This window comes from Haloferula rosea, assembly GCF_016595525.1.
GTDB classification, from domain to species: domain Bacteria; phylum Verrucomicrobiota; class Verrucomicrobiia; order Verrucomicrobiales; family Akkermansiaceae; genus Haloferula; species Haloferula rosea.
Window position 1 is genome coordinate 173,015 of sequence record NZ_JAENII010000001.1, and the last position, 230,686, is coordinate 403,700.

Below are 230,686 nucleotides of genomic sequence, written 5' to 3' on the forward strand. Positions count from 1 at the left end.
GCCACTGGCCTGACCTTGGAGCCTGCGAGGGATGGATCGCCGGGAAACTTTTCGGGATCGGCGAGGGCGAGCATCTGCGCGAGTTGTCCTCCCGCCGAATCACCCCATACCACGATCTGCTCCGGGTCGATTCCGTATCGATCCGCGTTCTTCCTCAGGAAACGGAGACCGTCCATGGCGTCGGTCACGCAGTCGCGCATCAACACGCCGTTGTTCTTCGATAGACGGTAGTCGATGGAGACGCAGACGAATCCCTTCTCGGCAACGATCTCGAACACCGGTCGCATGAGCGGGAGCCCGCCCTTGTCCTTGCTGCCGGCTGCCCATCCACCACCGTGGACGTAGTAGAGGACCGGTGCATCCTGCGGCTGATTCTCATCCGGGAAGTAGATGTCCAAACGCAGCTCCTTGTTCCCGACCTTCTTGTAGGGAACGTCGAGTTGGGTTTGCCCGGCCCAGGTGACCTTCTTACCGTCCTGTGCCGCCGCGGCGAGCAGGCCGAACGCGGCGACCATCAGGCCTCGCGCGCGGAGTGATAGGCGTCTCATTTCGAGTGATCGATTTGGCTTACTTCGCCCTGCCCCGCTTACGCAGAAGTGGGGCGCGCTCATCCCAATCGATGTTGCGGTCGAAGATGGTGCCGTATGGCTGGTAGTTGTGGTAGGGGACGGCCTCCGCCTTCCAGTGGGCGAGATGGCGGTCGTAAATCTTGCGCATCTGTTCCATGACGGAGCTGGCTTCCGGGTTCCCGGCCTGGTTGGTCAGTTCGAGCGGATCCTTTCCGAGCAGGTAGAGCTCCTCGGTGACTTCGAATCCATCGTTCGCGTATCCCCAGTGGATGTATTTCCTGTCCTTCGTCACCACCGCCATGGTGTGGGTGGGGGACTTTCCCCAGACATTGATCAGGGCAATGGAATCATGGATGGCAGCCTTCGGGTCGCCGTAGACCTTCATCAGGTCATCTCCGTCCATGTTCTCCGGCACTGGAAGACCGGCGAGCTTCAGCATGGTCGGGGCAAAATCGATGTTTCCCGTCAACGCGTCCGTCCGCAGTTTCCTACCCGAGTTGGGATGGCGTGGATCGAAGATGATCAGGGGCACCCGCGAGGACTCTTCGTAGGGGAGGACCTTGGATCCATAGCCGTGCGAACCGCAGAAGAATCCGTTGTCCGAGGTGTAGATGATGACCGTATTGTCGGCGACCTTCTGTTCCTCCAGCGCTTCACGGATCATTCCCACCGCGACATCGATCGCGTGGATCTGCTGGTGGTAGGTCGCCATGACCTCATCGTAATTGTCCGAGTAGTTCCACGACTCGAAGCGCTCGTACTGTCGGTCCTGCTTGCTCTGCTTGGAAAAGTGCTCGCCGTTCTTCCGGCCGTAGTTCTCCGGCTTCTTGAAGGTCTTTCCCTTGTAAACGGCGTCGAATTTCGGATCCGGAGTGGCTGGCTTGTGTGGAGCCTTGAAACTGACCGAGAGACAGAAGGGCTTCTCCGATTTCGTGGCCTCGCGGATGAAGTCCCGTCCGAATGCGCCGTAGGAAAGCGTCGAATGCGGATAGTCTTTGGCGTAGGCTGCCATCGATTTGTTCCGCGCCGTCTCATAGTGGGTCTGCCCCGGACCTCCGCCCCATTTGTCGAAATCACCGGCAGGCAGAGGGAGCTTCTTTCCGTCGGGTTCGTTGACGAGGTCGAAGCCGAACTTGCCGGCGAAGGCGGTCTGGTAGCCGGCCTCACGCAGCAGCATCGGGTATGATTTCTTCCACGTCTTCACCAGCATGTGGCCGTGGTCGAAGTTGCACCCGGTCTTGTATTCATACATGCCGGTCATTGCGGTTGCCCGCGACGCCATGCAGATGGCCGTGGTGACGTAGTGATTGTCGAAGATCATGCCCTCGCCCCCCAGGCGGTCGAGGTTCGGTGTCTTCACGTCGGGATTGCCATAGCAACCCATGGTGTAGGTGCTCTGGTCGTCGGACATGAGGAAGACGATGTTCGGTCTTTCTCCATCCACGATCCCGGCTGCGAGAACCGCGAAGCCGACGATGAGCGCTTGAGTCACTCTCATTTGGATTTGCCCTTCTTGAGTTGGGGTGGAACACGGCCGTAGCTGGGATCATACACCGGGAGGCCCATGCCTTCGGGGGTCTGCCAACCGGGCTTCGGCTGATGGGTGATGTAAGCGTAGTAAGGGGTCGCGGTGAGGTCTGGCCCGATGAACAAGGGGGAGAACTTGGTCACACCCTTCTTGAGTGACACCCGGAAGGTGACTTCCTTCGCGCCGGCAGGGATGTCCATGGTTTCGTCGATTCCGCCGATCCGCATGCGCGCCTGCTTGTAGTTGAAGGCTTTGCCGTAGGTGCCGTCATTGATGCCCTTGTCGGCTTCCGCAGGCCAGCGGCGCAGCGAGATCTCATAGTCTCCGTCGCGCTCGACCTCGATGGCCCAGAACGACTCCTCCGCAACGTCGCCATTGGTGATGTGTTTCTGGTGCCAGGGCGGAAGCTTGTCGATGAGCCAGTCGTGCGACGAGAGCGCCACGATCGGGGACTTGTCGGAGCCGATGATCATGTAGCTGGTCAGGCTGTGCTCGCGTGAAACGTCGTTCCAGAAAACGTCATACTCCGCCCGCAGGCGTTTGGTGACTTCGGGGAACTTGTCGGAGACATCGGTCGCTTGCTTCGGGTCGACCTTCAGGTCGTAGAGTTCCTCGCCGTTGACCAGACGCCAGCGGTCGGTCATCACCGCGCTCTTACGCCACTTGATCGGGTCGACCACACGCTGGGATTCCACCACCAGTGCCCGGTCGGGCCAGTCCGCGCCGTCCGTGTAGAGAAGGTCACGCAGGCTGGTGCCATCGAACTCGATCTCGGGGGAAGCCAGCCCGCAGACATCGATGAAGGTTGGCAGGATGTCGATGTGAGCGCTGAGCTGCTCGACGGATTTTCCCGCCTCGATCTTGCCGTCGGGCCAGCGGATGATGAACGGTACGCGGTGCCCGCCATCGTATTCCGAGTTCTTCTGGCCGCGCATGCCACCGTCGAACCCGCGCCCTCCCTTGAGACCTCCGGCGGTGCCGTTGTCGGTCATGAAGACGAGGATGGTGTTGTCCGCGAGTCCCTCGCTTTCGAGCATGCCCATCAGTTTGGCCATGTTGTCGTCGATGTTGGTGACCATCCCGTAGAACTCGGGGATCGATACGTCCGGGTTGCCCTCGTAGGGAGCGGTGTATTCTTCCGGGCAGAAATACGGGCTGTGCGGGGCGTTGGTCGAGATGTAGGCGAAGAAGGGCTTGTCCTTGTTGGCTTTGATGAACTTGATCCCCTCGTCGAACCAGATGTCGGTGCAGAAGCCCTCGAATCGCTGGTGCTTGCCGTTCACGATGTAGGTGTCGTCGAAATAGTCATTGCCCCAGTAGTCCGGAGCCTGACCGACACCGCCGGCCTGGTGATAGACGGTATGCTGGAAACCGCGGTCTTCAGGGCGGTAGGGGTAGCAGTCACCGAGGTGCCACTTGCCGAAGAGTCCGGTCGCGTAGCCATTGGATGCGAAGAGGTCGGCCATCGTCCGCTCGCGGGTCCTGAGCATGTTGCGGCCCTGGACCGTGTGCCACACGCCGACACGGTCGGAGTAGCGGCCTGTCATCAGCGCGGAGCGTGTCGGCGCACAGGTGGGGTCGACATGGAAGTTGTTGAGGAGGGTTCCCTCGCTTCGCAGTTTGTCGAGGTTCGGAGTCTTGATGGCGGGATTGCCGGTGAAGCCGAGGTCGCCATAGCCCTGGTCGTCGGTGATGACGATCACGACGTTGGGCTTCTTCGATTCATCGCAGACGGCCGTATTCGCGATAGCCGCGGCGGCGACCGCTGTCAGTAGGTGTTTTCCGAGGTGCATGTTGTTCGGTCGGGATTGGTGGGTTTGAGAAGAGGGACCAGTGGCTTGCTTATGCCGGGCCGGGGTCCGGAAATGGGAGAGATCGGTAGTAGGTCGTGACCCTACATGGACGATCAGTTTTTCCCGACGCTTTCAGCGAAACTCAGCTTGATAACCGTGTCATACTTATTCAGCGGTTGCTCGGGGAGATGGATTTTCAGACCGTTCCCTTCTTGGGCGAACTCCGCCTTCGTTCCGTTGGCCAAGAAGGCAGCGGAGGTTGCGGGGGTGGTCAAGCCGTTCACGGTGATGCTGCCGGACTCCGGCCACTTGAGAACGTGCAGGTAGAGCGACTTGCCATCCTTGCTGACCGAGATGTCTCCCCACTCAGGGCGTTCGGCCAGCGGGTTGCGGCGGGTTTCGTAAATGGACTCGCCATTCACCTTGAGCCACTCGCCCATGACTCCATAGATCCTGACCGCTTCCGGGTCGAGCTTGCCGTTGCCCATGGGGCCGTTGTTGACCAGTGAGTTGCCACCCGCACAGATCGTGTGCACGAGCCGGTGGATCATCTCGGCGTCGGTGTGGTAGTGATGGTTGCCTTTCGTCTTGTAGCCGAAGGAGGTGCTCACACTGTCCGGCGATTCGACATAGAGGGGAATCTTCCGGGTGGGGACCTCCTTGTCTCCGATCGAGACGTAGTCAAAGAGCTCGAGATTCTCCTGCAGGATCTTGTCCTTGCCGCCGTGGATGATCCGCGAGTTGATCAGGCAATCCGGGCGGTGTTTGCGCACCATGTCGCTGAAGAGCTTGGCGCGTTCGAAGGTCATGTCGGCGGGTGTATCGAACCAGATCAGGTCCAGATCGTAGTTCTTCACGAGCTCCTCGACCTGCGGCAGGCTCTTCTTCGTGAGGTAGCGGTCGAAGTCCGGCTGGAAGTCGGCGGGGAGATCCGGATGCAGAACGCTCCGCTTGGTCCGGTTGTTCAGGTAGGGGGCGTCCGGTTCATCCCAGTCCTGGGCATGGGAGTAGTAAACGCCGAACTTCAGGCCCTGCTTGTGGCAGGCTTCGCTCAGCTCCTTGATGATGTCGCGCTTGAAGGGGGTGTAGTCGACGATGTTGTAGTCGCTCACCATGGAGTCGAAGAGCGCGAAGCCATCGTGGTGTTTCGAGGTGATCACGACGTAGCGGATGCCGGCATCCTTGAAGGTCTTGGCCCATGCATCCGCATCGAAATCGACCGGATTGAAGGTCTTGGCGACCTCATGGTACTCAGCCGCCGACATTTTGGCGGAGACCTGAATCCATTCGGAATAGCGGAACTGACTGCCGCGTCCCTTGTATTCGCCCTCGAGCATCGAGTAGACGCCGAAGTGAATGAAGGCACCGAACTTGGCGTCGCGGAACCACTGCTCCTGTCGTTTGATGGAATCCGGGGTCTGGCGCAGGTTGTCGTCGAATCGGTATTCGAAGGTGATGTCGCGCTTGGCTCGCGCTTTCTTGGCGGTCTGCTGGGCCAAGGTCATCGGCATTCCCGCAAGGAGAGCGACTAGGGTGAGATGGAGGGCTTTCATCGGTCGAGTCGGTAATAGGGTTAGAGTGCTTCGGGAGCCCACTCCGGGATTCCCTTGTCCTTCAGTTGCTTGTGATAGCGGATGTTGAGTGGGAATTCGGCCTCCTTCAGTTTCGGGAGACCCTCGTTCACCATCCATGGTTGAACTTCGTTCCACCATTGATCGTAGGCTTTGCGGAGTTCGGTCACCACCTCGGGATGGGAGCCCGCCACGTCGGTGGTTTCCGATGGGTCCTTGGAGACGTCGAAGAGGCTCTCGTTGTTCACAAGGCGCCAGCGGTCGGTGCGGACGGCACACTTGGTGTATTTGAAACTGTCGCGCTTGCCGGGATTCCAGCGACCGCAATGAAAGAAGAGCTTCCGGTCGGGCCACTGGGCGGCCGGGTCCTCAAGAAGCGGAACGAGTGATCGGCCATCGAGTTCCTGCATCTTGGCGGGAAGTTCCACGCCAGCCAGCTCGCAGAAAGTCGAGTAGAGGTCGATGTGCGCAGTCAGCGCGTCCACGTCCACTCCCTCGCCGAGTACGCCCTTCCACTGCCAGAATGCGGGGACGTGGGTTCCTCCCTCATAGGGCGAGTTCTTTCCTCCGCGCAGGTTGGCGTTGAAATGTTTCATCTTCTTGCCTTTGTGTTTGCCGTTGAGGTGGGTCGCGCCGTTGTCCGTCATGAAGATCACCAGCGTGTTGTCCAAGGCATTCCACTCGGCGAGCTTCGACATCATTCGACCGAAGTTCTCGTCGATGTTTTCGACCATGCCGTAGCGCCCGGCCGTGCCCTTGTCGTAGCCGAGATCGAGAAAGCGCTTCATGTTCTTCTCAGGCGCGACGAGCGGGGCGTGAGGCGCGTTCAGTGAGATGTAGGCGAAAAACGGCTTCTTCGCCGCGTGCTGCTTCCGGATCCACGCCAGCCCGGCATCGAAGAAGAGGTCGGTGCAGAAGCCCTTGGTCTTCACGATGGTGTCGTTGTGGAGCAGGATGTTGTCGAAATAGAGGTTCTCCTTGTTGGGCGGGAAGTCCCCGAGAGCCACCTGGCCGATGCCGCCGGCACCGTGGATCAGCACCTCGTCGAAACCACGGCTTCCGGGAAGGTATTCCTCTTCGTCGCCAAGATGCCATTTGCCGAAAATCCCGGTCGCATAGCCGGCGGTCTTCAGGGCCTGCGGCAAGGTGAAGGTGTCCAGTGCCATGCGTTCGCGCTGGAAGATGGTGTGGGTCACGCCGTTCTTGAACGGAGCCCGCCCGCTCATCATCGCGGCCCGGGTCGGTGCGCAGGTCGGGCTGACATGGAAGTCGGTGAAACGGGTCGCTTTGTCGTGGAAGCGATCGATCTCCGGTGTCTTGACGACCTCGTTGCCCATGCAGGAAAGGTCGCCCATGCCCTGGTCGTCCGTCATGACGAGGACGATGTTCGGGCGCGAACTCTCGAGAGGCTTGGTGTCGGCCCCCTGGGCCAGCGTTGCAAGCAACGCGGCAGGCAGAGCGATTGTGGTGATCCGGTTCATCATTTTGGTGACCTTTTCATTCTCCGCGGCAGGTGCTGGTGAAAGAGCTTCGGTTTTGGAACAAGCAATGTTCCCTCGTTCATTCTGCGAACGAGATGAAATTCGATGTCTCAAATGCCCCGTCGGCCGTCGCGAAGGGATACAAGTCAGGGCTGCTCTGAGCTTGGCTGCTCAAGCGAAGCTCACCGCAGTCCGGCCGGGTCACGGCTCCACCGCCTTCAGTCGGAGGGATCGCAGCTTCGCGGACTCGATGTTTCCTTCGAGGCATGAGACCGCGACCTTGTAGTTGCCGGGTTTCGGGAAATGGATCCATCCGATCGGGAACTCCTGATAGTTGTGGGATGCATTCTGCTGGTTCTGGATCTTCTCACCGCCGAGGACTTCGACCCCCCAGACAAGGCGACCTTCTCCGGCATAGGAAAGCGAGGCTAGATAGTCGCCGGGCTCAAGCACGTCGACCTCCCACACCGTCTTGCCGCCGGCTTTCCACTCGGTCACCGGATACTCGCAGACCCACTCGCCGAATTTCTCCATCCAGCGGTCCTTGACGATCGTCGCCTCGGTTGGCGTGGAGAACTCCGCGAGGATCTCCGTGCCGAGATCGGGATCGATGCCGAACGTGGAGTCCACCTGCGGTGGGCCGTCCAAGCGAAGCTCGATCACTGACGCCAGTCCTTCAGGTGGGCGGGGAGGGAGACCGAAGGTGGTCCAGCCCGCCGATGATTCGTGCGTGAGTTCCACGGTCTTTCCATCGTCGTGGAGGAGGGCGGACTTGATGCCCGTCTTGAGGCCGGGCAGATGTAGCTTTCCAGAAAGCGGCCAATCGAAGACGGACAGATAAAGACGGTCGCCTTTCACGGTGACATCGCCCCAGGGAAGGGCATGCCCCCACGGGGAGGCGTCGGTCGCGTAGACCACCTGTGGATAACGCCGGATCCATTCACCCGCCGCGCGCAGCGATTGTGTTGCCCTTTCGGGAACCGCGCCCTGGCCATCCGGGCCGATGTTCAGCATGTAGGTGCCGCCCCGAGCGACACAGGAAATGAGCCGGTGGAGGATCTTGGCGGGGGACTTCCAGTTCTCGTCATACCAGGCATAGGCCCAAGAGTCGTTGGTGGTATCCACGCTTTCCCACATGCCTTCCACGTTGTGGTGCGGAACCTCCATGTCGCCGAGCGTCTGGTAGTCACCGAGGTTGTGGCCGGCGCGTCCGGACACGAGGGCACGAGGCTGGTGCTCTCGCACCACATCGACGAGTTGCTGGACATACTTCTTCTCCATGCCGCCCGGGGTATCGAACCAGATCAGTTCGATCGGACCGTATTCGGTGCAGAGTTCCTTGACCTGAGGCAGGCACTTCTTGGTGAAATAGTCATCAAAGCTCGCGGGTTCGCCGTTCTCGTCCACCACAGGTCCCTTGCGTCCGCCCGGAAAGGTCCAGTCCTGACTATGAGAGTAGTAGAAACCGAAGCCCAGACCCACTTCGCGGCAGGCCGCCGCCAGATCCTTCATCGGGTCGACCTTCCACGGAGTGGCTTCGGTGATGTTGAAGTCACAGGCCTTGGAGTCATACATCGCGAAGCCGTCGTGGTGTTTCGCGGTGATGACGATGTACTTCATGCCTGCATCCTTCGCCAGTTTCGCGATCGCTTTGGCGTCGAACTCGGTTGGGTTGAAACGTTTCGCGAGCTGCTTGTATTCGTCGACCGGAATGCCCGCCATCTTCGGGTCCATGATCCATTCGCCGATGCCGTAGTAGGTCTTCCCGTCCACCTTGTTGCCTAGCAGCGAGTAGAGCCCCCAGTGGATGAACATGGCGTAGTTGCCTTCATCGAAAAGCTCGCCGCGTTCGGCGTTCTCGGCCCGGAGCTTGACGGTGCTCTCGCCCCACAGGTCATCCATGCTTTCCGCTCCGCACTCCGCGGCCATCAGTAGTCCTGTGAGGCAGGCGGTCCATGCCCTCATCATCTTTCCGTTTTTCATTGCCAGTATCGTTGTCTGTTTTGCCCATGTCTCAGGACGTTGCGCCGGGTCGGGCGCTTCCATCCACTTGTGTCATCACGCGTTCAGATGAGGGGGGCAGGTGTCGATGTGGACCTGCTCGGTTCGCTGCTTGCGATGAAGCCGGGTGGATCCCGTTCACCCAATCAGAACTCGGGAACGGGGGCACAGTAGTAGGTCGCATGCTGCGGAGGTGGTTTCGGAAGGATGAAAAGCACCTGACGCGTGGTCGCATTCTTTTCCCACATCTGCTTGATGAATCTCTGGGGTCGTGCACGCGGGGTGGCAAGTGAGTAGAGTTTCGTGGGATAGAAGCCGTTGCCGGGGATGGGATTCTTGATGATCTCGATGGAGTTGGGTCGTAGATCAAGTTGCTTGTCGCCGACCGTTCCTCCGATCCGGATCTTCGAGAGATTCATCATGTAGATGCTTCCGGGACCGAAGACGCCGTCGCTCGCATTGATTGCCTTCACGCGGATGGGGAGGACCGGGTTCTCCTTGTCCTGGGCAACAAGGAGCAGAATCTTCTGCCAGCCAGCGGGAATCCTGACCCTTGGAGCGGCCTTGGGGATCTTCGCGTCTTCGGCGAGCGGTTGGGGAAGGAAGCGCAGCAGCACATCTCCTTTCGGGATGATGATGTTGTCCGAGAAGTTGTATCGCGGGAGCTCGGTTTCCCCGAGCATCTCACCCGCTCCGTAGATGCACGCCTTCTCGGGGGCGTCGGCAGGTGCCTGGAAATAGAGAATCTTCAGCGGGCGCTCGGCATGGACGAATCCGCTGAGTAGGCAGATCATCGAACCGACGATCCATCTGAGGATTGAGGTGGACTTGGTCATGATGGGTTTGTGCGGTTTGCCGGAGTTGAGGGGTCAGATCTCCTCGGGACTCAACCAACGGAAATGAATGATTTCAAATCCCCGTCCAAAGCGCTGGTTCGCTTTGGAGTTGAGGGTGGTTTCCGATGGGAGAACGTATTTCTCGTCCCCGGTCTCCGCAGAACTGTCCACGTAGTCGGCCTTGCGCTGAACAACTGCCTCGCACCACGCCCGGCTGACCACCTTGTTGGTGGCGGGGTCACGTGCATCGCCATAAGCGCGGATGGTGAAGGTGTCGTCCCGGGCCGAGAGGATTCCACTGAGTGGGCGCAGGATGTCGGCCTGGCGCGTCCAGCCGGGGAATCCATAGGCGGGGTTGCCTTCCGCTGCCTCGGGGAACGGGTAGGTGAGTCGACCACCGATCACATCGGTCGACGACGGCGCGGAAGAGAAGCTCGATTGGAGCTCAGCATAGGGATTCTCGCTGCTGGGGCCTTCGGACAAGCGTTGCAGCGCGGACTCCACCGCACCGGCCTTGGCCAGTTCCGTGTCATTGGAGAGCTGTCGGTTGTAGAACTCGGAGAGCGACAGGAAGGGGCCGCGCTTCTTGATTTCCACCACGATTTCTCTGGCGAGAGCCTTGATCTGATCGTCGGTGAACCGCTGTTGCTGTGAGAGCAGCGAGAACGCCCCCGGAGCGGCTGAAGGGTCCGAGCCGAGGGTCGTGCGTGGGAACGGGCTGCCCTTGCCTTCTTCCAAGTCGGCATTGTTCCCATTCAGGATAAGCATGCCGGCATTGCCCGATCCAAAGTGGCGCTTCAGGAGCATCTCCCAAGCGAGCTCGGAAGTGGAGTTGATGTTGAACATCCCCTCGACCTCCAGTTCGGCAGCGACCTTTTCCCATGCGTCGGATTGGCCCAGGAAGTCGGAGGCCTTGGAAGCCGCTTCCGATTCGCTCAGTGGCGTTGCCGGCTTGTAGTAGTGGTTCGGCAGTGGCACCTCGTCGGTCAGGTGGTCTTCATAGACCGCCTGCATGGAGCGCTCGTGAGAGGCCGACCAAGCACGGGTGTCCGGCGCGATGGAAGAGACGAACCAGTCGTCATGCATCACGTGGTTGAAGGCGTAGCTGTGGTCATGGCCAACGGTGTTCGAAACCGGATCGCCGCCGCCCAATTGGGAGACCCGGATCTTGTCGCTGTCGATGAACGGGCTGGTTCGGCTGTTGCCCAGTGCGTTGAGCGTATACGGTGGCCAGTGGTTGCACTTGTTGACATTGAAGTGCTGCAGGTCGCCAATCGTGCGCAAGGGCCTTGTGGGAACCTCGAGGAGGGCGAGGTTGGAGAGCCCGTCGCCGGAGCTGAAGCCGCTTCCCAAATATCCTTCGGGATCCAGCGAGATGCCCGAGGGCATTCCGGGATCGGTGTAGCCGTTCACACGGAAGAGCATCACATTGAAGGGATAAGGGTCGAAGCGCTCGACGAGTGGGGTGGCATTCTGATCACCATTGGCGCTGACCATGTAGCCGACGACGGGGTTCATGTTGTGGATGCCGTTGACGATGATGTCGGCCATCTGGTCGTTGACATCCCGTGCATATCTTGCACTGAACGCCACCGTGAGAAACGGTTTCGGGTTGGTGCTCAGGCTTTGCAGGCTTCCGCTCACTCCCGTCAGCTTGAGATTCTCGCCAAGCATCCGTTGTGCGTTCGGTAGATCATCCAGCAGGCAACTCTTGTTCGCGGTGTTGGGAGGTCTTGCGATTCTCGATGACGCTCTCTTGAGGGTGTAGTAGACGCCGGTGCCCTGGACGTTGGGGCCGTTGTGAATCGCTTGCAGCAGTGCTTCGGTGGCGGACAGGGTTTCGGTTCCCGGTCGGTTCTCAAGGCCGGGAATGTTGTATTTGACGCCGCCGCCCGGATTGCAACCTGGGTCGTAGACCAGCACATTGCTCTCATCCTCGACGGTCTCACCGCCTGTTGGCGAAAAGGTTCGGACTTCGCCAGGTAGCCAGACGGCGGATGGCGAGCGGACCGGGATGTTCATGCTCTTGACGCCGATGGATTCGAGGCTTCTGACCTGCTCCTTGTCGTTCAGTTCGAAGCGGATGCTGAACGGGGACGCCATGGTGACGGTTAACCGCATGGTCCCGAGTGAGGAACCTGTGTCCAATGCGACATCATACGGGTTCCACATGGTCAGCACCGGATTGACCACCACGCAGGGCTGGTAGTTGCCGTTACCCAGATCCTTGGCGCTCAGGGAGAATACCGTATGAACCCGGGCAACGACCGGCATGCGACGGACGGTGTCGGTAAGCTCCCACTGCTGAAAGGAGTCGTTGAGTTGCTGCGAGGTTGAATCGGCGAGCACTGCAACGGGATTCCCCGAGCTGTCCAATTGCTTGTATTGGGTGGCGAAATCCGCCAGTGCGGCCCAGCTGACCGAGTTCTGAAAGGGGGATCGATTCCAATTGGTCCAAGGGTAGATGATCGGATTGGAGCCCGAACTCCGGTTGAATTTGCCCGAGGTGTGGACCTTGCCGGGGCTCAGGGTGAACGACGAAAAGCCCTCTTCAACCTCATCCCAGTTCTCGGCCCAGATGGACAGGTCGCGACGCCAGCCTCCGTTGGCGACGTTGGTCAGCAAGCCCCTTGAATGAGGGGTCAAGTCATGGAAGAACTGGGATGGCTTGTCCGTGCCTGTGTCGCTCAGGAAATTCATCGACTTGCGGGTGATCGCCTTGCCGAGCTTTGAATGGTCCTCGATGTTGAATGCCGAGCCACTGGGACCTGGGGAGACCAGCAGTTGGTCGGTCGCCTCGAAGTCGCCGCTTGGTTCATCCGGCACCTTCAGTCGAGCCTTGGTGTTCTCGCCGGAGACCCACCAGGCAATCGCTCCGCCGCTTTCCAACTCCGTTGGTGCCAGATGGACTTCCTTGTCCGAGCCCGCTCCGAGCGTGCCCTCGGAGACGAGTGGAATCGTGTTGGCTCCTTCGACAAGGGTCGGCGGCGCAGAGGCGCCTGAATCCGCCTGTTCGCCGGAAACCAGCCAGCCGAGAAACTTTCCATCACCGGAGTCATCGACTTTTGAACCATAGTTCGGGCTGATGGGGAGGCCGCTGTCTTCATCGTGATCGGTCCCTTCCCAGGAGCGCCAGACGCCGTGAAGGTGCTCGGGTCCATTGACTCCGTTCACCGCCGATGCAGGGGCGGTGACCCTCGTGTCCGTTCCGGCAAGCAGTTGCAGGCGGGACAGGGCGAGTTGCAGAGAAAGTTTCGCGTTGGCCTGCGCGATCCTCTTGTTGCTCTCCGCATTCGAACCACGTAGGGCAACACTGCTGAGACTCAGGAGACCGACCGCGAGCAGCGTCAGCAGCACCAACAAGGAAATGGTCACGAGGAGCGCAAAGCCTTGGGCTCTCGATCCACGCTTGATGGGTTTGGTGGGTTTCAACATGGGTCTGTGGTGCACCCGGGTGGTGCGGTTGTCGTCGACTGGGAGATTCTGGGTTTGGCGACGGCCGGAAAGCCTTGCCGAGCCTAAGATTCCGCACTTCAGGGTAGCTCGGAAACCGGGCGCAGGCAAGTTCCCGGAAATTCACTTTGTCATTACATAAATAAGGAGGATTCGAGCGAATCGTTAACGAGTTTCTTCAAAGAAAATGCAATAAGTGCGGAGGTGTGCCGAATTTCCCCGGAAATGGGGAAATTCTGGTGGATGAATGCTCTCGGTGCTGGGCAATCACGCGTTGAAGTTCCACTTGATTCCGCTCGATTTCAAATGGGTCGGCGTCACGTGCTCTCGCTGATTCGCCCTTGGTGCATCAAGCGCTTCGAGGCCTTCCTCGAGCGCATGAAGAGCATTCTGTCCAACCTCCATGCAGGAACAGACCAGGGGTTCCTGCACCCCGGCCGTCACGTCCATGGGAGCTCACCACCGCCAACCGGGCGGGCGCAGGTCCAGGCTAGTTCGTTTATTTCGCTCCCGGCCACTCCATGGCTTCGCCCTTCTTCAGCGAGGTCAGCGCACCGAGCTTGCCATCGGCATAGACACGGAATGATCCATCGCGTGTGGCACGAATCGTCGCTGTCGCCAACTTACCGTTCTTCCACTCCAGATCGACTTCGAACCCACCACGAGCCCGCAGGCCGTGCACCTTGCCATTCGCCCACTCGGAAGGAAGGGCTGGCAGCAGATGCAGGATGTAGGGGGCGTCGACAAGAGACTCGCCCGGAACGGTGGGCACGAAGTGCTTCGGGTTGTCCGGGCTCTTCCGGTAGGCAACGAAAGCCGCATCTCCGATGTTCTCGGCATCGTGGTCGACACTGCGAAGGTGGCTTTGGAGAAGCATTTCGCACACACCCGCGCCGCCGCCGAAGTTGCCGTCGATCTGGAAGGGTGGGTGGAAGTCGAAGAGGTTTGCGTAGGCCCGCTTCGAGGTCAGGAACTTGTAGATCTTGTGGGCTCGGTCGCCGTTGTGCAGGCGGGCCCAGAAGTTGGTCTTCCAGCCGGTGCTCCAACCGGTCGATTCGTCGCCGCGGTGAGCCATCGTCACGAGAGCCGCTTCGTAGAGCTCCTTGGTGGTGAGCGGTGAGATGTCGCGTCCCGGATGCAGGGCGATCAGGTGGGAGATGTGGCGGTGCTTGTTCTTCGGGTCATCCCAGTCCTCCGGCCACTCCTGGAGCTGGCCGTGCTTGCCGATCTTCTGCGGGCTGAGCCGGGGAATCATCTCCTGCAGGGTCTTGCGGAACTCCTCATCGCGATCGAGGAGGTAGGAGGCCTCGATGCAGTCGGTGAAGAGTCCGAGAATCAACTGCTGGTCCCAGGCGGCGCCGTAGGCCTGCTTGTTGAGCTTGCCCTTGAGGTAGTTGTTCTCCGGAGACCAGGTCGGATAGACGACCAGCGTGCCATCCTTCCACGGGGCGAGGTGGCCGACGAAGAACTCCGCCGCGCCCTTCATGATCGGGTAGGCTTCCTCAAGGAATTTCCGGTCGCCACCGAAGGCGTAGTGCTCGAACAAGTGCTGGGCGAGCCAGTGGCCCGACTGCTGGGCGCGGCGGCCGTGCTCGTTTTGGGCGGTGAAGCCGAAGACGTTGCCGTTGAGCCCCATGCTCCATCCCTTGTCGACACCGAAGGTTTCGCGGGCGGTGTGTTTGCCGGATTCCGAGACCACCTTCATGTATTCAAAGTAAGGGCTGAAGGACTCCGGCAGGTTGGCGGTTTCGACCATCCAGTAGTTCATCGCGAGGTTGATGTCGGTGTGGTAGTCGCAATTCCACGCCGGCTTGAGGCTGGCATTCCAGAGGCCCTGGAGGTTGGAGGGCACGGGGGCTCCCCGTGAACAACTCATCTGCAGGTAGCGGGAATAGTTGAAGTAAAGGTTCTCCAGTTCGATGCTCGGCTGCTTGACGAGTTGATCGGTGGTCTTGCCGGATGGCTTGAAATCGAGCTCAAGCCGACAGCGATCCATCTGCGCGGTGAAGTCCTCGACATGCGCCTTCTTCAGAGCGTCGTAGCCGAGCTTTCCGGCAGCGGTGACCGCCTCCTCGCTGTCGCTCCGGAAGTCGCGTCCCTTGAACACCGGGTAGTTCGGCAGGTAGTCGGTGTAGCCGGCAAGATAGATCCGGACATCCGTGGCGCCGGTGATCTTGAGCGACCCGTCCTTCTGTGGCGTCACCTTGCCGTCGGTGGCATCGACATCGATGATCTGGGCGAAGTGCATGTTGTCCCGGACCATCTTCGCTTCGGCGGCCAGGGTGATGCGGTTGCCGGTGGCGCTGAGTTCGTTCACCTTGTGGTAGGTGATGGTCTTGATCGTCAGGTCCAGCTTCGCGCCTTCCGCCGTGTAGCGCATGCCGACGACGTCGTGTGGGTAGCTGCAGAAGTATTCACGTGTGAACTTGCCGCCCTTGGCCGAGTAGCTGACGCGGCCGAGACCGGTGCGCGAGTCGAGCGAACGCCGGTAGTCCTTCGCCGAAGCGGGATCATGCCCGGTGGCAATCACCACGTTGGTAAAAGGCCCGTAGTTGCCGAGTGGCTCCTTGGCGGCCAGGAACTTCGTGGAGATGCTCTCCATGCTGTCCGGGCCGCTTCCCATTTTCTCATCCCGATAGGCCTGCCTGACCTTCTCAAAATCCTCCGGGCTCACCTTGCGGGCCGACGACTGGGCCACTTCGTCCTGCCCACGCTTGGTGTTCATCCAAAGCGTGATGTCATTGATGCAAAGATGCTCCTCCGCGATGCCGCCGGAGAACATGGCACCAAGACGGCCGTTGCCGAGCGGCAGGGCGGTCTTGATGAACTTGGGTTCCCGGTTCTTGCCCTGCGACTTGATCAGGTCAGTAGCGGCAGGGCTGGTGTACTGCAGGACGAAGCGTTCGTCTGCGAGCGCCGGACCTCCGGCATGGAAGGCGAATCCTCCAAGGATGGAGACTGCGAGTTGCTTGTTCAGAAGGCTCTTCATGGGTGTGTGCTTGGAAAGGGGTGGGCTTCAAGGTTCGAAACGGAGCTCGACCCGATCGAGGATGGGCTTGGATTTGTTCTCCGTGGTGTCGGTCAGCCGCAGTTCGAATTGAAATCCATACCCCTCCGGTAGATCGGAGAGACTCATTTCGGCGGGCTTTCTGGCCACTTGTTTGGCGAAACCGGGGATGTGGTCGTAGTGCTCCTTCACCGTCTGCCAGTCGGTCCACTGGTCGACCTTGCCGTCGTTGTCGGAGTCGACACCGACACGGACTTCCACGCCCTCCACCCACGGGCCCGGGCTGATGAAGTCTTCGTTCTGCGTCACCAGATAGAAACGTCCCTTGGCGAACATGACATCGGGATCCGGATGGCCCTTTCCGACGTTGCCGCAGAACTTGAACGGTTTGTTGATGTCCGAGGACGTGAACCAGACCACACTCATGTTCTTGGGGCCATGGGCACCGGCAGGATCAAAATCCCCGAAGAGATAATACTGCCCGCCGATCGAAATCGCGGCCCAGTCGCCATAGGCGTCCTGCTCGGGTTCGTGGATCTCGTATTTCGCCTTGTTCGTTTTGTAGTTCTTCGGGTCCTCCTTGACCCAGTGGGGGTGAGTGTAGGTTCCGAACCTGCCGGTGGGGTTCGTGCGATAGTCCACCGCGGGATCGAGAAGCTTGAAACCATCGATGCCATTATTGCTGACGGCGTGGCTGGCAAGCGGCGAGTCCCAGGACCGTTTGTTGGCCGAGATCGGGTCCCAGTTCTCGATGATGAGGTGAAACCTGCCATCCAGATCGCGGATGATGGCGCTGTCCGATCCGTGTGAAGGATCCTTGAACGCCATGCCCATCTTCTTGCCCACCTTGCCGTCGGTCAGGTCCTCATCGATGATGAGGTGCGGATCCTGATCATTCGGGAAGTCATAGTAGAAGTAGGCCTTTCCATCGACGGCTTCCGCCGTGGTCATCCATTTGCCCTCGCTGTCGGTGATCGGGCCATGGTGGACCCAGTTGACCATGTCGCGGCTCTGCCAGGCGTGGTAGCCGCCGACCTTCTTCTCGAATGCGCCGGGCGCATCGAACTGATTCGGGAACCGGGTCGTCTTGAGCGGCATGTCGAAGCCCTCGAGTTCGGCGGGCTCGGCCTTGAAACCTTCTCCTGCCTGCTTGGTCCCTTTCTTGGCTCCGCCGTAGCGGCCGAAGATCCAGTAGTTGTCAGGTCCGAGGCTGAGGAACACGGGGGCATCTCCGAGGTTCACGGGCCCGAGATGTTCGGTGGGTTCCCAGTTCTCCCAGACCGGGGACTGAGCGATGGTGATGGTTGATGCACTCCGCTTCTCGGGAAACGACTTCAAGGTGCTCTGATAGGTCGCCGACTTGCCCGTCGGTGCGGCCATTCCGTCTTTCACTTCCAGACCGGTCTGAGCGGACTGAGTCGCCGTCCATTCGTCCTGGGTGTCGACGGTCCAGTCGGCTCCGAAGCTGAGTAGGGGAGAAAGAAGTGCACATGCGGTGATCAAGGGCATGGGGGCGGCAATGGGGTGCTCGCGCCGGAGGGAGTTGCGTGTCGTCATGATGGGTTCGTGTCGTTTGATGAATCGCTCTACTTCTCGCTCTTCCACAGTTTGATGTCTTCGACATCATTGCTGGATTTCTTGCCTTCGACCGAGGAGCCGGCGTTGACGTATTCGGTCAGTTGGGCGAGCAAACGCTCGGCGGTTTCCGCGTTCGACTTGTAGAGGTTCTTCTTCTCTCCGGGGTCGGACTCGAGGTCGTAGAGCTGGGCTTTCGGCAGGCCCTGCTTCTTGGCCGCCGCCTCGTTCGGAGACATCCAGCCGCCGGAGCCATAGGCGAGGATCAACTTGTATTTCCCTTCGCGGTAGGCGAAGTGCCCACTCACACTGTGATGGATGATTCCCTTTCGTGAGAAGTCGGGTTCTTCTCCCTTGAAGACCGGGAGGATACTCTCGCTGTCTTCACCCGCATTCTGCGGCAGGTCCTCGCCGACAAGTTCGGCACACGTCGCCATGAGATCGATCTGGCAGGTGAGTTCGTCGGACACGCTGCCCGCCTTGATCACCTTCGGCCACTTGACGAGGAATGGGACCCGATGCCCACCCTCCCAGATGTCGGCCTTGGCGCCGCGATACTGGGCGCTGGCGAAGTGCCCATGGCTCTCAAGGTTCTTGAAGTCGCCTCTCGGAGAGCAGCCGTTGTCGCTGGTGACGATGACGATGGTGTTTTCCGACAAGCCGCGATCATCGAGGGCCTTCACGACCTGACCGACGACGTCATCCGTCTGCATGACAAAATCCGCATACTCACCGATGCCGCTCTTGCCCTGCCACTTCTTGGTCGGAACGATCGGCGTGTGCGGCGAAGGAAGCGGCATGTAGATGAAGAATGGCTTCTCGCTCTTGTAGTCGGTGATGAACTTGACGGTTTCATCGGTCAGCTTGTCCAGCACCTCGATCGCTTCGAAGTCCTCACTCGCCGGACCATCCCGGTGGAAGGCCTTGGCATGAGTCCCTTCGCCGACCCAGTTCCGGTCGCGGATCCAGACGTATGGAGGGAAGTCGAGGGACGCGGGAATACCAAACCAGGAATCGAAGCCGAGGTCGACGGGCCCGCCCTTGATGGTTCCCTTCCAGTCGATGTTCGATAGCTCGGCCGGTGGGAAGGCACCCTTGCCCTTTTTCCCCTTCAGGCCGTTCTTCGGGCTCGCCTTTTTCCCATCGATGGTCGCGATGTCGAGGCCGAGGTGCCACTTGCCGATCATGGCGGTGGTGTAGCCGTTCTCCTTGAGGAAGCCGGGCACCGTCAGGCGGTCCGCCGCGATCAAGGTTTCTCCGTAGCCGTTGAGGACGCTCTTCTGGAGCTTGGTCCTCCAGTTGTAGCGCCCGGTCATGATGCTGTAGCGCGTCGGAGTGCACACCGATGAGGTGGTGTGGGCGTCCGTGAAGGTCATGCCCTCCGCCGCGACCTTGTCCATGTGAGGAGTCGGGATCTTGCCGCGCTCCGGGTTGAGGCACTGGACATCGCCATAGCCGAGGTCGTCGGCGAGGATGTAGACGATGTTGGGTTTCGGTGCCGCAACGGCTTGGGCAAGGGTGGCCAGAATGAGGGCCAAGAGGGGGCGAGCTAGTGGTTTCATTGAGTTTGAGGTCGTTTGAATTCTACGCCTTCGAGTTGCAGGACGACCGCATTCGGCCAGCGACGATTGTTGTAGAGACGCTGGGCCCGCTTGACCGAGACCTCCAGCCCGTCCTCCGTCTGCCTGAAACGGGTGCCGAGGTCGTGTCTTCCGGTGAATTTCTCGACCCGGTCTTCCTGACCGAGAACCGAGATCTTCGTCTCAGGCGTGGCCTTGAGCTCCTTGAGCAGCACCTCCTTGCGGACCGATCGCCCCCACTGGGTGCTTCCCTTCGGATCGTCGTCGGTGAACTGGGTGAGGAAGGCATAGACATATTTTCCGTCTTTCGACTGCGTGTAGTAGCCACCACTCCGGGAGCCCGCCACCACACAGCTCTTAATGTCGTAGATGGCCTTGTCGTTAACGAACATCCAAAGGGCGAGCTCGCGAAAGCGCTCTTCTTGCTCCAGCGGCACCTTGCCTGAGGGCATGGGCCCCATGTTGATCAGCAGATTGCCGCCTTTCGCACGGGTCTCGATCAGCATGTTGATGAGCTTCGTGCCGGACTTGTAGTCCTCGTTGGTCGGCTTGTACTGCCACTGGTTCCCCAGAGTGAAACAAGTTTCCCATGGGCCAGGAATCGGTTCTTTCGGCAGCTTCTGCTCGGGGGTCACCATTTCGCCGCGGGTGACGATCACCTTCGGCCATTTCTGGTGGATGTATTCAGCCAGTTCCGCTTTGTGGCCTCCGTCCAGGAAGACCACATCGATCTCACCGTAGTTGTCGAAAAGCTCGTCGAGATGCTTCTTGGTGTAGGCAACCAATTCATCGTGGTGCTTGCCGGCATCCTTCCCGCCGCGCGCTGGGATATCGCGCTCATAGTGGAATGCAAAATCTTCCGGCGAATAGTAGAAACCGACTTTCATGCCGTGGCGGCGACAGGCATCCACGTAGCTCTTCACGATGTCCTTCTTGTAAGGTGTATTCATGATGTCGAACTCCGTGGTCTTGGAATCCCACATGCAGAAACCGCTGTGGTGTTTGGTCGTGAAAACCATGTACTTGGCGCCTGCCAGCTTCGCGATCTCCATCCACTCGTCCGGATCATATTCCGTCGGGTTGAAGGTCTTCGGCAGCTCGTTGACATAGCGGTCGAGGTAGTCGCGCGAGGCATAGTCCATGGAATGACTGATCACCGACCCCAACTGTGAGTCGAACGACCAGTGGACGAACATGCCCAAACCCCAGTCCTTGAATTCCTCCTCACGCTCGGGTTGGTTGCGGAGTGTTCCTGACATCCGTGGACGCTCGTATCCCTGCCCATGAACGAGGGTGGTCGCGGGATGGATCACGAAGAGCAGGATGCATGTGGTTCTGACAACAACGCGGATGAATCCTGATAATCGAAGGGGTCTCATTCTCATGATTTCATACTCCCTTCGCATCGCCCGCCTTTCGATGCAGGGTGACATCGAGCAGGAAAGGAAAGAGGTTTTTGAGGTGAACCATTCGATCCGGTCAAAGATCCCTGTGTGGGGGGGAGATTGTCTGCCGTCGCACAATTCATCTCATCTCAGCTCATCACCTCGACAGCATGATCTTTCGAGAGCCTTTCTGGATCGGAAGGTCGGCCAGGTAGAGCTTGTCGCTGACTTCCTTGAATTCGATGCCGTTCATTCTCGGAACTCCCTTCGCACTCCAGACGAGGAAGGGTCCGGATTCATGCAGCATGAAGTGAATCTCCCGGTCCGAAGACGACTCGACCGCGACCGATGCTGCTGGAAGATACTTGTCGGCACGGCCGATCACCGCCCATCCGTTCGAATTCGGGTAAAGCAGGAACAGCTTGCCATCGAAAGTCGTGACTTCTGAGCTGAATCCTTCGCTCAACTCGATGACGGACCGCTTCTCACGATCGTAGACCAGCAGGCTATCCTTTGGAACCGGCCACGCTGGTGATCCGGGTGCCAGCAACTCTCCGGCATGGGCATAGTCCGCGGCGCTGAAGCCGCTCTTCAGTGTCTTGCCACTCTCGGCGAAGTTGAACAAGGCGATGGCGGCCACGCCGTCCTCGAGTGGTGCGACCACCCGGAAGACCTCGTCGTCGCGGAAGGGGTGAACGAAGAAACTCTCCGGCAGAAGGGTCGCCGGAGCCGCGGTGCGCAGCAGCTTGCCGTCCTCGTAGGCGAAGGGCGTCAGAACCTCCGGCACGATCTTCGAAGGTTCGTCGGAAATGTAGACCGGTCCGCCGGAGATCGCGCGTGCGATGGCCATCGGCTTCACATCCCGCTCGTCGTGCGTGTGGAACATGTCGAGGTCGCCCCACACGGTTTGCCCCATCCACAGGTGGTTGGCAAAGCTCTGGTAGGTGTTGCACTTGTTCTTGTCCTTGTCCTTCTGGTTGTAGTCCGGACTCGATCGGGTCAGCGCGCTGTATTTGGTCTGCAGCGAATTGATGTTGGGCTGCGCGATGCAGTTGAGCAGCGGGATACCCATGGCGTGGGTGGCGTTCTCGAGCGCCTCGTTGTTCAGGCGCATGGCACCCACAGGATCGGATGTTCCCGCGTAGTGCTCGAAGGTGCGGAAGTGGAAGTCGACCTTGATGAAGTCGAAGCCATTCTCCTTCGAGTCGCCAACCATCTTGTCATAGAAAGCCTTCGACCCCTCGGGAGTGCCGTTCGGCAACACGATGCGCGGGTTCTTCATCTTGCTGAGGTGAGGCTTCAGGTCGTTCATCCGGTGCTTGGCCGACACGCCATTCATGTAGCCGCCGAAGTTCCGCCAAATGCCGAGCCACTTGATCTTTTCCTCATCCTTCAGCGCCGCGATGGGGCCCCAGCCATTGGGAAACTTCTTCTTGTCGACCCCAAAGCTCATCAGCATCCGGCCCTGCTGGTCCAGGTAACCGTCGTCCACCATGACCCAGCGAATCGGTGCGCCGCAGCCCTCGATGGTATGGAAAGCATTGGTGATGACCTTCTCGGAAATCTTCGTCTTGTAGTGCTCCCACGAGCACCAGCCCAAGTAACCATAGGGCTTCTCGGGGAATTGCTTCTTCGATCGAGGTTGTGCCGCGACGTAGCCGGATTCGAACACCTGACTCCAGACCGCCGCGGTTGCGGCGTAGGGGGACTTTCCATACGCCCAGCAGACCAAGGGGATCTCACCATTGATCTCGCTGGTGCCATAGTTCCCCGACTTGAGGAGCAGCTTGCCATCCTCAACAAAGAAAAGACCGTGTGTCTTCTCGGAGGTCATCGGCAATATGGCCAGATAGCTACCCCCGGAAAGCTGCAGCAGGATGAACTGTCCCTCCTGCACATGATTGTGGTCCTTGCGGGTCTTGGACGGTTCGTAATTCTCCAACTGGGCCAGGGAGTCGAAGGCGACCGCCTCCACCCGGTTGCCACGTGCGATGCTTCCACCCGGACCACCCCGCCGGGTGAAGGGCCGGTACCACACACCCTTCTCGTATTCAGGCAGCCTCACCTCGCGGGTCAGCACGATGCCCGCCTTGTCGGGCTTGGTCGGGCTTAGGCTTTCGGCCATCATGCGGGATGCGTCCTGCGTGATCACGATGGGGTTCTTGGCGAGTGCTGAGCCCGTGAGTGCGATCAGCCCGAGCAATGCGGTCGGAATCAGTTTCATGAATGGTGATGGGGTATTTCTGGGCTGGCTTGTTTCGCGATTCGCTCTGCGTGGCAACCTCACAATCTTTGCCAAGGCCAGTGAAGTCGAAGTCGCAGGGGGGGCGCCCGATATGAACTTAGCAATCGGGTGGGCTCCAAGAAAACTCTAAGGCATCATTGCGGCTGCGAAAGGGGAGGAGGGCGATGGTGAGACGGCGGCCGGGTAGGGATTGCTGACCCGCTGGGTTCCATCCGGGACGTTGCCAGGTTCATGGGAGCATCAAAGCCAAGACTTCATGGTTCTCCGAACCGATAGCGGAAGAAAAGTTGATCCGTGCTCCTGGGGAGGATGCTGTCTTCCGCCAGCATCCACGTGCCGGAGACTCCACCCTGAGAACCGGTGGAACGCAGGTCGATCAGCCCCGGCGGATTGTTGTGCCAGGTGAACAGGTCGTAGCTGAACTGGGGGACCAGGGCGTCACCGGGTGAGGCAGGGAGCAGGTAGTCGCCAAAGATCGCACCGGGCCCGTTCCACAGCCTGATCGAACCGGTCGCCCGTGATCCAAGGCTCCATTTCGGACGGCTGCTCTCCATGGTGGTGGACTCCACCTCGTAGCCCCAGAATTGCAGCGGAGCGATGGCGGCTCCGACGTTGAAGGGAAGCGAGAAACCTCCAAGCCGGACCTCGCCCGTTCCACTGACGGGATCGATCTCAAGGGTCAGTTCGGCCCGGTTTCCAGGGAAGTCGCCTGCAGCGAAGTTACCACTGGCAAGGGCGCCGGTCTGGTTGCGCACTTCGATGAGCAGCGCATCGGAGTCGACGCGGACAGCGAGGGCTTGGGTGCGGTTTGTCGTGGAACCAAGAAGGAAGGAACCGGCCCCACCCGTGGGGAACTGAAGGATCGAAGTGAAACTTGCACGCTCACCCACGCCGTTTTCGAAAGGCAGATAGTTGAAGCCGTATCCCGTGCTACCCGACGTGAGACTGTAGCCATTCGAAGCCCCGGAGCCGTCAATCGGACCGATCTGGAAGGCCGATGGGGTGAGATTGCTCAAGGTGAAGAACTCGTCGTCGGTTCGGAAATAGGTTGAGTCGCGCACCTCGTGGGTCCCCTCGACAAGCGGAATCAGCCGGTTGAAAATCGTAGTTTCCGTTCCTGATAGGTCCGTCGTCTCGTAAGGGTCGGAAGCGAGATTGAACAATTCGTAGGTCGGTGGGCTGCCGTCGGTGGCCCGATCGCGCACGATCTTCCAGTCGCCCTGCCTCACCGCCCGCCACCGCAGCGATCCCAGATTGAAATACCAGTAGTGGTAATCCCGGGGCTGCAGATCCGCCTCGGAACCGCCGAGAAGGACCGGGAGGATCGAGCGCCCGGTAACTTCAACCGGGGTCGAGAGCCCGGCCATGTCCGCAAAGGTTGGCAGCATGTCGGAAAAGGTGCCGATCACATCCGAGGTGCTGCCGGCCGGAACCGCGCCCGGCCACCAGGCCACGAAGGGCGAGCGGATGCCTCCCTCGTAGCAGTCCCGTTTCAGGCCGCGGAGGTCCTGATAGCCCGGCTTCAGGTGGGCGGATGTTAGAAAAGTGGGTTCATCCTCGCCATTGTCGGAGCAAAAAATCACCAGGGTCTTGTCGTCGATATCGAGTTCGACGAGCTTGTCCATGATGCGGCCGACATCACGATCCGCCGCGGAGACCATGGTGGCGTAGACGTGAGGAATGAACTGGGGGCGCCCTTGACCATCGGTGCCGAATGGCGCGCCCGGATAGAGTTCTTCCAACAGGGTCTGATCCGGATCGGTGTGATCGTAGACCAGGCCGTCGGCATCGGTCAGCGCCTCCACCGTGGCCGCATTGTAGAAGTAAGCGTGCGGCGGGGTCCAGGCACAGTAGAGGAAGAAGGGCTTGTCGGCGTTGTCCTCGATGAACTGGAGTCCTTCGGCGACAACCACATCGTGGGAACAAACATTCCCAACCGGGTCATCCCAATCATCCGTGACTGCATTGAAGTTCTGCGCCCCCGGAAGATAGAGCGAGCCACCTTCCGAAGTGGCGAGAGCCTGATCGAAGTAGATCTTTTCGTTATTCTTCCACAGGAACTTTGGAAAGAAGCGGTGGGCGTTGACCTGATTGAGATATCCGCAAAAGAAGTCGAACCCCTGATTCCATGGCGCACCCACCGTATTCGCCTCTCCCAGCCCCCACTTGCCCACGCAGCCGGTGGTGTAGCCGGCTTGCTTGAGCACCTCGGCGATGGTTGTCCGCTCGGCGGCCAGCGGCATGTTGCTGTTGGTCGTGTCCTGGGCGCGGCGCGAATCCTGACCGGTCATCAGGCATGAGCGGGCGGAGTGGCAGACGGGACTCGCCGTGTAGTAGTCGGTGAACATCATGCCTTGGTCGGCCATGGTGTCGATACGCGGGGTCTTCAGCGTGGCCTGGCCGTAAACGCCGATCTCACGAGTATCGAGATCGTCGATCATGATGAAAACGATGTTTGGCCGCTCTGCGGGTTCGTGGGTGATGTCGAAGGGGTCAGACCCAAGGGTGATCTCCAAGCCGTCAGGAGAACCATCGCCGTCCGAATCGGCGAGAAGCGGATCCGTTCCGGTATCCTCGTGGGAAACGAAGGTTCCTGTGTTGCTTTCCACACCGTCGAGCAAGCCGTCATCATCACTGTCTGGATCAATAGGGTCGGTCACACCTGCCACTTCGACATCGTCATCGAGTCCGTCGCCATCGGTGTCGGCCAGGTTGGGGCTGGTGCCGTTGGTCTCCTCGGCGGCGTTGTTGAGCCCGTCGCCATCAGGGTTTCCTGCACCGGTCTGGTCGAGATTTCCGAAGTGGACCATTTCCCAAGCGTCGGCGAGCCCGTCCATGTCGCTGTCCGTGTCCGGGAAGCCACCCTCAAAGGCGTCGCCGAGGACAAAGTGCCTCATGTGGCGGGTGTCGGCGGTGCTGTGCTCGGTGGTGGTGATCTGGATCCGCCCGTTCGTTTCGCCCTCGTTGTACTGGAAATAGTCCGGGCTCGAGGGTGCCGATTCATCGTAGGTCAGCAGAAAACCGAGATCCGAATCGTCCGCCACCACGAGCGGGGCAGCAAACTCGAATGTCACGTAGTTGCCGTCGCCAACCAGTCCGTTCAAAGTGAAAGTCTCTGCATGCAGTTCCGTGACGGTGGTGTCGACGAAGTAGTTGTCTCCGTCGGTGGCGGTGTCGTGCCCGGCTCCGGTGTCCCAGTCGGCCTGAGCACCTTCAAACATCCGCACCGTCACGGTGTCGTAGGAGAAGGTCTGATTGCTGTTCTTGTGAATGGTGACGCCGGTGATCTGGTAGCCGCCGCTTGGGACGACGGGCAGGTGGAACAATTGGCCACGCGCGTGGTTGGTGTTCCTGTCCTCGTCGAAGATCCTCGAAAATGTGGTGCCGGAATTGTTCGACGTGATGATTCCAGTGCTTGGAGCCACAGGGGAGATGATGACGGATGGAGACGCTCCCGCTACCAGACTGATCACCCCGCTGTTGTTCTGGAAGTAGGTTTCGAAATCGCCGGCGCCGAGTTCGACACCGTCGATGCTCACATCGCCTGCTTCAAAGACATCGCCCCAGGCAGTTGCGGAGTTGAGAGTGATTGAGCCTGTCCAGTCGGAGGTGAAATTGATCGTGGAACTGTTGTTGTGAAGACCACTTCCGAACAAGTTGACCGCTCCAGGCAAGGTTGCAGTAAAACTGCCTCCGATGGTGGCAGAGATCCCGGTATGCTGAATCAGTGAATTGTTGTTGCCACTGCCGGCGGTGACGTTTCCCCCTGTAAGGTTGATCGTATTGTCCGTGTTCGCCCGATTGAAGACCGGCCCAGCATGGTCGGAGGTGACCGTGCCGCCGGTCATCTCAAACGTGCCCCCTCGCAGGGATATGATGCTTGCGGTAAAGCTTCCACTGCCCACTGCCATGGTACCTCCACCCTGAAGACGGAAGTCCAATGCGGTCAGGGCACCGCCCCCGACGTTGAAGGTGTTGCCGTTGACAAAGAATGTGCCACTCGTGTTGGTGAGCGTGCCGCCGTTGAGATTGAACGTGTAGTTCGCATTGCTGTGGTAGTTCCATTGACCACCAGTGCCATTGCCGGCGGTCTGCGTCACACTGGTCGTTCCCACGGCGCTCATGTTGATGTTGCCACCGTTGGTGTAGTCATCCGCGATGATGCCGGGATCGACAGCGCTTGGGATGCCGTTGTCCCAACTGCCGACATCAAGGTTGAAGGTGGCACCTCCATCGAGCGTGGTTTGGGCCGAAGCACCGGCGGAGGAAAGCGCCAGAGCAGCAAGTGCCCATGAACAGGCCGGTCCAAATAGAGGATGAATCTTTGACATGAGAGCAGGGGTGAAGCCCGCAAGATGCGGGTCGGTAGATGAATCGAGATGTGCCAAACGAGAGATATCCCCCGAACAATTGGCGTAGTTCGGGGGAGTGGGTCCGGACTTGTTGCGTCGGAGCTCCGGCAGGCTCCCGTAGATTGAATCACTCGTTGAGCGTCGCAGTCAGCCTGCCAAACAGCTTTCCATCCACTGCGAGGGACTTGCTGATGGTGACCGTCACGGTCTGCAAACCATCGGCGGGTGTGCCGAGGGTGACTTCGGTCGCGGTTGGAGGCGTGATGTTGAGATCGGTCCAGCCCATCAGATCGGAACCATACTGGAACACCTGCGTGGTGTCGTTTGCGGATTCCTCGCGTCGGGTGAAGGTGAAGACAAAGTCGGCACCGGAGGTGTCGAGAGTCGGGAGAATCGAGGGATCCGAAACCTCGGGATTGCCATTGAGGACATATTCCAAGGTGTTCTCGATACCGTCCTTCTCCGGGTCACCGGTCGGGCTGGTGTCGCTCAAGGTTGGATAGAGGCCAAGCCAGGTGGCATAGCCGCTGTCCGGGGCGACCAGGCTCAGGATGCCAGTGGCCTCGGTGAAGGTCCACTCATTGTCTCCATCCATCAGCGTCCAGACGCCTGCCGTTTCAGTGAAGAGTCCAAGCGGGCTACTGACACTGAAAGTTGCGCCATAGTTGACGCTCAGATCGGTGTCATCCACCAGCAGCCAGCTGTTTCCATTCGTGATATCAGCGCCGATGAGTTCCAGGTAAAGCGCACCATCAAGCTGGATGACCCCACTTCCAGCGGCCGCGCCGGCAATCACGTTGCAGACCCCATTGGCTTCTGGTGCCATCGTGAGTTCGCCACCACTGGCGAGTGTGAGCGTGCCCTCCGTGACGGTCGTATTGCCGGTGTAGAGGTTGATCCCGGTGAGCGTTTGCGTTCCGCTACCTACCTTGGTGAAGTTCCCCAGGAGGGTTCCATTGTTGTCCAGAACACCATCAAAGGTCCCGCTTCCGTCATCAACACCGAAGGTGAACCCGGTGTAGCCGGTCGTTGCTGGATTTCCACCCGATGCAATGGTGCCTCCACCCGTAAGAACGTTCACCCTGATATTCCCTTCGGAACCGTTGAACGTCGCATCCGATTCGACATGAAGGTCCGAGAGATTGTTGGTCCACTCCTCCGCCCTGCTGGCCACATTGCCGTGGGAGGCACCGACAAAGAGTCCGTTCTGAACATCGATCAGGGCACCTGAGCCGAGTTCAAACACCGCCTTGGCCTCCCCCCAGCGAAGGGTACCCATGCCAGTGCTGATCAGCGTGCCCGTTCCGGTGAAGGTGGTATCAAATCCGGCTCCAATATTGAAGCCTCCGGCCGAGTTGAGCTCGAGCACGGTCGAGCTGGCGATGCTGTGGGAAGATGCGCGCGGGACACCTTGGAAGACAAGGTCGCCGCCGGTAAGTGTGACGCTTCCACCATTCAGATAGTTGGCGGCAAGAGTCAGTGTTCCAGCTCCCAGCTTTTCGAAAGACCCGTTGCCGTTGATGATGGCGTTGTGGGTGATGCTCCCCGTATTATGGACGATCAATGCCGAATCATTGGTGATGGCACTGTCGACGATGGAGCCATCGGTCGAGCCGTCCCCGAGGTTCAGCGTGCCTGCCTCGATCATGGTCGCGCCCGTGTAGGCGTGCGTCCCCAGGAGGGTGACCGTGGATGCGCCGGATGTGGTGACCGACGTGGTCCCCGAGATGCCGTTTGCGTCCGGGCTGCTGACCACATACGCATTCGAATCGTTGGAGAACGTGACTGCTGTGTCGGAGATGCCCCCAGAAGCCACATCCACAGCGAAGCTCCCTACACCGGTGCTGCCTCCGTTGAACTCATAGGTGTCATCGAAGATCACGGCATTCACGACTGAGGTGGCGACGTCGAAGGTCGTGTTGTTCAGTGGATCAGCTGGCTCGTTCGAGGCGAAATTGGCCGTCGAGTCGAAATCCCAGGTTGAACCTCCGAGGCCAGTCCATTTCGCCGTGGCGGGCTGGGGGGCGATGGAGAGGGTGATGACGCCGCTGGTGTTTTGGAAGAAAAACTCAAACTCTCCTGGATTGAGCACGGCGCCGTCGACGCTAACACGACCTTCTGCCTCAAATACATCGTCCCATGCCGTGCTTGAATCCAGAATCAGGGAACCTGTCCAATCAGATGCAAAATCAATAGTCGATGTTCCACTAATGCTATTGAAGAGACCGGTTGCCGAAGTGGCATCAAACACGAAGTCCCCTCCAATATTCACAGTCACGTTCGAAGATGCGACAAGTGCAGTTGCCGTGTCATTGACAAAAGTGCCACCCTCCAAGTTCGCAATCTTACCACCTGCAACAGACTGGGCGATCGCAAGAGTTGCATGAGTTGTCGTGACCGTGCCGCCCGTTTGGGTGAACGTCCCACCTTCAAGATCAAGAGTATCACTGGAGAAGGTTCCACCACTCACCGTAATCGATCCGCCGATCAGTCTTGTGTTTGTCGCAGAATAGCTCCCGCTGGCAAGATTGAACTCGGCACCGTTCGCTATGCGACTTTCACCCCCGGTTTTGGTGAGCGATCCGCCGTCAATTTTGTAAGTATATCCATTGACGAAAAAGGTCCCGCCATCGCTCGTCTTCGTTCCACCATTCAAATTGAAAGTGAAGTCGGAATTGCCGTTCAAGTTCCATTGATCTCCCAATCCGTCGCCTGCGGTTTGGGTCAAACTATAGGTGCCTGGCACCAGGGTGAAATTGCCGTTCGTATTCCCACTACCCATGTCGTCGAAATTGTAGTTGGCATTGATAATGCCGTCGTTGCCAGGACCTGGGAGTCCGCTATCCCATGTGGCATCAGCGTCCAGGTCGAAATTGGCACTCGTAAGCGTGGTGGTTGCCGAAGAGTTGGCTGTGGCGAGAGCGAGGGCAGCAAGTGCCAGTGAGGATGTGTAGTTCATGGGTTTGTGTGTTTCGTGATGGGTAGGGTTTCGAAAATCGACGAATGCAGAGCCCTGTCGCCACTCCTGCCCTGGGCAGTTCGGGGCAGATTTCGGTAGGTTGGGGGGGAGCCTCAGGCCCGCTGACGGCGACGCAGCAGGAATCCGGCGCCAAGCATCCCGAGAAGAGCCGTGGATGGCTCTGGAATAAAGGTGATGACGCCGCTGTTGTTCTGGAAATACGATTCGAAGTCGCCGGCGCCGAGTTCGGTGCCGTTGTAGCTGACGTCACCAGCCTCGAAGATGTCGGCCCATGCCGTTCCCGGATCGAGAGTCAAAGAACCGACCCAGTCGGAGGTGAAGTTGATGGTGGAGCTGTTGCCATGAACACCAGCGTTGAACAAGTTGACGATGCTGGTTCCATTGAGCACAAAGTCGCCTCCAATGGTCGTGATCTGACCGGAGTTGTTGAGGAAATTGCTGGCACTGAGGATTGCAGTCCCTCCCGTCAAATTCACGGTGTGATTTGACGAGCCACTGTTGCGATTGAAACCAATGGCGGCATTGGTATTCGTGAAGGTTCCTCCAGAGATGGTTGTTGTGCCACCTCGGTTGAGGAACTGAGTGACGTTCACAGTCCCACCGCCAATCGTCATCGAGCTTCCACCTTCTACAAGAAAGTCATTACTTGTAATGCTGCCGGAACTAACGGTTAGACTGGCGGAACTCACCAACCGGAACTGCCCTCCGGTTTTGGTGATGCTGCCACCGCCCACATTCAGGGTGTTTCCGTTGACAAAAAAGGTGCCAGACGTGCTGCTGATACTGCCACCATTGAGATTGAATGTGTAGTTGGTATTGGAGTGGTAATTCCATTGTCCTCCCGTGCCGTTACCAGCGGTCTGGGTCACGCTGGTCGTTCCAACCGAGCTCATGTTGACGTTGCCGCCTATCGAATAGTTGCCCGATATGAAGCCGGGGTCGGATGCGGTTGGAGTGCCGTTGTCCCAGTTGGTTCCAGTGAGGTCGAAGGTGGCGTCAGTGTTGAGCGTGGTGACTGCCGAAGCACTCGGTGCGGATAGAGCAAAGGCGAGCAGGGTCAGGGAGGAGAGAGCTTTCATGGGTTTTCGAGAGTCTGTGGATGGAGGCTCAGCAAGTAATGAGGCATGCTGATGGATCTACCGCAAGAGTCGGTGGCTTCCGCTCCTGGCGTCTACTGGCCAAATGGCCAGTTCTTCCGGTTGGCAAGCGCGCTTCCGGCGGCGCATCCCCCTGTGAAGGGGTCAGATAATCCCCGAGCGCAGGGCCTTGGCGACCGCCCCCGACTGCGACTGGACGTGCAGCTTGCGGTAGATGTTCTCGAGGTGGAAGGCGGCGGTCCGCCGGCTGATCCCCAGATGATCGGCGATTTCCTTGACGGAATGGTCCATGGCCAGTTGCTCAAGTACCTCGATCTCGCGCCCGGACAGACCGAAGGTCTCGCCCGATGAGGGCTTCCTCACTTCAGTGAGAACGATTTTGGCCACCTCGGGGCTCAAGGCCGCTCCTCCCTGGAAGACCTGTTCGATTCCCTCGAGAATCTCCCGTCCCGTGGCCGTCTTCAGCAGATACCCCGAGGCACCGGCGTTCAGGGCCTCGAGCACCTTCTCCTTCTCCCGGAAAACCGTAATCACGAGCACCGCCACGTCGGGCGCCCTGGCCGCCAACTCGCGGATCCCTTCCACGCCGTCCATGCCGGGCAGTCCCAGGTCCATCATCAGGAGGTCCGGAGGTTCGTCGGTTTCGAGCGCGGCAAAGAGTTCGGCACAGGAGGGGAAGACCCGGCGACAGGTGATCGCCTCCTCGCCATTGAGCAAATCTCTCAAGGTTCGGCGGAAGCCAGCGTCATCCTCCACGACCCATACGGTTATCGGTATCATCCCTAATTCGAAGTCTTGTAGGCTTTGCTGGGCTCCTTGGAAAGCGAGGAGAGGGGAAGCCGCAGGGCAATCGTGGTTCCCTCGCCCGGCGCCGACCGCAGTTCCATTCCTCCTCCCATTTCGCTCGCGCGCTGCTTCATGCTGCCAAGGCCCCAGCCTTCCGTCGGCAAGGAGGTGTCGAACCCACAGCCGTTGTCGCGCAGTTCGATCCCCAGTTGTCGCTCCACCACGGACACCCTCAGGCTCACCTTGGTGGCCCGCGCGTGTCGGGCGCAGTTGTGCACCGCCTCTTTGAAGAACATCATCAGGTGCCGCTTGGTGGTTAGAGAAACGGCTTCGTCGGGACAATCGACCGGCGTTTCGGAGGAAAACTCGACCTCTCCCAGAACCCTCTCCGCCCGCTCACCGAGCTTCTGAATCAAGGCGGGCAGCCGGATGGTTCTCTGATCGGCCACCCAGACCACTTCCCTCAACGAGACGCAGGCTTCGCGCGCCATCAGCGACAGGTTGAACATGCCTTCCTTCATGCGGTCGCTTCTGGCGATCTCCGCAAGTTGCCCGACCAGCAGTGAAACGCTGCCCAGGTTGCTTCCGACCTCATCATGGAGATCCGAGTAAATCTGTCTTCGCAAGCGGGCTTCCGCCTGCCTCCGACTCCTCAGCAGGTAAAAGACAAATCCCAGAACACCTGCCAATCCGGCGATCGTCACTCCCGCTAGCGCCCGTCCACGAAACCGCCTCCATCGCTCCGTCAGCATCTGCTGCTCGGCTTTGAGTCCCGCGAGCCGGGCCTCGTGCGGCTTGCCCTCCGCCAACTGCCGCAGCCATTCGGGCAAATGCAGGATGTCCCGCCCGCCGACCTTGCCGTCCACCAGCGTTCTCAATCCGGATTCCTCCGCCATCTCGAAGCCGCGGATGGATACAGGACGGTCCCGCGACAGATTGCCACCCGAGCGGATGATCTCGATCTCGCCGAGAGAGAACACCGGCTGTCCCTGATAGGCCGGGAAATCATTGCACTCGAACTCCAGCGCATCCGCCATGCTGCCGACTCCGCGGATGCGCAGCATGTTGTTGCCCGGATTCTTCAGCAATTCCTGATCAGGGAGGAGATGCCGCGACTCTTTTCCATCCGCCTTCCTCTCAATGCGAAAGATCCTCATCGATCCAGGGAATCCATAACCCGGAACGTCGATACCCGAAGGGCTGCGACCCGGAAATAGGTTGACCCAACCGAGGACACTCGTTTCATCCAGCTCCACCCGGATCACCAGCGGCCAATTCAGTCTCTCGGCCGGCAGCTTCAGGACAAGGTTGCCACCGGCGCCATCCTTCGCCGAAAGGGGCATCCCGAGGGTGTTTCTCTGGGAGGCCAGATAGTCCTTACTCCAGTAAGGAGCGGATTCAAAACTGGATGAAACCGCGGCGACGCCCGTTTTCTGCAGTTCCCCCTGCCGGATCGGATGAACGCGGCCGAGCGCGAAAAACTCGAGCCCCTTCTCCTCGTGCCCGGCAAAGACCTCCACCCGCAAGGGACCCGTCGGCGCATCCTCCTCAGGAAAGGAAAAGTAGACCGGGCGCAGACCGGGGTCAGGGAAATCCCGTGTCGTCCAGTCGACAAGAATCTTGCCCGGAACTCCCTTGCCATCGACCGCGCGGATCCGGAAGCGTTTCGGAAAGGCATAGCTCTGTAGATCGGACGACCGCTGGTCGAGGGCCGGCACCAACACAAAGGCCTGGGTCGGGAAAAGCCCGGCCCCGAAATCCATGGTCCACAATGGCTCTTCCGGCACCCCTTCCACCGCAGCGATGTAGTCGCTGTGATAGCCGAACTCATCGAACTGCATCCCGATCTGCAGCGGTGCCAGTGCCGCAAGAATGCGGGTTTCCTCTTCAATCTCCTCCTCGATCTGCCTCAAGCGGGCGGGGACTTGGAAAATGAAAACTTCCGGAGGTTGATGATCCGCGCCCTCCGATGGCGGCCTCAGGGGGTCCGAGTAGCCTTCGGTCGCACCCGCCATGGCGCTGGGAAGAAGCAGAGCCGCCGCGAGGCCACGGCACCCGATTCGACGCATCAACCCGCGATTCTGCTTCACATTGCCAGCATCCACCGAATCTCCCTTCGCCACCAAGCTCAATTAGCAAACATCACTCTGCGAACCAGGCTGGACCCTCTCGGCGACCGTCTTCCCGCCCAAGTCCATCCAATCGCAAGGCAAGTTCGTCTGGAGCACCCCGACCTTGAAGGGGTGAGCGTGACACGCTGGGTCGCCGTTGCCTCGATCATCGATCATCACGACAACGATCGCTGTGGGGGCTGTCGATTTCATCTCGATCCGTAGTCATCCCCTCGATCGCTGCGAGCGCAGGACTCCTGCCAGGCCGAGAATTCCTTGGCGAGCTTGGCGACCACTTCCGGGTGCTGCATGGCGAGATCCTTCTTCTCGGACGGATCCTCGATCAGGTCGTAGAGTTGCCACGGCTGTCCCTTCTTCGCACGGAAGAGCTTGTAGCGCTGCGTCGACCACGCCGCCGAGCCACGTGATTCAAAACCAATCCCTTGCTGGCGCTCGCTCTGGTCACCGGCGATCACCGGTAGCAGCGAAATGCCATCCAAGGGTCGTTCACCGGCATACTCCGTCTTCACCGCCTCGAGAATTGTGGGCAGGTAGTCACTGGTCACCGCCGGGAAATCGGTGACTGTTCCCATTTTTACCTGCGCAGGCCATTCGAGAATCCCCGGCACCCGCACACCGCCTTCGTTCAGACTGCGCTTGCGGCCCTTGAAGTGGGCGGCCGAGCCGGGGCTGGTCTTGCTTCCCTCCGGCCCATTGTCCGAGCAGAACCAAAGCATGGTGTTCTCCGCCACGCCCGCCTTCTTCAACGTCGTGCGCAGGCGACCGATCTGATCATCCATCGCTGTAATGCAGCCGTAGTAGTTCTTCTCGAAGTCGCTCACCCCCGGATACATCGCGGCATACTCCGGACCCGCCACCACCGGCAGATGCGGCGTATGGAACCATACCACCGCGAAGAACGGCTTCTTCTCCTTTGCCGCCTCTTCCACAAAGGGCACGACCCGGTCCATGATCACGCGGGAATCGTCACCCTCAAGATTGTCGCGGACGATCTCGCCCTTCTCATTCCAGTAGTGGGTCCCGTAGCTCTCTGCGCTCGCACGATCCTTGATGGCGTCCCACCCCTTCTTGCCGTCTTTCCAACCCTCCGCCTTGCCGGGCAACAACATCGGATCCCAGGTCGGCACCTTGGATTCGGTCGAGAAGCAATGGTCGAAGCCATTCTTCCAGGGTGGACTGAAGTCCTTCGTATTCCCCGGCATGCCGCGATTGGCATCCTTGATCTCGGTCGTCAGCGTGCCGAGATGCCACTTGCCGAAATGCCCGGTCGCGTAGCCCTTTGCCTTGAGCAGTTCGGCCAGGGTCAGCTCCTCGGGCTTCATGTGCCCGGTATTCGCATAGGGAATCCCGTAGCGGTAGGGGTGTCGACCCGTGAGAGAGGATCCGCGGGTCGGACTGCACACCGGTGACGAGGCATAGAAGCGGTTGAATTGTATGCCGGCCCCCGCCATCGCATCGAGATACGGCGTCTTGATCGGCGATTTCGGGTTGAAACACTTCACATCACCCCAGCCCAGGTCATCGGCCATCATCAAGATGATGTTCGGAGGCGTTTCAGCATGAACCGAACGCCCCCAGAGCGACAACAGGCAGACGAGCCCGAACTTGATGATCGGTAGGTTCTTCATGGCTGGGTCTCCTTCTTTTTCGAGATGACTTGGGCGATCTCGCTGGCGACTTTGCCGGCAAGGTAGCGAGACCCTTCCTTGGTGAAATGGACGTCGCCCTCTTTGATCTTGATCTCAGGCAACGCCAACAGGGCGTGGGCATGCAAGTCATTGATCTGGATGTCATTGGCCCTCATGATCTCCTCGGCAATCCGGTTGTATTTCAGGTCATCACCCAGCTTCCTTCCCGCCTCACCTTCCGGAACCGGGGTGATCGTGCACCAGATCAAGGTGGCATCCGTTTTCTTCAGTCGCGCGACGATCTTCTCCAGGTTGCTCCTGAATTCCTCGGGAGTCGCGGTGATGGTGCCATGGACCTTGTCGCGGTAGCCTTGCACTTTGGATTCAGGGTTCCGGTAGCAAAGGTCCCACAGGCCCCAGTTGAAGTGGATGACATCCCACTTGCCGGGCTTCATCGACAGCCACTTGTTCAAGTTGGCCAATCCATACGCGGAGTTCTTTCCGTTTCCAGGAATCCGGAAAACATCGGCCTGCCCATGGAGCTTCTTGCGGACATCCACGGTGTAGGCATTCGAGATCGAATCGCCGATCAGCAGGACATTGGGCCGGGATGGATCATCCTGCGGGTTTTGAAACGCTTCCCGGTATTCCTTTCCGGTGTAGAGCTCCTCTTTGCTCGCCAGATCCTCCGCGGCAGATGCCGATGGTGAAAGGCCGGGAAGAAAGAGGCCGCCAAGCACCAGCAGGGCGGTCGTTATCAAGATTTTGGTAATTCTCATTGTGGTTGTTCTCAGTAGCTCAGCTTGTTGCCCTTCTTGGGTTTGCGTGAGCCATCCTCCCACCATTCGCGGGGGCCTTCGGCTTCGATCTCCTTCCAGAGCTTCAGCAAGATGCCTTTCATTTCCTCGGTCTTCTCGGGCATCTTTTCCGAAAGTTCGTTCTCTTCCTTCCAGTCTTTCTGCACGTTGAAGAGCTGGAACTTCGTTAGGGTCTCGTTGCCGACGAGCTTCCAGTCGCCGATCCGCATCGCGACTCGGTCATCGGGGCCGGAGACGTGGGTGCGCCAGAATAACGGCACCTTGCGTTCCACCGGCTTTCCCGCGAAGGCGGGCACCATGCTGACGCCGTCGATCACCCGGTCCTCCGGCAAAGGGACACCGCACACCTCCAGCACGGTGGCGAAGATGTCGGAGCCGATCACCGGCACATCACTTTTGCTGCCGGCCTCGATATGACCCGGCCAGCGCGCCAGGCCGGGCACTCGAATGCCTCCTTCGTAATCGTTCCGCTTGCGCCCACGCAGGCCGCCAGTGGAGCCTCCCTTCACGCCACCTTTGCCCTCGGGCCCGTTGTCCGATGTGAAGATCAACAGCGTGTTGTCGGCGACACCCTGCTCGTCCAAAGCGTCCATCACCATGCCCAAAGCGTGATCCAGCTGAGTGATGTTCCCCATGTAGGTGCGGTTCGGATCATTCCCATACGGCTCTTGAAAGCGGGGATCGGTCGCGATCGGCAGGTGTGGCTCATGCAGCCAGACCGACAAGGCGAAAGGTTTAGAAGGATCCCGAATTTCCTTCAGCCATTTCCGTGCCTCCGCGGCCACCAAGGGTGCGGAGTATCCCTCCATCACTCCGACTTCCTTGCCATTGCGGACGAAGTTCTTCGGGTTCTTGTGGCTGGGGCTGGCATTATTGTGGGTCGCCATCCAGTAGTCGTAGCCATGGTCGCCCGGCTGCGGGAACTCCCGGTTGTTGAACATCTGCCTGGAGTTCAGGTGCCACTTCCCCACGTGACAGGTTTCGTAGCCCGCTTCCTTGAGCAACTCGGGATAGGTGATCTCACTGGTCCGCAGGTGGGTTGGCCCATTGCCTGACACGTGACACCACACACCGTTCCTAAACGGGGTGCGACCGGTGAGGATGGCCGATCGAGAGGGGGAACAGACCCCGCAGGCCGAGTAGGCCTGGCTGAAGGTGACGCCCTGCTTTGCCAGTTTCTCCAAGTTCGGCGTCTTGATCAGCTCGTTACCGTAGACCGAGGAGTCGCCCCATCCCATGTCGTCGACCAGGAAGACCACGATGTTCGGGCGGGACTCCTCCGCATGGCTGACCAGTCCACCCATCCAGAGCAGAAGTGTAACCAGGAACATGGCCTTTGTTTTCATGATGCAGGGCAGGGGAGAGGGACTATTTCGCCGGGCGAAGGATCATGGCATGACCGCCACCGACCGCCATTCTGGCCGGGATCACGTCGCCACGCTTCACGGACTTGGTCGTGATTTCATAGGCCTCCGGGTTCTTCACCCCATGGGAGTCCTCCGCATCCTGGTAGATCGTCGCCTCGTAGCTTTTCCCGGCCTCGAGGAAGTCGAGTTTCACTTCCAGCGTGCGCTCGTTCTGGTCGTTGACCGAGCCGACAAACCAGCTGTCGCCGCTTCGGCGGGCCGTGGTGATGTAGGTGCCTATCTTCGAATTCAAAACCCTGCTCTCGTCCCAGGTGGCGGGCATTTGCTTGAGGAATTCGAACAGGTCCGGCTTCTTCAGGTACTCCTCCGGCGCATCCGGTAGGGTGATCAAGCCGGAATAGACGACCAACGTCCGCGCCACCTCGCTGGTCACGGTGGAAATGTAGCTGTTCTTTTTCTTGGGACCCTTCTGGCGCTCGCCGGCGTTGATGCTGCCGATCCCGAAATTGCCGTTGGCCATGTCGAGCGGGCCGATCAAGCCATTGACCATCACCATCTTCAGGAAGGTCTCGGGAGTGAAGGCTCGGCGGCTGTCTTGCTGGGCGTGGCAGTATTCCCGGGTGATCAGGTTCGGCAAGGTCCGCTCGACTCCCGCCATGGGCGCGGGGCCGTCATGGAAATTGATCACCATCCGGTGCTCCGCCGCCGCCTCCATCGCTGCCCGGGTGAAGCCGGCCCTCTTGCCCATGAAGCCGTATTTCATCCCTGAGGCACCCAGCCCCGCATAGTGGCTGAAGAGTGTCTCATCACCGAAGTTTCCCTTCTTGCGATCGTAGTAGAGCTTGATCCTCACGCCCTTCTCCTTGGCGTAGGCCATCACCTTCTCGATATCCACTTCGGGAGAGACCTCGATCTTCCCGTCCTTGGCGCTCAGGAACCAGTGATCGTCGACGGTGAAATACTCGATCCCTTGGTCGGCGCAGAAATCAATGAAGCGGAGGTAGCTTCTGGTATCGATGCCATAGACGAAGTCCCCGTTGTCGTAGCCGTGCACCCGCCAGTCCCACAAGCCCTTGCCCGGTTTGATCCAGCTGGTGTCCTCAAGCTTGCAGGGAGCGGCAAGATTGAGCGCCACCGTGTTCACCGCGAGGTTGCCGACCCGGTCGTCGAGCAGGATGACCCGCCACGGCGTCACCTGACCCCTGCCTGTGGAGGTGGCGGAGCTTGTCGAAGTGAACACCCCGGTCTTCTTGTCGTAGGTCGTGCGCATCGACTCGAAGCCGTCGGCCGAATAGATGTCCGATTCGAACCACGCCCGGGCGCTGCCGTCGTCGCGTATTTGCACCAGCGGAACCGGCACGCCTTTCAACTCGTCACGGCGCAGCGGGCCGGAGACCCCTTGCTCGCCCCTTGGATGGTAGAACCCCTTTTCGTCGCTCAGGCGGAACTCGTTGGTGAAATTCAGCTTCTTGCCCTTGCTTTCCTCGGAAAGCACGAAGCGGAACCCAAGCCCATCGTCGAAGACCCGGCACAGCAGCGTCACCGGCATGCCATTCGCCGTCAGCGACAGATTCAGCTCCCGATGGTGGTCGCGGATCGTGCTGAACTGACCCCAGACCGGTTTCCAACTGGTGTCGTTCTCACGCAACGAGTGCTCCTTCAGCTCCATGCTGGCGTCCCTGAGGATTTCCACCTTCGAGGATCCAACCACCGGCTTGTTGGCCTCGGACACCGAGTAGAAGAGCGCCCCGTCCTTGACCTCAAACGAGGCTGATAGGGTCCCATCCGGGGATTCCACCGTCAGCGGTTCCGCCATCGCATTCGACAGCGCGACGGCTGCCCCGAACCATAAAACTGTGTGTCTGGTCATTGTACTGATCATGATTGAATTCTGTTTTACGGGTAGTTAGAGATCCTCCATCCATTCCACCTCGGTGAAGTAGGCGCCGCCGGCTCTGCCCTGCTTGTCGTAGAGATAAGTCACCAGTTCGGTTGGTCCTGCAGGTAATTCCAATTCGATGACGACCCCCTTGCTACCCGGCTCCACCGCAACCTCTTTCTCCTTTCCGGCGATTTCGACCTTCGCACGGACCGCCACGACCGGCTTGTCCGCCTCGGCCGGCCACTGGCGCAAGGTCAGCCGGTAGCGACCCGCCTGTTTCACATCGACCAGCCATGGTCCGGTCACCTTCGGCAGCTTCCTGATTGCCCCGAAGTTCCAAGGTGGGTTGCCCTTTTCCATCCGCCAATCCTGGGAACACAACGTGGTCCGTAACTCGTCGGGATTGCCGAGGTCGATGCGCACCGGCGTCATCCGTGGCGACACCCGTTCCCAGAAAGGATCATACAGCCCGCGCAGGCGCTCGACGACTTCCGGATGCTCGGCCGCGACATCCTTGCGCTGGGCCGGGTCGGCCTCGATGTCGAAAAGGAACTGGCCATTGGAATTCACCAACCGCCAGCGTTCGGTCAGCACGGTCGAGAAGGCGAGCGGTCCGGGTGGCATCGCCTTGCCATGAGCACCCCCGTGGTACTGCACCACATGATGCTTCCGATCCAGAGATTTGCCGTCGAGCAGCGGCTTCAATGAGATGCCATCTTCATCGTAGACATCCGGAACCGGGATCCCACACAGCTCCGCAAGTGTTGGCAGCACGTCGATGTGCGCCGCAATCGTATCGATTTCCTTGCCGGCCTTGAGTCCGCCTTTCGGCCAGTGGATGAAGAAAGGCACGCGGTGGCCGCCGTCGTAGACCGACGACTTCTTGCCGCGCATCCCGGCGTTGTAACCGACCACGGCCTCGGAATCCAATCCCTTGAACTTCGCTCCCGCGGAGGTGCCGTTGTCAGTCATGAAAATCAGGATCGTGTTCTCAGCCAGACCGAGTTCGTCCAAGCGCTTGCGCAGGATCCCCATGTTGTGGTCGATGTTGGCGATCATCCCGTAGAAGTTGGGATTGGGGACGTCCTTGTTGCCTTCGTAGGGCTTCACCCATTCCGGCGGGACGTGATAGGGGCCGTGTGGCGCATTGAGCGCGAGGTAAAGGAAGAAGGGCTTCTCCCGATGGCTCTCGATGAAACGAATCCCTTCGCGAAACCAGACATCGGTGCAGTAACCCTCGAACTTCTCGAAGGCTCCCTGCTTGTTGTCTGCGGTGGCTCGCTCGTAGGTGTCGTCGAAGTAGTTGTTGCCCCAGTAGTCCGATGCCTGACCGATTCCACCGCAACGGTGCCAGAGCACCTCTTGAAAACCCCGATCCTGTGGGCGATGCGGTGCGTTGTCCCCGAGGTGCCACTTGCCCACCATCCCGGTCGCGTATCCCGCGTCGGCGAAAAGATGAGCCACCGTCTTTTCGTCCGGGTGCATCATCGTCCGGCCCGAGCTGGTGCGGAAGGCACCGGTGACTCCCGGATGGTTCCCGGTCATCAAGGCAGCCCGTGTCGGCGTGCAGAACGGACTCACGTGGAAGTCGGTGAAACGAACCGATTCGGCGTGGAGCTTGTCGAGTTCCGGCGTCTTCAGGATCGGGTTGCCATGACAACCCAGGTCGCCATAGCCCTGGTCATCCGTCATCACCAGAACCACGTTCGGCTTGCCGGTAGCAGCTGATTCGGGAGTCGCTGCCACGGTGGTTGCCACAACGCAGAGTCCGACAAACGCCGTCGGGATCGATTTCATGCTCATGGGTTTTCGGGAAGTTTTCCAGGATCAGGGTTTTCGGGTGATGGGGGAGAAGTGGCAGAAGCGGTTCTCGTCCACGACGATGAACTGGACCCGGTCGACCTCTTTCGGAACGGGAGCCGTGATTTCGTGACCGCCGCCTCCCACCGATGCCGGAACCTTGACCTGATAGGCAATCTCAGGGTCGCCGATCTTGTTGAAGTCGGTCGACTTGGCGCCCTTGCCATGCCCGGCGTCTTCTTTCGCATGGTAGAGGACCCAGGCCTCTGATGCTTTCGGTCCATCAGGATCCAGTGGAAGCATCGCCGTGGTTCCGCCCGAACCGAAGGAGACCGTCTTGAGACGTGCACTCGGAAGGGTGGCACCGTTGAAGCCGGGGTTGCGATAGGGGAGCTCCGCTCGGGTTTCTTCCAGCATCCGGTTCAGCTCCTTTGAAAGTTCCTCCACCACACTCGCGAACTCCGGATTCCCGCTCAGATCCACCTTCTCCTCGAGATCGGCAAGCTCACCGTTCTTGTAGAGCCGATAGAGCGAGTATTGCTCCGTCTCGAAGTGGCGATAGAGCTTGAAGTCTCCCTTCCGAATCGCCGCCCGCTTCTTGTTGTGCGGAAAGTGCCAGAACAGGCTGTTGCGCTTGTTGCCCTTCTCATCGGCCACCTCACTGGCCTCGCCCTTCAGGACCGGAGTGATATCCAAGCCGCTGAGCTTTGCCTGCGCTTCAGTCGGGATGGTCGTGGCGGTGAGATTCAGGATGGTGGGGAAGAAGTCCAGTTGGTTGACCATCGTCGCCGATTCCTTGCCGGCGGGGATGCCGGGACCTGCCACCACCAGCGGCACCCGGATGCCTCCCTCATCGGAGTACTTCTTGCCGTGCTTCAGCGGGAAGTTGTCCGAGATGATCTCGCGGCCTTTGATCTCCGCGCCACCATTGTCCGAGGTGAAGAAGATGTAGGTGGTTTCAATCAGCTTCTTGCCGGGATTGCGCGGGTCATCCGTCGCTTTCAGATGGTCCATCACCCGGCCGAGACTCCAGTCGACCGAAGTCACCATGGCGGCGAAGTACGGATTCTGCTGTCCCTCCAGCGTCATGTCCCCCTTCTTCGGAGGAAACGGTTGCCCGAGCTTCTTGCAGTAGTATTCGAGCAGCTCGCCATTCCGAGTGAGGACCGGCCAGTGCACCATCCAGTGGCAGAGGTTGAGGAAAAAGGGCTCGCCCTTGCTGTCACTGATGAAATTGAGCGCCTCCTCGGTCAGCTCGTCGTAGGGATACCGGATCCCTTTCGGGAAATCCTCCGAGACCGGTGGATACCGCTTCTTGCTGAGCGGGTAGGTCCTGTCGTCCGCCGTGGCAAAATCCTTCGTCCGGTCGCCCATGCCGCGATGGAACCCACGGGTCTGGTTGAAGAATTCGAAGCCATAGGCGGAGGCGTTCAAGCCCGTGTGCCACTTGCCGTAGTGTCCGGTCCGGTAGCCATTCTTCCTCAAGGCATCGGCCAGAGTCAGGTGATCCAGATCGAAGTAGGCACCGAGAAAAGGCTCCTGAAATTCCTGATCCTTCCTCGGCTTCGGAATGCTCGCCGCGGTCACATGGGTGTAGCGGGTCTGCGCCGGATGCTGGCCGCTGAGGATCGCCGCCCGGGATGGCGCGCAGGTCGGCGCCGGAGAATAGCCTTGGGAGAAGTTCATGCCCAGCTTCGCCAGCTCGATCAGGTTCGGCGTCTCATAGGGGCAGGGATCGTCGAGGTCGTTGAGCTTCTCGACATCCTGCCAGCCGAGATCATCGACGTAGAAGATGATGATGTTGGGCTGATCCGCCGAAACGGCGGTGGCTCCTCCGAAGAATAGGGCCGCGCAGACGGACCATCCCCATCGTGACTTCATGATCATGAGTGTGATTCAGTTTTCGAGTTTTTTTGAGATCTTGGTGTGGCCCCATCCTCCGGCTTCCCGCATGGAACGGGTTCCGGCGACGCTATTTCGAGGGTCCTCTCCTTTTCCGTTCCGAGTTCCCCTCAAGGTCCACGGCCTTCGTTCCCTTGAGTGCTGAAGACGCGTCATCGACGATCACATTGGGATGATGCTGTTCGCGATCCGTCCTAATCTCGAATGACCATGCATGCTGGCTTGCTCCAGGATTCGGGGGAGGGATGATCCGCAGACCCTTTGGGGTCATCAACCAGGAGACCTTCGCATCGCAACCCAAGAGCCGGACGCCATGCACCTGGTTCTCACTCCAGCCAGCGGTGCCGGTGATCGTGAAGGGAGAGCCAGGTGGGGTCAGCTTGATCGCATACAGCTTCGTCCCCTTGGTGGTGAAAGCCAGAGCTTCGTCCTTCTGCTCGGACACCTTCCAGTAGCGTGAGCCGTAGATGGCATCGCCGTTGATCTTGAGCCAAGCGCCCATCGCTATGAGGCGCTCGACCTGCGGTTCGGGAATCGTGCCGTCGGCCTTGGGACCGATGTTGATCAGGAAGTTGCCGTTGCGGCTGATCACCTCGACCATCTCGTGGATGATGCTTTCGACTGACTTGTATTTGTCGTTCGCCAGATAACCGAAAGAGGTGCCGAAGGTCGTGCAGCTCTGCCACTTCGGGCCGATCACCTTGAGCTTCAAATTGTCCTTCTCGAGGCAGCCGACACCATCCGGCCAGTTGCGGTTCGCTCCCTTGTTGTTGAGGTAAACCTCCGCGCCACGCGCAGCGCCATCATTCATGAAATCCGTGATCATCAGCCGCACCTGATCATCGAAATACCGCACCTCCGGCTTCGCCTTTCCTCCACGCACATTGTTGCCGTCCCGCGTGTAGATTGGAAAATCATCCATCCACAGGAAGTCCGGTTGATACTTCGTCTGGATCTCCTTCCAGCGAGCGACGTAGTCATCGACGAATTGCTTGCTGGTACCGAAGGGTCCATAGAGCGAGGCGGCTTCCGGGACGCGCTTGATCTCCTCACTGATGTCATCCTGTGGCACGGCATCGACAACATACTGCTTCTTCGTGAAGAACGACTGGTGGCGTTCGCGATGGTAGGAAGGTGCATACTTCAAACCCCGCTTCTTCAGCGCCGTGCCCAGATCACCGACCAGATCGCGTTTCGGCCCCTTGTCGACCGCATTCCATGGCGTGAGATCCGAGTCCCAGTTCGCCCAGCCGTCGTGGTGCTCAGCGGTCATCACCACATACTTCGCGCCGACCTCAGCAAACAGCTGCGCCCAGGCGTCCGGGTCCCACTTCTCGGCCTTGAACTCCGGAATGATGTCCTTGTAGCCGAACTCCGGCGGCGTCGCCCCCCAGCGCTTCTTCATGTAGGGGTAGTAGTGCTTGGAGTCGGTGTAGAACAACTTCGGGACGTGCTCCGAGTAGCCGCGCCCGCCCTTGCGGTAGCCGATCACGCTGTAGGGACCCCAGTGGATGAAGATCCCGATCTTGCCGTCGTCGAACCACGCCGGCACCGGCATCTCCTGCAGCGACTCCCAAGAGCCGTCATAGGGGGTCTTCGATGTGTCGGCTTCGGCACAGATGGGAGCGAGCGCCACCAGAAGGGACGCTAGGATACATGGACGGTTTTTCATTCTCGGTCATTTTTTGGTGATTCACAGAACTTCAAATCGAGTCGCTTGGACTGCTCCATGAGTTTCGTGAAGACATTGTTGTGGCAGGGATAAAAAACTTATGAGGGAAGGTTAGGGCTACCGGGCGGTCTCAACCGAAAGCTCCTGAAAGGCGGTGTTCTCGCCACCACCGGCGGCGGTGACCGGCGAAACCGCCCAGACGATCCAGCGGAAGGTTCCGAGTGATCCTCCTTCGGCGGCACGCAGGGACGCAGCGGTGAACTCGGACTTGGCCCGATCGGTCGTGTCGATCGTGCCGAGGGCGGTGAACTTGCCTAGATCCCAGCCGGGATCGGTCGTGGCATTGCTGCCGTAGATGGCCAGCTTCTGCGTACCCCGCGCTCCCTTGTAATGGTGGGACCAGCTGGTCACGGCCTGCACCGCTTTGGCCGAGCCAAGATCGATGCGGTAGGCCCCGGTGCGGACGCCATTCGGGAACACCGGACCGATGCCCGTGGCAAGGCGACCGTCGCCGAGCGACTCGAGAGGGTCGTTGGCGGTCTTCTGGTTCGCCGTGAAACGACCATCGCTCTGAGTCGGCCTCAGCTTGCGAAAGCCATCGGCATCGTCAGCCGATTCGACAAGCACCGAGGCACCCTCCATGAGGAAGGGCTTCCAGCCCGGAACGTTTGCGGCAACCGGAGTCCGATCCCGCTTGCTGCCGTTCGCTGCGGGCGGAGCAGGCGTTTCCGTGGTGGCCACGGCGTGGTCGATGATGATCTCCTGATAGAACGCTTTTGTCCGCGCGCGCAATTTCCCCAGCACCTCGGCGTGCTCGGGATTGTCGGCGAGGTTGTTCATCTCGGAAGGATCCTTCTCCAGATCGTAGAGCTCCTCGATGACCGGATCGTGCTCGTAGTAGATCAGGTACTTGTAGCGCGCGTCGGTCACGCCCCGGCAGCGGTAGGATTGGTTCTCGGCGATGAACCTTTCATTCACCTCCGCGACCTTCGGGTTCTTGCGCTGTCCGTGGAGCTTCGAGAGGAACAGGCTCTCATTGTAAACTTCCGTCCTCCAATCCGCCATGTCCTCGGTCTGGTGGAGCACCTTGGAGTAATCCCGTCCCTGCATGCGCTCGGGCACCTCGACACCGGCGAGGGAAAGGATCGTGGGTGCCGTGTCGACCATGGAGATCAGCGCGGTCTCACGGCGTCCCCGCTTCTCCCTTGCCAAACGACCGTCGAAGACCACCAGCGGCGCCTTCATCGACTCGTCGTAGTGGATCGCCTTGTCGTAAAGCCCGTGCGAGCCGTGGAAGCGACCGTTGTCGGAAGTGTAGATGATCACGGTGTTGTCGAGCTGCCCCATCTCCTCAAGCTTCGCCACCAGCCGGCCGACCTGCTGGTCGACGCTGTAGCCCTGCGTCGCGAAGCGCCGCACCAACCTTTGATAGAGTGCCGGCGTGGAGGTGCGGGCCTTGTGCAGCCCGACGCCACGCCAGTTGTCGAGCACCTCGGGCAGCTTGGTGTTCTTTCCCTCCACCCAGTTTTCCGGCACGCTGAAGTCGACATCGGCGAACTCCTTGACGTGCGGCGGATACATGTCGTGATCGCTGTCGTTCTTCACCGCATAGAAGCTGACCGAGAGGCAAAACGGCTGGTCCTTCGGCTGGGTCTCGAGGAAGCGGATCATCGCATCGCCGGTCTTGAGGGTTCGCTCGTTCTTCGGCCGCTTCGGATCGAAAATTTCCTTCAGCTTGTCGTCCTCCGGCCAAGACGCGAAGTCCCCCCTGAAGTGAACCCCGTTGCCGGCGAAGAAATCGAAGTAGGGAGACAGGTGTTCCTCGAGATCGTAGCCCCTCACCTGGTCGCGGGTGTGGTAAGCCTCGTCGGTCACGGGGAAGCCGAACTTCCCAACGAAGCCGGTGCGATAGCCGGCGCCCTTCAACTTCGCTGGATAGGTGTCCTCGAAGTCCTTCTTCGGAAAGGTCAGGTTGTTGGGGTAGGTGAAGCCAACCCGGTGGTTCGAGAAGTAGCGCCCGGAGAAGATCGTGGCGCGACTCGGCATGCAGATGGCCACCGTGTGGTAGGCCTTGTCGAAGACGACACCCTGATCGGCGAGTCGGTCGATGTTCGCGGTCCGGAACTCCGGCCGGCCATAGCAGCCGAAGCAGTCCCAACGCTGATCGTCGGTCATCAGGAAGACGATGTTCGGCTGCGACGGTCCCGCCGCCTGCGCCAGCTGCACATGGGCAGACAGACCGAGGACGGCGAGGAAGGGGACAAGGAGGATATTCATTCGATCATCGATGGGGCGTTCGGAGCTTCGCCACGGCTTCACGCCGCGGCGGATCGGGGTTGGTTCACGTATTTCCGGAAACCACTTTATGGCTTGGTTTCGACGGCAAGTTCCTGAAAGGCCGTATTCTCACCTCCGCCATTTGAAGAGACCGGTGACACGGCCCAGACAATCCAGCGGAAATCGCCGAGCGATTCTCCATCCAGCGCTTGCAAGGAAGCAGCCGTGAACTTCGCCTTGCTGGCACCGGTGTCGATCGAGCCGAGCGGGGTGAAATTCTCGAGCTTGAAGCCGGGATCCGCTTCAGAGTTGCTGCCGTAGATCGTGAGTTTTTGAGGTCCTCGGTTATTTCCCATGCGGAACGACCAGCTCGTGATGGCGGTGACCGGCTTCACGGCACCGAGGTCCACCTTGTAGGCACCATTGTGGACGCCGTTGCCGAAGACCGGGCCGAAGTTCTCGGCAAGTTTGCCATCGGTCAGGGTGCTCAGTGATTCATTGTTCGTCTTGGGCGCAGCGCTGATCGAGAGCTTGGATTCGGCAGGCAAGGGGAGACGCTTGAAGCCATCCTCGGTCGAGGCCGACTCGATCTCCACAATGGACTTCCTTGTCACCGTGAGTTCGGTGGCTTTCTGATCACGGACCACCTTCAACTCGAGCGTCTTGGATTTCTCCGCGGAAAGTGCGCGAAGCAGTTGGGCGATGTTCTTTACCGCCTTGCCATTGACTCCCTGGATCAGATCACCCGACTTCAATCCCTCCTTGGCTGCCGCGCTGTCCGCGGGGACTTTGGTCAAGGCCACGCCACCGTCTTCCTTGCTGACACCGTAGGCGGAGAACTCGACACCGCTCAGCTCACCGAGCTCAGCACCCATCCACCGGGCGGTTCGAGGTTCGGATCTCCTTGTAGGCTTGGTTGATTGGCCTCCAATCTCGGGAATCACCGGAGTGCGGGCGATCGCCTTCAAGGAGGCCTTCTTCACGCCGAACTGGTCCATCGGGAAGTTCTTGAAGCCGATCTCAAATGCCGGCGACCCTTCCTTGACCTGGAAGTCACAATTGGCGGGGTCGACAAACATCGGATCACCGAAGACCGAGTTTTTGTCCCAGCCGAGCTTGTTGGAAATCTTCATCACGCTGGACTCGTCCGCCGCATAGAGGTTGCGGTCCACCATCGTGCCGTCCTTCGTGTACGGCGTGCTCATGCGCGCCGGCTTGTGGGGAGACATGAAGATGTTCGAAAAAACCTCGTCCTTGCTGCTTTCATACCAAACGTGGGGGTGGAGCCCGTTGTTCACGGTGATGTTGTTCCAGGCCCGACGTCGGAAGCCTTCGCGGAGCTTCAGGCCGTTGTTGAGCATCAGGTTATTGTAGATGTCGTAGTTGGACGATCCATCATCGAGGTCGATGTCCCAACCATGATCACAACGCCAGCGGCTGTCGCGAATGACCGTGGTCTTCATCGCATCCAGGAAGGGTAGCTCGGGATCCTTGTCGATCTCCTTCTGGGAATACCCGCGGTCCTTGTGCCAGAAGCGATCGCGGCCCCATGAGTTGAACGATCCGTGGTCGTGAGTTTCGAGCACCGTGTCGAACACGTCGCAGCGTTCGATCAGGTGGCCACCCCAAGTGCCTTCGCTGATGTTGATGCCCGCGCGCGCGGTATCGTAGATGGAGGTGTCGCGCACGGTGATGCCCTGGGCCATGGAGATCTGCACTCCGGCCGGTTGGCGCTCGACGCGACCAATGCCGTGAATCAGGCAGTCTTCCACGGCGGATTCCGATGGGTAGTTGTTGGTCTTTGGTCCGACCGTGCGGTCGATCTTCGAAAGGTCATTGGTTTCCTGATACTCGAACAAGGGATCACGAACCGCATCCGGATCACCCACGAAGCACACCCCGCTCGCGCCGGCGTCGTGGATGTGGCAGCCCTTCACCAGCACCTTGCGGTTGTAGTTGTTGACGAAGACGGCGTTGCCTCCGACCTGGTCGAACTCGGTATCAAGAATCCGGATGTCTTCGGTGCCGGTGAGGAAATACGCACCGCCGCGGTAGATCGCCCAGTCCGAGCGCAGCAGGGGTTCCTTGCAGTCCATGAAGGTGCGGGCCGCATGCCGGACGACGAAACCCTGAAGCGTGATGTGCTTCACCGGCTGCGCTTCTGATCCCTTGAACTCGATCAGATGGCGCAGGCGCACCACCTCGACCTTGGCGGCATTGAGATCTGTGCCTGCCACGGGCATGTAGTAGAGCGTGTTCGTCTTGGCGTCGTGGAACCATTCGCCTTCCGCATCCAGTTCCTCAAAGATGTTTTCCACCATGCGGTAGTCCTTGTGCATGCCCATCTGGCGGTTGTTCTGCCAACCGCCCTCGTAGGTCACCTCACCCTTCGCATTCTTGCCGGTGATCCGGTAGTGGTAGCCGCCCCAGCGAGCCTTGTGCAGGGAATGAATGTAGCCGCCCGTGGGGTCGGCCCAGGTTGCCGCACGTTCCTTCGAGAAGGCATCGGCAGCGTATCCCTGATAGGGTTCCGCCTTCTTCGCTGGGTCGTAGTTCGGGTAGCGAGCCATGCGCTGGTTCTTCCCATCGATGAATACCTGATCGATCACCAGTCCGTCCGGCGTGGCCGCTTTGAAAACTCCGCCTTGGTGTGGTTCCCACGACAACTCGAGCTGTGACCCGCCGCTGAGCACGGCGCCGCCCTCGTTGACCGACTTGTAGATGACCGGATGCTCGGCCGAACCCGAGTCCTCTGGCGTGAAGACTAGCGTCTCAGGCAGGTAGTAGATGCCATCCGCGAGGTGAACCGTGACGGCCTCCTTGCCGGCGAAGGTTCTGGCCCGTTGCTGGGCGGAGGCGAGTGAAGCCAGCGGTTGGTCCTTGCTGCCGGAGGCCGTGTCGGCTCCGTCTGGGCTGACGTAGATGTCCGCGGCATGGACCACGGAGAGTAGTGTGCCGAAAAGGATGCAGGAGAGGGGTCGAGTGGGCGTCTTCATGGATGGGTTGATGCGAATGAAATGATTGAAGGAGGTGTTTTTCGGTGTGCCTGACAAGACGGGCGCAGGGTGGGGAAATGTTGGGGAATGTCGGGTGTTTCAGTTCTTCCAGAGGGGAATGCCGATGGTGTTTTTCTGTCGGTTGTAGTCGACATGAAAGGGTCTCTCCTTCGCCAAGGGGACCCCGTCGTTGATCATCAGGGGGCGGGACTCGTCCCAGAACGCTTCGTATGCCTTCTTCATCTCCGTCACGACCTCGGGGAACACGGCGGACACGTCCTTGGTCTGTCCGGGGTCCTTCTCCATGTCGTAGAGTGCATCCTCGACCAGTCTGAACCGCTGGTTGCGCACCGAGTAGTTCTTCCACTTCCACTTGTCGGGATTGTCACCACGGTTCCAGCGGGTGACGTGCTGGAAGTGAAGCCGGTCTTCCCAGGCCGGATTGCTTTCCATGAGTAGAGGCTTCAGGCTCCTGCCTTCGAACTCCTGGGTGCCCTTGAGTTCGGCACCCGCCAACTCCGCCAGCGTCGGCAGGATGTCCAGATAGCTCACCACGGTGTCGACCGTACGACCTTCCTTGATCTTTCCATCCCAACGAACAAAGAACGGAACCCGGACACCGCCTTCGTCCACGGTGCCCTTCAGGCCCTTCATGCCCGCGTTGTAGGTCATCATGGCATTCCCCTCGGCATCCGTGCCAAGCTTCACCTGGGGTCGCCCTTCCTTTCCTCTCAATCCGCATCCGGAAGTCGTCATCCCGTTGTCGGATGTGAAGATGATGACGGTGTTCTCAAGCAGGCCCCATTTGCCGAGCTGTGCGAACATCCGTCCGAGGTTGTCATCGATGTTCTCGATCATTCCGAAGAACCCGGCCGGTTTCGCGGGGAATCCAAGGTCGGTGTAACGTTTCTGATATTTCGGCGGCGCGACGAATGGGCTGTGCGGGGCGTTGGTGGAGAGATACGCAAAGAAGGGTTGGTCGGAGTCCTTGACCTCCTCGATCCAGCCCAAGGTGGCCTCGAAGAGCACGTCCGTGCAAAAGCCCTTGGTCTTCACGAAGGTGCCTTTGTGCTTGAAGACGGGATCGAAGTATTTGTTCCCCGGAACATCGGCACAGGATCCGGGATACTTCTGACCAATCCCACCCGCACCGTGGATGAAGGACTCGTCGAAACCCCGGTTCTCCGGTTGATAGGGAGCCTCGTCACCCAAGTGCCACTTGCCGAAATATCCCGACGCGTAGCCCGCCGACTTCAGGACCTGCGGAATCGTGGTGGCCTTCAGATTCAGTCTCTCACGTTCGTAGATCGTGTGCGTGACTCCGTTCTTGATCGAGTGGACTCCCGCCATGATTCCCGCGCGACTCGGTGCGCAGGTCGACCCCATCATGAAGCGATCGAAGCGGATGGATTGGGAGTGCATCTGGTCCATGTGCGGCGTCTTGAGCCATGGATGCCCGTGCGCCCCGACGGCCGGGTAACCCTGGTCGTCCGTCATGACGAAGATGATGTTGGGCTTTGCGGAATCGCCCGATGCTGCTCCGAGTAGCCCAAGGCCGATCGCAAGGACGGCGTGCCGAAATGGAAGTTCGTTCATGATTCGTTGCCTCAGTTTCTCTTCGGTGCGCAGCGCTCGCCTGCGACGTAGCGCTTCAGAAGCTGGCGCATGGCGGTGACTTTCTCCGGGTGCTCCTGATAGAGGTTCTTCGATTGCCGGGGATCCTCCTTCAGATTGAAAAGAAGTCCGGGGGTGTCCTTCGGGTAGGTTTCCAGGCCGAAGTGTTCGAGGTAGGCCGCAGGCTCGCCGGAATGGGATCCGCTGGGTGCATCGATCAACACCCAATCCCCCTGACGCAGGGCATAGGCGCCCTTGTTGGTGTTTTGCACCGTGGCCACGCGTAGCGGGCTCTCATGATCCTCACCCTTCAGGACCGGTAGGAGGTTGTAGCTGTCGATCGCCACATCATTGGCGAGATCATAGCCGATGATCTCGGCAAAGGTCGCGGCGAAGTCCACCTGGCTGACGACCTCGTCCGAGCTGGAACCGGCGGCAACCTTGCCCGGCCAACTGATGATGAAGGGGACCCGGTGGCCACCCTCGTAGAGGTCCCGCTTCAGACCGCGGAGATCGCCGGAGCTCCACTGGTCGTACTTCTCAAGACGCTCAAAGGCATGTTTCTCCGTCCCGTTGTCCGCGGTGAAGATGACGATGGTGTTGTCGGCGAGTCCCGCGATCTTCAACGCCGCCATGACCTTGCCGACCATGGCATCGGTCTCAATGACGAAGTCGCCGTAGTAGCCGGCTTTCGACTTTCCGTGGAATTCCTTGTTGGGAACGATCGGGTAGTGGGGTGAGTTGAAGGCGAGGTAGGCGAAGAAGGGTTGGTCCGTCTTCTGCTCGCTGATCCACTCGATGGTTTTCTTCGTGATCGTTGGCAGGATGTCGTAGGGATTCCACCCTTCCGCCATCGGTCCCGGGCGGAAGCTGCCACCACCGGCAAGCGGCCTGGACTTGATCACCGGCTTGGTCGGAATGGTGGCGAAGCGGTCGCCCTCAATCCAGCAGTAGGGCGGAAAGTTGATCGTGCCGTCGCCGAAATAGTGGTCGAAGCCCTGATCGAGCGGGCCACCCGGAAAGCGCTTCGTCCAGTCGTAGGACGAGGCCAACTTCATGTCCTTCTTCGCGGCATCCGGTTTGCGAATGGCATCCCAGTCCCAGCCGAGGTGCCACTTGCCGAAACAGGCGGTGCGATACCCCTGTTCCTTGAACATCCGCGCGATGGTGAACTCATCGGGTTTGAAAACGGATTTTCCGAACGCATTGACGATGCCGTGGAAGCGACGCCAATGGTGCTGGCCGGTGAGCATCGCGAAACGACTCGGCGTGCAGACCCCCGATGAACTATGTCCGTCGGAGAAGGTCATTCCCAGACTTGCAAGGCGATCGATGTTGGGTGTTTGGATCTTCGCCTCGGGGTCCCCGTAGGAAACGTCGGCCACTCCCATATCGTCGGCGTAAAGGATGACGACGTTGGGCGGATTCTGTTTTGCCTGCAAAGACGCACATGCAAGCACTTGCAGTGTGACGATGAGTGCCGGTTTCAATAGTTCATTCATGGGAGTTTCGTAGTGCTAGCGTTCGGTGGGCTCGAGGATGAGCATCTTGAGGTTGAATAGGGCCGATTTCCGTGTCTTCCCGAAACCAAGGGTGCAGTCGGTCACGCCCACCTGGTTCAGCTTGATCTCTCCGAAGTCGAGCAACTGGTAGTCCTTCCATCCCTGGGTCGGCTTGACGCTCGCCTCGAGTGTCTGTCCGCCGATGCTCAAGCGTGCATCGCTTCCGGCGTAGCGTCTGTCGCAGGCGTACAGGGCCTTCACCCGGAATACGTCCGGAGCAGGCACGTTCAGGGCCCACGATGCAGTCGCGTCCGGCTCGGTCCAGTATCCGATCTGGGTGCCATTCTCCAGTTTGATCTCCGGCCCGGAAAGCTTCGCATCACGGGCTTGGAGGACCAGTTCGTCTCCTGAGAATTGATGGTCGGCGGTGGAAACGGGCTGGGGCGACATGGTCTTGTAATCCACCCGCAGGACAGTGGCGTAGTCGTTTGCCTCGACCGAGGAAAGATCGATGCTGATGCCTTCCTTCGTGTGGCTCGCTGCGAGCACCTTGCCTGCAAATGTCGAAACATCCGCTTGCCCGAGTCGGATTCCATTCAAGCCCAGCTTCCCGGACTTTGGCCAATCGAACACGTAGAGGAAAAGGCTGCCCTTCTCCGGCTTGGAGCCTTTTGCCTGAGCCACGCGCCCCCACGGTTGTTCGGGCAATGCAATGAACTCGGCCTCACGGAGCGCTTCGGCATGAGCGGAGGTCCATCTGCCCATGTCCTCCAGTTGTTGGATCGACATTTCCGGCCAGGATCCATCGGCACGGGGTCCCACATTCAGCAGGAGGTTTCCGCCTTTCACCACGATATCGACGAGTTTCTGAATCAGCACCTCGGTGCTCTTCCACTTGGTGTCACTCTTCTTGAATCCCCATGAGTGGTTCACCGTCCAGCAGGACTCCCACGCGTGGTCCATGGCCGCGCCCGGCGTGAAATTCTCTGGAGTTCCGAAGTCCTTCTTGAACTGCTTCCGCTTGGCAACCCGGTTGTTGATGACCATGTCGGGGCTGAGTTCGCGAAGGTAGTTGTACAGGTCGACCCCATCCTCCATGGTCCACCAGTTGGCCCAGTCTCCATCGAACCACATGACGGCGGGATCGTATTGCTCGATCAATTCCTTGAGCTGCGCCTTCATGTAATTGACGTAGCCCTCCTTGTCATGCATCGGGGTTTGATTCGATGCCTGCCTGGCGCGCTGGGAGGGGTGGTGCCAGTCGATGATCGAATAATAAGTGCCGAACCCGAGGCCATGCTTGTCGCATGCCGCTTTCAGCTCACCCAGAATATCGCGGTCGAATTCCGTTCCCTCCCCGAGATCAAATTCCGTCTGGTCACTGTCCCAGAGGCAGAATCCTTCATGGTGCTTGGTCGTGATGACCATGTACTTCATGCCGGCTTCTTTCGCTCGTTTCACCCACGCGTCGGCATCCAGCGCATCAGGTCTGAAGTCCGCCGACAACGGAATGTATTCCTCCGGGGTGATCTTTCCCCAGCGCTGGATCCACTCGGCATACTTCGGAACCGGCTTGCCTTTCCATTCTCCCCCGAGGGTCGAGTAGACCCCGTAGTGGATGAAGAGGCCGAACTTGGCGTCCGTGAACCACTGCATCCGTTGCTGGTGAGCCACGTCGCTTTCGGGGAGCAACTCCGCTGCGTGACCCGGCGATTGGCCCATCAACAGACCAGCCAGAACGTAAGACAGTTGTTTCTTCATGAGGGTATTCGATGGGTTTCGGATTCTAGTTGCTGCCATGCCCGGCTCCATCGCGTTCGATCTTCAAGGGCATGCCTGAGCCAAAACGTTTGAGGAAAGGATCTCTGGTCGTGCCCATCCTCGAGACGATTTCCTCAGACATGGGCTCAATGCCCAAGGCCATTGCCGGTGAGCCGGGTTTGTAGGAAAGGTCGCCATGTGCGAGATCCACGAAGAGCGGGTCGCCGGCGACACTGTGAGCATCGACCTTTCCTCCCTTGTCCTTCTTCCGCTGGGCTGCGAGGAGCTTTCCCGCACTCCCATCTTCATGATGATACAGGTTGTAGTCGACCCCGGCTCCGACACGCTCGAGCTTGCTGTGAAAGCTGCCGAGCTTGGCGCCGCTGGTGAAATAGAAGACATTCCGGCTCAATTCGCTATCCGGGTGCACGGTGTTTCCGGCGCCACCGGTTCCCATCACACAGTTGATGTATGCGTTGTGCTGGGAGGTATTCAGGCCCTTGATGGCGATTCCCTGGGGGCTGACCGTGCCGAACAGCAGGTTGTGGCTGACCGTCGAGCCATGGCTGTCGTCATCGGTGCGGATCATCGCCCCGCTGGTATGATTGTAGGTCACGTTGTAGCGGACGATGTTTCCATCCCCATTCCCTGATAGGTAGATGCAGTTCCCGTCGTGGAGCAGCTTGAGGCAGTCGTGAACCTCATTGAATTCAATCACGTTTTCACGCGCATGCATGTAGGGTTCATAGGCCGACCACTCCGTGGCCGAGGTCAGCTTGATCTCGTCCCACCGGATCGTGGGAAGGTGCTCGCGGGTGCCTTCCGGACAGGACCATCTCGCGAAAGGGTTTTTCTTCACCCCCATTTCCTCGAAGAGCGTGGCGAAGAAACGGCGACGCACGCCGGACACCACCAATCCGGTGTAGGCCTGGTCGTAAATGTGATTGTTTGAGATCCGGTTGTGGCCGCTCTGCCAGACGAACACGCCGGGCGAATGCAGGAACAATCGTCCGACCCGGGTGATCTCGTTGTTGTGGATGATGTTGTGCCTGTTGACGTCCTTCTTGCCGGGGCCGTAGCCGCAGAGCAGGACACCCGTCCCGCCGAGATCCCTGAAGGTTGATCCTTCAATGGTGATCTTCTGGCAGAACAGATCGAGGCGCACGCCGTCGCTGCCGCTGTCCGAGAAGGTGCAATCACGAACCATGCAGTTCCGTGCGCCGCGGAAACGCAGCAGCCCGTTGGCCTTGTCCCAGAGGTTCCAGTCGTGCTGGATCCCCTTGTCCTGAGGCAGCCACTTCTGGCGATCCGCATGGGCGAAGCGAAGCCCTTCAAAGACGATGCCCTCCACGGGGTGGTCCTTCTTGCCGGCCAGGGTCGGATCGTTCACTCCCTCCACCCGGATCAATTCGTCCAGCACAGGCGCGATGATGTTGTCACCCGGCGTGCCTGACTCCGGCCAGTAGTAGAGCATTCCTTTCTGGGAATTCAGCGCCCACTCGCCCGGTTCATCCAGGTGCTCGATGCAGTTCTCCACCTGGAACGCGCCGAACATGTTGTAAGTGGCCGGTACTGATAGCTTTGCCGAACGGGTGGCCGGATCCACCGATTCGATGCCAAGGTAGTTGACGAGCCATGCGCGGGTCGGGCGTCCGTACAGCTCCAGGTCTTCAAGGTTCCCGACCGGTTTCAGCAGGTCCTTCGTGTAGGTGAAGTGGATCCGGTCCTTCACCTTTCCCGCATACATTTTGCGAACTCCCCCACACGAAACCGAAAAACCCTCGGACCTTGCACGCTGCAGAAGCTTGCTCCCGTCATAGAGGCAGTGGAAGAAGGCGTCACCCTTGGCCCATGGCACTTTCGCCATCCACACCTTGCCATCCTGGAGATCGGATTTCTCCCAATCGGTGATCACACGGCCGCCGCTGATCAGTGGGCTGGCCCCTTGAGCCGCCCTGTAGCGGGTCACCGCTCCCGCAGGAGCGGAATCCTGCAAGCCAAACACCAGTGGGTTCTTCAGTGCATAGACGCCTTGGTGAAGAACCACATCAATGTCGCCCATCTCACCACCGGCCCTCAACTTGCGCACAGCGTCGCGAGCCGCGACCAGATCACGGATCTCTCCGCCGGGTTCAACGATGATCTCACGCGCCGTCAGGCAGCCGATCATGGCTACGAGACCGAGCCCTAAACGAAGTGCTTCCTTTTTCATGGGTTCCTGGTGTCGGTCCGAACGGGAGGCGGGATCATAGGGAAGGAGGGTCCCAGGTTGGGATGCCTTCGGTTTCCTTTTGCTTCAGGTAGTTGGCCTTGAACGGCTTCTCAACATCGAGAGGGGCATCCTCATTCACCATGAGTGGCCGGGCGTGCGACCAGAACCCTTCGTAGGACTTGAGCAGCTTCGCCGCGACTTCAGGATGTTCGTCGATGACGTTGTTGGACTCGCCTGGGTCGGCCTTGAGATCATAGAGCGCATCCTTGCCGACGAGACGCCAGCGTTCGGTGCGCACAGCGAACTTCCGGTATTTGTAGTTTTCCGGATCGGGGTTGCCCTTGCCGAAGTTCCCGGGAGCCCCCGTTTTCGGCCAGCGGCCGCCATGGAAGAAGAGCGTGCGGTCAGGCCAATCCATGGAGTCGTCGGCAAGGAGTTTGGCAAGGCTGCGGCCTTCGAGTCCAAGATCTGAGATGTCCGCTCCAGCGATGTCGGCGAGTGTCGGGAACATGTCGATATGCCGGGCGAGTTGGCCGAGGTCCTTGCCTGGCGTGGTTTTTCCGGGCAGGCGGAAGAAGAGTGGCACGCGGCTGCCTCCTTCATTCACGGATCCCTTGCCGCCCTTCATCCCGGCGTTGAAGATCTTCGACCCTTTGGCGGAGCCATTGTCGGTGGTGAAGATCAGCAAGGTGTTGTCCGCCAGGTCCCACTCATCGAGCTTCTTCATGAGCAGCCCGACGTTGTCGTCGATATTGCTGATCATGCCGAAGAATGCCTGGTTGGCGTCACCGCTGGCGTGCTTGGCATACATTTCCTTGTATTCATCGGGCGCGATGAAGGGGCCGTGGGGAGCGTTGGTCGGAATGTAGGCGAAGAAGGGTTTGTCCTTCTGGTTCTTCATCCATCGCAGTGCCTCCTGGAAGAACACATCGGTGCAGAAGCCCTTCGTCTTCACGAACTTTCCGTTGTGGCGAATGGTGGGATCGAAGTAGCCGTTGCCGGGCACGTCGCCCTGTGAGCCTGCGAAATTCTGACCGATGCCGCCCGCTCCGTGAATGAAGACCTCGTCGAATCCCCGGCTGCCTGGTTGATACTGGTCCTCCTCGCCAAGGTGCCACTTCCCGAAGATGCCGGTGGTGTAGCCTGCCTTGCGCAGTACCTCGGCGACCGTTGGGACGCCGAGAGCCATCCGCTCACGTTCGAGGATCGTGTGAGTGACGCCGACCTCGAACGGATTGCGGCCCGACATCAAACCGGCGCGAGTCGGGGCGCAGGTCGGACTGGCGTGGTAGTTGGTGAAGCGGGTGCTCTCCGCGTGGAGTTTGTCCAGATTCGGAGTCTTGATGAAAGGATGCCCATGACAGGACAGGTCACCATAACCCTGATCGTCGGTCATGATGAAGATGATGTTCGGCTTGTCGCCGGCAAACGCACCGATGGCGGAAACAACGAGCGACAAGGCGCCCGCGAGGAGGGTGGGGTATGATTTCATGAGTTAACGGGGTGGGTCATTTTACTTCGGGGTGGCCTTGTAATGCGGACTGCCTTGGAGCCAGTCGTAGTCGGCGAATTGGATGTTTCGATCGCCCTTCCACAGGGGAGGGGCCTTGTCCTTGTCCCACTCCATCCAGCGGGCTTTCATCGCCTGCACTTTTTCCGGATGGTTTTTGGCCAGATTGGTCGTCTCTCCGAGGTCATCCCTCAAGTTGTAGAGCTCCAGGCCATGCTTGCCGATGATCAGCTTGAAATCTCCCTCGCGAATGACTCCCTGGGAATCCATGCTGCGAGCCGTGTGCCAGTAGAGGGTCGCGTGGGGTGGCTCCTCGGACTGCTGTGTCAGATAGGAGCGGATGTCCTTGCCATGGAGACCGGCGGATTTCGGATCACCGCCGGCCATGGCCACCGAAGTCGCGGTGATGTCGAGCGAGGTGATCGGGTCATCGAGCGCCTTTCCGGCGGGCGTCTTGCCCGGCCAACGGACGAACATCGGCACGCGGATCCCGCCTTCGTGGGGCGCGCCCTTTGTGCCCCTCAGCGGCCGGTTATCACTGGTCTTCCGCATGCCGCCATTGTCGCTCAGGAACCAGACCACGGTGTTCTCGGTGAGACTCAGTTCGTCGAGCTTCATCAGCAGTTGGCCGATGCCTTGATCCATCTCCCAGACCATCGCGGCGTAGATCGAGCGATCCGCTGGCCTTACCCCGGGAATCTTCGTCATCGTTTCCGGAGGGAACTTCGCGATCGTTTCCTCCGGTGCCTCCAGATCGAGATGAGGAGCGTTGTAGGACATGAAGAGGAAGAAGGGTTCGTGAGAACTCTTCTCGAGGAACCGGATTCCCGCATCGGTCAGCTCGCGGGTCAGATACTGATTCCACTCCACCGGCTCCCGATTGTGGATCACCGGCATGGTGTGCTGGAGATACTTCATGTTCAGCGGCCGCTTGATCGGAGTGAAGCGTCCCTTGTAGGACGGATGATCGAGCGGGAAGTACATCAGCCCACCGCCGAGGAAGCCGAACCAGTCGTCGAATCCCATCGCATTCGGATGCTGATCGTCGGTGGTTCCCATGTGCCACTTGCCCACGCCGCCGGTCACGTAGCCCTGCTTCTGGAGCAGGCTGGCAATCGTCTCGATCTTCGGCAGCCCCTGCTTGGGATCGAAGGGCGCTGAGACATTCTCATAGTAGCCGAATTTCGACTGGTGCTTTCCTGTCAGGAAGCCGGCACGCGACGGACCGCACATCGGCCAGGTCACGTAGCCCGAGGTGAATCGCACCCCGTCGTTGGCGAGCTTGTCGAGATGCGGCGTTGGGATGTCCTGGCAGCCGTAAACCCCGAGGTCCTTGTAGCCCAGATCATCCGCCATGATGACGATGATGTTGGGTTGGGGCACTGCCTGCACGGCGATACCCGATGCCATGAGAAGGCATGCGCTTGTCAGGAACTGGACCATGGACTTCATCACGGGTTCTTCCAATGGCTTCGGGTCCCTGAGTCAGGGTTGGAGGATCGGTGGTTCTTCAAACGCACCTCCATGTCCGGGAGGGGTGGAACGTTCAGAATCTCCTCGGGGTCGGGTTTGTGGTTCGAGGAGGAGTCCGCATCGCCATACCAATAGACCCCGACACCATAGCCCATTTCGTTTTTGAACCCCGCCCAGACTTCCATGTCCAACTTCAGGGACTTGGAAAAGGGCATCGTATCGAGTGAGCGCGTCCGCGTCTCGGTGCTGTAGCCACGTGTCGTCTTGGGGTAGCCCGAAGGCTGCCGGTTCAGCTTGTTGAACTTGTGTGAGCGGGGCTGCGCATGAAACGGGTGATCGTAGAAGTCCGTGCTCGCGCCGCCCCATGAGTAGCCGTAGTAGTCCTCGGTTCCGGTCCCGAAGTTGGATGGAAATTCCTCTCCGTCTGTCCAGATCTTCTCGTCACCCTCGCCCCACCAACCGTCTTCCGGATTCATGATCGTCAGGGTGTCCCCGACCAGAATTCCGCGACCTTTTGTGGTGATGTAATTCCAGTCCGACTTTGGGTCGGTCGGCACGGGATATTGTCCACGCCACCCGGCATGGAAATACAGCGAGCCATCGGTCCATCCGTAGTCACTGACCGTCGCGCTCATGGTTGCATCCACCGGTTTGTCACCATGGTTCACGATCGAGAGGGTCGCCGTTTCCCGATACGGCATCACCCAGCGAGCCGACATCGTGCCATCCTCCGCCACCGTGCGATACCACCCTTGGAACGGATGGAGTCCGATGCCTGACCCGAAGAAGTCGCCAACCGGGCACCAGACCGTTTCTTTCCCATCGAAGCGCATCTTGAGCACGACCTTCCGCGTCACCTCCGCATCGGAGTAGTCACCGAGTTTGACCGACAAGTTGCGGATCGCTGCAACACCTTCGGGAAGCTCGATCGATTTCTCCTCTCCCTTGGCCAGCTTGGATTCGAACGAAATGGTTTTTCCTTTGGCTTGGGCCTGCGGATTCAAAAGCTGTTCGCCGACCTGCTTGGTCCGGGGTAGAGCGGCTTGGAATGCATCCATGGTGAAGGTCTCCACCGGGGTGCCTTTCTCATAGTCGCGATAGTGGATCTGGTAGAAAAAGGGAGCCGCGGAAACGGTGATCTTGCAGCTCTTGGCGTAGGGGATCGGGAAGAAGGACACGGCGGAACGCAGCGACTCGTGCGCCAGCGGATAGGGAACCAAGTCTTTCCCTTGGAAGAGTTTGTGTTGATCGCCCTCAATGACGGGCTTCTCCGCGCCATCCAGATAGACCCGCCAGATGATGGGTTTGCCTCGCCCCTGGCTGCCGATGTTCCGCCAGGGAATCCAGGTTCGGACGACGGCGCCGGGACCTTCCTCGTCCATCATCACGATCTCCTTGCGTCCGTTGTTCTCCTCGATCCGGACGAAGTTTCCGGACTCCTCGCCCCTGTTGAGATCTGCATTGCGAAACCACCCGTTCTCGTCCTCAGGGGTCTTGGACATCCGGTTGTAGCTGCTTGCCAGCTTCAGGCGGAAATCCTGTTCCGGGAATTTCGTCACGGCGTCACGGTCCACCATCTCACCCAGCAGGGAGTCGATGCTGACCACGCGGGGAGTCGCTTCTGCACAAGCGGTTGCGGTGAGAAACAGGAAGAGTGGGAGGGTCAGGTCGGGTTTCATCGGGAAAGGTTCTTCGACGGTTTGATGGCTCGCTTGAGCTTTCCTTGGTCGCTTCCGGGAACGCTCGGGAAGGGGTGGTCCAGTGATGTCATCGCCGCGGTCAGCCATCTCGCATGGCTGCGGTGGATCTCGGTGGAGGCGATCATTGCCGCATCGTTCTGCTCACTGCACTTGGACTCGTCCGCGGTGGGTAGATTCTCCTCGAGTGTCCATCCGGGTTGCCGATCACCAATGTCGTTGATCATCACGAAGACGATGTTCGGGCGCTCCACTGCCGGAAGCGGCATTGCGGAAACCATTCCGACGGCGAGGATCGCAAGGAGGTTGGAGGGTAGTGGATTCATCAGTGAATCAGAGGATCTCCAGTGTCTTACTTGCCGCTCTTCCAAAGTTTGATCTCCGCGATGTCGTTCTTCGCTGGGGGACCCTTCGTGCTGCGGCCGTTGGCGACGTCCGCTTCCAGTTGGGCAAGCAGGCGGGCCGCGACTTCAGGATGGGATTCGTAGAGGTTGGTCGTTTCGCCCGGATCCTTCTCCATGTCGTAGAGCTGGGCTTTCGGAGCGCCGCTCTTCTTCGCCTCGGGCTCCTTTGGACTGGTCCAACCGCCGGACCCATAGGCCAGCAGCAGCTTCCACGGTCCCTGGCGATAGGCGAAGTGCCCGGAGATGGAATGATGAATGACACCGGCTCTTGTCGACTCGATGGGGGCGCCGGACAAGGCAGGGAGGAAGCTTACGCTGTCCTCGGCGGCATTCGCGGGTATCGGTTGATCAAGGATGTCCGCGCAGGTCGCGAACAGGTCGGTGTGGCAAATCAGTTCATCCGATATCGAACCCGGCTTGATCTTCGCAGGCCAGCGAACGAGGAAAGGCACGCGGTGTCCGCCATCCCAAAGGTCGGCCTTGGAGCCGCGCAGATGGGCGCTCACGTGGTGACCCTTCTTCTGGAGCTCGGGAATTCCGGCACCTTTCGAGGTTCCGTTGTCAGCGGTGAACACCACCAGCGTGTTCTCGGCAAATCCGTTCCGATCCAGCGCCTCAAGGATCCGGCGCACCCCATCATCGGTTTCCATCACGAAGTCCGCATGCTTGTTGAGGCCGCTTCGTCCCTGCCATTCCTTGGTGGGCACAATCGGGGCATGGGGTGACCCGTAGGGCACATAGAGAAAGAAGGGCTGTCCCTTGCTAGCCTTGGCACGGCCGTCGATGTATTCCACCGCCGCGCGGGTCAGGCGGGGAAGCATGTGGATTTCCTCCTCGTGGGCGATGACGGTATCGTTCTCGATGACGCCCTTCATGTCGCCGGCATGATGGAAACCGTGGAAGTGGTCGAAGCCGCGGTTGACCGGGCCGTCAGGGATCTTGCTGCCGACGGGGGCCAGCATCTTCTTGCTCTTGCGCTTCAGAATCTTGCCACTTTCCGGATCGCTGTACTGAAAATTCAGGTGCCACTTTCCGACGATGCCCGTGTGATAGCCTTGCTGCTTGAGGAAGGAGGCTACGGTCGGACGATCTTCGGCGATCAAGCACGGTGCGAATCCCTGAACGACGCCGCTCTGGAGTTTTGTCCGCCAGGCGTAGCGACCGGTCAGCAAGCCGTAGCGCGTCGGCGTGCAGACCGCCGACCCGGAGTGGGCATCCGTGAAGATCATCCCTTCCTTTGCGATGCGATCCATGGCAGGCGTGGGGATCTTTCCTCGCTCAGGGTTCAGGATCGATACATCACCGTAGCCCTGATCATCGGTCATGATGTAGACGATGTTCGGTTTCGACGCGGCATCCTCGGCCGCCGCTGCAGGAACGAGGGCAGCGAGAAGGAACAGGGCGCGAATTCTTGAGATCATGGGATTCTTAAGGGATCAGGGTTCAAAGTGGAGTTGCACCTGATCGAGGATCGGCTTGGACTCGTTTTCGGTCGTGTCTGTCAGGCGAAGCTCGAACTGAAATCCGTATCCTTCCGGTAGGTCATCCAAATCCAGCTGTGCCGGGGTCTTGGCGACCTGTTTGGCAAATCCGGGAATGGCCTCGTAGCGCTCGCTCACCGACTGCCATTCTGTCCACTTGTCGACAGATCCGTCCTTGTCGGTATCCACGCCGACGCGGACCTCCACGCCATCGACCCAAGGTCCGGGGCTGACAAAATCCTGATTCGTCTGGGTGATCAGGTAGAACATCCCTTCGGCGAACATGATATCCGGGTCGGGGTGGCCTTGGCCGATGTTGCCGCAGAAGGTGAAGGGCTTGTTGATGTCGGAGGAGGTGAACCAGGCCACGCTCATGGCCTGCTTGCCGTGGCCACCGGCAGGATCGAAATCGCAGAACAGGTAGTACTGCCCGCCGATCGAAATCGCCGACCAGTCGCCGTAGGCGTTCTGCTCCGGTTCGTGGATTTCATACTCCGCCACGGACCTGACCTCGCCTTCCTTGATCCGGTGCTGGGGAATGCTCTGCGTTACCACCTTGCCGGGGAATTTCTCCGGAGCCGTCCGATACCAGTGGGGATGAAAGTATTCACCGAACTTGCCGGTTGGGTTCGTGCGCTCGTCCACTGCCGGTTCCACAATCCTGAAGCCGCCCTTGCCATCCTCGCTCACGGCGTGGCCCGCGAGAGGCGAGTCCCAAGCGTGCTTGCTGGCGTCGATCGGGCTCCAGTCCTCGTAGATCAAATGGAACCTGCCCTCAAGATCGCGGATCACGGCGCAGTCGGAACCGTGTGATGGATCCGCGAAAGCCATGCCCATGTCCTTCCCGGCCACTCCATCGATCAGGTCCTCCTCAATCACGAGGTGAGGATCCTGGTCGTTGGGGTAGTCATAGTAGATGTAGGCCTTCCCATCAACGAGTTCGGCCGTGGTCACACAGCCTCGCGCCGTCACCTGGCCGTGATAGACCCAGTTGAGCATGTCACGGCTTTGCCAACCGTGGTAGCCGGCTTTGCGCTTCGTGAGGCCTCCCGGAGCGATGAATTGATTCGGGTAGGATGAGGTCAGAAGGGGCATGTCGAATCCCTCAAGGGTCGCCGGCAATCCCGCACCCTTGGTCTGCTTTTCCCGCCCGTAGGCTGCGAAGATCCAATAGTTCTGCGGTCCCATCCGGAGGAAGACCGGCGCATTGCTTGCATTGGCCGGTCCGATGTTCCCGGCATCCTCCCAGTTCTGCCAGGCTGGCGACTGGCTGAGCGTGATCTTCCCGGCCTGACGCTTCTCGGAAAAAATCCTCAGCTTGCTCTGATAGACGGCCTTCTCCCCGCTGGGCGATGCCTGACCATCGGCAATCTCCAAACCCTCCTGATGCGACAGGTTCGCCTTCCACTCGTCCTGGCTGGCAATCGTCCAGGTCTTCGCTTCGTCCTCAGCGAAACAGGCTCCCGGGAGCCCGAGAACCAGCAGCGCCAAGGTAGGGGATTTTGACGTCTTCATCATTTCCCGCTCTTCCAGAGTTCAATCTCAGCCACATCGTTCTTGGCGGCAGCACCATCCGTGCTGCGCCCGCGACTCACGTCCGACTCCAGCTGTTTCAAGAGGCGTTCCGCGACTTCCGGGTGCGACTCGTAGAGGTTCTTCGTTTCGCCCGGATCCGCCTCAAGGTCGTAGAGTTGGGCCACCGGAGCACCCTTCTTCACCTGCTTCTCGGTCGGCGAGGTCCACCCACCGGAACCCTTTGCCAGCAGCAGCTTCCATTTCCCCTGACGGTAGGCGAAGTGGCCGCTGATCGAATGATGGATCACGCCCTTGCGCGTCGATTCGATGGTTTCACCCTTCAGTGCCGGAGCGAAGCTGATGCTGTCCTCGCCAGCATTGTCGGGCAGAGTTGCACCACTCAACTCGGCACAGGTCGCCATCAGATCGGTCAGGCCGATCGTCTGGTCACTGGTCGAGCCCGCCTTCACCACTTTCGGCCAGCGGACGATGAATGGCACGCGGTGGCCGCCGTCCCACAGGTCGGCCTTCGATCCCCGAAGGTGAGCGCTCGGGAAGTGGCCCTGCGCCTCGAGCCGGTCGATCCTTGCCGCCTTCGAACAGCCATTGTCCGCGGTGACGATGACCAGCGTGTTGTCGGCGAAGTCCGAAGCATCCACCGCCTTCATGATCTCACCGATCACGTGGTCGGTTTGCATCTGGAAATCTCCGTAGCTGCCGAGCCCGCTCTTGCCCTTCCATTCCTCGGTCGGAACGATGGGGGTGTGTGGCGAGGTCAGCGGCACGTAGATGAAGAATGGCTTCGAACCGTCCTGCTTCTCGATGTATTCGACGGTCTTGCGTCCGATCTCCGGCAGCACCTGGTCCTTCTTGAATCCTGGTGCGGGTTTGGTCGGCTGGCTGTTGTCCGCGGTGCCGACGAAGCGATCGTTCTCGATCCAGATGTAGGGAGCCATGTCGAGCGAGGCCGAAATCCCATAAAGGTAGTCGAAGCCGCGATCCACGGGGCCGTCCTTGATTTCACCCTTCCAATCGATGTGCGTTCGCTTGGGCTTCCGTGAATCCGGAGGTCCATCCATGATGGGCTTTCCTTCAAGCACGGGCAGGTTCATCCCGAGGTGCCACTTGCCGACCATTGCGGTTTTGTATCCCTGCTGCTTGAGCAAGGCGGGGACGGTCAACCGATCGGCGTCGATCAGTGGCTCGCTGTAGCCCCAGAGCACGCCCTTCTGCAAATGGGTGCGCCAGTTGTAGCGGCCGGTCAGTACGCCATAGCGGGTCGGTGTGCAGACCGAGGAACTCGAGTGCGCATCGGTGAAAATCATCCCTTCCGCTGCCAGGCGATCCATGTGGGGGGTGGGGATCTTGCCCCGCTCGGGATTGAGGCACTGCACGTCGCCGTAGCCCATGTCATCCGCAAAGATGTAGATGATGTTGGGTTTCGGTGCGGCTCGCAGCGTGACGAGCGAGACGAAGAGCAGGAGAATGAGTCGGTTCTTCATGGGAAAATCAATGCGTTTGGAGTGCTGAGGTTGGTTGGGAAACTAGGGTGCATGACTCGGTTTCAAGCTGGATGGTTCAGGCTTCTCCAACTCGACCAGCCGGGACGATATGAGGAGTCCCCGGGCGTCTTCCAGATTCACGTAGTAAGTCATGCCGGTATCCGGCAGCCGTGCCTTGACCGTGCGAGTCATGGCATCCACTTCTGCCTCCATGGACATCCACGGACCCGGTCGGGAATGCTTCGCCTTGGGATCATCCTTGGGCTTCCGGTAGGTCAAAGGCTCATTCAGGTAGTGAACCGTCGCTTTCTCGATGGGACTTTCGGATTCATACTCAAGCTCGATGGCCCGGCCGACTGGCTGGGTGACGATCCTCGCCAGGGCTGGCCCGTTTCCCTTCAGTTGGTGATCCGCAAAGGCATAGATCTCCGGGACGCGCACAGGATCCCAACCCGCGCCGTGACCGTGAGGCAATCCCGGGTGGATGCTCAGCCATGCATGATCGCTCGTGACATCAAAACTCTTCGAGGTCGTGTTGACCGAGAAGTGGCCGTCTCCATCACCATTGACCCAGAGGGTGGGGACGGTTCCGTTTGCGAAATGCCGGGCCGGATCCCAGAACTTCTCGGCTTCGGTCCGCACGCTGCTGAAGTGTCCATGCGACTCGTAGAGGTAGCCGCAACCGTAGACCGGGATCGCGCATTTGTAGCGGGCATCGATCCCGGAGACGAGGCTGCTCAGGATGCCACCCCAGGAGATCCCGGTCATCCCGATCCGGTCTGCGTCGACTTCTGGTAGGGAGGCCAGAAGTGTGTGGGCGACGAAGATGTCGGACACGGCATGGTACATCCATTGTGCTTCGAGAGGTCGTTCCGCATCACCGAAGCGTCCGACACGGGAGGGACCACTGTGATCATGGCTCAGCCGTCCGCGTCCGGTCGCAGCATCCTTCGGGAGATGCCCTTCGAGATCCATGGCGATTGCCGCATAGCCGCGGTCGTTCCAGAGTTTCACCCACTCGTAGAAAGCAGTGCCTCCACCGCCATGAACCAGCACCATTCCCGGCACCGGCTTGTCGCTTTCGGGGATCCCCAGATAGGCGAATACCCGCTTCTTCTTCCCGTCGTGGGGGACGCTGTCAAAGAACACCGCCTTGACGCTTCCTCGGTCATGGGACGAATGCGAATGAACCGCAGGAACCTCAAACACCAAAGGATCGAGCCGCTCGAGCAATGACGGGTCGGGAGCTTCCGCCGCGGGAGCGGCCAAAGGTCCGATCGCCCAGGCGATTCCAAGTTGGATGCATCTCCGGATCATTGTCGAACCCCTCTGCGGATGTTGATCTTGCCGGTATCGTTCTTCTGATCCGGCCCCGCGGTGCTTCGTCCGCGCTTTACGTCAGATTCAAGTTGGGTGATCAGTCGCTCAACGATCTCGGGATGGGAGTGGTAGAGGTTGTTCTGTTCCTCAGGGTCGACCTCCATGTTGTAGAGCTGCATTGGTGCATCGACTCCCATCTTCTCCCGGGTCCAGCCGCCGGAACCTTTGGCCAGAAGCAGTTTCCATTTTCCCTCGCGATAGGCGAACTGCCCGCTGACCGAATGGTGCACGACACCCTTGCGGGCCGACTCGATCGGCTTGCCCTTCAGCGCTGGCGCGAAGCTGACGCTATCCTCGCCGGCATTGGCAGGCAGGGTGGCTCCACTCAGCTCGGCGCTGGTGGCCATCAGATCGGTCAGGCAGATCACTTCATCGCTGGAAGATCCGGCTTTCACCCCGGCCGGCCAACGGACGATGAAGGGGACCCGGTGGCCGCCGTCCCAGATGTCGGACTTCGAGCCACGGTATTTCCCGTTGGGGAAATGGCCCATTTCTTTCAAGGCGGGGATGTCCGCCACCTTTGAACAGCCGTTGTCGCTGGTGACGATGATCATCGTGTTCTCGGCAAGCCCCGCCTTGTCGACCGCCTCGGTGATCCGGGCGACCACGGCATCGGTATGCATGACGAAGTCGCCGTAGAGTCCGAGCTTGCTCTTACCCTTCCACTCGTCGGTGGGAATGATGGGGGCGTGCGGGGAAGTCAGCGGCACGTAGAGGAAGAACGGCTGGTCCGCGGATTGCGTTTGAATGAACTGGGCCGACTTGTTGCCGATCTCGTCGAGCACATCGATGGCCTCGAAGTCGGCATGCGCCGGTCCCTTGCGATGGAAGGCCTTGGTGGTCGTGCACTTGCCGACGAATTGGTCATCCTTGATCCAGATATACGGCGGCATGTCCAGGGAGGCGGAAATGCCATACCACGAGTCGAAGCCGAGATCGACCGGACCTCCGGTGATGCGGGCGCTCCAGTCGACTCCATCGACCGCCGCACGCTGGCCGCGCGTCGGTTTGCCCTTCGGGTCGACGAGGCCAAGTCCCAAGTGCCACTTGCCGACGATGGCCGTGTTGTAGCCCTGCTTCTTGAGAAGCCCGGCGACGGTCAGGCGATCGGGGGCGATCAATGGCTGGTCGAAGCCGAAGAGCACTCCGCTCTGCTTGTAGGTGCGCCAGTTGTAGCGGCCGGTGAGCACGCCATAGCGGGTCGGTGTGCAGACCGATGAGCTGGAGTGGGCATCGGTGAAGACCATGCCTTCCTTCGCCAGGCGGTCCATGCCGGGCGTCGGGATCTTGCCGTGCTCGGGATTGAGCGCCTGGACATCGCCGTAGCCGAGGTCGTCGGCGAGGATGTAGATGATGTTCGGCTTCTCGGCGGCAAAGGCCGCTGAACCGATCAGGCAGGCCAGCGTGAGTCCGATGGATTTCAGATGGGTCATCATGTCTATCGAGCCTCCTTGACCGCTCCGGGCAGCTTGTGCTCGCCCGCACCGCGGCTTTTCCGGATGTCGGTGTGGCGCTTGGCGCGCGTGGTGTACCAGTGATACTTGCCCTTGGCCTCGGGGTCGGCCGCGATGGCATCGGCGTATTCCACGGCGATCACCGTATTTCGCGCATCCGGTGCCTCCTCGGGCACCTCGATGGTGGTGACGTGACCGTCGGCCTTGTAGGAAATGGTCAGCGGCTTCTTTTCGGAGTCCGAGAGGAAGTAGGCTTTGACCGGCTTGCCGATCAGGCCGTTGAACTCGATGCCCTCCGGCTTCCACTCGAGGACGTGCAGGTAGACCGTCTTGTCCTTCTGGGTCATGGCGCCCCACCAGAAATCGAAGTCGACGGGGGATGAAGTGGTGCCATAGATCGACTCACCATTGACCGCCATCCATGCTCCGGCGGCTTTGAGGCGTTCGGATTCCTCGGGTAGGATGTTGCCTTTGGGATCGGGGCCGACGTTGAGCAGGAGGTTCACGCCGCGGGCTGCGCAAAGGGCCAGGAACTCGACGATGTCCTTCTCGCTCTTCCAAGCGTCATCGGTGCGGTCGTAGCCCCAGTTGTGACGCATGGTCATGCAGGTCTCGCTGTCTTCGGTCATGCGTGTTGCGGGAAGCATGCGGTCGGGAAGGGAGTTGAAGTCGGCAAACTTCTGTTTCTCTGCCGGGACCTTGCGGCTGTAGAGGCGACTGCAGATCACCGCGTTGGGCTGGAGCTCGCGGACCCGTGCGCCCTGCGCGTCGGCCTCGACCAGGTCGTTGCCGCCGGTATCGAACCAGAGCACGGACATCTCACCGTAGTTGCTGAGTAGTTCGTCCAGATTCTTTTCCACCAGTTTGAGGTATTCCTCGGTGGTGAGGGTTCCTTTTTCCCGGGCCCGGCTGCGGTGATACCAGTCCTTGAACTGGGAATAGTAGACACCGAACTTGATGCCCTGCTTCGCGCATTCGTCCGACAGCTCCTTGATGATGTCGCGCTTGAACGGCGTCGCGTCCATCACGTTGTAGTCGGTGGCATCGGTATCGAAGAGGCAGAAGCCGTCGTGATGTTTGGAGGTGATGACCATGTACTTCATGCCGGCTTCCTTCGCGAGGGAGACCCATTTCTTGGCATCGAAGTCGGTCGGATTGAACTGGGGTGCGAGGGTCTCGCGGTATTCCTTGCCGGGGATTTTGGCGCTGTTCATCACCCACTCGGCGCTGGCGCCGCCCTGTTCCTTGCCGTAGTCCTTGCCTTTCCATTCGCCACCGGCGATGGAGTAGAGGCCCCAGTGGATGAACATGCCGTAGCGCGCGTCGCGCCACCATTCCATGTGGGAGTCGTCCTGCTGGTCGCAGCGGGCGGTGGAGGGGATCAGGAGAAGGGATGCGAAGCAGGAGATGAGGGTTTTACGTTTCATGATTCGGTTCTGGATGGATTGGATGATGGATGGCTGAGCACCAGTCTCTCCCTCTGGTTTGAGCGCTCTGATCCGCTCTCAGGAGAGGTGCCGAGGTCGTTCGGGAGACCCCGCGGCTTATCGAGGTGAGGAGGGTCACATTGCGGTTGGGGGTGGCCATGGACGGTCAATTCCTGAGTTCCGAGCTGGGAGGCAATGGCACCTCGTTCTTCGTGCGCCACTCCACGAGCTGCTTCAGCATTTGCTGCGCGATTTCGGGGTGGCTCTTGGCCAGGTTCTTCTTCTCTGCCTGGTCGTCGTTGGTGTTGTAGAGTTCGATGTCCCCCTTCTTCAGATACTGGATCAGCTTCCACTCGCCCTTGCGGATGATCGAGCACGGCGGGTCCTTGTAGGTGCTGGCGATGTGCCAGAAGAGGGCTCGCTCATTGAGCTCCCGCCCCTGCATGAGAGGAAGCCAGCTGTCGCCGTCGAGGGTGGCGGTGTAGTCATCGACCCCGGCCAGATCGAGGAAAGTGGGGAAGAGATCGAGACCGTGAACCGGGGTGGCATTGCGTGAAGCTCTCACCACGGAGGGCCAGTGGACCAGTGCGGGAACGCGCAAGCCACCGTCATACACGTTGCCCTTCGCGCCCCTCAGGTTCTTGTTGGCGCTCTGCAGCCCGTTGAAGCCGTTGTCGGAGGTGAAGACGATCACGGTGTTGTCGCGCAGACCCGCCTGGTCGAGGTAGTCGGTGAGGCGTTTCACGTTGTCGTCGATCGACTTGATCATGGTCGCGTAGTCGGCGACTTCCTTCTTCTTTTTCGCCGGCCCCATGCCCTGTCCGGTCGACGGGTCGCCCTTCTTCTTCAGGAAGTGTGTGCGCAGTGCTTCGCTCCGTGGAACCGACGGTCGATGGGGGGCGTAGTAGTGAAGATTGACAAAGAAGGGGCCATCCTTGTGACGTTCGATGAAGTCGATCGCGTCGCTGGTGAGACGGTCGGTCAGCCATCCGTCGTCCGGCTTGTCCTCGATGAACGGATTCTTGAAGGGGGCGACGTAGCCGCCACCGGGCGCGTTGTAGCCCTTGTCGTAGCCGCGCGCCGGGTCACCCCACCAAGTGCCGCCGACGTTCTCATCGAAGCCCCGGCCGGTGGGGTAGTACTTGCGAATCTCCGGCGTCTTGTGCGCTGCGACCCAGCTGAGGTCGCCATTTCCCGGTTGGGTCAGCTTCTTTTGCAAGGAACCCGGTGTTTCCGCAGCGGGGTTCGGCCCGACGATGTGCCACTTGCCGAGGTGGATCAGTTGGTAGCCCGCCTTCTTCAATGGCTGCGAGAACACCGGGTGTTCCTCACCGACCGTCCAGCGCGAGAAGATGTTGTCGCTGCTGTTTCCCTTCTCCAGCACCGGCACGGTGTAGCAGCCGGTGCGGAAGGATTGCCTGCCGGTCAGGATGGCCGCGCGCGATGGCGAGCAGGTGGGATACATGAAGGCGTTCTCGAGCACCAGACTGTGCTTCGCCAGAGCATCGAGATGCGGGGTCTCGAAGTATTTGCTCCCCATGAAGCCCACGTCCTGCCAGCCAAGGTCATCCGCCAGAATGAAGATGATGTTGGGCCGTCCCTGATCCGCGCCCGGGGAAGGGGAGATCAGGGTGATCGCGAAGATCAGCAGAGAGGTGAGGTGCTTCACGGTCTTAGTAGCTCAACTTGCCGCCGAACTTTGATTTCTGCCGCTCACTCTCCCACCATTCGTTGGGGCCTTCCTTCACGATGTCCTCCCACAGCTTGAGCAGGGTTTTCTTCATCTCCTCGGTCTTCTCGGGCATCTCGGTGGAGAGGTCGTTGGCTTCCGCCATGTCCTTGGGGATGTTGTAGAGCTGGAACTTCGTCAGCGTTTCATCGCCGACGATCTTCCAGTCGCCGATGCGCATCGCGACGCGTTGGTCGGGAGGTGAGACATGCGTGCGCCAGAACAGCGGCTGCTTGCGCTCCACTGGTTCACCCTTCAGGGCGGGCAGCATGTTCGCGCCGTCGATGGTGCGGTCGTCGGGCAGTGGGATCCCGACGATGTCGAGCACGGTGGTGAAGACATCGGTGCCGATCACCGGGACGTCGCTGGTGGTTCCGGGTTTGATGTGCTTGGGCCAGCGCACCAGGCCGGGGACGCGGATGCCCCCCTCGTACTCGCTGCGCTTGTTGCCGCGCAGTCCGCCACTGGAACCTCCGAAACCCGGGACGGGTCCGTTGTCGGACGTGAAGAACAGGAAGGTGTTGTCGCTCACTCCCTGTTCCTCCAGGGCGTCCATCACCATGCCCAGCGCGTGGTCGAGCTGGGTGATGTTGCCCATGTATTTGGCGTTCTTGTGGTCCTTGTAGAGCGCCTGGAACTTGGAATCGGTGGCGATTGGCGAATGCGGTTCGTGGATCCACACCGAAAGCGCGAACGGCTTGTCAGGGTTGCGGATGTCCTTGAGCCAGCGACCGGCTTCGGCGGCCACCAATTGGGCCGAGTAGCCTTCCATCTCACCGACGGGCTCGCCGTTGCGGACGAAGTTGTTCGGGTTCTTGTGGCTCGGCGCCGCATTGTTGTGCGTCGCCATCCAGTAGTCGTAGCCGTGGTCGCCGGGTTGGGGGAATTTCTCGTTGTTGAACTGCTGCTTCGAGAGCAGGTGCCACTTGCCGACGTGGCAGGTCTCGTAGCCTGCCTTCTTGAGGAGCTCCGGATAGGTGATCTCACTCGCCCGCAAGTGGGCCTCATGGTTCCCGGAAAGGTGACGATACACGCCGTTCCGGTAGGGAGTGCGGCCCGTCAGGATGGCCGATCGGGATGGTGAGCAGACGCCGCAGGCCGAGTAACACTGCGTGAGTTTCACGCCCTGCGAAGCCAGCTTGTTCATGTTCGGCGTTTTGATCAGCTCGTTCCCGTAGGTCTCTGAGTCGCCCCAGCCCATGTCGTCGGCGACGAAGACCACGATGTTGGGAGGTTTCTCCGCGGCAGCGGCGGAGAGCCCGACGACGCTCGCTGCCAAGGCAGAGAGCATGAATATATTTGATTTTTTGATCATGGGTTGGTCGATATACTCAAAACGCGGTTTTGCGGTGGGTCTTTCGAAAGATGCGACGCGGTTCGATAAGTCCATGGCTGTCAGACGCCAATAAGACCGTTGTTTGGAGAATTGCCGGGATCTTTCGCGGCTTGCAGACAGGAGGGGTGAAACGGAGCTTTCCATCCCTCGAAACAAGCCAAGACTATCTAAAATATGCCAAAATGACGAAAAGTGTTAACGAGATTCACGGTGTGCTGACGCCAAAGGGTCCTCCCAGCTGGCTGGCTGATCCGAAGTTGCGGCCCGCGTCGAGGACGGGAAGATCCGCAGTCTGGAGTGAAAGAATTCGAGGGCTCCGTCCAGAAACTCGTTAACGTCGTGGCGCCCTATGGCTTATTTGGATTGGATGAGTTCCGCCTCCAACGTTTCTCCGCAATTTGTGACCCTCCTGACTGACCACCAGGAAGTGTTGCGGTCCTACATCATTTCCCAGATCCCCAATCACGCCGATGTGCGGGATATTCTGCAGGAGGTGAATGTGGTCCTGTGTGAGAAGATGAACGATTTCAAGCTCGGCACCAATTTCGGAGCCTGGGCGTGCACCGTCGCCTACTACACGATTCTCGACTACCGGAAGAAGCAGAAGCGGGAGGGCTTCCTGGTCTTCAACGAGGACCTCTGCCAATCCCTGGCCACGCAGTCCGAAAAACGCGAACCCGCGATCCTGGAGGCCAAGAGGCGCGCCCTGCAGTTCTGCCTGGGCAAATTGTCGCCGGCTCACCGTGAGTTGATCGAGGCACGCTACGATGACGAGCGTGGCGGCATGGAACAGATCGCTGCGGAAACCGGGCGGACCCGGGCGTCGCTGCGGGTCACACTTTCTCGACTGAGAACGACCCTGCGGCGCTGCATCCACAATACCCTCGCGGTGGAAGGAGGTCGGCTTTGAAGAGTGGAGAATTTGAACTCGCGATTTCGCGATACCTGGATGGGACGATTTCACCTGAAGAGTTCGCGGAACTCGAGGAATACCTCGCGAACTCCGAGGAGGCACGAGAGCTCTATCTTGATTACGTGGATGTCCACAATGTGCTCGACCTGGAGATCTCGATGCCGCGAGTGATCCATCCTGCGTTCTCAAACGTCGTGCCTGTCGAGCAGATCAGGGAGCGTCAGCAGCGTCGTTCCATGATTCAGGCCACAATGGTTGCGGCGGCCGTGCTGATGTTGCTCGCGGTGGTGTTCAAGTTTGTGATCGTGCCCGATCGCCCACCGCTCCTCACCTTCGAGGTCGCGCCGGATACCATTTTTGCGGTGACCCATTCCAAGGCACGGGCGGACGGGAGTGAACCTGAAGCAGGCACACTGGACAAAGGTTCCCAGCTGAAACTCCGGCAAGGAACCGTCAAGCTCACTCTCTCCAATGGCGTCACTTCGGTGGTTCAGGCTCCTGCCAATCTCACCCTTGTCAACGAAGACCGGATGGCCATTCGGGAGGGGGTGGCGTGGTTCCATGTCCCTGCGAATGCTGTCGGCTTTCAAGTCACTACGCCTCGCCTGCAGATTGTCGATCTCGGGACCGAATTCGGTGTGACCTGTGCCCCGCACGCTCTGGATCAGGTCCATCTTCTGCAAGGCAGGATCGAGGTCAGCCACCGTGTCGGGCTCAAGAACAAGGAGGTTCTCAGTGGGACCACCGCACGGATCGCAGGACCTGCCGGCCGACTCAATCCCACCCCGGTCCGTGCGGAGGATTTCATCAAGACTCTCCCGAGTTCGCTGCCTTATGTTCACATGTCTTTCGATGAGCTTGAGGGTGGAGGGCTCACTGTGGAGGGAACCCACCCCAGCGTCCCCGACATCAGGGCCCTTCTTGTGCGCCCCAAGGCGCTGGTCGGGCCATCGCTGAGCCCCGGAAAATACGGTAACGCCCTGAAACTTCATGGGGTCGGGGATTTCGTGCGCACCAACTGGCCGGGGATCTCAGGGAGCCGGCCCCGGACGGTATCCTGTTGGGTCAGGCTGCCCAAGGAGGGGGATTTCAACCCTGCCATTCCTCTCCTCGGCTGGGGGTCCATGCGCAACAACGGCAAGTGGAAGCTCCATGCCGTGCCGGATCCGGAAGTGGGTGGACGAGTGGCCCGCATTTCCCTCGGGAAAACCTGGTATTCCACGGATGACATCCGCATCGACGACGGTGGCTGGCACCATTTGGTGGCCGTTTACTACGGTGACATGCTCGAAGACGGCCGGCCCAACCTCGCCATCTACGTCGATGGGCTGCACCGAGCACTCATTCACCGTGGTGAAAGTGGAGAGCTGGAGCGTTTCAGCGAACTCTACACCATCACCGATAGCAAGGACTCGGAGCCGTTTCTGATCGGCAAGGCTTTGAGGAAACGAGGTCCCTCCTTCACCGGGGAAATCGACGACCTGTTCATTTATGACGGTGCTCTGAGCGACGACTCGATCCGACGGCTTGCGGCCGAAGAGTCACTCGTGACCGACTCCCCGTAGCCTCATCTTCAAACCCATGAACTTGAACCCATCATCCAACGCGGCCCTGCCGTCGTTTTCGGAAGGTGCGACGTCCTCGATGTCGCAACGGACGGGGATCTTGGAAACGAGGCATCGAGCTTCGGACGGGAAACCCATTCTCAGGCCTGGTGGCCCATTGACATCATGCTCAAGCCCAATGAGCTTAAGGTTGGGCAACTGCTCTCAAACAACCCGTGCAACGTAAAAATCCAGACAATCCGAACCCATAACCGCAATGAAAAAGCATCAAACCCCGCAAACCCAATCCTCGCTCTTCGGGAGTGTCCGCTCCTCGATCGTTCTCCTCGGTCTTCTGACTCCCGTCATCGCCACCGCGGCGGATGGCACCTGGATCGGCGGCAATATCAATGGTAACTGGAGCGACACCGCCAATTGGCAAGACGGTATCGTCGGCGATGGCGCCGCCTCGGTCGTCAGTGTGACGGCCGACTACATTGGAACCGGTGGTGCAGCCAAGTCCGTCACGATTGATACCACCTCACGCACCGTGGGCGTGCTAACAATCGGTGATACCGATCCGGGAACTGCCGGCAAGATGCAGATCTTCGGGGATGGTGCCACGGATCTGACCTTCGACAACAGTGGGTCGGGTGCAGTGGTCACCAACATCGGTGGCGTCAACAATGGTCTGGTCCTGCCCATGTTCCTTCTCGACGACCTCACCCTCAACAACAATGCGGACACCCTGATGGTCCTGGCCGATGATATCTCCGCGGGCGATGCCGGGAGCTACACGATCACCAACGCTGGAACCGGAACGGCCGAATTGCGGGTTGGGACCGGCATTGCAGATGGTGGTGGTACGGTGGCTTTCACCCAGAACAGTGCCACGTCGAATACGGCATTCTTCAACAGCGTGAACACCTACACCGGACTTACGACGATCAGTGCAGGATCGTTGAGCGTGGAGGAAGGTGGCACGCTTGGCATGGGGGATACCCTCAACGACTCGGCCCTTCTTTTCAACCGCAGCGGCGGTGAATACACCTATGCGGGCGCCATCAGCGGCATTGGAACCGTGACCCAATCAGGTGCGGGCACGGTCACGCTCTCCGGCGCCAGTACCTATACCGGCGCGACCTCGATCACCAGCGGCACGCTGGACATCACGGGGAGCTTGACCTCGGACGTCACGGTGGGCGCTGATGCGACCCTCAGTGGCGAAGGCAGCACCACGGGTGCCGTCACATTGGAAAACGCCGGTGTTTTGAGTGTCGACCCCCTCACTGCGGGGGCTTTCAGCACCACCGGCACGCTGACAACGAATGCGACCACGCTCATTGCCCTCGAGTCACTCCCTGCGGATAGCAACCCGTTTACCCTCATCAATTACGGGACCTACGTGGGAAGCGTCACCGATTTCTTCACGGAGAACTACCGCACTTCAGGGGTGGTCGACGATTCCGCGAACAACCGTCTCACTCTTGCGATCGATGTCCAGAGCAGCAACTGGACCGGAGGCGACGCACTCGTTCCTACCTTCTGGGACGTTGGTAACGGCGAGAACTGGAGCTCTTCTGACAGCCTCTATTATGATGCCGACAGTGTCACCTTTGGCGACACCGCTGCGGGATTGGTAGAGGTCCAGTTCCCTGTGGCTCCCAACACCGTCACCTTTGCCAATACGAATGGCAATAACTATACGATCGATGACGTCACTGCCGGTTCGGAGACCATCACCACCACTTCCGGGGGCATCAATGTCACCGGAGGAGGGGATGTGACCATGAACATCAAGCTCACCGGCAATACGGACATCACCCACTCCGGAACCGGAACGCTCAGCCTGGGTGGCGGTGGCGCCGTGAACAATGACTTCATCGGCACGATCACTGTGGATGGTGGAGGAACGCTCAAGAACCTCCGCAATACGGACAACATCAACTCGCTCGGCGACTTCGGGAATACCTTCAGTTTCACCAATGGCAGCACCTTCGACCTGAATTCGATCGCCAACCACCGTGACTATCAGAATTATGGAGCTGGAAGCTTCTTCTTTGGTGATGGAACAACCATCAGTAATTCTGGAAATACCTCGAATGATGCCTTTGGTGACCAACTCGTCTTCGGGGGTGATGTCACCTTCGACGGCACCGGTCGCTTCGATATCCAAGGAACCATCGATGTCACCGGGACTGACATCACCATCACCCTCGAGAACAACGTGGGCAACGTCATCAGCGGCGACAACGGCGCCCAGTCGATCGCCGAATGGGTGGTCAACGACGGCATCCTGATTGTGAGTAATGACAATGCTTTGGGTGATAATGCGACCATCACGGTCAACCCGGGTGCCGGGTTGCGGGGGAACATTGCCACCAACCAAGTACGCACCATCCCCAACGATGTCACTCTCGCGGGTGGCCAGTTGGAATCCGGATTCCAGAACAGTGATACCTACTTTACCGGGGCAATCGATGTCACGGCAGACAGTCGGATCGTTCCCAATACCAATGACAACGACGATCGCGAGATCCATCTGATCGGGTCCCTTACGGAGTCTGGATTGGGTGGGGATCTGACCATCGACAGCGGAACAACGGTCCTGACATCGAGCCTGGATCTCACTGGGTTCACGGGAGACTTCATTCTCGACAAGTCCCTGACGCGAAACACCGTTCTCCAAATTCAGGATGGAATCGATGTGACGCAGGATGTGGTTGTGGTCGATGGGCCCGGATTGAAGGAGATTCATGTTACCACCGGAAACTCCGCCACCATTTCCGGGAACATCACCATCAATGATACCACCGCCGAATCCTTTGATCTGCTCGTGCAGGATGCTTCCGATACCCTGACGGTTTCCGGCGACATTTCCGGCACGGGTGGTGCAGGTCTGACCAAGACCTTGCCGGGTAGCCTGATCCTCAGTGGTCAGAATTCCTACGCTGGAAACAGTGTCATCTACAACGGCATCGTAACGCTCACGAGCAGCAGTCGCACCACGATCTACCCAACGGTCGATGCTACGAGCAATCAGATCGATGTCCGCGGCGCGGGGGTCGTCAATGCCGACGGAGAGCTCTACTTCGACCTGAGTGCAGCCGACGCCACGGCTGGCAACAGCTGGCAGATCATCACGGGCGCTGGCACGGTGACCCCTGGTGGGACCTTCACCGTCAACAGTTCGCTGGGTGCCTTTTCGAATGCTGGGTCCGAGTGGACCTTGGATGACGGCAGCAACCTCTGGACCTTCGACCTGCTCACCGGAGCTCTTTCGGTGGCGACTGCCGGGACGCCGTTCGACACTTGGATGGCCCAGTTCACCACCCTTTCCGGCCCCGACACCGATCCTGGTGCGGATCCGGATGGCGACAACGTCGACAACTTCACCGAGTTCGCCTTTGACGGCAATCCGGAGGACGGTTCGAACAACGGTCGGATCCATCTTTTCACCGAGGACACGGTTCCGAATGATGTGCTGGTGCTGACCGTTGCGGTGCGTAGCGATACCGGTGCGTGGTCGGGCAGCGATGCCTTGACGGCCAGCTCGGCTCCGGATGGCGTGGACTATACGATCGAAGGGTCGCTAGATTTGCTTGCTTTCGATCAAGTCATCTCGGAAGTCTCACCGGTTCAGGATGCCGGACTCGCTCCGCTGAGCGCTGGATACAAGTGGCAGAGCTTCAAGCTCAACGGTTCGGAAGGCTTGTCCGGCAAGGGTTTCATGCGGGCGGCTGCCGCTGAGGTGGCCGAGTGATCCGCTGGGTCGGGATCGCATCCCGACCATCACCGTCAATCACTGGAGCCGTCACCCATCATCGGTGGCGGCTCCACGATCACGGTTCGGGTAGGAAGGGTAAAGTAGGTGAGGCGGGTAGCGCCTCGGTCTTGAACAGAAGAAGGCGGCATGTCGATGGGTCCCAACAGCGTTCTCACCTGGCACCGGCTTCTCAAAAGCACTGTGGAGGGGCGTTTGGCCAACCACATTGACAAACGATGGAGAGGCTCATTGGTGGCGGTCAACCGCTTGACCAAGGGCGGCAGCGTGGAGAGAGTTGCGCTACTTGGGAAAAAGGAGTGAAACCTTAGAATTTATGAATCGAATGGAAAAATATTCAGTGGGAATTGGTGTGGCTGGAACGAGCTTGTTCCTGTCAGCAGGGAGCGTTTCCGCCGAAGGGGACTTTGCGGATGATGTGAGCTTCATGAAGGAGCATACCCCGGTGGTGCTTTTGCAGGATGGGGACGCAGCGGTGGCGGTGGCTCCGGACTATCAGGGGCGTGTCATGACGAGCACCTATGATTTCAAGGAGGGTCCGAGCTTTGGCTGGATCAATCGGCCGGTGATCGAAAAGGGCCTGCTCTCCGATGAGGAGAAGAAGGGCAAGCTTGAAGAGCATATCTACATCTTCGGTGGCGAAGAGCGCTTCTGGCTCGGGCCGGAGGGTGGTCAGTATGCCATCTTCTTCAAACCCGGAGCCAAGTTCGAGTTCTCGGACTGGGCGACACCGCCTGTCATTGATACGGAGCCCTTTGAACTGACTGACAAGTCCGCGACATCCGCGAAGTTCAAGCACGAGGCGGAGTTGATCAACCACAGTGGCACCAAGTTTGAGATCGGAATCGAACGCACCGTGAAGCTGATCAGCAAGGAAACGGCTTCGAGTCTATTGGGCGTCGATCTCGGTGAGGGTCTGCGCATGGTCGGCTACGAAACGGACAACCGGATCACCAACACGGGTGAGGACGCGTGGAAGGCTGAAAGCGGACTGCTTTCGATCTGGTTGCTTGGAATGTACAATCCATCACCCGAGACCACGGTCGTCATTCCTTTCAAGAGTGGCTCGGAGGAGGAACTCGGCACCAAGGTGAATGATGCCTACTTCGGCAAGGTGCCACCTGAATACCTCAAGGTTGAGGATGATATCCTCTTCTTCAAGGGAGACGGAACCCATCGGGGGAAGATCGGTGTCACCGCACAACGATCCAAGGGCATTGCCGGGAGCTATGATGCCGCCGGCAAGGTGCTCAACATCGTCACCTACAACGTCCAGGATGCGCCGAACGGCTTCGTCAATTCGATGTGGGAAATCCAGAAGGAACCCTACGCCGGCGATGTCATCAACGCCTACAATGATGGATCGCCGGAGCCCGGCGCACCGCCACTGGGACCGTTCTACGAGCTGGAGACTTCTTCACCCGCCGCGGCCCTGAAGCCGGGCGAGACGATGAAGCACATCCAGCGGACCTATCACATCCAAGGGAGCGAGGCACTCCTCGACCCGCTTGCCAGGAAGCTGCTGGGAGCTGGTCTCGAGGAGATTAATTCGGCACTCTAACAAAACGTCACGAGGATTCCAGAATGATGAGTCGATCAGGAAAGGGCAGCGGCGTGGGGCATTCTGGAGATTGCTGTGGAAGTGATGGAACGGCTTTCGGGCGTCGTGACTTCATCAGGACCTCTGGATTGACGGCTGCCATGCTGATGGCGGGCCGCATGAAGGTGATGGCCGGACCGTTTTCAGCAGAAGACTTCGACAAGATCATCCCGGCCGACAAGAAACTCAGCAAAGAGTGGATCGACACGCTCTACGCGCGCGGCGAGCCGACGACGGTGAAGGCGGGCAAGGTCGATTACATCGGCATGCCGATCAACGGGCTTGGAACCGGGCAGGTTTATCTGAGTGGTGACGGGGAGCTGTGGTATTGGAATCTGACCGCGCAGAAGCGCAAGAAGCACAACCCGAAGGGCCCGGCCTACATGAGTCCGGATCTGGCCAAGGGACCTGCCGGGCAAGGTTTCGCGCTGCAGGTGAATGGCAAGACGCACCTCTTGAATTCAGAGGGTTTTCGCGATGTAACCTTCACCAACCAATATCCGATGGCGCGGGTCGACTACGCCGATGCGGACTGTCCGGTGGATGTGCAACTCGAAGCCTACACGCCCTTCATTCCACTCGATCGGGATGAGTCGAGCTACCCGGTGGTCGTCATGCGCTATACCTTGACGAACCATTCATCTGAGACCCGGGAGGTTGCCTTGGCCGGGTGGATCCAGAATCTTGTGGCCGCCAGGAAGGGGCCGAAGGTCAGCGCGTATCGTGAGCTGGACAACATCGCGACCGTCGAATGCTCCGGTGGAACACCGAACAGCAACGGAATGGCGCTTGGAGTGTTCGGTGAAGGAAGGCCGGAACTGGTGGATGTGGAGAAGACGAAACCGGGAGCCGAGGGTGTCTTCGATGGCGGCGTTGGTGTGAAGCAGGGCAAGTCGGACGCGGCTTCCATGGGTCGAAGGTTCAGCCTGAAGCCAGGGGAGTCGAAGACCGTGTCCTTCGCGGTTTCCTGGCGCCTCCCGGTGGTGAAATATGGCACCGGTTTCGGGCACAAGACCTCGCCGGGTCGCTATCACTACGCGACTCAATGGCCGAGCGCGTCGGAAGCGGCGGCGCAGGTGGCGAGTCGTGAAACCACTCTCTATGGCGGCACGAAGAAGTGGGTCGATACCTGGTATGACTCCACCTTGCCGTATTGGTTCCTCGAGCGGGCCTTCATTCCGATCAACTGCATGCAGACCCAGACCGTGCAGAGGGTCATTCCTCAGGGATCCAAGCAGGACATCTACAACATGGAGGAAGGGGTGCGCTGTTGCCCGGGCAACTGCACCCATGTTTGGAACTACGCGCAGGGGCTGGCACGCATCTTCCCGGTGATCGAGCGCGAATGCCGTGAGCGGATCGAGTATGGGCTCGGCTTTGACAAGTCGAATGGCGAGATCAGTTTCCGTTACAACGTTCCAGGGAAGCGGGATCGGGACGACGCCCTTGATGGCACCTGTGGGACAATCATCCGAGTGCTCCGCGAGAGTCAGATGACGCCCGACTACCGTTTCCTCGAGAGTATCTGGGGGCGCGTGAAGCTGTCGATGGACGGCGTGATCAAGCACTGGGATCCGGATGAGGATGGTATCCTGTCGGGTGCCCAGCACAACACCCTCGACGAGCCCTGGCATGGCAAGGTGCATTGGCTGATCAATGTCTATCATGCGGCACTCAGGTCCGCCGCCACGATGGCACGGCAAATGAAGCAGGATGCGGTGGCCGAGCGCTACGAGAAGATCATTGCCAAGGGCGCGCCGGTGATGGTGAAGGAATTGTGGAACGAGGACTTCGGTTACTTCATCCATGTCCCGCCCGACGATGAAGCGCGCATGCACGGTTCGACCAAGGGCTGCCACATCGATCAGGTGCTGGGCGATAGCTGGCTCCATGAGGTCGGGCTCGATCCAATCCTGCCGCGGGACAAGACACGCAGGGCGCTCCAGTCACTCTGGAAGTACAACTTCACACCGGATGTCGGTGCTTTCCGCAAGATCATGACGAATGGTCGCTGGTATGCCGGACCGGGCGACGCCGGACTGGTGATGTGCAGCTTCCCCCATGGGAAGATCGAACCGAAGAGCGGCAACAAGAATTATGCCGGATACCTGAATGAGTGCATGACCGGCTTCGAGTGGCAGGTCGCCGCCCACATGCTCCGCGAGGGCATGGTGGAAGAAGGCTTGGCGATTGGGAAGGCGATCCACGACCGTTATTCCGCGGATCGGCGCAACCCCTACAACGAGATCGAGTGCAGCGACCACTACTCTCGCGCGATGGCCAGCTACGGGACCTACCTGGCAGCCCTGGGCTACCGTTACGACGGACCGGAAGGGAAGCTTGGCTTTGGTCCGAAGCTGAGCCCGGAGAACTTCCGGGCCGCCTTCACGACGGCGGAAGGATGGGGTCGCTTCACGCAGCAGGTCGCTGGCGGGAAATTGAGTGCGGGGATCGAGATGGGATATGGAAGTCTGAGACTGAAAGAGCTTGGACTGGACCCCGTGGAGGGGACCTCTGCAAGGGAGGTCGCGGTGGAACTGGACGGTGAACCCGTTGCGGCGGCATTTGAGCTTGGGTCCGGTCGCCATGTGCTGCGATTCGACGAGGAACTCACTTTGGGGGTAGGGCAGCGCCTGGCTGTCATGTTTTCCTGATGGAGCAGGCCGGCGGTCTGGTAGGTGCTGTGAAACTCTTAGGGCCAATCAGATTTCGAGCCGCAATCGAAATCGATCTAATCGCAAAAAAGACAAACTTTCTTGTTAACGCCCGCTCCTGAAAACTTCGAATTTTGAGTTGAGTCTCGTAGGCCTGAGCGTGAAGATCCAAACTCGGGTCGGATCGTCCGAGGCAACCGATTCGCACGAGTTCAACCCGAGAACGATCTCCACTTTGTAGATATGAAAATGGTTCCCTGCATTCTTACTGCTCTCGGCGCGATTGCGCTGACGCCTACAGCCAGTGCCGCACTTGTTTTGGGTGATACCATCGGGATTGATTTTGGAGATACGGCCTCCACAGATCCGAATAACGCTTGGAACAATCTCAGTGTAGGAGGGAACGAAACGACTGCTGGACTGGCTGATTCAGGCACCGTGGTTCTCTCGTCGGGAACGGTTCTGAACACCTCGAACATCATCGTTCCAGACGTCTCGTTTTCATTCACGAACTCTTCTGGTCAGATCGCTTGGGACTTCGGCGCTGCTGGGAACGCTGGTATCGGGCTGTTCACCGACGCGACCGTTTACGGCGACAGCATCATCTCCAATGACAAGACGGGGACCCCCTTCCGGCCTGTGCAATCCGGAACCGACACCTTCGTCTTCACCTTCGCTGGATTGAATGACGCACTGAGCTACGAACTGGTCGGTGGCTGGAGTCATGGAAATGGAAACTTCGAGGCAAACTGGTCCGCAGATGGCCAGAGCTTCAATACCCTGATTGCCCCGGGTAACGGATACGGCTCCTTGACCGGTCTCGAGACGGACGGGAGTGGCAACCTGGTCATCACCGTGACCGGTGTGGGCGGCGCAGGTCATATCACGGCGTCAGGTTTGACTCTCAAGGCGGTTCCCGAACCTTCCGGGACCTTGCTTTTCGGCGCTGGTGGAATCCTCTTGCTTCTGCGGAGGGTTCGCCGCGTTTGACGCAAGAAGCTTCCGGGTTCCGTGATCCGGAACCGGCGAGCATTCCCCGGTTTCTTTCCGACGGTCGGGCGAGTGGTGTAGGCTGCTGCTCTGTCCTCCTCTACATGTTCCACCCATTTCCCATGCCTGGACGCCCCATGCCTAAACTCGCCAACCAGATGGTTCTTCTGGGGGCGGTGTTGCTTTTGCCCCGAATGTCTGCAGCGGCGCCTTCCGAAGGACGTGGGGAAACTCAGAAGCCCAATTTCGTCATCATCTTCACGGATGATCAGGGCTACGGAGATCTCGGTTGTTTCGGGGGTGATCACGTCCAGACTCCGCGCATCGACCGGATGGCGGACGAGGGAGTGAAGCTGACCAGCTTCTACGTGGCGGGCAATGTCTGCACTCCGTCACGAGCCGCACTGATGACAGGGAGTTATCCCAAGCGCGTCGGCCTGGCCGCAGGCGTCTTTCTCGCCGGGGACAGGAATGGCCTGAATCCCGACGAAGTCACGATCGCCGAGGTGTTGAAGCCAGCTGGCTACGCGACCGGGATTTTCGGCAAGTGGCACTTGGGCGATCAACCGGAGTTCCTTCCGACGCGTCAGGGCTTTGATGAATTTTTCGGGCTGCCCTACAGCCACGACATCCATCCGTTCCACGGCAACAAGAAGCACAAGTTCCCGCCACTTCCCTTGATGGAAAAGGAGAAGGTGATCGAGGAGGAACCGGATGCCGACTTCCTGACGAAACGGATTACCGAGCGGGCGGTTGATTTCATCGTCCGGCATCAGGACGAGCCGTTCTTCCTCTACGTGCCGCATCCCATTCCCCACCGGCCGATCCACATGTCCCCTCCGTTCATGGAGGAGGTTCCGGAGGCGATCAAAGCGAAGTTGAGTGATGAAGAAGGCATTGATTATCTCACTCGTGACAAGATCTACAATCAGGCGGTCCGCGAGATCGACTGGTCGGTGGGTGAGATCCTCGATGCCCTGGAGGAGAACGGCATCGACGAGAAGACGCTTGTGATCTTCACCTCCGACAATGGTCCGTCGGTCGGGAAGACCGGTCCGCTATCCGGTGGAAAGGGGAGCACTTTCGAAGGTGGACAGCGGGTGCCGGCGGTCGTGCGTTGGCCGGGAAAGATTCCCGCGGGTCAGACGATCGACGAACTGACGACGGCGATGGACCTCCTGCCGACTTTCGCCGCGCTGGCTGGCACCGGCATTCCGTCCGACCGGGTGATCGACGGCAGGGATATCCTGCCGGTCCTCACCGAGGATGCGAAAACGCCGCATGAGGCATTCTTTTTCTTCAAGGGCAATGCTCTCAAGGCGGTGCGCTCCGGGAAGTGGAAACTGCATCTGGGCAAGGCGAAAGGAAACGCCAAGGCCCGGCGAGGAAAAGGCTCCAGTTCGCCCGTGATGGCCTTGTATGATTTGGATCGGGATAGGGCCGAGGAGAGAAATCTTCTCAACGAGCATCCCGAGCTCGTCGAGAAACTGCGATCGGAGGCGAAGATCTTCGAGGCGGAGCTCAAAAACGACATGCGACCTGCCGGACACAAGCCGGATGCAAAGCCTCTCACCACGAGAGCACATTGAGCTGGATCTGAGCAAAATGGGTTCCAGCACCAGCCGGAAAGAAATGGCGCCACCACGGGGTCCTGACCTGTTGACCATGGCGCCTGATGCCCAGAGGCCGGGATCAGACAATGGCTGAGATTGTCCAGGTGCTTCCCGAAAATGCGGCGGAATGGCATGTTTTCACTTTGCATCATGCATAATTTTCTCCTATTACCGTTTTTCCCATATGCCGTGCACTCGTCTCAAGTTTTGATGACGGTAAAACTCTAAAACCCCGAAATACCCTCCGAACCCATGAAACCCACCCCTGCCTTTCGATTTGGCTCCGGCCCGACGATTCTGTCACTTTGCTTCGCGGTCATCCCGAGCTTGACCTCTTCCATCGCTCAAGCTGCCGATTTTACTTGGGATGGCGACACGGATGCGACCTGGGCCACGGCTACCAACTGGACGGCGGACTCGGGTGTCCCTGGAACCGCAGACACCGTCACTTTCAATGGCGCGGGCAATGGAAACACGATTATCGATCTAGGAACGGCCCAAAACAGCGGTGCGATTACCTTTGATACCGCATCCGCCGCCGCCTACACGATTGGAGCCGGTGCGGTCGGCACCGATACCCTCACGTTCGACTACAGTGGCGGTGGCAACGTCATTTTGATGGAAAGCACCGTCACCAACGACCAACTGTTCAATGCGGATATTGTTCTTGGTGTCGACGGGACTGCTGCCAACTACGAATTTGATAATAATAGCGCGGATGGTACGCTCACTTTTGCAGGTGATATCAGTGGAGGAAGCGGTGGCACCGCGGGACAGAAATCCCTTTTTCTCGACAGCAATGGCTCACTGATCCTTTCAGGCGATATCAGCAATGGGGGTGCCAGCAGTGTGCGACTGTTGCTCGCCGCCAACCGCGGAACTGATGTTGTGACCTTGAGCGGGGACAACTCTTTCACCGGCGTCCTGAATATCAGCAGCAACAGAACCGCCTTGCTGACGAGCGATACCGCAGGAGGGGCTGGACTTATTCAAGTCGCCAATACCAACTCGCAATTGCGACTGGCAGACGGCGTCAATGTCGCCAACACCATCCAGATTGGCAACGGTGGGAACAACAAGGTCATCCGGCCTGACCCAAACGATCCAACTGCCTCGATTGAGATTTCGGGGATTATCGACATCAACGAGACGGGTGCGTCGAATTTTGATCTCATCGCCACGTCTGAGCAGACACTCACTTTTTCCGGGACGGTTGCTGCTTCTCCAGGTGCCAACATGACTTTGGTAAACAATGGCACATTTGTGATCAGTGGCGACAACACCGGCTTCAACAAGGACACAAATGTAACAGGCAATGGTGCGACCCTCCGCCTTCTGCACAACAACGCCGTTGGTGACACCGTCGCTGGCGATTTGTTTGTCAGTAATACTGCAACCGTTGAATTGGGCGACGGACTAACGTTTCCAAGTGACGTGGTCTTTCGTGTTCAAAATGGCGGGGCCAACAAGATCCTTCGCCTCGTCAGTGGTGCCACCAGTGCCGAGTGGTCTGGTGGGGTGAACATTGTGGAAACCGGTGCCAACAACTTTGATGTCATAACAGATTCCGGCCAAACGATCACGCTCTCAGGTGCCATCACTGGGACCGGAGCCGCGGGCCTATCCAAGTTCGGAGACGGTGATCTTGTTCTCAGCGGCACCAGCACCTACACGGGTGCCACCCAGGTGAACGAGGGCACCTTGTCCCTGGCAGGTAGCATCGAATCGGTCGCTAACGTCAATTCTGGCGGCACATTGAGTCTCGATTACGCCACCAGCGATACCAGCAAACTTTCAGATGCTGCAGCACTGAACCTCAATGGAGGCGCACTCGATCTCTCGGGCGGCACCCATGGCGAAGTTGTGGCTTCGACGACGTTGGGCGCCGGCACGGCCTCGTCGGTGACGCGCAGTAGCGGAACGGCGGTGTTGCATATGAATGCCATCACGCCCGGATCCGGAGCTGCGATTGATTTTGGCGCGGACAATATCGCCACGACCGATAACACCAACACCAACGGAATCCTCGGTGCGTGGGCAACGGTGGGCGGCACTGACTGGGCTGCGAACGCTACGAACGGGGCTGATGGCTTGATTGTCGCTTACACCGGCGGCTACACGGATGTGACCCTTCTGGAATCCGGCCCCAAGGTAATCTCGAATGATCCGACCTCGCAAGTGCGCGTCATTGACGGGACGGGCTCCACACCGGCCGACCTCACCTTGGGCTCGGCTGTCACGACAATCGATACCCTGAAGGTGTCCGCTACCGGCGGGCTGGTGACGATTGATCCCTCTAGCCAGACTCTGGAGCTCACCGGTCTCCTTGTTGAAGCGGCAAGCGGCGGTCTAACAATCGGCAACGGGGTCAGCAACGGCGTGCTGCGCAGTGCTGGCACCGAACTGAACGTGATTGCCAACGCTGCGACCACGGTGAACTCTGAAATCGCGGACGGAATCGGTGGGGCGAGCGCACTGGTGAAGACCGGGACGGGAACTGTCACGCTAACAGGAGCGAATACCTTCTCCGGCGTGACGACCGCAGGCGAGGGAATCCTTGAGCTAAGCAACAGCCTGGCACTTCAGAACAGTGCACTGGATACGTCCGGGAGCGCAATCGGAGATGCCACCAACGGGCTGAAGACCACGGTGACGACCCTGACTTTAGGGGGGCTCACCGGTGGCACGGATCTGGCCTCGCTCTTCACGACGACATCCGGTGGCTATGATGCAGTGACCGAGCTGACATTGAACCCGGGAACAGGAACGTCCGTCTATTCCGGTGTCATCGCCGATGGCGCGGCAGGCATGAGCCTCGTGAAGACAGGCGCGGGAGCGCAGACTTTGACTGGAGTCAGCACCTACACCGGAGGCACGACTCTCAGTGAGGGGACATTGAACGTGAGCACTACGGGAGCGCTTGGCACGGGCACCATCACCCTTGATGGCGGTTTGCTCTACGAGTCGGGCGGGACCGTCAATCTGGCGAATGACATTGATGTGACCGGCACGGCGGCGATCCAGGCTTCAGGTGGAGGAAACTTCAATTTGAACGGAGCCATTACCGGCAGCGGCACACTTAATGCGGGGGGTACTGCACCATCTTCCTCGGTTTTGATCGCGGATGACTTGAGTGGCTTCACAGGTACGATGTCCCATGAGAGTGTTAACCAAGCTAACAATCTCACCTTCTCAGCTGCCGTCAATACCACCGCCGCGTTCTCGCTCACAGGCGCTTCGTCCGGAACCAACCGCTCTTTGAGCTTCAACGGCGGCGCGACGATTGGGGAGCTTTCAGGTGACGGAGGTAGATTGCGGACGGCAGGAGCGCTTGTTGTCAACCAAAGCACGACGACGAGTTATGCTGGTACTTTGGAAAACTCTGGAAGTGCCATGAGCCTGGAGAAGCAGGGCACGGGTATCCTGACGCTGACGGGAAACAGCAGCTACACAGGTAGCGTCACGGCAACGGGTGGCGGCTTGGTGCTGCACCGCCCCGCCATTGTGAATGGCGTGTCGAAGCAGTATACCGTGAACAGCCCGGCGACTCTGGAGTTCTTCATTGATACCGGTTTAGGAACAACGGTGACTGCCGGCTACAAATTGGATGGCGACGGCACCTTCAAGAAAACGGGTCCGGACACATTCAACCACTATTCCTCTGGCTCCAACATTGCGATGGGTTCGGGTGGCTTGATTTGGATTGCCGAAGGGACTTGGAATTTCGGAGGCGCGACTCCGGGCACTTGGGTAAGCAACCTTTCGGATCTCCAAGTGGACGGTGGTGCAACCCTCGAGGGTCGCTCGACGACCATCCGGGTTGATGCCCTGGATGGCGCGGGAACCCTTGGAATCGGAGGCCAGGTGGCCAATGGCGGTGGTTTGATCGTCGGTGTCGACGATGGAAACGGCATCTTCTCCGGTGTGATTCAAGACACGACGGCGGATGGCTCAGCCTACTCACTGGAGAAGCAGGGCACCGGCACGCAGACCTTGAGCGGCATCAACACCTACAGCGGTGATACCACTGTGACAGCCGGCACTCTGACCCTGGCCGATGGCGGTCAACTGCTCTTCGAGCCGATGGGTGATGGCGTGAACAACCAGGTCAGTGGCTTTGGTTCCCTCAATCTTGACGGGGAGATTTATCTCGACCTGAGCGGGGCTGACTCCACCGATGGAAACAGCTGGCTGATCGTGGATGTGGCCAGTCTGACAGAGACTTTCGGTGCGACCTTCACCGTGAACAGTTCGCTGGGTTCGTTTTCCGAGGATGCTGGAGTGTGGACGTTGCGCGACGGAGCGGTGGAGTGGACCTTCAGCGAAGCCACCGGGACGCTTACAGCGGGGTTGACCCCATTTGGAACCTGGGCAGGTGCAACCGGTGCGACTCCCGACCCAACCGCCAATGACGATACGGACAGTCTCAGCAACCTGCTGGAGTTCGCCTTTGGAACGGATCCGCTGGTTTCCGATGCGGTGCCGCTCGACCCCTCAGTCCCTACCGCTGGTACTCCTGCACTCTCGGTGACCTACGGCCCGCTTGACTTCGATGCACAGTTTGTGCGACGCAAGGACGGCTCGGTGAATTATACCGTGCAGTTCAGTAATGACCTGAGCTCATGGGAGAACAGCGCCGAGACGCCTTCAGCCGTAGCGAATATCGATGCCGATTACGAAATCGTGGAAGTCAGTTATCCGATCGTCCTCAGCAATGGGAAGAAGGCCCGCTTCTTCCGCGTCGAGGTCCTGCTCGACTGATTTGACCTGCGAATCCCCATCATCTCCCTCTTGTGAAAATCCCCAAAAATACCCGCTGGATGACGGCCCTGGCGCCGTGGCTCTTCGCAGCCACCGTGCAAGCGGCCATCACCCACGTTGATCCGGTCGACATTGCCATACCGACGGACTTCGGAGGCATCTACATCGACTTGAATGCCGCTACGACCAGTGGCTCCACGGAGAGTGGGAGTGCCGCGAGTGACTCCTACACGATTTCATACTCCGAGCCGCCCTCCGGCGATTGGGATGTGAACTTCATCTTTGGTGGCGCGGGCATGATCCACAATGAGTCCATCAACGTTTATCGAGAGGGGGGAGGGACCGACAACCTGTCCGCGGTGAGCAACCTTGCAGGGAGCCTTGGTTTGAACGTGCTCATCGATGGAGATCCGATCGGGAGTGCGCAGCCTTTGGACGTGGCTTCCTTCGGCGCTTCGGGCGCGTTTCCTGCGGATTCCTACATGGGTGCCGGTTCGCATCAGTTCACTTCGGGTGTGGATGGCTACATCGGCTTCGTGCTGGATGAAAGCACGACGCCCCTGTATGGATGGATGAGGGTGACCTTGAACGATGACGGGACCCCGGGGCTGGTGAAGGAGTGGGCCTATTCGGACGCACCGATTGAGGTCGGCCAGGTCCCCGAACCAACCATTACGCTGATGCTCTTGGCTGGCCCGGCCTGCCTGTTGCTGCGACGCAGAAGAGCCGCTTGAGTAAAGTGCTGACGAATCGCGGAAGTAAGTGTCGTTTGTCTCAAATCGGCGTTGATTTCTGTTGATCGAATCGGCGGGCTTCCCGTTGATTGCGGGCATGTATGGGACCCAAGTGGGAAGAAACTTGTAGAAGCCTTGATACCCGTTTGGTTGGGCACTCTACCGAGGCCGTAGGTCAGAGTCGCGGGATTCGCTTCCATGACCACATCCGGAATCATTCCCTTGTGGGACTGGAGAGCCTGACGGACGAACCAACACGATCATGATCCCTGTGCATCAACTCACTTTGATGGTTGCCACATGCATGTCGCTTTGGGTGACTTGCTCTTCGCTCGTCGCCGAGGATCGCCCGAACATCATCCTCATTTTTGCCGATGACCTCGGCTACGGGGATCTCGGTTGCTACGGCTCGCCGGTGAAGACGCCGGAGATCGATCGCATGGCGGCGGAAGGCTTCCGCTCGACCGACTGCCTGGTGGCGGCGAACGTTTGCGGACCATCGCGGGCGGCGCTTCTGACCGGGCGCTACCCGATGCGCTGTGGGCATCCGATCTCGAGGCATCCTCTGCCGAAGTACGAGAAGTATGGGATCGCTCCGGAGGAACTGACCATCGCGGAACTGCTGAAGTCGGGCGGCTACCATACCAAGATGATCGGCAAGTGGCATCTTGGGTTTTACGTGGAGGGATCGCACCCGCTCGATGCCGGATTCGACGAGTATCTTGGACTTCACGGGAACTACGTCACCACAAAGAATCGTGTCGACGAGCGAACGATCTACCGTAACCGCGAGGTGTTGGAAAAGGATGTGGAATTCACGAAGGTGACCAAACTTTACACCGATGAGGCGGTGGATTTCATCAAGGGCGAGCACGACAAACCATTCTTCATCTATTTCTCCCATCATATCGCCCACACACCGATCGAGCCCAGCGCGAGCTTCAAGGGGAAGTCGGGTGTCAAGGGGCGCGCGGGGCTCCACAGTGACTTCGTGCTGGAGCTCGATGACAGTGTGGGGCGCGTCCGAGCTGCGGTCGAGGAGGCCGGGATCGCTGACGACACCCTGATCGTCTTCCTTTCCGACAACGGCCCGGCGCGGGACGGTTCGGCCAAGCCACTGAGTGGTGGCAAGTATGTGACCATGGAAGGCGGCCACCGCGTGCCGGGGATCTTTCAATGGCCGGGGACGATTCCCGCCGGCCAGGTTTCAGGAGCGATGATCACGAGCATGGATCTGTTGCCGACCTTCTGCCAACTGGCGGGCGTCGAGCTGCCGACGGATCGGAAGATCGACGGCAAGGACATCAGCGGGTTGCTCACCGGGAAAACGAAGGACAGTCCGCACGAGTTTTTCTTTTACTACAACGGTCTGGACCTGCAGGCGGTGCGCAACGAGAAGTGGAAACTGCATTTTCCGAGGACACCGAAGGATCAGCCCTACTGGGCGAAGCAGGACAGTGGCAAGCGGGTGCACACGACTTTGAAGAAGCCCTTGCTGTTTGATCTGGAGGGGGATGTCGGGGAGAAGAAGAACGTGATCGCCCAGCATCCTGAAGTGGTCAACGAACTGAAGAAGCAGGCGGATCGCGCGCGGATAGAGATCGGGGACATCGATGTCATCGGCTCGGACCAGCGTCCACACGGACTGGTGAACCCGCAGGAGAAAGAGTGAATGAAGGCGCTTGAGGAGTTGAAGGATCGGTTGCGTGCGACGGTAGTGCTGTGTTTTTTGCTCCTTTCGCTGGAAGTCGCCTTCGCAGAGCGGCCGACCCGTGTCGCCTGTGTGGGTGACAGCATCACCTATGGGTTCGGGATCGGGAGTCGGGAGGAGAAGAGCTATCCCGCCCAGCTTCAAGGTTTGCTGGGAGATCCCTGGATCGTCGGGAATTTCGGCAAGAATGGCGCGACCGTTCTGAAAAAGGGACACGCTCCCTATTGGAAGGCACCGCAGTATCGGGCGGCCCTCAAGTTTCAGCCGGATGTGGTGATCATCGCGTTGGGGACCAACGATTCCCGGCCGGAGAACATCGGCAAGCAGAGAGAGAACTTCGTCCCGAACTATTTGGATTTGATCCGGAGTTTCCGGAGTTTGGAGAGCAAGCCGGTCGTTTGGATCTGCCGTCCGGTTCCAATCTATGTCACCAGGAAGGGAATGACCGATGCGGTGCTCAGGAACGAGATCATTCCCTTGGTGGACGAGGTTGCCAACCGGGCCGGCGTCGAGGTCATCGACTTCTACACGGTCCTCAGCCACAGAAAGGAAATGTTTCCCGACGGGGTGCATCCCGATGCCGCAGGGGCGGGGCGGATTGCAGAAGCTGTGGTGGCTGCGATCACGAAGGAAGACCGTTGATTCGAGAGCATGATGAGAACAACCCTGCTAACGACCGTCGTTTCGCTTACCACGCTCGTGGTCTGCGCGCTGGCGGCTCCGCCCAATTTTGTGATCCTGCTGGCGGACGACATCAGCGCCACCAGCCTGGGCTGTTACGGATCGGACAACCCGCACACCTCGCCGAACATCGACAAGCTCGCCGACGAGGGCATTCGTTTCACCAACATGTTTGTGTCGGAGGCGATCTGCGCCCCGGCGCGGGCGGAACTCTACACCGGGCTCCAGCCGCACCGGAATGGCTGCATGCAGAATCACAAGGCGACGAACAAGGGCACTTTGAGCGTGGTGCAGCGCCTTGAGAAGCTCGGTTACCGGGTGGGCTTGACCGGCAAGACCCACATCAAGCCGAAGTCGGTCTATCCTTTCGAAGTGGTGAAGGGCTTCCCGGCGAACTGCAACGCGAGGAGAACGCCAGGAGAAGACTGGGGTGGGGTCGAAGGCTTCATGACGCGCGATCCCGAGCAGCCGTTCTGCCTCTTCATCTGCTCGATCCACGCCCACGCGCCATGGGACTCGGGCGATTCCTCGCGATGGGAACTCGACGAGTTGAAGCTGCCACCCCATTTCGCCGATACCCCGGAGACCCGCCGTTTTTTCCGCGAGTATCTGGCGGAGATCCGGCTCTTCGATGACCAGGTCGGTAGAGCGCGGGCGCTGCTTGAGAAGCACGGACTCGACGAGAATACCGTCGTGATCGTGCTCGACGAGAACGGTGCCGGGATGCCCTGCGGCAAGTGGACGAATTTCGACTGGGGCGTGCGTTCGGCCTGCCTGATCAAGTGGCCAGGGGTGGGGGGATTCGTCACGGATGTCGTCGCCCAGTACTGCGACATCCTGCCGACGTTGATCGAGGCGGCGTGTGGTAAAGTTCCAGCCGGTCTGGATGGTCGGAGCCTGTTGCCGCTGATTAGGGGTGAGACGGAAGCGCACCGAGACTTGGCTTTCTTCACCTACAACAGCGGGCCGGAGGGGCCGCCGTTCGGGTCGCGCGCAGTGACCGACGGTCGCTTCAAGCTGATGTGGAACCTGACGCCGGACAACCTCTTCGCCGTGAGGACGATCAACGGCTTCGACTACGGCTATGAGGACACCAAGATGCCGGATCGTCACGTGCGCCAGATCTATCAATCATGGTTGGAATTGGCTGAGATAGACACCGCCGCGGAATCGGCGGTTCAGCGCTTTCGCAAGCATCCGGAGTTTCAGCTTTATGACTTGTCGAAGGATCCATGGGAGCGGGAAAATTTGGCAAGTAACCCCGAATATGCCGCAACGCTGGAGCAGTTGAAGAACTCGATTTCCACATGGATGACGCAGCAGGGTGACGATGGCGTGACCGCTCCTGCTGGTAAGCAAAAGAAGAACTGAACCTCTAGGTATCTACCCATTTCCCGTGAAGAAATTTCCATCAGTGATCCCCGGGTTCATTCTGGCGCTTTGCCTGTGTAGTAGCGTTTTTGCGGCCACAAGTCGTCCCAATGTGATCCTGATTCTCGCAGACGACCTCGGCTACGAAGCTATTGGAGTGAATGGAGCCGAGCAGGTTCAAACGCCCAATCTGGATCGGCTGGCCGGGGAAGGGGTCCGGTTTACCAACTGTTTCGCCAATCCGATTTGCACACCCTCGCGTGTGAAGATCATGACGGGGCAGTACAACGTGCGCAACTACACGAAGTTCGGCGAGCTCGATCGCGGTCAAACGACCTTTGCTCGTCTGGCGCAAGAGGCCGGTTATGCGACGTGTATCGCGGGGAAATGGCAGTTGGGGGTTGAAAAGGATTCACCGCAGCATTTCGGCTTTGAGGAATCACTGCTCTGGAATCACACGCGTAGAAATCAGAAGAAGGTGAAAGGCAAGCGGGTGGATACGCGCTTCGTGAATCCACAACTCGAACTCAATGGCGAGCCGGTCGATTACGGCAATGGGGAATACGCGCCTCAGCTCTGCGCGGACTTTGTGAGTGAATTCATCGAAGCGAACAAGGATCAGCCGTTTCTCGTCTATTATCCGATGATTCTGACGCATTGCCCGTTTGATCCGACCCCGGATTCGTCCGACTGGGATCCGACCCGTCCGGGGTCGACCACTTACAAAGGGGATCAAAACCGGCCGCAGAAGCACTTCAAGGACATGGCGTCGTATATGGACAAGATCGTTGGTCAACTGGAAGCCCGGTTGGTGGACCTGGGTATTCGCGACAACACCTTGATTCTGTTTACCGGTGACAACGGAACGGACACGCCGATCGTCACCCGCTGGGAGGGGAAAGCCATCGCCGGGGACAAGGGCAACATGACCGACGCCGGTACCCGCGTGCCCTTGATTGCCAGCTGGCCGGGCAAGATCAAGTCAGGCCTGGTGACGGATGAATTGGTCGACTTCGCCGATTTCCTGCCGACCCTGTGCGAGGTCATGCAGATCCCCCTGCCCGAAGATTATCCCGGCGACGGGGTCAGCCTTTGGCCCGCGCTCAATGGAGGCGAGCGTCATAAGCCATACGCCTACGTGTGGTTTTCCGGGCATGGGAAATTCCCCGCAAATGTCTATGCCCGGACCAAGGAATATCGCTACCTCTGCAACCTGGATCTATCGAATCCGGTCTTCGCGGATGTCTCCAAGCCTTATGCGCCAATCACCTTGGATCCCACTCGTCTGAACTCCGAACAAGAGAACATCATGAGCGAGCTGAGGCAGAAGGTGGGCGATATGGCCAAGGTGCCGACGATCCGTAAACCCAACAAGCGTGCGAAGTAGCGCTGGGTTTCATCCTACCTTTGTTAAGAATTCACTTTAGTAAAACCATGCAGCGTAAACCATCATTCTTGTTGGCCGGAGTATTGGTAATCTTGTCACTGGCCGCTTCCGCCGAGACGCAACGAGAGGGGAAGCCCAACGTGATCTTCATCCTGATGGACGACATGGGCTACAACGATGTGAGCTGCTATGGCGCGACCAAGGTGAAGACCCCGAACATCGACCGGATGGCGGCGGAGGGCATCAGGTTCACCGACTTCCACACCGCGGCCTCGATCTGTTCGCCCTCGCGGGCGGCTTTCCTGACCGGAGCGTATCCCCAGCGGGCCGGGCTCTACATGGGGATCAACCAGAACCGCGAGGCGCACTGGTTTTTGGGCCTGAACCCCGATGAAGTCACCCTCGCCGAGCAGTTCAAGAAGAAGGGATACACCACCGCAATGGTCGGCAAGTGGCACTTGGGTAAGGAGGAGAAGTTCTCCTACTACCATCAGGGCTTCGATCACTATTACGGCGCGCCGGACAACATGGGCCACAACTCCGCGTTCTACGATGAGAAGGAGGTGATCTTCAAAAGCACGCCGTTGGAGAAACTGAACGCCCTCTACACCGAGCGGATGGTGAAGCACATCGAGGACTTCAAGGAACAGCCCTTCTTCATCTACTTCGCCCACAACTACCCCCACACGCCCTACAAGGCGGGGCCGAAGTTCAAGGGCTCGTCGAAAGACGGCGTGCGCGGCGACATCATCCAGGAGGCGGATTGGGGGATTGGCGAGATCCTGAAGGCCTTGGAGAAAAACGGCATCCTCGAGAACACCTTGGTGATCTTTAGCTCCGACAACGGAGCCACATCGGCGAAGTATACCAAGCCCTATAGCGGCACGAAGTATGTCTCGCTTGAAGGCGGGCACCGGGTGCCCTTCATCCTCTATTGGAAGGGAACGATTCAGCCGGCGGTGTCGGACGTTCCCGTGGTCGCGATGGACCTGTTTCCGACTCTGTGCGAGTTGATCGGCGAGCCATTGCCGGAGGGTCGGATCTACGATGGGGTCAGTCTTGTTCCGCTTTTCAAGGGCGGCAAGATCGCCCGTTCGGAGGACGAGCCATTTTACTACTACAACTGCGAGAACCTGCAGTGCGTCCGTGTTGGCGACTGGAAGCTCCACCTGCAGCGCGAGAAGCGCCAGATCCCCTGGTGGGCGCGGAACAAGCAGCAGCCGCTCGAGAAGCCACAGCTCTACAACCTCGAGACGGATGCAGCGGAGCAGCAGGACGTCGCCGCCCAGCACCCGGAGCGAGTGAAAGAGATGATGGCGCTGGCCGAAGCAACCCGCGAAAAGCTCGGCGAGTTCATGCAGCGTGGTTCCGAGCAGCGCCCGACCGGCACCCTCTTCCCGGAGGTGCCGATTTTGAGCAACGAGCAGCAGGACTGGGTGAAGCTGTCCGATAAGGAAAAAGGCCGTGGCAAATCGGAGTTCAAACCGGCAAGCAAGCCACGGCGAAAGAAGTAGCTGACTTCCCTGCCGTCAGGGTGAGAGAGATGATTATGATAAGAAAATGGATCCGTCGGTGGTGTTTCATCCCCGCGTTCGCTGTCGGTTCAATCGGTTTACTTGCCACTCCGGTGGATGCGGAAACCCTCCCGAACGTGGTTCTGATTTTTGCCGACGACCTCGGCTACGGTGATCTGAGTTGCTACGGAGCAACGAAGATTCAGACACCCAACATCGACACGCTGGCGGCGGAAGGCCGGCGCTTTACCGATGCTCATTCGGCTTCGGCGGTTTGTACGCCGTCGCGCTATGGACTGCTAACCGGTGAGTATCCGTTTCGGGCGAATGGAGGCGAAGGCATCTGGGGCCCCTGCGGTCACTTTCAGTCCCTGCTGATTCCTACCGAGAAATTGACTCTCGGTCAGTTGTTCAAGAACAAGGGCTATGCCACGGCCGCGATCGGGAAATGGCATCTGGGATTCGGAACGGGCAAGACCGACTGGAACAAACCGCTGCGTCCGGGGCCACTGGAGCTCGGGTTCGACTACTACTTCGGAGTGCCCAAGGTGAACAGCGGCTATCCTTACGTCTACGTCGAGAATGATTCGATCGTCGGCTATGATCCGAGTGACCCGATCACCTTCGAGAAGCCGTTTTCAGAAACCACGACCTATCCAGAGGCAGCCGGGAAGAAGACGGCCAATGGGGCGGGCGGTGCCAAGAAGGCACACGCCATCTACGATGATGAGAAGACCGGCATGCTGCTGACCGAGAAGGCCGTCGAATGGATTGAGGAGAATAAGGAGAAGCCATTCTTCCTCTACTTCCCGACGACCAACATCCACCACCCCTTCACGCCCGCCCCACAGTTCAAGGCCTCGAGTCAGGCGGGGCTTTACGGTGATTTCATTCACGAGTTCGACTGGATGGTCGGTGAGTTGGTGAAGTGCCTCGAGAAAAACGGACTGGCCGAAAACAGCCTGATCATCGTCACCAGTGACAACGGCGGCATGTTCAATCGCGGTGGGCAGGATGCCTTCAAGGCCGGTCATCGAATCAACGGTGATCTACTCGGATTCAAGTTCGGCGTCTGGGAAGGCGGGCAGCGCGTGCCCTTTGTCGCCAAGTGGCCCGGGATGATCGAACCGGGTTCGGTATCCGATCAGTTGATCAGCGGTATCGACATGCTGGCGACCTTTGCCGCCGTGACCGGTCAGGAGATCGAGAAGGATCAGCTTGCTGACAGCATCAACGTATTGCCTGCCCTAACGGGTGATCCCGAGGGTGCCGTGAGGGAGAGTCTGGTGCTCGTGCCACGTCAGGCCAGCCATGTTTCCATCCGCAAGGGCAAATGGATGTACATTCCCAAACAGGGTGCTGGCGGTTTCAATGGCAAGCCGGGCAGCCATGGTGCCGGTGGCCCTGCCTGCGTCTCGCATGTCGGCAGTGAGAACAGCGACATTGAAAACGGGAAAATCAAGAAGGGCGCTCCACCCGCCCAGCTCTACGATCTCGAAGCCGACGTCAGCCAAACGAAGAACCTCTACCATCAGTATCCTGAAGTGGTGAAAGAAATGAAAGCCCTGCTCGCAGAATCGAGGTCATCCTCTTCCTCGGGAAAGAAAGCCAAGAACAAGCAATGAAACTGAACCACACCGTTCTGATGGCGCTGCTTCCAGCGTGCCTATCCAGCGCCCAGGCCGACGAGAAGTCCTACGGCACCGCCACCCTTACCCACTCGGCCCTGACTGGAATTGGCGCCGAGAAGGACGTCTCTCGTCGTGATCCCAGCGACATCATCAAAGTCGGAGATCTCTACTACGTCTGGTACTCGAGAGGTCCGGTCAAGACGGGCTACAACGCCACGGTGTGGTATGCGACATCGCCCGACGGGGTGAACTGGACGGAGAAAGGTGAGGCCGTTGGCAAGAACCCGAAAGCCGGCACCTGGGATGAAGCGAGTGTCTTCACGCCGAACATTCTCGTCGCCGAAGGGAAATACTGGTTGTTCTACACGGGGATCTCGAAGCACATGAAGGTAAGACCCGACTCGAAGATCGGCCTTGCCGTATCGGACTCGCCGGATGGTCCCTGGACGCGTTCGCCGGACAATCCGGTGCTCAAGAACAGCGACAACGAATCCGACTTCGACAGCCATCTCGTTGACGATTCCTGCCTGCTGGTTCGCGACGGAAAATACTGGTTCTACTACAAAGGCCGTCAATTGGGGAAGAGCGCGAGTCAGACCCAGATGGGCCTTGCCATCGCGGAGAAACCGGGTGGCCCCTATGTCAAACATAAGGACAATCCGGTCATCCCCGGGAACCACGAGGTGGTCGTCTGGCCGCAGGGAACGGGCGTGGCCGCCATGATCGGCAAGGTCGGCCCCAAGGACCTCGTCCGCACCATTCAGTATGCCGAGGACGGCGTGATCTTCAGCAAGACGCATGACCTTTCCGAGGAGGCTTTCGCCGGAGGAACCTACCGTCCCGAGGCATTCACGGACAGCGGCAAGGGTGAAGCACCCACTTGGGGTGTTGAAATCGGCAAGGCCGGAAAACTTCTGTGCATCCAGCGCTTCGATATCGAGTGGTTGGACTCCAGTGAAAGCAAGTAGGCCCCTCAATGCAGGGCCGATGCTGGTCGGCGGTGCCACCAGTAATCCAGGTCTCCTGAAGAACCCGACCTCGGCAGCGCAGTGAACACCGGCGCGGCACGAGCTTGCATCAGACTTGAGAGCCAAGTCATGCGAGATCGGGCGGACAGATTACGTATGAAAATCACGAGCATGAGAACTCAGCGAAAAGAGATACCACTCAAGAATGACCTTCTCCTTCCTCCCTTACCGGGGGTGTCCCGTCGACGCTTTCTGGTAGCTGCCGGGAGCTTCGCCGCGGGCCTTGCTTCATCCGGCAAGCTGATGGCTGCAGGCAACCGGGAATCCTACTCCGCGCTGTTGAAATCGGAGTCCACCCTTCGTGGCTATTGGCGCTTAGACGGAGACCTCGTGGATGTGCTTGGCAAGTCGAAGGCCCAAGCGAGTGGGGCGACTTCCTTTGTTGACGGAGCGATCGACGGCAAGGCGATCAGCCTTGAGCCGAACGAACCCATCCTGGTTCCCGGTGCCGACAAGCTCAAGGGTCGGTCCACGACCCTGGAGCTTTTCTTCCGGGTCGATGTCAAGCCGAGTGGTGAGGGCAATCCGGTGATCATCGCGCAAAGCAACGGCAAGCAGGCGCTTTTCGTGATTGGTGTGAAGAGCGACCTGTCCGCGCTTCTCTATCAGAATGTGAACGGCATGGTGGTCACCGAGATCAACCTGCCGACCGACCAGCCGATCGAAGTGGGTCGCTGGTATCACTTTGCGCTGACCAGTTTTGATCTCGACGTGCGTGCTTACGTCGATGGCTACGAGTGCAGTCTCGTGGGCGGTGCGTATGAATACACCCGCCGGGGTCCGAAGAGGACGACCATGATGCTGGGCAGTACGCCGGTTCCCAATGGTTGGGGATCGACCCGACTGACGGTAGACGAAGTGGCCTGCTTTGCCCGTGGATTGACCCAGTCGGAGATTCAGGCTCACATCAAGGCGGGCGGATGGGAGAAGCGGCTTGCGGAAACCGGTGAGTTGGTTTCCAGAGTCAAAGCTGAGCGTGATGCGGTTCGGGAGCGGAAGGCTCGGGCGATCCTGAATGATCCGGGATTGACCGCGCACGGCAGCACCACGGTCTATGAAGGCGAACGTCTCGAGGCGATCAACTTCATCGTCGGGGGAATCGGTGCGGGAGGGATCCAGTTCAATGGCAAGGCCGAGCCGGCGATCTGGCAGATCGCCTGCAACTACAAGGAGCACCGCGTCGGTGAAAGCTTCCTCGGGATCCGGGCGCAAGAGGAGGGCGGCAAGCCGGTCGTCCGGGCGTTGCAGACGGAGGCGGTCGGTCCGTTCGAGGCGATGAAGTCGCTCAAGTTCGAGGGCGAGTATCCTTTTGCCCGCTATCGCTTCGAGGAGCCTGCGTTGCCGGTTGAGGTGGAAATGGAAGTCTTCAATCCCTTCATCCCGATGGACTTGAAGGCCTGTGCGATTCCCTGCGCGGTCTATTCGGTCACGGTGAGGAACCCATCGTCGGGGCCGGTGACGGTTGATGTGCTTTCGGCGCAGAAGAACGCCCTCGGATTCAACGAAGGGAATGGTGTTGCGAAGTATGGGAAGAATCAGAATGAGTCGGTGAAGCGGGGCGAAACGACGCTCGTCCATATGACCCGGGCGGGCAACGACAGTGCCGACATGGTTCTGATGACGAATGCCCCCGGGGCGACGGCCGCGACCGATTGGGGCACGACCGACGTCCTGCATCGTGCGGTCGATGTGGCTCGCAAGTTGCAGGGTCCCAAGAAGACCAAGCCATCCGCGGACGGGAAGTCGGTGAACGGCGCCTTGCTCGCGCCGCTGGAGCTGGCCCCGGGAGAATCGAAATCCGTCACCTTCGTGCTGACCTGGTATTTCAAGAATGGAAAGCACGGCTCTGGCAAGGGGATGCCGACGACCGAAGGAGAGAGAGCGAACAGTGTCGGCTGGTCCGGGCAGGGTCAGAACTACACCAACTGGTGGCCCAGCGGGATGGCGGTTGCGGAGTATCTCGAGGAGAACCTCACGGAGCTGACCAAGCGAACCCGGCTGTTCCACGACACCCTCTATGCTTCATCGCTGCCGGTTTGGCTGATCGACCGGATGAGTTCGCAGCTGGCGGTCCTGCGCAGTCAGACCTTCTGGTGGGCCAAGAACGGCTACCTCGGCATGTGGGAAGGCTGCAATGAAGACGCGGGTTGCTGTGGTGGCAACTGCACCCACGTCTACCACTACGCTCAGGCTCATGCTCGGCTCTTGCCCGAGATGGGGCGCCTGATGCGTGAGCAGGATTACGAGAGACAGACGCCGAAAGGGCTGACGCCCTATCGCCACACCAATAAGCATGGCGCTGCCGATGGCTTTTACGGGACGATCCTGAACACCTACCGCGAGCATCTCTGCTCGAAGGACGAAGGCTGGTTGAAGTCGCAATGGCCGAAGGTGAAGAAGGGCATGGATTGGAGTATCGGCTACTGGAATCCGAGTCGTGACGGCTTCATGGAGACCACCCAGCACAACACCCTGGATGGCGACTTCCAAGGTTGCTCGTCGTGGATCGGCAGCATGTATCTGGCCGCGCTTGAGGCGGCTGCGAGGATGGCGGACATCGTCGGCGATAGCCGTTCCGCCGCTGAATATCGGAAGATCCGTGAGTCGGGCATGAAACTTCAGAACGAGCGCCTCTGGAATGGGGAATACTACATTCAGGAGCAGGGCAAGAAACGGAGCCAGGACTATCTCGACGGCTGCCACATCGACCAGATTCTCGGCGAGTGGTGGGCGGATCAACTCGAAATCGATCGGTGTTACCCCGCGGAACGCTCCCGCAAGGCGATGGAGTCGCTGTTGAAATACAACTTCCTCACCGATTTCCACGGTCACTCGCTCAAGCCGCGTCAGTACTGCGAGGTCACCGACGGTGGCATGAAGATGATCACCTGGCCGAAGGGGCCTCAGCCGATTCCCGGTATGAAGTACGGCGATGAGGTGATGACTGGGTTCGAGTATGGAGCTGCGGTGACGATGATCCAGAACGGCCTGATCAAGGAGGGCTTGATGGTCATCAAGATCATCTTTGATCGCTACAATGGCCGACTGCGAACCGAGGGAGTTTCCAAAGTCAGGAACGGGCCTTGGGGTTACTCGGGAAATCCGTTCGGTGACGACGAATGCGGCAAGTTCTACGGGCGTTCTTTGAGTGTTTGGTCCGCGCTCCTGGCCCTGCAGGGATTCAGCTACGATGGTCCGCGGGGTCACATCGCGTTCCGTCCGGTCCTCACGCCGGAGGATCACAAGAGCTTCTTCACCGTGGCCGAGGGCTACGGCCTCTACTCGCAGAAACTGAGTCCCAACCAGTTGGATGCTTCGTTGAAGCTCGCAGAGGGTGAGGTCCATCTGAGTCAGTTGACCGTCAGGCCAGGAGAAGGCCAACAGGCCAGGTCGGCGCGGGTGACCCTGGGCGATCAAACCGTGTCGGCCAAGCTCGACAGTGCAGGGCAGGACCTGCGCCTCAGCTTCCAGAGCCCAGTCATTCTCAAGGCCGGTGAGCAGCTGGAGGTCCAAGTCGCAATCGCCTAGTTCCCGAAATCATCAGCCCTATTTCCATCATGAGATTACGAATCCCTTGGCGACCTGTTGTCGGCTCCCTTTGGCTCTCCGCGCTCGGCCTGAGTGCAGGCCAGGATCAACATCCGCTGGACGGAGGGAAGGGGGAGCGATCGTGGGCGGATCGTCTTGAATATGTAGGGATTGCCGTCGAGGAGCCGGACTACCACGTTTGGGGCTCCTCACCCGTCATCGGTCCGGAAGGCAAGACCCACTTGTTTGTGGCGCGCTGGCCGATCTCGTCAGGCTTCGGCGGGTGGCTCACGCATTGTGAGATTGCCCGCTACCTTGGCGAGAAACCCGAGGGTCCATTCGAATTCAAGGAGGTGGTGGCCAAAGGGTCGGGCAAGGAGACATGGGATCACCAGTCGCCTCACAACCCGAACGTTCAGAAGATCGGTGACCGATACGTGCTGAGTTTCATCGCCAATGCCGGTGGAACCAAGAAGCAGCAGGTGGCGTCGCAACGCATCGGGATGATGGTCGCGGATCATCCGTCGGGTCCGTGGAAGAAACTTGGTGAGGATGGTTTGGTTCTTGCCCCTCCCAACGACCCGGAAGTCTGGAGTCATCAGTCAACGGTTGGCGTGAACAATCCTGCGCTCTTCGCTCATCCCGATGGACGAGTCTTCTTGTATTACAAGGCGATGAAGGAAGGTGATGTCCGGCGCATGGGGGTCGCCATCGCGGACCAGATCGAGGGGCCGTATGTGTTTCACAAGAAGCCCCTCACCAGCAATCAGACCGAGATCGAGGATGGCTACGCGTTCTTCGAGAACGACAGGGTCTTCCTGCTCACCACCCACAATATCGCGGGAACCGGGTATCTCTGGGAATCGAAGAACGGCCTCGACTTCGGAGATCCGACCTTGGGATTCGACACAATGGCGAGCTACCTGGGCAAGAAGGTTGTCAACGGAGCCAAGGTTCTGCGCGGAAAGAAGTTCGAACGTCCCCAGTTGCTGCTTCAAAACGGTCATCCAAGCCATCTGTTCGTCGCTTCCGGCGCGAACTGGAATGGCGGCAAGGGTTCCTATTCGTGTGTGCTTAGGGTTCGTGAGCCCTAGCTCGAAACCTTGTAGAGAATAGGGTCGGTGCTGATATGGGTGACTGGAATGTGAAAGGGAATGACCAGCCGAAAAGTTCCTACCCGGGCAAGTGGAACACGCCGAATTGGAAAAGGCAGCCGGGCCGGAAGTAGGCTTGTAATGTGATGAAATCAGAAAGCGCGATGAGAAGAATGTTGAAGAGAATCTTTTGCTGTCTGCTTGGGCTGGGACTCGTGCAATCGGGCTGGTCGAACGAGAGGCCCAATCTGGTGATCATCTTCACTGATGATCAGGGCTATGCCGACCTGAGTTGCTTCGGAGGGAAGCAAGTTTACACACCGAACATTGATCGGATGGCGAAGGAGGGCGCACGGCTGACCAGCTTTTACGTGGCGGCTCCACTGTGCACGCCCTCGCGTGCGGCGCTGATGACCGGTTGCTATCCGGCGCGCATCGACATGGACATTCCCTCGTCGATCACAGTGAAGGGTGTGAGTGAGAAACCCTTTCCGGTCTGCCTGGCGGGCGACGGGCGAGGCTTGAATCCGAAGGAGCTGACGATCGCGGAAGTGGCGCAGTCGGCGGGCTACAAGACGGGCATGTTCGGCAAGTGGCACCTCGGTGATCAGCCGGAGTTTTTGCCGACCCGCCAGGGCTTCGAGGAATTCTTCGGCTTACCCTACAGCCACGACATCTTCCCGGGGCATCCGCGGAACAAGATTTTCAAGTTTCCGCCCTTGCCGCTGCTGGAGGGTGAGGAGGTCATCGAGATGAACCCGAATGCGAACCTGCTGACCCGTCGATTTACCGAGCGGGCGGTCGATTTCATCGAGCGGCACAAGGACGAACCCTTCTTCCTCTATCTGGCGCACCCGCTACCGCACGGGCCGCTCGCGGCTTCGCCCGAGATCAAGAAGGAGTATGCCAAGCAACTGAAGGCGAATGGTGCGGGTAAACCGGGGATCTTTCCGGCCACGATTTATGAAATCGATTGGTCGGTGGGAGAGATTCTTAAGACGCTCAAGGAGCAGGGGGTCGACGAGAATACCATCGTGCTCTTCTCGACGGACAATGGTCCCGCCAAGGGCTCCGCGAAACCCTTGAGTGGGAAGAAGGGAAGCACGCTGGAAGGTGGTCAACGGGTGCCGACGGTGATCCGCTGGCCTAAGGGAATCCCGGCGGGTGGCGATGTCGATGAAGTGCTGACGGCGATGGATGTGCTGCCGACCTTCGCGAAACTAAGCGGTGCGAAGCTTCCGGAAGATCTTGTCATCGATGGCAAGGACATGATGCCGACCGTCGCAAAGGGCGCCGAAAGTCCGCACGAGTATTTCTTTTACGCCCACTGGGGGGTGCTCGAGGGTGTGCGGTGGCAGTCTTGGAAGCTGCGCGTCATCGACGGCAAGGAGGCTCTCTACAATCTGGACAGGGATATCAGCGAGAAGAAGAACGTGGCAGCCAATCATCCCGAGATTGTCCAGCAGCTGAAGGCTGCCATGGGGGCTTTCGAGGATGAGATGACTGCCGGTGTCAGGCCTGCCGGTTCTGTCGAGAATCCAGTCCCACTGACCAAGAAACCCTGAGATGAGATTCCTACTGCTTTTACTCCTTCTGCCGCTCGGCGTGGCAGCCACGAAACCCAACTTCATTGTCATTTTCACCGATGACCAGGGCTATCAGGACCTCGGGTGCTACGGCTCGCCGGACATCGACACGCCGCGTATCGACCAAATGGCGAAGGAAGGGATGCGGTTCACCAGCTTCTACGCCCAGACCGTGTGTGGGCCGTCGCGTGCTGCGCTCATGACGGGCTGCTATCCACTGCGCCTGGCCCGGCAGGCCGATCCGGATTCGATTCATCCCGAGCTGCACACGGATGAGGTTACGATTGCCGAGGTCCTGAAGAAGGAAGGCTATGCGACCGGTGCTTTCGGCAAGTGGGATCTCGCGGGGCACAACCCGATGAAATACAAGCCGGAGTTGCTGCCGAAGCATCAGGGCTTCGATACCTACTTCGGCACTCCCAGCAGCAATGATCAGGTGGTGACCCTCATCCGCGGCACCGAGATGATCGAGAAGCGGGCGGACATGGCGACCCTGACCCGGCGCTACACCGACGAGGCCCTGTCATTCATCGAAGCGCACAAGGAGGGGCCGTTCTTCGTCTACCTGCCGCACACCATGCCGCACACCAAGCTGGCGGCTTCGAAGGACTTCAAGGGCAAGTCCAAGGGTGGGCTGTATGGTGATGTGATCGAGGAGCTGGATTTCAACGTCGGTCGCGTCCTCGATAAGGTGAAGGAGCTTGGTCTCGACGAGAACACCTACATCATCTTCACCAGCGACAACGGGCCGTGGTGGATCCGGAAGGACCATGGCGGACACGCCGAGCCACTGCGGGGGGCGAAAACGAGTTGCTGGGAAGGTGGGCTGCGCGTGCCCTGCATCATGTGGGCACCCGGCAGGATTCCGGCAGGATCTGAGACTGATGCGGTGGCGGCGACGATTGATCTGATGCCAACGCTGGCGGACCTGGCCGGAACCGCTCCGCCTACCGACCGGGTGATCGATGGCATCAACATCTCGGATCTGATCCACGGGAAGACGACCACGCTGGAGCGCCCGTATTTCTACTACCAGCACGACTGTCTTCGTGCGGTGCGTTCGGGAAAGTGGAAGCTGATGCTGCCCCATACGGAACCGGTGAAAGCGAGCATCGCGACGAAATGGAAGAACCACATCAAGAAGAGCGACGCCATTCGGCTGAAGGAGCCGCAGCTCTATGATCTGAATACCGACATCGGTGAGACCCGAGATGTGGCAAAGGATCATCCGGAAGTCGTGGCGGAGCTGATGAAGCTCGCTCAGGAGGCCCGCGCTGACATCGGGGACCACAATGTGTTTGGGGAAAACGCCCGGTCGTTCGGGGCTCAACGGCGAACGCTTTCGAACGAGAGTCCACCGAGGAAGGCGACGAATCGGCTCAAATGAGTTGGGGATTTTGCTCCGGATGCGACGCCTGCCGGCATCTTCCCTCGATTCAGTGGGGATCGGTTTCCGCTGATAGGTGCGAGTGCTTCGTGGGTTGGTCACGACCCCGGAGCCGCATCGCTCATCATGACACGACAAAATGAATTTCGAGTTAACAAGAATCCAAGAACGACGATGAAGAGAATAATGCATACTACTTTCATGGCTCTGCTCCTTGCGGGGGCTGTCAGCGCCAAGCAGCCGAATGTCGTACTGATCTTCGCTGACGACCTCGGTTACGGGGATGTGGGCTGCTATGGAGCGACCAAGCTCAAGACACCGAATATCGACAAGCTCGCGGAGGAGGGGAAACGCTTCACTGATGCGCACTCGTCTTCGGCGGTGTGCACGCCATCGCGCTATGGACTTTTGACCGGGGAATACCCGTTTCGAGCGAATGGCGGCAAGGGGATCTGGGGGCCGGCTCCCATCTTGTCGCCTCTGTTGATCGACACGGAAACCGTGACCGTCGCCGATGTGTTCAAAAGCAAGGGCTATGACACGGCGGTCTTCGGTAAGTGGCATCTGGGTTTCAAGGAGGGCAAGAACGACTGGCAGGAGCCGCTGAGCCCAGGTCCGCAGGATCTCGGGTTCGACTACTATTTCGGCATGCCGGTGGTGAACAGTGCGCCACCCTACGTCTATGTGGAGAATACGGGGGTTGTCGGCGGCGATCCCGACGATCCGCTGGTTCATCTCGGCAGGAATGCCCAAGGCAAGGCGACACCAATCACTCCGATTCCTCCGGAGGCGGCACAGCGCTCGGCGAACCAGTTCAAAGGCGCGGTGGAGGCCCACAAGCAGTTCAATGATTTCGAGGTCGGGACCAAGCTTACCGAGAAGGCGACCGCGTGGATCGAGTCACGTGAAGGGAAGCCTTTCTTCCTGTATTTTGCCACCACGAACGTGCACCACCCGTTCACACCGGCGGAGCAGTTCCAGGGTAAGTCGGAGTGTGGCCCCTACGGTGATTTCACTCAGGAGCTCGATTGGATCGTCGGCGAGGTGAGGAAGAGCCTTGAGAAGGCCGGCGTCGCGGACAACACGTTGATCATCTTCACGAGCGACAACGGCGGGATGTTCAACCTCGGTGGTCGCGCCGCCGCCGCCAAGGGGCACAAGATCAACGGGGACCTGCTGGGTTCCAAGTTCGGCATCTGGGAAGGCGGGCATCGGGTGCCATTCATCGCCTGGTGGCCGGGCAAGATCGAGGGAGGAACGGTGTCTGACCAGATGCTGCTCAATGTCGATCTGAAGGCGACCTTTGCCGAAGTGATCGGCAGGGAGTTGAGCGCGGATGAGAAGAAGGACAGCATCAGCATGCTGCCGGCCCTGACCGGAGATCCGGAGAAGCCGCTGCGCACGGAGATGGTGATCACCCCGCACAAGCCGACCCACATGGCGGTCCGCAAGGGCAAGTGGATGTACATTCCCGCACGCAGCGACGGTGGATTCGGTGGATCGAAGCCGAACCAGCACGCTTGGGGTGGCGCCGCCGTCACCAAGCTGGTCGGCACACCGAACAGCGACATCGAGAACGGCAGGATCAAGAAGGGCTCACCGCCTGCTCAACTCTACGACCTCGAGGCGGACGTCAACCAAACCAAGAACCTGTTCAAGGAGAACCCGGAAGTGGTCGAACAGATGAAGACGCTCTTGAACGAATACAAGCAGGGCAAGAAATGATGGATGGAGTTAACTTTTGAAGAAATGGACATGAAAACGAATATGAGAATTCCTTTGGCCTTGTTGTTTGGTGCCTTGGCCGTCCTTCCGGCGGCGAGTGCGGAGGAGCTTGGCACCGCCTCCGTGACGCGTAAGGACCTGTCCGGAATCGGGCAGGAGAAGGGGGTGATGCGCCGGGATCCGAGTGACATCATCAAGGTCGGTGACCTGTATTATGTGTGGTACTCGAAGGGGGAGATTTCCCCGGGTTACGACGCGACCGTTTGGTATGCCACTTCCAAGGATGGCGTCGAGTGGACGGAGAAGGGGATGGCTTTGGACAAGGGTGAAGCGGGAAGCTGGGAAGGAGCCAGTGTCTTCACCCCGAACATCCTCGTCGCTGAGGGACGCTACTGGCTTTTTTACACGGGGACTTCGAGGTCGTTCCACAAGAAGCCATTCAATCCGGATTCAAAGATCGGTGTCGCCGTCTCCGATTCGCCCGACGGCCCGTGGGAGCGGATCGCCGACAATCCCGTGCTGAAGAACAGCGATGATCCAAAGCGGTTTGACAGCCATCTGGTCGATGATGCCTGCCTGATTGTCCGGGATGGGAAATACTGGTTCTACTACAAGGGCCGTCAGCAAGGGAAGAGCCCGGGACAAACGCAGATGGGGGTTGCTATCGCGGACAAGCCGGGTGGTCCGTATGTCAAATCCGAGCACAATCCGGTGATCCCCGGCAATCATGAAGTGCTGGTGTGGGCGCAAGGCAAGGGTGTGGCGGCGATGATCGGCACGACCGGGCCGAAGGACATCGTCAACTCGGTCCAGTATTCCGAAGACGGCTTCAACTTCACCAAGACCCACAACGTGAAGAACGGCCCGTGGGCGGGCGGTGCGTATCGTCCTGAAGCCTTCACCGACAGTGGCAAGGGCGAACCGATCCAGTGGGGCGTGGAGATTGGAAGAGCGAAGGGAGCACTTCCGTTCATCCACCGCTTTGATGTCGAATGGTCGGAGTAGCCTGCGTTTCGCCTGGCGGATGGAGATTTCCGATGCAGGCGAGAATCGATCGGTGAGTGACAGAGGCGGCAGTCCAGTCCGGCCTTCTGCTTGCTGGCAACCTGTCGCATGACGCGATGAACGAAATGATCCTTGGAGTAATGAGACATCCCTTGAGACGAAGATGTGGGGCAGGCTTGGCGGCGATTGCAGCCGTCCTTCCGCTGTGGGTGCAGGCCGAAGTGACCATCGCGTCTCCTTTCACGGAGAACGCCGTGCTGCAGCGGGGATTGCCGGTTCCAATCTGGGGCAAGGCTGATCCCGGCGAAGAAGTTACCGTCGAGTTCGCCGGTCAGAAGAAGTCGGTTGCTGCCGATGCCGATGGCCGATGGGTCGTCCGCTTGGATTCCATGACCGCCTCGGCCGAACCGCGGGCATTGCGGGTCACAGCCAAGGAGTCGGAGCTGTCTCTGGCGAATGTTGTGGTGGGCGAGGTCTGGATCTGTTCGGGGCAGTCGAACATGCAGTTTGCGGCAACTTCGGTTCCCGAGATCAGGGTGCTGGAGCGGAAGGCGAAGAGGATCCGGACATTCGAGGTCAAGCGGACGGTAGCCTTCGAGGAACAGGATTCCTGCGAAGGCAAGTGGGTCGACAAGCACCCCAACAGTGCGGTTGCGTTCTCCTTCGCTTACTTTCTTGAGGAAGCCGGCGATGTTCCGGTCGGGATCATCCTCAGCTGCTGGGGAAGTTCTTCGATCGAGGCGTGGATGCCACGCGACATGACCGAGACCGTGCCGCACTTCAAGACGATGATGGAGGAGTTCGACTCCGATGCGAAGACACGTGAGCGGATCACTTCCATTCTCGAGGGAACGAAGCCGTGGAGCAGGAATGATGATATCTTCCTGCGCCGCCAGTCGAACATCCTCTACAACGCGATGATGCATCCGCTGGCACCGTATGCCTGTCGGGGCTTGGTTTGGTATCAAGGGGAGCGCAACACCCAGTCGATGTTCGGGATGCTCGAGGAGCCGTGGTTCTCCCGCAATTCCGGGATGTTGAAGTACGGCGATACGCTCAAGCAGTGGGTCCAGCGCTACCGGAAGGAATGGGGGAATGATGAGATGCAATTCCTGATGGTGATGCTGCCGGGTTATCACAAGGAGATGGCGACCGGACCGAAACTAGGTGCTGAGCATCCCGCGAGTCATTCGTGGGCGTGGATGCGGGAATCGCAACTGAAGGCGCTGGAGTTGGAGCATGTCGGCGTCGCCAATACGATCGACCTGGGCGATGTGAAGAACATCCACCCGAAGGACAAGCTGCCGATTGGTAAACGTCTGGCGCTGCTTGCAGCCCGCGACACCCTGGGCCTGGATGTCGTGGCGAGTGGGCCGGTGATGAAGACCGTGGAGGCCGGAGGCGATCATCTGGTGGTGCGCTTCGAGCATGCGTCCGGACTCACGACGACCGATGGCGAAGCACCGACGGGCTTTTGGCTCGCAGATGATTCTGCCAAGTGGGTGGAAGCCGATGCCGAGTTGAAAGGCGAAACGATCCTACTACGATCGTCAGATTTGGCGAAGCCCCTCTACGTCCGCTACGCCTTCGCAGGAAAGCCGAAGGTCAACCTGGTCAATGGAGCTGGCCTGCCTGCCTATCCGTTTCGGACAGATACCTTTGCGCCCTGAGCTTGGCTTTCGGCGTTGCGCCGGATTGCAGTTCAAGCACCCCCATCATGAAAGACAACCAACCGATCAATCCGACGTCGCAGCATGCATTGCTCAGGTGGGGCGGTCTGTTGGTGTTGCTGCTGATGTCCTTTGCTCTTGCGGAGGCGTCTCCGGAGCAGGGGGGATCGAGACTCCCGGTGGTCGATGGTCTGATGCTCGACCTGGATGCGAACGTAGGTGTCGAGCTGGAGGCCGGGAGTCGGGTCAAGGCATGGAAAAATCAGGTCGAGAATGCTGCGGTCGACTTGTTCGTGAAGCGGGATGAGGGGCGAGAGGAAGCGGGTTCAGGGAGGCCGACCTTGAAGACCGAGGTGGAAGCGATTGGGGGAAACAGCACGTTGGTGTTTGCGGAGCAGGAACTCATTAACATGGACGAGGATGCTTTCGATCATCTGGTCACCGGAAGGGGCTATACCTGGTTCTCGGTGATGTCGGTCGACAAGCAGCATGTCGGCAAGAAGGACGTGAACTCGTTCTTCGGGAATCTGCGCAACGGACCGCCCTACGATGGGTTCTGGGGCAATCTGATGGACGACAACCGGGTGTGGATGGGGACGCGCAACGGGATCATGCCGAAGGGCAAGAAGCGGGTTGCGCTGTGGGATGAGGAGCTCAACCCCTGTGTGGCGACGAGTGAACCGATCGAGGAGAATCGCTACTATCTGATCATGGGGCGCATGGGCGCCGGTGCGGGGACGGTTGATCTGGAGTTGTTCGTCAATTCCTCCACTCCGGTGGATCGCAAGCCAGTACCGGTGAACCCCAAGGCGAATCCGTCGAGAATGGCGATCGGTCAGGAGCGAGATGCCATCAATCATCCGGGCAAGGAGTCATTTCACGGCGAGATTGCCCGCTTCCTTGTTTTCGAAAGACCGCTCAGCGATGCGGAACTTTCCTCCATGATCGGGCACCTGATTAAAGTTTACGAAATCGAGACCGGGGACTAGCGCCCGGCGACATCACCCACCCACAATTTTCCCAGTGAAACTACGATCCCTCTGCAACTTTTTGCCTGGCTTGCTGCTGGCCCTGTGTACGTCAACCACGACGCTCGCGGCGAAACCGAACATTGTTTTCATCATGGTCGACGATCTGGGTCCGGGGTGGGTGGATTTCGATGGTTCCAGCCCCGAGATCAACACGCCGAATTTGCAGCGGATCGCCGAGAGCGGGATGGTGTTCAACAAGGCCTACTCGGCGGCCACGGTGTGCTCGCCGACGCGTGCCGCCTGCATTACCGGCATGTCGCCGGCGCAGATCGGCCTGACGACCCACATCCCGGGGAAGGCGGGCAACGAGCGTCCGGCGCCCAAGGGTGGTCCACGTGATGCGCCGTCGCTGAACCATCTCCCGCTGGAGATGCCGAGCTACGCCCGGGAACTCAAGAAGCAGGGCTACGTCACCGCCTTCATCGGGAAGTGGCATCTGGCGGGTGAGGGGTCGATGAGTTCGAAGGATGGCATCGTCGATGCGCGCTATCACCCCGAGCACTTCGGTTTCGACAGCAACATCGGTGGCTGTGCCTACGGGCAGCCAAGGCCGTGGTTTGATCCCTATCGGAACGGGACGATCAAGAACCGCAAGAAGGGTGAATACCTGACCGATCGACTGGGTGATGAGGCGGTGGCATTCATCGAGGCGAACAAGGACAAGTCGTTCCATCTGTCGCTCTGGCCCTATTCCGTCCACACCCCGATCCAGGCGCCGAAGGAGTTGGTGAAGAGCAACGGGGGCGACAAGTACCTGGCGATGCTTGAAAGCATGGATGCCGCGGTAGGCAAGGTGCTGGCGGCATTGGAGGCGACCGGGACACTCGAGAACACGATGCTGGTCTTCTATTCCGACAACGGCGGGTGGAAACCCACGAAGGGGCTTGCCGACAAGAAGGGCTCGCTGTTGGAAGGGGGCATCCGGGTGCCAATGGCGGTGAGTTGGCCCGGGGTGATCAAGCCGGGAACGAGCTGCGATGTTCCGGTCAACTCGATGGACTTTTTCCCGACTTTTGTGCACGCGGCAGGTGGCTCGACCGACGAAATCACCCAGTTGGAGGGACTTGACCTGAAGCCACTTTTCGAAGGCAAGGACAAGCTGGATCGCGAGGCGCTCTACTGGCACTACCCGCACAACCGGCCGGATGTGAAGTACTTCATGGGAGGTGCGGTCCTGATGGGTGACTGGAAGCTCTACGATGGTTATGGTACGATCCCGGACGCCTTGTTCAACCTGAAGGATGACCCGATGGAGAAGAAGAACCTCCTCTCCGATCATCCGGAGAAGGCAGACCAACTGCGTGGGAAGCTCGCCAAATGGCGTGAATCGATCGGGGCGAAGATGCCGCCATCGGTGAAGAAATAAGTCAACCATTCGACCCGTCGCAGACGGATCTCCAACCACAGATTTGCATCATGAAAGAATTCCAATTCATCACCCTTCTGGGTCTGACGACCTTGTTGCCTTCGTCCGTGTTCGCTGCTCCGGCGATTGGCTCGCCGGACAAGCGCATTCAGCTCCAAACCCACGCGGCCGACGGAAAGGTCACCTATTCCGTCGAATTTAACGGGAAGCCCGTGATTGCGGAGTCGCGTCTGGGTGTAGAGCTTGCCGGTGGCGCCTTTTCGGGGCCCTTGGAAGTGACCGGGACGGAGACGGCTTCCCACGACGAAACTTGGAAGCCTGTCTGGGGGCAGTTCAGCGAGTACCGCGACCACTACAACGAGTTGACGCTGGATCTCGCCGAGACCGCCGGGTCGAAGCGCACGATGAAGGTGGTGCTCCGGGCCTACGACGACGGGATCGCATTCCGCTACGTGTTCCCGAAGCAGGAGGGACTGCCCAAGGTGAACTTCGCCAAGGAACTGTCGCAGGTTTCGGTCGTTTCGAAGAAGCCGGTCGCCTGGTATGCGGCCTCATCGACGACCCTGTTCAACGATGTGCCATTCGCGAAGATCGCCAGGCCCTGCCGCACGCCGTTCACGGCGCAATTGGGCGATGACTGCTTCATTTCGCTGCATGAGGCTGCCGTGGTCAATTCCTCTGACGCGATGCTCCAGCTGGGATCCGACAAGCGTACGCTCACCTACTCCTCGTCATGCAATCAGGAAGCCGGAAGCGTGAGTGCGTGGCGCACGATCCTGATCAGTTCGACTCCGGGAGCGATGGTGGAGTCGTCGATGATCCTCAACCTGAACGAGCCCAACAAGCTGACCGATACCAGTTGGATCAAGCCGGGGGTGAGTCTTTGGGACTGGCGCAACCACGGAGGCAAGGCGGACGACGGTTTTGTCTATGGCATCAACACCGAGAGCTACATCCGCTACATTGATTTCGCCCATGAGAATGGACTGGCCTATGTCCTGATCGACGCCGAGTGGTATGGCCCGGAAAAGAGCCCCAAGTCCGATCCCGTGACCTACGAGCACGAGGTCGACATGCCGAAGATCACCGCCTACGCCAAGGAGAAGGGGGTTGGGATCTGGCTCTACATCAATGACAAGGCGCTCAAGTCCTTCGACATGGACCGCACCTTCGCCCAGTATCAGAAGTGGGGCATCAAGGGGATCAAGCACGGCTTCCTCGGAGGGGGCAATCAGGTGAAGAACGCGTTCAGCGTGAAGGTGATCGAGAAGTGCGCCGAGTATGGGATCATGTACAATCTGCACGAGCCGAACAAGCCGACGGGATTGACGCGCACGTATCCGAACTACATGTCCAACGAGTATGTGAACAGCATGCTTGATGCGGCCAACCGGGTTCCCGCCACCCCTTCGGAGCTCAGTGTGTTTCCGGTGGTGCACAACCTTGGAGGCCCTGTCGACCGCAGCTGCGGGCTCTTCGACATGGATCAGTCCATCGGACGGGAGAAGGTACACAAGCAGATCCCGAGCACGGTGGTTTCGCAGGTTGGCCAGTGCCTGGTCTTTTACAGCGGTATCCTGACCCTGCCCGACATGCCGGATGCGTATCGGCGTAAGATGGACCTCTTCGAATTCATCAAGCAGCTGCCGATGACCTGGGATGACACCAGGGTGCTCGAAATGGAGATCGGCAATCACATTACGATGGCCCGCCGCTCGGGCGACGAGTGGTTTGTGGCGGCCCTTGCCGACGAGTCCGGCCGCAAGCTGGACCTCGAGCTGGATTTCCTGAAGCCCGGCGTGAGCTACGACGTGACCCTGTATGAGGACACCGCGGAGAGCCATTACGAGTTCCCGGGGGGCTGGAACAAGAGGGACGCGGCAAAGAAGAAGGTGCCGTTCAAGCCCGTCGAGACGAAGCGTGAACTCTATCAGGTCCGCAAGATCACGGTGAAGCAGGGAGACAAGGTCGAGGCCAGGATCGCGCCGGGTGGGGGACACTGCATGTGGATCCGTCCGCAGGCTTGAGGACTGGCTGACCGGACTGGATGATAGAGTGGATCGAAGTGCGGGGTAGCTGACTGGAGAACCAAGTGCATGAAAAGGGATCAAGACGGTAGAGGTAGAAGAGACCTGATGAAGGCGGCGTGTGTCGCGTTCCTCTGCACGGTCTTCCCGGGCTCGGGTGAGGTGGTAGCCTCCGAGCGGATGCCCGAGTTCAGCTGGGACACAGTGCCGCTGTACATGCATGTCCGCAAGGTGACTGCCTTCACTCCGGAGGAGCTGAAATACCTTTCCCACTTCCCCCTGATCACCTTCGAGAAGACGACAGGGCTCAGGGAGTTCGGCAGCACCGAGTCGGGCACGGAAAAGGCGGCCCAGGCGGTGAAGCAACTCAACCCGAAGGCGAAGATCCTTTATTACCGGAACATCCTCGTGCACTACGACTGTTACGAAGCGGACAAGGATCTGAAGAAGATCGAGAATCCGTTCCTCGTGGGGCGATCAGGAAGCACGAAACTGGTGAGGAACAAGGTTCCGGCCTACGACCTGTCGAACAAGGAGGTTCAAGCGTGGTGGCTGAGGAATGCCCGCGAGGTTTGTGCTTCGGAGAGCATTGATGGGTTGTTCATCGATGGGAACATCAAGGCGCTGGAGAAGGGGTATCTGCGGGGCCAGATCGGCGCGGCGAAGCGGGACGCGGTGACTTCAGCCTATCATGAGGTGATGAAGCAATTGCCGCAGACTCTGGAGAAGAAGAGTCTGGTCGTGGCGAACGTCATTCGTGCTCGTTTCAAGGACGCGGGCCTCGAGTATCTGGACTACTTCGATGGATCCTACATTGAGGGCTTCGAACACGAGGTCGGGGGCGTGGAGCGAAAGGACTACGTGGCGAAGGGTATCGCCGCGATCCAGAAGGCTGCGCGTTCCGGCAAGATCATCGCCTTCACGATCGGCACGGGAGCGTATGCGGATACCGACATGGATGCGCATGGAAGCCAGCAGAAGGTCAAGAAAACCCCGTTGCAGGATCGCTTGGAATACTCGTTGGCGCTGTTCCTGGTTTGTGCGGAGAAGCACAGCTATTTCATGCTGTCCGGCGGTTATGGCGTGGACGGAGGAAGCAATAAGCTCTGGATGAAGGACTTCCCGGAGTATTCCAAGCCACTCGGGCCGCCCAAGGGGCCGGCGGTGCAGAAGGGCTACGTCTATGAACGCTCGTTCGAGCATGCGGACGTTCGCCTCGACATCGACAAGGAGACCGCCGCCATCACTTGGAAGCAGGCGAGCGAGTAGTGCGCCGGCGTGGCTGGTCTCCTACTTCGCGCTTTGGGTCGCGATTGCGCAATGGGGACACTCGGATCCGTGAGGAAGAAATGGTAGCAGAGGGCGGATTTGAACCGCCGACCAAAGGCTTATGAGTCCTCTGCTCTACCCCTGAGCTACTCTGCCATTCCTTTGCTGGACGCCACTGAGGCGTTCCGGGGCGCGCTGGATACCTCCGAGTTCCGCGCCTGACAACCGAAAAATCACTGTCTCTTTCACCGAGTGCCAACTCTGTCGGGATTCGGACCTCAATCGATCTCCGAGTGACGTTGCTAGGACGCGGCGGGGAGGAGATCCTGGATGGTGCGGATGCGCGGCCGTTTCGAAGTCGGATCGGTGTAGGCGAGGATCAGGTAGCGCATGCCGGGGAGGAACCTGAGGGCGCTTTCGTTGCCGATCCGCCACTTGTCCTCCTGCTGGAACTGGAAGACGACGGGGGCCATGTTGAAGGTGTCCCGCTCGCTGGGTCGGGCATATCCCTTGAGTCCGCCGGGACGTAGGGCTCCGCGGTGTTCTCCAAGGACGAAGCGGATATTTCCTGAATGGAAGTTGGCCACGAATGCGCCGCCGTCAGGGAAGTTCTTGGCCGAATCCTCGATGACGAGGACCCGCCATGGAGCTCCGTCGGGCTTGTCGGCAGGAGCTGGTACGAACAAGAGGATGGCTGCGGTCGCGCTCGACGGAATCTTGGCGACTCCAGCTGGCTTGCCGCCATCGGTGACGAATCGAATGGTGTTCGAGTATGCTGCACAGGTAATCTTCGGTGACAGCTGACTGGTGGGCAGCGGGCAATTCACGCCTTCTCCTTTGAGGGGCTTGGTCTGGACCGACTTCGGAGAGGCTGCGTTGCCTCCGAACGATAGAAAGCGACACGCGACTTGGCGGGAGTCTTCGTTCTCGGATTGTCCGTGCAGTGGTGCAGCGAGGAATAGAACGGCGATTGCTGATAGGATACGCATGGTCAGGAGGGGCTAGACTATACTTCGTTGGAAGAAAGCCAGCGGAATGATGAAATTTCGAATCGACGACCGAAGCGCTTGTTGGCTTCAGCATTGAGTGAATCAGGGTCGGCATCCACGGAGTCGCTGGCGTCCAAGTAGTCGGGCACCCGTTGCACGGTGGCTTCGCAGACCGCCGAGGCGACCACGCGATTGGCGGAGTCACGGGCTTCTCCATAGGCCCGGATGGTGAAGGTGTCCGAGCGCGGTGTCGCGGCATTGCCGAGAACCGTGAGCAGGTCGGCCTGGCTGAGGTAGCCGGGAGCGCCTTGGTAGCTGGCGCCCGCCCCTGCTTCAGGGTTGGCGTAGCGGTAGTCGGCGACCTTGGCCTGTGGAATGTCGAAGCCGGCGTTGGCGGCTGCAGCCAGGTCGGCATTCAAGCCCGCCTCATCGATGGCCTCTTGCAGGGCCCCCTTCTGGGCCATGGTGTCGCTCCCCAGTCGGCGATTAACGAACTCGGACATCGAAAGGAAGGGGCCTCGTTTGCGGACCTGTTCGACGATTTCCTCGGCGAGACGCTCGAGTTGATCTTCGGAGTATTCACGGGGCCCCAACCAGTAGGCGTCGATCGGATCAGCTCCGTCATCGGCCGACTCACTGGCCGGGAGGCGGAAGCGGCTGATGCGTGCTTCGTTCTGTGCGGTGTTCGAGGCAGGCAGATCAGCAAGCGACGCAGTCTTTCCGGCTTTGTTGATCTGATTGTAGATGGCCTCGGCGTCATGAATGGATCCAAGCATGGCCTTCCACGCCTGAACGGAGGTGGAGTTGATGTTGAAGGCACCGTTCATGACCTGCCAGGCGGCGATCTGGCGATGAGCGGTGTCATCACCCACGACGTCAGCGACGAAATCGGTGTCGGCGGCTTCCCTGGGGGTGTAGGGACTCAGGCGTGGGTCGGCGAGAGGTTCACCATCGATGAAACTCTGCGCGAGGCTCGATGCGGTCTGGCCGCTTCCGAAGGGCCCTGTGCGGTCGCCCAATCCTGAGAAGTAGAAGCGATCGTAGAGGGCGGTATTCAGGAGGAAGGAGTGGTCCAGGTAAGGATAGTCGCCTCCGTTTGTGGATACTTCGTTCGTATTCACCAAGGGGTGAGCCCAGGAATTGCCGATCGGCGAGGAGAAGCGGGGGAGGTAGCCGGAGGACCCGCCCGGATTGGCGGCATTCAGGGCAGGAAGTGCCTGCAGTGGGGCCAGAGGCAGCTCGTATTGAATGCCGAACTTGGCGCCGGTGTTCCCGGTCAACCCGCTGATGAAGTTTCCGCGTCCGGTGGCTGGATCGAACTGGAGGAGGTTGTTGGTGCCGTTGTCGAGACGCTGGATGGAGAATTCGTGCGAGTGGTTCGCAGGATGCTCCGCCACGAGGTTGCCGGAGAAAGCTCCGATGTTGGCGTGACCGAAGCACCAGGGTTTGGTGGCGAGATCGCCGTCCTCACCGTCCGGGTTCAGGCCACCAAGGGTTGTTTTGGCGTGGGCACTCACCACGGCGAAGGGTTTGACCGTGGCAATGTCCTTGATCGGAGTGGAGGCATGGGAGTGCATCGCCATTGCATTGATCGTGCCTTCCTTCGGGTAGGTGATCGTGCCTCCGGGCCCGAGCAGCGTGTCTTGGAGGCCGGTAGGGGAGGAGTAGTTCATCTCGATCGCCCCCGAAGAGACCTGGCGGCGCCCACTGGTCCGCCCGAAGAGTTCAATGGTGAACTTGTTGTCACTCAGGTTGGGCACGCTCAGCGGGGCGAACTGCACCATGAATTCGTCGTCCGCCTTGACGCCGATGCATCCGCCGCGGTCCATCGCTCTTCTTCCCTCCCGCTCATACTGGGAGGCACGGATGTCCGCGGGCGCGAACCAGTCGAGGTCGAAGCCGATCCCGTCGCCGCGCCAGCCCGGAATGCCGTCGACATCGACGGTCATGGCACTGCCGCTGCGCCAGTCGGCGAAGTCTTCCTTGTCGTTCCAGCTGGAGTTGGGGTCGATGTAGGGCGAGAACATGATGACTTCTCCCGGAAGCATGCGGAAGGTGGTTGAGCCGACTGCTGGACGAGAGGTGCTTCCCCCGTTGGTCCTGAGCGTCATGCCGAAGCGCTTGTGCACTAGACCCTTCTCGGAGTTTTGGTAGAACATCTTGTCGAGCGGGGCGGGAGCCGTGGTCTGGGCAACTCCATTGCGGAACACCTGGAGGCCGAAGGGAACGTTGCCGAACATGACCTTGAGGTCGTTGAATTCGAGCGCCACATTGTAGGGGTTGTGGAGGGTGACCACCGGAGTGTACATCAGGTGGAGAAGGTAGTCATAGTCACTGCCGGCGAAACGTTTTCCCCACGGGCCGTGGATCTGGGCCGCTTCCTCCTGAGCCTTCGTTCCCGGGGGCTTCGGTGTGGTATCGCTGACTTTGGTATAGCGGTAAATGTCGCGGGTCAGCAGGCTGAAGACCACCTGCACCTTGGCAATGGTCGGCATCAGGATCATGCCCGGAGGTGGATCGCGGTCGAGTTCCCCCCGGTCACCGGTGGTGGCACTTGAATTGCTCGCAGCCCTCCATGTGGAAGGGATGCGTGCCTTTGCCACCGGGATGCCCCCGGATGACGTGAGACGATCGGCGTCCCTATACAGCCCTGCGAGTTGGCGGAAGGACTCCCACCGGGGATCCGAGGGGGCTTCGGCAGCCTGCATGTCGAGAAGGGTGTCATAGATTCCACGGGTGCCATCGTAGGGGGAGGGCAGATCGTCGCCGTTGGTGAGGAGGTTGAAGTCTTCCTTGAGCCCCCCTTGGGCGACATTGGTGAAGAGACCCACCGAGGAAGTCGTGATGTCATGGCTCAAGGGCTTCAGGGCTTCTCCGGTTCCCGAGGCCAGTTGATCGACTGCCATGGCCATGCTCTGGCGGCTGAATCCCTTCTCAATCGTGGAGAACGAGGACGATGAAGACTCGAAGAAGTCGCGTTCGAGACTGCCGAGCGATTCGATCGAAGCTGTATTGGGTCGCTGACCGGCACCGAGTTGCATCGAGTGGCTGGCAAGGGGGCCGGTTGGATCACGATGAGGGGTGTTGATTCGGACCTTCACGCCTTCATCCATGACGGCGTAGGCAAATGCTCCGGAACCATCCTCCGTCGGGACACGGGCGGCCCTGACCAGATCTTCCGCTGCCGCGTTGTCTCCCAGCGACCCTTCACCCCAAAGCAATGCTGGATCATTGGGGGCACTCGAAACGTAGTCTACTTCCGAGGTGTCTGCGGGATCGCCCCCTGAGGTGAGCCAGCCAAGGAAGCGCTCGTTGCGGGCGCTGTCCTCGTAATCAGAAGGCTGAGGGGGATTCTTCGGGTCGATTTCCCATGATTCCCAAACGCCGGCGATGCGAGGGTTGGCCACATTGGCACCGATTACATCGGCACGGGCGGTGACACGGCGGTCCGGTCCGGCGAATTTTTGGAGTTCTCCGATTGAAATCACCAATGCCATCCTTGCATTGGCTTTCGCCGTTGCCATCGCTTCCGATTGGCTGCTCGAACGGAGCGCCACCCCAGAGAGCGAGAGGAGACCCACGGCAACAAGGGTAAGCAAAACCATCAGCGAGATGGTGATGATAAGAGCGAATCCGGAAGGCTTTTGACGAGTCGGCTGGGTCGAGCGACGGGTTTGCATGACTGGGTTTGGGTTGGATTGGATCAGGTCTCGCGTCTCCCGGAAGGGAAAATGAAAAACCTTGGGATTTGATCAATCAACGGGTTGGGTGCGGAAAATCGCACCATTATTGGGAAAATGCGACCACAATCTGTGTATGCCATGTATTCCCTGTTGAGCAGCGACTTTCGACTTCGGACCATGACAGGCGATGCCCCAATCCCGGGCTGAATCCGGGATGGGTCCTCAGCTACTCCTCCATAAATTCCTGAGAAATAAGGGGGTTAGGGAGAATGTAAAAAAATGCAGAATAGGGCTTGTCACCTTGAAGTTCCTGAGTAGTCTCGCCGCCCCCAACAACGCGGCCTGTCATTGCGAAAGCAAAACGGGCTGCTTCGACAATCTCCATTAACTATCGGGTGCAGCACCGGAAAATTGGCTCCTGCGAGGGAATCTCTCGCCGGTGGTCGGTGCGCCCCAAACGCAAACACCGAAACTCCGCAGGAATCTTATGCCGACCATCAACCAGCTTGTCCGCAAGGGACGTCACGTGCCGGTCGAGAAATCGAAATCGCCCGCCATGGCAAACTGCCCACAACGTCGTGGCGTTTGTCTTCAGGTGATGACCCGCACGCCAAAGAAGCCGAACTCGGCTCTCCGTAAAGTCGCCAAGGTCCGTTTGACCAATGGCTTTGAAGTCATCGCCTACATCGGTGGTGAAGGTCACAACCTCCAAGAGCACTCCATCGTCCTCGTGCGTGGTGGCCGGGTGAAGGACCTTCCAGGTGTTCGCTACCACATCGTCCGTGGTGCCCTCGATACCCTCGGTGTCGAGAAGCGTCGCCAAAGCCGCTCCAAGTATGGGGCGAAGCGTCCAAAGGCTTCTTAATTCATCATAATCCTTAGCTTTAACTGATCATGTCCCGCCGCAAGCGAGTCTTCACCAAGCCTGATCGTCGCGATTCCCGCTACGACAGTTCCCTCGTCGGTCACCTCATTTCGAAGGTGATGCGCGACGGCAAGCGTTCCCTCGCGGAGCGCATTGTCTATGCAGCCATCGACAAGGCGAACGAGGGCGTCGACACCATCGACCCTCTCGAAGTTGTCACCCGTGCCGTTGAGAATGCCAAACCACGCGTCGAGGTGAAAAGCCGTCGTGTGGGTGGTGCCACCTACCAGGTGCCGCTCGAAGTTGACGCCAATCGTTCCGAGTCCCTCGCACTGCGTTGGATCGTGGGCTTCGCCCGTGGCCGCAAGGGCACGCCGATGCACGTGGCCCTCGCCAACGAGATCAAGGACGCCGCCAACAACCAGGGCAGCTCCGTTCGCAAGCGCGACGACGTGCACAAGATGGCACAGGCCAACCGCGCCTTCGCCCACTTCCGCTGGTGATCTGATTCTTACCGCGCCGCAAGGCGCTCCTACCGATGTCTGCGAATCCCAACAATCCTGATCGTCCGTTTCCGCTTGAGCGGACTCGGAACATTGGGATTGCTGCGCACATCGATGCCGGCAAGACGACGCTCACCGAGCGGATTCTTTTCTACACCGGTATGATCCACAAGATCGGCGAGGTGCACGATGGTGCTGCCACGACCGACTGGATGGAGCAGGAGCGTGAGCGCGGAATTACCATCACTTCCGCCGCCGTCACCACCGAATGGTGGCAGCGCAAGGAAGAGGATATCTTCAAGTCCTTCGAGGACGAGAAGCAGCGCATCAACATCATTGATACGCCCGGGCACGTCGACTTCACCGCCGAGGTCGAGCGTTCCCTCCGCGTGCTGGACGGAGCCATCGTCGTGTTCTGCGGCGTGGCCGGTGTCCAGCCCCAGACCGAAACGGTCTGGCGCCAGGCAACCAAGTACAACGTGCCTCGATTGGTGTTCGTCAATAAGATGGACCGGGTCGGAGCCGACTTCGATCGCGTCTATGACGAGATCAAGGAGAAGCTGGGTGCCAATGCCGTGCGCATCCTCATCCCGATCGGGTCCGAGGAGGATCTCCGGGGACAAATCGATGTGGTCAACCAAAAGGCCGTCCACTTCGTCGATGACGCCACCTTTGGCTCCACCTACGAGGTCAAGGATCTCTCCGACGAGCAGAAGGAAGAGGCTGAGTTCGCTTACCAGGAGCTTCTTGAAACCGTTGCCGGGGTCGATGACGAGCTCGCCGAGAAGTTCCTCATGGAGGAACCCATCAGCCGCGAGGACGTCAAGAAGGCCATTCGCCGTGCAACGATCGCCAACAAGCTGATTCCGGTGGCCGGTGGCTCCGCCTTCAAGAACAAGGGCGTGCAGTGCCTGTTGGATGCGGTCATCGACTACCTGCCGAGCCCGATCGACATCGACTCCGCTGTCGGGATGAATCCCGATGACGAAACCGAGCAGATCGAGGTTCCCACCGACGACAACGCCAAGTTCTGCGCCCTCGCTTTCAAGCTCTGGGCAGACAAATTTGTCGGCAAACTCGTCTTTTTCCGTGTCTATTCCGGCGTCGTTCGGAAGGGCGACACCATTTACAATCCACGCACCCGTCAGAAGGAGCGCGTGGGTCGCCTGATCCGGATCCAGTCCGATCAGCACACCGACATCGACGCGTGCTACGCCGGTGACATCGCCGCCATGGTCGGCCTGAAGGTCGTCCAAACGGGTGATACGCTTGCCGCCACCGGCTACGACGTGGTGCTTGAGCCGCCAACCTTCCCGGAGCCGGTCATTTCGATGGCGGTGGAGCCGAAGACCAAGGCGGATCAGGAAAAACTCGCCGTGGCACTGGTTCGTCTCTCCGAAGAGGATCCGACCTTCATGGTCAAGACCGATGAGGACACCGGCCAGACCATCATCTCAGGGATGGGCGAACTCCACCTGGAGATCATCGTCGATCGCCTGCGCCGCGAGTTCAAGGTGGAGGCCAATACCGGAGCTCCGCAGATCGCCTACCGCGAGACCATCACCGCCGCCGCCGATGGCGAAGGCAAATTGGTCAAGCAATCCGGAGGCCGCGGCCAATATGGCCACGTCCGCCTCCACATGCGCCCGAACGAAAAGGGGAAGGGGCTTACGATCGAAAACAAGATCGTGGGCGGCGAGATTCCCAAGGATTTCCACGGCGCCGTCATGAAGGGCATCGAGCAGGCCATGAGCAACGGGATCGTTGCCGGCTACCCGGTGGTCGATGTGCATGTCGACGTCCTCGGCGGATCCTTCCACGAGGTCGACTCGAACGAAAACGCTTTCGCCATGGCCGCCATCTTCGCGATGCGCGATGGCTTCAAGAATGCAGGCCCCATCCTCCTCGAGCCCATCATGGGTGTCGAGGTTTCCACCCCGGACGACTACCAGGGTGATGTGATGGGGGACCTCAGCCGTCGCCGCGGACAGATCGGCGAAATGGAATCCAAGGGCAACGTGGCCGTCATCCACGCCGCGGTGCCACTCAAGGAAATGTTCGGCTACTCCACCGCCGTGCGCACTCTCTCATCCGGTCGTGCCTCCTACTCGATGACTCCGTCACACTTCGAACAGGTGCCGCCCAACGTTCTCGAACAAATCATCAACGAACGCTGAATCCAGCCAACTACTTCTAACCCCGCTACTTCCGACGCCATGGAAAATCAAAAGATCCGCATCCGCCTCCGGGCATTCGACCACCGTGCGATCGACCGCTCCGCTCAGGAGATCGTCGAAACTGCCAAACGCACCGGTGCCAAAGTCGCTGGCCCGATCCCGCTTCCGACCCGTATCGAGAAGTTCAGCGTGAACCGTTCGGTCCACGTGAACAAGAAGTCGGCGGAGCAGTTTGAAATCCGTACCCACAAGCGCGTGCTCGACATCGTCGATCCGACCGCACGCACGGTGGATGAGCTCAAGAAGCTCAACCTGCCTGCTGGTGTGGACATCGCCATCCGTATCTGAGTTGCCTGACCAGAATAACTCACGTTTCGAAATCTCTAATTACCTTTTCTCATGTCTCTCGGACTCCTAGGCAAAAAACTTGGTATGACCCGTCTCTTTGACGAGGAATCCCAAGCCATGATTCCTGTGACTGTCGTCGAAGTCGGCGGCAACACGATTCTCCAGACCAAGACGGTCGAAAAAGACGGCTACTCCGCAGTTCAAGTTGGTTACAACGACCAGAAGGAACAACGCGTCAGCAAGCCCCTCAATGGTCACTTCAAGAAGCACGATTCCGCACCCAAGCAATTGGTGCAGGAATTCCGTTTCGAAGAAGGTGCCGAAACTCCTGAAACCCACCCGGGTGCGGAGCTTTTCACCGCCGGCCAGTGGGTCGACGTGATCGGCACCACCAAGGGCCGCGGCTTCCAGGGTGCGGTCAAGCGTTACGGATTCGGCGGTCTCAAGCAGACCCACGGTTCCATGATGCACCGCCGGACAGGTGCCATTGGTGCCGGTTCCACACCAGGCCGCGTCTGGAAGAACCAGCAGATGCCCGGTCACATGGGCACCGACCGCCGCACCATCCAGAACCTCAAAGTGGTGGCTGTCCGCCCCGAAGACAACGTGATCCTCATCTCCGGTGCGGTTCCAGGTCACAAGGGCGCCTACGTCACCGTTCGTCCTGCCGTCAAGAAGCCCGCCACTGCCTGAGTGGGCCACGCAACCTAGCAACCAATTACGAACATGTCCGCGAAAGTATTTACTGCAGACGACGCCAAGGCGGCGAACATCCTCCTCGCTGAAGAGGGCAAGGGTTCCCAGGCCGTTCACGACCTCGTGACCGCCTACCGCGCCAACCGTCGCACCGGATCCGCCTGCACCAAGACCCGTGGCGAAGTCCGCGGCAACAACAAGAAGATCTATCGCCAGAAGGGCACCGGTGGTGCACGTCACGGCGACAAGCGCGCCCCGATCTTCGTCGGTGGTGGCACGGTCTTCGGTCCTCGTCCACGCGACTACTCGAAGAAGGTCACCAAGAGCGTCCGCCGTCTCGCACTGCAACGCGTCCTGGCCGATATCATCGCCGACGGGAACCTCAAGGTGCTTCCTTCATTCTCGATCGCCGACGGCAAGACCAAGAGCTTCGTCTCGACCGTCTCCGCTGAAGCTGATCCGAAGAAGGTCCTCATCGTCGCCAAGAGCTTCGATGACACGACCTACCTCGCCGCACGCAACGTGCAGTGGGCCCAGTTGGTCACCGCCGACAGCGTCAACGTCGAGGAGCTTCTCCACGCCAACACGGTTCTCCTGGTCGAGGACTCGCTGGAAACCCTCGCCGCCCGCACGGCCTAACTCCTCCTCCGAACAGTGCCATGAAAGATCTTTATCAAGTCATCAAGAACGTCCGCATCTCGGAGAAGGCCACGATGCTCAACGAGCTCAACAACGAAGTTGTGCTCGAAGTGGATCGCCGCGCCAACAAGCTCGAGATCAAGCGTGCCGTCGAACAATTGCTCGGCAAGAAGGTCGTGGGTGTCCGCACCCTCAACCAGGCCGGCAAGTTGAAGCGTCAACGTCGTGCCGACGCCGGTCGCACGAACCACTGGAAGAAGGCCATCGTCCGTCTCAAGGAGGGCGAGAACCTCGACCTCGTATAAATCCATTTTTCCCCAGCATTAACGCCTAACCCTCTAGCGAGCCATGCCTCTTAAAGAGTTTAGACCCCTTACTCCGCCACAGCGCTACAAGGTGCTGCCGTCCTTCGAGGAAGTCACCAAGAAGACTCCCGAAAAGTCGTTGCTTTCACCGCTCAAGCGTAGCGGTGGACGGAACAACACCGGACGCATCACGACCCGTCACATCGGTGGCGGTCACAAGCGCCACTACCGCCTCGTCGACTTCAAGCGCCGCAAGCACGATGTGCCTGCCAAGGTGCTCGGAATCGAATACGACCCGAACCGCACCTGCCGCATCGCCCTCATCCAGTATGAGGACGGCCAGAAGAGCTACATCCTGTCGCCAGCCGGGCTCGAAGTCGGCGCGACCGTTGTCGCCGGCGCCAAGGTGGCTCCAAAGCCGGGCAATTCGATGCCTCTCAGTGAAGTGCCACTCGGAACCGCGATCCACAACATCGAGCTCATCCCGGGCAACGGTGGCAAGGTGGCCCGCGCCGCCGGTCAGCAAGCCATCCTTTCCAACCGTGACGGTGAGTGGGCGCTGGTGAAGATGCCATCCGGTGAGATCCGCCGCTTCAATTCCAACTGCTACTGCACCATCGGTCAGGTCGGCAACCGCGACCACATGAACGAGGTGTCCGGCAAGGCTGGCCGCACCCGCTGGCAGGGCACCCGCCCGACCGTCCGCGGCATGTGCATGAACCCCGTCGACCACCCGAACGGTGGTGGTGAGGGTAAGTCGAAGTCCGGTGGTGGTCGTCAGCACCTTCTCAGCCCATGGGGCCACGCGAAGGGCGAGAAGACCCGCAAGAAGAAGAAGCCGACCGGCACCTTCATCGTCGAACGCCGCAAGAACAAGAAGCGCTAAACCGAACCATTTGAATCATGCCACGTTCCCTGAAAAAAGGTCCATTCGTTGACCAGAAGCTTCTCGCCAAGATCGATGTCGCCATCGAGAAGGACGACAAGAAGCCCATCAAGACCTGGAGCCGCAAGTCGATGATCACTCCTGATTTCGTCGGCCTGAACTTCGCCGTCCACAATGGCAAGACCTTCGTGCCGGTGTATGTCACCGAAAACATGGTCGGCCACAAGCTCGGTGAATTCGCCCCGACGCGCATTTTCCGCGCTCACGGTGGTATCGGTAAGAAATAATTCCTGACGCGCATTCTCCGCCATGAAGTCCATTCGCACCATTCGTTCCATCTCCCTCGGCGCCCTCGGGTTGCTGATCGGTGGGACCGCGGGTGCTCAGGACGAGGGGAATGCCGACCTGCAGCGCATGGTGACGGATCTTCAGATCCGGAACCGCGTGCTGGAGCAGGGGATTGCCGAAGCCAACCGGGCCGAGAAGGAGGCATCCGAGCAGCTGGCGCAGGTGCGCGAGCGTCTCGAAGCCCTCGGACGCGATCTGCTCGACGGTGGCGACGAGCGCCTGATCCAGGCGACCGCCGACATCCAGATTCTCAACGAACGGATCAACCGACTCGAAGGAAGCGCGATGCGCTTCAGCGGATCGGTCTCCGATTACCTGCGGACGGCGCTTGCCGCAGATCCCGATGCGAGACTTCGTGTCGAAAGCGCCATGCGGGAGCTTGACGAAGTCCTCGGACTAAGGCAGAAGCCCGCCCCCACAGCTCGTAGCACTGGTTCGGCCCGCCGCGCCAAGGTCATGAGCATCGACAAGGAAAGTGGTCTGCTCGTTCTCAATATCGGGGAACAACAGACCGCTCGAATTGGAACCACCTACCGCCTCTACCGGGGCGACCAAGCCTACGGCACCGCCGTGATCGCCGACGTCCGTCAGTCGATTGCAGGTGCCTTTGTCGAGTCCAGAGAGGCGAATGAGCCTGTCCGACTCGGTGATACAGCCATTCTCGAAACCGAATAATCCGCCACAAGGCACCCAAGACCAACCTTCACTTGCCCGATCCGATGGAAGTCAAGAGCACCACTAAATTTGTCCGCCTCTCGCCGAAGAAAGCGCGTGACGTCGCCCGTGAGATCCAAGGTCTTCCGGTCTCGACCGCACTCGATATTCTCGCCTTCACCCCCAAGAAGGCAGCGTATTACATCAACAAGACGCTCAAGACGGCCATCGCCGACGCCGAGAACAACTTCGCGCTCGATGCCGACACCCTGATCGTCAAGGAAGCGGTCATCGGAGCCGGTCCATCGCTCAAGCGTTTCAAGCCACGTGCCCGCGGATCCGCAGGCGGCATCCTCAAGCGCACCAGCCACGTTTTCATCACCCTCGCCGAAGCACCGGAAGAGGAAGCCAAGCAGAAGCGAGTTCACGTTTCCGCCAAAGCCTGATCAAGAACCCCGCAACCGAATTTTATCATGGGCCAAAAAGTCAATCCCATCGGATTCCGTCTCGCCGTCAGCAAGGACTGGCGCTCCAAGTGGTATGCCTCCGGCAAGGACTACGCGGAGAAGCTTCACGAGGACCTCAAGATCCGTAAGTACATCAAGAACCGCCTGCAGTTCGCCGCTCTTTCCAAGGTCGTCATCGAGCGTGCCTGGGCAAGTGTCCGCGTGACCCTGCACACCTCGCGTCCAGGCCTCATCATCGGCCGCAAGGGTTCCGAGATCGAGCGCATGACCAAGGACCTTCAGAAGCTCTGCAGCGAAGGCAACGTCAAGATCGACATCATCGAGATCCGCAAGCCTGAGCTTGATGCCCAGCTCGTCGCCGAGCAGGTCGCCGTCCAGCTTGAACGCCGGATTTCCTTCCGCCGCGCCATGAAGCGCGCCGTGCAGACCACCATGGACTTCGGTGCCGACGGCATCCGGATCCGCTGCGGTGGCCGTCTCGGTGGTGCTGACATCGCCCGTGCCGAATGGTATCGCGAAGGCAAGGTGCCTCTTCAGACGCTGCGTGTGCCTCTTGACTACGGTTTTGCTGAAGCCCGCACCGTTTACGGCATCATTGGCGTGAAGTGCTGGATCAACAAGAAGGAGGACGCCGACAAGGGCCCAAGCCCGCACGGTGACCGCCGCGACCGCAACCAGCGTCGCCCACGTCGTGACAACAACAACCCGGGTGGACCCAATGCGGGTGGCCCGGCCCCAGCAGCACCGGCTCCGGCCCCAGCTGCTCCAACAGCCTGATCATTTCCCAACCTCAACCACTCATTAAGAGTAATCAGTTATGCCTTTGATGCCCAAACGCACGAAGTTCCGCAAGTCACACCGCGGTAGCCGCTCTGGCAATGCCCAGCGTGGAACCAGCGTGGCCTTCGGTGACTTCGGCCTCCAATGCCTTGGCCGTGCCTGGATGAGCAATCGCCAGATCGAAGCCTGCCGTATTGCGATCAACCGTTTCCTGAAACGTAAGGGAAAAGTCTGGATCCGGATCTTCCCTCACAAGTCGATCACACGTCGTCCCCCTGAAACCCGGATGGGTAAGGGTAAGGGTGCCGTTGATGGCTGGGTCGCCGTGATTCGTCCAGGCACCATGCTTTTCGAAGTTGCCGGTGTCCCTGAGTCCCAGGCTCGCGAAGCCATGCGCCTCGCATCCTACAAACTCGGGTTCCCGACCCGTTTCGTCGTCCGTAATCCTCATTCCTGAACCGCTTAACCGTCTCCAGCCATGGCAACGACCAAGATCAACGAATTCGCTGAGCTCACCGTGAACGAGCTTGAAGCCAAGCTTCGCGACCTCAAGGAGGAGGCTTTCAACCTCCGTCTCCAGCAGGCCACCGGCCAGCTTGAAAACTCCGCCCGTATCCGCCTTGTCCGCCGCGACACCGCGCGGGTTCAGACCTATCTCACTGCCCGCCGCAAGGAGGGTTGAGTCATTTATCCAACCATTCATTTCCTGCCATGAGCGAGACCCAAGCAGACACTCCCAAGAACCTCCGCAAGACGCGCGTGGGGTTCGTCGTGTCGAACAAGATGAACAAAACGCTGGTTGTTGAGCACGTTGCCCGTGTTCCCCACCCGCAGTTCAACAAGATCGTCAAGAAGTCGAAGAAGTACTACGTCCACGACGAGAAGGGTGAAGCCCAAGTCGGTGACAAGGTCCGCATCGTCGAGACCAAGCCGATTTCCAAGTCCAAGTGCTGGGCCCTCGAAGAGGTCCTGACGCACTGATTTCCGAACCTTTAGCCTTACTTTTTCCGCCATGATCCAAATGGAATCCCTTGTTTCGGTCGCCGATAACACCGGCGCCCGCACTGCCAAGATGATTGGCGTCCTCGGCACTCGTTCGCGCAGTGCCGGAGTCGGCGACATCATCACCGCCCACATCCGTGACTCGATCCCGACCGCTTCCATCAAGAAGGGCACCGTGGTCAAGGCCGTGGTCGTCCGCACCGCGGCTCCGATCCGCCGCACCGATGGTTCGGTCCTTCGCTTCGACGGCAATGCCATCGTGGTGATCGATAAGGACAACAACCCCCGTGGCACCCGTATTTTCGGCCCTGTGGCCCGCGAACTCCGCGAAAAGCAGTTCATGAAGATCGTGTCGCTCGCACCCGAAGTTCTCTGATCCCGCAGCACCTATGAAGACGCACGTCAAGAAAGGCGACGAAGTTGAAGTCATCGCCGGCAACCACAAGGGCAAGCGCGGCACCGTGCTTTCCGTCAACGTTGGCAAGAGCCAGGTGATTGTCGAAGGCGCCCGCAAGATCAAGAAGGCGACCCGCCCGACTGAGACCAATCCCGATGGTGGCATCATCGAACAGGATGGCCCCATCCATATTTCCAATGTGAAAAAACTGGGCTGAAACCCACCGGTTTCCGCCCGCGCTTAAGCGTAACCAAAACTAGCGCTGACCCGCTGAAGAACAATGAGTACACCCGTCCTTAAAAAGCACTACCTGGAGAAGGTTGTGCCGGCTCTCAAAGAGAAGCTCGGCTACACCAATCCCCACCAGGTGCCGGCTCTCGAGAAGATTGTCGTCACCTCCTGCATGGGCAATGCCCCTGACCGCAAGGTCGCCGTCGATGACGCCGTCCTTGAAATCGCGAAGATCACCGGCCAAAAGCCGTCGATCACCTATTCGAAGAAAGCCGTTGCGAACTTCAAGTTGCGCGCTGGTGAACCCCTCGGTGCCCGCGTCACGCTTCGTGGCGAGAACATGTGGGAGTTCCTCTACCGCTTCATCAACGTGACCGCCCCGAACATCCGCGACTTCCGCGGCATCAGCTCGAAGAGCTTCGATGGTCAGGGCAACTACGCCGTGGGCTTCGCCGACCAGTCGATCTTCCCGGAGATCGAGCTTGATCAGATCAAGCGTCAGATTGGGTTCGACCTGATCTTCGTGACCACGGCCAAGACCGACGACGAAGGCCGCACCCTGCTTGCTGAGCTGGGCATGCCATTCCGCGACATCAAGAAGGACGCTGCCGAAGGTGCTGCTGCCTGAGACCCGAAACAGACTACCAACAGGACCTAATATCATGGCTGTTCTCACAGATCCCATTTCCGATTTCCTCACCCGCTTCAAGAATTGCTGCCGGGCTGGAAACGAGGAATTCTCCGCTCCCTATTCCCGCATGAAGGCAGACATTGCCAAGATCCTGCAGGAAGAAGGCTACATCTGGAACTACGAGCTGGTGACCACCGAGCAGTTCCCAGAAATCAAAGTCAAGGCCCGCTACGTCGACGGCCGTCCCGTGCTCACCGACCTCAAGCGGGTCTCCAAGCCGGGCCGCCGTGTCTATGCTGGTTCCAACGACATCCCACGCGTTCTCAACGGTCTCGGTATCGCGATCGTTTCGACCTCGAAGGGTGTGATGACCGGTAACTCCGCCAAGCGCTCCAGCCTCGGTGGCGAGATCCTCGCCAACGTCTGGTAAACCCCAACACGAGAAAGGAAAACTACCATGTCACGAGTTGGATTGAAACCGATCAGCCTGCCTGAAAAGGTGAAGCTTTCGGTCAGCAACGGAACCGTTCAGGTCGAAGGACCGAAGGGTAAATTGGATTTCGCCCTGCCGGGTGGAGTTAGCGTCTCCGAAGAGGACGGCAATGTCGTCGTCTCCCGGGCCTCCGAATTGCGCGAGCACCGCGCCCTTCACGGCACCGTCCGGAGCATCGTCAACAACATGATCACCGGGGTCACCCAGGGTTTCGTCAAGGAACTTGAGATCCAGGGTGTGGGTATGCGTGCCGCCGTCAAGGGCAAGGACCTTGACCTCGCGCTCGGCAAGTCCCACCCGATTCTTCACCCGATCCCATCGGAACTGACCGTCAGTGTCGCTGACAACACCAAGATCAAGGTGGAAGGCATCGACAAGCAAATGGTCGGCCAGTTCGCCGCAGAAGTCCGTAGCTACTACCCACCTGAACCCTACAAGGGCAAGGGCGTGCGCTACGTCGGAGAATACGTTCGCCGCAAGGAAGGCAAGAGCGTCGGTAAATAATAACCCGCACCATTTCCAGAATCATGAGTCAACTCAATCGCAAGGAAGTGCGCCGCCGGATCCACAAGCGGATCCGCCGCAAGGTCGCCGGCACTGCCGAACGCCCACGCCTCGCCGTGCACTACTCGAATCAGCACATCTACGCCCAGGTCATCGACGATGCCAGCGGCAACACGGTGGTTTCCGCTTCGACGCTCGACAAGAGCGTGGAGAAGGGGGCATCGAACGTGGCTTGTGCGACCTCCGTCGGCAAACTGCTTGCCGAACGGGCCAAGGAAGCCAATGTCAGCGCCGTGGTCTTCGACCGTGGCGGTCATCTCTATCACGGAAAAATCAAAGCTCTGGCTGACGCTGCGCGTGAAGCTGGTCTGCAATTCTAATCTCTCGCGCATATCGTCATGGTGACAAGCAACGAATCAGCTCCCGCTCCGAAGTCCGACTCCACTCCAGCACCCGCCGGTGACAACAAGGCCATTGGGCCCGTCGCAGGCAGCGGTGGTTATGGAGGTCCAGGAGGCCCGGGTGGCGGACGTGGACAAGGCGGACGTGGACAAGGTGGACGTGGAGGCGGACGGGGTCGTGGACCACGCCGTGAGCCACGCGAGCCCGACATGATCGACGGTAAGGAAATCACCGAGAAGGTGGTCTTCATCAACCGTTGTGCGAAGGTGGTCAAAGGTGGTCGTCGTTTCAGCTTCTCCGCCCTCGTGGTGGTGGGTGACAAGGACGGCAAGGTCGGACTTGGTTTCGGCAAGGCCAACGAGGTCGCAGACTGCATCCGCAAGGCCAGCGAGTATGGCAAAAAGGAGCTGGTGAAGATGAATCTTGCCGATGGCACGATTCCTCACGAGATCTACGCTGAATTCGGTGGTGGCAAGGTGCTGCTCAAGCCGGCATCTCCGGGAACGGGGATCATCGCCGGTGGTGGTGTCCGCGCCGTCTGCGAAGCGGTCGGTATCCGCGACGTGCTCGCCAAATCACTTGGATCGCAGAACCACGCAAATGTGGTGAAGGCGACCCTCAAGGCACTTTCCGAACTCCGGACCCGCGATCAGGTGCTCTCCGCCCGCGGCAAAAAGAAGAAGGACAAGTCCATCTAAGGAACTCTGAACGTCGAACGTCGAAAATCGAAATTCGAATACTATGAAACTTCACACACTCAAGCCCAACAAGGGTGCCAAGCACCGCATCAAGCGACTTGGCTGCGGCGAAAGCTCCGGTCTCGGCAAGACATCGGGCAAAGGCCACAAGGGACAGAAGGCCCGCTCCGGCGGATCCGTCCGTCCTGGTTTCGAAGGTGGCCAGATGCCCCTTCACCGTCGTCTCCCGAAGAAGGGATTCAACAACAAGGACTTCAAGACGACCGTGTCTGTGGTGAACCTTGCTCAACTCGAGAAGCACTTCTCCGACGGTGATACCGTCAATGAGGAGATCCTTCGCGAGAAGAACATCGTCAATCGCAACAGCGACATCGTCAAGGTGCTGGGCCAGGGCAACATCACCAAGAAGCTCACGATCGCCGTGGATGCCATCAGTGGCTCCGCTCGCGAGAAGATCGAGAAGGCTGGTGGCACGGTGGAAGCACCGACTGCTGGTTGAGCTTTCGTCCCTCCATTACCGGAATGATTCCGATTTGTTGAGGAAGCGCTTGCTCGCTTCCTCAACGCGTTTAAAAGAGCGCCGCTTTTTCTCCCACTTCTAACGACCCATGATTTCCGCTTTCGCGAACACCTGGAAGGTTCCTGAACTCCGCGACCGCATTCTCTTCACCCTCGCGATGATCGTGATCGTGCGCCTCGGCGTCCACGTCACGCTTCCGGGAGTGGACGCCACCGTCATCGACGCGTGGATGGAGTATGCGAAGAAGAACCAAGATGCCACCCAAGGTGGCGGCTTGCAGGCCATCCTCGGGATTTTCTCGGGGGGTGCCCTTCAGCAGGCGGGCGTCTTCGCCCTTGGCATCATGCCCTACATCTCGGCATCGATCATGATGCAGCTGATGACGGCGGTGGTGCCGAAGTTGTCCCGTCTTTCCCGTGAAGATGGCGGCCGCCAGAAGATCACCCAGTTCACCCGCTACCTGACGATTGCGATTGCGCTGGTGCAGGGCTTCTTCGTCGCCAAGTCGCTGATGAATCCTGCCTCGATCCCCTACATGGGAGGCATCGATGTCGTGATGGGCGAGTTGGGGCGTGACCTGGTTCCGAATCCGACGGTCCTGTGGCAGATCCTTACGGTGCTGACCATCGTCAGCGGCACGCTCTTCCTGATGTGGATCGGTGACCAGATGACCGAGCGCGGTATCGGCAACGGTACGTCGATCATCATCACAGTCAACATCATCGCCGCGCTTCCAGGTGCCTTGTTCCAGACTTGGCAGCACTTTGTGGCTCGCGAGGGGGCAAGCTCCTTTGAAGTGATGATGCTGGTGGTCATGATCGCCATGCTCCTGCTGGTCATCGCCGGAACGATTTCCATCACCCAGGCGCAGCGCCGGATCGCGATCCAGTATGCGAAGCGCGTGGTCGGTCGGAAGCAGTTCGGAGGTCAGACCCAGTATCTTCCCCTCAAGGTGAACTACGCGGGTGTGATGCCGATCATCTTCGCCAGTGCGGTGCTTTCGCTGCCGACCATCATCCTGAGCCAGATCTTTCCCGAAGCGGGTTGGTCGCGTGCTCTTCAGGAAGCCCTGCTTGGTGGTACTTGGTATTACGTGCTCGGCGCGATTTTCATCTTCTTCTTCTCCTATTTCTGGGTGGCGACGATGTTCCAGCCTTCGCAGATCTCGGAAGACCTGAAGCGTAACGGAGGATACATCCCGGGTGTGCGCCCCGGTAAGCCGACTTCGGACTTCCTCGACTTCACGATGACCCGCCTGACCTTTGCAGGTGCGATCTTCCTGACCCTGATTTTCATTCTGCCGGTCGCCATCGGCAAGATCGTCGGACTTCCTCCGGGATCGATGGTTCTCCAGTTCTTCGGCGGCACCAGCTTGCTGATTCTCGTGGGTGTGGTGCTTGACGTGATGCGTCAGGTGGAAACCCACCTGCTGCAGCGCCACTACGATGGCTTCCTCCGCAAGGGCAAGCTGAAGGGTCGCTACGACCGCCTGTCGCAGAACAGCCAGGGGCCGACTTCGAGCACCGCGATTGTCTACCTCTGGGTATTCATCGGCATCCTTCTGGTGGTCGGCGCCGTGGCTTACTTCGCCAAGTAAGCTGGAGCAGGACCATGGCGCTTCATCTGATCCTGCTGGGACCCCCTGCCTCAGGCAAGGGGACACAGGGTCGGAGGCTCGCCGAACGCGAGGAACTTGCCTACCTGAGCACTGGAGCGCTTCTGCGCGAAGTGCTCCGGAACGGTGGGCCGGTTGCTGACGAGGTGCGGCCGACGCTCGCCGTGGGCGGCTATGTTTCGGATTCGCTGATGTGCGACATCCTGGAGGACTGGCTGGCCCGCCATGAGGACGGCTGGGTCCTCGATGGGTTTCCCCGGACCGTGGCGCAGGATGACTTCCTGAAGCACTGGCTCGCTGCGAAAGGTCAAGCGGTCGATGGGGCCCTGGCCCTTGAGGTTCCGAAGGCCGAACTGGTGCAACGCATCGAGGAGCGCGTCGAATGCCCCTCCTGCGGTTGGTCAGGTCAAACGAATCAACTCAAGGAAGGTTTCCAGTGCCCGTCCTGCGGCGAGAAAGCAGCTCGCCGGGACGATGACAGTCTGGAAAATTTCATGCACCGTTTCGAGGAATACAAGGAGCACACCGTCCCAGTGATCGAGCGATACCGCGCGCTCGGGATGCTGGCACCCGTCGATGCCTCCGAGCCGATCGACGTGGTTTCGAAATGCGTGGAACAAGCGGTGAACCAACTCAAATCAGATGGCCAGAAGGCATAAGATCAAGATCAAGAATGCCCGCGAGATTGACCTCATGCGGGTCGCGGGACAGACGGCCAGCGAGATCCTCCAGACCGTGGCCAAGGCCGTGACGCCTGGGATCACCACGGGGGAACTCGACCAGATGGCGGCTGAGCTGATGAAGGAGCGCAACTGCAAGAGCGCGTTCCTCGGCTATCGTGGGTTTCCGGGCTACACCTGTCTTTCGGTCAATGAAGAGGTGGTTCACGGCATCGGAGGCAAGCGCAAGCTCCAGATGGGCGACATCATCAAGATTGATGTCGGTGTGGTCGTGAACGGCTGGATCGGCGACAACGCAACCACCGTGCCGGTGGGCGATGTCAGCGAGGAGATCAAACGCCTGATGGCCGCCACCGAGCAGTCGCTCTACGAGTCCATCGACAAGGCCCGTGCAGGCCTTCGCCTGGCTGAGCTGTGTGGTGCGGTCGAAGCCCACGTGAAACCTCTCGGGTTCACCGTGGTGCGCGAATTTGTCGGCCACGGCGTGGGTCGTGACCTGCACGAAGAGCCGCAGGTTCCGAACTACCGACCGCAGGGCAAGACCCCGATTCTCGAGCCCGGCATGGTGCTGGCCATCGAACCCATGGTGAATGCCGGCACGGGGGCGGTGAAGTTCCTCGAGGATGGCTGGACGGTCATTACGGCAGATGGTGCGCCTTCCTCACACTTTGAGCACACGGTGCTGATCACCGATGGAGATCCCGAGCTCCTGACCGCACGGCCGCGCGAGGCCACCCCGGAGATTCTGGGCATCCAGGCGTAGGTAAGGATTCGCCTTTCTACAACTTGGGTAGCTCGGGCGTGGCGAAGTATTTGGTCGGGTCCTCGAGACCGGCAAGCATGAAGGCCTCGCGTCGTTCGACGCAGGTGCCACAGGTGCCGCAGTGGATGTCGCCGCCCTTGTAGCAGGACCAGGTTTCGGCGAAATCGATGCCGAGTTCGGCTCCACGTCTGGCGATGCCGGTCTTGTCCATGTCGATGAAGGGTCGCAGGAGCTCGATCTTCTCGTAGGTCCCTTCCCGCATGGCGTCAGCCATGCCCTGCATGAAGGGTTCACGGCAGTCGGGGTAGATGGCGTGGTCGCCCGAGTGGGCGGCAATCGCGAGGGCCTGCGCCTCCTTGCTTTCGGCGAAGCCACAGGCGATGGCGAGCATGATGCCGTTGCGGAAGGGGACAACGGTACGCTTCATGTTCTCCTCGGCGTAGTGCCCGTCGGGAATGTCTCCTCCGCTTTTCAGCAGGTCGGAGGTGAAGTGCTGGTTGATGAAATCCAGCGGAATGGTCTGGTGCGGAACGCCGGCCCGCTCGGCGTGAAGCCTGGCGAACGGGATCTCGCAGGCATTGTGCTTGGAGCCGTAATCGAACGATAGCGCCGCCACGACTTCGTGGCTACGAAGGATCTCGTAGAAGGCGACGGTGGAGTCCATGCCGCCGCTGAGCAGGACGACCGCTTTCATTGGTTCGGGTGGCTGGCGGAACAAGTGAGCTGGATGCCACCCCGCGAACCGAACTTGCCTTCAATGTGCAGTTCCTGCGGGTTCATCGCGGCGACAAGATCGTCGAGGATGCGGTTGACAACTTCCTCGTTGAAGGCGGGAAGGTTGCGGAAGGAGGCGAGGTAGAACTTGAGCGACTTGGTTTCCACGCAACTCTCGTCGGGCACGTAGCGGATGACGATGTGCGCGGTGTCGGGCTGGCCGGTGACCGGGCACAGCGAGGAGAACTCCGGGCAGTCGAGGGTGATCCAGAATTTCCGGCCGGGCCGGCAGTTCGGGAAGGTCTCGAGCTTGGCTTCCTCCGGAGAAGCGGGCAGTCGGTTCTCGGAGTGGCCGAGAAGTGTCAGGTCGGGGTCAGTCACGCCGTGAAGTTAGCGTTCGCGCGCGTGGCTGTCGATTCCTGCCTACGGGCGACTTGCAACGACGCGGACGAGGCAACGGGTGAGATTGCCAATGACTCCATCAACCCCATCCATGACCGATTTATCGAGGACTTCGTTGAGGATGCTGCCGCTGCCCTGATGTTCGGAGTACAGATGCCATGTTGATAGGTCGCTGGTCCAGTAGACCTCATACTGTCTGTTCTCAAGACTTGGCCAGGAGATGCTGAAACCAGTGGGAGTGTCTGCGGTTTCAAGGACTTTGAAGGTCGAGGCAGCGAGGTTGGGGTCGGTGCCGGCGATGAATTCATCGAGGTTGCTCTGTCCGTCGCCATCGGCGTCCTGATTTGCGTCTTTTGGACTGTCAGGGTCCAGCTCGTGGACGAGTTCGAAGGAGTTCGGCATGCCATCCGCATCATTGTCGGGGCGTCGGGGGAAAAGCGTGGAGGTTGTTGTTGTGCGGTAGTTGTCGAGCACCGCGAGGAGATCGCTGCCGGTCAGGGAGGCGAGATTGCTGCGTATCTGGGAGGTGTCTGTTAGTTCAGAGATCAGGTTGTTGTCCTCTCCGAGGTCGACTGACTGCCGGAAGAGCTGTTTCGGTACCCCTTGGTCGGTGCCCAAGGGGTTGGAGATTGACGCGTTGGATGAGTCCCAGGAGACGGAGTTTCCTCCGCCACCGGTGGAGTCGATCAGTTTCCATCCGTCGATGGTCTTGAGTGCCAGGTCTCCGCGGTTTCCGGAGACGACGATCGAGTCTCGGTGGGGTGAGGGTTTCTGCTGCCCTCGGAGGACGTTCAGGAAACTTTCTCCATCGGGTGCGACATCATCGGGAAGCTCTTGGCCAAGGAAGGCAGCGACGGTGGCGAATACATCCCCCTGCCAGATGAGTTCATTTGTTTTCATTCCGGCGGCGGCCTGGCCAGGCCAGCGCACGATGAAGGGGACGCGGATTCCGCCGTCCCAGACGTCGCGCTTGTTGCCGCGTAGGGGGCCGTTCGGGTCCTTTCCACGGGAGAGGCTTTGCGACATTGCGATGTCTTCTGGGCCGTTGTCCGAGCTGAGAATGACGAGGGTGTTGTCGTGGAAACCGTTGTTGTCGATTGCGTCGATCACACGGCCAATGCGGTGGTCGACCTCGCGCATCCAGTCCGCGTAGTAGAATCCGTTGGCGCTGTCCGAGCCGATGAAGGGGTCGGTGAGAGCCCAGGGAAGGTGAGGACAGTAGAGGGATACGTAGGCGAAGAACGGATCAGGATCGCCAACGCGATCCGCCATGTAATCCTCGACCTGAGTGATCATGAAGGGGCCAGCATCGACCTGGCGGTAGGAAGGGTCGCCCAAACCACTACTCGATCCCTTGCCTCCGACGACCGTGGAGTTCAATTCCGATGTGGTGAAGAAGTGCATGGTGTCGCTGTTCGTTGCGTCCCGGAAGGCTCCTGATCCGCCGTTGAGAGATGCATCCCAGATCTGACTCCGGTCATCCTTGAGGTAGACGTAGGGGCCGAGGTTGATGGAGACCGAAAGGCCTCGGAAAAGGTCGAATCCGTGGGCGGTCGCGTGGTTCTCCACAGGACGCGCCCAATCGACAGCTGACGAATTGCTGGGGTTGCCGGTGATGCGGGTGTCCGAACCCGGGGCGAACCAGGAACCGCCGAGGTGCCATTTGCCAAAGGCTGCGGTGTCGTAGCCCTGCGTCTTGAGGAACTCGGCGATGGTGGTGTCGCTCAGGAGAGGGACTTCGTCCATTCCGGGGTTGGTCTGGTAGCCGTAGCGATGTGAGAAACCGTTGAAGAGCCGCCAGTTGTATTTTCCTGTTAGAAGGGCGTATCGGCTGGCGGTGCAGACGCCGTTGCTTGAGTGAGCTTGGGTGAAGAGAACCCCTTGGTCGGCGAGCCCGTCCATTCGCGGAGTGACGGCGGGACTGGAGATTCCGAACAGGTCTCCGTAGGCGGACATGTCGCCAAAACCGAGATCATCGGCGTAGATGATGACGATATTGGGTTTGCTGGGATTGGGGGAGTGGTCCGGACAGGAATCCGGGTCGTCGGGGCCACTGCCGAAGGAAATCTCAGCACCGTCACTGTAGAGGTCGCCATCGCTGTCGATGAAGGTGAAAACAGGCCCGTTCGCGGGCGGCAATGCATTCGGATCCGAACTGCTGATGACTTCACTCAGGTCGTTCACTCCGTCGCCGTCTGAGTCTGCAGCATTAGGGTTGGTAGGATCCCCAGGTGCCGAGCCCGGCTGGCCAGAAGTCCATGGATTGAGAGCACCTGTCAGCTCATCCATGTCCATGATGCCGTCGTTGTCACTGTCGGCCCTACCCGACAGAGTTTGTCCGAAGCCCGAGGGACTGCTGGTTGAGTCATTTCCTTCAAACTCCTGAAGGTTCGTCAGTCCGTCGAGATCACGGTCCAGCATGGCATCATCGAACTCAGGATCCGTGCCGTTGGCGGACTCGTATTCGTCGCTCATACCGTCTCCGTCGGTGTCTGTGGTAGGAGAGGGGACGACGGTGAACTCCAGGAGGTTGATGGCCCCCCCGCCGGATCCGGTGGGGGTGCTGATGACCATCGCGATGTTCCCTTGGTCGTTCGCAACCAAGCCCGTGGCTTTCGGGGCGTGGGTTGCGTTGTCCAAGGTGTTGGCGATATTGAGGGGGGTGTTGCCGTTGCGATCGGTGATCACATAGTTGCAGGAGGTGCCATTGTTTCCGCGGGCCCCGTAGACCATCAGGTCGTAGGTGGCTCCTCCGGTAAGCCCTTCAAAGGTCATGCTGATCGAGCCGGTTGCATTGGTGAAGAAGGAGTCGGAGATGGCGCTGTCGGGAAAGGTGCTGATGGGGTCAGGGTAGCCACCTTCATAGTCGGCACCGCTGCCGGCAGCCGATGCTGAAGCGACGTAGCTCAGGTTCAGGGCGATGCCTGTCGAATCGCCGTTGAGATCGATCAGATCATCGATCCGTGCCGTGTTAGAACTGAGGTTTCCCACTTCGGCAGTGACGTTATTCCAGCCTGGGGCTGTGGTGGGTTGGCCGGCGTCGATCCGTCCGAAATCAATGCGGATGGTGTGGGGAGTGGCACCTTCATCGACGGGCACCACGTCGAATCCCAGCCGATTTGAAGCGGCGTTCGGATTACCGTCGGCATCAATGGCGGCTGCTTCGGGCAGGTGAACACTGAGAGCGCCCTCGGTGGTGCGGGTCACGGTGACGGTCCACTGGGTTCCGCTGCCGCTGAGGTTGGAGGCACTGCCATTGGTGATGGCAAATTCATTGGCGTGAAGATGCTCAACGGGTTCGTTGAATGTGGCGGTGACCTCGAATGGTCCGGGTCCCTCGGTCCCCGGGCAGGAAAGGATCACTTTGGGTCGAGAGGAATGGATGAAGGGCATGTCGGTGTCGACCGAGGTGCGCCAAGCATCGTACTCGTCGAGCATCTCCTGGTAGACCTGCTGGATGGCTGCTGACTTGGTGCCGATGTCGGACTCGGTAGCGAGTGGTGTTTCCTCGGGTTCCTCACCCGTGGGAGTGTTGATGAGGTCGTAGAGTTCCCAACCGCTTCCCTTGTTGATCAACTTGTAGCGATCGTTGACCCATGAGCGGTCATCGTTGATGAGGAAACCAATAGGGCTGGTTCGTTCGGTGGCGGTGCCCTCGATCAATGGACGAAGCGAGATGCCGTCGATCGGCTTCTGGTCGGGCACGGCAAGTTGAAGGAAGTCGAGAATTGTCGGGTAGTAGTCGGATGTCACCGCTGGGAACTCCGTGACCCGTGCGGCCGGGACGCCATCGGGCCATTCGAGGATGCCCGGTACCCGAACACCTCCTTCGTGGAGGCTTCGCTTTCGTGCAAGGTATCGGCCGGACCGGATCGAGCGCAGCGTGCTTGTTTCGTTGAAGGAATTGCTGCCATCTTCCGGGCCATTATCACTGGTGAGCCAGAACATGGTATTGTCCTGAATCATGCGCGTGGCGAGTTCGTTGCGCAGGCGCCCGAGGGCGGTGTCCATGTCCTCGATGGAATCGCGAAGTGCATCACTCGAGTCCAGTCCGCTGGACTGCCCGGGGTCGGTGACGGGCTTGTGAGGAGTATGGAACCAGAGAACGAGAAAGAAGGGTTTGCCTGCCCCATTGGCCTCTTCGATGAATTCGATGGCTTGGTCGACGATGAGCTTTGAGCTGTCGCCATCCGTCGGGTTGTTGACGTCCTCCACTGGAACGATCAGGCCTTCGCCGCTCAGAGTGTTCCAAGTCGAAGGCATACGCCAGAAGTAGGTGCCGTAGAAATTGGGGTCTGTGAAGCTCGTGGGGAGCGGCAGGTTGTTGTTGGTGTTCCGGTAGGGATGATAGGTTGGCACCTTGGACTCGGTGGCGAAGCAGGTGTCGTAGCCGTGGTGCCAGGGTGCGGAATAGACACTGGCATCGCCACCCCGGTTCGAGTCGGCTCTCAGGGTGGTCATGGAGCCGAGGTGCCACTTCCCGAAGTGGCCGCAATGGTAGCCGGCTGCGGAGAGGACTTCCGAGAGCGGGGTTTCGTCGAACCCGAGTCGACCCAGATTGGCAAACGGGATGCCGACTCGGAATGGGTTCCGCCCCGTCAGGCAGCTGGCCCGTGTCGGTGAACATACGGCGGATGCCGAGTAGAACCGATCGAAGCGCAGTCCGTTGGCGGCCATGGCATCCATTGTCGGAGTGCTGATCCATCCTTGGTCCGGATGGGGTGATCCGTCCGGGAAAGTGACACCATTGCTGTAGCAGGACGGGTCGCCCCAGCCCATGTCATCTGCCATGGCAAGAATGATGTTCGGCCGTGGCGGGGAAGAGGCGAAGGTCCAAGAGGTGATCGGCAGAAGGCACGCGAGGGCAACCTTGAGGGTAGATCGATTTTTCATCATGGGTTGGGGAAAGGACAGCCCCGCCTCACAAGGAGGTGGGGCCATGAGATTGGGTTGTTTGGTTTAGGGTGTGACCAGAACCTCTTCCAAACGGTAGAACCCTTGCTCAGTGGGAGGACTGCTGTCCTCAAAGATATCAGAAGTGCCCGCAGGGAGTCTCGGCCCATCTACAATGGTTGGGAATCCATCTGCGAGGTTCTCGGAGCGGACCAGTTGATACTGGGTGCCCGTGTCCAAACCCGTCGCCTGAATTTGGAAGGCTCCGGCATCGAAGCCGAGCACCGAGATGGTGAAACCTGCGGGAGCCTCTGCTTCGCGAACCTGAATGAAGGGAATCTGAGTTCCTGAGTAGGTGCCGTCCGACAGGTTGTGGCCGTGGCTGAAGCCTTGGACGGTGGAGGTGGCGGTGAACGTCCCGGTCATCAGGATGGTGGGATTCGTGCTCCCTCCATAGATCGTGTTGGTCGGGCCGACCGGGTCTACAGCGGTGTCACCTCCCAAATCATCGATGAAGAACCAGCGACCGGGGATGGTTCCGGCGTCGCGGTCGTCGGCGCGTGCCATCTGCACCACGTAGGTCTTTCCCGGGGTCAGGCCGGTGATGGCGATGTTGTTCTTCAGAGGGTCGCCTCCGTTGAACCACACGGTTTCGAGTAAGCCGGACAGCTCGGGGACCGCATCGTTGTAGATCGAGCTGTCGTTGGCTTGGGATGCCATGGTGGTCTGGACTTCAGGCGAGGCCTTCACCGATCCGGCCACCGTCATCTCCGCGAAGGTCACTCCGTTTACGACCGTTTCGCTCCCATTGAAGTTCTGGGCGTAGAGAGATGTTCCGGTGTTGATGATTTGAGCTGTGCTGGTCAGCGCGTCGAGTTCCCATGAGACCGGGGCGAAGGCGGGGAGCGAGAGCTCATCATCGGGATCCAAGCCCGCCAGCACTTCGATGTTGTCCCGGTGGCCGTCGGAGTCGGTGTCGATAAGCAACGGATCGGTTAGGTGGACCAGCACTTCATCCCCATCTTCAAGGAAATCGCCATCGGAGTCGGGGAGCAATGGGTTGCTTATGTATACGTTGACTTCGTCACCATCGAGGAGGTCATCATCATCCGAGTCCGGGTCCTGGGGATGAGTGCCGATCGACAGCTCGGCACTGTTGACCAGGTTATCCATGTCCGGATCTCCGCTGGCTCCATCGTCACCTGTGCCAACCGCGGGATCGAGCCCGTTGGCCACCTCGTAGGCGTCGGGCAAATCATCGAGGTCACTGTCGCCGAAGTTGGGGTCAGTATTATAGGTGAGAATCTCTTCTCCATCGGTCAGGGTGTCGTCGTCACTGTCGCTGTCATGGGGATCGGTGGGAAGACCTGGTGGGCCGTCTGGAAAGCCGAACTCGTCCCATACATTGAGCGCTCCATCGACCTCATCACCATCGTTGACATTGTCGCTGTCGGAGTCTGCCGTCCCGGAGAGGGTTTGGCCGTAGCCGCTGGAAACTCCGCTGCTGTTCTGCCCGAGGAATTCTTGCAGATTCGTCAGGCCATCGGAATCGAAGTCCCCGAGTGCGCCATTCGGACCATCCTTGGCACCGGGGGATGTTTCACCCACCGTGCCGTCGTCATTCGGATCGGTGCCGTTCTCGGTTTCGTAGCGATTCGGCATCCCGTCGTTGTCGTCGTCGGGTGGCAGCGAGCCAGTGAGGATGATGGCATTGAGGGCGCCACTGCTCTGCTGGGCGGTGTTGCTGCCTGACCCGTTCTCGCTGAAGACCCCGGTAACCACCACGGTGATTTCATTGGCGGTGTCGGGGACGAGCTCGCTGAAGGTCGCGACGTTGGTCGCGTTCTGGTAGTTGTCCACCAGTTGGACAGGCAGGGTTCCAGTCTCGTCAGTGACTGTGAACTGCGTGGCTCCTCCGTTGTTTCCCCGTGCGCCATAGCAAGCAATCTCGTAGACGAGACTGGGATCCAGTCCCGACAGCGTGAACGTGGTGCTGGCGGGTTCACGAATGAACAGGGAGTCATCGGTGGCTGTGGCCGGGGGAGTGTCGAAGGGGGCTGGCTTGGTTCCCGAGTAGTCGGCTCCCGACCCGGCCCATGACCCCCCGCTGCTGAAGTCCGTGTTCAGTGTGTAGGCGGTCGGATCACCTTGATCGTCGATCAGAGCGATGGACGGAGTACTCAGAACCTGCCCATTGGGGCCGTGCACATTGTTCCAGTTGCCGGCGGTTTGATTGTCACTTCGACCGAAGTCGATCTGAACCGTCTGACCCGCGAGCGGGGCCAGCGTCATAAGCGGAGTAAGAGAAGCGAGTCGGGCGATTGATCGGATCATGAAGCGATGAGTGTTGGAATTCTGGAAGCGTCCTTGCAGGGAAGCGTCAGGAGAAGGGTGCCGTGGGTTTCAACGACGGCGGCGAAGAAGGGTGGTGCAAGCCAGGGCCGCCAGCATGACTGTGGACGGCTCCGGGATGTTGGAAGTGATCTGGAGGGCGTTGAAGGCTCCGCTGCTTTGCTGGTTGGTGTTGATTCCTGTGCCTGTCGAACTGAAGACACCTTGGAAAACGATGGTGATCTCACCCGAGCCATCGGGTACCAGACCGGTGAATGATGCGACTGCCGAGTCGTTCTCAAAGACGTCGAAGGACTGGAGCGGCTTGGCACCGCTGTTGTCGGTGACGACGAATGTCGAAGCGCCGCCGTTGTTTCCCCGGGCGCCATAGAAGACGAGGTCGTAGGTCTCGCTGGCACTCAGTCCCGTCAAGGTGATGGTAGTGTCGGCAGGAGTCCGAACGAAGAGAGAGTCTCCTGTAGCTGTTGTAGGGGCTCCAGCGAAAGGAGCGGGCTTGGTTCCCGTGCTATAGTCAGCCCCAGATGCGGCCCAAGATCCACCATCGTCGAAGTTGGTGACAAGGGTGTAGTCAGTGGCATTGCCCTGATCATCGATCAGGTCAACGGAGGGGGTGGTCAAGGTCGTAGTCCCGCTTGGCCCATGGACATTGTTCCAGTTGCCGGAGGTCTGATTGTCTGTGCGACCGAAGTCGACGAGCATGGTGGCTGCTTGGAGGTGGGCCGAAAGGCTGACGATGGCGAGGGCGCCGGTGAGGGAGGATCGGAACATGGTGCTTCAGTGGTGTTCGTGGTTCGTGCGAGTCCGTAGGTCGAGTCATCGCGGAAAGACTACTTTGGAGTCTTCTCACATGGATTCGTCGGTCCCCGGAGTTTTGGGACACTCACCAAGAAAAAATCTCGGGTCACCGCTGGCCGGGCGTCCGGATCAGCTTCAGTTCTCGTCGGCTCTGAATCTGCCGGAGCCACTCCTGTGGAAAATCCTGTTTCTCACTGAGTTCGATGGTTTCAAGCATCGGCAGCGAAATGGGGCGGGAGAGCCTGAGGTCCGCACAATCCTTCAAATTGAGGCGGTGGATGTCAGCCTGATCGAGAGTGGCAAGATCAAAGGGCTCGGAGAGATCCAGTCGGAGCAAGTCGGTGGGGAGGAACCTCAGGAATGATTTGCCGGAGTAGCCTTTGACCACCGGACGGCGGAGATGGACGGATTGATCCGACCAGATGAACAGAGAGCGTTCTTTCGATTGGTAGGCGGCGATGATGTGCTCAGGGCCCCCATGAAGGTATTCCAGGAAGGCAATCGCAGGCTCGGCGTTTCTGAAATCGCGTCGCGCTGCCACATCGTAAGATAGAATCCGCTCCATCAATGGGCCGCGCCTGGGATTGATCTCCCGGGCACGGCGGAAGAAGTCTGCGAGCATTGCCGGTGAAGGGCGCAGGCCCCGGTCGTAGTTGAAGCGGGGAAATGCTTCTGCAAACTGCAGGTAATCCCCGAATCGATGTTCTGCGCTGGGCGGGCTCTTCAAGGCCGATGAGAAATCGAGTTTGAGGCAGTTCAAGGAGAACAGTTGGAAGATCGCTTCTTGGTTCTGCGGGTCGAATGCGAGGGCAAGTTCGGTCAGTTGGGCAGATTCTTCGATGCTGCTGACGGGGGTATCGAAAATTCCGAGGTTCTTGAGACGAATGGCGGAGGAACTCAACTGCTCTGCCAGTTCCTTGCTGGAGCGCCCCGCACGTGCAGCTTCCTCACGCAGTCGGTCCGCCATCTGACTGGCTTCTCCTTCCAAGCGCTCCGCACGCTGGGCCTGCGCCGCCGTAGCACGACGCTGGTCATTGAGGCCCTGGATGAAGAGTACGCTGATGACGCTGATTGCCACGGTGGCGATCAGCCCGACCGCCGCAGGTAGGCGGTGTCGGCGGAGAAACAGGATGGATGCCTTGTAGAAGCTGGGCTCCTCAGCTTCGGTGGCGAATCCCGCGAGGTGTTTTCGAATGTCATCCGCCATCTCAGTGGCCGAGGGGTAGCGTGCGTTCGGCTCAAGTGAGCAGGCCTTCAGGATAATGGCATCCAGGCTGTCCGGGATCATCTTCTCGGGAAACCGAAGCCGTGGCGGAGGAAAGCACCCGAGTCCCGTCTTTCTGATGATTTCCTCCTGGGTGGTTCCCGTGATGGGAGGAAGGCCCGTGAGAATGCAGTGAAGGAGGCAACCCAACGCGAACACATCGGTCCGCTGGTCCTTGGCGGCCCCCGGGCGCAGTTGCTCCGGCGCCATGAAACCCGGTGTGCCCTTGACCTCGCCGTGGATGGTCATGTTTCCGATCGACTCTGTTTGGCCCGGAAACGGGAGTTCGTCTTCATCGGTTCCGCTATCGGACATCGTCTTGGCGAGGCCCCAATCGCAGACAAGCACCTCGCCGAATCGCTCGGCCTGAATGTTCTCGGGTTTCAGGTCGAGATGGAGAATGCCCTCGGTGTGGGCGTAGGCGATGGCGTCGCAAACCTTCAGGAACGCATCGATGAGGCGCGGGCGTTCCTCCATTCCATGCATCCTTATCAGATCAGCGAGGGTGGACTTGCCCTTCAGATCCATCGTGAAGTAGGGCCGTTTGTCTTCATCGACGCCGACATCGTAGACCTTGATGATATTCGGATGGCTGAGGGACGATGTGATCCATGCCTCGTTGACGAAAAGGTCGTAGAACTCCGGCCCGCGGTCTTCGCGAAGACGGGCAAAGGCGACGCGCCGTCGGGTGCTCGCATCCCAGACGCTCGAAACTTCCTTCAGCGAGCCAAGCCCGAGTGGTGATTCATCGTGGTAGCGTTGCCCTGACTGCGCCTCGGACAACGTGACAAAGGATGGGCAGAGGGCTTCGAGTCCGTTGTCATCGAGTTCGTTGGCTTCGAAGTAGGCATCCGCGAGGCGGTGGTCTACGGTGAAGGTCTGGAATTCCCGGTCCTCTGGGGCACTCATGGCTCCATTCTTGCAGTCAGGGCACGGATTTCGAGGTAGAGGCGTTTCTTGACCCTTTTCCGGAGGGTGTAGACGGAGGCCACGGTAAGCCCGGTCTTGTCGGCAATTCGTTCAGTGCTCATCCCGTCGAGGCTCATCTGAAAAATCTCCACGGCATTGCCGCGAAAAGTCTGGCGAACCCGCTCCATGGCCATTCCCGAGATGTAGGCAGCCCATTCGTGTTCGATGAGGCGGTCGAGGGCACTTTCACCGCATGTGGGATCTTCAAAGAGCTCCGGGCGACCCGAGGTTTCGAATCGGTTCTTGTAGCGGTTGAGTTTTCGATGGTGTGAGAACGCCGTGTTCCGGATGATCGTGCTCAGCCAAGTCCGGAACTTCGCTCGCTTGCGGTCATAGTTGGGCAGGCTTTGAGTGAGGGTGAAGAGGACTTGTTGACTGAGGTCATCGATGTCCGCTCGGTCAATATTGAGCTGATGAAGAATGTGAAAAATGAAGCGGTGGTAGGTTTCCACCAATTCTTCCCACGCGCCGTCACTTCCAGTGTCGACAGCACGCTCCAAGAGGGTGTAGCGGGTGCCATTGGTGACCATTCTGCCCAGAATGCAGATTTCGTGCCGTACGGCAAGGCAACGCCGTCCAGGCAAGGGCCGACGACCATGGAACTCGGTGAGCACCGGGCCGGATTTTCTTCTGGGAAGGTGGTTCGAAGGGGGATGAAAGGCGACTCTGATGGATCTCATGTTTCCTGGGGGGACAGCCAGCGGAAGCTGAGGACTTCGAAGCGTCGGCCCAATCGAGCATTGATGTCGCTTGAGTCGAGATCCCGAGGGTGGGTGCTCGGGGCGATGGAGGAGTCCAGGTAGGCAGGTGTGCGCTGGAGGGTGGCCTCACACCAGGCGCGAGCCACATTCGTTCCTGAACCGGCTTCTCCATAAGCGCGAATGACAAAGGTGTCGGACCGCACGGTGATCAGGGGAGCAAGCGGAGTCAGCAAGTCGGCTTGATTGATTACTGCCGGAGCACCATCTCCACTGGTGCCGATACTCGCTTCCGGGAAGGCGGCACCTGGATCCGCAGCCACTGGCGTGGCACCTGCGAGCGCATCGGAATTGATGCTGGTGCGGTCAATGGCGGATTGAATGGCCCCACTGACTCCGAGTTCTCCATTTTCCAAGCGACGGTTGACGAATTCCGAGGTCGATTGGAATGGTCCGCGGAGTCGGATCTGGCGAACCAGTTCTTCAGCAAGCTCTGAGATCTGGTAGTCGGAAAGACGCCGATGACCTTGCCATACCAGTCGCTCTTTCTGTTCAGGGTCGCTGGCGCTGTCGAGTTGATCTTCAAGCGGGGGAACGTGTCGGCTTACCAATGTGCCTGTTCCACCTGTCTTGGCGAGAAGGCCTGTGGCGGTCGCGATGCGACGAACGTCGCCCGGCTGAAGGCTTGCAAGAACGGCTTCCCATGCAGCGACGGAGGTCGAGTTCACATTGAATGCTCCGTGGATCCCCAAGTGTGCGGCGATCTCCTTGTAGCCGACTTCAGGATTTGTGATCGCGGATGCTTCGGGGGTCTTCACTCCTCGCACCTTGAAGCGCTTCATCCTTGGGTTTGGCAGGCTGGATGATCCTTGGAGAAAGTCGGTGGTGACCTGAAGGAGTGATCGTTCCGTGCCGAAGGTTTGCTGCGTCTGGCTGGACAAGCTGGAGAAGAAGTATTGGTCGAACAATCGGTGATTGGCGAGGAACGAGTGGTCGAGAAAGGTGCGGCTTCCCATCGGAGAACGCACGGCTGTGGCCGAGATCAGTGGATGGGCCAGTGAGTTGCCGACGGCCTGGGACTGCAGGGGGATCTGTCCTCCCGTGTTGATGGGTGCGTGGCGCAGTTGTGCCATTGAAGTCAATGGAGCAAGCGGGATGCTTGAGAATGGAGCATTGGTCTGCCCGGTCTGTGCGTAGATTCCGGATGCGCCGAATCCACGGTTGCTGGGATCGATCTCAATGGTTGGAGAGCTGGTCCAATCGGTCATCGCTTCCCAGCTGAACTCGTACTGGTGGTATCTCTCAGCCTCATCCTGATCGATCCCTGCGGAGGCGTAGAGGTTGGTCGGGCTGTTGTGCAGCCAACTCCTGGAGGGTTCTCTGGAGTCCAGTGCTGTTTTCAGGTGCATGGATGCCAGCAGGAACGGCTCCTTGTGACGGCAGTTCGGAGGAGGTGGTGACTTGCTGCTGTCCCCTTGAATGTTGGTCATTCCCCCGGGAACGGTTATCCACGGAAGATCGCGCGGGGAGTAGGAAGGTAGGAGTTGATTCTCATCGGAACCATAATCGAGTTCGATCGCGCCAACGAGAGGTGGCTCGCTACCCTGGGTCTGGCCGTCACTTTCGACGTAGTATTTCAGGTAAGAGGTGATCTCCTCGCCATTGGTTTCCCTCAGCTTGTCGATGTTCGCATTGGCGGGTGAGACGGATAGCCCGATGGTATCCCCCGCCTTTACTGGAACCACACGGGTGGTGACGCCATTGATCCTTCCCGAGTCCCTGCCAGCGGAGTCGACGCAAAGATTGAGGCTGGAAACGCCGCCGACGTGCGGGTCGCTGGATTCACCGGCTGGAGCGTTCCAGCCCGGACGCAGGTCGACCCCTTCGAGCATGTAGCGCTGGAGGTAGTGGGGCATGTGGTTGTGGGCAGTGAACACGAGGTGTTCTCCCGGTTTCATGACGATCTTGTCCGTCGCAGTGCCGCTGGTGTCCAGGCCGGGGAGGATGTTCAGGCGATAGTATTTTTCGGCCCGTGAGTTGAAGTCACCAGGAAGGTAGGAATTGGCGAACAGGGTGGGATTCGGCGAGACGCTTTGCCCGTTGCGATAGATCTGGAACGCAAGAGGTACCCGGTGCAGGTCGACACGGGCACGCTCGAAAGACAGGGAGACATCGTAGGGATTCCACAGGGTGATGACGGGGTCGGTGATCAGCCATGCCACCCAATCTTCGCCATCTTTCTGGGCATCTTCAGTGCCCCCCCGCGCCTGTCTCGGAGAGGCACCGAAGCCGATGCTGAAAACGAACTGGGCCTTGGCAATTACTGGAGCGATCTGCTGCTCGTTGAAGTGGGGATGGAAGATGGTTCGGACCGCAGGCAGCCCGGCCTGTGGACGTTCATTGACCCGGGTTCCTATTGTTGGCTCGGAGTTCACATTGCGCACCTCGCGATGAAGGCGGGCATGGGAGTGGAGCAGATCCCAGCTTGGATCGGGGGTGGGTATGACATGGGCTCCAGAGAATCGGGATGCCGGGTTGACGAGGGGGCGGTTTCCATCGGCATAGAGAAACTTCCTTTCAAACTCGCTGGGCAACGAGTCGTGCTCGAAGGCGAGGCTGAGGTCTCTGGCTAGACCGCCGTTGGCGACATCAATCGGGATGGCGGTCGAGTAAGCTGTGAGGTGGTGGAAATTCCGGATGTCAGGTTCCGCTCCGACCAAGGGGATTTGTCCGATGGAGATCAGCTTGAGCCGATCATCGCCAGCACTTTTCAGACTGCTCCAGTTGAGTCCCTCCGCGGTCACCGATCCAAATCCCGGGCTGGCAGGAGCCGTTTGCAGGGCAAGCTCATCACCCAGGGTCGAAGCCTCGACATCGGGTAGGGTCATGCAGGCTTTCTGGCCTTGATCGAGCACGACCCAAGCACCTTGACCCTCATCATCGGATCCGATGGGGAAGGGCTCGGCAAGGACTTGATTTGACCCGAACTCATCACCGGGCACCATCGTGATGGCGTCTGAGGAGGGCAAGTTGAGGGCGAAGTCCGGGTCTTCGACGGCGTCATTGTCTGGGCTGGAGACCAGCCAGCCGAGGAAGTCCGACTCCTTACGGGTGGCGTAGTCAGGCGTTTGTTGCATGTCCCACTTCCAACTCTTCCACACACCGGTGAGATGGGGACGGGCGGAGGAAGCAACTGAGGCATCAGGGTCGGCGAGAATTCCCGAACTGGCTGTAATCCTCTGGTCGGCGCCGGCAAGCTCCTGCAACCGGCCGATCGCGAGATTGAGCGAGAGGCGGGCGTTGCTACGAGCCAAGGCCGCAAGCTCTCCATTGCTGCTTGCCCGGAGCGAGACTGTCGAAAGCGAGAGCATCCCAACGGCCAGAATGGACAGGAGCACCATCAGGATGATGGTGATCACGAGGGCGAAGCCTGATCGGACAGTGCGTTTGGTGCGCGGGGTCTTGTGGGGACGGAAGGGAATCAAGAGTAGCATTCGTTACCCTGATGTCTTCGATCGTCCCGGGCGTCTTGGGACAGATGAGTGGGGAAAAGTTCTGAATTTGTGCCTCTGTCATCTTCCGGAGTATGCTGCGGGACGGCTCGGGAGAACCTTGTTGTCGTCCGAGAAGACCTATTTGAGTCGTGGAGCGGTGTGCCCACGCTTCTGGTCTTCTGAGAGGGCCTTTTGCATGGCGGCGACCCGTTCGGGGTGTTTGGTGGCGAGGTTGTTCTTTTGCCCGATGTCCTCGGCGAGGTTGTAGAGTTCGACCGCAGAGCCGTCGTCCTTGGGCTGGTTGTGTTTCTCATTCCACTCCTTCGGTGCCTGGCGGAGGTAGCCGGTTTTGGCGTCGATGAGGAGCCAATCACCGTCGCGGTAGGCGTAGTGGTCTTTCTTGGTGTTGTGCACCATGGAGTCCCGTGGGCCTGTCTCGGAGTTGCCTCTCAAGTAGGGCAGGAAGTCGTGGGAGTCATGGGCGGAGTCATCCGGCAATTCGAAGCCGACGGCGGCGGCAAGGGTGGCCATGAAATCAACTTGTGAGATCAATTCGGGCGAGACGGAGCCGGGTTTCGTCAGTCCGGGCCAACGGATGAGGAAGGGGACATGGTGCCCGCCTTCGTAGATGTCGCGCTTCAGGCCGCGGAGTGGAGCCGGGGACCAGTGGTCGTATTTCTGATCGCGGGCGAAGGCGTAGTATTCGGGTCCGTTGTCGGCGGTGAAGATGACGATGGTGTTGTCGGCATGTCCTGACTCTTCAAGGGCCTTGAGAATACGGCCGCAGGAGTCGTCGGTCTGGTGAACGAAGTCGCCGTAGGGGCCGGCCTTGGAGGTGCCGTCGAATTCATCGTTCGGGATGATGGGTGCGTGGGGTGACGGGAAGGGGACGAAGAGGAAGAAGGGTTGGGTGTTGCCCTTCCTGCCCTCGACGTAGCGGACCGCTTTTTTGGTGAGAGTGGGCAGGACCTGGTAGAAATCCCAATCGTCCATGGCCGGACCGGGTCGGCACTCCCAGTTTCCTTCCTTGGTCTCCGCGGCGGGTTTCCGGAGGGTGGTATTGGGCGCGGTGACAAGCTTGTCGTCCTCGATCCATGCGTAGGGCGGGAAGTTGATGACGGTGTCACCGAAGTAGTGATCGAAGCCGTGGTCGAGAGGGCCGCCGGGAACGGGCTTGGACCAGTCGAAGTGTTGATGGTCGATCGACTTCTTCGGGGTGCCAGGTTTGCGAATGGCGTCCCAGTCCCAGCCCAGATGCCATTTGCCGATGCAGGCGGTGGCGTAGCCCTTTTCCTGCAGCATCTGTGGAAGGGTCAGTTGGTCTTTCTTGAAGACCGACTTGCCCAACGCGTTGACGATGCCATGGAAGTCGCGCCAGTGGTGGCGCCCGGTCAGCAGTGCGTAGCGTGAGGGAGTGCAGATGCCTGAAGAGGAGTGGCCGTCGGTGAATCGCATGCCTGAGGCCGCCAACTTGTCGAGGTGGGGAGTGGGGATCTTGCTGTCCGGATTGTAGCAGCCCAGGTCGCCGTATCCGAGGTCATCGGCATAGAGGATGACAATGTTTGGTTGGGCGGCTTGAGTTGGGACCCAGAAGGCGAGCGCTACGAGAGCAGCTGGAAGTTTCATGATGTCCTTTTACCCCATGAACCATCTTCACCTATCACCCGGTGAGGGACTCGTGATCACGGGGTGAGGACCACTCGGTAGAATCTGCGACCGGGCAGGGAGATGCCCGGATCTGCAAGGTCCGCGGCTGTGGTGCTCGCACCTCCGGAGGGCACGTCCGTGGCGAGGGGACTCCAGCTACCGAGGCCATCGGAAACCTCGATGTCATAGGAAAAACCGGCTTCGCTGTTCCAGGTCAAGGTCACGGTCTTGGCCGACAGGTCGACGGAGGAGGCGGTGATGTGGAAGGTCTGCCCGAATGGGACGACGACGTCCGCAACGTCCGGACCGGGGTAATCGACTTCGGCACCCGTGGATCGAAGGGTGAGCTTGTGGGCTTCCCAATCCGGATCCGGCTGGGTGAGCCAATCATCCATTTGAGAGGCCATCTGGTCGGCGATGTCGCCGTAAAGCAGATGATTCGAGTAGCTGCCGTCGATGAGGTCAGTGGTTTCCGAAATGTCCGAGCTGAACTTGAACAACTGCCATGGATCACCAAGTGGATCGAGTCCTTCCTGCTGGTCTTCTGTGGATGACGGGTTGCCGGTGTAGGTGAGGTCGTAGTTGTAGATCAGTTTGTAGTCCTCTCCATCGATCCTTGCGATGGCGACGTCCACGGGGCGTGCCCGCTGATCGAGGTAGCCCGGGAAGTGATAGAAGATCGGGCTTCGCTTGCGCGGTGTACCGACCGGGTCGGTCATGTGGGCTGCGAAGGATTCCCCGTCGAAGGTGATGCCCGCCGGCATGGATACGCCGGCGTGTTCAAGTAGGGTGGGGTAGATGTCGACCGCGTGGACGAGGGTATCCGTCTGACTGGCGGCTGGCACTGTGCCCGGCTGACGAAGGATCATCGGCACGCGAAGCCCGCCATTCCAGAACGATCCCTTGCGGTGGCGGAGCGGGTCGTTGTCGGTCGGTCCGATGTGACCTCCATTGTCGGAGATGAAGACGATCAGGGTATTGTCAGCGATGGAATCGGATGGATCGCCGTCACCATTGGGGTCGTCGAGGCGGTCGAGGATCCGCCCGATGTTCTGATCCATGCCCTCGACGAGGCCCGCGTAGTCGACGTTGTCATGGGTGGCGCTGGGTGTGATGCCGGTGGCATATTTCGTGGTGAGATCCGGGCGGTCCTGGATGGGGGTGTGGACGGCGTAAAAGTGGACCTGCATGTAGAGCGGCCGGTCAGCAAGGTTACCGGTGGTGTGATCACGAATGAAGGCGGTGGCGGCATCTCCCATGGCATCGGTGAGGTGCTTGTTGTCGTTACCGAGTACGTCGGGATCGTTGGGCTTCTCCTGGGGGAAAATCAGAGGGTAGTTGCTGGCCCGGTCATTGAGCGGATTGCTGGGCGGAGCCTTGAGAACCGTGTCGATGTAGCTCTGGTCGTAAGGGGCGGCGTAGGAAGCCAGACCGGGGCCGATTGCCGTGTTCCAGACACCACTACTGGCGAAGAAGTTGCCCGGGTTGCCGTTCTCCTTGCCGCCGAAATTGAAATCAAAGCCCTGGTTCTCGGGCATCGAGGCAAGTCCGGTTTCGTGGTTGGCGACGTGGTATTTGCCAAGATGGGCGGTGACGTAGCCCGCCTCCTGAAGTGCCTCGGGTGAAATGACATGGGCGACGGGGATGTCTTCGTTCTGGGATGGACCGAGATAGGTCGTGCCGCTTCCCCCGCGATTGAGGCTGTCGACATGATAGACGCCATTGCCGGAACGCGAGGGGTACTGTCCGGAAAGCAGGGCAGCCCGTGTCGGGGCGCAGTTCGGATGCACGAAGGTGTGCGTGAATGAGAGTCCTTCCGTGGCGAGTCGAGCGAGGTTGGGCGTCTGATAGAAGCTGGTTCCGTGGTTGGTGCCGTTGATGACATTCGGTCCGGTTGGGCCGCATTGGATGTCGGTCCAGCCGAGGTCATCCGCGAGGATGAATACGATGTTGGGCTTGCCTGTGGGTACCGGTGGCGATGCTTCCTGCGTGCCGATGACGGCGAACAGGAGGTCGGCATCGGGGTTGTTCAGTGGGCGCCATCCAAGTGCGCTGTTGTTGCGTGCTCCGGCACCGGTGGGGTAGAGCGGGTCTTCGGAGAAGCGTAGGGGAAAGCTGGTCGATCCGAGGCCTTCGAGTGTGATGATGTAACTTCCCCGCTTGAGTTCCACGGCGGTGGGCAGGGTAATCTGGAATCGGTCGCCGGCAACGAGTCCGGATGGAAGCGAGGCGATGCCGGAAACGATCGGATCCAGCAGCCACGGGATGCCATCCATGGCTTGATGCAGTGCGATCTTGAAGTCCCCGGGGGTGGCGACTCCACCGGACTCGAAGACGAAGCTCCCGATGGTTGCGGGTGCGCCGAGTGAGAAACTCTGACCCTTCTGATTTCCAGCGGCCACGATGGTGATACCCACGTTGGTTGCCGGGTTGGGATTCTCCGTGAGGACGGGAGTCGGTGGGGTGGTGACAATGGAGGCCTGAAGCGTGGGGGAGACGCTGAACTCGTTGAGCAATACGTCATTTCCACCACCTGAGATGGTCAGTTCGAGCACGGTGTTCGCCTGGATGATGCTGATCCCTCCGGTGACGATGGGATCGCTGGACAGGAGAATGTCGTAGGCCGGGCCTTGGTTGCCATCCCCTGTGATGGAAAGTGAACTTCCCGAGGTGAATGGGTTCACCCCGGAGACGAAGCTGAGCACGGCGGTTTCACCATTGCTGAAATTTCCGAAGCGAAGGGAATCAAGTAGGACGTCCTGACCGAAGCTGAACTGGATGGATTCTCCCTTGTCGCCTTCCAATCGGGTTTCATTAGCACCGGATTCATTGTCGGTGCTGACGCCGAAGCCCTGGCCATTGGCGCCGATCTCCGCGGCGCCGCTGGTTGAGAGGGCGGTCAGGCTGAGCGCGACACCGTCGATGGTGGCGGTGGTGGAAGGGACCGATGCATCGCTCACGTTGACATTGCCCGACGCCCCCTGGCTGTTGTTGCCCGAGGTGCTGCCTGTTTCTGAGAAGTCGAAAACTGCGGCGTGGGATGAAAGCGCGGAGGATACGAGGATCGGGAGTAGGAGACTGGGTCGTGGCATCATGGGGAGGGGAGGGACGCTGGGGAATCGGCGGTTGGCGCTCAGGCACGGAATCAGGTCATCATCTGGGAGGGTCCATTCAAGCAAAGAAATCGCAGAAAAAGGCAGAGAAATACTGAAAAATACCGAAATAAAGACGATTGGGGCGGCGTTTTGGGAGCAATGAGATTTTGGACACTAGCAATGGTGATGGGGGCATGGCTGCCTGTCGGGGCGACGCCGCTGGAGGTGAAGCCGCTTTCTGTCGAGCGGGGGTGGTTTCTGCCCGGCGGGGAGAGCGGTGCGGCACTGGCACCGGGCGAGTCGGTCGTCGGTGATGTCGAGGTGCCGGAGCTTTCTGAAAAAGAGGCGGGTTTGCCGGGCGCGTGGCGCGGCGTGCTGGCGCTGGATGTTTACGGAACGTCCGGGAATGGGTCCGGTCGGGTGAAGCTGGAGGCGATTGATCCGGCATCGGGTGAGGCTTTTGCGAAGGCTGAGGCGGAGGTATCGGGGCCGGCGCCGCGGGCGGTTTGGGCAGCCATTGCTTCTTCAGCCCAAGGTGGATCGGACGTTTCCAAGGTGTTTGATCGGAATCCGAAGACCGACTGGCACTCAAGGTACGGGAAGGACCAGCCGAAGCCGCCACATTGGATCGGGGTGGAGTTCGGACAGGCCACGGTGATCGAGGGGGTGCGCTATCTACCTCGCCAGGGAGGTTTCACCAATGGTGTCGCCAAGGACTACCGGGTGGAGGTTCGCCGTGCCGGTCGGGCTGACTGGGAGGTGATGGAGGAAGGCACGAGCGATCGGGTGTCGGTGGCGGACAAGCGCGGTCCGATCGAGGTGCGTTTCGAGAAGCCCATGGCGGTGGAGGCATTCCGCTTTGTGGTCGTGAGTGACTGGAGCGGTGGAGGCTTCGGCACTGCGGCGGAGCTTGAGGCGATTGGGTTGAAGTTGCCCGAGCGCGAGGAAACGGTTGAGGCCTCCGAGAGGGCGTGGCTTGAAGTTCCAGCAGAGTTGCTCGAATCGTTGACTGGCAAGCGCTTTGGCTTGCGTGTCGTTTCGGCCGGTGGAGCGACTGTCGTGGTCGGGACTCCACGGTGGTGTCGGATCCACGAAGCTCCGACGGGTAAGCTGTTCGGTCGCTCGAATGGGGGCCTTGGTCCGGACAAGCTTGGGGCGGGTCTGCTCGGGTTCGATGGAATGACCGAGCACAAGCAGACGGTGCTCTCCGTGATGAAGGTTCGCGAGGGCGGCCCTGCCGCGAAGGCGGGCTTGGTGGTCGGAGACGCGATTGTCTCGGCGAGTGGATCGCCGCTGCCGGTGAACGATCTGAATCCGGGATGGGAGTGGTTTCAGCGAAGTCACGAGGCGGTTCTCGGTCGGGCGACGGAGGCGGTTCTTGCGGCAGGCGGCACGACGCTTGATCTCGGCGTGCTGCGCGACGGGAAGGTTCAGACCTTGAAGGTGAAACTTCCACGGATGAAGGCCTTCACGACCATGAACCCCGAGACCGATCCGGTCGCTGCCGAGCTGTTGGAAGACTCCCTGAACTGGGTGCGTGAGAACCAGAGGCCCGACGGATCCTGGTCGGGTGACATGAAGCGGACGACCTTCGCCGGATTGGCTTTGCTTGCGACAGGGGAGAAGCGCGATGTCGAGCAGGTGAAGAGGGCGATCGATTGGGGTTTGGAAAAGTTCCCGTCGCCCGAGAAGCACGGGAACCTTGGGTTCTGGGCGGGATCGTACATGGGCATCCTCTACAGTGAATGGTATCTCCGCACGGAGGATGACCGGGTGCTCGCCCATCTCGAACTCATGCGGGACTGGGCTTACGAAGGTCAGCACAACTGCAAGTGGGATGTTCCGGCCCTTGGCCACGGGCCCAGTGGCCTACCGTATGGAGAGAAGGCCTTGGTGGCCCCGGCCTGCCACCTGCTGGTCTTCGAGGCACTGGCACAGCGCTGCGGTATGGAATCGAAGCTGTGGGAACTATTGATGCCGTACATGGAGATGTCCTGGTCCGATCCGAAGGAAGGGGGCCATGGAGCCATGGGCTACAACCGATCCTACAAGGACCTCGGAGAATTCTGGTCGAGGAGTGGTCTGTTCGCGACGGCCGCCCATCTGCGGGGTGAACGTCAGGACATGGAGAAGTCGATGACCAAGATCATGGTCGAGCGCCACTCGTGGTTCCGCAACAGCCACGCCTACGGGGAGCCCGGAGGCGGGCTTGGCTTGCTGGCCTTGAATCTGTGCGATCCTGAAAACTACTCAAAGGTCATCAAGGACTACGCCTGGTGGTTCTCCCTGGCTTGGGAGCCGGACTACGGACTGCGTTTCACGACTCCTCACATGGGTGCTCCCTACATGGGCGAGGATGATCTGATGAATGTGGTTTACGCTCTGGTGCTCCAGGGGCCGAAGCAATCCCTGCATCTGACCGGTAAGACGTCGAAGCCATGAGAAGCAATCATCGTTGGAGTGCTCTCGTCCTCGCTCTGCTCGTCGGGTTGACGGGAGTACACGCGGCCGAGGAGTCGGGGAATCCGGCCTTGGACGAACTCAGGCGTACGATCGGGGAGTCCGAGTGGGAAACCTGGGTGGCCGCACCCGACCACCGGAGGTTTCTCGCCGAACTGAAGAATCCCGACGGATGGTTGGACGAGCTCATGCATTCCGGCCCATTGCCGGATGATCCGGCGAAGATGCTGTCGCTTGCGGCTGCGCTGTGGAAGAGCGATGCCTCCGGGCTGCGCGACCGTTATGAGTTGACCACGGCTGCTGCGGTGGCACTGACCTTCGGACAAAAATCGTGGCCGGGTGAGGAGGAAGCGATGAGTCGCTACGTGTATTTCAGGGATTCCCGCAGGCAGGGGCTCCTGCATCCGATGTTCGACCAGCTTGAGACATGGGAGAAACGCTTTGTGGTCTCTGCTGGCAACAATGGTCGGTGGGGCGACAAGGGTGGCTGGGGAGACGACTCGCTGGTATGGCTCCGTGATCATGTGAAACTTCCCGTTTCGGCCTATGTCGGTGCCTGCTGGCAGGCGCCCTACCGGCTGCACAATGTCTTTGGCGATTCGATCCATGGCAGGAACTACTATGCTCCCTTTAGTGACATGATTCATGCCGAGCGTGTCCGTGATGTCGGTGGGGTCTGTGGCTCGCTGTCCCACTACGGGGCCACGGCGGCGCGTGCCAACGGCATCCCGGCGATCACGATGGGGGAGCCGGGTCACTGTGCCTATGCGGTGCGCGTAGCACGGGGAGAGTGGACGCCTGCCTACAGCTTGTCGTGGAAGCGTGGCCTGCATACTTCGCTGTGGGGGAGAACATGGACGCAGCTGCTCCTCCAGGAGAAGGTGATGACCGACAGCGAGGCCACACGCCGAAGCACGGAGGAACTCTGGGAAGCCCGGTCCCACCTCGGAGGAGATCCGAAGAAGGTGGCTGACGCCTATCGGCGGGCGATTGCCGCCCAGCCCCTTGCTCATCCGACCTGGTTGGAATTCGCCAAGTGGCAGTTGGACGTGGCGAAACCTTCGTTGATCGAGTGGAAGCAGTTTCATGACGAGGTCCTGGTGGCCTTCGCCGACTATCCGGAAGCGGCGTGGGATGTGCTCAAGGTGTTCATGCCTTCGATTCTCCCGCAGGTTCCCGCCGAGGAACGGATGCCCTTCCTGGTGGCGTTTCATGATGCGATTGCGGATCACCCGGGTCCGGTGATGTGGAACATCGAGGCGGCGCTCAACGAGCAGGCCACCATGTTGGGTGGAGACACGGCGACGCAGCTTGAGTTCTTCGAACAGGTGGTTGCCATGCAGCTTCGCTCCGAGCGGTGGCTGGCACCCTTGGTAGCTTGGGGGCGGAACCGGTTTGTGAAGGAAGGAGAGGATGCGAACGCATTCTTCAACGCGCTCACGGCGGGTCTTGCGTCTGGGGGTGAGGGAAGTGAGTCGCTCGGGAAGGTGCTGAGACCGGTCATCCTGGCGGCGGCCGAAAGTGGGAATGCGGATGCGTTTCAAGGCTTGAGTCAGCTGAGATCTTCGGCTGAGACCGAGGCCCCGGATTACGAGCCCTTCGATGGGGAGCTTTTGTCGGCAGGAGGGATCCTGACGGTTTCAACGACGAGCCGCTGGGACCGCCCGGAGGAACACGCCGCCCTGCTCGGTCCGGGCATCGGCTTCTTCCACACGAATGCCGAGGTGCGGCCCCATGCCATCGTGCAACTTTCGAAGCTGGGGGAACTCAGTGGCCTGGTTGTGATCGAAAACTCCTGGGGTCACAACGCGAACCGAATCATGCCGTTCAAGGTTTCCGTGTCGGAGGATGGGGAGACATGGACGGAAGTGGGGCGCTTGGAGAAGCACGAGAAGGTGTGGCGATTGCCGCTGGATGAACGTGCGGCTCGGGTTGCGTATGTGAAGATCGAACGCGATGACGATCGCAAGGAGGTCTTCCACCTCCATGGGATTCACGTATTTGGAAGGAGGCTCCAATGAATCGTTGGCTGAGTGTTTGGATCGCGTTGCTGTTGCCGCTGCTGGGCGTCGAGCGTGCCGCCGACTTTACGGAGGCGCTTGAGTTGGCCAAGGCCGGGGGCAAGGACATCGCGGTTCTCTACCACGGATCCGAGTGGTGCGTGCCGGGACGACCGCTGGCGGAGCGATGGGAGTCGGATGGTTTTGAGAAAGCACTGGGCGCGGATCTCATCCTGGTCGGGATCGATACGAAGGAGCACCCGACGGAAGCCGAGGCGGAGTTGGGCAAGCGGAATGACCGGTGTCCGGTGAAACCCCGGAGCTATCCGGCGGTGATGCTTTTCGACTCCGAGGGGCGGCTTGTGGCGCGGCGCGATGGAGTGTCGGAGATCAAGGCGATGGGGGTCCTGGAGACGGCGCTTGAGCGGGCGGTTGAAGTCCGCAAGCAGCGCGACATGCATTGGGCTGAAGCTGAAGCGGCGGAAGGACAGCGTGCTGCCAGGCTTTTCGGTGAAGGACTGGACCTCATGAATCTCGGGCTCGGCCCGAAGAACATCTACAAGCCCGTCCTGGACAAAATGAAGGCCGCCGATCCCGATGATCAGTCGGGCTTCGCTGCGCGCTACGAGTTTCCTGGCATGGGGCTCGTGGGTCAGTCGACGAAGTTGGCAGGCGAGAAGAAGTTTGAGGAAGCGGATGCCGAGATTTCGAAGTGGCTGAGCAAGAAACGGCTGACGGATGATCAGAAGCAAGTCGCCTGGTCGGCAAGGTTCGCGCTCTATCAGCGATGGCCCGAACGCAAGGAGAAGGTGCCGGATGTGCTGAAAGCGCTGCAACGGGTGGACCCGGATTCCGACATGGGAAAGGCGGCTGCCCAGTATCTCAAGATGCTGGAGCAGTGACGGGAAGTCTGATGGCCAATGCCGCCAACCGGCCCTTGTTTCTGCCGCCGCTTGGTTCTTCCAGAAGCTGGGAACGAATGACTTCGAATCCAGCACCTTGCAGCTCAGCAGGGAGTTGATCGGGAGGGTGGGCGTCGTAGTGGAACTCGACGTTCCACATGGTGTCACTGAATGGTTCCTGCGGAGACCCGCCTGAGGTGAACAGGAAGGGCGCGCCGGGCAAAAGTGAAGCGGCAAGGCGGTGGAACAGAGCGGTTTGATCGCCTCTCTCAAGGTGGAACAGGGAATCCCATGCGATCACTCCATCCAGCCCCGCCGGAATCTGGTAGTGCTTCAAATCGGCAAGCTCGGAGGTGCCGCGGGGGACGTGAGCGCGGGCGCGTGCGAGAAGCTCGCCTGATGCGTCGATTCCATGCCAGGTGAGCCCGGCCCGGGTGAGGTAGGCTCCATTGGGACGCCCGGTTCCACAGCCCAGATCGAGGACCCGTCCGCCGCTGGGAAGGAGTTCGACGAAAGCTTCAAGGAAGGTTTCCTCCCCAGGCCGGAAACCTGACCGTGTGGCGTCCCACTGCTTGGCGATGAGGTCGTAGGGTGAATGCTGGGAAGCGGGCATGGGGGAGGATCCGTGATTTTCCGACAGACTGGCGCTGTGGGTGATGGGGGCAAGCAGGAAGGTCATCGGGAGTTGTCTTGAGTCCATCCGGCCCGTGTGGTGTGTTAGGTCATGGCAAGGATCGGTCCGAATAGCTGGTTGGTCGTGATAGTCCTGCCATTGACGCTTTGGTCGGCGTGGCATCCGCATGACCGGGTGACTTGGTGGTTGGAGGTGGTTCCGGTTTTCATTGGTTTGCTGGCGCTATGGATTGCCGGGCGCAAAGGATGGGTGCTGTCGAACTTCGCGCTTTTCTGGGCGGGAGTGCATATGGCGGTGTTGCTCATCGGTGGGCACTACACCTATGCGCTGGTGCCGATCGGGGAATGGGCGAGGGAGGCGTTCGGGTGGCCGAGGAATCACTACGATCGTCTGGGCCACATCCTGCAGGGTCTGGTTCCTGCGGTGATCTGCCGCGAGGTCCTGATCCGGAATCGGGTGATCCAGAAGCGGGGGTGGCTGGGCTTCCTCGTGGTCTGTTTCAGTATGGCCGTGAGTGCCTGCTATGAACTGATCGAGTGGGCGGCGGCGGAGGTCTCCGCTGAGGCGGCAGAGTCGTTCCTCGGGACTCAGGGCGACGTCTGGGATACCCAGAAAGACATGGCCTGTGCGCTGGTCGGTGCGCTCGTGGCGGTGATGGCCCTCCGATCCCCCCACGACCGGTCGGTTCGACGACGGGTCCCGGCACTCTAACGGACCAATGCTGCTGACAAGCCTGTGATGGTGTGATAGGTGTTCGGGATGAATGGATCCCTCGTCGCCTTGCAACGTCGCCGACTGCTCGTCGTTGGTCTCGCCATTCTGCTCGTGTTGAATGTCGGAAACGCGGCTTCCATCTACGCGCTGTGTATCCTGGAGAAGGACTTCGCCTTCGGGATCGTGCCGCTGTTCAATTTTGATACCGAGGGAAATTTCCCGACTCTCTTCAATGGGGTTCTCTTGGCGTTCGGCAGTTTCCTCGGCTTTTCGATCAGTCGTTCGCTGAGTTCCGGTGGAGGGTCGTCCCTCGTGTCTTCGTGGAAGGCGGTGGGCATCGTTCTCGGATTCATGTGTCTGGACGAACTTTGCCATATTCATGAAGCCATTGGCTGGATCTTGATGACGAGGGTCGAAACGGATGGTGCTCTGAGTTGGCCCTGGGTGATTCCTTATGCCTTGCTGACTTTGGGCGTTGTGGCCTTCTTCGCTCGGTTCTTCTTCCGCTTGGAGAGGAAGTATCAGGTCTATCTGGCCGTGGCGGGAGGGCTTTATGTGTTCGGTGCCATTGGCCTTGAGATGTTTGAAGCCAAGCATGTTGAGGGAGTATTGGCCGCCGGTGAGAGCGACAAGCACGGGAAAGATTCACTCGGTTTCTGCATTCTCTACACCATCGAGGAGAACCTCGAGATGATCGCCGTCATGATCGCGAATTCGGGATTCATGGCCTACGCCATGGAGCACTGCAACGGGCTCAACATGAAGGTCCGAGTCGAGCCCTAGTTCATGCCGGTGATGGCTGCGGGTCGCGCTTCCGGCAAAGGAGAAGTCGGTAGGCGGCGGGCACGAAGAGGAAGGCGAGAAGGGTCGATCCAATCACGCCCCCTGCGAGCACGACTGCAAGCGGTGGCCAGAAGTCACCACCGATCAGGAGCAGAAGGGGAAGGAAGGATCCCATGGTCGTTAGGGTGGTGGAAGTCAGGTGTCGCCCGTTTGATGCAACCTGTGCGGCAATCGCATGGGGGGCCCCGGCTCGCGCCTTGGGGTTGGCCCGGATGCCCGAGAGCACCACGATGCTGTCGTTGAAGGCCAGACCGATGAGTCCAAGTGAGCCGAGGATGGTATTGAAACTGAGGGGTAGGCCCCAGAACTTCGTGGCCAGCAGCCCGTATCCAACGGAGAGACCACCGACGGCGATCAGAATGGCTGCCATGCGTACGCTGCGGAAGGAGAGGATGAGGATGCCGATCGTGAGCAGGACCAGAACCGGGAGGTAGAGCCCAAGGTTGCCAATGGCTTCGTTCTGGTTCTCGGACTCACCTCCAACCTCCAGGGTGTAGCCGACGGGTAGAGCAAGTTGTTCCACTGCGGCCGTCACAGAGCGGGTGATTTCGATGGGCAGGGACCCTTCGCGGGCAAAACCGAGGATGTTGTTGGTCCTGACGCCATCCCGGCGCGTGATGCTTCCCACTTCGGGCATCAATTCCAAGGTGCCAAGTGCGCTCAACGGTGCCCATCCGGTGGCTCCCTCGGCAGCTTGGAAGTTGATTCTGCGCACCCCGGTGACGGAGTCCCGGTCTTCGTCGGAGTAGCGGACGGTGACCGGCATGGTTTCCACTCCTTCGATCATGGATCCGGCCTGCTGGCCGCGCAGGGAACTCTCAAGTTGCTCTGCCAGCACTCCGGGGCTCAAACCCGCAGCACGTGCCAGATCTTCGTCGGCCTGATACCAGAGCTTCGGTTCATCGCGATTGATGCTGGTGGTGGCATGAAGGATTTCGGGATGCCGAGCAACCTCACGGCGGACTTCTTCGCCGAGCTCGCGCAGGACGTCGGTGCTCGGGCCTGATAGACGGAATTCCACATCCGCTGCGATCGGTGGTCCTTGGGCGAATTTCTTCACCAGCATCCGGGCCTCCGGGAAACTTTGATCGAACTCGTCCTGAAGTTCGACCACCAGACGGGCCACGTCGTCCGCCCGCTCGGCTTTAAGGAAGGCTTGGGCGAAGTTCGCGGCCCCATCGTTCTGCATGAGGTGGTTGTAGTAGACGCTCGGGATACTTCCGCCGATCAACCAGTTGCGGTGGGTGATGTCCGGGTGGCTCTCGAGTCGGGCATCGATCGCTCTTGTGAGCGCGGCGGTGTGGTCGATGCGGGTATGGCTTGGAAGGGTCACTTCCAGTACGAACATGTCGCGGTCGGTCCGCGGAAAGAACTGACTTCCCAAGGTGCTGGCCAGACCGAACCCGACGAGGGAAAGCACCGCCGTCATGGAAATGCCGAGCAGGGGTTTGGCGGTCGTGATCGTAAGGAAGCGGGTCGTGGCTTGAGTCAGTCCGGGTCCACCCAGTCCATGGCGAAGGAAGCGGGGAAGTCGGTCTTCCCACGGACGATTGGCTCCGAGTCGCCCGGCGAGTGCCGCGATCAGCGTCAGGGAAAGCACCAGGGACGAGGCCAAGGCGATGACGACACTGGTGCCGATGCTGCCGACGAAGTCGCCGGTGCTACCGGGTAGCAGCATGATGGGCATGAAGGCGAAGATCGACGTGAGGGTGGACGAGAGCAGGGGAACGAAGAGATGACGCAGGGTGGCTCCCACGGCGTCTGCAGCCTTCATCCCGGCCGCCATGTGCTTGCGGACTTCGTCGGTGACCACGATGGCGTTGTCGATCAGCAGACCGAGAGCGATGATCATCCCGAAGATGGACATCTGGTGTAGCTCCCCGCCACCTCGTGCGAAAAGGAAGAGGGTCATGGCTGCGGTGAGGGGGAGAGCGAAGCTGATGACCAACGAGGAGCGCCATCCCATCGTAAGCACGACGACGGCCATGACGACCAAGGCTCCAAGGAACAGGTTGCCGCCAAGTTCGCCAAGCCGCGCGCTGGTATAGACCTCCTGATCAAATACCACGTCGGCCCGCATCCCACGGCCCAACTCCGGCTGAAAGCGTTCGACGGTTTCGCGGGCCTTGTCGGACCAGAGGTCGACCCGCTGATCGGCTGAGACACGCGCCGCGACGAACACCGTGGGAGCACCGTCACTGAGCCCCAGACTCGAGACGGGTGTTTGCATGGACCGCGAGACCTCGGCCACGTCCCCAACGCGCACACTCAGGCCGTCCTTTTGGACGAGTGGAATCTCGCGGATCCGGGCAGCCGTTGTGAAACTGCCGCTCACCTCGATCTGCAATTCATGGCGCTTGCCGAACACCGCCCCTGCGGCCTGCTTGCTGTCACTGATGCGCAGGGCGCGGGCGACATCACCGAGAGTCAGTCCGAGTGCAGTGAGTTCGGCATCATCCACGGTGACCGTCCATTCCTCCTCGGCTTCGCCATAGACACGGACGATGTCGGTTCCCGGGACGTTGCGCAGGCGATCGGCCAGTTCTTCGGCTTGGCGGGAAAGCAGTGCTGTCGTCGGTTGCGCGTCGTCGTCTCCCCGGACCGCGGCGATCAGGGTGAACGCGACTGCACCGCGGCGGCCGTCGAAGATGGGCTCATCCGCACCCGAGGGGAGCAGTCGGGAGGCTTCACCGATCTTGTCACGGATGCGGGAGAAGAATTGCTCCTTGGTGTCGGCGTTGACCTCATCCGCCAGTTCGATCGCCAGCACGGAGATTCCCGCGCGCGACGTCGACTCCACGTGCTTGATCTCGGCGATCTCCTTGAGGGCGGTCTCGAGGGGTTCGGTGACCTGGGCTTCCACTCGCTCGGCGGAGGCACCGGGGAAGTAGGTCAGGACCATGGGGTCCCGGTTCGTGATGACCGGATCTTCGGTTCGTGGAAGTGCCTGGTAGGACGCCCATCCTGCCGCAGCGATCAGGACAAGGGTGACTCCGAGAAGGTACCGGTTGTGGAAGAAGAGCAGATACCACGGCTGCTTCTGGCGATCCTCACTCATCGGTTGGAGGCGGTATGGTCGTGGTCAGATGAGGCGGCCTCGATTTTCTGTCCGGGCACCAGTCGGTGCAGTCCCTTGGCGACGAGTTTTGGCTCTTCGGGAAGGGGGGCACGGACGAAGGCGCGCTCTCCTTCCAGATGCAGGATTTCGAGGTTCACCCGGTTCACTCTCAAAGCGCCATGGCCATCTTGCTCCGCGAGGTAGCCAGCCCAGAGGCCGCGGTGGCTCTCCGCGAGTGCGGCGAGAGGAAGCCAGAAGCCTGACTCGTTGATTTCCCGCGAAACGGCGATGTGCACGAGATCGCCATCCCGAAGAAGTGGGGTGTCCGGGCCGGCTTCGAGGATGACGTCGACGGTTCGGACCGAGGCATTCAGGGCGGGAAGGATGCGGCGGATCACGGCGGTGCCGATGCTCTCCCCGTTTCGATGGAGTTCCACCTCCTTGCCGACCTCGCCCACCGCATGGGTCGGCATGCCCGCCCGGATCTCAAGCTGATGGGACTCCAACAGGTGAAGGATGGGCTGGCCGGCAGAGACGGCGGATCCCGGGTCCTGACTGCGTCTGGCAACAATGCCGTCGTACGGTGCCCGTAGTATTGATTTGTCGAGGTCCACCTCCACGCGGTCGAGTTCGGCCTTGGCGCGGCGCAGTGAGGCGGCTGCGGTGTCCCGTTTCTGCAGGGCTTGATCGAGTTGCTGGGCGGAGACGGCTCCGGATGTCTTGGCGGACTCATTGCGGTCGAGAGTGGCCTCCGTGAGGGAAAGAAGGGCTTCGGCTTGAGCGACTGAAGCCTCCGCCTCGCGGCGGCTCGCTTCCAGACGGGTGGTGTCGAGTTCGGCAAGCGGATCACCCATGGCCACGGCGTCCCCCTCATTGCTGAGTACCGTGACCAAGGTACCGGGAATCTCGAACCCAAGATCGCTGTGCCTTGCCGCTTCCACTCGTCCGAGCGCGAACTCCTGCACTTCGTAGGAGGCTTGGGATTGCGGCGCGATGAGGTCGACCGTCATCGCTCGTTCGTCCGTGGGAGGGGCTGGCTTCCGGCAGCTCATCAGCCCGAGAAACAGGGAAACAGAGAGTCGTGATAGGAGAGTGGTCGTCATGAGAAAGTGAAAAGGTTTCGGGGTCAAAAAATGACTGGGAGTCAAAATGAATGCAGCAAAAGATCAGGGGTTTCAGGATGTGCCGAAGAACTGGCGGAAGCGTTCGTCGTAGGTTTCGATATTCTGATCTCCGAACAGGGCCTGCCAGCCGAGGGAATCGAGGTAGAACTCCTGGTATTCCCGGATGAAACGTTTGGAGTCCTCGATTCCCGCCATCCGAACCAACTCACACTCCTCGCCCATGATATGGCTTCCCATGGTGAGGGAGGCGAGGCTGAAGGAGATTTTTTCGGCGCTGAACCGGCTCTCCGGGAGTTCCTTGAGAGCGAGTGCCTGGTGAATGATGGTATTCATCGAGCGGAAGCACCGGGAACCTTGAATCTGGTGGTTCTCCTTTCGGGAATCACTGCTCTTTTCCCAAAAGCTGGCGGACTTGAGCATCATTTCGATATGGAAATAGTCCGGGTGCTGCTCAGCGAACTGCACGCAGCTGAAACCGATCGCAGAAATCCGCTCGCGGGTGCTTCCTTCGAAGTTCGACGCCTTTTCAAAGGCATCCGCCCGGCTACGAAGCGCCCGGGTGGCGACGGCCAGAACCAGGTCCTCCTTGGTCGCAAAGTGTTGGTAAACCGTGCCTTTTGAGTATTCCACCTCGGCCGCGACATGGTCCATGCTCAGCTGCTGGAAGCCCTTCTCCAGAAGCTGTTGCTGCGCAGCATCAACCATCAGCTCCTCCCGCTGAGCCAGTTCCCGCTGCTTTCGTGTCGCCGTGGACATGGGTGAATTTATGCTGAGTCAAGTTTTGACTTCAAGTCAAAAATGATTCCTAGGTCCAATCGATGAGAGGGTGGCTCGGCCCCCTTTCTTTCGGAAAGGTATCTTGTTCGATCGCCTCTTTGTGTGCGAGGAGTCTGGCCGGAGTCGGGAAGAGAACGCATTGATTCGAGAGTTTGAGGAGATGAAGGATGCGGTCGCTGGGTGTTTGGATGGAAGTCGATCTAGTTACATTTTTTGGACCGACCCTAGCGGAACTCGTGAAGGGACTGTTGAGCGCTGTCAAAAAAAACACCCCGGCCTCTCGGCCGGGGTGTTTGGAATCAGAAGTCCTGTGGAACCTGGATCAGCTCAGTCGAGCGGCCAGCAGTTGTTGCTGGAAGACGAGTTCCTTCGGCATCAGGTCGTAGAGCTTCAGGAACAGGTTGCCTTGGTCGACCAACTCGGCGGTCCATTCGTCGGCATTGTATTCCATGCACTTGTCGAACTGTTCTTCGGTGAAGCCTTCGAGTCCCTCGAGATTGAAGTCCTCGATGTGTGGCGTCCATCCGATGGGGGTTTCGTGGCCGGCGACGCCGCCTTTGCAGCGGTTCACGATCCACTCAAGCACCCGCATGTTCTGACCGAAGCCGGGCCACAGGAACTTGCCGTCTTCGTCGAGGCGGAACCAGTTCACGTGGAAGAAGCGTGGCAGATCCTTGATCTGGTCGCGCATGTCGAGCCAGTGGTGGAAGTATTCGGCCATGTTGTATCCGCAGAAGGGCAGCATGGCCATCGGGTCGCGGCGGACGCCGGCCTTGAGGCCGATGGCAGCTGCGGTGACTTCCGAGCCCATGGTGGCACCGACGTAGACACCGTGCGACCAGTTGAAGGCCTGATAGACCAGGGGCATCGTCGTCGGGCGGCGACCGCCGAAGATGATGGCTGAGATCGGGACCCCGTCGGGGTTCTGCCAGTCCGGGTCGATGGTCGGGCATTGCTCGGCCGGGGCCGTGAAGCGGGCGTTCGGGTGAGCGGCGAGTTCGCCGCAGTCCGGTGTCCAGTCGTTGCCTTTCCAATCGATGGCGTGGGCCGGTGGATCGCCGTCCATTCCTTCCCACCATACGTCGCCGTCGTCGGTGAGCGCACAGTTGGTGAAGATCGCGTTCTCGGTCATCGAGTCCATCGCGATCGGGTTGGTCTTGTAGGAGGTGCCTGGTGCGACGCCGAAGTATCCGGTTTCCGGGTTGATGGCGTGCAGTTTGCCGTCCTCGTGGCCCCACATCCATGCGATGTCATCGCCGATGATGGTGGTTTTCCAGCCTTTGTCCGCATACTCCTTGGGCGGAATGAGCATGGCGAGGTTGGTCTTTCCGCAAGCACTTGGGAAGGCGGCGGCGACGTAGGTCTTTTCCTTTTCAGGTGACTCGAGTCCGAGCAGGAGCATGTGCTCTGCCATCCAGTCGTGTTCGCGGGCGATGTTCGAAGCGATCCGCAGTGCGAGGCATTTCTTGCCGAGAAGGGCGTTGCCGCCGTAGCCGGAGCCGTATGACCAGATCTCGCGGGTTTCAGGGAAGTGGCAGATGTATTTCGTCTCGTTGTTGCATGGCCAAGGGACGTCCTCCTGGCCGGGCTCAAGCGGAGCGCCCACGGTGTGGATGCAGGGAACGAAGTAGCCGTGTCCGTCGCGCTTCTTTTCGATCTCGCCGGCGTTTTCGGCCTCGAGTTGATCGAGGACCTTTTTCCCCATGTGGGTCATGATCCTCATGTTGACGACGACGTAGGCACTGTCGGTGATTTCGACGCCGATCTTGGCGAGTGGTGAATCGAGGGGTCCCATGCAGAATGGGATCACATACATGGTGCGGCCCTTCATGCAGCCGTTGAAGAGTGGCTGAAGGGTCTCTTTCATTTCCTTCGGGTCGGCCCAGTTGTTGGTGCCGCCGGCTGCGCCCTTGCGGCGGGTGCAGATGTAGGTGCGGTCTTCAACGCGGGCGACGTCGGAAGGCGTCGACCGTGCGAGGAAGGAATTGGGGCGCTTCTCGGGATTGAGACGTGTAAAGGTTCCAGCGTCGACCAGCAGTTGGGTCAGGCGGTCCCATTCTTCCTGGGATCCATCTGCCCATTCGACATTGTCAGGCTGGCAGAGAGCGGTCATTTCCTCGACCCACTTGGCGAGTTCTTCGTGTTTCGTTTTGCTCATGGCGGTGACAGATAAGCCGGAATCGTGTTCCAAGGGCAACCTCATCAGAGGATACGAGGGAAATCTGACGGATTCGGCGCACCTTCGTGAAAGCATGTTCGCGTTTCCTGCTATGGGCATCAATCCATGCGGATTTTCCGGGTGCCTTGCGGGATGTCACGGGCCGTGCTAATGCCGGGGCGCAGATGGGATTCAATGACCGAGATTACGCGCGGACGATGCGCCAGGGCCCGCCGCCGATGCCCCGGGTTTCCAAGACCCTACTGATCGCGAACATCGTCATCTTCCTGTTGGATCTGCTGACCCGGGCACCGGGTCAGGAATCGGGGAGGCTCAATGATTTCGGGGCGTTCACGATTGGTGAGGGGCTGCTCGGGGGGCATGTGTGGCAGTTTCTCACGTTCCAGTTCATGCACCACTCGGTCGGGCACATCCTGTTCAACTCGATCGGGATGTATTTCTTCGCGCCGATCGTGGAGCGGGCGTTCGGTGCGCGGAGGTTTCTTGCCTACTACTTGATTTGTGGTGCCGGGGGGGCGGTGTTCTACTCGCTTCTCTATTTCATCGGGCTCATGCCGACAAGTTCCCCGGCGACCCATCTTGTCGGTGCCTCGGCCGGATTGTTCGGTCTCTTCTACGCGGTCTATCGGCTTTCTCCGGATGTGAAGGTGAGCCTTCTGTTTCCACCGGTGACCCTTTCGCTCAGTCGTCTCGCGCTGTTCGTGGCGGGCTATGCGGTGGTCATGATTCTTGGGGGCTGGTTGTTTCCGACGGCTCCGCTGTTCTGGAACAGTGGGGGTGAAGCGGGACACCTCGGGGGGATTCTTGCGGGCGTGGTCCTGATGAAGTTCCCGCAGCTGCTGTCGTGGTCCGATGGGAAGGGAGGCAAGGTGATCCGACCGAAGCAGTTCAGGAAGAAGCGGGTCAAGCCGCAGTCGCCCAAGGTCCGGCCACGGACGAGCGTGGATCTGGCGACCGAAGATGAGGTGGACCGCATTTTGGACAAGATCAACGAGAAGGGAAGCGGGAGTCTAACAAAGAGCGAACGCAAGGTGCTGGAGGAGGCAACCAAACGGAACAAGTGATGAACGATCAGGAGATGATGGAGTGTGTCGGCAAGGAACACCAACTGGAGCGGTTGCGTGCGATCATGCATCGACTGAGGGCGCCGGGAGGATGCCCGTGGGATGCGGAGCAGACCCACGAAAGCCTGATCCCCAACCTGATCGAGGAAGCTTATGAGACGGTGGATACCATTCGTCGTGGTGACAGGGAGCACTTGAAGGAGGAACTGGGCGACCTGCTGTTGCAGGTGGTCTTCCACAGCGAGTTGGCGGAGGAGGACGGGGTATTCGACATGGATGAGGTGGCGCGGGGGATCAGTGAGAAGTTGATCCGACGTCATCCCCATGTATTCGGACAGAGCGATGCCGAGGGGTCGGAAGCGGTGCTGAAGCAGTGGGACGAGATCAAGCGCGCGGAGAAGGGTGATGAGGATGAGGTCTATCTGCACGGTGTGGGCAAGGGGTTGCCGGCGCTGATGAGGGCGGCCAAGCTGCAGAAGAAGGCGTCCAAGGTCGGCTTCGATTGGCCCGATGAAGAGGGGGTTTTTGAAAAGGTGAGCGAGGAAATCGTGGAGATCGCCGATGCCTTGGAGAATGGCAGTGATGAGGATGTGGCGGAGGAGATCGGGGACCTGATGTTTTCGGTCGTGAATCTGGCGAGGGTGAGGAAGCTCGATCCCGAGGTGCTGATGGCGGCTGCCAATGCGAAGTTCGAGAAGCGCTTCGCCGCGATGGAGCATGCCTTGAAGGAGAGAGGGCAAGGTTTGGAGGAAGCTTCCCTGGATGAGATGGAAGCCGAATGGCAGGCGGCGAAAGCGAGGTGAGGCTCTGAGAGCGCCCCCAGTGCCAATGGTGCGACGTCGCTGCTGGGGGAGGAACCGCGGTGGGGAAGGGGACCCGGGATTGCGGGTGTCGGTGGACCCTTGCTTTCGCAAAATATGCACAGTTTCAGAGTGCGGGTGGGTAGCGGTCGGGATGGTGGCGGCTGATGATCGCGCCGGTCGAAAGAGAACCGGCCATCACCAACCATCCAAACTACAGAAATGAAACAAGCCCTAGCCTCCACAGTGACAGGTCTCCTCGGTGCCTGCGCAGCGACCGCTCTCGCGGGAACCGTAGCCGTCGAACCGGCTGTGCTGGAAACCACGACTTCAGGATTCGAGAAGGCACGTCGCCCGATTACGAATCCGACGCTGTTCGACAACGCTCTGCCTCAGACGAACGTCCACCCGATTTTCATGTATCACAACCTGCCCGCTCAAGCGAGCATCATCGGGGGCGGCAAAGTCCCGATGGGAGGTCACGTTGAGATCTATGCGCTTCAATTCGAGTATGCCTTCAACGAACGTCTTTCCCTGGTTGCGACCAAGGATGGTTACGTGCGTTTCCGGCCGGATACGCCGGGCCTTTGGTCGGCGCAGAGTGGCTTCGCCAACATCGCGGCGGGTTTGAAGTATGCCTTCATCTATGACCCGGTGAATTCGTTCGTGATGAGCGGCACGGCGACCTATGAGTTCCCTCTTGGCAATCACGATGTGTTCCAGGGGGAAGGCAACGGGGTGCTGAACCTCATTGTTTCCGGACTCAAGGTGTGGGACCGGTTCCAGTTGGCCGGCGGTGGTGGTCTTCGCCTTCCGTTCGACGGACAGCAGTCGACCAACAGCTTTGTGAGTGCCCATGCCAGCTATGAAGTGGTGCCGTGGTTCATCCCTCTGGTGGAAGTGAACTGGCACCATGTGCTTTCCGCAGGCAATGGTCGCCCGAACTACTTCACTCAGGCAGGTGGATTGGTGCCGGTGGTGGCCACTTTCGAAGGTAATGATCTTCTCAACTTCGGCACGGCGAACGCCACCGAGAACCGGGATCTTGTGACGGCTGCCGTGGGTTTCCGTTCGCGCATCACCGAGAGTATCGATCTTGGTTTCGCCTATGAGATCCCTCTGACCGATGAGGAGAATGGGATCATCGACGATCGTTTTACCGTGGACCTGGTTTGGAGGTTCTAAGGTGTAAACTGGAGTAGTTTTCTCTGGGCTACTTCAGCTCCCCGGGCAGGTGCGCATCCTGTCCGGGGATTTTTTTGTCCTGACGGAGTGGGTTTCCCGCTTGGCGGGGTGGTCGCGCTGGCTAGCCTTTCGCCCATGAAAGACAAGGCGCTGTCACTGCTGAAGGAACTCACTGAAGCCCACGGAGTCCCCGGCAACGAAGGAGAGGTGCGTGAGATCTTCGCGCGCGAGCTGGCCGGGACGGGTGAGCTTTCGTGCGATGGGAATGGCTCGGTGATTTGTGATGCGGGTGGAGACGGCCCGCGTGTGATGATTGCCGGCCACATGGATGAGGTGGGTTTCCTGGTCCAGAACATCACCGTCGATGGGTTTCTCCAGTTCGTCACGGTGGGGGGATGGTGGCCACACAGCCTGCTTTCCCAGCGGGTCGAAGTGAAGACGCGGGCCGGGCGGAAAATTGTCGGGGTGGTGGCGTCCATGCCGCCGCATTTCCTGCCTCCGGCGCAGCGCAAGCAGGTGATGGAAGTCGATCAGATGTTCATCGATGTGGGTGCGAGCTCGCGGCAGGAGGCGATGGAGGATTTCGGGATCTCATTGGGTGACCCGATCGCGCCGGTCAGTGAGTTCACGCCGATGGCCAAGGAGGACACATACATGGCCAAGGCATTCGACAACCGGGTGGGGATGGCCGGGGCGATTCAGGCGGGCCTGCTGGTCGGCAAGGAAGCTCGGGGGAACCAACTGCTGCTTGCCGGAACGGTGCAGGAGGAAATGGGGCTGCGCGGCGCACGGTCGGCGGCGAATTTCGCGAAGCCGGATGCGGTGGTGGTGCTGGAGGGCCCGCCGGCCGATGACACTCCGGGATTTGTCCGTGTGGACTCGCAGGGTCGGCTTGGAGGTGGGGTGCAGATTCGTTTGTTCGACAGCAGCGCGATTGGCAATCCCGAGTTCGCGCACTTCGCGATCGACACGGCCAAGGCGGAGGGGATTCCCCATCAGGTGACCGTCCGTCGCAGTGGTGGCACCGATGCCGGGGCCTTCCACATTGCCAACGAGGGCATCCCCTGTGTGGTGCTCGGTGTGCCGGCGCGCTACATCCATTCGCACAATGCGGTCATCGACCTGAATGACTACCTTCACATGGTGTCACTGAGTGCGGCTCTGGCGCGTCGCCTGAATGCGGAGGCCGTGGACGGGCTCACGCGATACCTGTGAGGTCGCGCTTGCTGGAGAGGGGGAATTCATGTCAGCTCCGCCCGTGCTAGCCACCTACGTTCACGACCTGAACCCGGTCATTTTCCGCATCAATGATGCGATCGCCCTGCGGTGGTATGGCTTGGCCTATCTCGCGGCCTTCCTCGTGGGTGCCTACCTGCTCAATGTGCTTTCGAAGCGCAAGCTGTGGGTGCTGCCACCGGGATCGGCGGCGGACTTCATCGCGGCGGCGGCGATCTTCGGTGTCTTCATCGGCGGGCGGCTGGGCTACATGCTTTGGTATTACCCTCGGGCGCATGGTTGGTCCTGGATCACTGAAGATCCGTTGTTGATTTTCAAGGTCTGGGAAGGTGGCATGGCGAGCCATGGGGGCATCCTTGGACTGGTGGTGTTCACCTGGTTCTACGCGCGCAAAAAGAAGGTCTCGTGGTTCGGCCTCGGTGACGGGCTGTGCGTGGTGGCTCCGCTGGGGGTGATGTTCGGGCGGCTGGCGAACTTCATCAATGGTGAGCTCTATGGGCGGGTCGCGGAAGGCGTGGCCTGGGCGATGAAGTTCCCCAATACCCTGTTCGATGAAAAGATGGAGGAATTCGATTTCCGAGGCACGGCTCTGGCTGCCGCCGCGGAGGCTGATCCAGACCTGGAGGCACGCTTCGCGGAGTGGCCGGACCTCCCGCTGGGCGTGCAGTTCGAGTGGATGAAGGAAGCGCAGCGCTCCAACCCGGCGATCAGTGAAGCAATTGCCCCGCTGCTGGAGCCCCGTCATCCGTCGCAACTCTATCAGGCGGCATTGGAAGGGCTGATGCTCTTCGTGATCCTCTGGACGGTCCGTGTGAAGTTTCCCAAGGCGTCTCACGGGCTGCTCACGGGGCTGTTCTTCATCTTCTACGCCGTGTTCCGGATCATCGGGGAGGCGTTTCGTGAGCCGGACTCCAAGCTGGTGCTGAATGGCATGCTGACGAGCGGTCAGTTCCTGTCGCTGTTCATGATCGTCGGCGGTGGCGTGTTCATTGCGATTGCGGTGAAACGCGGCAAGGCCGAGGCGATCAGCGGGGAATCTTGAGGCGCTGACCGATCCGGATTACCGATCCGCGAATGCCATTGGCACTCTGGATCTTTCCGACCGTGGTGCCGTAGCGTTTGGACAGGCCGTAGAGCGTGTCGCCTTTGCGCACCGTGTGGTAGCGGGTCGAAGGCTTGGGCTTCGGCTTGGGTTTGGGCTTCGGCTTGACCACGGGCGCGGGTCTCGGGCTGGCTTGCACCACGGGAGGGGAGTCGTTCTTGGCGACCTGTGTGGGTTGCGTCGGCTGGGGCTTCGGCTCGGTCGTGGTGGGGACCGAGCGGCCGTTCCATTTCGACGGGTTGTCGGCCCAGGCTTCGACGTAGTTGCCACGCGAATCAAATGGACCCGTGCCGGTCGGATGGGTGCCGGAGTAGCCGCCGCACCCGACCACCGCGAGGACAAAGGCCCCGGTGAGGAAGTAGTGTGGCAGTGGCAACATGGCCGGATTATGCCGCTTCTACGCAGGTTGGCAACGTATGTTTAGGGTTTCCGAAATAATTTCATGCGTCAGAGGCGGACGCCCGGGATGGATTGGCGGGGGTGCCGGCGCGGACGTCAGAGACCAATCATGGCCCGTTCCCGATGGCTTTCTGTTGGAAAACCTTGGAGCGGGGTGGTGGGTCATGCGTCTCGTTCGGGAAGGAAGGCACGCCAAGCATCGGATTCGGCCATGGTCTTGAGCTCTTGATTCCGGGTGGTCAGGAACCGTTGCAGGTGGCGGGTGATGAACAGCCGCGCGGCGCATCGACCGAGTATGCCGAGGGGGGCGGTGAAGTGAAACTCGTCCTGCATGCGCGTGCCGCCTTGGTGCGGGTGGAATGCGTGGATGTGACGCATTGAGGCAAAGGGTCCTGAGATCATGTGGTCTTCGAATCGGTGAGGGGGGTGGAGTTCGACCATCTTGACGGTGAGGTGCTGGCGGATGCCAAAGTGGCAGGCTTCCCAAGTGACCGATTCGTCGAGCTCGAGGAGTCCGGAGGTGCGGCCTGCGATGGCGCGTTCTGATGAATGACCTGCGCTGGCCACATGGGCGTCGATGCTGCGCGCGAGATCGAAGACCCGCTCAACGGGGGCATGGATGTCGGTCTGGATGTGGATGCAGGCCATGATGATCTCGTGAAGTGAGTCTGCGCTTTTCCCGTGCTTCAGACAATGCACGAAGGTGGAGGAGTGCTTCCGATGAAAGGTGCGCGGGGTTCCCTCTGGACCAAGGGGAGGCGTTGTCCCACCTTGCGTGGGTCAGCAAGACGAAGGGGGAATGGCCGAACTGGATAAGTCACAAAAGCGCGATGCGCGGCGGATGATCACCGCCTTGACCTGCACGAAGCTGGGCGATGCGCTGATCAATCCGAAGACCGTGCTGACGTGGATGCTGACGCAGTTGGGCACATCGAGTGCGGTGGTGTCGCTGCTGGTGCCGATCCGCGAATCGGGCTCGATGCTGCCCCAGTTGTTCATCTCCGACTGGGTGAAGCGGGCCCCACGGCGCAAACATGTGTTCGTGGCTGGTGCCTTGATGCAGGCGGTCGCGGTGGTGGCGATGGGCGCGGTGGCTTTGCTTCTGCCGCCGACGACAGCGGGACTGGTCATGCTTGCGGCGGTGGCGGTGTTTTCCGGGGCGCGGGCATTCTGCTCGATCAGTGCGAAGGATGTGCTTGGGAAGACGATTCCGAAGGGCGCGCGCGGCCGGGTCACTGGATTGGCGGCGACGATTTCCGGGGTGGTGGCCACTGCGGCGGCGCTCGCCCTGATGGTGATCAAGGAAGACTCGGCGGCGCGGACGCTTGCATGGGTGGTGGTCGGTGCTTCGCTGCTCTGGCTGTTGGGCTCCTTTTTCTACGGCCGCATCGATGAACCCGAGGACGACCCTGCGGACAACGAGGCCTCGGCGGATCTGATGGGGAGGCTGCGGCTTGTGAGGGATGATGGGTTGTTTCGTCGTTTCATCGTGGCGAGAAGTCTGCTGCTGGGAAGTGCCCTGGCGTCACCCTTGCTCGTGGTGTTGGCGGGGAAGCAGGGGAGTTCGATGCTGGCGCTCGGGGCATTTGTCATCGCCTCGGGGTTGGCGACCGCGACGAGTTCGTTCCTCTGGGGCAAGCTGGCGGACCGGGCTTCCCATCTGACGATGGCGCTGGGTGGTTTCATCACGGCGTTGGTGGGGGTTGCGGCCCTGGCGATCGGGTGGTGGGGTCCTGACTGGGCGCAGCGACCACTGGTGTGGCCGGCGATCTTCCTCTTGTTCAATCTGGGATACGCGGGGGTGCGTTTGGGGCGTTCGACCTGGGTGGTCGATGCGGCTGAAGGGGATCGCCGGACGGATTACGTGTCGGCTTCCAACACGATCATTGCGGTGGTCATCCTCTTGTTTGGTGCGTTGGCCGCACCCCTTCAGGCGTTGTCACCCTTGGTCCCCTTGGGCGGCTACTCGGTGCTCTGCGTGGTTGGTGGAGTGGTTGCCCTGAAGGCCGATCCCGATCGTTAGATCCTGGACTCGATCCATGGAATCAGCGGTCGCAGACGGGAGAGGCAGGTGTCCCCGTGGGCGAGCTTCTTGAGAGGAATGATCGAGTCCGGGGTCTGTTGGATCGCGACGAGCAACTCAGGACGCCGGGACGGATCCAGCAGTCGTTCCATCAGCTGAGCGAAGTAGAGGGACGCATCGCCGAGAAGTTCGGGATGGTCGGTATCGGCGAGGATGGTGGTGAGGGACTTGAGTGCCCGCGCCGTTTCCCCATTCCACGAGTCGCAGGCGGCCTGGAGCAGGTCGATGTCCCGATGATAGCGTCCGTTCGGGAAGCGCGTGCGATGCTCTTCGATTGCCTGCACGGCTTCGCCGAGCTTGGCGGGGTCGGGTCGGCTGTGGAGTTGCTTGTAGCCATTGGCAATGGGAGCTGCGGGAAAGTGGAACGCCCGGACATGGGGAATGGGAGCTGCATGTCGAACGAGGATGCGGGCCCGACGCAGGGAAGCGGCTTCGCATTTGGGGCTCTTCGGGTAGGTCTCGATGAACTTCTGCCACCTCGCCGGGCTTTGCCGGGTTACTTCGTTGCCATTGGGCAGGGGCCGGATCAGCGAGAGGAATTCGTAGAACGAAACCAGCGGTGAGTCGCTCGGCGGCTCTCCAACCGGGGAAGTGGATGACAGTCTCAGGGCGGCGTATTCGCCGAGCTGCTCCACCGTGACTCCGGGTGTGTGGGCGGCGGCGTGGAGGTCGTCGAGATTGTCAACCAAACGTAGTAGTTCATGGGCTTCGAGGTGGCTTCGGATCAATTCGAATTCGTGAGTCGCCTCGGTGAGGTCACCCCGGATTTCCTTCATCGTCTGATCGCTGTGTGGGAGGAAATGGAGACTGGCGAGGATGGCTTGGTAGCGCTGGTTGACGGCCTCGTCGGTTCCCCGGTCATTACCGGCCTCGAGCTCGGCGGCAATGGCGGCGTCGGCATTGCCGGGATTGTAGTCACCGGGCATCCAGTGGCCGAGAATGTCGGGTGGGACGAAGGTGAAGCGGACGGCGCGGGCGGTTTCAGGGCGGTCCGGGAAGTCGGATTCCAAGCGGTCGACCAATTCGTTCGACAGGCGGGTGGCGTCGGTTTCCACCGCGCGGGAGCACCGATAGAGAGAGAACTCGGCGAGTTTGAAAAGCACTTCGTTGGCGCCTTCCAACGCAGGTGCTGCGATCTCTGGATGAGTGGACCCGGCGGCGGCAAGGTAGTGGTCGAGCGCGTGGCTCAACTCATCCCGTGAGTCGAGTTCGGCGACGATCTCCTGATCGCTGATGCCGAGCATCCGGCCGTTGGTGCGGCGCAGTTGATCGAGCTTCGGGGATTCGCTGGCGGAGTAGTCGAACACGCTGAGCAGGGGGAGGGTGAGATGGCCGCGAAGGGCTTCCCACTGGCGGGCGTGACGAAGATGGGCGGCGGCCAGTCCGGGGTCGCGGGGGCTGGCCAGACGGATGGCTCGAGCGGTGTTCCGCAGCGATTTGAACTCGTCCTTCCAGCGCTCGGGGGTCAGGTGGATTTGGCGATGACCATTCCAGCGGCGGCCGAACTGATGGATGGGGAAAGCGGGCTGATCGGCCTCATCGAGGTGTTTTCCCGCCAGCGCGAAGTCTTCCTGGCAGAGGGCGCGGCTGCGGACGAGCGCACGGAGGATCCGGGTGCGGGGATCACCAGCCGGGAGGCGATCGAGCGGGCGTCGGATTTCATCGATCGGGGCAAACTGGGCGAGGGTGTCAATCCACTGGATGGCTTCGTGATCGGGATGAAGCATCATGTCCGGACGCTCCCGGTGCTCGGGATCGTAGAAACCGTCGAGGTCGAGAAGGATCAGGATCGCTTCGCCGGCCTCTCCGGCCCGCTGAAGCGCGAGGGCGTGATCGAAGCGCGATGGTCCGGTCAGCGGGCTGTCGGGGAAGGCTTTGTTGAGTTCGGCGTAGGCATCCGCACTGGCTTGGTAGTGTTCCTGTCTGGAGAGGGCAATGGCTCGGGCGTGGATCAATTCATCCGTCCTGGCGAGGGTGAGGCCGCGATCGAAGAGGGATAGTGCCTGGGCGGGGTCATCGTTCCTGAGCGCTGACCATCCGAGGATGAGGTGGGACGTGGCATCGAGGGCGATGTCCCTTTCGATGATGGTTCGTCCGAGTTCCTTCAGGGCGAGCCGGGAAAACGGGGAGGTCTTGAGGATACGTCGTTCGAGGAAGTGCAGGGTGCCCCGGTCACCCGTTTCGTTCGAGTAGTGGATGGGAAGGTGGACCTGATAGGCGGGGTCGACCGCGTGGAAAAGGAACAGGCGGGCGACGTCGGGATGGGAGGCGAGCAGCTCGAAATCGGGCATGGTTCCGAAGTAGCTGTGGTCTTCGTCCCAGAAGTCCTGGTCGAGGGCGCGGTCGTAGAGGCGAGCGAACAACTGATCCAATTCGCGCAGGGCGGAGGACATGACTTCGCGGGTCTGTTGGATTTCGAGACGGGCAAGCTGGCGGTCGATGGCGAGTCCGAGCTGGTTCTGGTCCGCGGCGACCGCGCCCAGCCAGCCATAGGCATCATCGGTGAAGCGTCCCTCGGGAAAGGTTTCGAGGTATTTGGCGAACTCCGTCTCGACGAGGTCGTATTGGTTGCGCTGGAGTCGGTGTTCTTCCGGAGTGCGATGGGGCATGGCCCGGGTAATGGCGAGCGAACAACGGCCCAGCATGAACGCGGCCACCTCACCACGTGGGTGGGCGGGGAATTCGGCCGAAGTTTCGACGAACAGGCGGTGAGCCCCACCGAATTCACCGAGTCGCATGAGCAAGGCGGCGTGGCGAACCAGATGGTTCGGGCGTAGGCCTTCAGGAGATGTTTTCAGCTTGTGCTGGGATATCCTCAGCAAGCTGGCGAGCTTGCGCTGGTGTGCTTGTCGAAGCTGTTTGATCTCATCGTCATCAAGATTCCAGTCCTTGACGGGTGCCTTGGGGAAGGTGCGGGTCAAGTCCGCCGAGCGCTCCCTGAGGTAGTCTTCGAATCCCGGTGTGGGCGCGTCGAGGAGCTCACCGCATTCAACGAGAAGATTGCCGATGGCCGGCTGATAGCGGGTGGCGCGGTTTTGCTCGATGAGTACCTGAAGTCGGGCTCGGCGGGTGGTTTCGTCGAGCTCTGGAAATGCTTCGAAGAACTCCGTGGTGGCTTGCAGGACCTGCTTGCGCGATTCACCACTTGAGGGTTTCGACTCGGCAAGCAGCTGCTGCCATGTCTTCCCCGCGGTGCGTTCCGGATAGCGGGCGAGCGGTGGGGGTGCCTGATAAAAGTGGGGTCCGCACGCAATGACCAGCGGGCTGAGCGCGATGAGGGTTCTCCTCAGGATCAGCGTGATGCGATGAGGGAGGTGGATGCGGCGGGTCATGGGGTGGGGTGGACGGACCAAGTGAGTTGGTCGGGATCGGTCAGATGAAGGAAGCGGTTCGCGGTGGAGAGGGATTCACCACTGTGGAGCTTGGCGAACTCCAACTCGAGGCGCTGGATCGTCTCCGGATGATTCAGCGAAGCCCCCGGTGCATGTTTCCTGAGAAAGTGATCCGGGCCGCCGTGGCCGAAGCTTCCGGGTGGGGCCTCGATGATGAGTTTGAACGGCCTGCCGGTGGGATGCATGATTAGATCCCCGGGGCCTTCGTTGATGAGTCGCAGGGTTCCGGCGGGGCGGATCTGGATCGTGAGTTTCGGGCTTGGCTTGGATCCCGCCTGGATTGCGGCGAGGTGAGGCACCGAATGCCATGCCTTGGACGGCGATGCCGGGTGGGCGAACCAGACAATCCCTCGTGCCCCCGCGGTGCGCGCCGCCTCGATGGCTTGGCGGGTGGTTGTCTCGTCGGGTTGTCGCCAGACCAGCGTTTGCTTTCTGGAGATCCGCGTGCCTGCCAGGCTGCCATTGGCAGTGACCTGATAGAGGCGCATCTGGTCGGGCTGCTGGGCGAGCGGCTCGATCGCAGGATGGGTAATCAGCCCGTTGATCGACCACTTGCGGTGGTGTCCGACGAGTGATCCGTCCTCATTGAAAAACGTCAGGCGCTGGTAGTTGGGCAGGCCGGCGCGCCACGGGGTGGAGCAAACCTTCCACTTGCGGATCCAAGTCACGGTGGAGGCATCGATGAGGGGATGCAGTTGTCCGTTGCGGACGTCGGCAGCATCATCCTTCTCCAGGTCGTAGAACATCGGCACGAGTTCATCGGCGACCTTCTCGAGGGCATCGAATCCCGGGGCATCGATCCAACTGGCGAGCGCGGTGACCGATAGGTGATCGAGTTCGAGGTCCTTCCGGAGTTTCTTCAGGCGTGCCGCGTACTGGGGAAGCAGGGAAGCGGGGCAATCGAAGTCGATCTGGAGTCTTCCGTGAAGCATGTAGCGGTCGAAGATGGTGATCTTGGCGGGGACCCCGCTTTTCGACGGACGGAGGAGGGTCCAGCAGTGATCCTGGAGGACGGTTTCCGCGCCGGGTGGAAAGCGGATGACCGGGCAGTAGTCCTGCAATTCGTAGTCCCGAATGCCTCCCGGTATCGGGAAGTTTGTCTGCATGTCCTCCATCAACCAGTAGAGCTGGGAACTGCCCAATTCCTGGAGTTCCTCAAGATCGTCCGGCCGGAAGGCGGTGCGGTCCCAAACCCAGAAAGCCGGGGCGGGGTCCCAGGTGGACTCGTCTGCGGCCGTCTCTTGGGAAGGCGTGGGCGGGGTCGGAGCATCGGTTTGGGACCTGCCGATGCAGACGCCGAGTCCGACGCATAGAAGGACGAGAAATCGAGCCATGACTCGCCGAGCCTAAGTGATGCTCGGGGCGATGGGAATACGGAATGACCACGGACGAAGTGGCTCTGTTCCGCGGTCCGGGGGCGCGGGCCGTCGGGCCATCCCGTGCCTGGGGCGCGGGCATGGATGGATCTCTTGGCAGGATCCCGGAGTTGAGGAATCCAGACGCTAGGACTCGCCGAGGAAGCCTGCCTTCAGGCCTTCCGCACGGCTCAGGCAGTCCTCGACATCCGGTCCGAGCAGGTTGGCGTGTCCCATTTTCCGGCGTCCGGCAGCGCGGCGTTTGCCGTAGAGATGGAGGCTGGTTCCTCCATCGGCAAAGAGGGGCGTCCAGTCGGGAGCGGTGGTCTCCTCCGGCCACATGTCACCCAGGAGGTTGAGCATGACGACGGGAGAAAGGAGCCGGGTCGAGCCCAGGGGAAGTCCGCAGACGGCACGCACCTGTTGCTCGAACTGTGAGGTGGCGCAGGCATTCAGCGTGTGGTGTCCGCTGTTGTGCGGGCGTGGAGCCATCTCGTTGACGATGAGCTCGCCGCCGGGGAGTTGGAAGAATTCCACTCCCATGATGCCACGGTAATTGAGTGCCTCGGCCACCGTCTTTGCCAGCTCGCGTGCGTCCTCGGCGTGTTCCTCGGGAATGCGGGCGGGGACGATGGAGACATCGAGGATGTGGTGGCGATGACGGTTCTCCGCCGGATCATAGACCGCGGTGTTTCCCTTGCCGTCGCAGGCGACCATCACGGAGATCTCGCGTTCGAAGGGGATGAATGCCTCGAGGACGGCTCGCGCGCCATCGAAGTCTTTCCACACTTCCTCGGGATCTTCTCCGCCTTCGAGCTTGCGCTGGCCTTTGCCGTCGTAGCCGAAGGCCGCGGTCTTCAGCACCGAGGGAGTGCCGATGCTGCGCATGGCGGCGGCGAGTTCCTCGGCGTTGCTGACGACTTCGAAGTTGGCGCAGGGGATCCCGTTGGAGCGGAGGAATGCTTTTTCCCGTTCCCGGTTCTGACAGATGGTCAGTGCTTCCGGGGACGGATGCAGCGGGACTTCGGAGGCCACGGCTTCGAGGGTTTGGCGTGGGATGTTCTCGAACTCGACGGTTGCGATTTCGACCCGTGAGGCAAACTCGGCGAGGGCTTCCGTGCTGTCGAAAGGAGCGTCGATCGCTTCATCCGCCACGGCCATGGCCGGAGCCTCGAGGCCGCCGGTCCAGACGAGCGTGCGGTAGCCCATCTGACGGGCCGCGGTGCAGAACATCCGGCCAAGCTGGCCGCCGCCGATGATGCCGATCAAGGTGCCGGGAGGCTTCATGCGTCGGTAAGTGGAGGGAGTTCGGCGGCCTTCACGGTGTCGCGCTGGTTGCGGCGGAAGGCTTCCAGTTTCTCGAGCAGCGCGGGGTCTTCACCGGCGATCATCGATACGGCGAAAAGCGCGGCATTGATGGCGCCTGCCTTGCCGATGGCAAAGGTGGCGGTGGGGATGCCGCCGGGCATCTGGACGATGGAAAGGAGTGAATCCATGCCTTTGAGAGCTTTCGACTCCACGGGAACTCCGAGGACGGGAAGGTCGGTGATGGCAGCGGTCATGCCTGGGAGGTGGGCGGCGCCACCTGCTCCCGCGATGATGCACTTGAGGCCCCGGGAACGGGCGGACTCCGCATAGCTGTAGAGCTTGTCGGGAGTGCGGTGAGCGCTCACGACTTCGGCTTCCCACGCCAGCCCGAAGTCCTCAAGGGTCCGGGCCGCGTGCTCCATGGTGGGCCAGTCGGATGTGCTGCCCATGATGATCCCAACGCTTGCGTCTGCCATGCGCGGAGCGTGGGGGATCAAAAACCGATATCCAACAAGGAATTTTCAGGATCCGCAGGTGAAATTCCCAGCGCCTGCGGATCCCGCGGACCGGGTTTCCCGGGCGCTCATGGGATCGGGCAAGGGTGCACCGCCCGGGTCGTCTACCTGACCTCGAGCTCGACTGTGCCGCTCATCGTCTCGGCGAGGATCCAGCGGTCGTTCCGGCGCTCCGCTTTCACCTGACTGCCATTCACGAACACCGAGGTTCCGGCTTTCCCTGCGGGAAGACTGACTCGAGCGGGCATGCCGGTCGGGAGCTTGAGGGAAAGCTTGAACGCATCGCCATTCGTCCAATCAATCAGGATCGGGCCACGGGGCGTGGGGACCTTGCCTTTGGCGTGCTTGAGGTCTCCGGTGTGGGGTTCGATCGAGGCGAGTTCCCATCCGGGAGCGGCAGCCTCGGCGCCGAGGATGTAGCGTGGGAACAGGTTCGCCGGAGCGGCGCCCCAGGCGTGGTTCCAGTCCTGGTTGGGCTTGTATTTCTGGTCCCAGGCTTCCCATGAGATGGTCGTGCCACTGTTGACCATGTGTTTCCAGCTGCGGTCGTTGTCCGCGGTGATGAGCTGCAGGGCGGCATCCGATTGTCCGTATTCGAACAGCCCCTCCATGAAATACTGGGCGGCGTAGACCGAGCACCTCATGCCCCGTCCAGCCATCCATTTCGCCAGAGCGCGTTCCTTGCCCTCCGGAGCGAGGCCGAATGCGAGGGGAAAGAGGCTGGCATGGAGTGATGCGTGATCGGTGCCGATCCCGTCGCGGTAGATGCCGCGCTTGGCGTCAAAGAAGGTCTGTTGGAACTTCTTGTGCGAGGCCTTGGCCTTGGCTTCGAAGTCTTTGGCTTCGTTCTCCAATTTCAGAGCCCGCGCCATTTCAGCCATCATTTGCAGGGCGCGGATGTGGAAGGCGTTGACCACCGTGTTGCGCGGAGTGAAGACATAGCCATCCCGCTCCTTCTGGGGCCAATCGACGATGTCCGTCCTCTTGATGTCCTGCGGTCCACTCTCGACGAGGTTGTCCTTGCCCCGTCGGTTCATGAGGGTCTTGGACTTGAGCGCTTCGTAGCGTCCGGCCATCCAGCCGAGGTCACCGGTGTGCATGTAGTCGGCATGCACCATGAAGACCATGTGCGGAGCCCACTCGGTGGGCCAGGTGCCATTGAGCAGGAGGTGGTCGATGGTGTCGCGGGCAATCTCGAGATCGTTGTCGGTGTAGTAGTGGCTGAGTTGATTCAGGTAGGCGTCCGCTTCGTAGGGGATGCGTTCCCGGTCACCATCGACGTAGAGCCCGGCGAAGGTGGTCGCCTTGATCGAGTAGTGGCAGAGGTCCCAGATTCGATTGATGGTTTCGTCCGAAGTCTTGAACGAGGCGGCGTCGTCATCCCAGGCGGCGAGGAACGAGGCGCGGCGGGTGATCTGCTCCGGCTTGAGCTCACCGGGCCATCCTTCGATTTCCACCCAGCGGAACGGGAGCAGGACGCCCCATTCCGCCGGGGTGAGGATGGCGGGCGGTGGCGGCGTGCGAGGCGTGCGGGGAGTCTTGCTCCAATCCTCGTACTTCATCGTCGTGGGATCCCAGGTGTTGCGCACGTCGGCGGGCGGTGCGGCGATGACGGTCGACTTGCCCTTCGGATCGACGGTGGTCAGGTTGTAGCGAACTGTGCCGGGTGGTTTGCGGTCGATTCTGCCGTCCTTCATCGACTCTCCGAAGTGGATGGTGATGGGTTTCGTGGCGCCGTCGGGCAGCTGCAGTTCGAGGTTGCCGAAGGCGACTTTCTCGAAGTCGACGAGCACGGTATTGTCGTCGAGCCGCTTGATCTTGAGAGGGGCTTGTTCGACCAATTTCACAGGTGCTGCATCGCAGGTCAGCAGGGTGACCCAAAGGCAGGTGGAGGCGACGAATCCTTTGGCCACGACGGGCAGGGGCTTTAATAGGTTCATGGAATGGATCAAGGAGGCAAGGGTTGGGGAGTGCAACTAAAAGCCCGCTGAGCGTTCGCTCAGCGGACTTAAAGCCCCGGAACAACCCAATTAAGTTCCGGGCTCTCCAGACCAACCCATATCGCTCTGGAGAAAATCTGTTGGGTCCCCTGACGGGGCATGAAAGTAAGTGAGGTGGAATCGGGGTTTCTCGCAGGAGGGCTCGGCATCATACCAGCGATGCTCAAGCTTATCGGAGGCTAGCGTTTCGCCGATGCCTGTCATGTCCCGGCTTTCAGGGACAGCCCGTCCACGGCCGGAGCTCATCCGCGGAGTCCCAAGAGGTCGGGCCTGCTGAGCGAGCATCAACCGGTGAAAATCGATGGCGACAAGCAGGGTCCCTGCGAGCCGCTCGGAGGGCACAGGTGCGGCAGAATGCTGTCGATGAAGGTCGCTAGATCGCAACCCTTGGAATTGTCGCATGCATGCACATTGCAATCAAGGATTGCAATGTGCAACAAATGTTCATTGCGGGAATGGGCATCATGTGCTCTGGCTAGGGGGATAGGCGTGCCGCACGGCGGGCACGGTTTGAGCTGGAGACTGCTGACAATTGCCCATGGACATCCTGATTATTGACGACGAAGAGAGCATCCGTACCGCCACGCGACTGGCCGTCGAATCGGAGGGGCACTACGTCGAGACCGCCGAGAACTCGAAAACCGCGATGATGCGGGTGCGTGAGGAGAACTGGGACCTGATCTTCCTCGACGTCCGCTTGGGCGAGGAGGACGGGCTCGAGTTGCTCGCCAAGATCCTCAAGAAGCGGCCCGACCAGCTCGTGGTCATCTTCACCGCCTACTCGTCGGTCGAGATTGCCATCAAGGCGACCCAGGAAGGCGCCTTTGACTATCTGGAAAAGCCCTTCACCCCCGATCGTGTGCGCGGGATCCTGCTGAAGGCCCGGAAGGCACTGGCCGATGGCAACGAGATCCGGACCTTGAGAAATACGGTGACCGAATTGAAGACCCAGGTGGAGAGCTCAGGACCTCCGACCCGGTTCTCGTCCGAGGATCCGATGATGCAGGGAGCGCTCGACACCTTGTTCAGGGCGGCGAAGACGCCAGCCTCGATTCTATTGCTGGGCGAAAGCGGAACGGGCAAGAGCGTGATTGCCAAAACGATCCACGAAAACAGCGACATCGCGCAGAAGCCTTTCGTCACCGTGAGTTGCCCGAGTCTCTCGAAACAACTGCTCGAAAGTGAACTCTTCGGACACGTGAGGGGAGCCTTCACGGGCGCAGTGAAGGACCAGTGGGGCAAAGTCCATGCCGCCGATGGAGGAACGCTGTTTCTTGATGAGATCGGTGAGCTTCCCATGGAAATCCAGCCGAAGCTTCTGCGACTTCTTCAGGAGCGGGAGTATGAGCGCGTCGGTGAGAACAAGACCCGCGCCGCCAATGTCCGGATCATCGCTGCGACCAACAGAAATCTGAAGGCGAGCATTGAGAAGGGCGAGTTCCGTGAAGACCTATATTACCGCATCAACGTGATCTCGGTGGAGCTGCCACCTTTGCGGGCGAGGACGGGTGACCTGCTGGCTTTCGCGGATGACTACCTCACCCATTTCAGCAAACAGATCGGTCGCAACATCAAGGGATTCTCTCCAGCCGCGCGCGAGTTCGTATCCTCCTACCCGTGGCCCGGTAACCTGAGGGAACTCCGCAATGCGATCGAGCGGGCGACCATCCTCGCCCGCGACGAGTACATCGAACCTCAGGACCTTCCCAATCGGGCGGCGGGTGCCATCGGGACTCCAGGGGCCGAGGAAAACAAGATCGTGCCCGGCGCGGATCTCACCATTCAGGAACTGGAGGAGGAGCACATCAGGCGCGTGCTTGAACGAATCAAGAGTCAGCAGCAGGCGGCGAAGATCCTCGGGATCGACAAGGCCACCCTTTACCGGAAACGGAAGCGTTATGATATCGCTTGAATCCATGAATCAGTTTGAACCGCAGGTCTGGCTTCGGCATGGTGTCGGGGGAGTTCCTTCGCGTCTCAACAAGAGAAGAGTGAAACCATGAGTGAAGAGTCCGATCCTGAATTGTCATCCGTGAGTCACGATATGAAATCTCCTCTAACAGGGATTCAGATGATGCTTCATTTGCTTCAGGAGCAGAAGGTCGGTCCTCTGAACGAAAAGCAGTTGATGATGGTGGAAAGGGCGAAAGCCGACTGCGACCGCTTGGTTCAGGTCATCAGCGATTACTTCAAGGATTAGCCTGCATCCCAACTCCCCCCATGCATCCACTTGCGGCCGCGATCGCCAATTTCAGTAAATCTGTGACCATGCCGAATTCATCCGAAAGCGACTCAGCACAACAGACCGCGGATTCTCTTGAAGAGGAAGCCTTGCAACATGTTGCCGAAGTGCTTCCGCACATTGTCTGGACGGGGACACCGGAAGGGAGCGTCGATTTCATCAGTCCCCAACTGAGTGAATACACCGGGGTGCAACCGGATGATGAGGGCTTTCTGGACTGGACGGGCTATGTGCATCCGGACGACTTGGAACTGGTGGTGAGTCGATGGTCTGAAGCTCGCGAGCGGAAGCAGACCTATTCGGCCGAGCAACGTCTTCGTTCCAAGCGAGGGGGTTACAAATGGTTCATTGCCCGGGCCGAGCCGGTCATCGGGGAGGACGGGGAAGTCACGAAGTGGTGTGGCACGCTCACCAGCATTCATGAGCACAAGGTTGCCGAACGGAAGCTGAAGTCTGCCTCCAGGCAGAAGGATGAATTCATCGCGATGCTCGGCCATGAGCTCCGGAATCCTCTCGCCGCCATCGCCGCGAGTCATCTGGCGCTCAGTAAGGAGGGGCTGGGGGAAGAGGACCGACGTGGTGCACTGAACATTCTCGGCCGGCAGATCAACCACCTGACTCGATTGGTGAATGATACCGTGGACGTGGCGCGGCTGTCCTTCGGCAAACTCCGGCTTGATACCCAACCTCTGGAACTCAATCAACTGGTTGCGGACTGGGCGGAGGGCTATCGTTCGGTTGTCGAAGAGGGGGGCTATCGATTGAAAGTCGAGCTGGAGGCGGATGAGATATGGGTTGATGGCGACGCAGTCCGACTTTCCCAGTGCATCAACAACCTCGTCGGGAATGCGATGAAGTTCGCCGAGTCGGGAACCGAGGTGGTGGTGAGGACCACTTCCGATCCGTCCGGCGATCATGCCGAGATCCGGGTCATCGATTCAGGGGTCGGCTTGGATGGTGAGGAGGTGGAGAATCTTTTCAAACGCTTCACCCAGGGGCGGGGTGCTGGTGTGCAGGACGTCGGGGGACTCGGCCTGGGTCTGTCGGTGGTTCGTGAGATCATGCAGATGCACGAGGGTGCGGTGGAGGGCTCGAGCAGGGGCAAGGGGCGTGGAGCAACCTTCACTCTCAAGATGCCGATCGGCAAGAAGCCTGACGTGGCAGCCGAAAGGGAGGAGGAGCAGAGTGAAGATCCGCAAGCCAAGAGCATCCTCCTGGTGGAGGACAATACCAGTGTTGCACGATCTCTTGAGTTATTTCTCCAGTTGGAAGGTCATTCGGTCACCCTGGCAGCGGACGGCAAGGAGGCGTTCGAGAAGCTTGCAACCGACCGCTTTGATCTGATCCTGAGTGATTTGACCCTACCGGGGGAAATCAGTGGATGGGATATCGCAAGCCGTGTGCAGCACGACTTTGCAAACACGCCGGATGATTTACCTTACCTGGTAGCTCTCTCCGGTCATGCGCTTCCCGAGCATGTGGAGAAGTCGAAGGCCGCTGGATTCGAAGAACATATCGCGAAACCCCCGTCGCTCGACCAGTTGCGTGCGGTTCTCTCTCGCGCGTCGGGTCCGGCGTGATCAGAGTTCGGGCTGCTCCGCTTTGTTGATTCCCGGTTGCCGGGCCATCCACCGCTGGGTGGCCAGTCTCGCAACCGCGCCTATGGCGCCCGTCACGATTGCCCAGCGGGCAGCATCCTTGAACGAGGTGTCGGGATGGGCGGGGTGCTGTTCGCCGTCCCCCAATTTGGAGAGACCACGGTCGGCGGCCGACCTTGCCGCCTTGGCGGCAAGCGTCGGCAACAGGGCCGCGGCGACAGCGAGTCCGAGTGCTTTGGAATTCATGCCTCGATTCGTGGGTGCAGCGGGGGTGCGAACCACCCGCTGCTTGGAGAGCTATCGTTAGAGGAAAAAGCTGATGACCGCGATGATGAGGAACACCACGAGTAGGATCTTGGCGATGCCAGCGAACTGGCTCGCAACTCCGGTGAATCCAAAGATGGCAGCGATGAGGGCGAGGACGCCGAATATGATGGCAATGTGTAACATGGTTTTGGTTGTTGTGTTTGTTGGAGAGTCTTGGCTCTTCCCCTCCCTTCTTTGCAATCCGTGTTCCAACGGGATATCAAGGGATTTGGCAGAATTCAACGAGTCAAATCGTGCATCGTGCATCATCGGAGTGGCTTTCGGGTTGCGATATGACTGCCAATCGGGCGGTTGGGTCTGATCGGGAGATCGGCAAGAAAGGGCGATTGGGAGGTTTCTTCAGTGCAGTAGGAGGAGAATGTGGGGAATCACCAGCAATCGACCGCTGAAACGAATTCCATGGGCGGCGTGGTTTCGGAATTGCTGAGTCAAACGGCCAATGATCAAGCGACTGAAGGAATCTTTCGACTTTTCGAAGCGACAGCTTCGCGACGCGACCCGTCTCGCTTTGCAAGCTGCGGCAGCGGCCTCATCGACCTTTCTCATCATGCAGGCACTGGGCATGGCGGAGGAATTCGTCGGCATTCTCTCTGCGGTCCTGGTGCTCAGTCCTGGCATTGGTGGCACCATTACCAGTGCTTGGAAAAGGTTGGCTGCCACGATCATTGGCGCCGCAGTGGGTGCGCTTTGCTTTTGGATCATTCCTGGCGGCTACGGGACCGCATTGGCGTTGTCGATTTCGATGCTGGTGATGAATGGGATCACGGGACTGTTCCCACAGTGGCGCTACGGAGTCGTGGCCGCCGTTGCACTCGCACTTGGCTCGGAGGACGATGTCATGGCCACGGCTCTGGACCGGAGCCTCTCGATTGCGCTTGGGGTGGTTGTCGGCATCGTGGTTTCGATCGGGGTGTGGCCAAGCAAGTCTTCGGCGCGTAGCAAGTCGTTCATCCGGGAGGCGCTTTCGTTGACGGCTGAGCGACTGGAGCTGGCTCTGTCACACACATCGAAGGATGTGACGGATGAGGCTTCCAAGGCTCTCGCGGATCTGGAGAATCGATACAGTTCCCTCATTTCTCATGCGCGGAGTGAGGCATCGAACGTGAATGTGGCCGACAATGAACGACTCCTGGAGCGTCTCGATGCTGCGGATCGGATTGATCACTCGGTCCGCCTGATTCACCGCGTGGCCACCGAAGAGGACCAGATCGAACATGAGGGAAACAAGATGGTGCAGACACTGGAGGAGGTCGGGCAGTCGATGCAGCAGATTCTGAGAGGAACCTCGTCCGACGAGCAGGATGAAGAACGGCCATCCATGCGTGCGCTGCATGATCGGATTGAGGAACTGAGGGGCGTCACGGGCGGGGACGAGTCGAAGGATGACTGGCATCATGTGAACCGAGTGGTGCTCGTCTTTGCCTTGGACGAGATTGTCGAAGCCATGGAGATACTGGGACGATCTGCCGAAAGCGGATCATCGGGCGGGTAGGTGGGGCAAAATGCCTACCTGCAAGATTCAGCTAAGTGCAATCTGCCCTCGTGCAGGCTCGATGGATGGGTCTTGAATCTGTGGAAACGTCGTATTTCCAAGGGTCAAGGCCAGGGTCAGTGGATGGCATGGGGCGTGCGAAAAGGTTCCCATGATGAAACTGCAAGGAAACCTCATTCCCTACATCGCTGCGAGCATGCTGCTGATCGCGGTGGATCTGACACTGGCAGGTCCGGGCATCGGAGAACCGGTGCGGAAGGCGCAGGCATTGTCTGAGGCCAGTTCGTCGCTCGAAGAGAGGATCAGCAGGTTTTTGAAGAACAGTGACCGCATGCAAGGTGCGGCAGTTGATATTCAGGTCCGCGACCACATTGCCATCGTGACGGGAACGGTCGACAACCTCGACCAAGCTGAGTGGATTGCAGCCACCTGCTTTGCGACTGATGAGGTTTACGGAGCGGTTCAGCGGATCGAGATCGATGCTTCCCGGTATGATCAGAGCACCGCTCAAGAGTCGCTTCAACACATGCTCAATCACTCGCCTGCTCTGGAGGCCACCGAATTGGTGGTGACGGCGGCCGAGACACCGGAGGTGATGATCACGGGTGAGGCAGGTGATCCTGATGAGATCGAGTTTGCGCGAGAGCTGGCCAGCAGGATCCCCGGTGTGCGGGCGATTCGAGTGAACGCCACGATCGATCCTCTGCGCTTCCGTTCCGACGAGGCGATCGAGGCGCAGCTCGGCTTCATGCTGCTGGATGACCCACTCACTGCCCATTTTCCGGTCAGGTTCCTGGTCACCGACGGCTTGTTGAGTATCGAAGGGAAGGTCGGGTCATCGGACGCGAAGCGCTACCTCGCCGAGAAGTTCATGGTGAGCGGTATTCGCAACGTCGACCTGAGTGGCATCGAGACCGATCGCGACTTGAACCTGCCTGGGATGTCCGACAAGGGATACTTCCCTTCCGATGGATTGCGGGTGCTTGAGATGGCTTGCGACATGGATGCTCGCCTTGCCGAACTCGACCGTGAGTTCAGAGAGGATGCCGGGAGAATCTTTGTGGAAGCTCCGCGGATCACCCGTTCCGAGGCGGAGGCAATCATGGAGAATGCCCGTGGGCTTCCAGGGATCCGCGGGGTATTCCTGCCGGCCCCTACGGACGGAAACAAGGTACTGAGTCAGCGTTGATCGCCAACAGCTCAGGATGCCGCATGGACACTGATACAAGAGGTGGCGAGTTCGTCGGGGCCGAGGGATGGTTGGAGTCGGGTTTCCGCCCGGGGAACCAGGTGGAAGCGTTGGTCAATGGAGACGAGATCTTCCCGGCGATGCTCGAGGCCATTCGAGATGCGCAGCACTCGATCTGTCTGGAAACCTATATCTACTGGAACGGCGAGATCGCGAAGGAGTTTGCCGATGCGCTTTCCCATGCTTCACGCCGCGGCGTGGAGGTGAGGGTCGTGCTCGATGATTATGGTTGTAGCCGGCTCGACGACCAATTGCTGGTGGAGATGCGCGATGCGGGAGTCGGGATCCACATGTATCGGCCCGTTCGTTGGCTGCAACTGCGGCGAAGCAATCATCGCAGTCACCGCAAGCTCATGATCGTGGACCGGAGCGTTGGTTTCATTGGTGGGGTCGGCATTGCCGACGAGTGGAACGGCGACGCCAGGAATCGCTCCGAGTGGAGGGACAACCATTTCCGTGTCGCCGGCCCGGTCGTCCACGACATGGAGCGCGTGTTTGATCAGCACTGGCCGGGGGATGCTCTGGCTGTGGGTAGCGACTGCCCTGCCAACATGGAACCGAAGGGTTCACTTAGCGCCGGGGTTCTCGCATCCGAACCACTGCAAAACCACTACGAGGTGGCAATGGTGTTTGCCACGGCACTGGACCGTGCGGAAGAGTCGGTCCATATCTGCTCTCCCTATTTCCTTCCGGATGATCGTCTCAAACGAGCGCTGCTCGCAGCCCGCGAGCGCGGGGTTAGCGTGGTGGTGGTCACAGCGGGGAAACATACCGACAAGCAGATCGTTCGGTGGGCTTCCAGGCACAACTGGGAAGATCTGCTGGAAGCGGGTGTGGAGATCCATGAGTTCGACCCGACGCTCATCCACGTGAAATCCATCGTCGTTGATCATCTTTTGACCATTGTCGGGAGCGCCAACTTCGACGTCCGCTCTGCGAGGTTGAATGATGAAGCCTGTCTTGTGGTGAAGGACCGTGGCTTTGCGGAGGAAGAGGAAAGGCGTATCGCGGAAGACCTGAAAAGGTGCAGCAGGGTCTCACTGGATGACTGGCGGTCGCGGACGCTCTGGCAAAGGCTGCTGGACGGGGCTGCCAACCTTCTCAAGGCTCATCTTTAGGGCCATGAGTCGTTTGCACCTGGGAATGACTGACCAATCAAATCGATGAGTGAATGCGACCACGAGGACACGAGCTCCAGTCATGAACTTGCCGAAGAGCGTACGGCGAAGGCGGAGAAGCGGACGGATATGGCGAGCGAACGCACCCTGTTTGCAAGCGAGCGGACTTTCGCAGGCTGGGCGAGAACCTCGTTTGCATCGATTGCCCTGGGGCTCGGCCTTCAAGCCCTGTTCAAGGCCGTGGAGCCCACTTGGTTGGCAAAGTCCATTGCCACCCTGTTCGTGGTGCTCGGTGTCGTGATCATCTGGGGAGCGGAACGCCGTGCTGCATCCTTGCTTGCTGGAGAAGAAGAGTCCCTGGTCCTGCCATCGAAGTTCTTCCGGTTTCTTGCCGCCGTTGTTTCAGTGGGGGGACTGGCATTGATCGCCGTGCTGTGGTGGTGGGCCTGATCTCCGCGATCGGATGATTGGAAGCGATGTAGATGAATCGTCGCTTGCTGGCCAATGTCGTGGCTTCCGGGAGAGTTTCCGTTGAGTGCGGTAATCCAGCTTGTCCCAGCGCGAATGGGTTGGCTCGGAGCACAGGTGGCCGCCGGGCGATTGGCTATTTGAGAAGATTCTCTTCTTCGCTGCTCATTTCGACCATGGCGATCTGCTTGTCGATCGTGTCGTCGGCCCGGGTCTCCATCGGGCTCTCCGTCACCTTCCTTTTAGGTCCCTTGTTGGGGCCGACTGAGGAGTTCTCCATCATGTGGATGCGATAGATCGGCTCCGGCATTTCGATGTCCGCGTCGTCAAAGCGCTCCTTGACCAAGCGGATCGCCTCGCTCCGAACCCTGAGGAAATCGCTTTCCGTCTGATCGATCCAAGCGAGGAGGCGGAGGTTGACCGTGCTGTCTCCTAGCTCCTCGATGATTGCTGACGGTGCCGGGTCATGAAGTACGGCAGGAATGGAACCCAAGGTCTCGAGGCCAAGTTCGCGCACGGCGACAAGATCCTGCTCGACGGAAATGCCCACGCTGAAGTCAAAACGTCGGCGAGGATTTCTTGTGTAGTTGACCAGTTCCGAGTCCATCACTTTTCGATTCGGGATCCTGAGATGGTTGCCTTCGAGGGTCATGAGAACGGTGTCCCGTGATGTCAGCCGGATGACCTTGCCGGTGAACTCACCGACCTTGACCGCGTCGCCGGAAGCAAAGGGGTTCCTCATGCTGAGAAGAACACCTGCAAGGTAGTTCTCCACGATGTTCCTGAAGGCAAAGCCAAGCGCGATGCCGACCACTCCGGCCACGCCGAGCAAAGCGCCCGCGATGGCGGTCGCGTCCAGCAATTCGAGTGCGATGATGATGCCGAGACCGACAAAGACGAGTCGGATGACGCGTCCCACCAATGCGGTCGCGAGGTCTGCCAAGCCGAATTTTTTCCACCAGTGCTGCTTCTTTGACAGCCAGGCACCGAGGAATGAAAAGAGCAGGATCGACGCGAGTGCCAGCAGGATGAGAGGCAGTCGGCGGATCGTCTCATCCCACAGCTCGGTTGTTTTCTTCAGCGCAGGTGCCAAGCGGCTGTCGATGTCGACTGCTTTCGACACACGGTTGCGGACATGAACCACTCCTTCCATCCGACGGGCAAGTGCTCCCGCCGTCTCCACATCGCCTTCATTCTCAACCTCGCCATTCAAGGATACGACGCCTGAGGTGACGACCACCTCAACGTCAGCGAGGCCGTCGACAGCTCGGAAAATCTCCCGCAAGCGTTCCTCGATCCTGCTGTCCGAGGCTGCGGGATCGGCTTCGATGGTTTTGGTGATCTCCGATTCAGAAATCGTGGGAGGATCCTGTGCCCGCATCATTCCGCACGATGCAAACAGGATCAGAACAACTGCGATGGCAGCTGCGGCCCGGGCTGGGAGCCCAGGTGACGTGAGCGTGGAGGAATCGAGAGCTGTCATGGAGATGCAAGAGGGTCTTGAAGGTCGGGAACTACCAGGCCCAGCCCTCGTCAGTCTCGACGATGTCAGGAGTCTCGCCTTGGCCGGCCGACGGAACGGCATTCGCCGGAATTTCACGAGTGCCGGATGTCGGCCCAATCTCTCGGTCTGCGAACGAAGGATGCGTCGGAAATGCACCATGACGATTCAAGTCGGTCGTGGTGCGGTCACTCTGGTCGTCGACGATGGAGAGATGGCGCATGAGTTAGAAAGCGTAGGAAGGATCGTACTCCGTTCAATTTCTGGTCAGGACCATGGCCCCGAGCGCTTGTCCAAGGGGCGCCAGCTCCGTCTTCGGCGCGTTGGAAAGGATTCCATCGAGCAGCCGAACCCACAAATCACAAGCGCGATGGTTGGTTTCGTCCTTGGCCTCGCTGATGGCTTCAAGGGCCTCTTCGTGGCGCATCTCGTTCACCAAACGCAGTGCGCTGCAAAGCGGCGCCGGCCAGCGGCTCTCCAGCGCATCGGAGACGACTCGGCGAAGCACATTCAGTGTCACCGGCTTGGCCACAAACGTGGTCACTCCGAAACGAACGGCTTCGACAAATGCCATGGGTGGAATGAATGCGCTGCAGATGACCACGCGGGTCTTGTCCGCCATGCGCCGCATTTCCCTCAGGACATCGATGCCGCTCAGACCAGGCATCCGGAGGTCCAGCAGAATGAGGTCAAATGAATCACGTCCGACGAGATCGAGTGCGGCGCGCCCGCTTGAGCAGGAGCGGGCAGTCCGTCCTTCAGATTCCAGAGCGAGTTCGAAGAGTCCGCGGATGGATTCTTCGTCGTCGACTACAAGGACCTTTTGGATTTCGGAAGCTGTCGCTGATCGATTCACGTCAACGGAAATTATAGCTCGTGGCGTACCGAACCCGACGATTGGATCTGGGACGATGGAAATGCCGAATTCATGGGGGATGGAGCTTCCTTGTGACCTGCGGCGGATTCCTGAGTGGCGGGCGAGGGGAGGTGAAAATTGCAATATTCGGGGCCCGAAGATTGCGATTTGCTACCCGACGGCAGGCTGTTTCGAGGGGGCGGAAGGTGGGCGTCTGAGCGCATTCGCCGCAGTGACAGATGATAGGGGCACACGACGACCCATGTCCGTATCTGGAATGGTTTGTGCGAAGAGAGACGGTGTCGTGGCACCGGCGATTTCCGCCCGTCGCTCCGACCTCACGTATTATGGAAAAAGAAAACAGCAAAGAGAACGCGAAGGCGGCCACCGGTTCGTCGAACGAGGAACCACTTTCACCGAAGGAGGCTGCCGAGATCCGTCACGATGAGGAAGTCACCGGTAGCGGCATTGTACGCTCGCTCTTCATGGCCAACGAGCCAGCGCAGCGGATGGAGGTCGATGAGGCCCAGCCTGACGAAGCCGATCAGGATTCCTAACCCCATGAAATGATTTGAAAGAGCGATGATTTTCTCGGTCCACTCCCTCAAACCTTGGCGCCTGGGTTACCTGCTTCTCGCTCCGCGTCGCGTTCTTCAGCGCAAGGCCGGGGTTCAAACCGGAGCACAGCCGAACCCGGCGCCGTAGGAGCGGCCGTTCCGGAGCTGGGCGGACGGGCGTGTGTTCTTTCGAAGGTTCCTCTCTTCGATAGGCGATCGCAAAGGTGCGAATGCTTCTTTCGATCATGTGGGGCCCACCTTGGCGCAGAGCATTCGGGTATCGTTGGCTGAGCGCTTACTGGATGGGTGCCAGAAGTCGTGCCACCCGGACCTGGACCCTGAACGGGAACCCCTTGGAACGCAGGTCCTCGACACCTGCCCGGCGACTGTTCTCAAAGTCGGTCGAGAGCATCTTCTCGACCTTTTCGGCGAATGCCTGGTCGTGGATCCCGGCCATCAGTTCGAAATTGAGACGGAAGGACCGATTGTCGAGATTCGCACTACCAATCGCCACGAACTCGTCGTCGACCAGCATGACCTTTTGGTGGAGGAAGCCATTTTGATACCTCCACACTTCGACGCCTGCAGCCTCAAGTTCTTCCAAGTAGGAGAATGACGAAAGGTAAGGCAGTTTGCTGTCGCTGAGTTCGGGGATGAGAATCCTCACTTCGACTCCTCTCAATGCAGCAAGTTGCAGAGCGAGCACGAATGCTTGGTCAGGTACAAAGTAAGGTGAGGCGATCCAGATTCGTTCCTTGGCGGATTGCATGGCACTGTGAAAGAGCATCGAGCATGTCTCGAGTTCGTCGCCCGGGCCACTGGGAATGCATGCGGTCTGGGCGGCTCCCGGCGGATTCTCCTGCCATTGCTCGATATCCCAGTTCAGCCCTTTGGGAAGCTCTCCACTTGCCCACAGCCAGTCTTCGGCGAACGCGACCTGCAGGCAGGTGGCGATCGGACCGGTAAGCCGCACATGGCTGTCACGCCAAGGTGTCAGGACCGGATGACGACCGAGATATTCGTCGCCGACATTGTGGCCACCGATGAACGCGGTTTTTCCGTCAATCACGACCAGTTTCCGGTGGTTCCTGAAATTGAGCTGGAAGCGGTTCACATCGCCTCCGAGGTTCATGAAGGAAAGAATCTCCACGCCGGCGTCCTTCATCTCCGATACATAGGCCCCCCCCAGATTGAGGCATCCGTAGTCATCGTAGAGAACCATGACCCGGACGCCTTGCTCCGCCTTGCGGATGAGCCTGTCCTTGAGTTCGTTGCCGACTCCGTCCGACTTGATGATGTAGAATTGGATCAGGATGTAGTCTTCCGCAGTCTCGATCGCTTCAAACATCGACCGGAAGGTGTTGTGTCCATCGACCAATAGCTCAACACGGTTTCCATCCGTCACCGGGAGGGACGAGATTTTGGCGAGCGTTGTCATCAGCTCCGTGGTCTCCTCGGGCTCGAGGCCTGCCTCACGGATGTCTGCGATCAGCTTGTCGGCTGCCGGTCGGATGGCACCGATCTGCTCGGAACGCTGATCGAAGTAGCCTTCCATTTCGCTTTCTCCAAAGATCCAGTAGGCAGGGACGGCGACGTAGGGGAAGGTGTTCAGCGATACGGCCCAGGCGATCGCACCCTGAGGAGTCCGGGTTCCCATGATCGCGGAGATCGACATCGCGAAGCCGATCCCATGCATGATCACGAAGAACAGCGTTGTCAGGGGGCGCCGGCGCCTGCGGGCAAAATCGAAGAATCCGGCAATCCGCGGGAATCGTTTCGAAAATCGATCCATCGCCATGCGGACTCTCGCAGCGAGTTGTAGTTTCATGAAGGTGGCAGGCTGTTGGACGAAGAAGACGGGCTCAATTGGCACCGGCTCACCGGTCATGGATGAGGATGCGTCCGAGGAGGGCAATCGCCCCGACGCCAGCCACCAGGAAGAAGATGATCGCGATGCCCGGGTAGCCCATCAGGGTGAAGGATGTTTCAATCTTCGCAAGCATGGCGGATCCGACGATCAAGGCCGCCAGGATGAGACCCAGAGTGATGCGGTTCGCGATCTTCTGAAGGCCCTGCATGAGTGTTGCTTCGTCGATCGCATCCACTTTGAAGCGAAGGCGGTTGTCTGCGACCATGTCGAAGATCCGGTTCATCCGGGAGGGGAGTTGTTCAATGAACTCCTTCGAGTCTGTCAGCAATCCCATGAAGTTGGACGATGTGAGGGTCTCTGCGGTCTTGGCGGCGCCGATCGACTGCATATGACGCTGGATGGCCTTTTGGGGATCGAAGTCCGGGCAGAGTGCTGCACCGACACGGTCGAGATTCAGCATGGTTTTGCCCAGCAGGTTGATCTCGGACGGAATGAGCAGTCCGCAATCCGCGCAGGCCTTGGTCACGCTCATGACGATCTCGCCCATGTTCAGTTTGGCGAGAGAAGTTCCGCGGGTCCCGCCCACGATATCTTCGACGCGGCGGGTCAGCTCATCGGTATCGACCGAATCCTCGGTGCCCCTTCCCAGCGCAAGAGCGGCACGGGTGGCCTGAACGCCATCACCGTCGGCGATGCCGACCAGAAGGTGGAAAAGGTGGTCCCGGCTCGACCTGGGAATTCTCCCGACCATTCCTAGATCGAGAATGGCGATCTCACGCTCCTGGGTGAGAAGCAGGTTCCCGGGGTGTGGGTCGGCATGGAAAAAGCCATCCACAAGGATCTGCTTCAGGTAGGCGTGGAAGAGTTCGTCTGCGAGTTGATCCCCGTCGACGTCGGCCATGACCGCACCTGAAAGGGCGGTGATCTTGGTGCCCGGAAGGAAGTCCATGACAAGTACGCGGGTCGAGGTGTAGTCGGTGATCACATCGGGGATCTTCAGGCGGGAGAAGGACGACAGGTTGCCGCGGAGTTCCATCAGCTGACTCGCCTCCTGTTCGTAGTTGAGCTCGCGCATGAGGCTTTCCCGGAAGCTCTTTACCAAGGAGGTCGTTCGATACTTCTTGCCGAAGTCCGTGTGGGAATCGAGGAACTCCGCCAGCTCCTGCAGGGCGCTCAGGTCCTCCGTGACCTGCTGTCGGACTCCTGGACGCTGGACCTTCACGGCGACCTCCCGACCTCCGTGGAGAGTGGCGCGGTGCACCTGGCCGAGGGACGCGGAAGCAAGAGGCTTCTCATCAATGTGGGCGAAGGCCTTCTTGATGTTCACCCCGAGCTCTTTCTCGAACACCTCACGGACCCGGTCGAATGGCAACGGCTCGCAGTCGTCCTGAAGTCGGCTCAGGGAAGCAAGGTAGTTGGGTGGCAACAGGTCCGGGCGGGTTGACAGCAGCTGGCCGATCTTGACGAAGGTGGGACCCAGCCGTTCGAGATCTGAAGCGAGTTCGTCGGCCTTTCCGGAGGAGCTCATGTCTTCATCGCTGAGATCCGCTGCGAATCCCGCCTGTTGGACGACGGATGAATCGCCATATCGATAGAAGAGCATGGCGACATCCTTGTATCTCTTGAGGTGCGTGGGTGAGGTCTTGATCATGATGGGTTCTTTGAGCATCCGATGTGCCACGACGTTTCTGCTAGAAGAGTGCGTAAAATAGGGAGCTTGCAATGGAGACATGACGATGCCTGATGCGTTTTGCACGAAGAGCGGCGCGATCCATTGCGAATTGCGTTGGGAAGAAGGCTGTTTGCGCTGCAGGTAGGACTGGTCATTGAAGCTCACGCACTTCGATGAAACCCTATGATTCCAGTGTTTTTCCTGAGATCAGCGGATCCTGTTGCCGCCTTGAGAGCCTGGGCATGCTTCTTGCGATAGATGAGTCGCCATGAAGAAATATATGAATGTATTGTCCCTCGCCGCTTTTTCGATCGGAACTGGATTTGCCCTGACGGCGTGTGACGTCGACAAGGTCGAAGACGGTGAGATGCCGGAGGTGAAGGTCGAAGGTGAAGTGAAACTTCCGGACTACAACGTCGAAGGCCCCGAGGTCACGACAGGTACCAAGAAGGTCGAGGTCGAAGTGCCTACGGTTGATGTCGATCTGCCTGACGAGGAGGACACTGCAGAAGAATAAAGTTACCCGAACTTCTCGTATCTGAACCGCCAAGGGGCTCCCGTTTTCGGGAGCCCCTTTGCCTTGTTGGGGAGGAGGCTCAAGGGAAGCGGTCGCCATGAACCTCGCCCATGGGGAAGGGGCTGGGCACAATGTAATGGAGCCCTTCTTGGATTCGAGCGCAGCCCTCGAAGTGGCCGCCCGAGGCTTGGGATCAAGGTAGGTCCGGATGTCGCGAACGAGGGGAATGCAGCAATGATTCAGCCCCCCCACTTAAAGCCAGTGGCGGTCACGGGCCATGTCAGGGGAAGCAACCATGCTTGAGCCAGACCGTCGTCCACTTCGGAGCGCGTCCTGAATTGCGTTCAGGAGATTGGGGGGTCCCTAAGCGTCACAAGGTGATGACGCGCTCCACCTTGCGTAGCGAGGGAACGCGGGAGCAGAGGATTCTGAAGGCCATCAACAGGGGGAGGCTGATCAACATGCCGGCCAGTCCCCAGATGGCGGCCCACGCGAGGACCCACAGGAAGATGACCACCGGATTGATGTCAAATCGCTGTCCGATGACAGCAGGAGTGATGATGTTTCCTTCCAGGGCGGACAATCCCATGTAGATGCAGCCGGCAGTGATTGCCGTGCCTGCTGATGCGGTTTCAAGCGCCGCGATCAGCGCGATCAGAATCGAGCCGATGAGGGCCCCTGCATAGGGAATGAAATTCAGGATGGCCGCCATGCATCCCCAAAGGAGAACGTTGGGAAGACCGAGCAGCCAGAGCCCAAGGGCGATACCCGCGCCGAGCATGATATTGATCGTCGTGATCGTGAACAGGTAGCCGGAAACGTCTGAATGAACCTGATCGAAGATCTTGGATGCGGTCGACTCGGAGCTGAACTTCTCGGCCATCCGCTGTCCGTAGGCGAGAAGGAAGAAGAGGAGGACCAGCGTTGATAGAAGGTATGAACCGAAGTCCTGAAGACCGGCGTAGACGATTCCGACCGGGTCCTGTTGGATTTCAACTTCGACAGGTGCGGCCTTCGGCTTGGGAACCGGTTTCGGAGCTACCCGCTCCACGTGGTTCAATGGAACCGGTGTGATGCCGATGGGGGCGGCCTGTCCCTCGGGTGGGACGCTGGTGCCCTTGCCTTTGCTGCCGGAGAGGTCCTTCACTTCATTTGCCAGGTCGGAGATCTCTCCATGGATCTTCTGGATGGGCGCAAACAGCTCGCCGATCTGATCCTTGACCGAGTCTTTGCGGAGTTCCTGGACGTAGAATGTGGTGGGGCCTGAGAGATAGTATCCCGCAGCAAGGGCTGCGGAGGAGAGTCCGAGGACGACCGCAAGGGCGGTGAGGATGCGGGGCAGGTGGAGGCGTTCCGACAGGAGCCGTGCCACCGGCTGAAGCACCAGGGTGATCAGTAAAGCGAGGATGGCAGGTAAAAGAACGGGTCGGGTAAACCTGAGGAACCCGACGAGGAGAATGAGGAAGATGCCGCCGACGAAGAAGGTATTCCATTGCTTCCGCCGCTGGGCTCTGCGGCGAAGTCGTGCGAGCCCGGAGGCCGAGAGGCCTCCGGGGTCATTCGCCGGCTCAGTCGAGGTCCTCATTTCGAGGAGTAGAGCTTCCTTGCGATGAGGAACCCGAGGCCGAACAGGATGCCGGCGGTGGCTTTCGGGTGGCGCTTGGCCACGCGAGTCAGGTCGTCACCCATGGATGAGGAATTATGGGACTGGAGGTAGTCCGACGTTTCACGGAGCCGCTGCTGTGCGGTTTCGAACGCTGGAGCCACTTTCTGCTCGTAGCCTTGTTCGATGAAGGCGCGGGCGGCGTCGGACTTGTCGGCAACTGTCGACAGGGCGGCGCCGATCTTGGTCGAGTTCTCGTTCACCACGGCCTTGCCCTTGGCTTTCGCCTTTTCTGCAAGCTGGCTGACCTCGTCGAGGATCTGCATGCGCCTCGGCTTGCGGGTGTCCGTCGATTGATGGCTTTGTGGATCTTGTTCTGTGCGATTCATGGCAGTGGATTCTTCGCAGTTTCCGAGCCAGAAGTGTATCGGGCGCGATCCACGCAATCAGGCTTCAGAGGGAGGTTGCCTGGTGGATCTGAGCTCATTCTGAGGGGCGAACTGCATTTGGGTGTTGCAAGTTGCACCCTCCGTCCGGTGTCGGAGCTTCCCGAATGGGTGACTCATCGTACGGTTTTCCGGAGCGCCTGCTCGATCGAGTTGAGCGCATCCAGTTGGTTCATGATGTGTTTCCCTTGCCTGCGGATCGTCGCCGCGATGGATTCCGGCAGGTCCGGGGTTTCGAGCGCGGTTTTGTAGTCGAGAATTGCAGTACGTTCACCGCGGCGGCATTCCTCGATCAGGGCGATGTCATTCTCGTTGGAGAGAGCCGTCTTGATCTTCATGAAAGGCTTGTGAGCCTTGCTGGCGAGGCTTCTTCCCGGTTCGGGTTTGATGGAAAGCTCATCGAGATGCTGTCGCCATACCTGCCGGAATCTCCAGCGCTGGTGCGAGTTTTCCTCGAAGAAATCCCGCAGTGCTGGATTCAGTGTGGCTTCGGCGGCGACGAGGTAACCGTGTTCCGCATCGTGTGCACGGGTGAGGAGTTGATTGAGCGTACCGGCGAGTGTTTTGGTCAGTGTTGAATTGGACATAACGGGTTCTCTTTTGCAGAAGGTGTTCCAATGACTCCGGATGGCAAAGAAGCGCTTGCCAGTGGAGACTCGAGCCGGGTCGCCCGGCGTGAGGCGTGCATGATGTTGCAGGGTATTCCGGGTAGGGGGCATCACGCACCCGACGGTGCCAAGCGCTCAAGGGCCCTCATTGTTTCTTCCGTCGGATCCTTCTTGTTGAAGAGGGCGTAGAGCTTGGATTCGCTGTTCTTGAGTTCGCCGATGACGACGAGATTCTCGCTCTTCTGTTCGTCCAGGACCGTCCTTGGAAGCACGCCGATTCCGAGGCCTCGCGCCACTGCGTTATGGACGATGTACACGTCGTCCGCCTCAGCGGTGATCTGCGGGTCAATGCTGTGCTGGGAAAGGAAGGTGTCGATCTGCCAGCGGTAGGAACTTTGATCAGTGTAGTGGATGAAGGGCTTGCGGTGGAGCAGTTGGTGGAGTTCCCCTTCGAGACCTTGCAGGAAGCCGGTGGATGCGACAAAGACGAGGTCGATGTCGGTGACCACCTTCCAGTCGACTCCCTTCTCCTTGGCTTGGGCGGGTAAGGTGTCCGAGATGAGGATATCCAGCCCGGAGCTGACGAGTTCGTGAAGAAGGAAGCGGTTGTCGCCGTTGCGAACCTTGACGAGGATTTCCGGCTCCTCGAACAGTTCGACAAGGCGGTCGGATGCCGCCGATCTGGCGGCAGAGGTCACGATGCCGATTTCCAGTCTCACCTTGGCCGGTTCATCATCGGAACGGAAGGTCTCCGCGAGCCGGTCGGCGGTTTCGAAGATGGTCTGGGTGTATTCGAGGGCGCGTTGGCCATGGTGGTTGAGTTGGAGGGCGCCCGCATGTCGATCGAAGAACTTGACGCCGAAATGTTCTTCGAGGCGTTTCAGTTGCTCACTGATCGTAGGCTGGCTGAGATTGAGCCTTTTCGAGGCTCTTGCGATGGTTCCCTCTTGGGCGACCACGTGAAAATAGTAGAGATGATTGTAGTTCATGGGATGGAGAGTTCACTGCGTTTCGCAATGCAGCGGTCCCTTTTGGTCTAGCAGAATGCATACCCGCAGCTGTTCTCAACGGGTCCAAGGGATTTCCCGGGTCTTCGGTCAAAGCGAATTGCAACTTCGAAAAGAAGTAATTGCAAAAAGCATGGTTCAGTTGCTTGAGTTCGGGATCAAAATTCTGCCCCAAAATCTGATGTTCGGTTCGATTGAGGTCCCGCTTGGCCGTTTGCTGCGTGCGGCGACGGCCGACGCCCACCGCAGACTGGATGAGCAGCTTTCGGTCGAGGCCATCACGAGATCCGTCAGTTGTTGCCATGACTACCTTGCTCGGCATGCGGATGCCCTTCGTGAAGTTGATGGGCAGCTCGACTGGGCAAGCATTGGAGCTCTGGAGTTGCCGGATCTTTCGGCACGTCGTGCGCGCTACGCACTCCTGCTCGATTCGGAGATGAATGCACCGGAGCCCTCTGCGTGCGCCCGACCGAGCCTCTCGACTGCCGGGATGGTTGGGGCGCTGTATGTGCTCGAGGGGAGTGTGCACGGCGGTCGCGAGATCCTGAAGGCGCTGAATGCGCGGTTTCCAAATTTGGGACCCGAGTCGACGTCGTACCTCGCTGGCTTTGGGGAGGAGACCGCCGTGATGTGGCGGAGCTTCCTGAACTGGCTTGATACGCTTGATTTTGATGCGGCGGGGAAGGAGGAAGCGAGTGACGCGGCACGCATGGTGTTCGGGGTGTTCACCCGTCATCTAGGACTGACTACCGAAGCGACGGCGTGATGAATGATAACGATGCTCTCATCGATCGGTGTGCATCCGAGCCGATCGCAACACCGGGGCTTGTGCAAAGCCATGGGTTCCTGTTTGTGGTTTCGGCGAAGACGCTGGAGATCGAACAGGTTTCGACGAACATCCTGCAGCTCTTCGGTTGTTCTCCGGACGAGGTGATTGGAAAGCCTCTTCCGGATCTGTTGGAAGAGAGCAGTCGTCACTATGCGGGGGAAGTCATTCGGCGCGCGGCCTACACTTACATCAACCCCTTCAGCATGACGGTCATGGACTCGGCCGGCAGGACGGTCACGTGCAATGCGATCGCGCATTCCATCGATGATGAGTCAACGATTCTCGAGTTGGAACCGGTCGCTCTCGATAAGCAGCGGGAACGGGGGTTGGACGGGTACTTCCAGATGGTGGAGACCTCGCTGGCATCGACGTCGGAGCTGGATTCGGTGGTCGAGATCGCCGCCACGATGGCGGATCAGGTGAAGGAGTTCACCGGGTTTGATCGTGTGATGGTTTATCGGTTTGCACCGGATCTTCATGGAGAGGTAATCGGTGAAGCGTTGGAGCCCGGAATGGAGCCCTTTTTGAATCTGCACTATCCGGCTTCGGACATTCCGGCCCAGGCCCGGGCATTGTACCTAAAGAATCTGGTGAGGTTGCTCTACGATGTCGATGCGGACACGGTCGGCCTTCATCCGGTCCAGCACCCTCGCTATCCCGCCGGCCTGCCGATGGGAAAAGCAGTGCTGCGCAGCCTTTCGCCGGTGCACTTGCAATATCTTCGCAACATGGGTGTATGCTCCACTCTCACCATCTCCCTGATTGTGGATGGAGCACTCTGGGGGTTGATCGCCTGCCATCATCGGGAACCCCATTTCGTGCCCTATGAGGTCAGGGCGACGTCATCATTCTACGGCGTCATGATGTCAGCCCAACTCGCCAGAGCGGAACGGATGAATCGCGAGAAGGCCGTGGGCGCGGCTCATCGGGGGGTCGCCCAGTTGCTGCAGCGGCTCGATGAACGGAAGAGTCTGGGGGGGCAGATTGTTGGGGAGCTGGTGGGTCTGTGTCGCTTGTTCGAGGCGGATGGCTGTGCGTTTGTCGAAGACGGGGCTGTCTCGGCGTATGGAGCGTGTCCGGAGGATGCATTGGTCACCGAGGTGGTGGCCGGGCTCTCGAAGCGGGAGCCTGAAAGGGTGTTGGTCACCGCCGCGTCCTTTGAGGAGGTCCCGGAGATGAAAGGGTCGGTTGGAGAAGGGGCGGGCCTCGTGGCCATCCCATTTGCGACCGATACGTGGTTGCTTCTTTTCAAGACGGAACAGTCGCAGTCCGTGATCTGGGGAGGGGACCCATCCGACAAGGTCGCCGTCGATTCCACAGGCCAACTGACTCCCCGTGCCAGCTTCGCCCAGTGGAAGCAGGAGATATCCGGCCAGTCGCTCCCATGGCCGGTGCACACGGATCAGGTCGTTGATGAACTGATGAGTGGACTCTCTGGGTTTCTCGTTGCGAATACCCGCTATTTGGAAGGCTTGAATGAAGAATTGGAGCAGTTCGCGGGGGTCATTGCCCATGAAGTGAAATCCCAGCTTCAATCGCCGACCATGGCCCTTGCGATGCTGAGGGAGGTCGAAGCCGTTAGGTCAGACCGGACTCTTTTCGAGATGGCAACAATCGGTTCGGATGCTCTCGAGACGCTCTCGGAATTCACCACCGAGATGCTCAACTTTTCGAGAATCAATGATCCGGACGACGAGCAGGAGGATGTTGATGTCGAGGGGCTCGTCCATGGTCTGGTCCAACAGATCGAGCAATCCATGCCGGGGCGCAACCAGCGGATCAAGTTCAAGGTCCATGAGATTCCACGCATCAAGGTATCCCGGCATGTCCTGAGACATCTGCTCTCGAATCTGATCAGGAACGCGGTGATTCATGGCCCAAAGGAGCATCCGCGCGAACTCTTGGTCGAGATCGGCTGCGAGGAATCGGATGGTCCTCTCGTGCTGTTCGTAAGGGACAATGGGCGGGGGATTTCAGAGGAATCCCACGCCCGCATCTTCGACTACTTCTACCGTGGTCATGGTGCCCGCAAGCGCCAAGGCACCGGGATTGGTCTCGGCTTCGTACGGAAGCTTCTGGATCGGAACGGAGGGAGGATCTGGGTGGAATCGGTACCTGATCAGGGTGCGACATTTCGCTTCATCCTGAATCAGGAGCCTGGCGTGTGAATGGGGTGAGCCCACATACTCGCTTTTTCAGCGCACGATCCTGACAGGGGTCCCGATAGGGGCGTGTTCGAAAAGGATGGCGGCCATTGCCCTGGGCATGCGGATGCATCCGTGCGAGGCGGGGAGTCCTGGATTGGGAATGGGACCTGCGTGCATGCCGATGCCGGAGGAGGTCAGGCGCATCCAGTATGGCATGGCAGCCCCCACGTATTTGCCGCCGGGAGGAACGCTGTCGCGCCGTGTGTCTGCATCGGCTGTCACCACAGCTCCCGAGGCATCGTATATCTTTCCGTAGAGGTTGGATCGCTTGTCGGCCGTCTTTTCGGTGATGGTGAAACGGCCTCGGGGTGTGCGATGGCCTTTCCGGCCGGTGGCGACCCGGGACTTGCCGACGGTGATGCTCCCTCGTTTGAACCAAGCCGTCTGTTCGCTGAGATCGATGGTAACGGAAAGAGGGCCATCGCCGGGCTCATCGTTCCAGAAGGAGAAGCCTGATTCGGAGCGGTAGTCAGCCTCGCTGTCCAGTTCCCGTTGAAGCAATGGATCCTCGTCTCGATCCGATCCCTGATACACTGAGCAACTTGTGAGAAGCGCTGCCGCCGAACAGATCACGAACGCGCAGAAAGCAGGCTTTGGCAGAATGGACATGCATCTCAATCAGCATGGGGTGTTCCACATCAGGAAATGGGTGATGCACGGATGGGTTCAGCGCTCCGAAAATCCCATCCCTTCCGGCGGTTGCAGCATTGCCCCATTCGGGAAATGGGCCTTTGTTTCCCGTGGAAAAGTGCACTCACTCCATGCAGTCCGGTGGGCCTGCCTCCTCCGAGGATATAGTTCATTCGATGGCTCAAGACGCCAAGGATCCTCGATCGGAATCGCATCAAATTTCTGGGACGCAGCTCGATCCGTGCAATTCTCTCATGCTGATCGTTGCGATTTGCAGCGTAATCAGGGCTGCGGAGCAATCTCAGTGTGATCTGAAATCAGGCCGAACTGACACGCTTGATCCGCCGCCTCGGATCCGTCGTTGGAAAACGAGACCGGGATGTCATGGGCCTCACACGATTCAAGAAGAAGGCGCACCTCTTCATCGCGTTGGTGGTCGGAGACATCACGGATGAAGATGGCGTCCACGCGGTCGGGGAAGTCATTGACCACCTTGAGGTAAATCTCGGGATCCTTCTCGCCGCTGTCGCCAAGTAGGACTACCGAAGCATCGGGATGGTCACCCAGAAGCCGGAGAATCGAATCCAGTTTGTGGGATGAGTGACTTGGTTTTAGAATCTTGGTTGGATCAATTCCCCAATCGGTCATGAAGAGGGGGCCTTCGGGAACCTCACGAAGAGTCAACAGCTCGGTGATGAAGTCATGCAGATTCCATGGAGAGCTGGTCACGTAGAAGATGGGGTGATCCTCATCACCGGATCGCCCGGCCTTCAGTTTCCGGTAGAAATCTCCGACGCCTGGGAAGATGCGTCGCGTATGGATATTCTCAAAGAGCGTGGTCTTGAGAAGCGTAGGGAGGCTGGTGGCACCCGATTCAACGACGGTGTCATCAATGTCGCTGACGATGATTCGACGGACCGGAACCCTTGGCGAAATCACATGACCCGTGGTGGCAGGTCCGATGGCTTGATCCGTCTTCGGATCAACGACGAAGGCTGCATAGGATAGCCGGGAGGCGGATGACTCGATCGCGTGTCTTGCGTCGAAGGTGACCGTGAAGAACCCTTCGTCATCACAGGTCGTCGTGAATCGATGACCCAAGAACTCTCCGGCGACCGACGCATGAGGGATTTCGCTGGTAAAGAAGCGTCGTGCGATGTCCCGGAAGTTGGAGATTCTGGAATCTTCCTCGCTGGTAACGCGAGCTCTCTGGATCCTCTGGACGCGCCCCCGGATGATGACCTGTGCGTTGGTGACGTATCCGAGGTAATGATGGACCACGGCGCGGTGATCGGCGACCCGATCCGGCCTTGTCCGGGCGATGGCCTTCTCTGCCTTGTTGAGGAAGTTGGCCAGCATGTTGGTCTCGGTGGTCATGAACCTGTGGCGGATGGGAGAGGGAGCGAGGTAGTGGTTGAAGATGGCAGATGAACGAACTGTCGAGCGCAGTACGCGAGAAGACAATCGATTCGTCATCTCGTCCTCGCAAAGATCATTTCAGGGTATTGGACGCCGATCAGACCTTATGAATTCATGCCAAATGCCAGATGGATGGGTGGGCTGGGTCATATTTCCGAGGTCAGCGAGGACCCGCGAAGTGATGGCGGGTTTGAACGTCCATCGTCTGGAGGGCCTTAGCGCTTGGCAAATGAAACCCGTGATCCGGGGGGATCACGGGCAGATTGCGCCTCGGAGAAGCGAGACCGGAGGATTTTGATCAGTGGGAGTGGGCGGCTTCTTCAATTTCGTCGCCGACCTTCTGGACATCCTGGCCGACCCCGGCGACGGTAGAGCAGGAGGTTAGAGCAAACAGGGCGATGTAGCCGATCAGTCCTGCGCCTGCCAATGTCACGGCCTTGAGGCCACTCATGCTTGGAAATTGATTTGATTTCATGTCGCTTGCTTTCTTCGCACGACGAGGGCCAACCCGTGGATGCTTGAGAACACGGGGATTGGGCGCCTTTCCATTTCAAAGCGGGTTGCGAAATTCGGCTTTGGGATTGCAATACGCTCCTATGACCAGCGGGGACTGGAAGCTGCTGGTTGAGCTTTCCTGTCCGGTCGCCTTTCCGTCGTGGGAGTAAATGAATCTCACCGGGCCGGGTTCGAAACCGTCGTGCCGAGGCAGCTGAGGCCACGAGCGTTGCCTGCGATCGAGGGTTTCCTAACGGACGGGGCATTGAAGGGGCGGTGACGCAAATGTTCAGGAAGTATCCGCGAAGATTCAGTGATCGGAAGCTATGATATCCTCATGATCATGGCGTTAACTCGGTCGATTTCGACCAATCATTAATCCTTACAGCCAGATGAAGACCCCGATCCTTGTTCTCCTCGTTGCCTTGGCCTCCGCCACCTTTCTCCCTGCTGCTGTGACGATCACTGTGTCGAACTTCACACCAAACGGGATAAGTTCCGGAGGCGGCGGGAGCGGCACCGGAGCCTTCAGCTCCACACTTGGTGATGAGGCAACCGACAACGGAATACCGGTGACCACCTACACGATCACCAATGTCGATCTCACCTCGGTGGGAGGCACCGCGACCGAGTCCTTCAGCTTCACCGTAAGTTACTCGCAGACCGGCGGAACGGGTGTGCAGTTCAATGGCTTTGGAAACGTCTCGGTCACGGGTGGCGACAACAATCAGGTCGGAACCGATGAAACCCTCACCGCTACCATTGCCATGACGAGTTCCAGCTTCGCAGATCTGTCGTTGACGGGTTTCACGATCGTCAGGGGAGGGGGAGTGGCAGGTACCGACGCGGGGACATTCACTCACGCTGGAGGAAGCGAGAATATCTCGGCGGGCAGCTCGGAGGCCTCCGTCACCGGCACCTCCGTCACTCTGGCGGTTTCGACTGGCGCCATCAATTTCGAGGGATTCCGGGCGGAATTCGTCGCCGTTCCCGAACCGGCTTCCCTCTCCCTGATCGGCCTCGGCACGCTGGTGCTTCTTCGCCGCAGAAGAACCGCATGACGGATGCGCTTCGTCTTACGAGACGGCCAACCGAATCCACAGAACGGCTTCTTCCCTCTTTGTCTCGCTCGGCAGACCGCCGATATCGTCAAGGCTTCTTCCTTTCGCCCCACCCATGACCCGACGCATCCTTATCGCGCTGCTCGTTGGCACTACCGGTTACTTCCCCGCCGCGGCGAGCCCGTCCAAAGAGAAACCAAACCTACTATTCGTGATGTCGGACCAGTGGCGCCGTCAGGCGCTGGGTTTCGAAAATGACGATCCGGTCCTGACGCCTCACGTGGACCGCTTCTCGAAGGACGCCGTGGTCTTCACCCATGCCGTCGCCACGGTGCCGGTCTGCACGCCCAATCGCGCGGTCATGCTCACGGGTAACCACCCGCTCACCAACGGAGTCATCGCCAACAGCATGCGCCTGGATGAAGCCTCTCAAAGCCTCGGCGTGGTCTCCAAGAATGCAGGCTATCGCACGGGTTACATCGGCAAGTGGCACCTCGATGGCCGACACGAATACATTTCCCCCGGGATGCGCCGTCAGGGGTTCGACTTCTGGCACATGTCGATCTATCACGCGCCCTTCAACCAGCCCTACTACATCCAGAACAACCCGAAGCAGATCAAGGTGGAAGGCTGGGCACCCACCTACGCAACCGACACCGCGATCCAATTCATGAAGGAGCACGCCGAGGAGCCCTTCGCGCTCGTGGTTTCGTATGGTCCTCCCCACAACGGAGGAGGCAAGGGCATGGAGAAGACCTTCACGCCAGGCATGCTGGATCAGGAGAAGAAACAGAAGTATGGCTATGGATACAAGGCTCCGGCCCGATTCGAAGCGCCCTACCGCACCGCTGAATTCAAGGCCAAGCCGCGCCGACCAAACGTGAAGCCGGTGCATGGGAAATTTGAATCCGAGCCCGCAGTACCCGGCTATTTCGGTGCGATCACCGCGCTTGATCACGAGTTTGGTCGGCTGATGCGACACCTCACGAAAAGCGGCCTGGAGCAGAACACGATCGTGGTCTTCACTTCGGACCATGGGGAAATGTTGGGTTCCCATGGCCGCATGACCAAGGGCCTCTGGCATGACGAGTCCGCGGGGATCCCCTGCTTGATCAAGGGTCCAGGCATCCAACCCCGGGAGATCGATTCCCCGTTCGCATCGGTCGATCTCATGCCCACTCTTCTTGGGTTGATGAAGATCGAGGGCCCTCAGATGGATGGCACCGACTTCTCGCCGCTACTCACCGGCCACACGATGGAGGTGCCGGAATTCGCCTTTCTTTCCTTCTACAAAGGAGGCGCTGATGAAGCCTATCGACAATGGCGTGCCGTTTATTCGAAGGACTACACCTATGTGGTGGTGGATGACTCGCCATCCTACCGATGGACGGGGATCGCGAACCAGGGTGGAGCGGCGCTCTACGATCGACGCCGTGATCCCTACCAGCAGAAGCCGATCCATCGCGGAGGTGGCTCCGATGCCATCATGGACTCCTTGCACGCCGCTCTTGCCGCACACCTCGACGAACAAAACGATCCGTTCCTGACCAAGTGCTGGGCCGGGCGCGAGGACAAGGAAGCGGATGCTCGCGCAACGACCCGCTACGACGAGCTGATCAAGCGCTACCACAAGAAGAAGCACTGAACGGGAGAAGCCGTCCTTGCGACGGACGGCTGAACCCGCTTCGGTTCAAGCTCACGGCAATGCCCACCGGGCGCGGTAGAAACGCCTTCCCTCTGGAGCCGGAACTGAGTCGGTCAACTGGATCGAGACCCGGCTCGTCCCATCACCCGGAAAATTCTCGCGACCTGTTTCGACGTAGCTGTTTGCTGGAACTTCATCCCAGGTGCCAAGCTCGGACGAGGTTTCGACGATCATCTTGGAGGTCGCCGAATCGACCGGGTAGGACATCTCGAAGTCGACCGTGAGGCTCGCGCCGTTCAGGATCACCGATCCTTGAAGCTTTGGATTGGATCCGGCATTGCGAGGGTCAGTTTGAAACTGAAACTCTTCGTCGTTGGTATAGCCATCCCCATCGGGGTCCTTGTCGCCACCGAAGATCTCGGGGTCTGCCTGCTCCACCGGGGTGAAATGGACGTCATCCCAAGAGCCACGATCGGCGAAGACCCGGATGGTCGTCGTCGCGGTGGCACCCCCGTTCAGAGTCAGGGTGTAAGTTGTGTCCGATGAAGGCGAAACCTGAAGGAAGCCGATGCCGTCGACCGTCTGGGACAGGACGTCGCCGATGCCCTGATCCACGGTGAGTGTCACCGGGGAACTGACGTCCCACTCGAGGACGGCAGTCGCCCCACTGAGAATCGATGGCTGCACGGCCCCGAAGTAGTGGATGGCCGGAGCTCCCGGAGCCGAAGCCGTCTGGCTGTTGTAGGTTTCCGAGACCGCTTCGTCTCCATAAGCAACCTCCACACGATAGCTCAGTGCATTGTCGTAAACCGGTGGTCGATAGCGGCTCCCACGGACCCTCATCGCGTGAATCAGCTCACCAGAGGCTTCATCAAACACGCGAACCACCGGGTTCGTTCGCCACAGGCTGTCGATCACCGGTAGATACCCCGTCGGCACCCGACCGTCGTTATCGGTCTGGCGGAAGGTCTGGGGCCAGTCGGCATACTGACTACCGGTTTGTGGAAACTCCGGGTCGGCATAGATGGGCCAGCATTCGAAGGTGACCTCGCGGGTTGTCCGGTTGACTCTCGTAATCCCGTAACCAGGCGCCCGGTCGTGATAGTTGGGCGGGTTGACGCCGGTGGTCTGCTGATAATACTCCGCCGAATTTCCAGAAGCGAGGATGGCAAAGTGGTGGGGGTCGTTGGCCGTCAGGTTGGGAGTGACCCCATCGGGCAAGGTGCCATTGCCATCGAAGAAGTAGTCACCTGTGTAAGGGCTTTGGGTGGATGTCGTCCCGCTTGAGTTGTTGAGAGGATCGAAGATCCGAGGGAAGAAATTGGCCATCGCGGGAGCGGCAAAGGAAAGGCCCGCGTCCCGTGGACCATCGGCTCCGTGATGGGCGATGGTTCCAAGATGCTGGTCGCCGGCGAGCTGGAACATCCGGCTGGCTCGCCAGAGGCGCCATGCTTCGTTTCGACGGTGGGTCGGCCAGCCGTGGGCATCACGATCATTCAGACGGAAGGTGTATCCCTGACTGGCATGAGTGTTGAGGCTACCCAGCGGGGATTGGGAAACGACGAGCTTCAGGTCCTGACCCGCCCAATCCTCGTTCCACTCACGAAGGAAGTCCTTCTGGCGATCGCCGAGCAGGAACTGCTGGTCGAGGGGGATGCTGCCACTCCCGTTGGGACCCGTCTTGAACTTGCGGTCCTCGAGAATCGCGAAGCCGAGCCGCCCGTAAGTCATTCCGGTGAAATAAACACCGATGCCTTGGGCGACCGGGGGGGCTGGCTGAACCGGATTGTAGGGATCGGGATCGGGAAGATTGGAAGCATGGCAACGCTCGACCATCCGCACCCAGTCAGCCGGCTCGATGTAGCCACCGGTGGATTCCTCGCTGGTCGCAATTCCTCCCTCGCCCCACAGATTCCCCTGATAGATGTCATGGTCATCCGGAATGGCCACGGTCGGGATCTCGCGGGCAAGCTCACGCACCTGGAGCATCCACAGGTTCCACTTGTAGAGGAAATCGAGTTGGCGGTTCTTCGCGGACGAAGTGTCCTTGTTCGTCGGTTGAGGTTCATAGAGTTGATCTCCATGGGCGAGCAACACGTCGGGCTGATGCTTGGCGATGTGGGCGAAGGACTGAGGATGCGGATGCCAGACCATCACGGGCGACCAGTCGAAGCCGTTGTTCTGCGCATTGCCGTCGTTGATCCGCTGGCAGGTGGTCATGGCGATGGAGATCTGCTCCTTCTCCACCGGGTCACGGCGGACCGTGCCGGTCCATTCGTAGTCGCTGCCATCGATATTCACCCGGAGGCGATAATCGGTGTCGACCGCATCGTTCCATCCGGGGACGACGAAGGTCGCGGTGTAGGACGACAGGTTGTCGGTGTTGTCCACCGGCGCAGTGGCAATCTGCGACCAGGAAGCGCCGTTCCACGTATCCAGCGCGACGGTCGGACTGTTCGCCAGGCTGAGCGGTGGCAACTGCGCGGTGATCTTCAAGGTTCCCTTCGACAAGGTGTGCATCGCTCCGATGATGGCAAGATGGCGGTCGGGCTCGGGATTGAGGGCCGATCCGGTGCCGGAGAAAGAGTCATACCAGTGGGTGGCTGAGGAAGTGCCCCGATGGGTCAGGAGACCAAAAGCGCCGAGGACCCGGTCTGAAGGGACCTCAAAGCTTACGGCTCCAACTTGAGTATCCGAGGCATTGAAGGCCGTCAGGGCAAGCGTGTAGGTCCCCGGACCATCATGGTAAGTCGCGTCGAGCTCCAAGCGGGTGTTTTGGGCAAAGCCCCCCGTCACTGCCGACGTGGCTCGGGCGGTCACAGCCCCGGTCGAGTAGTCCTCGATGACCAGATCGCCTCCTCCGGTGAGGCCAAGGAACAAACCGAAGTCGCGACCGAGGCCGTCCTGAACCAGCAAGGCGGCGCGCCAGTCAAGACTCGGACCCGCTCCGAGGAGGAATCCGGATCGGGAGTCGCTGCTACTGCTGCCGGTATTGAGTCCGGTTCGCACGCTCAGTGAGAAGTCCTCACCATTGCCACGAATCGAAGTGCCGGGACGGTGCAGGGTCAAGCGGTCGCGATTGCCACGGATGCACTGCACGCGGTTGCCTTGAACTTCCCAATCCTGAAGGCGGTTCGCCCAGTATCCGGGGCCGGCCCAGACCTGGTTCGGCAGACTGTCCCAATCGTCAGAAAATCCACCATCCGGAGCGGCGGCGGGCCAGAATTCCAGCTGAACCTGGTCGAAGCTCTGGAAGTTGCCATTGGCCTGATCGTTCGAGCGGAACTGCACGCCCACCGTTTTCCCGGCATGCGCATCGAGCGAACCTGAGGGAACCGCCAGATGATAGTGATCCCAGCTCCCGACGACCGGCGTTTTGAAATCGTAGGTCCTCGTGGCGACCGGGAGCCGCGCGCCGTTGTCATCGACGTAGAGCTCCGCGATGATCTGGCGATCCGGCAGGGAGGTTGCAAAGGTGCCTCGCTCGAGGACGAAGTTGTCGAAGCGGGCAAAACCATTGCTGGTGCCGCTGCCATCGACCCCCTCGATGAAGACGAAGAGGCGCTTGCCCGCTGAAGCCGAAGCGACTGCGTTGAAGGTCAGCGTCGCCGATTCGTAGGTGGCGTTCTGGCTCGAAACGGGAGCCTGCAGGGTCTGCAAAGCGGTTCTCGCCCCGTCGATGGTATCATCGGACGTCGTGTAGAGCGTGACGGCGACGAGATCCTCGTCGTCAATCCAGTTGCCTGCATCACGCCAGACGAATGAGGTCCGGAAGAGTTCACCCGAAGCCAGAGTGTGGCCGGTATCCAAGGCAAACTTACGACCTCCATTGTCCGACAGCACCCCGTTGCGGGTGCCATCGAAATCCACATCTCCGCCCGGTCTTGTGGCTTCCGTTCCCTGGCCGCTGCCCAGGTTGAACCATTCCGGTGTGTCGGCGAACGTGTTGCCGGTTGTGGTCGGATCATTGAAGTCGCCGTTGCGCGTGGCCCCGCCGACGAGGGTCTCCACCGGAACGAATCCACTCCCCCCGCCAGGGAGGTTCCCCGCGAACATCGCGGCATCAAAGCGCAACGAAAAGGCATCGCCTGTTGCGATGACATGAGACGTCATCTGCCATGCCTCCATGCTGTCCTCGATACTCAGACGCCACCTGCCGTTGCCGTAGTCAGTGCCGCCATCAATCAGCTGAGCGGATGAGCCTGACCCATCCCAACCCAGCACCGAGACATCCGAGAGTGTGACACGATCGACGCCATTGTTGATCTCGCCTGAGTTGTTCAGCATTGGGATCGGCGCGGCCGCAGCTACGGACAAAAACACTCCCCACAAGAGGGATACAGGATTCAGTTGCATGGGTTTAAACACGGGATTGGAACAAATCCATTCCCTCGGAAGCAGTGAAGGCAATCTGAATCAACCTCGTGACGCAAATGTTCAGGAGATTTCCGTGATTGTTCAGTGATCCCCTTGAGAGGTCGTGCTTTTATGAACTGTCGATTTGCGCGAGTCGCCAAGCTCGCCTTCTTCTTTCAAACCCCTCAAATCCAAATCATGAAACCCTCAAAAGCCGTTTTTGTAGCGCTCTTGCCGCTGTTTGCCCAAGTCTCGCCGGCCCAATTTGTCGATTGGAAAGGAGGAACGGGAACCAATCTGTGGTCCAATGCGGACAACTGGAATCCGGCTGGATCTCCCAATACCAACGGAGTCGATGCGAGATTCAACATCAACTCGGATGTTCAAATCAACGTCGACGGAAGTTTTGTCGTTCGCAGCTATCGCACCGGCTTTGCCGCCAACGGTAGCAACCCGGCCAACGAGCACCTGCTCTTCGGAGGGACCCTGACCATCGACCCGAACAGCGCCAGCGATGTCCTTGGAATCGGCAACCTGACGAACAACGACCGGAAGCTGCGGATCAACTGCGATATCATCATCGACAACACCCTGGCAGGCGAGACCTTGGTGAGTAATGGCAATGGAGCGGCAAACATTCTGGAGTTCGACAGCAACTGTGACCTGACCCTGCTGACCAAGCTGCGAACCAACACCAATGTTGGGAGCATCATCTTCAACTGCAACTTTTCGCCAAGCGCTGAGAATCTTTTCATTAACTCGAACAACGTGTCGTTCGGTCCCGATCACTCCAGCGTCAACTTCGGCCGGGACATCGTGTTGTTTTCGAATTCGAAGCTGGCTGTGGATGGAGGGATCGTGCTGACCGACTTCCGCAAGTTCCAGATCAATGGCTCGGGTGCGGAGCTGGAGCTGAATGCCGCGGATGCGGTCAACAATGCCAACATCATCATTGGCGGCACGAACTCCCTGGAGTTGGACGTGAACGCGGATCAGGGCACCATGGGGTTGATCAACGTCAACGATGGAACGCTGACCATCGACATTGACCCCGCTGTCACGAACCTCGTCTTCAAGGACAGTTCTTCGCAGGCCTGGGGATCCGGCTCCATCACGATCACAGGCTTCAAGGAGAACACCATCCGCTTCGGTACCGACGACACCGGCCTGACCGCTGGGCAGCTCGCGGCAATTGACGGCGGAGCTTACAGCCTGACCAGTTCGGGTTTCCTCACCGCGGGAACCCCATTGCTTCCTTCGCTGAAGATTGCCCTCGACCCCTTTCCCTCAATCACCTTCCTGAGTAACCCCGGACAAACCTATCAGCTCCAGAAGAGCGGGGATGGTGCCTTGGGTGCATGGGCTGATGTCGTCGGGCAGTCGGTGGTCGGTGACGGTACGGAGAAGACGCTTTCCGATCCTGCGGGAGGGCCACCGGGCGAAAGCCGGGCGTTCTACCGCGTGGAAACCAACTGAGGCAGGCGCCCGTGATCTGCACCCAATCATGATCTCCTTGCACCATCGCAAGCATCAAGTCCGCAGAGGATGCCTGCTTCGTCCGGCGGGATTCACGCTGACCGAGTTGCTGATCGTCATCGTCATCATCGTTGTTCTCGCCGCGATCGCCTTTCCCATCAACTCGGCGGTTCGCGAGCGGGCCAAGGCGGCGCACTGCGTGAACAACCTGAAGCAGATTGGAACGGGCCTGCTGTCCCACATTTCGGAGAACAACGGACAGTTCCCCGACGGTTCAGCGGATGTGTCATGGATTGGCAAAGGAACTTCTTGGTATGATGCTGCGTCCGCCGACATGGGCCGCAAATATCTTCCGTATCACAAGGGTGACCCCCTTCCGACGGTTTTTGGCTGTCCTGCGGGGCATGGTGAAGCATACGAACCGGCCTGGCCCTATACGGGCGACTACGCGGCCAACCTGCGCCTTGGCCGGGAAGGGGATGGAGTCATGAGATTGGCATCGGTCAGGAAGCCCGCCTCAACACCCTACGTCCAAGACACCGTGAAGCAGAACAACTTCGGCGAATGGATCTTCCGTGGAGGGGCTAACAAGGGTGCCAACATGGCATTTGCGGACCGGCACCGAGGCAGCGGAAACATCCTGTGGGTGGACGGGCATGTTTCGTCCCTTCGCTACAACGAATACATGGAGTTTGCCAACGAGCCCCATCATGGTGGCCCCTACAATTTTGTGCGGGGCAAATGGTAGTGGCCGGGTGAATCGGACTCGAGGTCGGCCATGGCTTGCAAGCATGTCATGGTTGTGCAGAGCGAATCAGATTGAGGACCCGAGTGCCGACAGGCATACTTGAACCGCTCATCCAATGGTCGTGCACTCCAAGTCTGAACAGAGATCTCATCGACATCCCGTCGCACCAGCTTTGCTCTCCGGGCTGGGTATTTGCCGTGCGTGTCCGGCACAACGGTTTGCCCGCCACCAATGACCATGGAGGAGATTCATGGCCTCCGCAAACGGTCTCAGCTCTTTGTTTTTGAGGCTCTGGGATCGCTGGCCTGTGGCTTCTACGGCAACTACGTATTCTTTCTCTTTCGGGATCGGCATGGTTTCGGAAATCTTGGAAACCTTGGCGTCGCCGCCCTGATGGGCCTGGTCATCGCGGTGGCCTCGTGGCAGGGGGGAAGATTCGCGCAGCGGCGTGGTTGTTTCCGGGCGATGAACGTGGGACTGATCGGGATGATCCTCGCGCTAGGCGTGGGCGCGTGCTTCGAACCTCTTCCAGTTCAGCTTTTGGTCATGGTCGTCTGGGCGGCCTCGCAGTTCATGGTGTGGCCGGCACTGGAGGCGCTGGTGACCGAGGGAGTGAGTGGATCAGCGAGGGCGAACATCGTGGGAATCTACAGCGTGGTATGGGCAGCCTGCTCGGCCCTGTCGTATTTCTTCGGCGGTGGCCTGTTTGAGCGGCTCGGGGCCTCCAGTATCTTCTGGCTACCACCGGTGCTCCATCTCCTGCAGATCGCTGTTTTGTGGGGCTACTCGCGGAATGAGGCCGAGGCACCGCCTGCGATTCCAACAGCGCCGCTGCCCCAAGCGTCGCCTCCGGCCTCGAGGTCCGGGTGCGATCCCAAGTCCTTCCAGCGCATGGCCTGGTTCGCGAATCCGTTTGCCTGCGTCGCGGCGTTCACCCTGCTGGCGATGATTCCGGAACTTGCGCGCAAACTTGGCTTGAGCGTCACGGTGGCGGGTGTGTTTTGTTCAATCTGGTTTTTCGCGCGTCTCGCCGCCTTCGTGATCATGTGGCGATGGCCCGGGTGGCATTACCGTTTCCGCTGGCTCTTGGTCGGCTACATCCTCCTGCTGATGGGTTTCGTGCTTGTCCTGACCTCCGGAGGCCTTTGGCAGCTGGCGATGGGGCAGGTGGCGTTCGGCTTGGCGGTCGGGAGCTTGTACTACGCATCCCTGTTTTACTCAATGGACGTCGGTGAGGCCCGTGCCGAGCAGGGTGGGATCCATGAGGCGATGATGGGGGCGGGAAATTTGGTTGGTCCGGGCATTGGAGCCATGAGCCTGCTCATCGCCCCACAGTTGCCGAATGCCGGAGTCTGGTCGGTCAGCGGGTTGCTGGGGGTTGGATTGATGGTGCTTGTGGGAAATCGCTTGAAGCGAAGGATGTAGGATGTCCCATTTCATTCCATGAAAGGCATGCCCACGAAAAGGCCCACGCCACGAGTTGCTCTGCTCATTGAATCGTCGCGCAGCTACGGCAGGGAGCTCTTGATGGGCATCGCCAGCTACGTGAGGGTACATGGCCCGTGGTCGATCGAGTTTGAGGAGGGCGATCCGGCCGAGCATTTTCCCAAGTGGTTCAGCCGTTGGAATTGGGACGGGGTCATCGCCCGTGTCTCGACCCCGGCGATTGCCGAAATCCTTGGAGACACGGGAGTACCAGTGGTTGATTTGAGCGGCAGCTTGCCCGACGCTGGATTTCCGAGGATCCGTTCCGACGAGGAGGCGGTGGGGCGAATGGCTGCCGAGCACTTGCTGAGTCGTGGCTTCAAGAACTTCGCATTCTGTGGGTTCAATGGGATGGATTGGTCGGACCTGCGCCGGGCCAGCTTTGAGCGGCGGGTTGCCGAGGCTGGATTCGAATGTCAGGTCTTTCAGAAGCCCGGCATCTCACCCTCGTCAGCGGAGGTGGACGGGGAGCATCATGGCGAGCTTCAGGAACGCGAGTTGATGGCTTGGTTGAAGTCCTTGCCGAAGCCTTGTGGAGTCATGGCCTGCAATGATGCCCGGGGACGACAGGTGTTGACCTGTTGCCGTGAGGTCTCGGTTCCCGTGCCGGACGAGGTGGCAGTGATCGGGGTCGACCGCGATGAAGTCTTCTGTGAGTTGTCCGTGGTTCCGCTTTCCAGCGTGATTTTGAATACGCAACAGATCGGGTTCGAAGCGGCTGCTCTTCTGGCCCGGTTGATGGATGGGGAAGCCACCGAATTTTCGTCCACCATTGTGAGTCCGGTCGGGGTGATGGCCCGGCAATCGACGGATGTGCTTGCGATCGATGACCGGCACATCGCGGCGGCTCTGAAGCACATCCGTGAGCACGCCTGCTCTGGTCTCGATGTCGAGTCGTTGCTGAAGGTGGTTCCGCTTTCGCGTAGCGTCCTCGAGCGCCGGTTCTCGAAGATTCTCGGGAAATCTCCCAAGACCGAGATTCTGCGGGTGCGGCTCAATCGTGTTCGTGCACTGCTGGCGGAGTCTGACCTGACCCTCGCCGAGGTGGCTGAGAAGACCGGATTCGAGCACCCGGAATACATGAGCCGTTTGTTCAAGAAGAAGGTGGGGGTCACTCCCGGCGAATTCCGAAGGCGGTCGGGATCAACGGGGCTTCCTGCGAAGTGATCCTCCTTTTGAGTCGTTGTCGAGTTTGAGGGGTGGTCGATTCATCATCGGTTCAAAGTCGACGGAAAAGTTCAGGAGATTTCCCTGAAAGTTCAATGATGCAGGCCGGTGCGAGGTGTCAGTCTCTAGGCGCTTCTGAATGCCCTCCAATCCCTTTCGCCAATCACTCATGAATACGACTCCGATTCACCTCGTCGCAGGACTCCTTCTCCTCTGGACTACCGTTGCCAACCCCGCAGTCGCGAGGGAAGCCGGAGTGATCGACGTGAGGGAACTCGGTGCGAAGCCGGACGGCAGCGACACGACTCCATCGGTCAGGGCCGCGCTGGAGGCTGTCCGCAAGGGTGAAGGATCCAAGATCACCTTCGGGCCCGGTCGCTATGATTTCTACCCCGATCGGGCATTCGAGGAATACCTTTTCGTCAGCAACAACGACGAGGGTCTCAAACGCATCGCCTTTCCACTGAAGGAGATGGACGGGTTGGAGATCGATGGCGGGGGGGCGACCTTTGTCTTCCACGGTTACACCGTGCCATTCCTGATCAGTGGCTCGAGTCAGGTGAAACTCAGGAACTTCAGCGTCGATTTCAGCCGTCCATTTCACTCGGAAGGAAAGGTGCTGGCCATCACGCCCCAGCACGTGGACCTCGAGTTCACCGAGCACTATCCATTCGAAATCCGGAACGGGGTGCTCGTCTTCACCAATGGCAAGAAGGCGAAGACCAAGGCCACCACCGTGACCAGTGGGGAAGTGGTCTATCCCTATGGCAGCCTGCTCGCTTTCGACCCGATCAAGCAGGAGACCGCCTTCATGGCCAAGGACCGTTACCAGGTTGGTGCCGGAATAGCCGCCCACCCGATCGGACCGAACCGGATCCGCCTCAGGATCCCCAACATCTCCGCGCGGGTGGGTGAGATCCTCGTATTCTCTCCGAAGAATCGCGACGTCCCGGGGGTCATCGTGACCGACAGCTCCGGCGTGCGCCTCACCGAC

164 protein-coding genes and 1 tRNA gene (2 of these 165 cut by a window edge) are annotated in these 230,686 nt (G+C 59.6%); 82 read left to right on the forward strand and 83 right to left on the reverse strand.

The annotated features are described in order from the left end of the window. The 43 genes from JIN81_RS00635 to JIN81_RS00845 form a co-directional block, all read right to left on the reverse strand. Nucleotides 1-548 carry the 5' portion of an alpha/beta hydrolase gene (locus tag JIN81_RS00635; protein WP_200275192.1) on the reverse strand. Its footprint begins 427 nt before the window's first position, so the window shows 548 of its 975 coding nt (coding positions 1-548); its start codon is at nt 546-548; its stop codon lies off the left edge, out of view. A 19-nt stretch (nt 549-567) separates the two neighbouring features. Next, nucleotides 568-2,067, reverse strand: a complete 1,500-nt coding sequence (locus JIN81_RS00640) for a sulfatase family protein (RefSeq protein WP_200275194.1) — start codon at nt 2,065-2,067, stop codon at nt 568-570. Next, a complete protein-coding gene (locus JIN81_RS00645; protein WP_200275196.1) occupies nt 2,064-3,890 on the reverse strand; it encodes an arylsulfatase in 1,827 nt (608 codons plus the stop codon). The genes JIN81_RS00640 and JIN81_RS00645 overlap by 4 nt, the downstream gene beginning before the upstream one ends. Before the next feature lie 113 nt (nt 3,891-4,003). Then, nucleotides 4,004-5,443, reverse strand: coding sequence for an alpha-L-fucosidase (locus tag JIN81_RS00650; RefSeq protein ID WP_200275198.1), 1,440 nt, complete (start codon nt 5,441-5,443; stop codon nt 4,004-4,006). A 20-nt stretch (nt 5,444-5,463) separates the two neighbouring features. Beyond that, nucleotides 5,464-6,942, reverse strand: coding sequence for an arylsulfatase (locus JIN81_RS00655; protein WP_425498573.1), 1,479 nt, complete (start codon nt 6,940-6,942; stop codon nt 5,464-5,466). Nucleotides 6,943-7,143: 201 nt separating this feature from the next. Beyond that, on the reverse strand, nt 7,144-8,910 hold the full coding sequence (locus JIN81_RS00660) for an alpha-L-fucosidase (RefSeq protein ID WP_200275202.1): 1,767 nt from the start codon (nt 8,908-8,910) through the stop codon (nt 7,144-7,146). A gap of 179 nt (nt 8,911-9,089) precedes the next feature. Further along, nucleotides 9,090-9,779, reverse strand: coding sequence for a hypothetical protein (locus JIN81_RS00665; protein ID WP_200275204.1), 690 nt, complete (start codon nt 9,777-9,779; stop codon nt 9,090-9,092). A gap of 33 nt (nt 9,780-9,812) precedes the next feature. Then, the gene (locus JIN81_RS00670) at nt 9,813-13,214 is read right to left on the reverse strand and encodes a hypothetical protein (RefSeq protein ID WP_200275206.1); all 3,402 of its coding nucleotides are present in this window, start codon (nt 13,212-13,214) and stop codon (nt 9,813-9,815) included. A gap of 517 nt (nt 13,215-13,731) precedes the next feature. After that, nucleotides 13,732-16,221: a glycoside hydrolase family 95 protein gene (locus JIN81_RS00675; protein WP_200275208.1), complete on the reverse strand. Its 2,490-nt coding sequence runs from the start codon at nt 16,219-16,221 to the stop codon at nt 13,732-13,734. 27 nt (nt 16,222-16,248) lie between these two features. Further along, entirely contained in the window at nt 16,249-17,748 is a 1,500-nt protein-coding gene (locus JIN81_RS00680) for a hypothetical protein (protein WP_343217923.1), read from the reverse strand. 77 nt (nt 17,749-17,825) lie between these two features. Then, the gene (locus JIN81_RS00685) at nt 17,826-19,376 is read right to left on the reverse strand and encodes a sulfatase family protein (protein WP_200275212.1); all 1,551 of its coding nucleotides are present in this window, start codon (nt 19,374-19,376) and stop codon (nt 17,826-17,828) included. After that, on the reverse strand, nt 19,373-20,773 hold the full coding sequence (locus JIN81_RS00690) for an alpha-L-fucosidase (RefSeq protein ID WP_234044356.1): 1,401 nt from the start codon (nt 20,771-20,773) through the stop codon (nt 19,373-19,375). The genes JIN81_RS00685 and JIN81_RS00690 overlap by 4 nt, the downstream gene beginning before the upstream one ends. A gap of 163 nt (nt 20,774-20,936) precedes the next feature. Beyond that, a complete protein-coding gene (locus tag JIN81_RS00695; protein WP_200275216.1) occupies nt 20,937-23,003 on the reverse strand; it encodes a Sip1-related alpha-galactosidase in 2,067 nt (688 codons plus the stop codon). 275 nt (nt 23,004-23,278) lie between these two features. Then, entirely contained in the window at nt 23,279-27,355 is a 4,077-nt protein-coding gene (locus tag JIN81_RS00700; protein ID WP_200275218.1) for a sulfatase-like hydrolase/transferase, read from the reverse strand. A 148-nt stretch (nt 27,356-27,503) separates the two neighbouring features. Beyond that, nucleotides 27,504-30,335 (reverse strand): beta strand repeat-containing protein, encoded by a 2,832-nt coding sequence (locus JIN81_RS00705; protein ID WP_200275220.1) that lies wholly within the window; start codon nt 30,333-30,335, stop codon nt 27,504-27,506. A gap of 113 nt (nt 30,336-30,448) precedes the next feature. Further along, nucleotides 30,449-31,435 (reverse strand): PEP-CTERM sorting domain-containing protein, encoded by a 987-nt coding sequence (locus tag JIN81_RS00710; RefSeq protein WP_200275222.1) that lies wholly within the window; start codon nt 31,433-31,435, stop codon nt 30,449-30,451. 162 nt (nt 31,436-31,597) lie between these two features. Beyond that, entirely contained in the window at nt 31,598-32,233 is a 636-nt protein-coding gene (locus tag JIN81_RS00715; protein WP_267907926.1) for a response regulator transcription factor, read from the reverse strand. A 2-nt stretch (nt 32,234-32,235) separates the two neighbouring features. After that, the gene (locus JIN81_RS00720) at nt 32,236-34,308 is read right to left on the reverse strand and encodes a sensor histidine kinase (RefSeq protein WP_200275227.1); all 2,073 of its coding nucleotides are present in this window, start codon (nt 34,306-34,308) and stop codon (nt 32,236-32,238) included. 251 nt (nt 34,309-34,559) lie between these two features. Further along, nucleotides 34,560-35,999, reverse strand: a complete 1,440-nt coding sequence (locus tag JIN81_RS00725) for a sulfatase family protein (protein WP_200275230.1) — start codon at nt 35,997-35,999, stop codon at nt 34,560-34,562. Beyond that, a complete protein-coding gene (locus tag JIN81_RS00730) occupies nt 35,996-36,760 on the reverse strand; it encodes an SGNH/GDSL hydrolase family protein (protein ID WP_200275232.1) in 765 nt (254 codons plus the stop codon). Before JIN81_RS00730 ends, JIN81_RS00725 begins: the two co-directional genes overlap by 4 nt. A gap of 29 nt (nt 36,761-36,789) precedes the next feature. Then, the gene (locus tag JIN81_RS00735) at nt 36,790-38,148 is read right to left on the reverse strand and encodes a sulfatase-like hydrolase/transferase (RefSeq protein ID WP_343217924.1); all 1,359 of its coding nucleotides are present in this window, start codon (nt 38,146-38,148) and stop codon (nt 36,790-36,792) included. A 37-nt stretch (nt 38,149-38,185) separates the two neighbouring features. Then, nucleotides 38,186-40,054, reverse strand: a complete 1,869-nt coding sequence (locus JIN81_RS00740) for a glycoside hydrolase family 97 protein (protein WP_200275243.1) — start codon at nt 40,052-40,054, stop codon at nt 38,186-38,188. 36 nt (nt 40,055-40,090) lie between these two features. Then, the gene (locus JIN81_RS00745) at nt 40,091-41,863 is read right to left on the reverse strand and encodes an arylsulfatase (RefSeq protein WP_200275245.1); all 1,773 of its coding nucleotides are present in this window, start codon (nt 41,861-41,863) and stop codon (nt 40,091-40,093) included. Nucleotides 41,864-41,893: 30 nt separating this feature from the next. Further along, on the reverse strand, nt 41,894-43,747 hold the full coding sequence (locus tag JIN81_RS00750; protein WP_200275247.1) for a sulfatase: 1,854 nt from the start codon (nt 43,745-43,747) through the stop codon (nt 41,894-41,896). Nucleotides 43,748-43,838: 91 nt separating this feature from the next. Then, entirely contained in the window at nt 43,839-45,440 is a 1,602-nt protein-coding gene (locus tag JIN81_RS00755) for an alpha-L-fucosidase (RefSeq protein WP_200275249.1), read from the reverse strand. Nucleotides 45,441-45,557: 117 nt separating this feature from the next. Continuing rightward, nucleotides 45,558-47,717, reverse strand: a complete 2,160-nt coding sequence (locus JIN81_RS00760; RefSeq protein ID WP_200275251.1) for a sulfatase-like hydrolase/transferase — start codon at nt 47,715-47,717, stop codon at nt 45,558-45,560. Between the two features lie 86 nt (nt 47,718-47,803). Then, a complete protein-coding gene (locus JIN81_RS00765; protein ID WP_200275253.1) occupies nt 47,804-50,713 on the reverse strand; it encodes a PDZ domain-containing protein in 2,910 nt (969 codons plus the stop codon). A gap of 99 nt (nt 50,714-50,812) precedes the next feature. After that, entirely contained in the window at nt 50,813-52,309 is a 1,497-nt protein-coding gene (locus tag JIN81_RS00770; protein WP_200275255.1) for an arylsulfatase, read from the reverse strand. An 11-nt stretch (nt 52,310-52,320) separates the two neighbouring features. Further along, nucleotides 52,321-53,829, reverse strand: coding sequence for a sulfatase family protein (locus JIN81_RS00775; RefSeq protein ID WP_200275256.1), 1,509 nt, complete (start codon nt 53,827-53,829; stop codon nt 52,321-52,323). 15 nt (nt 53,830-53,844) lie between these two features. After that, nucleotides 53,845-55,590 carry an alpha-L-fucosidase gene (locus JIN81_RS00780; RefSeq protein ID WP_200275258.1) on the reverse strand — a complete coding sequence of 582 codons (1,746 nt, stop codon included), beginning with the start codon at nt 55,588-55,590 and terminating at the stop codon, nt 53,845-53,847. Between the two features lie 25 nt (nt 55,591-55,615). Then, a complete protein-coding gene (locus JIN81_RS00785) occupies nt 55,616-57,802 on the reverse strand; it encodes a right-handed parallel beta-helix repeat-containing protein (protein ID WP_200275260.1) in 2,187 nt (728 codons plus the stop codon). Nucleotides 57,803-57,836: 34 nt separating this feature from the next. Further along, a complete protein-coding gene (locus JIN81_RS00790; RefSeq protein WP_200275262.1) occupies nt 57,837-59,294 on the reverse strand; it encodes an arylsulfatase in 1,458 nt (485 codons plus the stop codon). Between the two features lie 21 nt (nt 59,295-59,315). Beyond that, nucleotides 59,316-60,764, reverse strand: coding sequence for a sulfatase-like hydrolase/transferase (locus tag JIN81_RS00795; protein WP_200275264.1), 1,449 nt, complete (start codon nt 60,762-60,764; stop codon nt 59,316-59,318). Further along, nucleotides 60,764-62,464, reverse strand: coding sequence for a glycoside hydrolase family 172 protein (locus tag JIN81_RS00800; protein ID WP_200275266.1), 1,701 nt, complete (start codon nt 62,462-62,464; stop codon nt 60,764-60,766). Before JIN81_RS00800 ends, JIN81_RS00795 begins: the two co-directional genes overlap by 1 nt. After that, nucleotides 62,461-62,808: a hypothetical protein gene (locus JIN81_RS00805; protein WP_200275268.1), complete on the reverse strand. Its 348-nt coding sequence runs from the start codon at nt 62,806-62,808 to the stop codon at nt 62,461-62,463. Before JIN81_RS00805 ends, JIN81_RS00800 begins: the two co-directional genes overlap by 4 nt. A 26-nt stretch (nt 62,809-62,834) precedes the next feature. Next, entirely contained in the window at nt 62,835-64,307 is a 1,473-nt protein-coding gene (locus JIN81_RS00810) for a sulfatase family protein (RefSeq protein ID WP_200275270.1), read from the reverse strand. 15 nt (nt 64,308-64,322) lie between these two features. After that, nucleotides 64,323-65,882, reverse strand: coding sequence for a glycoside hydrolase family protein (locus JIN81_RS00815; protein ID WP_343217925.1), 1,560 nt, complete (start codon nt 65,880-65,882; stop codon nt 64,323-64,325). Continuing rightward, nucleotides 65,882-67,384 carry a sulfatase family protein gene (locus JIN81_RS00820; protein WP_200275274.1) on the reverse strand — a complete coding sequence of 501 codons (1,503 nt, stop codon included), beginning with the start codon at nt 67,382-67,384 and terminating at the stop codon, nt 65,882-65,884. The genes JIN81_RS00815 and JIN81_RS00820 overlap by 1 nt, the downstream gene beginning before the upstream one ends. 42 nt (nt 67,385-67,426) lie before the next feature. Next, nucleotides 67,427-68,701 carry an alpha/beta hydrolase family protein gene (locus JIN81_RS00825; protein ID WP_200275276.1) on the reverse strand — a complete coding sequence of 425 codons (1,275 nt, stop codon included), beginning with the start codon at nt 68,699-68,701 and terminating at the stop codon, nt 67,427-67,429. Further along, nucleotides 68,698-70,200: a sulfatase family protein gene (locus tag JIN81_RS00830; RefSeq protein WP_234044357.1), complete on the reverse strand. Its 1,503-nt coding sequence runs from the start codon at nt 70,198-70,200 to the stop codon at nt 68,698-68,700. Before JIN81_RS00830 ends, JIN81_RS00825 begins: the two co-directional genes overlap by 4 nt. 2 nt (nt 70,201-70,202) lie before the next feature. After that, the gene (locus tag JIN81_RS00835; protein WP_200275277.1) at nt 70,203-71,645 is read right to left on the reverse strand and encodes an alpha-L-fucosidase; all 1,443 of its coding nucleotides are present in this window, start codon (nt 71,643-71,645) and stop codon (nt 70,203-70,205) included. A 166-nt stretch (nt 71,646-71,811) separates the two neighbouring features. Next, on the reverse strand, nt 71,812-73,314 hold the full coding sequence (locus JIN81_RS00840) for a sulfatase (RefSeq protein ID WP_200275279.1): 1,503 nt from the start codon (nt 73,312-73,314) through the stop codon (nt 71,812-71,814). Between the two features lie 4 nt (nt 73,315-73,318). After that, nucleotides 73,319-74,665: a sulfatase-like hydrolase/transferase gene (locus tag JIN81_RS00845; protein WP_234044358.1), complete on the reverse strand. Its 1,347-nt coding sequence runs from the start codon at nt 74,663-74,665 to the stop codon at nt 73,319-73,321. Nucleotides 74,666-75,077: 412 nt separating this feature from the next. Here JIN81_RS00845 and JIN81_RS00850 point away from each other — a divergent pair, with 412 nt between their 5' ends. From JIN81_RS00850 to JIN81_RS00980, 27 genes are all read left to right on the forward strand, one after another. After that, on the forward strand, nt 75,078-75,620 hold the full coding sequence (locus JIN81_RS00850; protein ID WP_200275283.1) for a sigma-70 family RNA polymerase sigma factor: 543 nt from the start codon (nt 75,078-75,080) through the stop codon (nt 75,618-75,620). After that, the gene (locus tag JIN81_RS00855; protein ID WP_200275285.1) at nt 75,617-77,188 is read left to right on the forward strand and encodes a LamG-like jellyroll fold domain-containing protein; all 1,572 of its coding nucleotides are present in this window, start codon (nt 75,617-75,619) and stop codon (nt 77,186-77,188) included. Before JIN81_RS00850 ends, JIN81_RS00855 begins: the two co-directional genes overlap by 4 nt. 256 nt (nt 77,189-77,444) lie before the next feature. Next, nucleotides 77,445-80,930, forward strand: a complete 3,486-nt coding sequence (locus tag JIN81_RS00860; RefSeq protein ID WP_200275286.1) for a beta strand repeat-containing protein — start codon at nt 77,445-77,447, stop codon at nt 80,928-80,930. 346 nt (nt 80,931-81,276) lie between these two features. Continuing rightward, a complete protein-coding gene (locus tag JIN81_RS00865) occupies nt 81,277-82,512 on the forward strand; it encodes a DUF6786 family protein (RefSeq protein WP_200275288.1) in 1,236 nt (411 codons plus the stop codon). Nucleotides 82,513-82,535: 23 nt separating this feature from the next. After that, on the forward strand, nt 82,536-85,205 hold the full coding sequence (locus tag JIN81_RS00870; RefSeq protein WP_234044360.1) for a GH116 family glycosyl-hydrolase: 2,670 nt from the start codon (nt 82,536-82,538) through the stop codon (nt 85,203-85,205). 243 nt (nt 85,206-85,448) lie between these two features. Beyond that, nucleotides 85,449-86,195 carry a PEP-CTERM sorting domain-containing protein gene (locus JIN81_RS00875; RefSeq protein ID WP_200275299.1) on the forward strand — a complete coding sequence of 249 codons (747 nt, stop codon included), beginning with the start codon at nt 85,449-85,451 and terminating at the stop codon, nt 86,193-86,195. Between the two features lie 137 nt (nt 86,196-86,332). Next, the gene (locus JIN81_RS00880) at nt 86,333-87,784 is read left to right on the forward strand and encodes a sulfatase family protein (RefSeq protein ID WP_200275302.1); all 1,452 of its coding nucleotides are present in this window, start codon (nt 86,333-86,335) and stop codon (nt 87,782-87,784) included. Between the two features lie 276 nt (nt 87,785-88,060). Then, nucleotides 88,061-92,569: a beta strand repeat-containing protein gene (locus tag JIN81_RS00885; protein WP_200275304.1), complete on the forward strand. Its 4,509-nt coding sequence runs from the start codon at nt 88,061-88,063 to the stop codon at nt 92,567-92,569. A gap of 32 nt (nt 92,570-92,601) precedes the next feature. After that, the gene (locus JIN81_RS19395) at nt 92,602-93,303 is read left to right on the forward strand and encodes a PEP-CTERM sorting domain-containing protein (RefSeq protein ID WP_200275306.1); all 702 of its coding nucleotides are present in this window, start codon (nt 92,602-92,604) and stop codon (nt 93,301-93,303) included. A 262-nt stretch (nt 93,304-93,565) separates the two neighbouring features. Continuing rightward, the gene (locus tag JIN81_RS00895) at nt 93,566-94,975 is read left to right on the forward strand and encodes a sulfatase family protein (RefSeq protein WP_200275308.1); all 1,410 of its coding nucleotides are present in this window, start codon (nt 93,566-93,568) and stop codon (nt 94,973-94,975) included. After that, complete coding sequence (locus tag JIN81_RS00900; protein ID WP_200275310.1) at nt 94,976-95,656, forward strand: GDSL-type esterase/lipase family protein; 681 nt, start codon at nt 94,976-94,978, stop codon at nt 95,654-95,656. A 9-nt stretch (nt 95,657-95,665) separates the two neighbouring features. Beyond that, nucleotides 95,666-97,066, forward strand: coding sequence for a sulfatase family protein (locus JIN81_RS00905; RefSeq protein ID WP_200275312.1), 1,401 nt, complete (start codon nt 95,666-95,668; stop codon nt 97,064-97,066). A gap of 25 nt (nt 97,067-97,091) precedes the next feature. Beyond that, on the forward strand, nt 97,092-98,453 hold the full coding sequence (locus JIN81_RS00910; protein WP_200275314.1) for a sulfatase family protein: 1,362 nt from the start codon (nt 97,092-97,094) through the stop codon (nt 98,451-98,453). A 47-nt stretch (nt 98,454-98,500) separates the two neighbouring features. Next, complete coding sequence (locus JIN81_RS00915; RefSeq protein WP_200275316.1) at nt 98,501-99,967, forward strand: sulfatase family protein; 1,467 nt, start codon at nt 98,501-98,503, stop codon at nt 99,965-99,967. Between the two features lie 35 nt (nt 99,968-100,002). After that, nucleotides 100,003-101,592, forward strand: a complete 1,590-nt coding sequence (locus JIN81_RS00920; RefSeq protein ID WP_343217920.1) for a sulfatase family protein — start codon at nt 100,003-100,005, stop codon at nt 101,590-101,592. Further along, the gene (locus JIN81_RS00925; RefSeq protein ID WP_200275321.1) at nt 101,589-102,566 is read left to right on the forward strand and encodes a family 43 glycosylhydrolase; all 978 of its coding nucleotides are present in this window, start codon (nt 101,589-101,591) and stop codon (nt 102,564-102,566) included. Before JIN81_RS00920 ends, JIN81_RS00925 begins: the two co-directional genes overlap by 4 nt. Nucleotides 102,567-102,737: 171 nt before the next feature. After that, nucleotides 102,738-106,154, forward strand: a complete 3,417-nt coding sequence (locus JIN81_RS00930) for a GH116 family glycosyl hydrolase (protein ID WP_200275323.1) — start codon at nt 102,738-102,740, stop codon at nt 106,152-106,154. Nucleotides 106,155-106,183: 29 nt separating this feature from the next. Next, entirely contained in the window at nt 106,184-107,248 is a 1,065-nt protein-coding gene (locus JIN81_RS00935) for a glycoside hydrolase family protein (RefSeq protein ID WP_200275325.1), read from the forward strand. 251 nt (nt 107,249-107,499) lie between these two features. Further along, nucleotides 107,500-108,813 (forward strand): sulfatase family protein, encoded by a 1,314-nt coding sequence (locus tag JIN81_RS00940; protein ID WP_200275327.1) that lies wholly within the window; start codon nt 107,500-107,502, stop codon nt 108,811-108,813. Nucleotide 108,814: 1 nt separating this feature from the next. Then, nucleotides 108,815-110,221 (forward strand): sulfatase family protein, encoded by a 1,407-nt coding sequence (locus JIN81_RS00945; protein ID WP_200275329.1) that lies wholly within the window; start codon nt 108,815-108,817, stop codon nt 110,219-110,221. A gap of 201 nt (nt 110,222-110,422) precedes the next feature. Continuing rightward, nucleotides 110,423-111,946 carry a sulfatase family protein gene (locus JIN81_RS00950; RefSeq protein WP_200275331.1) on the forward strand — a complete coding sequence of 508 codons (1,524 nt, stop codon included), beginning with the start codon at nt 110,423-110,425 and terminating at the stop codon, nt 111,944-111,946. 42 nt (nt 111,947-111,988) lie between these two features. After that, nucleotides 111,989-112,951, forward strand: coding sequence for a family 43 glycosylhydrolase (locus JIN81_RS00955; protein WP_234044362.1), 963 nt, complete (start codon nt 111,989-111,991; stop codon nt 112,949-112,951). A 140-nt stretch (nt 112,952-113,091) separates the two neighbouring features. Beyond that, complete coding sequence (locus tag JIN81_RS00960) at nt 113,092-114,621, forward strand: sialate O-acetylesterase (RefSeq protein ID WP_234044363.1); 1,530 nt, start codon at nt 113,092-113,094, stop codon at nt 114,619-114,621. Nucleotides 114,622-114,668: 47 nt separating this feature from the next. Continuing rightward, a complete protein-coding gene (locus JIN81_RS00965; RefSeq protein ID WP_200275337.1) occupies nt 114,669-115,610 on the forward strand; it encodes a LamG domain-containing protein in 942 nt (313 codons plus the stop codon). 34 nt (nt 115,611-115,644) lie between these two features. Further along, nucleotides 115,645-117,018, forward strand: coding sequence for a sulfatase (locus JIN81_RS00970; protein WP_200275339.1), 1,374 nt, complete (start codon nt 115,645-115,647; stop codon nt 117,016-117,018). A 50-nt stretch (nt 117,019-117,068) separates the two neighbouring features. Next, entirely contained in the window at nt 117,069-119,045 is a 1,977-nt protein-coding gene (locus JIN81_RS00975) for a glycoside hydrolase family 97 protein (protein WP_200275349.1), read from the forward strand. 69 nt (nt 119,046-119,114) lie between these two features. Next, entirely contained in the window at nt 119,115-120,314 is a 1,200-nt protein-coding gene (locus tag JIN81_RS00980) for a putative glycoside hydrolase (protein WP_200275351.1), read from the forward strand. Nucleotides 120,315-120,395: 81 nt separating this feature from the next. Here the strand turns inward: JIN81_RS00980 and JIN81_RS00985 are convergent. From JIN81_RS00985 to JIN81_RS00995, 3 genes are all read right to left on the reverse strand, one after another. Then, nucleotides 120,396-120,470: transfer RNA gene (locus JIN81_RS00985), tRNA-Met, on the reverse strand. Between the two features lie 146 nt (nt 120,471-120,616). Continuing rightward, on the reverse strand, nt 120,617-121,303 hold the full coding sequence (locus JIN81_RS00990; protein ID WP_200275353.1) for a hypothetical protein: 687 nt from the start codon (nt 121,301-121,303) through the stop codon (nt 120,617-120,619). Nucleotides 121,304-121,320: 17 nt separating this feature from the next. Next, complete coding sequence (locus JIN81_RS00995; protein ID WP_234044364.1) at nt 121,321-124,908, reverse strand: hypothetical protein; 3,588 nt, start codon at nt 124,906-124,908, stop codon at nt 121,321-121,323. Nucleotides 124,909-125,473: 565 nt separating this feature from the next. On the opposite strand from JIN81_RS00995, the gene rpsL reads away from it, so the two are divergent. The 26 genes from rpsL (at nt 125,474) to map (ending at nt 141,590) form a co-directional block, all read left to right on the forward strand. Next, on the forward strand, nt 125,474-125,851 hold the full coding sequence (rpsL, locus tag JIN81_RS01000) for a 30S ribosomal protein S12 (RefSeq protein WP_200275357.1): 378 nt from the start codon (nt 125,474-125,476) through the stop codon (nt 125,849-125,851). Between the two features lie 29 nt (nt 125,852-125,880). Continuing rightward, the gene (gene rpsG / locus JIN81_RS01005) at nt 125,881-126,354 is read left to right on the forward strand and encodes a 30S ribosomal protein S7 (RefSeq protein WP_200275359.1); all 474 of its coding nucleotides are present in this window, start codon (nt 125,881-125,883) and stop codon (nt 126,352-126,354) included. Nucleotides 126,355-126,389: 35 nt separating this feature from the next. Next, entirely contained in the window at nt 126,390-128,531 is a 2,142-nt protein-coding gene (gene fusA, locus JIN81_RS01010; RefSeq protein WP_200275361.1) for an elongation factor G, read from the forward strand. A gap of 39 nt (nt 128,532-128,570) precedes the next feature. After that, nucleotides 128,571-128,879 (forward strand): 30S ribosomal protein S10, encoded by a 309-nt coding sequence (rpsJ, locus tag JIN81_RS01015; protein ID WP_184017019.1) that lies wholly within the window; start codon nt 128,571-128,573, stop codon nt 128,877-128,879. A 51-nt stretch (nt 128,880-128,930) separates the two neighbouring features. Beyond that, nucleotides 128,931-129,572 carry a 50S ribosomal protein L3 gene (gene rplC, locus JIN81_RS01020; RefSeq protein ID WP_200275363.1) on the forward strand — a complete coding sequence of 214 codons (642 nt, stop codon included), beginning with the start codon at nt 128,931-128,933 and terminating at the stop codon, nt 129,570-129,572. 33 nt (nt 129,573-129,605) lie between these two features. Next, on the forward strand, nt 129,606-130,214 hold the full coding sequence (gene rplD / locus JIN81_RS01025) for a 50S ribosomal protein L4 (RefSeq protein WP_200275365.1): 609 nt from the start codon (nt 129,606-129,608) through the stop codon (nt 130,212-130,214). Between the two features lie 20 nt (nt 130,215-130,234). Beyond that, nucleotides 130,235-130,519, forward strand: coding sequence for a 50S ribosomal protein L23 (gene rplW, locus JIN81_RS01030; RefSeq protein ID WP_200275367.1), 285 nt, complete (start codon nt 130,235-130,237; stop codon nt 130,517-130,519). Nucleotides 130,520-130,562: 43 nt separating this feature from the next. Further along, a complete protein-coding gene (gene rplB / locus JIN81_RS01035) occupies nt 130,563-131,405 on the forward strand; it encodes a 50S ribosomal protein L2 (RefSeq protein WP_200275369.1) in 843 nt (280 codons plus the stop codon). A 17-nt stretch (nt 131,406-131,422) separates the two neighbouring features. After that, entirely contained in the window at nt 131,423-131,692 is a 270-nt protein-coding gene (rpsS, locus tag JIN81_RS01040; RefSeq protein WP_200275371.1) for a 30S ribosomal protein S19, read from the forward strand. A 22-nt stretch (nt 131,693-131,714) separates the two neighbouring features. Further along, nucleotides 131,715-132,428 carry a hypothetical protein gene (locus tag JIN81_RS01045; RefSeq protein ID WP_200275372.1) on the forward strand — a complete coding sequence of 238 codons (714 nt, stop codon included), beginning with the start codon at nt 131,715-131,717 and terminating at the stop codon, nt 132,426-132,428. A gap of 44 nt (nt 132,429-132,472) precedes the next feature. Then, complete coding sequence (gene rplV / locus JIN81_RS01050) at nt 132,473-132,853, forward strand: 50S ribosomal protein L22 (protein WP_200275382.1); 381 nt, start codon at nt 132,473-132,475, stop codon at nt 132,851-132,853. Between the two features lie 27 nt (nt 132,854-132,880). Beyond that, complete coding sequence (gene rpsC, locus JIN81_RS01055) at nt 132,881-133,651, forward strand: 30S ribosomal protein S3 (RefSeq protein WP_267907927.1); 771 nt, start codon at nt 132,881-132,883, stop codon at nt 133,649-133,651. A 40-nt stretch (nt 133,652-133,691) separates the two neighbouring features. Further along, nucleotides 133,692-134,111, forward strand: a complete 420-nt coding sequence (rplP, locus tag JIN81_RS01060; protein WP_200275384.1) for a 50S ribosomal protein L16 — start codon at nt 133,692-133,694, stop codon at nt 134,109-134,111. A 21-nt stretch (nt 134,112-134,132) separates the two neighbouring features. After that, on the forward strand, nt 134,133-134,336 hold the full coding sequence (rpmC, locus tag JIN81_RS01065) for a 50S ribosomal protein L29 (RefSeq protein WP_200275386.1): 204 nt from the start codon (nt 134,133-134,135) through the stop codon (nt 134,334-134,336). 29 nt (nt 134,337-134,365) lie between these two features. Continuing rightward, the gene (gene rpsQ / locus JIN81_RS01070) at nt 134,366-134,635 is read left to right on the forward strand and encodes a 30S ribosomal protein S17 (RefSeq protein WP_200275388.1); all 270 of its coding nucleotides are present in this window, start codon (nt 134,366-134,368) and stop codon (nt 134,633-134,635) included. Between the two features lie 31 nt (nt 134,636-134,666). Beyond that, a complete protein-coding gene (gene rplN / locus JIN81_RS01075) occupies nt 134,667-135,032 on the forward strand; it encodes a 50S ribosomal protein L14 (RefSeq protein WP_200275390.1) in 366 nt (121 codons plus the stop codon). A gap of 13 nt (nt 135,033-135,045) precedes the next feature. Next, entirely contained in the window at nt 135,046-135,270 is a 225-nt protein-coding gene (gene rplX / locus JIN81_RS01080) for a 50S ribosomal protein L24 (RefSeq protein ID WP_200275392.1), read from the forward strand. 63 nt (nt 135,271-135,333) lie between these two features. Next, complete coding sequence (gene rplE / locus JIN81_RS01085; RefSeq protein WP_200275394.1) at nt 135,334-135,912, forward strand: 50S ribosomal protein L5; 579 nt, start codon at nt 135,334-135,336, stop codon at nt 135,910-135,912. A 34-nt stretch (nt 135,913-135,946) separates the two neighbouring features. Further along, nucleotides 135,947-136,345, forward strand: coding sequence for a 30S ribosomal protein S8 (gene rpsH, locus JIN81_RS01090; RefSeq protein ID WP_200275396.1), 399 nt, complete (start codon nt 135,947-135,949; stop codon nt 136,343-136,345). A gap of 27 nt (nt 136,346-136,372) precedes the next feature. Next, nucleotides 136,373-136,912 carry a 50S ribosomal protein L6 gene (rplF, locus tag JIN81_RS01095; protein WP_200275398.1) on the forward strand — a complete coding sequence of 180 codons (540 nt, stop codon included), beginning with the start codon at nt 136,373-136,375 and terminating at the stop codon, nt 136,910-136,912. Between the two features lie 23 nt (nt 136,913-136,935). After that, nucleotides 136,936-137,292, forward strand: coding sequence for a 50S ribosomal protein L18 (rplR, locus tag JIN81_RS01100; protein ID WP_234044365.1), 357 nt, complete (start codon nt 136,936-136,938; stop codon nt 137,290-137,292). Nucleotides 137,293-137,310: 18 nt separating this feature from the next. After that, on the forward strand, nt 137,311-138,012 hold the full coding sequence (rpsE, locus tag JIN81_RS01105; protein ID WP_343217921.1) for a 30S ribosomal protein S5: 702 nt from the start codon (nt 137,311-137,313) through the stop codon (nt 138,010-138,012). Between the two features lie 43 nt (nt 138,013-138,055). Further along, complete coding sequence (gene rplO / locus JIN81_RS01110; protein ID WP_200275400.1) at nt 138,056-138,511, forward strand: 50S ribosomal protein L15; 456 nt, start codon at nt 138,056-138,058, stop codon at nt 138,509-138,511. Between the two features lie 109 nt (nt 138,512-138,620). Beyond that, nucleotides 138,621-140,129 (forward strand): preprotein translocase subunit SecY, encoded by a 1,509-nt coding sequence (gene secY, locus JIN81_RS01115; protein ID WP_200275402.1) that lies wholly within the window; start codon nt 138,621-138,623, stop codon nt 140,127-140,129. A gap of 14 nt (nt 140,130-140,143) precedes the next feature. Next, nucleotides 140,144-140,806, forward strand: a complete 663-nt coding sequence (locus tag JIN81_RS01120; RefSeq protein ID WP_200275404.1) for an adenylate kinase family protein — start codon at nt 140,144-140,146, stop codon at nt 140,804-140,806. Continuing rightward, on the forward strand, nt 140,790-141,590 hold the full coding sequence (map, locus tag JIN81_RS01125; RefSeq protein ID WP_200275406.1) for a type I methionyl aminopeptidase: 801 nt from the start codon (nt 140,790-140,792) through the stop codon (nt 141,588-141,590). The genes JIN81_RS01120 and map overlap by 17 nt, the downstream gene beginning before the upstream one ends. 16 nt (nt 141,591-141,606) lie before the next feature. Here map and queC read toward each other — a convergent pair whose 3' ends face one another. From queC to JIN81_RS01175, 10 genes are all read right to left on the reverse strand, one after another. Then, nucleotides 141,607-142,284 carry a 7-cyano-7-deazaguanine synthase QueC gene (queC, locus tag JIN81_RS01130; protein ID WP_200275414.1) on the reverse strand — a complete coding sequence of 226 codons (678 nt, stop codon included), beginning with the start codon at nt 142,282-142,284 and terminating at the stop codon, nt 141,607-141,609. Next, nucleotides 142,281-142,640: a preQ(1) synthase gene (gene queF / locus JIN81_RS01135; protein ID WP_343217927.1), complete on the reverse strand. Its 360-nt coding sequence runs from the start codon at nt 142,638-142,640 to the stop codon at nt 142,281-142,283. The genes queC and queF overlap by 4 nt, the downstream gene beginning before the upstream one ends. An 87-nt stretch (nt 142,641-142,727) precedes the next feature. Beyond that, entirely contained in the window at nt 142,728-147,647 is a 4,920-nt protein-coding gene (locus JIN81_RS01140; protein ID WP_325100826.1) for a sulfatase-like hydrolase/transferase, read from the reverse strand. Nucleotides 147,648-147,665: 18 nt separating this feature from the next. Then, nucleotides 147,666-149,933: a hypothetical protein gene (locus JIN81_RS01145; protein ID WP_200275420.1), complete on the reverse strand. Its 2,268-nt coding sequence runs from the start codon at nt 149,931-149,933 to the stop codon at nt 147,666-147,668. A gap of 69 nt (nt 149,934-150,002) precedes the next feature. Then, the gene (locus JIN81_RS01150) at nt 150,003-150,719 is read right to left on the reverse strand and encodes a hypothetical protein (RefSeq protein ID WP_200275422.1); all 717 of its coding nucleotides are present in this window, start codon (nt 150,717-150,719) and stop codon (nt 150,003-150,005) included. Between the two features lie 133 nt (nt 150,720-150,852). Continuing rightward, nucleotides 150,853-152,919 carry a serine/threonine-protein kinase gene (locus JIN81_RS01155; protein WP_200275424.1) on the reverse strand — a complete coding sequence of 689 codons (2,067 nt, stop codon included), beginning with the start codon at nt 152,917-152,919 and terminating at the stop codon, nt 150,853-150,855. Continuing rightward, the gene (locus tag JIN81_RS01160; RefSeq protein WP_200275426.1) at nt 152,916-153,509 is read right to left on the reverse strand and encodes an RNA polymerase sigma factor; all 594 of its coding nucleotides are present in this window, start codon (nt 153,507-153,509) and stop codon (nt 152,916-152,918) included. The genes JIN81_RS01155 and JIN81_RS01160 overlap by 4 nt, the downstream gene beginning before the upstream one ends. A gap of 146 nt (nt 153,510-153,655) precedes the next feature. Continuing rightward, nucleotides 153,656-157,171, reverse strand: coding sequence for a pilus assembly PilX family protein (locus JIN81_RS01165; RefSeq protein WP_200275428.1), 3,516 nt, complete (start codon nt 157,169-157,171; stop codon nt 153,656-153,658). A 138-nt stretch (nt 157,172-157,309) separates the two neighbouring features. Then, nucleotides 157,310-158,797: a sulfatase family protein gene (locus JIN81_RS01170; RefSeq protein ID WP_200275430.1), complete on the reverse strand. Its 1,488-nt coding sequence runs from the start codon at nt 158,795-158,797 to the stop codon at nt 157,310-157,312. 56 nt (nt 158,798-158,853) lie between these two features. Then, on the reverse strand, nt 158,854-161,913 hold the full coding sequence (locus JIN81_RS01175; protein ID WP_200275433.1) for a sulfatase: 3,060 nt from the start codon (nt 161,911-161,913) through the stop codon (nt 158,854-158,856). 186 nt (nt 161,914-162,099) lie between these two features. Between JIN81_RS01175 and JIN81_RS01180 the strand changes: the two genes are divergently transcribed. The 3 genes from JIN81_RS01180 to JIN81_RS01190 are packed head-to-tail and all read left to right on the forward strand — an operon-like array spanning nt 162,100 to nt 167,275. Then, nucleotides 162,100-164,355 carry a DUF6288 domain-containing protein gene (locus JIN81_RS01180; RefSeq protein ID WP_234044367.1) on the forward strand — a complete coding sequence of 752 codons (2,256 nt, stop codon included), beginning with the start codon at nt 162,100-162,102 and terminating at the stop codon, nt 164,353-164,355. After that, on the forward strand, nt 164,352-166,394 hold the full coding sequence (locus JIN81_RS01185; RefSeq protein ID WP_200275437.1) for a hypothetical protein: 2,043 nt from the start codon (nt 164,352-164,354) through the stop codon (nt 166,392-166,394). Before JIN81_RS01180 ends, JIN81_RS01185 begins: the two co-directional genes overlap by 4 nt. Continuing rightward, nucleotides 166,391-167,275 (forward strand): hypothetical protein, encoded by an 885-nt coding sequence (locus JIN81_RS01190; protein ID WP_200275439.1) that lies wholly within the window; start codon nt 166,391-166,393, stop codon nt 167,273-167,275. Before JIN81_RS01185 ends, JIN81_RS01190 begins: the two co-directional genes overlap by 4 nt. On the opposite strand, the gene JIN81_RS01195 is transcribed toward JIN81_RS01190, so the two are convergent. Continuing rightward, a complete protein-coding gene (locus JIN81_RS01195; RefSeq protein ID WP_234044368.1) occupies nt 167,256-167,888 on the reverse strand; it encodes a class I SAM-dependent methyltransferase in 633 nt (210 codons plus the stop codon). The genes JIN81_RS01190 and JIN81_RS01195 overlap by 20 nt on opposite strands. A 111-nt stretch (nt 167,889-167,999) precedes the next feature. Between JIN81_RS01195 and JIN81_RS01200 the strand changes: the two genes are divergently transcribed. Further along, nucleotides 168,000-168,620, forward strand: coding sequence for a DUF2238 domain-containing protein (locus tag JIN81_RS01200; RefSeq protein ID WP_200275443.1), 621 nt, complete (start codon nt 168,000-168,002; stop codon nt 168,618-168,620). Between the two features lie 48 nt (nt 168,621-168,668). Then, a complete protein-coding gene (locus JIN81_RS01205; RefSeq protein WP_200275445.1) occupies nt 168,669-169,406 on the forward strand; it encodes a hypothetical protein in 738 nt (245 codons plus the stop codon). A gap of 1 nt (nt 169,407) precedes the next feature. Here JIN81_RS01205 and JIN81_RS01210 read toward each other — a convergent pair whose 3' ends face one another. From JIN81_RS01210 to JIN81_RS01225, 4 genes are all read right to left on the reverse strand, one after another. Beyond that, the gene (locus JIN81_RS01210; RefSeq protein ID WP_200275447.1) at nt 169,408-172,524 is read right to left on the reverse strand and encodes an efflux RND transporter permease subunit; all 3,117 of its coding nucleotides are present in this window, start codon (nt 172,522-172,524) and stop codon (nt 169,408-169,410) included. Beyond that, nucleotides 172,521-173,627 (reverse strand): efflux RND transporter periplasmic adaptor subunit, encoded by a 1,107-nt coding sequence (locus JIN81_RS01215; RefSeq protein WP_200275449.1) that lies wholly within the window; start codon nt 173,625-173,627, stop codon nt 172,521-172,523. The genes JIN81_RS01210 and JIN81_RS01215 overlap by 4 nt, the downstream gene beginning before the upstream one ends. Before the next feature lie 72 nt (nt 173,628-173,699). Beyond that, on the reverse strand, nt 173,700-174,404 hold the full coding sequence (locus tag JIN81_RS01220) for a TetR/AcrR family transcriptional regulator (protein ID WP_200275451.1): 705 nt from the start codon (nt 174,402-174,404) through the stop codon (nt 173,700-173,702). A gap of 343 nt (nt 174,405-174,747) precedes the next feature. Further along, nucleotides 174,748-176,583, reverse strand: coding sequence for a phosphoenolpyruvate carboxykinase (GTP) (locus JIN81_RS01225; protein WP_200275453.1), 1,836 nt, complete (start codon nt 176,581-176,583; stop codon nt 174,748-174,750). An 86-nt stretch (nt 176,584-176,669) separates the two neighbouring features. Between JIN81_RS01225 and JIN81_RS01230 the strand changes: the two genes are divergently transcribed. The 5 genes from JIN81_RS01230 (at nt 176,670) to lgt (ending at nt 181,931) form a co-directional block, all read left to right on the forward strand. After that, complete coding sequence (locus JIN81_RS01230; protein ID WP_200275455.1) at nt 176,670-177,668, forward strand: rhomboid family intramembrane serine protease; 999 nt, start codon at nt 176,670-176,672, stop codon at nt 177,666-177,668. Between the two features lie 14 nt (nt 177,669-177,682). Continuing rightward, nucleotides 177,683-178,471 carry a nucleoside triphosphate pyrophosphohydrolase gene (mazG, locus tag JIN81_RS01235; protein WP_234044369.1) on the forward strand — a complete coding sequence of 263 codons (789 nt, stop codon included), beginning with the start codon at nt 177,683-177,685 and terminating at the stop codon, nt 178,469-178,471. Nucleotides 178,472-178,690: 219 nt separating this feature from the next. After that, nucleotides 178,691-179,653: a hypothetical protein gene (locus tag JIN81_RS01240; protein ID WP_200275459.1), complete on the forward strand. Its 963-nt coding sequence runs from the start codon at nt 178,691-178,693 to the stop codon at nt 179,651-179,653. 135 nt (nt 179,654-179,788) lie between these two features. Further along, nucleotides 179,789-180,868: a M42 family metallopeptidase gene (locus JIN81_RS01245; RefSeq protein ID WP_200275461.1), complete on the forward strand. Its 1,080-nt coding sequence runs from the start codon at nt 179,789-179,791 to the stop codon at nt 180,866-180,868. Nucleotides 180,869-180,896: 28 nt separating this feature from the next. After that, complete coding sequence (lgt, locus tag JIN81_RS01250; RefSeq protein ID WP_200275463.1) at nt 180,897-181,931, forward strand: prolipoprotein diacylglyceryl transferase; 1,035 nt, start codon at nt 180,897-180,899, stop codon at nt 181,929-181,931. Here lgt and JIN81_RS01255 read toward each other — a convergent pair. Together JIN81_RS01255 and JIN81_RS01260 are read right to left on the reverse strand one after the other, a co-directional pair. Beyond that, nucleotides 181,915-182,370 (reverse strand): LysM peptidoglycan-binding domain-containing protein, encoded by a 456-nt coding sequence (locus JIN81_RS01255; protein ID WP_200275465.1) that lies wholly within the window; start codon nt 182,368-182,370, stop codon nt 181,915-181,917. The two genes, lgt and JIN81_RS01255, sit on opposite strands and share 17 nt — an antisense overlap. Before the next feature lie 182 nt (nt 182,371-182,552). Further along, on the reverse strand, nt 182,553-183,038 hold the full coding sequence (locus tag JIN81_RS01260; protein ID WP_200275467.1) for an SRPBCC family protein: 486 nt from the start codon (nt 183,036-183,038) through the stop codon (nt 182,553-182,555). Nucleotides 183,039-183,189: 151 nt separating this feature from the next. On the opposite strand from JIN81_RS01260, the gene JIN81_RS01265 reads away from it, so the two are divergent. Then, nucleotides 183,190-184,413, forward strand: a complete 1,224-nt coding sequence (locus tag JIN81_RS01265; RefSeq protein WP_200275469.1) for an MFS transporter — start codon at nt 183,190-183,192, stop codon at nt 184,411-184,413. On the opposite strand, the gene JIN81_RS01270 is transcribed toward JIN81_RS01265, so the two are convergent. The 5 genes from JIN81_RS01270 to JIN81_RS01290 all read right to left on the reverse strand — a co-directional run bounded on the left by JIN81_RS01270 (nt 184,410) and on the right by JIN81_RS01290 (nt 192,983). Next, nucleotides 184,410-187,805 carry a tol-pal system YbgF family protein gene (locus tag JIN81_RS01270; RefSeq protein ID WP_200275471.1) on the reverse strand — a complete coding sequence of 1,132 codons (3,396 nt, stop codon included), beginning with the start codon at nt 187,803-187,805 and terminating at the stop codon, nt 184,410-184,412. The genes JIN81_RS01265 and JIN81_RS01270 overlap by 4 nt on opposite strands. Continuing rightward, entirely contained in the window at nt 187,802-189,199 is a 1,398-nt protein-coding gene (locus JIN81_RS01275) for a DUF3142 domain-containing protein (RefSeq protein ID WP_200275473.1), read from the reverse strand. The genes JIN81_RS01270 and JIN81_RS01275 overlap by 4 nt, the downstream gene beginning before the upstream one ends. 168 nt (nt 189,200-189,367) lie before the next feature. Further along, nucleotides 189,368-190,507, reverse strand: a complete 1,140-nt coding sequence (locus tag JIN81_RS01280) for a 5-(carboxyamino)imidazole ribonucleotide synthase (RefSeq protein WP_200275475.1) — start codon at nt 190,505-190,507, stop codon at nt 189,368-189,370. Next, the gene (purE, locus tag JIN81_RS01285) at nt 190,504-190,977 is read right to left on the reverse strand and encodes a 5-(carboxyamino)imidazole ribonucleotide mutase (RefSeq protein ID WP_325100827.1); all 474 of its coding nucleotides are present in this window, start codon (nt 190,975-190,977) and stop codon (nt 190,504-190,506) included. Before purE ends, JIN81_RS01280 begins: the two co-directional genes overlap by 4 nt. A 170-nt stretch (nt 190,978-191,147) precedes the next feature. Next, a complete protein-coding gene (locus JIN81_RS01290; protein ID WP_200275479.1) occupies nt 191,148-192,983 on the reverse strand; it encodes an alpha-L-rhamnosidase-related protein in 1,836 nt (611 codons plus the stop codon). A 598-nt stretch (nt 192,984-193,581) separates the two neighbouring features. Here JIN81_RS01290 and JIN81_RS01295 point away from each other — a divergent pair. From JIN81_RS01295 to JIN81_RS01305, 3 genes are all read left to right on the forward strand, one after another. Beyond that, on the forward strand, nt 193,582-194,955 hold the full coding sequence (locus JIN81_RS01295) for a sigma-54-dependent transcriptional regulator (protein ID WP_200275481.1): 1,374 nt from the start codon (nt 193,582-193,584) through the stop codon (nt 194,953-194,955). Between the two features lie 87 nt (nt 194,956-195,042). Next, nucleotides 195,043-195,243 (forward strand): histidine kinase dimerization/phospho-acceptor domain-containing protein, encoded by a 201-nt coding sequence (locus JIN81_RS01300; RefSeq protein ID WP_200275483.1) that lies wholly within the window; start codon nt 195,043-195,045, stop codon nt 195,241-195,243. A 68-nt stretch (nt 195,244-195,311) separates the two neighbouring features. Continuing rightward, nucleotides 195,312-196,865, forward strand: coding sequence for a hybrid sensor histidine kinase/response regulator (locus JIN81_RS01305; protein WP_200275487.1), 1,554 nt, complete (start codon nt 195,312-195,314; stop codon nt 196,863-196,865). Here the strand turns inward: JIN81_RS01305 and JIN81_RS01310 are convergent, their stop codons facing one another. Continuing rightward, nucleotides 196,866-197,129, reverse strand: coding sequence for a DUF4235 domain-containing protein (locus JIN81_RS01310; protein ID WP_200275488.1), 264 nt, complete (start codon nt 197,127-197,129; stop codon nt 196,866-196,868). Nucleotides 197,130-197,186: 57 nt separating this feature from the next. Continuing rightward, on the reverse strand, nt 197,187-197,333 hold the full coding sequence (locus JIN81_RS01315) for a DUF1328 domain-containing protein (protein ID WP_200275489.1): 147 nt from the start codon (nt 197,331-197,333) through the stop codon (nt 197,187-197,189). Nucleotides 197,334-197,649: 316 nt separating this feature from the next. On the opposite strand from JIN81_RS01315, the gene JIN81_RS01320 reads away from it, so the two are divergent. The 4 genes from JIN81_RS01320 (at nt 197,650) to JIN81_RS01335 (ending at nt 201,519) form a co-directional block, all read left to right on the forward strand. Further along, nucleotides 197,650-198,702, forward strand: a complete 1,053-nt coding sequence (locus JIN81_RS01320; RefSeq protein ID WP_200275491.1) for an FUSC family protein — start codon at nt 197,650-197,652, stop codon at nt 198,700-198,702. Between the two features lie 151 nt (nt 198,703-198,853). After that, nucleotides 198,854-199,891, forward strand: a complete 1,038-nt coding sequence (locus JIN81_RS01325; protein WP_200275493.1) for a BON domain-containing protein — start codon at nt 198,854-198,856, stop codon at nt 199,889-199,891. Between the two features lie 23 nt (nt 199,892-199,914). After that, nucleotides 199,915-201,069, forward strand: coding sequence for a phospholipase D-like domain-containing protein (locus tag JIN81_RS01330; RefSeq protein ID WP_200275495.1), 1,155 nt, complete (start codon nt 199,915-199,917; stop codon nt 201,067-201,069). 45 nt (nt 201,070-201,114) lie between these two features. Then, the gene (locus JIN81_RS01335) at nt 201,115-201,519 is read left to right on the forward strand and encodes a YidH family protein (protein ID WP_200275498.1); all 405 of its coding nucleotides are present in this window, start codon (nt 201,115-201,117) and stop codon (nt 201,517-201,519) included. Between the two features lie 154 nt (nt 201,520-201,673). On the opposite strand, the gene JIN81_RS01340 is transcribed toward JIN81_RS01335, so the two are convergent. The 3 genes from JIN81_RS01340 to JIN81_RS01350 all read right to left on the reverse strand — a co-directional run bounded on the left by JIN81_RS01340 (nt 201,674) and on the right by JIN81_RS01350 (nt 203,894). After that, nucleotides 201,674-202,921, reverse strand: a complete 1,248-nt coding sequence (locus tag JIN81_RS01340) for a mechanosensitive ion channel family protein (RefSeq protein WP_200275500.1) — start codon at nt 202,919-202,921, stop codon at nt 201,674-201,676. Between the two features lie 130 nt (nt 202,922-203,051). Continuing rightward, on the reverse strand, nt 203,052-203,261 hold the full coding sequence (locus JIN81_RS01345; RefSeq protein WP_200275502.1) for a hypothetical protein: 210 nt from the start codon (nt 203,259-203,261) through the stop codon (nt 203,052-203,054). 33 nt (nt 203,262-203,294) lie between these two features. Continuing rightward, nucleotides 203,295-203,894, reverse strand: coding sequence for a response regulator (locus JIN81_RS01350; protein ID WP_200275504.1), 600 nt, complete (start codon nt 203,892-203,894; stop codon nt 203,295-203,297). A gap of 347 nt (nt 203,895-204,241) precedes the next feature. Between JIN81_RS01350 and JIN81_RS01355 the strand changes: the two genes are divergently transcribed. Next, entirely contained in the window at nt 204,242-204,451 is a 210-nt protein-coding gene (locus JIN81_RS01355) for a hypothetical protein (RefSeq protein WP_200275506.1), read from the forward strand. Between the two features lie 295 nt (nt 204,452-204,746). On the opposite strand, the gene cls is transcribed toward JIN81_RS01355, so the two are convergent. Both cls and JIN81_RS01365 read right to left on the reverse strand, forming a co-directional pair. Then, nucleotides 204,747-206,279, reverse strand: coding sequence for a cardiolipin synthase (gene cls, locus JIN81_RS01360; protein ID WP_200275508.1), 1,533 nt, complete (start codon nt 206,277-206,279; stop codon nt 204,747-204,749). Between the two features lie 49 nt (nt 206,280-206,328). Then, entirely contained in the window at nt 206,329-207,972 is a 1,644-nt protein-coding gene (locus JIN81_RS01365) for an ABC1 kinase family protein (protein WP_200275510.1), read from the reverse strand. 289 nt (nt 207,973-208,261) lie between these two features. Here JIN81_RS01365 and JIN81_RS01370 point away from each other — a divergent pair, with 289 nt between their 5' ends. Then, nucleotides 208,262-208,510: a hypothetical protein gene (locus JIN81_RS01370; protein WP_200275512.1), complete on the forward strand. Its 249-nt coding sequence runs from the start codon at nt 208,262-208,264 to the stop codon at nt 208,508-208,510. A 370-nt stretch (nt 208,511-208,880) separates the two neighbouring features. Here the strand turns inward: JIN81_RS01370 and JIN81_RS01375 are convergent, their stop codons facing one another. From JIN81_RS01375 to JIN81_RS01390, 4 genes are all read right to left on the reverse strand, one after another. Beyond that, nucleotides 208,881-210,095: an AI-2E family transporter gene (locus JIN81_RS01375; RefSeq protein ID WP_200275514.1), complete on the reverse strand. Its 1,215-nt coding sequence runs from the start codon at nt 210,093-210,095 to the stop codon at nt 208,881-208,883. Continuing rightward, nucleotides 210,092-210,502, reverse strand: a complete 411-nt coding sequence (locus JIN81_RS01380) for a hypothetical protein (protein WP_200275516.1) — start codon at nt 210,500-210,502, stop codon at nt 210,092-210,094. Before JIN81_RS01380 ends, JIN81_RS01375 begins: the two co-directional genes overlap by 4 nt. Nucleotides 210,503-210,675: 173 nt before the next feature. Then, entirely contained in the window at nt 210,676-211,146 is a 471-nt protein-coding gene (locus JIN81_RS01385; RefSeq protein WP_200275518.1) for a PA2169 family four-helix-bundle protein, read from the reverse strand. 131 nt (nt 211,147-211,277) lie between these two features. Beyond that, nucleotides 211,278-212,156 (reverse strand): LysR family transcriptional regulator, encoded by an 879-nt coding sequence (locus JIN81_RS01390; RefSeq protein WP_200275520.1) that lies wholly within the window; start codon nt 212,154-212,156, stop codon nt 211,278-211,280. 199 nt (nt 212,157-212,355) lie between these two features. On the opposite strand from JIN81_RS01390, the gene JIN81_RS01395 reads away from it, so the two are divergent. Beyond that, nucleotides 212,356-212,940 (forward strand): biliverdin-producing heme oxygenase, encoded by a 585-nt coding sequence (locus JIN81_RS01395; protein ID WP_200275522.1) that lies wholly within the window; start codon nt 212,356-212,358, stop codon nt 212,938-212,940. Continuing rightward, nucleotides 212,940-215,171 (forward strand): ATP-binding protein, encoded by a 2,232-nt coding sequence (locus tag JIN81_RS01400; protein WP_200275531.1) that lies wholly within the window; start codon nt 212,940-212,942, stop codon nt 215,169-215,171. The genes JIN81_RS01395 and JIN81_RS01400 overlap by 1 nt, the downstream gene beginning before the upstream one ends. Nucleotides 215,172-215,198: 27 nt before the next feature. On the opposite strand, the gene JIN81_RS01405 is transcribed toward JIN81_RS01400, so the two are convergent. From JIN81_RS01405 to JIN81_RS01415, 3 genes are all read right to left on the reverse strand, one after another. Further along, entirely contained in the window at nt 215,199-215,819 is a 621-nt protein-coding gene (locus tag JIN81_RS01405) for a L,D-transpeptidase (protein ID WP_200275533.1), read from the reverse strand. A gap of 303 nt (nt 215,820-216,122) precedes the next feature. Then, nucleotides 216,123-217,217, reverse strand: coding sequence for an App1 family protein phosphatidate phosphatase (locus tag JIN81_RS01410; protein ID WP_200275535.1), 1,095 nt, complete (start codon nt 217,215-217,217; stop codon nt 216,123-216,125). 340 nt (nt 217,218-217,557) lie between these two features. Further along, on the reverse strand, nt 217,558-217,710 hold the full coding sequence (locus JIN81_RS01415; protein ID WP_200275537.1) for an entericidin A/B family lipoprotein: 153 nt from the start codon (nt 217,708-217,710) through the stop codon (nt 217,558-217,560). 436 nt (nt 217,711-218,146) lie between these two features. Between JIN81_RS01415 and JIN81_RS01420 the strand changes: the two genes are divergently transcribed. Together JIN81_RS01420 and JIN81_RS01425 are read left to right on the forward strand one after the other, a co-directional pair. Beyond that, entirely contained in the window at nt 218,147-218,815 is a 669-nt protein-coding gene (locus JIN81_RS01420; protein WP_200275539.1) for a PEP-CTERM sorting domain-containing protein, read from the forward strand. Between the two features lie 115 nt (nt 218,816-218,930). Further along, on the forward strand, nt 218,931-220,460 hold the full coding sequence (locus JIN81_RS01425; protein ID WP_200275541.1) for a sulfatase family protein: 1,530 nt from the start codon (nt 218,931-218,933) through the stop codon (nt 220,458-220,460). Nucleotides 220,461-220,511: 51 nt separating this feature from the next. Here the strand turns inward: JIN81_RS01425 and JIN81_RS01430 are convergent, their stop codons facing one another. Then, entirely contained in the window at nt 220,512-224,747 is a 4,236-nt protein-coding gene (locus JIN81_RS01430; protein WP_234044371.1) for an alkaline phosphatase D family protein, read from the reverse strand. A 267-nt stretch (nt 224,748-225,014) separates the two neighbouring features. Between JIN81_RS01430 and JIN81_RS01435 the strand changes: the two genes are divergently transcribed. The 5 genes from JIN81_RS01435 to JIN81_RS01455 form a co-directional block, all read left to right on the forward strand. Then, nucleotides 225,015-226,292, forward strand: coding sequence for a hypothetical protein (locus JIN81_RS01435; RefSeq protein ID WP_200275545.1), 1,278 nt, complete (start codon nt 225,015-225,017; stop codon nt 226,290-226,292). A 28-nt stretch (nt 226,293-226,320) separates the two neighbouring features. Continuing rightward, entirely contained in the window at nt 226,321-227,040 is a 720-nt protein-coding gene (locus JIN81_RS01440; protein ID WP_200275547.1) for a prepilin-type N-terminal cleavage/methylation domain-containing protein, read from the forward strand. Between the two features lie 237 nt (nt 227,041-227,277). After that, complete coding sequence (locus JIN81_RS01445; protein WP_200275549.1) at nt 227,278-228,465, forward strand: MFS transporter; 1,188 nt, start codon at nt 227,278-227,280, stop codon at nt 228,463-228,465. 27 nt (nt 228,466-228,492) lie between these two features. Further along, nucleotides 228,493-229,692 carry a XylR family transcriptional regulator gene (locus JIN81_RS01450; protein WP_200275551.1) on the forward strand — a complete coding sequence of 400 codons (1,200 nt, stop codon included), beginning with the start codon at nt 228,493-228,495 and terminating at the stop codon, nt 229,690-229,692. Between the two features lie 169 nt (nt 229,693-229,861). Further along, nucleotides 229,862-230,686, forward strand: the start of a protein-coding gene (locus JIN81_RS01455; protein ID WP_200275553.1) for a right-handed parallel beta-helix repeat-containing protein. Its footprint extends 987 nt past the window's final position; 825 of the gene's 1,812 nt are visible here — the first part of the coding sequence; it begins with the start codon at nt 229,862-229,864; its stop codon lies off the right edge, out of view.

What these genes read in the sequence shown, in the direction of transcription:
- JIN81_RS01175 (WP_200275433.1), bottom strand. Translation starts at nt 161,913, where the DNA reads ATGATGCCACGACCCAGTCTCCTACTCCCGATCCTCGTATCCTCCGCG.
- JIN81_RS00770 (WP_200275255.1), bottom strand. Translation starts at nt 52,309, where the DNA reads ATGAACGAACTTCCATTTCGGCACGCCGTCCTTGCGATCGGCCTTGGG.
- JIN81_RS00725 (WP_200275230.1), bottom strand. Translation starts at nt 35,999, where the DNA reads ATGAAGAACCTACCGATCATCAAGTTCGGGCTCGTCTGCCTGTTGTCG.
- JIN81_RS01305 (WP_200275487.1), top strand. Translation starts at nt 195,312, where the DNA reads ATGCCGAATTCATCCGAAAGCGACTCAGCACAACAGACCGCGGATTCT.
- JIN81_RS00800 (WP_200275266.1), bottom strand. Translation starts at nt 62,464, where the DNA reads ATGAAACCCGACCTGACCCTCCCACTCTTCCTGTTTCTCACCGCAACC.
- rplB (WP_200275369.1), top strand. Translation starts at nt 130,563, where the DNA reads ATGCCTCTTAAAGAGTTTAGACCCCTTACTCCGCCACAGCGCTACAAG.
- JIN81_RS00860 (WP_200275286.1), top strand. Translation starts at nt 77,445, where the DNA reads ATGAAAAAGCATCAAACCCCGCAAACCCAATCCTCGCTCTTCGGGAGT.
- JIN81_RS01405 (WP_200275533.1), bottom strand. Translation starts at nt 215,819, where the DNA reads ATGTCCATTCTGCCAAAGCCTGCTTTCTGCGCGTTCGTGATCTGTTCG.
- JIN81_RS01440 (WP_200275547.1), top strand. Translation starts at nt 226,321, where the DNA reads ATGATCTCCTTGCACCATCGCAAGCATCAAGTCCGCAGAGGATGCCTG.
- rpsJ (WP_184017019.1), top strand. Translation starts at nt 128,571, where the DNA reads ATGGAAAATCAAAAGATCCGCATCCGCCTCCGGGCATTCGACCACCGT.
- rpsQ (WP_200275388.1), top strand. Translation starts at nt 134,366, where the DNA reads ATGAGCGAGACCCAAGCAGACACTCCCAAGAACCTCCGCAAGACGCGC.
- fusA (WP_200275361.1), top strand. Translation starts at nt 126,390, where the DNA reads ATGTCTGCGAATCCCAACAATCCTGATCGTCCGTTTCCGCTTGAGCGG.
- JIN81_RS00750 (WP_200275247.1), bottom strand. Translation starts at nt 43,747, where the DNA reads ATGAAGTCACGATGGGGATGGTCCGTCTGCGCGGCCCTATTCTTCGGA.
- JIN81_RS00830 (WP_234044357.1), bottom strand. Translation starts at nt 70,200, where the DNA reads ATGATGACCCATCTGAAATCCATCGGACTCACGCTGGCCTGCCTGATC.
- JIN81_RS00785 (WP_200275260.1), bottom strand. Translation starts at nt 57,802, where the DNA reads ATGAAAAAGGAAGCACTTCGTTTAGGGCTCGGTCTCGTAGCCATGATC.
- map (WP_200275406.1), top strand. Translation starts at nt 140,790, where the DNA reads ATGGCCAGAAGGCATAAGATCAAGATCAAGAATGCCCGCGAGATTGAC.
- JIN81_RS00715 (WP_267907926.1), bottom strand. Translation starts at nt 32,233, where the DNA reads ATGATACCGATAACCGTATGGGTCGTGGAGGATGACGCTGGCTTCCGC.
- JIN81_RS00805 (WP_200275268.1), bottom strand. Translation starts at nt 62,808, where the DNA reads ATGAATCCACTACCCTCCAACCTCCTTGCGATCCTCGCCGTCGGAATG.
- JIN81_RS01195 (WP_234044368.1), bottom strand. Translation starts at nt 167,888, where the DNA reads ATGCCCGCTTCCCAGCATTCACCCTACGACCTCATCGCCAAGCAGTGG.
- JIN81_RS01340 (WP_200275500.1), bottom strand. Translation starts at nt 202,921, where the DNA reads ATGATGCGGGCACAGGATCCTCCCACGATTTCTGAATCGGAGATCACC.
- rpsS (WP_200275371.1), top strand. Translation starts at nt 131,423, where the DNA reads ATGCCACGTTCCCTGAAAAAAGGTCCATTCGTTGACCAGAAGCTTCTC.
- JIN81_RS01415 (WP_200275537.1), bottom strand. Translation starts at nt 217,710, where the DNA reads ATGAGTGGCCTCAAGGCCGTGACATTGGCAGGCGCAGGACTGATCGGC.
- JIN81_RS01450 (WP_200275551.1), top strand. Translation starts at nt 228,493, where the DNA reads ATGCCCACGAAAAGGCCCACGCCACGAGTTGCTCTGCTCATTGAATCG.
- JIN81_RS00660 (WP_200275202.1), bottom strand. Translation starts at nt 8,910, where the DNA reads ATGATGAGGGCATGGACCGCCTGCCTCACAGGACTACTGATGGCCGCG.
- JIN81_RS01190 (WP_200275439.1), top strand. Translation starts at nt 166,391, where the DNA reads ATGAATCGTTGGCTGAGTGTTTGGATCGCGTTGCTGTTGCCGCTGCTG.
- JIN81_RS01385 (WP_200275518.1), bottom strand. Translation starts at nt 211,146, where the DNA reads ATGTCCAATTCAACACTGACCAAAACACTCGCCGGTACGCTCAATCAA.
- rplE (WP_200275394.1), top strand. Translation starts at nt 135,334, where the DNA reads ATGAGTACACCCGTCCTTAAAAAGCACTACCTGGAGAAGGTTGTGCCG.
- JIN81_RS01435 (WP_200275545.1), top strand. Translation starts at nt 225,015, where the DNA reads ATGAAACCCTCAAAAGCCGTTTTTGTAGCGCTCTTGCCGCTGTTTGCC.
- JIN81_RS00710 (WP_200275222.1), bottom strand. Translation starts at nt 31,435, where the DNA reads ATGAAAGCTCTCTCCTCCCTGACCCTGCTCGCCTTTGCTCTATCCGCA.
- JIN81_RS01425 (WP_200275541.1), top strand. Translation starts at nt 218,931, where the DNA reads ATGACCCGACGCATCCTTATCGCGCTGCTCGTTGGCACTACCGGTTAC.
- JIN81_RS00975 (WP_200275349.1), top strand. Translation starts at nt 117,069, where the DNA reads ATGAAAGAATTCCAATTCATCACCCTTCTGGGTCTGACGACCTTGTTG.
- JIN81_RS01260 (WP_200275467.1), bottom strand. Translation starts at nt 183,038, where the DNA reads ATGGCCTGCATCCACATCCAGACCGACATCCATGCCCCCGTTGAGCGG.
- rpsL (WP_200275357.1), top strand. Translation starts at nt 125,474, where the DNA reads ATGCCGACCATCAACCAGCTTGTCCGCAAGGGACGTCACGTGCCGGTC.
- JIN81_RS00965 (WP_200275337.1), top strand. Translation starts at nt 114,669, where the DNA reads ATGAAAGACAACCAACCGATCAATCCGACGTCGCAGCATGCATTGCTC.
- lgt (WP_200275463.1), top strand. Translation starts at nt 180,897, where the DNA reads ATGTCAGCTCCGCCCGTGCTAGCCACCTACGTTCACGACCTGAACCCG.
- JIN81_RS01220 (WP_200275451.1), bottom strand. Translation starts at nt 174,404, where the DNA reads ATGTCCACGGCGACACGAAAGCAGCGGGAACTGGCTCAGCGGGAGGAG.
- JIN81_RS01345 (WP_200275502.1), bottom strand. Translation starts at nt 203,261, where the DNA reads ATGCGCCATCTCTCCATCGTCGACGACCAGAGTGACCGCACCACGACC.
- JIN81_RS00870 (WP_234044360.1), top strand. Translation starts at nt 82,536, where the DNA reads ATGATGAGTCGATCAGGAAAGGGCAGCGGCGTGGGGCATTCTGGAGAT.
- JIN81_RS00690 (WP_234044356.1), bottom strand. Translation starts at nt 20,773, where the DNA reads ATGAGACCCCTTCGATTATCAGGATTCATCCGCGTTGTTGTCAGAACC.
- JIN81_RS01420 (WP_200275539.1), top strand. Translation starts at nt 218,147, where the DNA reads ATGAAGACCCCGATCCTTGTTCTCCTCGTTGCCTTGGCCTCCGCCACC.
- JIN81_RS01335 (WP_200275498.1), top strand. Translation starts at nt 201,115, where the DNA reads ATGAGTGAATGCGACCACGAGGACACGAGCTCCAGTCATGAACTTGCC.
- JIN81_RS00640 (WP_200275194.1), bottom strand. Translation starts at nt 2,067, where the DNA reads ATGAGAGTGACTCAAGCGCTCATCGTCGGCTTCGCGGTTCTCGCAGCC.
- rpsE (WP_343217921.1), top strand. Translation starts at nt 137,311, where the DNA reads ATGGTGACAAGCAACGAATCAGCTCCCGCTCCGAAGTCCGACTCCACT.
- JIN81_RS01215 (WP_200275449.1), bottom strand. Translation starts at nt 173,627, where the DNA reads ATGACGACCACTCTCCTATCACGACTCTCTGTTTCCCTGTTTCTCGGG.
- JIN81_RS00915 (WP_200275316.1), top strand. Translation starts at nt 98,501, where the DNA reads ATGCAGCGTAAACCATCATTCTTGTTGGCCGGAGTATTGGTAATCTTG.
- JIN81_RS01315 (WP_200275489.1), bottom strand. Translation starts at nt 197,333, where the DNA reads ATGTTACACATTGCCATCATATTCGGCGTCCTCGCCCTCATCGCTGCC.
- queC (WP_200275414.1), bottom strand. Translation starts at nt 142,284, where the DNA reads ATGAAAGCGGTCGTCCTGCTCAGCGGCGGCATGGACTCCACCGTCGCC.
- JIN81_RS00675 (WP_200275208.1), bottom strand. Translation starts at nt 16,221, where the DNA reads ATGAAGAGCCTTCTGAACAAGCAACTCGCAGTCTCCATCCTTGGAGGA.
- JIN81_RS00765 (WP_200275253.1), bottom strand. Translation starts at nt 50,713, where the DNA reads ATGAAGACGCCCACTCGACCCCTCTCCTGCATCCTTTTCGGCACACTA.
- JIN81_RS01255 (WP_200275465.1), bottom strand. Translation starts at nt 182,370, where the DNA reads ATGTTGCCACTGCCACACTACTTCCTCACCGGGGCCTTTGTCCTCGCG.
- JIN81_RS01370 (WP_200275512.1), top strand. Translation starts at nt 208,262, where the DNA reads ATGAAGAAATATATGAATGTATTGTCCCTCGCCGCTTTTTCGATCGGA.
- JIN81_RS00685 (WP_200275212.1), bottom strand. Translation starts at nt 19,376, where the DNA reads ATGAAACCACTAGCTCGCCCCCTCTTGGCCCTCATTCTGGCCACCCTT.
- JIN81_RS00795 (WP_200275264.1), bottom strand. Translation starts at nt 60,764, where the DNA reads ATGAAGTCCATGGTCCAGTTCCTGACAAGCGCATGCCTTCTCATGGCA.
- JIN81_RS01330 (WP_200275495.1), top strand. Translation starts at nt 199,915, where the DNA reads ATGGACACTGATACAAGAGGTGGCGAGTTCGTCGGGGCCGAGGGATGG.
- JIN81_RS00815 (WP_343217925.1), bottom strand. Translation starts at nt 65,882, where the DNA reads ATGAAGACGTCAAAATCCCCTACCTTGGCGCTGCTGGTTCTCGGGCTC.
- rplF (WP_200275398.1), top strand. Translation starts at nt 136,373, where the DNA reads ATGTCACGAGTTGGATTGAAACCGATCAGCCTGCCTGAAAAGGTGAAG.
- JIN81_RS00775 (WP_200275256.1), bottom strand. Translation starts at nt 53,829, where the DNA reads ATGAATGAACTATTGAAACCGGCACTCATCGTCACACTGCAAGTGCTT.
- JIN81_RS01410 (WP_200275535.1), bottom strand. Translation starts at nt 217,217, where the DNA reads ATGACCACCGAGACCAACATGCTGGCCAACTTCCTCAACAAGGCAGAG.
- JIN81_RS00905 (WP_200275312.1), top strand. Translation starts at nt 95,666, where the DNA reads ATGATGAGAACAACCCTGCTAACGACCGTCGTTTCGCTTACCACGCTC.
- JIN81_RS01210 (WP_200275447.1), bottom strand. Translation starts at nt 172,524, where the DNA reads ATGAGTGAGGATCGCCAGAAGCAGCCGTGGTATCTGCTCTTCTTCCAC.
- JIN81_RS00680 (WP_343217923.1), bottom strand. Translation starts at nt 17,748, where the DNA reads ATGCCCTTGATCACCGCATGTGCACTTCTTTCTCCCCTACTCAGCTTC.
- JIN81_RS01380 (WP_200275516.1), bottom strand. Translation starts at nt 210,502, where the DNA reads ATGAATCGCACAGAACAAGATCCACAAAGCCATCAATCGACGGACACC.
- JIN81_RS00735 (WP_343217924.1), bottom strand. Translation starts at nt 38,148, where the DNA reads ATGTTCCTGGTTACACTTCTGCTCTGGATGGGTGGACTGGTCAGCCAT.
- rpsH (WP_200275396.1), top strand. Translation starts at nt 135,947, where the DNA reads ATGGCTGTTCTCACAGATCCCATTTCCGATTTCCTCACCCGCTTCAAG.
- JIN81_RS00720 (WP_200275227.1), bottom strand. Translation starts at nt 34,308, where the DNA reads ATGCGTCGAATCGGGTGCCGTGGCCTCGCGGCGGCTCTGCTTCTTCCC.
- JIN81_RS00990 (WP_200275353.1), bottom strand. Translation starts at nt 121,303, where the DNA reads ATGCGTATCCTATCAGCAATCGCCGTTCTATTCCTCGCTGCACCACTG.
- JIN81_RS00895 (WP_200275308.1), top strand. Translation starts at nt 93,566, where the DNA reads ATGATCCCTGTGCATCAACTCACTTTGATGGTTGCCACATGCATGTCG.
- JIN81_RS00790 (WP_200275262.1), bottom strand. Translation starts at nt 59,294, where the DNA reads ATGAAATCATACCCCACCCTCCTCGCGGGCGCCTTGTCGCTCGTTGTT.
- JIN81_RS01400 (WP_200275531.1), top strand. Translation starts at nt 212,940, where the DNA reads ATGAATGATAACGATGCTCTCATCGATCGGTGTGCATCCGAGCCGATC.
- JIN81_RS01120 (WP_200275404.1), top strand. Translation starts at nt 140,144, where the DNA reads ATGGCGCTTCATCTGATCCTGCTGGGACCCCCTGCCTCAGGCAAGGGG.
- JIN81_RS01185 (WP_200275437.1), top strand. Translation starts at nt 164,352, where the DNA reads ATGAGAAGCAATCATCGTTGGAGTGCTCTCGTCCTCGCTCTGCTCGTC.
- JIN81_RS00670 (WP_200275206.1), bottom strand. Translation starts at nt 13,214, where the DNA reads ATGTTGAAACCCACCAAACCCATCAAGCGTGGATCGAGAGCCCAAGGC.
- JIN81_RS00820 (WP_200275274.1), bottom strand. Translation starts at nt 67,384, where the DNA reads ATGAAGAACCGACTCATTCTCCTGCTCTTCGTCTCGCTCGTCACGCTG.
- JIN81_RS01160 (WP_200275426.1), bottom strand. Translation starts at nt 153,509, where the DNA reads ATGGTCACCAATGGCACCCGCTACACCCTCTTGGAGCGTGCTGTCGAC.
- rplD (WP_200275365.1), top strand. Translation starts at nt 129,606, where the DNA reads ATGTCCGCGAAAGTATTTACTGCAGACGACGCCAAGGCGGCGAACATC.
- rplV (WP_200275382.1), top strand. Translation starts at nt 132,473, where the DNA reads ATGGAAGTCAAGAGCACCACTAAATTTGTCCGCCTCTCGCCGAAGAAA.
- JIN81_RS01280 (WP_200275475.1), bottom strand. Translation starts at nt 190,507, where the DNA reads ATGAAGCCTCCCGGCACCTTGATCGGCATCATCGGCGGCGGCCAGCTT.
- JIN81_RS00760 (WP_200275251.1), bottom strand. Translation starts at nt 47,717, where the DNA reads ATGAATATCCTCCTTGTCCCCTTCCTCGCCGTCCTCGGTCTGTCTGCC.
- JIN81_RS00835 (WP_200275277.1), bottom strand. Translation starts at nt 71,645, where the DNA reads ATGAAACGTAAAACCCTCATCTCCTGCTTCGCATCCCTTCTCCTGATC.
- JIN81_RS01320 (WP_200275491.1), top strand. Translation starts at nt 197,650, where the DNA reads ATGATCAAGCGACTGAAGGAATCTTTCGACTTTTCGAAGCGACAGCTT.
- JIN81_RS00900 (WP_200275310.1), top strand. Translation starts at nt 94,976, where the DNA reads ATGAAGGCGCTTGAGGAGTTGAAGGATCGGTTGCGTGCGACGGTAGTG.
- JIN81_RS01290 (WP_200275479.1), bottom strand. Translation starts at nt 192,983, where the DNA reads ATGAACCTATTAAAGCCCCTGCCCGTCGTGGCCAAAGGATTCGTCGCC.
- JIN81_RS00875 (WP_200275299.1), top strand. Translation starts at nt 85,449, where the DNA reads ATGAAAATGGTTCCCTGCATTCTTACTGCTCTCGGCGCGATTGCGCTG.
- JIN81_RS01300 (WP_200275483.1), top strand. Translation starts at nt 195,043, where the DNA reads ATGAGTGAAGAGTCCGATCCTGAATTGTCATCCGTGAGTCACGATATG.
- JIN81_RS00935 (WP_200275325.1), top strand. Translation starts at nt 106,184, where the DNA reads ATGAGATTACGAATCCCTTGGCGACCTGTTGTCGGCTCCCTTTGGCTC.
- JIN81_RS00925 (WP_200275321.1), top strand. Translation starts at nt 101,589, where the DNA reads ATGAAACTGAACCACACCGTTCTGATGGCGCTGCTTCCAGCGTGCCTA.
- JIN81_RS00695 (WP_200275216.1), bottom strand. Translation starts at nt 23,003, where the DNA reads ATGAAACTGATTCCGACCGCATTGCTCGGGCTGATCGCACTCACGGGC.
- JIN81_RS01155 (WP_200275424.1), bottom strand. Translation starts at nt 152,919, where the DNA reads ATGAGTGCCCCAGAGGACCGGGAATTCCAGACCTTCACCGTAGACCAC.
- JIN81_RS01180 (WP_234044367.1), top strand. Translation starts at nt 162,100, where the DNA reads ATGGGGGCATGGCTGCCTGTCGGGGCGACGCCGCTGGAGGTGAAGCCG.
- JIN81_RS01395 (WP_200275522.1), top strand. Translation starts at nt 212,356, where the DNA reads ATGTTCGGTTCGATTGAGGTCCCGCTTGGCCGTTTGCTGCGTGCGGCG.
- JIN81_RS01325 (WP_200275493.1), top strand. Translation starts at nt 198,854, where the DNA reads ATGATGAAACTGCAAGGAAACCTCATTCCCTACATCGCTGCGAGCATG.
- JIN81_RS01245 (WP_200275461.1), top strand. Translation starts at nt 179,789, where the DNA reads ATGAAAGACAAGGCGCTGTCACTGCTGAAGGAACTCACTGAAGCCCAC.
- JIN81_RS01240 (WP_200275459.1), top strand. Translation starts at nt 178,691, where the DNA reads ATGAAACAAGCCCTAGCCTCCACAGTGACAGGTCTCCTCGGTGCCTGC.
- JIN81_RS00845 (WP_234044358.1), bottom strand. Translation starts at nt 74,665, where the DNA reads ATGCTCTCTGCCTTGGCAGCGAGCGTCGTCGGGCTCTCCGCCGCTGCC.
- JIN81_RS00950 (WP_200275331.1), top strand. Translation starts at nt 110,423, where the DNA reads ATGGCTCTGCTCCTTGCGGGGGCTGTCAGCGCCAAGCAGCCGAATGTC.
- JIN81_RS00880 (WP_200275302.1), top strand. Translation starts at nt 86,333, where the DNA reads ATGCCTAAACTCGCCAACCAGATGGTTCTTCTGGGGGCGGTGTTGCTT.
- JIN81_RS01375 (WP_200275514.1), bottom strand. Translation starts at nt 210,095, where the DNA reads ATGAGGACCTCGACTGAGCCGGCGAATGACCCCGGAGGCCTCTCGGCC.
- JIN81_RS01205 (WP_200275445.1), top strand. Translation starts at nt 168,669, where the DNA reads ATGAATGGATCCCTCGTCGCCTTGCAACGTCGCCGACTGCTCGTCGTT.
- JIN81_RS00740 (WP_200275243.1), bottom strand. Translation starts at nt 40,054, where the DNA reads ATGACCAGACACACAGTTTTATGGTTCGGGGCAGCCGTCGCGCTGTCG.
- JIN81_RS00780 (WP_200275258.1), bottom strand. Translation starts at nt 55,590, where the DNA reads ATGAAGAAACAACTGTCTTACGTTCTGGCTGGTCTGTTGATGGGCCAA.
- JIN81_RS00865 (WP_200275288.1), top strand. Translation starts at nt 81,277, where the DNA reads ATGGAAAAATATTCAGTGGGAATTGGTGTGGCTGGAACGAGCTTGTTC.
- JIN81_RS00995 (WP_234044364.1), bottom strand. Translation starts at nt 124,908, where the DNA reads ATGGTTTTGCTTACCCTTGTTGCCGTGGGTCTCCTCTCGCTCTCTGGG.
- JIN81_RS01355 (WP_200275506.1), top strand. Translation starts at nt 204,242, where the DNA reads ATGGAAAAAGAAAACAGCAAAGAGAACGCGAAGGCGGCCACCGGTTCG.
- JIN81_RS00825 (WP_200275276.1), bottom strand. Translation starts at nt 68,701, where the DNA reads ATGATCCGGAGATGCATCCAACTTGGAATCGCCTGGGCGATCGGACCT.
- JIN81_RS01275 (WP_200275473.1), bottom strand. Translation starts at nt 189,199, where the DNA reads ATGGCTCGATTTCTCGTCCTTCTATGCGTCGGACTCGGCGTCTGCATC.
- JIN81_RS01140 (WP_325100826.1), bottom strand. Translation starts at nt 147,647, where the DNA reads ATGGCCCCACCTCCTTGTGAGGCGGGGCTGTCCTTTCCCCAACCCATG.
- rplW (WP_200275367.1), top strand. Translation starts at nt 130,235, where the DNA reads ATGAAAGATCTTTATCAAGTCATCAAGAACGTCCGCATCTCGGAGAAG.
- JIN81_RS00955 (WP_234044362.1), top strand. Translation starts at nt 111,989, where the DNA reads ATGAGAATTCCTTTGGCCTTGTTGTTTGGTGCCTTGGCCGTCCTTCCG.
- mazG (WP_234044369.1), top strand. Translation starts at nt 177,683, where the DNA reads ATGATGGAGTGTGTCGGCAAGGAACACCAACTGGAGCGGTTGCGTGCG.
- JIN81_RS00930 (WP_200275323.1), top strand. Translation starts at nt 102,738, where the DNA reads ATGAGAACTCAGCGAAAAGAGATACCACTCAAGAATGACCTTCTCCTT.
- JIN81_RS01200 (WP_200275443.1), top strand. Translation starts at nt 168,000, where the DNA reads ATGGCAAGGATCGGTCCGAATAGCTGGTTGGTCGTGATAGTCCTGCCA.
- rplN (WP_200275390.1), top strand. Translation starts at nt 134,667, where the DNA reads ATGATCCAAATGGAATCCCTTGTTTCGGTCGCCGATAACACCGGCGCC.
- rpsG (WP_200275359.1), top strand. Translation starts at nt 125,881, where the DNA reads ATGTCCCGCCGCAAGCGAGTCTTCACCAAGCCTGATCGTCGCGATTCC.
- JIN81_RS00810 (WP_200275270.1), bottom strand. Translation starts at nt 64,307, where the DNA reads ATGATCTCAAGAATTCGCGCCCTGTTCCTTCTCGCTGCCCTCGTTCCT.
- JIN81_RS00650 (WP_200275198.1), bottom strand. Translation starts at nt 5,443, where the DNA reads ATGAAAGCCCTCCATCTCACCCTAGTCGCTCTCCTTGCGGGAATGCCG.
- JIN81_RS00700 (WP_200275218.1), bottom strand. Translation starts at nt 27,355, where the DNA reads ATGTCAAAGATTCATCCTCTATTTGGACCGGCCTGTTCATGGGCACTT.
- purE (WP_325100827.1), bottom strand. Translation starts at nt 190,977, where the DNA reads ATGGGCAGCACATCCGACTGGCCCACCATGGAGCACGCGGCCCGGACC.
- JIN81_RS00665 (WP_200275204.1), bottom strand. Translation starts at nt 9,779, where the DNA reads ATGACCAAGTCCACCTCAATCCTCAGATGGATCGTCGGTTCGATGATC.
- JIN81_RS01265 (WP_200275469.1), top strand. Translation starts at nt 183,190, where the DNA reads ATGGCCGAACTGGATAAGTCACAAAAGCGCGATGCGCGGCGGATGATC.
- JIN81_RS00980 (WP_200275351.1), top strand. Translation starts at nt 119,115, where the DNA reads ATGAAAAGGGATCAAGACGGTAGAGGTAGAAGAGACCTGATGAAGGCG.
- cls (WP_200275508.1), bottom strand. Translation starts at nt 206,279, where the DNA reads ATGAAACTACAACTCGCTGCGAGAGTCCGCATGGCGATGGATCGATTT.
- JIN81_RS01445 (WP_200275549.1), top strand. Translation starts at nt 227,278, where the DNA reads ATGGAGGAGATTCATGGCCTCCGCAAACGGTCTCAGCTCTTTGTTTTT.
- JIN81_RS01170 (WP_200275430.1), bottom strand. Translation starts at nt 158,797, where the DNA reads ATGAAACTTCCAGCTGCTCTCGTAGCGCTCGCCTTCTGGGTCCCAACT.
- JIN81_RS00885 (WP_200275304.1), top strand. Translation starts at nt 88,061, where the DNA reads ATGAAACCCACCCCTGCCTTTCGATTTGGCTCCGGCCCGACGATTCTG.
- JIN81_RS01225 (WP_200275453.1), bottom strand. Translation starts at nt 176,583, where the DNA reads ATGAGCAAAACGAAACACGAAGAACTCGCCAAGTGGGTCGAGGAAATG.
- JIN81_RS01270 (WP_200275471.1), bottom strand. Translation starts at nt 187,805, where the DNA reads ATGACCCGCCGCATCCACCTCCCTCATCGCATCACGCTGATCCTGAGG.
- JIN81_RS01365 (WP_200275510.1), bottom strand. Translation starts at nt 207,972, where the DNA reads ATGATCAAGACCTCACCCACGCACCTCAAGAGATACAAGGATGTCGCC.
- JIN81_RS00755 (WP_200275249.1), bottom strand. Translation starts at nt 45,440, where the DNA reads ATGAAAAACCGTCCATGTATCCTAGCGTCCCTTCTGGTGGCGCTCGCT.
- JIN81_RS00645 (WP_200275196.1), bottom strand. Translation starts at nt 3,890, where the DNA reads ATGCACCTCGGAAAACACCTACTGACAGCGGTCGCCGCCGCGGCTATC.
- rplP (WP_200275384.1), top strand. Translation starts at nt 133,692, where the DNA reads ATGCCTTTGATGCCCAAACGCACGAAGTTCCGCAAGTCACACCGCGGT.
- rpmC (WP_200275386.1), top strand. Translation starts at nt 134,133, where the DNA reads ATGGCAACGACCAAGATCAACGAATTCGCTGAGCTCACCGTGAACGAG.
- JIN81_RS01295 (WP_200275481.1), top strand. Translation starts at nt 193,582, where the DNA reads ATGGACATCCTGATTATTGACGACGAAGAGAGCATCCGTACCGCCACG.
- JIN81_RS01430 (WP_234044371.1), bottom strand. Translation starts at nt 224,747, where the DNA reads ATGCTGAACAACTCAGGCGAGATCAACAATGGCGTCGATCGTGTCACA.
- JIN81_RS00705 (WP_200275220.1), bottom strand. Translation starts at nt 30,335, where the DNA reads ATGAACTACACATCCTCACTGGCACTTGCTGCCCTCGCTCTCGCCACA.
- rplO (WP_200275400.1), top strand. Translation starts at nt 138,056, where the DNA reads ATGAAACTTCACACACTCAAGCCCAACAAGGGTGCCAAGCACCGCATC.
- JIN81_RS00745 (WP_200275245.1), bottom strand. Translation starts at nt 41,863, where the DNA reads ATGAAATCGATCCCGACGGCGTTTGTCGGACTCTGCGTTGTGGCAACC.
- JIN81_RS01310 (WP_200275488.1), bottom strand. Translation starts at nt 197,129, where the DNA reads ATGAATTCCAAAGCACTCGGACTCGCTGTCGCCGCGGCCCTGTTGCCG.
- JIN81_RS00850 (WP_200275283.1), top strand. Translation starts at nt 75,078, where the DNA reads ATGAGTTCCGCCTCCAACGTTTCTCCGCAATTTGTGACCCTCCTGACT.
- secY (WP_200275402.1), top strand. Translation starts at nt 138,621, where the DNA reads ATGATTTCCGCTTTCGCGAACACCTGGAAGGTTCCTGAACTCCGCGAC.
- rplR (WP_234044365.1), top strand. Translation starts at nt 136,936, where the DNA reads ATGAGTCAACTCAATCGCAAGGAAGTGCGCCGCCGGATCCACAAGCGG.
- JIN81_RS01045 (WP_200275372.1), top strand. Translation starts at nt 131,715, where the DNA reads ATGAAGTCCATTCGCACCATTCGTTCCATCTCCCTCGGCGCCCTCGGG.
- rpsC (WP_267907927.1), top strand. Translation starts at nt 132,881, where the DNA reads ATGGGCCAAAAAGTCAATCCCATCGGATTCCGTCTCGCCGTCAGCAAG.
- JIN81_RS01165 (WP_200275428.1), bottom strand. Translation starts at nt 157,171, where the DNA reads ATGCTACTCTTGATTCCCTTCCGTCCCCACAAGACCCCGCGCACCAAA.
- JIN81_RS00945 (WP_200275329.1), top strand. Translation starts at nt 108,815, where the DNA reads ATGAGATTCCTACTGCTTTTACTCCTTCTGCCGCTCGGCGTGGCAGCC.
- JIN81_RS01390 (WP_200275520.1), bottom strand. Translation starts at nt 212,156, where the DNA reads ATGAACTACAATCATCTCTACTATTTTCACGTGGTCGCCCAAGAGGGA.
- JIN81_RS01145 (WP_200275420.1), bottom strand. Translation starts at nt 149,933, where the DNA reads ATGATCCGATCAATCGCCCGACTCGCTTCTCTTACTCCGCTTATGACG.
- JIN81_RS00920 (WP_343217920.1), top strand. Translation starts at nt 100,003, where the DNA reads ATGATAAGAAAATGGATCCGTCGGTGGTGTTTCATCCCCGCGTTCGCT.
- JIN81_RS00655 (WP_425498573.1), bottom strand. Translation starts at nt 6,942, where the DNA reads ATGAACCGGATCACCACAATCGCTCTGCCTGCCGCGTTGCTTGCAACG.
- rplX (WP_200275392.1), top strand. Translation starts at nt 135,046, where the DNA reads ATGAAGACGCACGTCAAGAAAGGCGACGAAGTTGAAGTCATCGCCGGC.
- JIN81_RS00960 (WP_234044363.1), top strand. Translation starts at nt 113,092, where the DNA reads ATGAGACATCCCTTGAGACGAAGATGTGGGGCAGGCTTGGCGGCGATT.
- JIN81_RS01150 (WP_200275422.1), bottom strand. Translation starts at nt 150,719, where the DNA reads ATGTTCCGATCCTCCCTCACCGGCGCCCTCGCCATCGTCAGCCTTTCG.
- rplC (WP_200275363.1), top strand. Translation starts at nt 128,931, where the DNA reads ATGTCTCTCGGACTCCTAGGCAAAAAACTTGGTATGACCCGTCTCTTT.